This window comes from Pseudomonas sp. NyZ480, assembly GCF_029537255.1.
In the GTDB taxonomy this organism is placed as follows: Bacteria; Pseudomonadota; Gammaproteobacteria; order Pseudomonadales; family Pseudomonadaceae; genus Aquipseudomonas; species Aquipseudomonas taiwanensis.
In genome coordinates, this window is the sequence record NZ_CP120626.1 from 4675156 (window position 1) to 4903972 (window position 228817).

Here is a 228817-nt window from a genome sequence, read left to right on the forward strand (position 1 = left end):
GATGGCGCGTGCGCCGAGCAGCGGGAATACGTGAGTCTTCAAGCGACTCAACACAGTCCTAGAATGGCCCGGCGCCCACTTCACGGACATTTCCTTATGCCAGTCCAAGGCAACGCGTTCGAACGTGTGCCCTCTGACAACCGCCTCGGCCTTGGCCTGCTGCTTGGACGCGATCGGATCAATACCCTCAGCCAGCATCCGCTTAGTTTCCAGACGCTTCTGCCGAGCATCTGCGAGACCAATGACGGGATAGTTGCCAAACGAGGTCAGCCCCTCTCGCCCATCTGGTTTCACATACCGGAAACGCCAGCCTTTGCGGCCGTTGGGGTAAACGAGGAGGTAAAGACCGTCACCGTCGAAAAGCTTGTATGGGCGGTCAGTAGGTTTGGCCGAACGACATGCGGTGTCAGTCAGGGGAGCAGTAGTACGAGCCATAAGGGTAAACCCCTTTATCGAATCGACTTTATCCCAAACGTTACCCCTAAATCGGCTGGCAGCTGTCGGAATCCGACGGAACGCCATAACGAAAAAACCCGCCAGAAGGCGGGTTTTACGGGGGTTACAGAGAATTTGGTAGCCTTCGCTGGAACCTGAACTGGTGCCGGAGACAGGAATCGAACCTGCGACCTTCGCGTTACGAGTGCGCTGCTCTACCGACTGAGCTACACCGGCGTGTAGCGCAACGTACCACTGCTCGCACCCGTTACGCAAACTCCTGTTTCCCCTGACTTATTGCCCTGCCCTCAAGGCGCCTTGCACCCCTTCGGCGCGAGGTCTTCTTCGATGTTGGTCGCACAGCTCCAACCTGTGGCCGAGCGGGTCAGGGTGACGGTCTTGCCCAGCACGTTGGCCGGTGCATCCGCCAGGGTGCATTCGAGCGTGGCGCTGCCGTCGGCGGCCTTGCCGGTGGCGGTGATGGCGCAATGGGAGGTGGCGGGCTGACCGCCGAGGGCGGCGACGTCGGATACGTCCTTGCCTTCGTTCAAGCGCAGGTCCATCGCGGTCTTGAGCGCTGAAATCTCCAGCAAGCCTGCCGCCGCCTTGGTGCGGGACTGGTGGTTGGTGTACATCGGGATGGCGATGGTCGCCAGGATGCCAATGATCGCCACGACGATCATCAGTTCGATCAGGGTGATACCTCGTTGCCCTTTCATGAACATCTTCCTTTTCGATACGCGTACTCGTTGAGGTCACTCTCGACCCCGGCTGACAGCGGCGCAGTAGGCCTGATCAGACACCTTTTGTCACCCCTGCCCGTCTGGGCGTCATGTTCGCTGAACTACTCTAGTGAGCATCAGGCAAGCGCGCCCGACAATGGACTCGGCAAGCTGTTTCCAAGCTTGTCGCACAGGCACCCAAGGACTGTTCATGAGCTCATCGACACACCTCTACAGCTGGCATGGCACCGATACCGATGGCACGCCGGTCAGTGGCGAAACCCGCGGGCGCAGCCCTGCCTATGTGCGGGCGGGGCTGCTGCGCCAGGGTGTTCGGGACGTGCGGGTGCAGCGGGCGGGTTCGCGGGGTTGGCAATGGCCGAAGGCTCGGGAAAAAACCGATGCGCCGGGCTTCAGCCGGCAATTGGCGACGTTACTCAAGGCGGGCGTGCCGCTGCTGCAGGCGTTCGAGGTGATGGGGCGCAGCGGCTGTGGTGCGGGGCAAGCGGCATTGCTGGGGCGATTGAAACAGGATGTGGCGGCGGGCTTGGGGCTGGCCGATGCGCTACAGCGCCACCCGGGCTGGTTCGATGCGTTGTACTGCAACCTGGTAAGGGTGGGTGAGCAGTCCGGCACGCTCGACCGGCAACTGGAACAGTTGGCGTGCATGCTGGAACAGCGCCAGGCGCTGCGCAAGCGGGTGCGCAAGGCCATGCTGTACCCGGTGCTGTTGTTGCTGACGGGGCTGGGCGTTTCGGCACTGCTGTTGCTGGAGGTGATTCCGCGCTTTCAGAACTTGTTTGCGGGGTTCAACAGCGAGTTGCCAGCTTTCACTCAGTGGGTCATCGACTTATCCACAACGCTGGGGCGTTATGCGCCGGGGTTGCTGATTGGCGCGCTGGTTCTGATGGCCGGCGTGCTCCGGCTCTATCGGCAGCATGCGTCGGCGCGGTTGTGGATAACGCGCTACGCGCTGCGCTTGCCGGTGTTCGGCACATTGCTGGGGCAAGCGGCCTTGGCGCGTTTCGCCCGCAGCCTGGGCACCGCCTACGCGGCGGGCGTTGCGCTGCTGGATGCGCTGGTAACGGTGGCAAGGGTGAGCGGCGACCCTGTGCACGAGCAGGCCATCCTGCGCTTGCGTCAGGGCATGGCCAACGGGCAGGGGCTGAATCAGGCGATGGCCAGTGAGCCGCTGTTTGCGCCGTTGCTGGTGCAGCTTGTGGCCATCGGCGAATCCAGTGGCACGCTGGACGTGATGCTAGAGAAGGCCGCCAGCCATTACGAAGAACAGGTCAGCCAGACACTGGACCAGTTGACCAGCCTGCTGGAGCCGGCCATCGTGCTGGTCCTGGGCGTGCTGGTTGGCGGCCTGGTGGTAGCCATGTACCTGCCGATTTTCCAGTTGGGTAGTTTGATCTGAACATGACTTTATGGACTTTCCTGGCTGCGCAGCCGGCTTACCTGATGACCTTGGCCGCCCTCCTGGGGTTGCTGGTCGGCAGCTTTCTGAACGTGTTGGTGCACCGCCTGCCGATCATGCTCGAACGCCAATGGCAGCGCGAAGCACAGCAGGTGCTGGGGCTGCCGACCTCGGTGCATGAACGCTTCGACCTGTGCCTGCCGGCCTCCCGCTGCCCGGGCTGCGGGCACCCGATTCGTGCCTGGGAAAACATCCCGGTGCTGAGTTACCTGGCCCTGCGTGGGCGCTGCTCGGCGTGCAAGTGCCGCATCAGCCCGCGTTATCCACTGGTGGAGCTGGCGTGCGCGGCCGTGTCGCTGGTGGTGGCGTGGCATGGCGGCAGTGCCGCGCAACTGCTGTTGCTACTGTTGCTCACCTGGTGCCTGCTGGCCTTGAGCCTGATCGATATCGAACACCAGTTGCTGCCCGACGTGCTGGTGCTGCCAATGCTGTGGCTAGGCTTGATCGCCAATGCCTTCCACACCTTCGTACCCCTGAGCCATGCGCTGTGGGGCGCGATTGCGGGTTACCTCTGCCTGTGGAGCGTGTACTGGGTGTTCAAGCTGCTGACCGGCAAGGAGGGCATGGGCTATGGGGACTTCAAGCTGCTGGCGTTGATCGGCGCCTGGGGCGGGTGGCAGGTGCTGCCGCTGACCTTGCTGTTGTCATCGGTGCTGGGGGTGCTGGTTGGCCTGTGCCTGCTGCGTGTGCGTCGGCAATCGCTGAGTACGACGTTGCCGTTTGGGCCTTATCTGGCCATTGCAGGGTGGATTGCGTTGCTCTGGGGTGATGAAATATACGCCTCTTACATGCAACTACTGGGACTCTGATGACCACTGCGGCCTTCACCCCCTGGATTCTGGGCCTGACTGGCGGTATTGGCAGCGGCAAAAGCGCGGCTGCCGAACGTTTCGTCGAACTGGGCGTGCACCTGGTCGACGCCGACCAGGCTGCGCGCTGGGTGGTCGAGCCCGGTCGCCCTGCCCTGGCCAGCATCGTCGAGCGTTTCGGCCCTGGCGTGCTGCAGGAAGATGGCCAGCTCGATCGCGCCGCCCTGCGCCAGCTGATCTTCGCCGACCCGACGCAGCGCAAATGGCTGGAGCAACTGCTGCACCCGCTGATCGGGCAGGAGATCTTCAGCTACCTGGCCAAGGCCGAGTCGCCTTATGCGGTGTATGTTTCGCCGCTGTTGATCGAGTCTGGTCAGCACCAGAAAACCCAACGCGTGCTGGTGATCGATGCTCCGCAAGCGCTGCAGATGGAGCGCACGTTGAAGCGGGACAACACCAGCAGCGAGCAGGTGCAGGCGATTCTCAAGGCCCAGTTGGCCCGTGAGGAGCGCTTGCGCCATGCCGATGATGTGGTGGTCAATGATCGCGACCTGAGCGCGCTGCATGCGCAGATCGACCGCCTGCACCACTTTTACCTGACTTTACGAGGAGGCCAGCCATGAGCCAGCCATTGACCGTCGATTGCCCGACCTGTGGCGCACCTGTGGAATGGAACGAGCACAGCCCGTTCCGGCCGTTCTGTTCGGACCGCTGCAAATTGATCGACCTCGGCGCCTGGGCGGCGGAAGAACACAAGATTCCTGGGGCGGATGAGTCGGAGGATGAGCTGTATTCGGGGGATCTGGAGTCTCGGCATTGATCCGATAGCACGGTGCTCGTAAGGGCCCTTTCGCGGGTAAACCCGCTCCTACAGAGATCTCATGGTTTTCAAGATCGGTGCAGTACCTGTGGGAGCGGGTTTACCCGCGAAGAGGCCGGAACAGCCAACACACAATCACCGCTCATCCTCCTTCCACGGCGCCTGCAAATACCGCGTGCGGTTGAACGTCTCCAGCCACTCCGGGCAGAACACCACCAGCGCGCTGATCACCGTGCCGTTGATGAACGCCTCCGGGAACATCATCAACCACAGGTAGCCCACGAAGTCGCTGAGCCATTCCGGCATGGCGAATCGCCCATCCAGCCACAGCAACCCCAACCCCGCCACCAAACAGGCCAACACTGTCAGCGCTGCCGGGAAGAACCCGGAACAGAAGATGTAGACGAACAGGTTACGCGGCTGCGCCCGCTCGACCAGGATCGCGCACACTTCGGTAATCAGCACCGGCAAGCCAATCAGCAGCAGCCCGTTGACCCCCAAGGCCGCCATGTCTTGACGGCCAAGCGCCAGCAACCCGAGCTGGGCGAGAAAGCCGCCAAGCATCGCCAACGGCCAGTCCAGCAGCAAGGTCACGGCAGTCATGCCGATGAAGTGGTAAGACACGCCGGTGTCGAAGTCGCGCCTGACCAACCACAGCGCGAAGAGGCAAAAGACCGTGCCGAACAGCAGGTGCTGACGGCGGCTGTCGGTGAACAATTCCACCCAGCGCGTGCGCGTCGCCGCCCAGATCAACAGCGGTACGTATGCCAGCCAACCCACGGTCATGCTGGTGGAAGACAGGACCTGTGCGCTGATCAACTCAAGCTCGCTCCCGTTTCAGATACCCCGAGTCTACACCTTGATGACGTTTCCCACGGGCAAACAAGCTCTTACCGTTCACAATTGCCGACTAAGCTAGTTCACATGGATGACTCAGACTACCTGCGCCTGCTTACCATCCAGGCCGAACAAGCCAATGCATTCCTGTCCAATGCCCGCAAATGGGAGCGCGAGCGTTGGGTCTGCCAGCGTCTGCTGCAAGGCCTGAACATTCCCTACCGCAGCGAGGACTTTTCCCCCGCCGGCCAGGAACCGCCCGACGTGCTGTTCCGCGATGCGGCGTTCGAGGTGTTTTTCGTGCTCGATGAGGGGCGCCGGCTGAATGACGAATGGCGCGAAGAGCTGCAACGCCGGCGCAGCGCCTTTTCGCTGGCGCAGTTGGTGCGGCGTGAAGCGCGGCCAAGGCGGATCAGTGCCGCCGAACTGCTTGGGCGCCTGGCCCCGACCTTGCGCAAGAAGGCGCACAACTACCGCGAACGCGGGCTGGACCTGAGCGAGCTGGACATCATCGCCTTCTCCAGCCTCAAGCGTGAGGTGCTCGACCTCAACACGCACTTCCCGCCGCCCACCGAATACCTGCGCCAGGGCTGGCGCTCGCTGTCACTGGTCGGGCCGACCTTCGCCCGGGTGTTGTTCGCTCACCCCGATGCGCCGGACTTCCTGCGCGGCAACCTGGGGCGCAGTATCGTGTTCGATGTCGGAATCAGTCTTTGATCCAGTGCCGAGAGTCTTTGCAATGGCGTAAACTCGGCGCCAGGGATAGAAAGCATTATCATTTGTTTCAAGCGCTTGCGTGAACGCTGTGGCGTTCGCGCAGTCACAAACGTCTATCTGACGAGGCCCACCATGACCAGCCGACTGAATCCGGAAGATCAGCGTCGTGTCGATGAGTACCTGCGAGCCCCCCAGCACCAAGTCGAGCGCAAGCCTTTCAGGCCGTGGCTGCTCCTTGTCCTGGTGGTGGCCGTGACCATCGCCCTGGGCCTCATTAGCCGCCTGTTGAGTGGACTGGTGCTATGAGCTGCCTCGCGCTCGCCCTCCTCTCGCGCAGTTTGCGGCCGGCCCCCAGGGCCAGGAATTCCGTAAACCTTATGAGATATCCCCATGACTCATCGCATCGTGATTGTCGGCGGCGGCGCCGGCGGCCTGGAACTGGCGACCCGCCTGGGTAAAAGCCTGGGCAAGCGCAAGCGGGCCGAGATCACCCTGGTCGACGCTAACCTCACGCACATCTGGAAACCGCTGCTGCACGAAGTGGCCGCAGGCTCGCTGAACTCTTCGGAAGACGAACTGAACTACGTGGCCCAGGCCAAGTGGAACCACTTCAACTTCCAGCTGGGACGCATGAGCGGCCTGGACCGTGAGGGCAAGCAGATCCAGCTCGCCGCCACCCTCGATGAAGAGGGCCGCGAGTTGCTGCCGGCGCGCACGCTGGGCTACGACACGCTGGTGATTGCCGTCGGCAGTAACACCAACGACTTCGGCACCCTGGGCGCGGCGCAGCACTGCCTGTTCCTGGACACCCGCAAGCAGGCCGAGCGCTTCCACCAGCAGTTGCTCAACCACTACCTGCGTGCCCACGCCGGCGATGTGGCAAGCGAGAAAATCAGCGTGGCCATCGTCGGCGCCGGTGCCACCGGTGTGGAACTGGCCGCCGAGCTGCACCATGCCGCCCATGAACTGGCGGCCTATGGCCTGGACCGCATCCAGCCCAAGGACATGCACATCACCCTGATCGAGGCGGGCCCACGGGTGCTGCCGGCACTGCCGGAGCGCATCAGCGTGCCGGTGCACAAGACCCTGGAAAAACTCGGGGTGAAGGTGATGACCAACGCGGCGGTCAGCGAAGTGACGGCCGAGGGCCTGAAGACCAAGGATGGCGAAATGATCCAGGCCAGCCTGAAGGTGTGGGCGGCGGGCATTCGTGCGCCGGGCTTCCTCAAGGACATCGACGGCCTGGAAACCAACCGTATCAACCAGCTGGTGGTGCGCCCTACCCTGCAGACCACCCGTGACGACGACATCTTCGCCTTCGGTGACTGCGCCGCCTGCCCGCAACCTGGCAGCGACCGCAACGTGCCGCCACGGGCCCAGGCGGCACACCAACAAGCCTCGACACTGGCCAAGAGCCTGAAGGCGCGCCTGGAGAACAAGCCGCTGCACACCTATGCCTACAAGGATTACGGCTCGCTGGTATCGCTGTCGCGCTTCTCGGCGGTGGGCAACCTGATGGGTAACCTGATGGGCAGCGTGAAGCTGGAAGGCTGGCTGGCGCGGATGTTCTATGTGTCGCTGTACCGGATGCACCAGATGGCGTTGTATGGGGTCTTCCGCACGGCGATGCTGATGCTGGGCAGCAAGATTGGTCGCGGTACCGAGCCGCGCCTGAAGCTGCACTGACAGCGCGCTGAAACACCCTGTGGGAGCGGGCTTGCCCTCTCCCACTTTTTTTGCCCGCCAATCACCCGCCCCCGCAGGAGCCGGCTTGCCGGCGATAAAGCCAGCAAAACCCCAAAACCTAAATTCGAGACAAAAGAAAAAGGGCATCTCATTCGAGATGCCCTTTTTACATGGTGGGTCGTGTAGGATTCGAACCTACGACCAATTGGTTAAAAGCCAACTGCTCTACCAACTGAGCTAACGACCCTGAAAATGGTCGGGGTGAGGGGATTCGAACTCCTGACATCCTGCTCCCAAAGCAGGCGCGCTACCGGACTGCGCTACACCCCGAGATTGGCTCCGCGACCTGGACTCGAACCAGGGACCCAATGATTAACAGTCATTTGCTCTACCGACTGAGCTATCGCGGAACTGAACTTCGGTACAACTTCGAAGGCTGTGTTAGCTTCGAACCCTTTAGCTTCTTCGCTTTCGCGTTGTCGCTGCTGAGGCCGGCTATTCTACATTCTTCGTTTTGCTTGTCAACCACTTTTTTTCATTCAACTTACTGATTTGTAAGTTGTTTTGCGATTCCCGGTGTTGCTGGTGATTCGCTTAGTGCCTGACAACGCGGCGTATATTAGGGGCACTCGATTTTAGATGCAAGCAAAAATTTCAAAATTTTCAGCAAGTTATCTGGGAGTGCCGAAAAGCCTGGGTTTTCGGGGGGCCGGCTAAAAAAAAGCCCCGCGAATGCGGGGCTCGTGGCACAGCGGTGAATCAGGCGAAGACGATCTCGTCGCCCTCGACCGTGGCGGTAATCGCCGTGCCTGGCATGAACGTGCCTGCCAGGATCAGCTGCGCCAGCGGGTTTTCGATCCAGCGCTGGATCGCCCGCTTCAGCGGCCGTGCGCCATACACCGGGTCGTAACCCACGGCGATCAGCTTGTCCAACGCTTCCGGGCTCAGGCTCAGCGTCAGCTCGCGTTCGAGCAGGCGGCTGCGCAGGCGGCCCAGCTGGATCTCGGTGATGCCAGCGATCTGGTCGCGGCCCAGGGGCTCGAACACCACCACTTCGTCGATCCGGTTGATGAACTCCGGACGGAAGTGCGACCCCACCGCATCCATAACCGCCGCACGCTGGGCTTCGCGATCGCCCACCAGTTCCTGGATCTGCGCCGAGCCCAGGTTGGAGGTCATCACGATCACCGTGTTGCGGAAGTCCACGGTACGGCCATGGCTGTCGGTCAGGCGGCCGTCCTCCAGCACTTGCAGCAGCACGTTGAACACATCCGGGTGTGCCTTCTCCACTTCGTCGAGCAACACCACCGAATAGGGCTTGCGGCGTACGGCTTCGGTCAGGTAACCGCCCTCTTCATAACCGACGTAGCCTGGCGGGGCACCGATCAGGCGAGCCACGGAGTGTTTCTCCATGAATTCGGACATGTCGATGCGCACCATGGCCTCTTCGGTGTCGAACAGGAACTCGGCCAGCGCCTTGCACAGCTCGGTCTTACCCACACCGGTCGGGCCGAGGAACAGGAACGAACCACTTGGCCGGTTGGGGTCGGACAGCCCTGCACGGGAACGGCGCACGGCGTTGGCAACGGCGGTGACCGCTTCGTGCTGGCCAATCACACGCTGGTGCAGCAGCGCTTCCATCTTCAAGAGCTTCTCGCGTTCACCTTCGAGCATCTTGGAAACGGGGATGCCGGTCCACTTGGACACCACTTCGGCAATTTCTTCCTCGGTGACTTTGTTACGCAGCAGCTGGTTATCCGACTTGCCGTGCTGGTCGACCATCTGCAGGCTGCGCTCCAGGTCTGGAATCACTCCGTACTGCAGCTCGGCCATGCGGCTCAGGTCGCCTTTGCGACGGGCGGACTCCAGCTCCTGGCGGGCTTGCTCGATCTTTTGCTGGATCTGCGCCGAGCCCTGTACTTCAGCCTTTTCGGAAGCCCAGATTTCTTCAAGGTCGGAGTACTCACGCTCCAGACGCTCGATTTCTTCGGTCAGCTTCTCAAGGCGCTTCTTCGCGGCCTCGTCTTCTTCTTTCTTCAGCGCCTGGGATTCGACTTTGAGCTGGATCAGGCGGCGGTCGAGGCGGTCGAGCACTTCGGGCTTGGAGTCGATCTCCATACGGATGCGGCTGGCCGCTTCGTCGATCAGGTCGATGGCCTTGTCGGGCAACTGACGGTCGGTGATGTAGCGGTGGCTGAGCTTGGCCGCGGCGATGATGGCGCCGTCGGTGATCGCCACCTTGTGGTGCACTTCATAGCGCTCTTTCAGGCCACGCAGGATCGCGATGGTGTCCTCTTCGCTCGGCTCTTCGACCAGCACTTTCTGGAAGCGCCGCTCAAGGGCTGCGTCCTTCTCGATGAACTGGCGGTATTCATTGAGCGTGGTAGCGCCAACGCAGTGCAGCTCGCCACGGGCCAGGGCCGGCTTGAGCATGTTGCCTGCGTCCATGGCGCCCTCGCCTTTACCGGCGCCGACCATGGTGTGCAGTTCGTCGATGAACAGGATGATCTGGCCTTCCTGCTTGGACAGCTCGTTGAGCAGCGCCTTGAGGCGCTCTTCGAACTCGCCCCGGTATTTGGCGCCGGCAATCAGGGCACCCATGTCCAGGGCCAGCAGGCGCTTGCCTTTGAGGCCATCGGGCACTTCGCCGTTGATGATGCGCTGGGCCAGGCCCTCGGCGATGGCGGTTTTACCCACGCCAGGCTCACCGATCAGCACAGGGTTGTTCTTGGTACGACGCTGCAGCACCTGCACGGTGCGGCGGATTTCGTCGTCACGGCCGATCACAGGGTCCAGCTTGCCTTCCTCGGCGCGCTTGGTGAGGTCGACGGTGTACTTGTCCAACGCCTGGCGCGATTCTTCGGCATTGGCGTCATTGACCGCCGCGCCGCCGCGCAGGTTGTTGATGGCATTTTCCAGGGCTTTCTTGGTCACGCCCTGGCCGAGCAGCAACTTGCCGAGCTTGCTGTTCTCGTCCATGGCGGCCAGCAGTACCAACTCGCTGGAGATGAACTGGTCACCTTTCTGCTGGGCCAGGCGGTCGGCCTGGTTGAGCAGGCGCGCCAGGTCCTGGGACATGTTCACGTCGCCCGTAGGGTTCTGGATCTTCGGCAGCTGGTCGAGCTCTTTGACCAAGGCCTGGCGCAGGCTGTTGACGTCGAAGCCGACCTGCATCAACAGCGGCTTGATCGAACCACCTTGCTGCTCGAGCAGCGCTTGCATCAGGTGCACGGGCTCGATAGCCGGATGGTCCATGCCAACGGCCAGGGATTGGGAATCGGATAAAGCCAGCTGCAGCTTGCTGGTCAAACGGTCTATTCGCATGGGGTACCTTCCTTTAAAGGGCAGGTCGGAGCGATGGACAGCGCCTGTTGATGAAGAAACCTGCCTGAGATGACCTTATAGATAAGGTTGATTCTGGAAGATTCAAGCGTAGCGGGCTTGACGTGGATCAGCTTTGAGAGTGCAAGAGGGGTCGCTTCGCACCGCGCAAAATCAGAGGCAGCCGCTGGCGCTAGCCTGCGATGAGCCGCGAAGCGGCCCCGCCAATCTCAAACCTGCAACCAGACCAACGAAGCGAACCGCCCACCCTGCGGGGTCCGGCGATAAGAGAAGAACCGCGGGTCGCTCACCGTGCAGAGGCCACCGCCATAAACGGCCGTGACCCCACGTGCCGCCAGGCGAATACGCGCCAGCGCATAAATGTCCGCCATCAGCTTACCGGGGCGCTGACCGTCGACGAAGGCCGTGGCCGCTTGCGGGTGCACAGCGGTGAATGCATCGCGCACTTCCGGGCCCACTTCGAATGCCGTTGGTCCGATGGCCGGCCCCAACCACACCAATACCTCTTCAGCGGGCAGCCCCAGGCGGTCCAGGGTAGCCTCCAGCACGCCCCCGGCCAGCCCGCGCCAGCCGGCATGGGCTGCCGCCACACGGGTACCGGCGCGGTCGCAGAACAGCACCGGCAGGCAATCGGCAGTCATCACGGTGCAGGCGATGCCGGGCTGGTCGGTCCAGCTGGCGTCGGCTTCGGCAACGATAGAGGGGTCTGCATCGGCCACCACCAGCCCGTGCACCTGTTTCAACCAGGCAGGCTCGATGGCGAATTCATCGCTCAGGCGGCGGCGGTTCTCGGCGACCGCTGCAGGGTCGTCGCCCACATGGTCGCCAAGGTTGAAGGATTCGTAGGGCGGCAGACTCACGCCGCCCTGGCGGGTGGTGACGCAGGCGCGAACCGAGGCTGGGGCTGGCCAGTCGGGAATCAACAGCGACTGCATCAATTCACTCATCCGATGAAACTCTCGCGGTCCTGGTTGAGCAGCGATAGCAGCCAGACGAAATCATCCGGCAGCGGCGATGCCCATTCCATGCGTTCACCGGTGGTGGGGTGATCCAGTGCCAGGAAACGCGCATGCAGGGCCTGGCGCGGGAAGTTCTTGACCGCGTCGACCATGGTCGGGCTCGCCGCAGGCGGAATGCGGAAGCGACCGCCGTAGGTCTGGTCGCCGACCAGCGGGAAGCCCACGTGGGCCATGTGCACGCGGATCTGGTGGGTACGGCCGGTCTCCAGCTTCACCCGTACGTGGGTGTGCGAGCGGAAGCGCTTGAGCACGCGGTAGTGGCTGACCGCCGGCTTGCCGCCGTCGGTGACGGCCATGCGCTGACGCATGCCGCCGTGGCGGCCGATCGGGGCGTCGATCTTGCCGCCCGCGGTCACCACGCCCACCACGATGCACTCGTAGATACGGCTGACGCTGCGTTTTTGCAGTTGGTCGACCAGGTTGGTCTGCGCCTGCAGGGTCTTGGCCACCACCATCAGACCGGTGGTGTCCTTGTCCAGGCGGTGGACGATGCCTGCGCGCGGCACATTGATGATGTCCGGCACGTGGTGCAGCAGGGCATTGAGCAGGGTGCCATCGGCATGGCCTGCCGCAGGGTGGACCACCAGCCCGGCAGGCTTGTTGATCACCAGGATCTGGTCGTCTTCATAGACGATGTCCAGCTCGATGTCCTGAGCCACCCACTCGCCCTGGGCCTCTTGCTCGGCATCCAGGGCCAGCAGCGAGCCGCCGTGCACGGTGTCGCGGGGGCGCAGGACCGCGCCGTCGACCGTCAGGCGGCCCTCTTTGATCCACGAAGTCAGCCGCGAGCGCGAGTACTCGGCGAACAATTGGGCTGCGACCTGGTCGAGGCGTTGGCCGCCCAGTTCGGACGGTACCTCTGCGCTAAGTTGAATGATCTCGGACATGCTCGATTCGGCGGGCGCACAGCCTTTGGTTTCGGCTGCGAGCTTGTGGTTAAATACGGCTTCTTTTGTCCCGGGGTTGGCCGGGGCGCTCATCATAACAGGACGGCACCGCCCAAGACAGCGGCCGTCAAAGGGACGCAAGCCGCCATGCAAGTGAAACACCTGCTGCTGATCGCCATCCTCGGGCTCACCGCGGCCTGTTCCTCTAACAAAGAAGTGATCGACGAGAACCTCAGCGAGGCCGAGCTGTACCAGCAGGCCCAGACTGACCTGGACAACCACAGCTACAACAGCGCCGTGAGCAAGCTCAAGGCCCTGGAGTCGCGGTACCCGTTCGGCCGCTACGCCGACCAGGCGCAGCTCGAACTGATCTACGCCAACTACAAGAACTCCGAGCCTGAAGCTGCCAAATCGGCTGCCGAGCGCTTCATCCGTCTGCACCCGCAGCACCCGAACGTCGACTATGCCTACTACCTCAAGGGCCTGACTTCGTTCGACCAGGACCGTGGCCTGCTGGCGCGATTCCTGCCGCTGGACATGACCAAGCGCGACCCGGGTGCCGCGCGCGACTCGTACAACGAGTTCGCCCAGCTGACCAGCCGCTTCCCGAACAGCCGTTACTCGCCGGACGCCAAGCAGCGCATGATCTACCTGCGCAACCTGCTGGCCTCCTATGAAATCCACGTGGCCGACTACTACCTGAGCCGCCAGGCTTATGTCGCCGCGGCCAACCGTGGCCGTTACGTGGTGGAAAACTTCCAGGAAACCCCGTCGGTCGGTGACGGCCTGGCGATCATGGTCGAGTCCTACCAGAAGATGCACCTGGACGACCTGGCCGCCACCAGCCTGGAAACCCTCAAGCTCAACTACCCCGACCACCCAAGCCTGGTCGATGGTCAGTTCCAGCCCAAGCAGGACGAGGCTGATGGCCGTTCGTGGCTGTCCAAGGCCACCCTGGGCCTGATCGAGACCGAAACGCCGCTGCCACCGGGTGAAACCCGCGCCAACCAGGACGTGGTCAAGCAGTTCCAGGACGCTCGCTCGGAAATGCCGGAAGAGCTGCTGCCCAAGGACGAAGACGGCAATCCGATCCTGCCGGAAGGTCCGAAGGAAGCCGAGAAAGACCGTTCGTGGTTCAGCTACATGACCTTCGGTCTGTTCGACTGATACACGGCACTACAAGAAAGGGAGGCTCAGGGCCTCCCTTTTTCGTGGGGGCCGCCCTAGACTGGTGGCTTCCTCTCTGAACAAGCTGGACACCATGGTTCGCCTACTCTTCTGGATCGCCCTGATCGCCGCCGCGTTCTGGCTGTGGCGCAAGTTCAAGATCAGCCAACAGTCGCATCCCGAGCCCAAGCTCGACGACCCGCTGAAGATGGTGCGCTGCGCCCATTGCGGGGTGCACCTGCCCAACGACCGGGCACTGCGCCAGGGTAACGAGTGGTATTGCAGCCAGGCGCACTTGCAGCAAGGCCCTGGCCGCCAAAACTGAACACACAGCCCTGTAGGAGCGGGTCACCCGCTCTTACAAGTTGCGCGGTAATTTTCTTGCGCTCTTATCCCTCCCCGACGCTTTCGCACCGTTTACGACCCCTCCCCAGCCTTCGGCATTGACCCCTATGGGCAAAACTCGCTAAATCCTATTTATCCGCATAAATATGAAAAATAGCGAAATGCTCAAACCCAAACGCAAGCGCCAGAAGCTGTCGGATGTGATCGTCGAATCGGTCAAGCGCTCTATCGTCACCGAAGCGCTGCACCCTGGCGATCGGCTGCCCACCGAGCGTGAGCTGATGGAGCATTTCGAATGCTCCAAAGGCACCGCCCGCGAAGCGCTCAAGGCCCTTGAAGTGGAAGGCCTGGTCAGCACCCGCACCGGCCCGAGCGGTGGCGCCTACCTCAATGAGGTCGGCACCGAGCCGGCCAGCCGCGCACTGCGCAACTACTTGCACTTCCAGCACCTGGACGGCGAGCAGGTGTACCAATTGCGCAAAGTCATCGAGGTCGAGCTGGCGGTGTCGGTCATGGGCAAGCTGAGTGACGCTGACTATGCGGCCCTGCAAGCCAACATAGACTTCTGCAGCGCGCCGGAAGACAGCGAAGAAGGGCAGCGCGAACAACGGCTGGCGGAGCTGGAGTTCCACACGCTGCTGGCCGACCGTTGCCCCAACCCGCTGCTGCGTTTCATGGCAGTGTTCCTCAACGACCTGCTACGCGACCTGGTGGTGCTGAAAAAGGCCTACCTGCCCAAGCGCCAGCAGTTCGCTGCCGCCAACATCGCGTACCACAAGCAGCTGCTGACAGCCTTGCGCGCCAGCGACGAACCCGCTGTACGCCGGTTGATGCACGAACACATGTGCGACGCCGAGCACCACATGACCGCGCTCGAAGGCGAGGTTGCCCGCAACTTCCTGCTGGAGTTCGAACACCACCACTGATGCGCCTGGAAAGAGGCCTGCACACAGGCCCGGCCGTACCCGCTTTGTCATTGCCACTCCTGCCTAATAACCAGAACCAAGGAGTTACCCATGCAAAGACGTACCCTGCTCAAGGCAGGCCTTGCCCTGGGTGCCCTAGGAGGCCTCCCCTTGGGGGCGCACCGGGCATTCGCCGACCAACCGCTGACCTTCTATGGGCTCAAGTCCATGTCTGGGGCCTTCGCCAGCTACGGCAAGTACGCCGACATGGGCTCGCGTCTGGCCATCGCCGAGTACCCACAGTTGCTCGGCCACCCGCTCAAGTACAAGGTCATAGACACCGAAGGCAACGCCGGTAAAGCGGTGCGCAAGGTGCAGGAAGCCATCGGCCAGGACGGCGCGCGCTTCTTCCAGGGCTGTACGCTGTCGTCCTCGGCATTGGCGGTGTCGAAGGAAATCCACAAGGCCGGCGGCGTGTTCATGACGCCAGTAGGCGCCGACGAAATCACCGGCAAGGACTGCAATGCCTCGACCTTCCGATGGTCAGTGCCCACCTACGGCGCTATCCGCGAAACATTGGTGCCGATGATCCGCCAGCTGCCGCAGGCCAAGCGCTGGTACACCATCACCCCGCAATACGTGTTCGGCGATGCCCTGCTGGACAACGCCCGCAAGGTATTCTCCGAGTTCGGCGTCGAACACATCGGTAATAGCTACCACTCGCTGCAGGAGCAGGAGTTCTCCGGGTACCTGACCAACGCCATCGCCGCCAAACCCGATGTGCTGGTGCTGCTCAACTTCGGTAGCCAGGCATCCAATGCACTGCGCCAAGCGGTGAACTTCGGCATCAAGGACCGCATGAGCGTGCTGATGGTGTGGTCAGCGGGCCTGGACCAGTTCCAGGAGTTGGGCAGCGACGTGCTCGAAGGCGTCTATCTTGGCGCTCAGTACTGGCATCAGGTCGACACGCCGCTGAACAAGCAACTGGTCGCAGCCACCCGTAAAGCCTACGGCATCAACCCCAATTACCCGTTGGCGGCCGACTACATCGGTACCAAGGTCATGCTCGAAGCGATCATCAAGGCCGGCAGCCTCGAAGGCGCCGCGGTGTCCGCCGCACTCCAGGGCATGCGCTTCCAAGGCCCGACAGGCGATGAACTGATCCGCCCGGGTGACCACCAGGTGCTCAAGGATTACTACCTGCTGCGCGGCAAGCCCCAAGGGCAGATGCGCGACGAGGACGACCTGGCCGAAGTCATCAGCTCGGGGCGCTCGTTCATCGAGGTCGACCACACCGGTTGCGCCCTGGCCTGAAGCCAAGGCGTTAGTCAAACACACTCGTACAGGCAGCCGCACCGCGCGCTGTCGAGGGCACGCTCATGCTCGATTTGTACCTGTTCCAACTGCTCAACGGCCTGGGCCTGGGGATGATCTACTTCCTCATCGCCGTCGGCCTGACGATCATTTTCGGCTTGCTGAACTTCGTCAACTTCGCCCATGGCGCCTTCTTTCTGCTGGGCGCCTACCTGTGCTACACCGCCGTGGCTGTTACCGGCAACTTCTGGCTGGCGCTGCTGATCGCGCCGCTGGTGGTGGCCGCGCTGGCCTGGGCGGTGGAGCGCCTGCTGATCAAGCGCATCTACCACTTGCCGCACACCTTCCAGATCCTCGTCACCCTCGGCATTGCGCTGATCATCCAGGAAGCCTCGGTGCTGATCTGGGGCCCAGTGGGCAAGAACATCGCCGTGCCGCCGGAGCTGCGCGGGGTGCTGATCCTCGGTGACTTCATCTACCCCTACTACCGCCTGTTCCTGATCGGTTTCGCTGCCCTGATCGGCCTTGGCTTGTGGCTTCTGCTGGAGCGCACCCGCTTCGGCGCCTTGGTTCGGGCCGGCAGCGAGAGCACCGAAACCGTATCGCTGCTGGGCACCAACATCTTCCGCCTGTTCTCTTTGACCTTCGCCCTGGGCGTGGGCCTGGCCGGCGTGGCGGGCGTCCTTTTCGCTCCGCTGCGGGGTGCCCAGCCTTTCGTCGGCCCGGAAATCCTCGGCATCGCCTTCGTGGTGGTGGTGATCGGCGGCATGGGCTCGTTCGGCGGTGCGCTGGTCGGCGGCCTGCTGGTGGGTGTGGTGCAAAGCATGATGACCAGCCTCTGGCCGCAAGGCGCCAGCCTGATGATCTATGGCGCCATGGCCGCGGTCATCCTGGTCCGTCCTTATGGCCTGTTCGGGAGAGCGTGAGATGAGCGAGAAAAACCCATTACCCGTTGCCAAGGGCCGCGCGCCAGCTCTGCTGTCGCTGGTCGTCGCCAGCCTGGTTGCGCTGCCGCTGCTGCTGCCGTCGGCCACCCTGGCAACCGAGATCCTGATCTTTGCCCTGGCAGCGCTGGCCTGCAACCTGCTGCTCGGTTACACCGGCCTGCTCTCTTTCGGCCAGGGCATCTTCTTCGGCGCCGGTGCCTACGGTGCGGCGCTATTGATGATTCACCTGCAGTGGGGGCTGTTCGCCGCCCTGCTCGGCGCAGCCTTGTTCGGCGCCTTCCTGGCGCTGCTGGTGGGGGCCCTGGCGATTCGCCGCAAAGGCATCTACTTCGTCATGCTGACCCTGGCCTTCAGCCAGATGGCCTACTTCCTGGCCTACACCCTCAGCGGTTGGACCGGCGGTGACAATGGCCTGCTCGACGTGCCACGCCCGAACATCGAAATGGCCGGCCACGTGCTGGTGGACCTGGGCGACCCTCGGCACTTCTACGTGTTCGTCGCGGTGCTGTTCCTGCTGATCTTCGCCGGTGCCCTGCGGGTAATCCGCTCGCCATTCGGCAGCACCCTGCTGGCCATCCGTGAGAACGAAACCCGCGCCGCGGCCATTGGCTACGACATCCGACACTTCAAGATCCTCGTTTTCATGCTGTCGGGTGCCATAACCGGCATCGCCGGTGCGCTGTACGCCATGCTGCTGCATTTTGCGCCGCTGTCGAACATCGACCTGATGATGAGCGAGAACATCCTGATCATGACCATCGTCGGCGGCACCGGCTCGCTGTTCGGCTCACTGCTCGGCGCTGGCGCCATCGTGTTGCTGGGCGATGTGCTGTCGGAGCTGTGGCCACGCTGGCTGATGTTGCTGGGGGTGATCCTGATCCTGGTGGTGGTCTTCATGCGCGGCGGCCTGTGGGGCGGTCTGGCCGAGTTGGGCAAGCGCCTGCTGGCGCCACGCAGTGCCAGCGACAAACCCCAGGCCAACACCAAGGAGACCCTGTGATGAGCGACTACCTTCTGCAAACCCGCCAGCTGGAGCTGGCCTATGGGCCGTTCAAGGCGGTCGCAGGCGTTGACCTCAAAGTGAGCGCCGGCACCATTCATACCGTCATCGGCCCCAACGGCGCTGGCAAGACCAGCCTGTTCCACTGCCTGACCGGTGAGCGTCAGGCCACCGGCGGCCAGATCCTGTTCAACGGCCAGGACATCGTCCGCAAACCCTCCCACGGCCGCGTTGCGCTGGGCATGGCGCGCTCGTTCCAGCTCACCAGCCTGTTCCAGAACCTGTCGGTTCGCGAGAACCTGCGCCTGGCCGCCCAAGGCCGCGACGGCCTGGGTGCGCTGAACTTCTGGCGCAGCGTCGAGCACAAGCGTAGCCATTGGGACACCGCCGACCAGGTGCTCGAGCGCCTGAAACTCACGGCCCGCGCCGAGACGCTGGCCGGCGAGCTGTCGCACGGCCAGCAGCGGGTACTGGAAGTCGGCATGTCGATCTGCGCCAGGCCCACCCTGCTGATGCTCGACGAGCCCACGTCGGGCATGGGCATCGACGATATCCCGGTCATGACAGCATTGATCAGCGACCTTGGGCGCGACCACACCGTGCTGCTGATCGAACACAACATGAGCATCGTCATGTCGATCAGCCAGCGCATCACCGTGATGAGCCACGGCCAGATACTGGTCGAAGGTACCCCTGAACAGGTGCGCAACGACGAACGCGTACGCACCGCTTACCTTGGAGAGGCCGCCTGATGCTCAACGTCGACTCGATCCACTCCTATTACGACAAGAGCCATGTGCTCGAAGGCGTCTCGCTCAAGGTCGAGGCCGGCGAGCTCGTGACCTTGCTTGGGCGCAACGGTGCCGGCAAGACCACTACCCTGCGCAGCATCCTCGGCATCGTCCGCCCGCGTCAGGGGCAGATCACCTTCAACGGCCAGCAACTGGTTGGCCGCGAGATCTTCGATATCGCCCGGCTCGGCATCGCCTTGGTGCCCGAGCACCGTGGCATCTTCCGCCAGCTCAGCGTGGAGGAAAACCTCAAGATCGCCCTGCGCAAGGACAGCCGTTGGCAGCTTGAGGATGTGTACAGCATGTTCCCGCGCCTCAAGGAGCGGCGCCGCAACGGCGGTTTTGCCCTTTCCGGTGGTGAGCAGCAGATGCTGGCCATCGCCCGTGCGCTGCTCAACGACCCCAAGCTTCTGATCCTCGACGAACCCACCGAAGGTCTGGCCCCGGTGATCGTCGACGAACTGGTGAAAATCCTGCGACGGATCAAGGACGAAGGCCTGTCGATCCTGCTGGTGGAACAGAACCTGATGGTCTGCGACGCCCTCGCCGACCGTCACTACGTGCTCGAACAGGGCCGCGTGGCCTATCAGGGTAGCGCTGCGCAGTTTCGCGAAGACCCGAGCATCAAGAACCGTTACCTGGCCTTGAGCGCCTGACTGTGGGTTGTGTGTACCGGCTCTTTCGACGGGACCCGGCGCAGGCCACACAGCACACCGCCATTGAATTGACCATGTTTTGCTTCAGGAGAGATGAACCATGAACACCCGCATCGATCCCTCGCAGCACCTGCTCGGCCAGGGTTCGCTGGTCAGCCGCGACCGCCTCTGGCAATCGCTGATGGACCTGGCACGACTGGGTGCCACCGCCAAGGGCGGTGTCTGCCGCCTGGCCTTGACCGACCTTGACCGTCAAGCCCGCGACCTGTTCGTGCGCTGGTGCGAGGAAGCCGGCTGTACCGTCAGCATCGACGCCATCGGCAACATCTTCGCCCGCCGCCCCGGGCGCAACCCGGCGCTGCCACCGGTGATGACCGGTAGCCATATCGATACACAGCCCACCGGGGGCAAGTTCGATGGGTGCTACGGGGTCATGGCTGGCCTTGAAGTGATCCGTACCCTGAACGACCTCGACCTGAGCACCGAAGCACCCTTGGAAGTGGTGGTATGGACCAACGAAGAAGGCTCACGCTTCCCACCGTGCATGATGGGCTCTGGCGTGTTTGCCGGTAAGTTCGGCCTGCAGGAAACCCTGGAAAAGATCGACGACCAGGGCCTGTCGGTTGGCGCCGAGCTTCAGCGCATCGGCTATGCCGGCCCGCGCGCGCCCACCGGGCATGCCGTTGGCGCCTATTTCGAAGCGCATATCGAGCAGGGCCCGATCCTGGAAGACCAACGCACCACCATCGGTGTGGTCCAGGGCTGTCTGGGGCAGAAATGGTTCGATCTGGTGCTGACCGGCGTCGAAGCCCATGCCGGCCCCACCCCGATGCACCTGCGCAAGGACGCACTGGTCGGTGCCGCCGAAGTGGTGGCGGCGGTCAACCGCTCGGCCCATGCACACCAGCCTCACGCTTGCGGCACGGTCGGTTGCCTGACCCTGCACCCCGGCTCGCGCAATGTCATTCCCGGCCAGGTACAGATGACCATCGACCTGCGTCATCTCGACCCCGACCACCTCGCCAGCATGGTGGGCGAAGTACGTGCCGCCATCGAAGCCAGTGCAGCGAAACACGGCCTGAGCTATGAACTGACACCGACCGCGGACTTCCCACCGCTGTACTTCGCCGAGCAATGCGTCGATGCCGTGCGCCAGGGAGCCCGCGCCCTGGGGCTAAGCCACATGGACATCGTCAGCGGCGCCGGCCACGACGCGATCTTCCTGGCCGAACTGGGGCCGGCCGGTATGATTTTCGTACCGTGCGAAGGTGGCATCAGCCACAACGAGATCGAAAATGCCGCACCACAGGACCTGGCCGATGGCTGCGATGTCCTGCTGCGCGCCATGTTCCAGGCTGCCAATCCAGGAGCCCGCTGAGATGACCGAGAAAACCGCGATTGGCGAGTTCACCGCCGTCGAACTGCTGGAGCTGTACCAACGCCGGCAGTTGTCACCGGTGGAGGTGGTCGACGATGTGCTGACGCGCATCGACCTGCACAACCCGGTAGTCAATGCCTACTGCCATGTCGACGGCGAGGGGGCCCGCGCCGCGGCCCGCGCCAGCGAACGACGGTGGCTGCGGGGTGAGCCCTGTGGCCGGCTGGATGGCGTGCCTGCCTCGATCAAGGACCTGACCCTGACCTCTGGCATGCCCACGCGCAAGGGTTCGCGCACCACGTCGGCTGCAGGCCCATGGGAAGTTGATGCGCCCTTCACCGCCTTCATGCGCGAAGCCGGCGCGGTGCTGGTGGGCAAGACCACTACGCCGGAGTTCGGCTGGAAGGGGGTCACCGACAATCCGCTGTATGGCATCACTCGTAACCCCTGGGATACCCGGCTGACCGCTGGCGGATCATCCGGCGGCGCCGCGGCGGCTGCCGCGCTGAACCTGGGCGTGCTGCACCAAGGAAGCGATGCCGGTGGCTCGATCCGTATCCCCTGTGCCTTTACCGGTACATTCGGCATCAAGCCAACGTTCGGCTATGTACCGCAATGGCCGGCCAGCGCCATGACCGTCCTCTCGCACTTGGGGCCGATGACGCGCACGGTCGACGACTCGGTGCTGATGCTCGACTGCGTCGCCCGACCCGATGCGCGCGACGGGCTGGCAGGCGCACCACGCCAGACGCCGTGGCTGGGTCAGGATCAGGACCTTGGCCACCTGCGCATCGCCTACAGCGCCGATTTCGGGTATGTGAACGTCGACCCGCAGATCCAGGCGTTGGTGGCACAGGCGGTGAAGCGCCTGGCTCGGTTGGGGGCGCAGGTCGAAGCAGTCGACCCAGGATTCGGCGACCCGCTGGAAACCTTCAATACGCTGTGGTTTGCCGGAGCTGCACGGTTGGCCAGCGCGTTCAGCGATGAGCAGCGAGCCCTGCTTGACCCTGGGCTGCGGTGGATCGCCGAACAGGGTGCGCGAATCAACCTGAGCGAATACACCCAGGCACTGGAGGCCCGGGCGGATCTGATCGCGAAGATGAATGCCTTCCATCAGCGCTATGACGTGCTGGTAACGCCCATGTTGCCGCTGGTGGCATTCGAGGCGGGGCACAATGTGCCGCCTGGGTCAGGGATGGCACAATGGATGGAATGGACGCCGTTCAGCTACCCCTTCAACCTGACTCAGCAGCCCGCGGCCTCCATACCGTGCGGGTTTACCCGCGAGGGGTTGCCCGTCGGGCTGCAAGTGGTTGCCGGGCGGTTTGCCGATGAGCACGTGCTGCGGGTGTGCAAGGTGTATGAGCAGCATTATCCAAGCCGGCACCTTCAGGTGCCGCTGACAGGCTGCAATGGCTGATGGCTTGGCCGGCGCATCGCCGGCCAGCCAACGCCCACAAGGAGCGCGCGGAGCCCGAGAAGATCACGGGCCGCACTGCGGCCCAGCGCACGATCAGCCAAGGCGCCCCGCCGGCGCATAGGGCGCCGGGTCGATAATCGGCTCGGCCCCTGTCAGCAGATCGGTGAACAGTTGGCACGATGCCGGCGCCAGCACCAGCCCGTTGCGATAATGCCCGCAATTGAGCCACAGCCCATCATGCCCCGGCACCCGCCCGATGTATGGGATGCCTTCCGGTGAGCCTGGCCGCAAACCGGCCCAGTGCCCCACGACCTCGGCATCTGCCAGCGCCGGTAGCAACTCCACCGCCGAAGCCTTCAGGCTTTCCAGTGCCTCTGGCGTTGGCGTCTTGTCGTAACCGGCATGCTCCAGCGTACTGCCCACCAGAATGTGCCCATCACGTCGTGGAATTGCATAACGCCCCTTGGCCAGTACCATGCTGGGCAGGAAATCGGCGGCGCACTTGAAGAGGATCATCTGCCCCTTCACCGGTTCCACCGGCAAGGTCAGGCCCAGGGTGCCGAGCAGGTCGCCACTCCAGGCGCCAGCGCTGAGTACCACGTCATCGGCCTCGATCACCCCGTCAGCGGTCCGTACGCCTGTCACGCACCCGCTTTCTTGACGGAACCCTGTGATCTGGCAATGCTCGCGCATTGTCACGTTGGGCAGCGCCAGCAATGCCGCCTTGAGCGACTTCACCAGGCGAGGATTACGCACGTTGGCTACGCCGGCCATGTAGATGGCCCGCTTGAAACCAGGCCCCATGACCGGGACCGCGTCGTAGGCAGCCGAGATGTCGACGGCACTGAGCGGGCGGCCCGCGCGCTGAGCCCAAGCCAAAGCTTCAGCTTCGTCGTCCAGGTCGAGCCAGTACAGGCCGGTGGTGTGAACTTCCGGGTCCAACCCGGTGCTGGCGAACAGACGCTCGCCAAGCTGTGGATAAAAGTCCTGCGACCAGTGCGCCAAGGCGGTGACCGCCGGGCTGTAGCGCCACGGGTACAGCGGCGAGACGATACCGCCACCGGCCCAGGACGACTCGCGGCCAACCTCGCCCTGGTCACAGACCACTACCTGGCCGACTTTCTCCGCCAGGTTGAACGCCGTCAGCAGGCCGATCACTCCGCCGCCAACAACCACTACTCGTTTGCTCATCTGTCGATCCAAACACCTGAAGTAAATCCGCGATGCACCCGGCATCATTCAACCTTCAGCTTCCCCAACAGCGTTCAGCGTCGCCGGACGCGCCGGGGTTGGCGCGCACACCGGCCTGGTCGAGCTGGAAATCGCCACAGCGATCAACGGCCATCAGGCCGCTCGGCAGCCGGCGTGCCAACAGCGTGAAGGTGTCGCTGCCACGTTGGGCGTGCAGCCTGTAGTGACGATTCCCGTCAGGTAACCGGGGGTCGCCCTCGGCATACTGGCCAGTGAGCGCACGATGACGCTCCAGGCGCAGGGCGGCTTCGTGCAGCAGGCCAACCACTTCGCTGCGTGCGGCTCGCCTGAGCTGGTCGCTGTAACTGGGGTAGGCAATGGCTGCCAGAATGCCGGTCACGGCCAGGACAATCAACAACTCGATCAGGCTCAAACCTTGCTGCATGTCAGTCCCGCCTCAGTCTCTGCCGCCAAAGGATGCGCTGCGCTACCTGCCCGTGAGCGGCTGGCACAGCGTAGACCGCCTCCACCACTTGCCTTGACTCGCTCTGGCGACTGACGGCGGTCACCCTGTACAACGTGACTTCCTCGCCCTCTGCGCGGTGGGCGGCACGGGTACTCGCGCCCAGATTCTGAAGCTGAAAGTAGCCGCTCTCGGTGCCTTGCCATGCCCCCTGCAGCTCGTGCGGGCGCGAAGGGGGCTGGCAGTCCTTGCACAATGCAGGTGGCGCGCGCTCCAGCTCGGCTTCGGCGAACTGCAGGGTGGTCTCCACCTGTTCCAGCGCCTGCAGGCCATCGCGCAGGTAACCGGTCATGCGCGTCTCCAACAGCGCATCGCGCAAGGCCGACGCTGCAATCAGGGCAAGTAGCAGGCTCAGCACCAACGCCAGCAACAGCACCATGCCGCGTTGGCGTTTCATGATTCGTCCACCGGGTTGCGTACCGCAACGGTCAGTGCGTAACGCTGCTCGATACCCAAGGTTGGCTCGTACAGCGCCAGCTGGATATCCACCCGCCCTCCGCCAAGCGCTGGCACATGGACCAAGCGCAGTTCGCGCACGTGGTTGACCAGAGGCTGGAAGTTTCGGCTGTTGGCGCGCTTGAAGACCAACGTCGTGCCTTCAAGCCGGTAGCTGTGGCGGCTGATCGGAAACGCCAAAGGAAGCTGGTCGTTGCCCTCGCGCGCGCGATGCACCTGTACCTGTTCGATGCAATCGGTGCGAAGGGTCCAGTTCGGTATTCCGGTGTATCCAGGCAACTCGGCCACGACCAGGTCGAGGCTGGATGTACCGACTTGCAACGGCTGGGCGAAGGCCTGGATCGCCTCTGGTGCCTTGAAGTCGCCAGGTTGCGCTCGCAGACACCCGAACATGCCGGCCATGCGTATGCTTTGCGCCATGTGCAGCAGTGCAAACCGGGCATCGTCCTGCATATGGACCGCCGCGCCTTGCAGGCGCCAGGCCTGATGCGCGGCGACGAACACCTGGCTGACCGCCGCCAGGCACATCAGCCCGATGGCAAGCGCCAGCATCACTTCGAGCAGGCCGAAGCCTCCTTGCTCGCGGCTCATGGCTGCCTGCCCTGGACCCTGCCCCGCTCGTGCTCGCTGTGCGCGCTCAACGCGGCCTGCCCCTCGTGGCGGGCGCTTTCGGTGGCTTGCATCGCTCGCAACTGCGATGCGGCCGCAGCGAACATGCTCAACGACACCACCACCACGGCCAACAGCACTTCCAACAGCGTCATCCCCTGATCCCTCGTGCGCATCCGTGCACCTCCTGCGACTTTTCCCCCTGAAGAGCGCGAACTTGGCCGACTGGACCTTGCCGCCATCGACCTTGAAGCTAAAGCGAAGCACTTCCGGGGGAGGAATGCACGGTGCGGCAACAAGGGGCAACACTGATACAAATGATGTTCGCGTTGGCGCTCGCGGCGGTGCTTACGCAACTGGGCATGCCTGCCTACATCAACATGACCGATGACCTGCATCGCTCGGCAGCCGCACGGGACCTCTTGCAAGGCTTGCGTAGCGCTCGCAGCCATGCGCTTCTGCAAAGCCGTGCGGTGGCGATTCAACCGTTGGACAGTGACTGGGGGACAGGTTGGCGAATCGTGCTCGCTGACAACGAACAAGTGCTGCGGGAACATCGCCTGGCGCGACCGCTGCGGGTCGTGGCGAGTACGAGCAGAGAGGTGGTATTCAGCGAGATCGGCATCGCGCAGGGGCGCAATGCCAGTCTGCAAGGGATAACGCTGGAGGTGTGCAGACGGGTTGCCGAAAGCACACCCTATCGGGTCATCGTGGCACCGAGCGGTCGGGTCAGGCTGACGACAGACGAACCCGACCGACCCGCTTGCCAGGCCAGCTGATCAGATCAGCGAGCGAACCCGCAGCTCCTTGGGCATCGAGAAGGTGATGTTCTCTTCGCGTCCATCGAGCTCTTCGGCACCGGTCGCGCCCCAGGACCTGAGCTGCTCGATCACGCCACGCACCAGCACCTCCGGCGCCGAAGCACCCGCGGTAATGCCGATGCGGGCCATGCCGTCGAACCAGGCACGTTGCAGGTCTTCGGCACCATCGATCAGGTAGGCCGGTGTGCCCATGCGCTCTGCCAACTCGCGCAGGCGGTTGGAGTTGGAGCTGTTGGGGCTCCCCACCACCAGCACCACATCACACTCGTCGGCCAATTGCTTGACCGCGTCCTGGCGGTTCTGGGTCGCGTAGCAGATGTCATCCTTGCGCGGGCCGCCAATGTTCGGGAAGCGCGCGCGCAGGGCGTCGATCACACGGCTGGTATCGTCCATCGACAGGGTCGTCTGGGTCACGAAGGCCAGGTGATCGGGGTTGCGCACTTGCAGCCTGGCCACATCGTTCTCGTCTTCGACAAGGTAGATGGAGCCGCCATTGCTGGGATCGTACTGCCCCATGGTGCCTTCGACTTCCGGGTGACCGGCGTGGCCGATGAGGATGCACTCACGGCCATCGCGGCTGTACTTGGCCACCTCGATGTGGACCTTGGTCACCAGCGGGCAGGTGGCGTCGAACACCTTCAGGCCACGGCCGGCAGCTTCCTGGCGCACCGCCTGGGAGACGCCATGGGCGCTGAAAATGACGATCACGTCATCCGGCACCTGGTCCAGCTCTTCGACGAAGACGGCGCCACGGTTGCGCAGGTCTTCGACGACGAACTTGTTGTGCACCACTTCGTGACGCACGTAGATCGGTGGGCCGAAGACTTCCAGGGCGCGGTTGACGATCTCGATCGCCCGGTCGACCCCCGCGCAGAAGCCGCGCGGGTTGGCGAGTTTGATTTGCATGCTCGGCTCCAGGCTCAAAGCGCCTTGACCTCGAGGATTTCCACCTCGAAGTTAAGGGTCTTGCCAGCCAGTGGGTGATTGAAGTCGATGGTCACCTGGTCGTCATCGAACGCTTTGACCACACCCGGCAGCTCGGTGTTGGCGGCGTCGTTGAAGATGACCAACAGCCCTTCGGACAACTCCATGCCCTCGAACTGAGACCGCGGCATGACCTGCACGTTCTGCGGGTTGGGCTGGCCGAAGGCATTCTCCGGGGCCACGACGACCGTGCGCTTGTCGCCGGCCTTGAAGCCGAACAGCGCATTTTCAAAACCAGGCAGCAGGTTGCCATCACCGACCTTGAAGGTCGCCGGGGCCTTGTCGAAGGTGCTGTCGACGGTGTCGCCGTTTTCCAGGTGCAGCGCGAAGTGCAGGGTCACTTCGGTGTTCTGGCCGATACGGGTTTCAGTCATGGACAGCTTCCTCGGACTTCTTGCTCTTGAACATATCCAGCGCCAGCATCACCGCACCGACGGTAATGGCGCTGTCGGCCAGGTTGAAGGCCGGGAAATAGTAACGGTTCTGCCAGTGCACCAGGATGAAGTCGACCACATGGCCGAGCACGATCCGGTCGTACAGGTTGCCCAGCGCACCGCCAAGCACCAGCGACAGGGCCACCGCCAGCCAGGTCTCGCTGCGCCCCAGGCGCTTGAGCCAGACTACCAGCACGGCACTGACCACCACGGCGATGAGGGCGAACAGCCAGCGCTGCCAGCCCGAACTTTCCGCCAGGAAGCTGAATGCTGCGCCGGTGTTGTAGGCCAGGGTCCAGCTGAAGTAGTCGGGAATGACGACGATCTGTTGGTACAGGCTCAACTTGCCTTCGAAGTACACCTTGGTGACCTGGTCAAGGACCAGGACCACCAGGCTGAGCCAGAGCCAGGCAAGGCGCCCGAAGCGCCCCGCTGCAGGGTTAGGCATAGTGGCGCACCTCACCCGAACCGCTCAGGTTGTCGACGCAACGGCCGCAGATTTCCGGATGCTCCGGGTGGCTGCCGACGTCAGCGCGGAAATGCCAGCAACGGCCGCACTTGGCGTGACCGGACTTGACCACTTTCAGCTTGAGGCCTTCGACTTCGGTTGCAACGGCATCCGCCGGTGCCTGGACGAACGGCACGACGCTGGCCGCCGAGGTGATCAGCACGAAGCGCAGCTCGTCGCCCAGCTTGGCCAGGTCGGCGCTGAGGGCGTCCTCGGCGTACAGGGTAACTTCCGCCTGCAGGTTGCCGCCGATGACCTTGGCCGAACGCTGGTTCTCCAGCTCCTTGTTGACCGCGGCCTTGACCGCCATGACGCGATCCCAATAAGCGCGGTCCAGCTCGGTGCCTTCCGGCAGCTCGCTCAGGCCTTCGTACCAGCCATTGAGCATCACCGACTCGTTACGCTCGCCTGGCAGGTACTGCCAGATCTCGTCGGCAGTGAAGGCCAGGATCGGGGCGATCCAGCGCACCAGCGCCTCGCTGATATGGTAGAGCGCGGTCTGGCAGGAACGACGGGCGACACTGTTGGCGCCGGTGGTGTACTGGCGATCCTTGATGATGTCGAGGTAGAAACCACCCAGCTCCTGGACGCAGAAGTTGTGAACCTTGGAGTAGACGTTCCAGAAGCGGTACTCGCTGTAGTTCTCTTCCAGCTCGCGCTGCAGCAGCAGGGTGCGGTCAACCGCCCAACGGTCCAGTGCGATCATGTCTTCCGGGGCCAGCAGGTCGCGGGCCGGGTCGAAACCGGACAGGTTGGAAAGCAGGAAGCGCGCGGTGTTGCGGATGCGGCGGTAGGCATCAGCGCTGCGCTGCAGGATCTGCTCGGAAACAGCCATTTCACCGGAGTAGTCGGTGGCGGCTACCCACAGGCGCAGGATGTCGGCGCCCAGGGTGTTGTTGACCTTTTCCGGCTCGATGGTGTTGCCCAGCGACTTGGACATCTTGCGGCCGTTCTCGTCCACGGTGAAGCCGTGGGTCAGCAGCTCGCGGTACGGCGCGTGGTTGTCGATGGCGCAACCGGTCAGCAAGGACGAGTGGAACCAGCCGCGGTGCTGGTCGGAACCTTCCAGGTACAGGTCGGCGCGCGGGCCAGTGGAATGACCGATGTCGTGGGAGCCACGCAGCACGTGCCAGTGGGTGGTGCCCGAGTCGAACCACACGTCCAGGGTATCGGCGATCTTGTCGTACTGGCCGGCTTCTTCACCCAGCAGCTCGGCGGCGTCCAGCTTGAACCACGCCTCGATGCCTTCTTTCTCGACGCGCTTGGCCACTTCTTCCATCAGCTCGACGGTACGTGGGTGCAGCTCGCCGGTCTGCTTGTGCAGGAAGAACGGAATCGGCACGCCCCAGTTGCGCTGACGCGAGATGCACCAGTCCGGGCGGTTGGCGATCATCGCGTGCAGGCGCGCCTGGCCCCAGGCCGGGACGAACTTGGTGTCCTCGATGGCCTTGAGCGCGCGCTCGCGCAGCGGCTGGCCTGTGGTTGGCTGCTTGTCCATGCCGACGAACCATTGCGCGGTGGCGCGGTAGATCAGCGGAGTCTTGTGGCGCCAGCAGTGCATGTAGCTGTGGCTGATGGTTTCGGTGTGCATCAGCGCACCGACTTCGCTCAGCTTCTCGACGATGGCCGGGTTGGCCTTCCAGATGAACTGACCGCCGAAGAATTCCAGCGAGTCGACATACACACCGTTGCTTTGCACCGGTGTGAGGATGTCGTCGTTGACCATGCCGTAGCGCTTGCAGGTGACGAAGTCGTCTTCACCGTAGGCTGGCGAGGAGTGAACCACACCGGTACCGGCGCCCAGTTCGACGTAGTCGGCCAGGTAGATCGGCGACAGGCGGTCGTAGAACGGGTGACGGAAGTTGATCAGTTCCAGGGCCGAACCCTGGGCGGTAGCCAGCACCGTGCCTTCCAGGTTGTAGCGCTTGAGGCACGACTCGACCAATTCTTCGGCCAGCACCAGCAGGCGCTCGCCGGTATCGACCAGGGCGTACTTGAACTCCGGGTGGATGTTCAGCGCCTGGTTGGCAGGGATGGTCCACGGGGTGGTGGTCCAGATCACGATGGCAGCGGGCTTGGCCAGCGCCGACAGGCCGAAGGCGGCGGCCAGCTTGTCGGCGTCGGCAACCGGGAAGGCCACATCGATGGTCTGGGACTTCTTGTCGGCGTACTCGACCTCGGCTTCTGCAAGTGCAGAACCGCAATCGAAACACCAGTTCACCGGCTTGAGGCCCTTGAACACGAAACCTTGCTTGACCATTTCGGCCAGGGCGCGGATTTCACCGGCCTCGTTGGCGAAGTTCATGGTCTTGTAGGGGTTGTCCCAGTCACCCAGCACGCCAAGGCGGATGAACTCGGTCTTCTGCCCTTCGATCTGCTCGGCGGCGTACTCTCGGCACAGCTCGCGGGTGCGGTCGGCCGACAGGTGCTTGCCGTGGGTGACCTCGACCTTGTGCTCGATCGGCAGACCGTGGCAGTCCCAACCCGGCACGTATGGCGCATCGAAGCCTGCCAGGGTCTTGGAACGGACGATCATGTCCTTGAGGATCTTGTTCAGCGCATGACCGATGTGAATCTTGCCGTTGGCATAGGGCGGGCCGTCGTGCAGGACGAACTTCGGACGGTCCTTGCCAATTTCGCGCAGCTTCTGGTACAGGCCAATGCTGTCCCAGCGCTGCAGAATCTGCGGTTCGCGCTGAGGCAGGCCGGCCTTCATCGGGAAGGCGGTGTCCGGAAGGTTTAGCGTGGCTTTGTAGTCGGTCATTTCAGGCTCTTCGTTAGCGGTTGAGCGTGCCAATGTGCACGTGCGGCGGCGATGTCCGCGTCGATCGCCGACTTCAGCGCCTCCAGGGAGGCGAAACGCTGCTCTTCACGCAGCTTGTGGTGGAATTCCACCGTCAGGCGCCGGCCATACAGATCGCCGGCATAATCCAGCAGATGAATCTCGAGGTGCGGGCGCCCGTCACCGGATACGGTGGGGCGCACGCCAATGTTGCCAACGCCCGGCCAGGCCTTGCCGTCGATCTCGATACTGGCCAGGTAGACCCCGGACAGCGGCACGCGGCGGCGCTTGAGCTGGATGTTGGCGGTTGGGGTGCCAAGCTGGCGCGCCAGCTTCTGGCCATGCAATACCCGCCCGGTGATGCTGTACGGGCGGCCCAGCAGGTGTTCGGCCAGTTCGAAGTTGGCCTCGGACAACGCCTTGCGCACCTCGGTGCTGCTGACGCGCAGGCCGTCCTGAATCACGGTGTTGGCCGCCTCGACGGTGAAGCCGTAGCGGTGACCTGCCTCAACCAGGAAGGCGAAATCGCCGGCGCGGTCGCAGCCGAAGCGGAAGTCATCGCCCACTTCCAGATGCTTCACGCCAAGACCATCGACCAGGATCGCCTTGACGAAGGCCTCGGCGCTGAGCTGGCTCAGACGTTGGTTGAAAGACAGGCATAGAACGCGGTCGATACCTTCGCCAGCCAGCAGCTCGACCTTGTCGCGCAGGCGTGCCAGGCGCGCGGGCGCGGTGTCCGGGGCGAAGTATTCGCGAGGCTGAGGCTCGAAGACCACCACGCAAGTGGGCAGGCCCATGGCCTGGCCGCGCTCGCGCAGGCGCGCCAGGATTGCCTGGTGGCCACGGTGAACCCCGTCGAAGTTGCCAATGGTGGCGACACAGCCCCGGTGCTCGGGGCGCAGGTTGTGAAGACCTCGAACCAGCTGCATAACGCGCTTCTTGCTCATAAAGTGGCCGATTATAACCACACCCGGGCGCTGGTGACAGGCAACAGCGCCGAGGGGTGGCGTGGAATGCGAAAAACCGACGCCTGACCCGCCTTCAGCTTCAATGCAGGGCCTTGCGGGCGAAATGCCGGGGCCGGAAACCACACAGGTACAGGCAACCGAAATAGGTCACCACCCCCGCCAGGATCAATGCCCCCAGGCGTACGAAACGTTCGAGCATGCCGCCCAGCTCCCAGGCTGGCAGGTAATGCATGCCCACCAGCAACACCGCCGACATCAGCGTCACCGCCAACACCAGCTTGAACAGGAACATGGCCCAGCCTGGCTGCGGCTGGAACAATTGCTGGCTGCGCAGCTTCCAGAACAGCAGTCCGGCATTGAGGCAGGCGCCAAGGCTGATGGCCAGGGCCAGGCCGGCATGCTTGAGGGGGCCGATCAGCGCCAGGTTGAACAGCTGGGTGCAGACCAGGGTGAAAATGGCGATCTTCACCGGGGTCCGGATATTCTGCTGCGCATAGAAGCCAGGTGCTAGCACCTTGACCAGAATGATCGCCAGCAAGCCCACGGAATAGGCGATGAGCGCACGCTGGGTCATGGCCGCATCGAAGGCGCTGAACTTGCCGTACTGGAACAGTGCCACGGTCAGCGGCTCGGCCAGGATCGCCAGGGCCAGGGTGCAGGGCAGCACCAGCAGGAAGCACAGTCGCAGGCCCCAGTCGAGAATGCGCGAATACTCTTCGCGGTCCTTGTTGGCGTAGGTCTTGGCCAGGGTCGGCAGCAGGATGGTGCCCAACGCGACACCCAGCACGCCTGACGGCAGTTCCATGAGGCGGTCGGCGTAGTACATCCACGACACCGAGCCGGCCACCAGGAAGGACGCGAAGATGGTGTTGATGATCAGCGAGATCTGGCTGACCGACACCCCCAGGATGGCCGGCAGCATCTGCTTGAGCACGCGCCAGACGCCCGTGTCGCGCAGGTTGAGGCGCGGCAGCACGAGCATGCCGATCTTCTTCAGCGCCGGCAGCTGGTAGACGAGTTGCGCCAGGCCGCCGGCCAGTACCCCCCAGGCCAGCGCCATGATGGGCGGGTCGAAATACGGCGTCAGCAGCAACGCGAAGGCGATCATCGCCACGTTCAGCAAGGTCGGGGTGAACGCCGGGACGGAGAAACGGTTCCAGGTATTGAGGATCGCGCCGGCCAGGGACGACAACGAGATCAACAGTATATAAGGAAAGGTCACGCGCAGCAGGTCGGTGGTCAGCTGGTACTTCTCGGGGCTGTCAACGAACCCGGGCGCGGTTGCCCACACCACCCAGGGCGCGGCGAGGATGCCGACGGCGGTGACCAGCGCCAAGGCCAGGGTCAGCAGGCCACTGACATAGGCGATGAAGGTGCGGGTCGCCTCCTCGCCCTGTTGAGTCTTGTACTCGGCCAGGATCGGCACGAAGGCTTGCGAGAATGCGCCCTCGGCGAAAATGCGTCGCAGCAGGTTGGGCAGCTTGAAGGCGATGAAGAAGGCGTCGGTGGCGATACCAGCGCCAAACACACGCGCCAGGATGGTGTCACGAACGAAGCCCAGTACCCTGGAAATCATGGTGATGGAGCTGACAGCGGCGAGGGATTTGAGCAGGTTCATCGAAAAGTTTCACGCCAAGGGCAGAGGACGCTGCCAGACAGCGTCCGAATGTGCGATACTCCCGCGCCTTCGCATGGGAGCCAAAAATTCCCGAGTTTACAGGTCGCGCAGCAGAAAGGAATATTTCCCTCTTGTTGGCGCACCGCTCGGCGGAACCCTGCAGGTGGCCTTGACATCCGCTCGACTGATCGGCATGATTCGCGGCCTATTTTGTTTGCTATTTACCTAAAGTCTTTCGAGGAGCTCGACGGTGGCCAACACACCTTCCGCCAAGAAACGTGCAAAACAGGCTGAGAAGCGTCGCAGCCACAACGCCAGCCTGCGTTCCATGGTCCGCACCTACATCAAGAATGTAGTCAAAGCCATCGACGCAAAAGACGCCGAAAAAGCGCAAGCCGCCTACATCCTGGCTGTGCCTGTAATCGACCGTATGGCCGACAAGGGCATCATCCACAAGAACAAGGCTGCTCGCCACAAAGGCCGTCTGAATGGCCACATCAAGGCGCTGAAAGAAGCTGCAGCTGCCTAAGCGACGCGCTTGTCGAAAAACCGACCCTAGGGTCGGTTTTTTATTGCCTGCGATTTGCTTCTGCAATCGCCGGTTCGCTGGCAATCAGTGGGGGCCGCACGCGGCCCCGCCTGAGAAATGCCCCTTACTTGGCAATCTGGATCTTGGGCGCCCATTGCAGCCATTCATCCTCGGCCTTGTCGAACAAGGCAAAGGTCTGCTGAGGCCGGGCTGGGGTGCCCATCTGTTCGCCATCCGGTGTCGCAAAGGCGATACCGCCATCGATCAGCGTCTCCACCGACTCGGTCCGCACCGTGGCGCCTTTGAACAGACCCCAATCGAAGCCAAAGCCGCTGCTGTTCCAGAATCGGCTGCCACTGCGTACCAAGGCGGCGTAGCGAGGCTCGATCAGGATATGGATCAGCACCCGGTCGGCATTCTGCCCAAGCTCGAAGCCGGTGACCTTGCCTACCGCCACTTCACGGTAGGTGACAGGTACGCCCGGCTTGATAGACCCACGGCGGGGCGCGCTCAGGGTCAGGGGCAAGCCGACTTCCGGCTCCGTGAACGCCGGGGCATCGGCCAGTGCAATGAAATCACGCTGCGGCCCCTTGTCCTTGGCTGCCGGCAGCACTTCCAGGTATTGCCCACCTACCAGGGTATCCAGGTTCTCGGTGCGTACGAGACCAAGTGAAGGCTTGACCACCCAGAACTGAGTACCGACACGGGCAATGCGGTCGGCTGCTTCGGTAATGCGCGCTCGCAGCAGCACTGCTTGCAGGTCAGCAGTCAGGTCGACACTCTCGACACTGCCCACATCCAGGCCACGGAAGCGAATCGCGGTACCAGGCTTCAAGCCATCGGCCCGGGTGACACGGATGGTCACCAAGGTGCCGGCACGATTCACTGCCTCCTGGCTCTCATGCAGGCGGAAACGTGGAATCCGGCGTTTGAGCGCCACGTTCGCAACCGGTGTGTCGAATGCGATACCGCCGGCCATAAGCGTCTGCAGTGACTCGCTCTTGATCTTGATGCCCGACAGCCCTCCGGTCAGCGTGATACCGCTGACGTTCCAGAATCGGGACGAGCCGTTTACCAGGTTCTGGTACTCCTGCTCGATATGCACGCCAATCAGGATGCGATTGCTGTTACGGGCAAACTGGTAGCTCTGCACGCTACCGACCTTGACCTGGCGGTACATCACCGGGCTGCCGATTTCGAGCGATCCCAAGGTATCGGCGAACAGCACCATGTGCAGGCCTGGGGATTTCAGGTCGAGCGGTGGCGCCTTGGGCCTGGCCTCGAACTCGCGCAGAGGCTTGGCCCCCTTCTCGCCCGGACGAATCGCGATGTAGTTACCTTTGACCAATGCTTCCAGGCCGGTGATGCCGGCCAGGGAGATCGACGGCTTGACCACCCAGAACTGCGTGCCTTCTACCAGGTAGTCCTCGGCCAGCGGGTCGAGTGTCAGCTCGGCCGTGGCACTGCCCAGGTTGTCTTCCATCTTCAGGGCCTTGAGCGAACCGACCTGGATCCCCTTGTACATCACGGGCGTGCGCCCGGCCTGCAAGCCTTCATAGTCGGTGAGCTTGACCTTGATCCGTATTCCCGCCTGGGCTGCATCGAAGTCCTCGTACAGACGGAATGGCAGGCTCGGATCGGTGGGCGGGCTGTCCTTGCGGTATTCCGGTGTGGCGAAGGCAATCCCCCCGGCCACGATACTGGACAGCGACTCGCTGCGCACCTTCACGCCAGACAGGTCAGCGTCGATGCTGATGCCACTGGCATTCCAGAACCGCGTGTGCTTTCGCACCAGGCTGGCATAAGCCGGTTCGATGAACACTTTGATCTCGACGGTTTCCTGATCCTCGGACAAGCGGTAGCTCTTTACCCGACCCACCTGGATCTGCTTATAGAACACGGGGCTGTCACGGTTGAGCGAACCCAGCCGTTCGGCTTTGAGGGTAAGGTGCAGGCCTGGCTCGGAGTCCGACAGCGGCGGCGCCACTTTCAGCGCAGTGAAGCGCTTGGTGCGCTCACCCTCGCCTGGGCTCACCGCGATGTAGTTACCGGACACCAGTGTCTCAAGGCCGGAAATACCTGCCAGGCTGACACTGGGCTTGACCAGCCAGAAGCGCGTGCCTTTATTCAGATGAGGCTGGGCGGCCTTGTTCATCTCAATGGTGGCGATGACACCTTGGTTCTCGCCCTTGGCATCGAGCACCAGGCTCTTCACCTTGCCGACGGGCATGCCCTTGTAGATGACTTCGGTCTTGTTGGCGACGATTCCTTCCCCGCTCTCGAATCGAACTTCGATTTCAACACCCGCATCGCGATAGGCCTGCCAAGCCAACCAGCCACCGATCAGCAAGGCGATCAGCGGCAAAATCCAGATAGCCGACCAGTTCGAAGCTGGTCGGGTTCTAGCCGTAGGCACGTCACTCATGGTCGTCATCCGACTCCGTGTTATCCCAGATCAGTCGGGGATCAAAAGTTAAAGCTGCGAGCATCGTCAGGATCACCACACTGGCAAATGCAACGGCACCCAAGTTGGCTTCGACACTGGCGATACGCCCGAAATTCACCACGGCCACTAATATGGCAATGACGAAGATATCGAGCATGGACCAGCGCCCAATGAATTCGATGAAGCGGTACATCAGGATCCTTTGTCGCGCTGACAAGGGCTGGTGACGCTGCACCGAGTACAGCAGCAGGCCGATACCCACCAACTTGAAGGTGGGTACCAAAATGCTGGCAATGAACACCACGGCGGCGATTGGCAGCATGCCGTGCTGCAGCAGGGTGATGACACCGGACATGATGGTGTCGGGGCTACCCTGCCCAAGCGTGCTGACGGTCATGATCGGCAGCATGTTCGCCGGAATGTAGAGGATCGACGCAGTGATCAGCAGCGCCCAAGTGCGCACGATACTGTTTGGCCGACGCGCATGCACGACCGCACCACACCGCGTGCAGGTCTGCGAAGTACTGTCGGCCTCCTGGCGGTTCAACTCATGGCATTCATTACAGACCAGGATGCCTGCATCAATCGCCCGCATGGAGATCCTCCCCGGAAAGTGCGCTCCAGATCTGGTGTGGAGACATCACCACTTCCAGCCAGACCTGTATCAGCAAAAGACTGATAAAGCAGAACAGGCCAAGCCCTACGGTAAGCTCGGCCAGGTCGACGAGCTTGACGATCGCCACCAGCACGCCCATGAAATAGACCTCGAGCATGCCCCAATCTCGCAAATGATGATAAATGCGATAGAACAGCAAACCGTAGCTGCGCCCTACGTCGAGGCGAATGCTCAACAGCACCAGCAACTGACACAGTAATTTCACCGCAGGGATGGCCATGCTGCAGAGGAAGACCACCACTGCCACACCCCGCATTTGCGAATTGTACAGACCCACCACACCTGTCCAGACGGTGTCATCGGAGGTCTGCCCAAGCAGGTGCAACTGCATGATCGGCAGGAAGTTGGCGGGCACGTAGAGCAACAAAGCTGTCAGCACCAGGGCCAGGCTGCGGTTGACCACGTTGTGACGGTGAGCGTACAGCTCATATCCACAGCGCGGGCACTGAGCCTTTTCGTCTCGCTGCAGTACCGGCTTGCGCATCAACAGGTCGCATTCATGACAGGCGACGAGCTCTTTAAGGGGGAGTCGATCTAGCGCTTCAGGTTCTAAAGGGTTGGGCATACAGAGCTCTGAATGGGTACGTCGGCTCTATTCTAGTGATCTGGCTGCAAATGTGGGAGGCGACTAATGCGGGGGACACGCGGGCGCGGCTGCGCCAGAAAGACAAAACCCCTACCTGCTCGCGCAGATAGGGGTTTTGCGAAATGAATCTTGACGATGACCTACTCTCACATGGGGAAACCCCACACTACCATCGGCGATGCATCGTTTCACTGCTGAGTTCGGGATGGGATCAGGTGGTTCCAATGCTCTATGGTCGTCAAGAAATTCTGTTGCCAGAATGTCGTGTAAACACTCTTGGCCAATTCGGATATGTGAATTTGTGGTTTTGCGAACTTTCGGTCGTTTCGTCTTCACCACCGCAATCTGCGTCAGCAAATTGCTTGGGTGTTATATGGTCAAGCCTCACGGGCAATTAGTATTGGTTAGCTCAACGCCTCACAGCGCTTACACACCCAACCTATCAACGTCGTAGTCTTCGACGGCCCTTTAGGGAACTCAAGGTTCCAGTGAGATCTCATCTTGAGGCAAGTTTCCCGCTTAGATGCTTTCAGCGGTTATCTCTTCCGAACATAGCTACCCGGCAATGCCACTGGCGTGACAACCGGAACACCAGAGGTTCGTCCACTCCGGTCCTCTCGTACTAGGAGCAGCCCCTCTCAAATCTCAAACGTCCACGGCAGATAGGGACCGAACTGTCTCACGACGTTCTAAACCCAGCTCGCGTACCACTTTAAATGGCGAACAGCCATACCCTTGGGACCGGCTTCAGCCCCAGGATGTGATGAGCCGACATCGAGGTGCCAAACACCGCCGTCGATATGAACTCTTGGGCGGTATCAGCCTGTTATCCCCGGAGTACCTTTTATCCGTTGAGCGATGGCCCTTCCATACAGAACCACCGGATCACTAAGACCTACTTTCGTACCTGCTCGACGTGTTTGTCTCGCAGTCAAGCGCGCTTTTGCCTTTATACTCTGCGACCGATTTCCGACCGGTCTGAGCGCACCTTCGTACTCCTCCGTTACTCTTTGGGAGGAGACCGCCCCAGTCAAACTACCCACCATACACTGTCCTCGATCCGGATAACGGACCTGAGTTAGAACCTCAAAGTTGCCAGGGTGGTATTTCAAGAATGGCTCCATGAGAACTGGCGTCCCCACTTCAAAGCCTCCCACCTATCCTACACAAGCAAATTCAAAGTCCAGTGCAAAGCTATAGTAAAGGTTCACGGGGTCTTTCCGTCTAGCCGCGGATACACTGCATCTTCACAGCGATTTCAATTTCACTGAGTCTCGGGTGGAGACAGCGCCGCCATCGTTACGCCATTCGTGCAGGTCGGAACTTACCCGACAAGGAATTTCGCTACCTTAGGACCGTTATAGTTACGGCCGCCGTTTACCGGGGCTTCGATCAAGAGCTTCGCTTGCGCTAACCCCATCAATTAACCTTCCGGCACCGGGCAGGCGTCACACCCTATACGTCCACTTTCGTGTTTGCAGAGTGCTGTGTTTTTAATAAACAGTCGCAGCGGCCTGGTATCTTCGACCGACATGGGCTTACGGAGCAAGTCCTTCACCCTCGTCGGCGCACCTTCTCCCGAAGTTACGGTGCCATTTTGCCTAGTTCCTTCACCCGAGTTCTCTCAAGCGCCTTGGTATTCTCTACCCGACCACCTGTGTCGGTTTGGGGTACGGTTCCCAGTTATCTGAAGCTTAGGAGCTTTTCTTGGAAGCATGGCATCAACCACTTCGTCGCCTAAAGGCAACTCGTCATCAGCTCTCGGCCTTAAGATCCCGGATTTGCCTAAGATCTCAGCCTACCACCTTAAACTTGGACAACCAACGCCAAGCTGGCCTAGCCTTCTCCGTCCCTCCATCGCAATAACTGGAAGTACAGGAATATTAACCTGTTTTCCATCGACTACGCTTTTCAGCCTCGCCTTAGGGACCGACTAACCCTGCGTCGATTAACGTTGCGCAGGAAACCTTGGTCTTTCGGCGTGGGAGTTTTTCACTCCCATTGTCGTTACTCATGTCAGCATTCGCACTTCTGATACCTCCAGCAAGCTTCTCAACTCACCTTCACAGGCTTACAGAACGCTCCTCTACCGCGTCATCAAAGATGACACCCGTAGCTTCGGTGCATGGTTTGAGCCCCGTTACATCTTCCGCGCAGGCCGACTCGACTAGTGAGCTATTACGCTTTCTTTAAAGGATGGCTGCTTCTAAGCCAACCTCCTAGCTGTCTAAGCCTTCCCACATCGTTTCCCACTTAACCATGACTTTGGGACCTTAGCTGACGGTCTGGGTTGTTTCCCTTTTCACGACGGACGTTAGCACCCGCCGTGTGTCTCCCATGCTCGGCACTTCCAGGTATTCGGAGTTTGCATCGGTTTGGTAAGTCGGGATGACCCCCTAGCCGAAACAGTGCTCTACCCCCTGGAGTGATACATGAGGCGCTACCTAAATAGCTTTCGAGGAGAACCAGCTATCTCCGAGCTTGATTAGCCTTTCACTCCGATCCACAGGTCATCCGCTAACTTTTCAACGGTAGTCGGTTCGGTCCTCCAGTCAGTGTTACCTAACCTTCAACCTGCCCATGGATAGATCGCCCGGTTTCGGGTCTATACCCAGCGACTAAACGCCCTATTAAGACTCGCTTTCGCTACGCCTCCCCTATTCGGTTAAGCTTGCCACTGAATATAAGTCGCTGACCCATTATACAAAAGGTACGCAGTCACCTAACAAAGTAGGCTCCCACTGCTTGTACGCATACGGTTTCAGGTTCTATTTCACTCCCCTCTCCGGGGTTCTTTTCGCCTTTCCCTCACGGTACTGGTTCACTATCGGTCAGTCAGTAGTATTTAGCCTTGGAGGATGGTCCCCCCATGTTCAGACAAAGTTTCTCGTGCTCCGTCCTACTCGATTTCATTGATAAGAGATTTTCGTGTACGGGGCTATCACCCACTATGGCCGCACTTTCCAGAGCGTTCCACTAATCTCAAATCAACTTAAGGGCTGGTCCCCGTTCGCTCGCCACTACTAAGGGAATCTCGGTTGATTTCTTTTCCTCAGGGTACTTAGATGTTTCAGTTCCCCTGGTTCGCCTCTTGTACCTATGTATTCAGTACAAGATAACCAGCTTATGCTGGCTGGGTTCCCCCATTCAGAGATCTCTGGATCACAGTCTGTTTGCCGACTCCCCAAAGCTTATCGCAGGCTACCACGTCTTTCATCGCCTCTGACTGCCAAGGCATCCACCGTATGCGCTTCTTCACTTGACCATATAACCCCAAGCAATCTGGTTATACTGTGAAGACGACATTCGCCGAAAATTCGCATGTTGCTCAATTAAGAGCAGAACTCACAAATTTTACCTTAGCCTGACATCACACCAGTGAAAGTGCGTGTCAGTCTATCTATCACATATCCGAATTTTTAAAGAACGATCTGACAAAAGTCAGAAATCAACATTCGATCTGAATGTTCATTTCTAAGTTCTGATCAAGTAAGCGAGTGGTGGAGCCAAGCGGGATCGAACCGCTGACCTCCTGCGTGCAAGGCAGGCGCTCTCCCAGCTGAGCTATGGCCCCGCATATTGGTAGGTCTGGGCAGATTTGAACTGCCGACCTCACCCTTATCAGGGGTGCGCTCTAACCAACTGAGCTACAGACCTATATAGGGTCTTGATCGTCTTCGACAATGAATCAAGCAATTCGTGTGGGAGCTCATCAGTAGGCTGATGTCGTCGATTAAGGAGGTGATCCAGCCGCAGGTTCCCCTACGGCTACCTTGTTACGACTTCACCCCAGTCATGAATCACACCGTGGTAACCGTCCTCCCGAAGGTTAGACTAGCTACTTCTGGTGCAACCCACTCCCATGGTGTGACGGGCGGTGTGTACAAGGCCCGGGAACGTATTCACCGCGACATTCTGATTCGCGATTACTAGCGATTCCGACTTCACGCAGTCGAGTTGCAGACTGCGATCCGGACTACGATCGGTTTTGTGAGATTAGCTCCACCTCGCGGCTTGGCAACCCTCTGTACCGACCATTGTAGCACGTGTGTAGCCCAGGCCGTAAGGGCCATGATGACTTGACGTCATCCCCACCTTCCTCCGGTTTGTCACCGGCAGTCTCCTTAGAGTGCCCACCATAACGTGCTGGTAACTAAGGACAAGGGTTGCGCTCGTTACGGGACTTAACCCAACATCTCACGACACGAGCTGACGACAGCCATGCAGCACCTGTGTCAGAGTTCCCGAAGGCACCAATCCATCTCTGGAAAGTTCTCTGCATGTCAAGGCCTGGTAAGGTTCTTCGCGTTGCTTCGAATTAAACCACATGCTCCACCGCTTGTGCGGGCCCCCGTCAATTCATTTGAGTTTTAACCTTGCGGCCGTACTCCCCAGGCGGTCAACTTAATGCGTTAGCTGCGCCACTAAAATCTCAAGGATTCCAACGGCTAGTTGACATCGTTTACGGCGTGGACTACCAGGGTATCTAATCCTGTTTGCTCCCCACGCTTTCGCACCTCAGTGTCAGTATCAGTCCAGGTGGTCGCCTTCGCCACTGGTGTTCCTTCCTATATCTACGCATTTCACCGCTAAACAGGAAATTCCACCACCCTCTACCGTACTCTAGCTCGCCAGTTTTGGATGCAGTTCCCAGGTTGAGCCCGGGGCTTTCACATCCAACTTAACGAACCACCTACGCGCGCTTTACGCCCAGTAATTCCGATTAACGCTTGCACCCTCTGTATTACCGCGGCTGCTGGCACAGAGTTAGCCGGTGCTTATTCTGTCGGTAACGTCAAAACAGCAAGGTATTAGCTTACTGCCCTTCCTCCCAACTTAAAGTGCTTTACAATCCGAAGACCTTCTTCACACACGCGGCATGGCTGGATCAGGCTTTCGCCCATTGTCCAATATTCCCCACTGCTGCCTCCCGTAGGAGTCTGGACCGTGTCTCAGTTCCAGTGTGACTGATCATCCTCTCAGACCAGTTACGGATCGTCGCCTTGGTGAGCCATTACCTCACCAACTAGCTAATCCGACCTAGGCTCATCTGATAGCGCAAGGCCCGAGGGTCCCCTGCTTTCTCCCGTAGGACGTATGCGGTATTAGCGTTCCTTTCGAAACGTTGTCCCCCACTACCAGGCAGATTCCTAGGCATTACTCACCCGTCCGCCGCTGAATCAAGGAGCAAGCTCCCGTCATCCGCTCGACTTGCATGTGTTAGGCCTGCCGCCAGCGTTCAATCTGAGCCATGATCAAACTCTTCAGTTCAATACTGCTTGGGTTTTTAAGAAACCCTAAACTTGGCTCAGCAATCTCAAATGACTATGTGATTTCTCGCATGGTCACTTGTGATGCTGATAATCTTTGTGACTATCAGTCCGTACTCACAAGCACCCACACGAATTGCTTGATTCGATTTGTTAAAGAGCGTTTGGCTAAGAGCGTTTCGCCTCAACCGAGGCGCGCATTCTACGCTTTCCTCATTTGCTGTCAAGCGTTTATTTTGAAGTTTTTTGCGAGAAACTCGTTTAGCTTCAAACACTTGACTCGCTGCGATCTCTCGTAGCGGGAGGCGAATAATACAGCGTTTTAAAACGCTGTCAACCACCTCTTTCAGCGCTTCCGATTGCTTTCTAAACGCTCAACTTGTTGATTAACAAGGAGTTTTTCGTTTCGACTGCGTCGGAAGTGGGGCGCATTATAAGGGGATTCGAGAGGCCGTCAACCGTTAATGTTCATTTAAATTGAAATGATGGCAAACACGGACCGTATCGAGGCCGCCAGGTGCCCGCCGCGATGCATTCAGTGGTTTGTAGATCGAGCGCCGCCCGCGCGGCGCATCGCGAGCAAGGCTCTCGCCTACCCGGTTGGTCTGCAAGGACGCCACTGGAAACAAAGCGGGGGAGGCCTTTCGGCCTCCCCCGCTGCTATCGCAACCCTTACAGGCTTGGGAACGCGAACTGCGAAGCCTCGTGGCTCGCACGCTGCGGCCAACGCTGGGTGATCGCCTTGCGACGGGTATAGAAGCGCACGCCATCCGGACCATAGGCGTGCAGGTCGCCGAACAGCGAACGCTTCCAGCCGCCGAAGCTGTGGTAAGCCACCGGCACCGGCAGCGGGACGTTGACGCCGACCATGCCCACTTCGATCTCGTCGCAGAACAGGCGTGCAGCTTCGCCGTCACGGGTGAAGATGCAGGTGCCGTTGCCATACTCGTGATCATTGATCAGCTGCATGGCCTGCTCCAGGCTGTTCACGCGCACGACGCACAACACCGGGCCGAAGATCTCTTCTCTATAGATGCGCATCTCTGGCGTCACGTTGTCGAACAGCGTGCCACCTACGAAGTAACCATCCTCATTGCCCGATACGCGGTAGCCACGGCCATCGACCACCAGTTTGGCACCAGCGGCAACGCCGTCGTCGATATAACCGACCACCTTGTCGCGAGCCGCAGCGGTTACCAGCGGGCCCATGTCCAGACCGCAAGCAGTGCCGGCACCAATCTTCAGTGCCTTGATCTGCGGCTCCAGTTTGGCAATCAGCGCATCGGCCACCTGGTCACCCACGCAGACCGCGACCGAAATCGCCATGCAACGCTCGCCGCACGAACCATACGCCGCGCCCATAAGTGCACTGACCGCGTTGTCCAGGTCGGCATCCGGCATCAGTACCGCATGGTTCTTGGCTCCGCCCAGCGCCTGCACACGCTTGCCGCGCTTGGTGCCTTCAGCGTAGATGTACTCGGCGATCGGGGTCGAACCCACGAAGCTCAGCGCCTTGACCTCAGGCGCCTCGATCAGCGCATCCACGGCTTCCTTGTCACCGTGGACCACGTTGAGGATGCCTTTTGGCAAACCGGCCTCAAGCAGCAACTGGGCAATGAACAGCGTGGAACTCGGGTCGCGCTCGGAGGGCTTGAGGATGAATGCGTTACCGCAAGCGATGGCCAATGGATACATCCACAGCGGAACCATGGCCGGGAAGTTGAATGGGGTGATACCGGCAACCACACCCAGCGGCTGGAAGTCGGACCAGGCATCGATATTCGGGCCAACGTTGCGGCTGTACTCGCCTTTCAACACTTCAGGGGCAGCACAGGCGAACTCCACGTTCTCGATACCGCGCTTCAGTTCACCAGCGGCGTCTTCCAGGGTCTTGCCGTGCTCTTCGCTGATCATCTGCGAGATCTTGGCTTCGTTCTGCTCCAGCAACTGCTTGAAGCGGAACATGACCTGAGCACGCTTGGCAGGCGGGGTGTTGCGCCAGGCCGGGAAGGCAGCCTTGGCCGAATCGATGGCTTGCTGAACGGTTGCACGACTGGCCAGCTCGACCTTTCGAACTGCCTGGCCAGTGGACGGGTTGAACACATCGGCAGTGCGCTCGCCTTTAGTAACCAGCTCGCCGTGGATCAGGTGCTGAACAATGCTCATGCATAACTCCAGATAAAGAGGGTTGAGCCAGGCGCGTGCTGAGCACGCGCCCTACGTCAAAGTCGGAAAGGTCAGTCGATCTGGTTCAGGGCTTCGCCTACCGCATCGAACAGGCTGTCCAGCTCCTGCGGCTTGGTGTTGAAGGTTGGCCCGAACTGCAGGGTGTCGCCCCCGAAGCGCACATAGAAGCCGGCTTTCCACAGTTTCATCGCCGCCTCGTACGGACGGACGATGGCATCGCCATCACGGGCAGCGATCTGGATCGCGCCAGCCAGGCCGTAGTTGCGGATATCGACGATATTCTTGGTGCCCTTGACGCCATGCAGCAGCTTCTCGAAGTGCGGCGCCAGCTCGGCAGCCGATTGCACCAGGTTTTCCTTCTGCAGCAAGTCGAGCGCGGCGATACCGGCGGCACAGGCCACTGGATGAGCCGAGTAGGTGTAGCCGTGTGGGAATTCCACGGCGTATTCCGGGGTCGGCTGGTTCATGAAGGTCTGGTAGATCTCGCTGCTGGCGATCACCGCGCCCATCGGGATGGCACCATTGGTGACCTGCTTGGCGATGCACATCAGGTCAGGGGTCACGCCGAAGGCCTCGGAGCCGGTCATGGCGCCCATGCGGCCGAAGCCGGTGATCACTTCGTCGAAGATCAGCAGGATGTTGTGCTGGGTGCAGATTTCGCGCAGACGCTTGAGATACCCCTTCGGTGGCGGCAACACGCCAGCCGAACCGGCCAGGGGCTCGACGATGACTGCGGCGATGTTCGAGGCATCGTGCAGTTCGATCAGCTTGAGCATCTCGTCGGCCAGGGCGATTCCGCCCTCCTCCGGCAAGCCCTTGGAGAAGGCGTTGGCCGGCAGCACGGTGTGAGGCAGGTGGTCGACGTCCAGCAGCTGGCCGAACATCTTGCGGTTGCCGTTGACGCCACCGAGGCTGGTGCCAGCGATGTTCACACCATGGTAGCCACGGGCGCGGCCGATGATCTTGGTCTTGGTGGCCTGGCCCTTCAGGCGCCAGTAGGCACGTACCATCTTCAGCGCGGTGTCGCAGCACTCGGAACCGGAGTTGGTATAGAAGACATGGTTCAGGTCGCCCGGGGTCAGCTCGGCGATTTTCTCAGCCAACTGGAACGACAGCGGGTGCCCGAACTGAAACGCGGGGGAGTAATCCAGGGTGCCGAGCTGACGTGCGACCGCCTCGGTGATTTCCTGACGCGTGTGACCGGCGCCGCAGGTCCACAGGCCCGACAGGGCGTCGAAAATCTTGCGGCCCTTGTCATCGGTCAGGTAGTTGCCCGATGCAGCCACGATCAGACGCGGGTCGCGCTGGAAGTTGCGGTTGGCGGTGTAAGGCATCCAGTGCGCATCCAGCTTGAGCTGGCTGGCCATTCCTGCAGGGGCGGTTTCCGGCATGTTCATCGGCGGTTCCTCGAGAGACGATTAGGCAACGATGGATGTTGTTGCAGCTAAGTTGGCACGGCGATAAAGTCTGAAAAAGCCAACATTTCTAATCTTCAGATTGAACAAAACTAAACTTATGAGCCGACGTCCCGACCCTCTCGCACAAGTCAGCGATTTCGACATTCGTCTGCTGAAGATCTACCGCAGCGTAGTCGAGTGCGGTGGTTTCTCTGCCGCCGAGAACGTCTTGGGCATCGGGCGCTCGGCCATCAGCCAGCAGATGAACGATCTGGAGCAACGCCTGGGCTTGCGCCTGTGCCAGCGCGGACGCGCCGGCTTCTCGCTTACCGAGGAGGGACGCGAGGTGTATCACTCGGCGCTGCAGTTGCTCAGCGCCCTGGAGACCTTTCGTACCGAGGTCAACGGGTTGCACCAGCACCTGCGTGGCGAGCTGAACATCGGCCTGACCGACAACCTGGTGACCCTGCCGCACATGCGCATCACCCACGCCCTGGCAGAACTGAAGGACCGGGGCCCCGACGTGCGCATCAACATCCGTATGATCGCCCCCAGCCAGGTCGAGCAGGGTGTGCTCGACGGCAGCCTGCATGTCGGCGTGGTACCGCAGACCAGCCCTCTTTCAGGATTGGAATACGAACCCCTGTACAGCGAGCGTTCGCTGCTTTATTGCGCGGTGGGGCACCCACTGTTCTACGCCGATGACCAGCAAATCGACGACGCACGCCTCAACAGCCAGGAAGCTATCGCCCCTACGTTCCGCCTGCCAAGCGACATCCAGGCTCACTATCAGGCCCTGCACTGCACCGCTAGTGCATCGGATCGCGAAGGCATGGCCTTTCTGATCCTGACCGGACGCTACATCGGCTACCTGCCCGACCACTACGCCAGCTTCTGGGTCCAGCAGGGCCGACTGCGCGCGCTGAAATCCGGCCAACGCTTCTATGACCTGAGCCTGAGCTGGGTGACCCGCAAGGGACGCCGGCCGAATCTGGTACTGGAAAGCTTCCTCGAAAGCCTGGCAGCGACGCGCTGATGCCTGTCTCTGACGCTAACGCTTGTCAGTTCGGCGCAGGAAGGTAATCTTGTCCGACAGCCGCAGCCACTGACCCGTACGGAATCGTCCATGACCCTTGAAGTCCCTGCGCATCGCCTCTCTGCCTCAGGCAAGCCCGCTGGCCGCATCCGCCAGAAAAACGAACAGGCCATCATCCAGGCAGCCGAAGACGAATTCGCGCGCCATGGTTTCAAAGGCACCAGCATGAATACCATCGCGCTGAAAGCCGGGCTGCCCAAGGCTAACCTGCATTATTACTTCACCAACAAGCTTGGCCTTTATATCGCGGTGCTCAGCAACATCATCGAGTTGTGGGACAGCACCTTCAACGCCCTCAGCGTCGATGACGACCCGGCTGTGGCGCTGAGCCAGTACATCCGCACCAAGATGGAGTTCTCCCGGCGCAACCCACAAGCGTCGAGAATCTTCGCCATGGAAGTGATCAGCGGCGGTACTTGCCTCACCGAGTATTTCAGCGCCGACTACCGTGAGTGGTTCCGAGGCCGGGCCGCGGTGTTCCAGGCCTGGATCGACGCCGGCAAGATGGACCCGGTCGATCCGGTACACCTGATCTTCCTGCTGTGGGGCAGCACCCAGCACTATGCCGACTTCGCCACACAGATCTGCCAGGTCACCGGCCGCAGCCGCCTGACCAAGCAAGACATGGAAGACGCCAGCAACAACCTTATCCACATCATTCTCAAGGGCTGCGGCATCACGCCGAGCGCCTCATAGCCACTTATGCCTTCTACCCTGCTTGACCTCTGCGAGTTTCGCGAGGAAATCCGCAAGAGCCGCTTCATCACCCTCGCCGGCCCCATCTCTAGCCCCGCCGAGGCGATCAGTTTCATCGAACGCCACAGCGACCTGGCCGCCACCCACAACTGCTGGGCCTGGAAACTGGGCGCGCAATACCGCAGCAGCGACGACGGCGAACCTGGCGGCACGGCCGGGCGGCCGATCCTGGCGGCCATCGAGGCGCAGGACTGCGACCAAGTGGTGGTGCTGGTCATTCGGTGGTACGGCGGTATCCAGCTCGGCACAGGCGGCCTGGCCCGGGCCTACGGCGGAGGTGCCAACAAATGCTTGCAACAAGCGCCGAAAAGGTTGTTGGTCCAACGCAGTGAATACACCTGCAGTTGCACCTTCAGCGAGCTGGCCTTGGTGAAACTGCGCCTGGCCGAAGTGGATGGGCTGGTGCTGGACGAACAGTTCACCGCCAATGGAGTCGACCTGCGCATCGCCGCAGGCCAGGCACACATACCCACCTTGCAGCAGCAACTGGCAGACCTCAGCCGCGGCCGGATCATTCTGGAAATCGGCTGAAGCTTGCTCACAACAACTGTGGGCCTGCCTGTGGATAAGCTATGAGCACTCCCCGGCAGCGCCCGTTATCAAAGGGCTCCAGCGCTTTGATCATATTTTGATCACCGTTTGATGACAGCTGCAAACGTCTGAAAGGTCAAGACTTATCCCCAGCACTTTGCCACCGGTCTCGAATCATACCCCGATCGGTTGCACACATTAACTGTGGAGCAGCCTGTGGATAACCCGTTAGCCAATGAGTGCAGTGCCCGGCGGCACACGGCCTGGCAAAGGTGGTCATTTTTTAACCAAATTCAGATCGGGCAGCTTCTGCCCGGCTGAATTATGCTCAATATCCCTCTCCTCCAACGCTCAAGGAGTCCCCAATGTCCCTTCAAAAAACCGCCCTTGTCATTGGCGCTTCGCGTGGACTGGGCCTAGGCCTGGTACAGCGTCTGCACGAAAAGGGCTGGAAGGTCATCGCAACGGTGCGTGATCCGCAGAAGGCCGACACACTGCGCCAGGTGCCCGGCGTACGCATCGAACAACTGGAGATGAACGACACCACCCAGCTCGATGCGCTCAAGCAAAGCCTTCAGGGTGAGGTGTTCGATCTTGTATTCGTCAATGCGGGCGTCATGGGGCCTCTGCCCCAGGATGTGGACGGCGTGCAGGCAGCCGATGTTGGCGACCTGTTCATGACCAATGCCGTTGCGCCCATCCGTGTCGCCCGCCGTTTGGTTGGCCAAGTGCGCGAAGGGAGCGGTGTACTGGCCTTCATGAGTTCGATCCTGGGCAGCGTGACCATTCCCGATGGCAGCGAACTGTGCTTGTACAAGGCCAGCAAGGCTGCGCTGAATTCGATGATCAACAGCTTCCTGGTGGTCGAGGCGCAGCGTCCCGATCTTTGCGTGCTGGCCATGCATCCGGGCTGGGTAAAAACCGACATGGGTGGCGAAAACGCCGAAATCGACGTGCTGACCAGCACCCGTGGCATGGTCGAGCAAATCGAAGCTCAACGTGGCAATGCCGGTCTGCGCTTCATCAACTACAAAGGCGAGAGCCTGACCTGGTGAATTGAAAGCCGCGAGGCGAGGCAGTAGACTCGGAGCCTCGCCCACGCGGCGGACCTGGATCAGCAGACAGGGCAACACTGAGCTGGCTAACCTGAACCCACTTTCAGAGGAGCCGGCACCATGCCTGCGACCCGTATCTGGTTGAAATCCCCCCTTGCCATCTTCACCGCCAACACCCTCGACGCCCGCGGCGGACTGGTGATCGAAGACGGCCGTATCCGCGAACTCCTGGCCCTTGGTGAAAGCCCCAGCCAACCTTGCGAGCAGGTTTTCGACGCCCGCGAGCACGTCGTGCTGCCCGGCCTGATCAATACCCACCACCACTTCTACCAAACCCTCACCCGGGCCTGGGCGCCAGTGGTGAACCAACCATTGTTCCCCTGGCTGAAGACCCTTTACCCGGTCTGGGCACGCTTGACACCGGCCAAGCTGGAACTGGCAAGCCAGGTAGCATTGGCAGAGTTGCTGCTGTCCGGTTGCACCACCGCGGCCGACCATCACTACCTGTTCCCCCAAGGCCTGGACAACGCCATCGACGTGCAGGTCGAGGCCGTGCGTAAGCTGGGCATGCGCGCCATGCTGACCCGAGGCTCAATGAGCCTGGGCGAAGCCGACGGGGGCCTGCCGCCTCAGCAGACGGTGCAACAAGGTGAAGTGATCCTGGCCGATAGCCAACGGCTTATCCACAGCTACCACGAGCGCGGTGACGGCGCGCAGATCCAGATCGCCCTGGCGCCTTGCTCGCCGTTCTCGGTCACCCCGGAAATCATGCGTGCCAGCGCAACCCTTGCCGAAGAGCTGGACGTGCGCCTGCACACGCACCTGGCCGAGACCCTCGACGAAGAAGACTTCTGCCTGCAGCGCTTTGGCCTGCGTACCGTCGACTACCTGGACAGCGTCGGCTGGCTCGGTCCGCGCACCTGGCTGGCCCATGGTATTCATTTCAACGGCGATGAAATGGCCCGCCTGGGCGCTGCAGGCACCGGTATCTGCCACTGCCCCAGCTCGAACATGCGCCTGGCATCGGGCATCTGTCCGACCGTGGAGCTCGAGACCTCCGGTGCTCCGGTGGGCCTGGGCGTGGACGGATCGGCGTCCAACGATGCCTCGAACATGATCCTGGAAGCTCGCCAGGCGCTTTACCTGCAGCGCCTGCGCTACGGTGCCGAACAGATCACCCCCGAACGCGCCCTCGGCTGGGCCACCCAAGGCTCCGCACGCCTGCTGGGCCGCCAGGATATCGGTGAGCTGGCCCCCGGCAGACAGGCCGACCTGGCCCTGTTCAAACTCGATGAGCTGCGCTTCTCAGGCAGCCACGACCCGCTCTCGGCGCTGCTGCTCTGCGGCGCCGACCGTGCCGACCGGGTCATGGTCGGCGGCCAGTGGCGCGTCATCGACGGCCAGATCGAGGGCCTGGACATCCAGGGCCTCATCGCCGACCACCGCCAGGCAGCCGCCCAACTGATCGCTGGTTGAGGCAACACAGGCCTGGCTGGGCGCATTGCCCGGCCAGGCCCTGTAGAATGGCGGCAACCGTACCTGATTGAGATAACCCCCTATGTATGAATGGTTGAACGCCCTGCCCAAGGCCGAACTGCACCTGCACCTTGAAGGATCGCTGGAGCCCGAACTGCTGTTCGCCCTGGCCGAGCGCAACAAGATCGCCCTGCCCTGGGGGGATGTGGAGGCGCTGCGCAGTGCCTATGCCTTCAACAACCTGCAAGAATTCCTCGACCTCTATTACCAAGGCGCGGACGTGCTACGCACCGAGCAGGACTTCTACGACCTGACCTGGGCTTACCTGCAACGCTGCAAAGCCCAGAACGTAATCCACACCGAGCCTTTCTTCGACCCACAGACCCACACCGACCGAGGTATCCCCTTCGAAGTGGTGCTCAATGGCATCAACCAGGCGCTCAAGGATGGCCGTGAGCAACTGGGTATTTCCAGCGGGCTGATCCTCAGCTTCCTGCGCCACCTCAGCGAGGAAGAAGCGCAAAAGACCCTCGACCAGGCCCTGCCATTCCGCGATGCGTTCATCGCTGTTGGCCTGGATAGCTCGGAGAAAGGCCACCCACCCAGCAAGTTCCAGCGCGTCTTCGACCGCGCCCGCGCCGAGGGCTTCTTGACCGTGGCACACGCAGGCGAGGAAGGCCCACCCGAGTACATCTGGGAAGCCATCGACCTGTTGAAGATCCAGCGTATCGACCATGGCGTACGCGCCATCGAGGACGAACGCCTGATGCAACGCATCATCGACGAACAGATTCCGCTCACCGTCTGCCCACTGTCGAACATCAAGCTTTGCGTGTTCGAACACATGGGCCAACACAACATCCTCGACATGCTGGAGCGCGGCGTGAAGGTCACGGTCAATTCGGATGACCCGGCCTACTTCGGCGGTTATGTCACCGAAAACTTCCATGCCCTGCACACACACTTGGGCATGACCGAAGACCAGGCCCGTCGCCTGGCGCAGAACAGCCTCGACGCCCGCCTCGTTCGCTGATCGACCACACCTGGCATTGCAGGTGGTTGATTACCCCACCTGCAACGTCTTCACCCGGGCGATCTGATTGATGTGCTGAATGCCCATGGCGGATATGTGCAACGCTCGTGTGCCTTTCGGCTCGCGAATCCACCCCGACTGCAGGAACAGCTTGAACATCGCCTGACCCAGGCTTCCGCCGATATGCGGCCCCTGGTCGCTCCATTCGTTGCAGTGACAGAGTGCGCTTGCGCGCTGCTGGCACGGCGCCAAGGCCTCGATATAGACGCCAATGGCGGCCAGTTCCGCCCGGCCCTGCTCGCTGACGAGCAACTGCTGCCCTGCCCCCTCCAGCCAGCCCGCGACCACCAGCCGATGGTACAGCTCGCTTGCCAGTTCTCCGCCAAGGTGATCGCCACAACGGCGTGCCCTGCGCATTGACAACGGTACCTGCAATGGCGCTGCCTTCGCCCCGGCGCCCCTGGCGCTTTCCAGTTGCACGCTGGCCAAGGCCTCGACCGCCGCCCCCACCTGAGGCGTCGCCAGCCGGAAATAGCGCTTGCGCCCCCTGGCTTCCAACCTGAGCAACCCTGCCGAGGACAACAGGGAAAGGTGCGCGCACGCCGAGGATGAGGTCAGCCCAGTCATCACTGCCAGCTCATCGGCTGGCCGCGGTATGCCGTCTATCAACGCCCATAGCATGGCGCTGCGCTTAGGGTCTGCCATCAGGCCGGCGATCTGGCTTATGCTGCTGGCTGCTTTCATGTCCTGGTAACTCCCTGCAAGCTCACTTTGGTTTCCAATGGCCAACCGTGGCAACACGCATCACCAGCACTTCGTCTGCCCCCCTGGCAGGGAAACATGACTCACTGCCGCTGGCCCCGCCGCCAGTATATGCCCGGCAAACACCCATTCAGGATTGCCAGGTACGGGGGCCGTGCCGTGGGTGCACCGACCCTGGAAAGCCCTGGGTTATCCACAGCAGACCCGGCCAGCGCCTGATGGGGCGTGACAAAACCGCAAGCTAGAAGGATTACAGACGAAGCTGGAGGAAAGATCGCCCGCTGCCTTCGCAGATACTGCCGACAACAGGCTTCCCAAAGTAGCGCAAACAAAAGCGAAGGTTCGACATGATTCCAGGCATTGCACCTGGCATTGCAAGGGGCACGGAGGTGGCACCTCAGGACCGTCAGTCAGGACACCATAGCCGGTCATGGCATGCGCTCGGCACAGCGCTACACTGATCCGGCCCCCTCAGAGGTATGCCGCGATGAAGATTGTCGTCACTGCATCAAGCCGAAACCCCAACTGCCCTTGGCAGGTTCAACTCGATCAGCACAAGGTGAGTTTCCGCAGTGAAGCCGAGGCGCGTGCCTTCGTCGCCACGTTGGAAACCCGCCTGAAGGCACCTCACACGCTCATGCCGGACGCCTGGCCTGCAAGTACCGGGTCAGCAGCGCGACACTGACCACCAGTGCGCCACACAAGCTGATCACCATGGCCATCGGTACCGCGCTGCCATCATGCAACAGCCCGACCAGTGCCGCCGCGCCTGCGGCGACACTGAACTGCAAGCACCCCATCAGGGCCGAGGCGCTGCCTGCCCGCGCGCCCTGACCGTTCATGGCGCAAGCCGACGCATTGGGAATGATGCATCCCAGGCTGGCAATGCACACGAACAAAGGCACCAGCAGCGGCCACAACTGCGTCGGCCGCGTGGCCGCCACGCCCAGCAACACCAAACCTGCCGCCAGATACATCCAGACGGCGCGCAGCAGCAGGAAGGCAGGACCACGCTTGGCCAGCAAGCGGGCATTGACCTGTGCAACCAGGATGAAGCCCGCGGCGTTGGCACCGAAGAACCAGCCGTAATGCTCGGCAGGCACGCCGTAAAGCTTGATGAATACGAACGGAGAACCTGCAATGTAGGCGAACATCCCAGCGATGGCGATGCCTCCCGTCAGGGCATGCCCCAGGAACACCCGGTCGCTGAGCAACCGGAAATACTGACGCAAGGCGCCAGACAGCGGCTGCCGGGGTATGTGCGCAGGCAGGCTTTCCGGCAGGCCCATGCCAACTGCCAGCAGGCAGGCCGCGCTGAACAGGCTCAAGGTCAGGAAGATTGACTGCCAGCCGGCAAGGTTCACCAGCACCCCACCGAGCATCGGCGCAAGGATCGGTGCCAGGCCCATGACCAACATCAACTGCGAGAACACCTTGGCCGACGCCACCGCATCGCACTTGTCGCTGACGATGGCGCGCGACAGGACCATACCGGCACAGCCCCCCAACGCTTGGACGAAACGCGCCAGGATCAGCGTGTCGAGGTTGGGCGCGAACGCGCAGGCCAAGGACGCAACGGTGAACAACGCCACACCGAACAGCAGCGGTTTGCGCCGGCCAAAGCGGTCGGCGATCGGGCCGTAGGCCAACTGGCCAATGGACAGCCCGAGGAAATAGGCCGCCAGGGTAGTCTGGACATGTTGTTCATCGGTGGCGAAAGCCTGCGCCATGGCCGGGAAGGCGGGCAGGTAGAAGTCGATCGCCAAGGGCCCGAACGCACTCAATGCGCCCAGGATCAGCACCATTCTCAGGTTCATCAGGAATCCATAGCAGGCTAAGCAAGCGCGTAAGTCTACCTGCTGCGGATGGCCTGAGTATGAAAACATTTGCAACAAAAACCCGGCGATTTGGCGTCGATTACTCTGTGTTGTCGCTGGCAGGCCGCCTCCAGGGTGGGGCGCGGTGCGCCCCCATCCTCACGCCATCTCGGCCTGATAACCCTCTTCGCGGATCGCTTGCAGAATCCGTTCGCTCCCCAGCTCGCTCTGCACACGCACCTGCTTGCCAGCCAGGTCGACTTCAACACGCGCCTGTGGGTCCTGTTCCTGCACCGCTCGGGTCACCGCTTTCACGCAGTGGCCGCAGGTCATGCCTTGTACGTTGAACACTTGCATCGAGGTTACCTCCTTTCAGGATTTGCCTCAGTTTCAACCTTGCCATCGGGTCAAGGTCAAGTTCTGCGGTAAACGGCCGGGCTGGAAATCTGCCTTGACCTCGGCCAAGCTGCGCCTTTGATGATTTGGCAAGTAGGAGATTTCTCATGTTCAGGGCAGCAGTGGGCGTTGTCGGGTTGCTAGGCGCATTGGCCGCCACGCCCCCCGCTTACGCCGAGGGCAACTCGGACTACAGCGTGTTGATCATTTCCCGCGAGCGCCTGGAGGTGGCCACCAGCTGCGAAATCGGCATCTACCTCAACGATCAGCTCTCTGGACGTGTATTCCAGGAACAATCGACCTCCTTCAACCTGCCACCCGGCCCGGTGGACGTGCGCTTGCGTCTGTTGCCAGGGCAAGCGCCTGGCTGCGCCCCGGGTATCGAGGACCAACGCAGCACCCGCTTGAACCTGCAGGCTGGGCAGATCAACAAATACCGCATCGCCATGGGGCACAATGGGCTTGAGTTGAAGCGAGCCGGCCTGGGCTATTGACCTTCCCCACGTGGCAAGGTTGATGCTGGAGGCCAGTCCAAGGAGTGAGCCATGCCCGCATCCACCACGTTCGACCTGCCGATCTCCGGCATGACCTGTGCCAGCTGTGCTGGCCGTGTCGAGCGCGCCCTGCGCAAAGTCGCTGGCGCTGAACAGGTCAGTGTCAACCTCGCCACCGAACAGGCCCGCGTCCTCGCGCCGGCCGACAGCCTGCACGCCCTGGTCGACGCCGTGCGCGAAGCAGGCTATGCCGTCCCTACCCGTACCGTAGAGCTGGAAATCAGTGGCATGACCTGCGCCAGTTGCGTAGGCCGTGTCGAGCGCGCCTTGGGCAAACTGCCAGGCGTCGAGGAGGTCAGCGTCAACCTGGCCAGTGAGCGAGCCCATCTGCGTGTGCTGCAGGCGCTGGATGATCGCCAACTGATCGAGGCGGTGGAGAAAGCCGGCTACAGTGCCCGCCTGCCCCAGGCCGGCGCGGATGAGCAGAGCGATGCGCTCCACCCTCTGCGCAAGGAGCGTTTGGCGGTCGGCCTGGCACTGTTGCTCGCCCTGCCCCTGGTAGTACCGATGCTGGTGCAGCCATTCGGCATTCACTGGATGCTGCCTGCCTGGGTGCAGTTCCTGCTCGCCACACCGGTGCAGTTCGTCCTCGGCGCACGTTTCTACGTAGCCGCCTGGAAAGCCGTTCGCGCCGGCACTGGCAACATGGACCTGCTGGTGGCGCTGGGCACCAGCGCCGGTTATGGGCTGAGCCTGTACCAGTGGGCGAATGCCTCGGGGGAAATGGCGCCGCATCTGTACTTCGAGGCCTCGGCGGTGGTGATTGCCCTAGTGCTGTTGGGCAAGTACCTGGAAAGCCGCGCCAAACGCCAGACCGCCAGCGCCATCCGCGCCCTCGAAGCCTTGCGCCCCGACCGCGCCGTACGATGGGTCGATGGCCTGGAGCAAGACGTGGCTATCGACCAGTTGCGCATCGACGACCTGGTCGTGGTCAAACCTGGCGAACGCTTCCCGGTCGATGGCCTGGTGGAGGACGGCAGCAGCCATGCCGACGAGGCCCTGATCAGTGGCGAAAGCCTGCCGGTGCCCAAACAGCCAGGCGATACAGTCACCGGAGGTGCCATCAACGGTGAAGGCCGCTTGCTGGTACGCACCCAGGCACTGGGCACGGAAACCGTACTGGCCCGGATCATCCGTCTGGTCGAAGACGCCCAGGCGGCCAAGGCCCCTATACAGAAGCTGGTGGACCGCGTCAGCCAGGTGTTCGTCCCAGCGGTGCTGGTGCTGGCACTGATCACGCTGGTGGGCTGGTGGTTGGCCGGTGCGCCGCTGGAAACCGCGCTGATCAATGCCGTCGCGGTGCTGGTCATCGCCTGCCCTTGCGCCTTGGGCCTGGCCACGCCAGCGGCGATCATGGCCGGCACCGGTGTCGCTGCCCGAAATGGCATCCTGATCAAAGACGCCGAAGCCCTGGAGCGTGCCCATGCGGTCAACCGCGTGGTGTTCGACAAGACCGGCACCCTGACATCCGGCAGCCCCCGTGTCGTCCACAGCCAGGCGCTGGTCGGGGACAGCGCAGAACTGCACCGCCTGGCCGGCGCCCTGCAACGCGGCAGCGAACACCCCTTGGCCAAGGCTGTGCTGCAGGCCTGCGCCGAGCAGAATCTGGATGTTCCGACAGTGACCAACAGCCAGTCCCTGACCGGGCGCGGTATCGCCGGGCAGGTACAAGGCCGCGAACTGGCCCTGGGTAACCGACGCCTGCTCGATGAAAGCGGCCTGCAGCCCGGCGCACTGGCCACCCAGGCCCAGGCTTGGGAAACCGAAGGCCGTACCTTGTCGTGGCTCATCGAGCGCGGCGAACAGCCCCGTGTCATTGGCCTGTTCGCCTTCGGTGACAGCCTCAAGCCCGGCGCCGAACAGGCCGTCGCGGCCCTACGGGCACGCCACATCAGCAGCCATTTGCTGACCGGTGATAACCGTGGCAGCGCCAAAGTGGTCGCCGCTGCCCTTGGCATCGATGACGTTCACGCCGAAGTGCTGCCAGCCGACAAAGCCGCCACTGTCGCCGCACTCAAGCAGGATGGCGTGGTGGCGATGGTAGGCGATGGCATCAACGACGCGCCGGCCCTGGCCGCCGCCGATATCGGCATCGCCATGGGCGGTGGCACCGATGTCGCCATGCAGGCGGCCGGCATCACCTTGATGCGTGGCGACCCGCGCCTGGTGCCCGCTGCCCTGGAAATCAGCCGCAAGACCTACGCCAAGATTCGCCAGAACCTGTTCTGGGCCTTTATCTACAACCTCATCGGCATTCCGCTGGCAGCGCTGGGCTACCTCAATCCGGTACTGGCCGGCGCCGCCATGGCGCTGTCGAGCGTCAGCGTGGTCAGCAATGCCCTTTGGCTGAAAACCTGGAAACCCACCACCACCTCGCAGGAGGCCCCATGAACATCGGCCAGGCCGCCCGCCGCAGCGGGCTCAGCACCAAGATGATTCGCTACTACGAGTCCATCGGCCTGCTCAAGCCCGCTACCCGCAGCGACAGTGGCTATCGCCTGTACCACCAGGACGACCTGCACCGCCTGGCCTTCATCAAACGCTCACGCGACCTGGGCTTCTCGCTAGACGAAGTCGCCAAGCTGCTGACCCTGTGGCAGGACCGCCAACGCGCCAGTGCCGATGTGAAGGCCCTGGCCATGCAACACATCGACGAACTGAACCGCCGGATCGAAGAGTTGGTCAGCCTGCGCGATACCCTCGATGAGCTGGTCGCGCACTGCCAGGGCGACGACCGGCCAGACTGCCCAATACTCAAGGATCTGGCCAACGGTGGCGCTTGCTGCCCCTGAAAGCACACCGCTGCTGGCATTTTGGTATGCCATATTAGCCTAAACCCGACCGAATAGTCGCCAAATACGACTTTATCCAATAAATACGGGGGTTTCCCCTCAAAAAGCCGACGCTCCTGCCGATACAACGCTTACTGCCTCGTGTGTCGATAAAGAAAAAAATTCCGGGAGCGTCGATGAACATCAAACAGAAACTGACCTGGGCATTCGCGGTCATCGCCGCCTTGCCCATTGTGCTGGTAGCCACGTTAGTGGTCCTGAACCTGCGAGGCGAAGCCCGCGAAGGTTTCCTCGACGGCAGTAGCCGGGAAATCCGCCAGGTCAGCAATGCGATGAATATCTTCTTCCAGGGCATCGACCAAAACGTGGAGTTTCTGGCCGCGCAGCCCATGGTAGCCGCGACCGGTAACGAGCTGAACAAGTTCATGAGTGCCAATCCGTCCTATGAACTGGGTGCACAGGCGCAGCAGCTGCTCGACTTTTTCACCCGTCTGGCTGACGCTCACCCTGGCTACGCCTACATCTCCTACGGCGTCAGCGACGGCGGCTATGTCGGTTGGCCTGCCGGCCAGAAGTTCGTCAACTACGACCCACGCCCACGCCCGTGGTACCAGCAGGCCATGGCCAACCCCGGCAAGACCGTACGCACCGGGGCCTATTACTGGGCTCCCGACGATGCCGTGCTGGTCAGCACCGTACGCGCTGTCGCCAACAAACTGGGCAACCCAGGCGGTGTGGTCAACATCGACGTCTCGCTCAAAGGCCTGACCGAGATCGTCAAGCAGATCAAAGTGGGCGAAAGCGGTTACCTGATGCTGGTGGAAAGCAACGGTAACGTGATGGTCGACCCGCGCGATGCCAGCCACAACTTCAAACAACTGGCCAGCTTTGGTGACGGCTACGCCGAACTGGCCAAGGCCGGCAAAGGCCTGGTGGAGATCGAGCTCAACGGCACCCGCTACATGGCCAACGTCTACCCGGACGAAAAGCTGGGCTGGACTTTCATCGGCCTGATCGAACAAAGCGAAGTGATGCAGACCACTACCCGCCTGACTTGGCTGATCGGCACCATCGCCCTGGTGCTGGCGGCGCTGTTCGCGGTCGTCGGCGCGGCGTTCGCCAAGCTCATCGTGCGCCCGATCAACAGCGTGACCAGCGGTCTGGAAGACATCGCCCAGGGCGAAGGCGACCTGACCCGGAACCTGGAAATCCGCGGCCGCGACGAAACCGCACAACTGGCCAGCTGGTTCAACCAGTTCCTCGGCGCGATCCGCAGCCTGATTCAGCACATCGGTGCCGCCGCCGCCAAGATTCTCAGCACCTCCAGCAGTTCCACCCGGGTTTCCAGCGACATGGCCGAAGCCGCCGGGCGCCAGCGTGAAGCCGTGGACATGGTGTCCACCGCCTTCCACGAAATGGTCGCGACCGCCAACGAAGTGGCCCGCTCGTGCAGCCAGGCCGCGCAATCGGCCGACAGCGGCCAGCAGCAAGCGCGTGAAGGCCAGCAGCAGATCGATGCGGCGGTGCACAGCGTCGATCGCCTGAGCCAGGAGATCGAGCAGTCGGCGCAGTCGATCCAGCAACTGGAGCGTGACAGCAACGCCATTCAGTCGATCCTCGGCACCATCCGCTCGATTGCCGAGCAGACCAACCTGCTGGCCCTCAACGCCGCCATCGAGGCCGCGCGTGCCGGCGAGCAGGGCCGTGGTTTCGCCGTGGTCGCCGACGAAGTACGGGCCCTGGCCAAGCGCACCGCCGATTCCACCGCTGAGATCGACGGCCTGCTGGGCAACCTGGCCAGCCGTACCGCCGAGGTGGCCGAGCAGATGCACGCCAGCCTGGAGGTGTCGCAGCAGTCGGTCAGCCGGATCGGGCTGGCCCGCGACAGCTTTGGCCAGATTCGCGAGTCGGTGGACATCATCCGCGACATGAATACCCAGATCGCGACGGCAGCGGAAGAGCAGCACCAAGTGGCAGAGGACATCAACCGCCACATCAGCCAGATCCATGGCGATGCGCAACTGGTGGCCGAGCTGGCCCAAGCCGCCCGTCAGGACTCCGAGAGCCTGGCCGGCCTTTCCAACGAGCTGGATGCGCTGGTACGCCGCTTCCGCACCTGACCGCTAGAGCCGCAACTCGCCGGGGGTCGACCCGAACAGCTGCTTGAAGGCGGCGATGTAGGCTGAGGTGGAGTCATAACCACAGCCCAGCGCCGCCTCGGTCACACTCTCTCCCGCTTCCAGCAGGGCCAGGGACGACAACAGGCGCATGCGCTGGCGCCAGTTGCGAAAGCTCAGGCCCGTCTCCCGCTGGAACAGGCGCATCAGGGTTTTCTCCGAACACGCCAGCTGTCTGGCCCATTCCTGCAGGGTCTGCGGCTGCTCGGGTGTGGCGATCAGGCCGTTGCACAAGGCCAGCAGCCCGGGATGACGCGGCAACGGCAGTGAGAACCCAACCTCAGGCAATGTACGCAACTGATCGAGTAGCACAGACACCAGCCGTGCTTCGGGACTGTCGCCTTCGGGGTAATCCACGGGGAACAGGCAGAACTGCTTGATGAGTTCACGCGCCAGCGGCGTCACTTCCAGGACCCGGCACTGCGTCGGCGCCCACGGGCAGGCATCGCGGCGCACATAAAGGCTGCGCATTTCAGCCTGCATCGAGGTAACGACTTCGTGTTCGGCATCAGCGGGAATCCACACGCCCCATTGCGGCGGCGCGAAATAGCTGCCATCCGCGGTGTAGACGCCGAGCACTCCGCTGATGGCATAGGAGAACTGCACCCAGTCATGGCGGTGCCGCGTGGTCCAGGAGCCGGCGCCAAGGCTTTCGGCACGGGCGTAGAGCGGCCTGGGCAGGTGATCCAGCACTGGGATGGGGCGTGGGTGTCCGATGGTCGGCATGTGGGTTTCTTGTAGTTCTGACCAGACAAGCCTAACACGGGACTATCGGGCTCATCGCCGGCCAGCCGGCGATGGGATGCCTGAACCGTGGGCTTGTCGTGCAAATGCTCAACGCTCGACGATAGCCGTGACCCCCTGCCCACCCGCCGCGCAGATCGAGATCAAGCCCCGGCCCTTGCCTGCCGTCGCCAGCAACTTGGCCATGTTGGCCAGAATCCGCCCGCCCGTCGCGGCGAAGGGGTGGCCGGCCGCCAACGAACTGCCCTTGACGTTGAGCTTGCTGCGGTCGATCGCCCCCAGCGGGCCATCGAGACCCAGTCGTTCACGGCAGTAGTCGGCGTCCTCCCAGGCCTTGAGCGTGCACAGCACCTGGGCGGCGAATGCCTCGTGAATTTCGTAGTAGTCGAAGTCCTGCAGGGTCAGGCCATTGCGCGCCAGCAGACGCGGCACGGCGTACGCTGGCGCCATCAGCAGCCCCTCCTTGCCAGTGACGAAGTCCACCGCGGCCGCCTCGCCATCGACCAGATACGCCAACACCGGGAGGCCTTGCGCCTGTGCCCACTCCTCGCTGCCCAGCAACACCAGCGAGGCGCCATCGGTCAGCGGGGTGGCATTACCCGGCGTCAGCGTGCCTTGGCCGCTTCGGTCGAACACCGGTTTCAGCGCACCGAGTTGTTCGAGCGTCAGGTCCCCACGCAGGTTGTTGTCGCGGGCCAGCCCCATGAACGGCGTCAGCAGATCATCCTGCCAACCTTCGGTATAGGACGCAGCCAGGCGCTGGTGACTGAGCAGCGCCAGTTCGTCCTGTTCGGCGCGGCCAATCTGCCAGGTCTGAGCCATGCGTTCGCAATGCTCGCCCATCGACAGGCCGGTGCGTGGCTCTTCGTTACGCGGCAGTTCTGGCTTCAGGTGGCCGGGGCGCAGCTTGAGGAACGGTTTGAGCCGCTCCCCCAGCGTCCTGCCCCGGTGAGCCTGCAGCAGAATCCGGCGCAAGCCTTCGCCGACGGCGATGGGCGCATCGGACGTGGTGTCCACCCCGCCGGCGATCGCGCTGTCGATCTGCCCCAAGGCAATCTTGTTGGCCACCAGCAACGCCGCCTCAAGGCCGGTGGCACAGGCTTGCTGGATGTCATAGGCAGGCGTCTGCGGCGACAGCCGTGAGCCCAGCACACACTCGCGGGTAAGGGCCATCTCGCGGGAGTGCTTCAGTACCGCCCCGGCAACGACCTCCCCCAGCTTCAATCCATGCAGCCGGTAGCGTTCGATCAGGCCTTCCAGAGTGATGGTGAGCATCGCCTGGTTGCTGGCATTGGCATAGGCACCGTTGGAGCGGGCGAAGGGAATTCGGTTGCCGCCCAGGATCGCGACCCGGCGAGTTGAACGCATGCGCATGTTCCTCCTGAAACAATTTGATCCGTACAGCCTAGGTGTTTTTACCGCATTCGAACGACCTTGCCACAAACTTGGTCCACACTTGCAAGCTTGCATTCAGGGAGACCCGCACATGAGTGATCGCTATCTAGGCTTCGCCAACTCCAACCTCGGTCGACGCCTCGTGGATGCCTTGGGCCTGCCCCACCCCGCGCCCCTGGAGCGCTGGCAACCCGGCCGCCTGCGCCCGGTCGAAGGCGCATTGGTGCTCGGCGGTGGTCCGCTGGCGAACCAGGTCGAGTCTATCGCCCCGCGCCTGACCGACGATTTCTATAGCTTCAATGGCGAAGACCTGCAGGCACCCGCCTGGGTCGCCGGCCTTGGGCCAAAGTTGAAGGCTGTGGTGTTCGATGCCAGTCATCTGTCCGACAGCGACGGGCTGAAGCAGTTGCGTGAGTTCTTCCAGCCGCTGCTGCGCAGCCTGGCCTCCTGTGCCCATGTAGTGATCCTCGGGCGTGCGCCGGAAAGCCTCGACGACCCGATGGCCAGCGTCGCACAACGCGCCTTGGAGGGCTTCAGCCGCTCGTTGGCCAAAGAGCTGCGCAACGGCGCCACTGCACAATTGCTGTACGTGGCCCCCGGAGCACAAGATCAACTTGAAGGGGCCCTGCGCTTCTTCCTTTCGCCCAAGAGTGCATTCATCTCCGGTCAGGTACTGCGTCTTGAGCCCTGCGCCAGCCAGGTCCAGGACTGGACGCGGCCTCTAGGTGGGCGCCGGGCCCTGGTCACCGGGGCCGCACGCGGGATTGGCGCAGCCATCGCCGAAACCCTCGCGCGCGACGGCGCAGAAGTCGTGCTGCTGGATGTACCCCAGGCCCAGAAGGACCTCGCCGCCCTGGCCGCACGGCTCGGCGGCAAGGCGCTGGGCCTGGACATCTGCGCCAGCGATGCCGCTGCGCGATTGCTTGAAGCCTTGCCCGGCGGAATCGATATCGTCGTGCACAACGCCGGTATCACCCGCGACAAGACCCTGGCCAACATGACGCCGGAATACTGGGACGCAGTACTGGCGGTCAACCTCAAGGCCCCGCAGGTATTGACTCAGGCGCTGTATGACGCCGGCGCCCTGGGCGAAGAGGCTCGCATCACGCTGCTGGCGTCGGTCAGCGGTATCGCCGGCAACCGTGGCCAGTCCAACTATGCAGCAAGCAAGGCCGGGCTGATCGGGCTTGCCCAGGCCTGGGCGCCGAAGCTCGCCGAGCGAGGCGCCAGCATCAATGCCGTGGCCCCCGGTTTCATCGAAACCCATATGACCGCCGCCATGCCCATGGGGCTTCGCGAAGCCGGCCGACGCCTGAGCTCCCTGGGCCAGGGCGGGCGTCCACAAGATGTCGCCGAGGCGATTGCCTGGCTCAGCCAGCCTGGCTCCGGTGCGATCAATGGCCAGGTGCTTCGGGTTTGCGGCCAGGCGCTGATGGGAGCGTGAACATGGATCGACAGTGGCACGACCTGCACAGTCCAGACGCGCGCGCCAGCCTCTATCTGCGCGCGGCGAGCAAGCGCAAGATCAGCGGCGACACGCTTCCGGCCTCGGGCTTGCGTTGTTTCCTTCATGTACAGCACGACAACCTGGCGGCCTACCGCCGGCTCTGCCACTTCCCCGATGACGGCCGCTTGCCGGGTACCTACCCGCACATCATGGCGTTCACCCTGCAACTGCAGTTGCTGACCGCCCATGACTTTCCCTTCCCGCTGCTGGGGCTGGTGCATGTGCACAACCGCATCGACGTGTTGCGGCCGCTTGGCGGCATCGACGGTCTGCGGTTTGCCGTTCACGCCGAGAACCTTCAGCCGCACGCCAAAGGCGGCACCTTCGACCTGATCACCGAGGCCGAAGACAGTCTCGGCCTGCTGTGGCGCGAAACCAGCCGCATGCTGGTACGCGGCTTGCGCCTCGATGGGCAGCCCGAAGAAGCACCTGCCCCCGACACCGCCCCATTGCCAGAAGCCACCCGCTGGTACGCCGACAGCGACATCGGCCGGCGATATGCCAGGGTCTGCGGCGATTACAATCCGATCCACCTCAGCGCTGCCAGTGCGCGCCTGTTCGGCTTCCCCAAGGCCATCGCCCATGGCATGTGGAGCAAGGCCATGGCCCTGGCGGCACTGCGTACGCACCTGCCCAGCAGCGGCTACCGCTTCGAGGTGGATTTCCTGAAACCGGTACGGTTGCCGTCCGAGGTGGTGCTCAGTGCCAGTGAAGCGGGGGCAAGCGGTGAACTGCGGCTAGACGGGCATGGCGATCTGCTGCACATGGTCGGGTGCTGGGCGCCACGGTAGGAGCAAACCCCATGGCAAGGTTGCGAGAGGGCCGCACAGCGGCTCCCGCGCCCGGCGTCACTGCATCAATGACAGGTCGAGGCTGGAAGCCTCCCGAATCCACTTGCTTTGCACCGGGCCTCCACCGAAGCTATGCAGCATTAGGAGACCCCGATGAACCTGCAAGAACTCACCGAACGCCTGCACCAGATTCGCGACAACAACGACTGGCGCGGCTTCCACAGCCCGAAGAACCTGGCCATGGCCGCCAGCGTGGAAATGGCCGAACTGGTGGAAATCTTCCAGTGGCTGAGCGAAGACGAATCACGCCAACTGCCCGCGGACAAACTCGCCCACGCCGGCCAGGAAGTGGGCGACGTGGTTCTCTATCTGTTGCTGCTGTGCAGCGAACTGGGCCTGGACATGGAACAGGTGGTGCGCGCCAAGCTGGCCGACAGCGAGAGGCGCTTCGCCAAATGAACGACCGTCACTTCGATGAGCTCGCCACGCGTTTTGCCGAAAAGATCTACGGCGGCGCCAAAGGTGCGATTCGCCTGGCCGTGCTCCAGGCCGACCTGGCCGACGCCCTGCCCGACCGCCCGCTGCGGGTGCTCGACATCGGCGCAGGCCTTGGCCACATGGCACTGTGGCTGGCCCAACGCGGCCACCACCTTACCCTGGCCGAACCCGCCGCCCCGATGCTCGAAGGCGCCCAGGCGCGTTTTGCCGAAGCCGGGCAACAAGCCACCTTCATCCAGGCCCCCTGGCAAGACCTGCTGGGCCAATTGACCGAGCCTTACGACCTGGTGCTGTGCCACGCGGTGCTCGAATGGCTGGCCGAACCCGAAAGCATCCTGCCGGTACTGCACCAGTTGACCGCCCCAGGCGGCTGGTTGTCGCTGGCGTTCTACAACCGTGATGCGCTGGTCTACCGCAACCTGCTCAAAGGCCATTTCCGCAAGTTGCGCAGCAACAGATTGCAAGGTGAAAAGCAGAGCCTGACGCCGCAGAAACCACTTGATCCCCGTGAGCTCAAGGTTCACCTTGATCCTGTGTGGCAGGTAGAAAGTGAAAGTGGTGTCAGGGTGTTCCACGACTACATGCCCAAGGAATTCCAGGACAAGGCCGAGCTGCTGGACCTTCTGGAAATGGAACTGGCCCACCGTCGTCACCCAGCCTTTGCCGGCTTGGGCCGTTACCTGCACTGGATCTGCCGCCCCCGCTGACCCCGCCCGCCGGGAGGACTACATGCCGTATCGCTTGCTGTGCCTGGCCTTGCTGCCGTTAGCCCTGGCCGCCTGCCAGGGTGCCAACCCGTATGTCGCCAGCAGCCGCCCGCTGCCCCCCGCACCACCCCAGGCCGCAACGACCTTCGATGCCAGTGCCTACCCGGCACCGACACGGGACTACGGGCATTACCGCAGCTGGAGCTGGCGCAACGGCCAATTGCCCAGCAGCAGTGCCAACGCCGACCCCAGCCAACTGGCCGACGCTGTCAGCGGTGCCCTCGACCAGCACGGGCTACGCCCGGCCAGAGGTGGTACCGGCGACTTGCTGGTGAGCGCCGACATCCGGCTGGAACGGCGCCTGCGCCAGGTTCGCGATTACGACTATGACCCCTACTACGGCCCCTACCCCTATGGCGGCGTCGGCTTCGGCGGTTACCGCAATGGCTATGGGGCCTATGGCAGCGTGCCCATCGTGCGCACCTACGAGGTCGAGGTGATGGTGGTACGCATCGACCTGTTCGACGCCCGCAACGGCCAGCCCGTCTGGAGCGCCAGCGCCGAAAGCGGCAGCGACCAGGACTCACCACGTGATCGCGAGCAAGCCCTGCGCGAATCGGTGCACAAGGCGCTCAGCGGCTATCCTCCTAGTTAACGTTCAACGGAGAACCATCATGTTGCGCCGTCTCGTTGTGCTGTCATTCGCGCTGTTGTTCGCCGCTTGTGCAAGCAACAACGTCCAACAGGATTTCGACGCGAGCCGCGATTTTGCTGCCTATCGCAGCTGGGCATGGCAGGAGCCAGGCTTGCAGTACCGACCCGATGACCCTCGCATCAAGAGCGACCTGACCGAGCAGCGCATCCGTCAGGCAGTTGCCAGCGAGCTGGATCAACGTGGTCTGCGTCCTGCGCAGGGCAGCGCCCGGCCTGATCTGAAGGTCCAGGCCTACCTGATCGTCGAGCAACGCCAGCAACAGATCACCACCAACTATGGCGGCGGCTGGGGTGGTTACTGGGGAGGCTATTGGGGTGGCCCGATGTACAACGAGACCCGCAGCGTCGACTACAAGGTGGCCACCCTCCAAGTCGACATGTTCGATGGCCACGATGGCAAGCTGGTGTGGCGCGGCAGTGCCGAACAAATCATGAACAACTACCCACCAAGCCCCGAGGAACGCAATTCCGCGATCCAGAAGACCATTTCCCAGGTGCTGAGCAAGTACCCACCGGGTAGCAAGCAATAAGACTGCGCTGGCCTCGACATCCGTGACCGCCTCACTGTGCGTGGACGGTCATGGATGAAACCTTTTTTCCCTCACGCCACGCCCGTTCGTCGGATTCCGTCTACCCTGACTATTGAAACCTGACTGCCTGGATAGATCAGTTCAACGAATAGGGATGGCGACCTGCCCATGCAAAGCATTGTTCTCCTGATGTGGCTTGCCTTGTGCGCCGAACAAGATGTCCGCGAACGGCAGATCTCCAACATGCTTACCCTGGGTGTGGCCGCTTGTGCCCTGGTGTGGCTGTTCGCAACCGGACACAGCTGGATCGGCGCCGACGCCAGCGATGCCGGCTGGGCGCTGGCCATCGTCATGCTGCTTACCCTGCCCGGCTACATGCTCGGCCGCTTCGGCGCTGATGACGTCAAGTTGATGGGCGCCCTGGCGCTGGCCACCAGCTACCAGTATGTACTCGGCACCTTCATTGGTGCCGGGATCAGCGTCCTGCTGTGGTTGCTCGCCCGGCGACGCTTGTGGACCCTGATGAATCCGAAGGTCAAGAAACGACTGCAAGCGCTGACTGAGCAAATGGGCGACAAGCAAGCGTTCGTGCCTTACGTGCTGGCCGGCTTCATGCTCACTGCCGTATGGATCCAATAGTCATTTCCATGGTCCGAAGTGTTGTACAAAACTTGTACAAAGTTGGGAAGTAGGACTACTTTTCTAACTGCCAGAGCGTCTGGCCCGGGAGCAGGGCCGATTACGAACAGGGAGTTGATCGTGAGCAAGCCAACGAGTGAGGTAAAGGTGCTGGTTGTCGATGACCAGCAGTTGATCGTCGAACAGTTGTGTGAATTCCTCGAAAGCCATGGCCATCGCTGCGTGCCGGCTTTTTCAACCGACCAGGCCATCGAATGCTACGTGGCGGACCAAGCCATTGGCCTTGTGCTGTGCGACCTGCACATGCCCAAACGCGATGGCATCGAGTTGGTTCACGCACTCAAGGAAGTCGCCGGACGTGAGCGTCTGTTCGAGGCGATCATGCTGACCGGGCGAGCCGAGAAACAGGATGTGGTCCGCGCGCTGCGCGAAGGTTTTGCCGACTACTACCAAAAACCCGTGGACCTCGATGAGTTGCTCGAAGGTGTACGCCGCCAGGAGCAATCGTTACTCGAACGCCAGAACAGCTTCCGCGACCTGGGCAGCCTGAACCGACGCCTGCAGGAGCTGGCCGAATCGATCGACGAACTTTACCAAGACCTGGAAAAAGCCCGCGGCCAGGGCGTGCACCGTCGAGCCAGCGATGCCGAGGAAAACGAAGCCGAGCTGCCAGCTGCCTTCGAGAAGCTTTCGCCACGCCAGCTGGAAGTGGCCCGCCTGGTGAGCAAGGGTAAGACCAACTACCAGATCGCCTGCGAGCTCGGTATCACCGAGAACACCGTGAAGCTCTATGTATCCCAGGTACTGCGCCTGACCCATATGCACAACCGCACCCAGCTGGCGTTGGCCCTGACGCCTAGTTCGTCTCCTGTGCACCAGCGATTCACCACGCACTGAGGGCATCGAAACCGGCCAGGCTCAGGGCTGGAAGCTGAAGGTCAGGGTCCAGCGCGGCCCGCGATCGAGACTGTCCAGCGCCACATCCGCCAACGGCTTGGCCACTTCCAGCGCGACACTGCCACGGCGACCGTCACCCAGGCGCACACCCAGTGCCACAGCGCTCAGCTTTGAATCCTCGAGGTGCCCGCTGTTGTACCAGGCACGCGCGCTATCGAGCACACCATAGGGTTGCACCTGGCGGAGCAGCGCACCATCGAGCTGAAAGCTGTAGTTCAGCTCGTAGGCCATGCCCCAGCCCCTGTCGCCCGCCGCCTGGTCCCGAGGGTAACCCCTGCCGAAATTCTGTCCGCCGAACACCGCCCTTTCACTGTCGGGCAGCCGGTCATCGCTCCAGTACAACGCCCCAGAAAGCACACCCTGCCAGTTGTCCATCAGCCGATCGCTTTGCAGCCCCGCGACGCGCATACGCAAGAAGTTGAGGTCGTAGTCGCCATCGCTATGGCCCCCCAGATAATCCAGGCCTTGGTAGACCCCCGCAGTGACGATCCGCAATCGACGCGGGTCGGCATGGCGCCAGTCGCCGCCGAACGACAAGGCCCGTAGCGAGGTCGCGTTGTTTCGAGAAGGCACGCCCTGCCCTGGCCGGTCTTCGATGTGCTCGCTGACGGCATAGAAATGCCCAGCCACCGTCATCCACTCATCCGCCGCGACGATCACCGGCTGACGCAGCCCTACTGCGTAGCGATCGCTCTCCCGGCGTTGCGTCATGGTCCGGCCATGGTCCAGGCGAACGCGTGTATTCGGCTCGCTACGGTAGCGCGTGGCAGACACCAGCAGTTGGCTGCCTTCGGCATCGAGGTACTGGCTGTACTCCAGATGCTGGTATCGGGTCTGCTCGTCGCCTTTGGGCTGGATGACGCTGGCCGCGACGCGTTCGGCAAAGCGGGTCTGCGAACGACTGGAAACCCTGAGCAATGCTTGCGGCTCGTCACGGTTGCCATCGCTAAGGGTCAACGCCGCGTCGAAGGGCCTGCGCCGGGCACGAACGGTCAATTGGGTCGCACCGTCCGCTTGAACGGTGGCAGGCAGTTCGGCCTCGATGGACACACCGGGCATCCGCTCGGCCAGGCCGAGGTAACGGTCGAGGGTCTTGCCGGTCAAGGGGCGCTCGGCCTTGAGCCGCGTCAGCAACTGCTCGAGGTAGGCGGCGGCAGGTCCGATATCGCCTACCAGCCGGTAGTCGCGGATATAGCCCTCGACCAGCACCACCTGCACCCGGCCTTCGCTGACGTCCTGGGGCGGTAGGTATGCGTAGGACAGCAGGTAGCCGTCACCCCGATAACGCTCAGTCAGGCGATCGGTGAACTGTTGCAGTTCGCCGAAGGTGGTTTGCCGCCCCATCAGCGGCTGGAAATGCTCGCGCAGTTCACTGAGCGGGTAGACGGTCCCCCCTTCGAAACGCACCTTGTGCAGCATCAGCGGAGTATTCGTCGGCAGCGATGCGCGTTGCTTGGCGAGCGGAGCCCACACCCGCAGCCCAGGTGCCAAGGGGCGATAAACATCCAGCGGCAGGTTGGCGGCGGGCAGGCGGCGCTCATTTTCGTGGCCGTCGAGAAAGCCAGGCAACGGCTCGGCATGAGCCAGGTTGGCCCAAGACAGCAGCAACAGGGGCACGACCAGAGGACGCATAGGACACTCCATGATCCCTTGGGTACCAGGGCGCCAGCCGGTCACCCCAGTCACTTGCAAGCGTAGGTGCTGGACCTGCAAACGTCGACCGTCACTCGTTGACCTCAAATGCCACCCGCGCGGTCTCGCCGCTTTCGTCCAGGGCGCTCAGCTCGATCTGTCCGGCCTTGTCGAAACGCACCAGCAAGCTGTTCTGCCCCTCGGTCTCGCCCAAGGGCTGGCCGTTGAGGAACCACCAGCGGCGCCCGCCTCCGCCCAATGCCCAGACATGCAGTTGCAGTGGCTCGCTGCTGGTCGAAGGCCTGCGCAGGTTGTCCCCAGGGCGCACCCCCACGATCGACAACGGCGGCACCCGCGCCGCAAGCTGCGGCGGGCAACCAGGGTCCACGGCTGGCAACCGGGCAGCGCGACGCTCCTGACGCCCCAACCAAGGCTCGAGCGGGGCGGGCCACAGGGCGACCTCTCGCGCCTTGGCACCGGGGCAGGTGCTGTCGACGCGCAGGCCCTGGTCGTTCACCCAGACCGTTTCCCGCAGCCCAAGCCCGATCGGCTGGTCGGCCGCCTGTAGGGTGGGTGGCGTGGTGCCTTCCAGGGTCCAGGCGAAGCGCTGGCGACGGCAGTTGGGGTCTTGCCGCTTCATTGGCTGGCCCAAAGGCCAACAGATCGCCGCCACGCCAACGCTTTGCGGCACCTGCTCCACCGGCGCGGCAATGCCACGTTGGCTGTCGCGATTGCTCAACAGGTCATGAACCTGCAGCATCAGCGGCGCTGCCGAGGCCAGGCCAAACTGCCCAGGCACCGGCGTACCGTCGGGGCGACCGATCCACACACCGATCAGGTAACGCGGCCCTACCCCGATCGACCAGGCATCGCGAAAGCCATAACTGGTCCCGGTCTTCCAGGCCAGCAGCGGCCGTTGGACCAGTTCGGCATGTGGGTCACGGTCAGGGCGGGCCTGGCCGCTGAGAATGCGGCGGATGATCCAGGCCGCCCCCGGCGACAGCAGGCGTCGTTCCACCAGCGGGTCCTGCGGCCGCAGGCGTACCTGGGCACTGTTGCCCGCCCTGGCCAACGCCGCGTAGCCTGCGACCAGGTCTTCCAGGCGACTGCCGGCGCCCCCCAGAATCAGCGACAGGTTGGGCTCTGCCAGGGGCGGCAGCACCAGCGGTATGCCCGCATTTCGCAGCTCCGCTGCAAAGCGTTTGGGGCCGTAGGCTTCAAGCAGTTGGACGGCTGGCAAGTTCAAGGACAGGGCCAGCGCCGAACTGGCTGCCACCGGCCCGCTGAACCCCATCGAGAAATTGCCGGGACGGTAGTCACCATAGCGGCGCGGCACGTCCTGCAGCAGCGACTCGGAATGAATCAGGCCGTCGTCCAGCGCCATGCCGTAGAGAAATGGCTTGAGGGTCGAGCCGGGCGAGCGGAGGGATCGCACCATGTCGACATGGCCGAATCGGCGCTCGTCGGCCAGGTCGATTGAGCCCAGGTAGGCCCTGACGGCCATGGTCTGCGATTCCACCACCAGCACCGCGGCCGAGGTGCGCTCCGGCAGGCGTGCACGCCAGCCTAGCAGCAGGTCTTCCAAACGCCGCTGCAGGTTCGCGTCCAGGGTGGTACGAATGAGCGGCGGACTGTTGGCCGTGTTCAGCCGGCGCGCCAGCAACGGCGCCAGCGCAGGCTCCTGGCGCGGGGCCAGCAACAGGGGCTCCTCGGTAGCCTCCTTGATCTGCAAGGCAGGCCACACGTGATATTCGCCCAGGCGCTGCAGCACTTTGTCCCGCGCCCGCTGGGCACGCGCCGGATGACGGTCCGGGCGCAAACGGCTGGGCGCCTGCGGCAACACCGCCAGCAGCGCAGCCTCGGCAGGGGTCAAATGCATCGGCGACTTGCCCAGGTAAGCCCAACTGGCCGCCGCTACGCCCTGCAAGGTGCCGCCAAATGGAGCACGGTTCAGGTAAAGCTGCAGGATCTCGCGCTTGGACAGGTGCCATTCAAGTTGCCCGGTGCGCCACAGTTGCCGCAGCTTGCCGGCCAGCGTTCGATCATGCGGGTCGAGCAGCCGGGCCACTTGCATCGACAGGGTGCTGCCACCCGAGACCACGCGCCCACCGCGCAGGTTGAGCCAGGCCGCACGGGCCAGGGCCAAGGGGTTGATACCCGGGTGGCTGTAGAACCAACGGTCTTCATAGGTCAGCAGCGCCTGCAGGTATAGCGGCGAAACTTCCTCGGGGCTGACCGGGTAACGCCACACGCCATCGGCATCGGCGAAACGCCACATCGGCGTGCCGTCTTCGGCCAGCACCACCCGTGCCAGATCATCCGCTGGCATGGGCAACGGCCAGAGGCGGTCGGCCAGCCACAACAGGCCCGCCGTCATCGCCAACGCCAAGGCACAACCGCACAGCAAGCGCCCCGCACGGGTATGCAGGCGGGTTAAGCTTGGCATTGGGAACCGACCTGGCCAGGTGATGGCCAAAGGCTTGGAATCGGTAACCTCGCCGATTCGATCATCAGGAAGCAACTATGCATGTAGAAGGTTTTTTCGAGTGGCTGGGGCAGGCGCTGGGGTCGTTGATCCGCTTCATCGTCGACGCGTTGAGCGGCCTGTTCAACCTGCTGGCCAATGCCGGGGGTAATTTCATAGATGGCCTGGCGCGCACATTGGGCATGGACACCTCGCTGATCAGCATCCTGGCCCTGATCGTTGGCCTGATGCTGCTGTACTCGGCAATCCGCGCCTTCATGCGCGCCTCGATCATCGCTGGGATCATCTGGTTGCTGCTGGGGTTGTGGGTGTTGAGCTGGATCATCCACTGACGTGGGGCCGCTTCGCGGCCCATCGCTAGCTCCCACGGATAACCGCTACCTGTGGGAGCCAGCCCGCATCTCAACGCGCCTTCACAACCATCTCACCCTGCCCATCCCCCACTGCTTGAAGGTTTGGCCGGTACATCGACTCGACCTGCGGCGGCGGCACGCGATAGGTGCCCGGCGTCACGGCCCGCGCCAGGTACAGCAAGTGCGTGGTCCCATAGCTGTCGAGCTTGAGCGCCGCCACGTAGCGATCGTCACGATACTCCTGGTGCACCACGCTGGCGTTCTGCATCGACTCACGCCACTGCTTGACCGCACTGCTGGCGTTGTCCAGGCTCGCCGCGCTCTGCGCCAGGTTCTGGTTTTCCAGCTCCAGGCCCGCAGGCAACAAGTCCACCACCAGCGCATCCGGCACGGCGGTCTCGGCCTTGAGTGCCAGGTGCACCAGCACCAGGTCACCACTGCGCAGGTTGTGCAGGTCAAGTGCCTGGCCGTTCATGCCCAGGTACTCGCGGCGGATCTGCAGGCCGTTGCCGCCGGCGGCCGGTGCCTGACGCGGATACCCCGACAGCGTCAGTTGCTGGTAGAGCGTTTCGCTGCCTTCGTTCTGCACGCTCAGCGGCGCGGCCAGCAACGGCCCTTCGAGCTTCATGCCCGATTCGGTGTTGCTGAACACGCGAATCTCGCCCGCGCTGTCCAGGCGCGCCTTCCACTGCCCTTCCGGCTTGTCGAGCAAGCCACGGCCTGCCAGATACAGCGCATTGCGCTCCTGGGTCGAAAGCCAACGGTTGGCGGCCAGTTCGTCCGACAAGGCGAACAGGCGCTGGTCGACCTGATTACTGGCCAGTTTGTTCTCCTGCAACAGCGCCAGAATCAGTGCCTGGTCGCGCAATGCGCTGCCGTAGTCAGCCATCCAGCCCTTGCCACGGCTGATGCCTAGGCCGGCCTGCAAGGCCTGATCGGCGCGTGGTTTGTCGCCCATTTTGTCCAGCGCTACCGCCAGTTGCACCAGCGGCAGCCCGGAACGCGCATCGGCCCGTCGTTCGAACAGACTGCGCAATGCGCCCAAGGGTGCCTGCTGGCTGCGCGACAGCACCAGGGCGGCATAGGCCTGCACGGCAAAACGGGTGTGCTCGGCATTGTCGCTGTAATCAACCTCGATCAGGTTGCGCTCCTGCACGTAACGCAACAACCGCTCACTGGCCTTTTTCAGGGACTCGGCCGGGACGCCGTAGCCTTGGTCGCGGGCACGCATCAGGAAGTCGGTGACATAGGCGGTCAGCCAGTACTCCTCCTCACTGTCCGAACTCCACAGGCCGAAGCTGCCGTTGTGGCGTTGCATGCCCAGCAAGTGCTCGATGCCCATCTCGATCTTGCGCTTGCGGACCTCGGCGGCTTCGCCCTTGATGCCCAGGCGCTTGAGACTCTCCGCATCGGCATACAGCGAGGGGTAGAGCCCGCTGGTGGTCTGTTCCAGGCAGCCATAAGGGTAGGCTTCCAGCGCACGAATCTGCTCGGCCAGGTTCAACGGCGGGCGACTCGACAAGGCCAGGCTGGCCTCCAGGCCGGCGGGCTCGAAGGCGGCCAGGTCGCCCTCCGGCAGCGTCCAGGGTTGCTCCTTCAGGGCCACACGGTAGTGCTTGAGCATGGCCGGGTAGGCGGGGCGAACACCCAAGGTCCATTCCCGCTCGAAAGTGTTGGTCGGCTCACCCGGCAGTTGCAGGCCGTTGACGCGCACGGTCACCTTGCCCTGACCGAGGCCTCCCTGGGCCTGGACCGGAATCATCAGCGTGGTGCGCTGACCTTCCGCCAGCGCGACGCTTTGCAGGGCATCCGCTTGCAGGCTTAATTGGCCCTCGGTACGCAGCTCGACACTCAACTGCTGCGCGCGCCCCGACAGGTTGGCCAAGTCCAGCGCCAGGCTGGTGCGATCACCACCGGCCAGGAAGCGCGGCGCCGCCAGTTCGGCAATCAATGGCGCGGCGACCACGGTCTTGCCCTCGGCCATGCCGAAGTGCTCATCGCTCCAGGCTTGAGCCATCAGGCGCAGCTCACCGTTGAAGTCGGGGATCTCGACCGTTGCCTGACCCTCGCCCTTCTCGTTAAGGGTCACCGGCACGCTCTGCTGAGCGACGATGGTCACCGTGGTATTGGGGCGCTTGCCGCCCTTGGCCATGGCCGCATCGCCACCGAATGCCAGGCTCGCCAGACGGCCCTGGCCGGCTTCGATCAACTGCCCGTAGATGTCCAGTTGGTCGGCACCGTAGGCCTTGCGACCGAACAGGCTGGCGAACGGGTCCGGGGTTTTGAAGTCGGTGATGTTGAGGATGCCCACGTCTACCGCGGACAGCAGCACATGCACTTGTTTCGGGTGGCTGCCATCAGCGTTGGCGGCCTTGAGTTTCACGGTCAGTGGCTGTTTCGGCCGCATCTTCTCAGGGGCCTGCAAGGTGACGGCAAGCTTGCGCTCGGCGCGGTCCAGCGGCAGGTGCAGCACGCCCACCGCGCGCTTGGGCGTGGCATTGGCCTTGCGTTCGCCGGGGCGGATCACCAAGGCGCTGACATACAGGTCATGGCGTGCCCACTGCTTGTCGAGTTTCACCTCGAAGGTCTTGCCCTCGGCGGGAACGTCGATCTCCTGCCACCACAGCGGGCCCTCGCTGGACTCGACCATCAAATAACCACTGCCTGGCGCCGGTGGCGTGACGGTGACATTGGCCGTGGCACCATCGGCGTACGAAGGCTTGTCCAGCGCCAGCTTGACCTGGTCCGGACGCACAGCGCCGCCTTCGGCGTTGTCCTGGGCGCGATAACCGGCCCAGAAGCGTTCGCTGGAAACCAGTCCGGTTTCCGGGTCTTCCACTTCCACGCGATACGGCCCCCACTCGACCTGGAAGGTCAGCTTGGCCGTGGAGCCTGCCTTGACGCTGAGCGTTTCCTCGCTTTGCGTGAGGAATTTCTCGTTGTAGTTGTAACTCCAGCCATCACTCTGCGAATAGTTCCAGTAGTAGTCGCGGCGCTCGCGAATCAGCCTGACCTTGAGGTCGTTCGCCGCCAGCTTGTTGCCGTCCCGGTCCGCCACCAGGAACTCGAATTCCACCGGGCCATCGCTGTCGGTCTCGTCACCGTCGAACAGGCCACGCAGGCCCGGCAAACGCTCGGCAGGCCAGATCGGCTGTTCCAGACGCCGGGTGATCGGTCGGCCGCCGGACTCCTGCAGGCTGGCCTGCACGGTCAGTTGCAGCGGCGAACGGGCCTCGGCCCAGCGGCTTTCGATGTCGACCACCGCTTTACCGGCCTGGTCGAGGGTCACTTCATCGAGCTCCAGGTCCTGGTTCAGCTCGGTCTCGGTCACCGAGCCGAACTGGTAGCCCGGCAAGGCGGGTACGGCTTCTCGCAGCGGGCGGACATAGGCCTGACCACTCAGGCGATTGCCGGCAGCCGGGGCGCCATAAAGGTAGCGGCCATTGACCTGGATACGCGCATCCTGCTCTGGTGCGAGCGGCTGACTGCTGCCCTTGAGCTCCAGTGCCAGGCGCTCGGGCAGGAAGTCTTCGACCAGGAACTCATACACCTGCTTGCGCCCGCCGCCGAGGTCGAGCAGCAACTGCCAACGGCCCGTCGGAGCTTCGGTGGCCAGTTGCAATTGGTACTGGTAAAGACCGTTGGCGTCAGCCTCCCAGACGAACTTGCGGCTCACCTGCTCATCGGGGCGACGGACCTCCACGCTGACCGGCTGGGCCTTGACCGGCTTGCCATCCTGATCGCGCAACAGGCCATTGAGCAGCACCGTTTCGCCAGGGCGATACAGGTCTCGCGGGCCGAAGATGAAGAACTGCAGCGGGTTGGCCTGGGGCCCGGTGATGTCGAACTCGGCCAGGTCCAGCGCCGCCGTGTTCAGGCGCAGCAGCGTGGTGTGCACGCCCTGGGTGGCAATCAGGGTGTCGGCCTTGGCGGTGATGGGCAGTTGGGCATGACCCTGGCTATCTGTCTTGGCCTGGGCCAGCAGCTTGCCCTTGTCATCGTGCAGTTCGAGGTTGACGTCTTTCAACGCCTTGCCGCCTTCCAGCGCCTGGGCGAATACATCCAGGCGGTCGTGGTAGCGATGGGCGGATACGCCGATGTCGCTGAGGGTGAACAACGTTGCCGGTTGCGAATAGTCGTAGGTGCCCGAGGCACGCATCACGGCCAGGTACACGCCCGGCTCCTGCAGCGGCTTGATACCGGCAATCGGCAGCAGCATGGTCTCGCGGGTGTTGCGCGCAGGGTTGAGGTCGAAACGGCCGCTGTAGACCAGCTCAGCCATCTCCAGGGTTTCCTTGGACTGGTAGTAGTACAGGCTGCTGTTGCGACCCCAGTTGACCAGGAAGCTGGAGAGCATGTCCGGCTTGATGCGGAAGAATTCGACATCGACCTTGTTGACGTTCAGGGCGATGACCGGCAGGCCTTCGGCCAGGCGCGTCGGCAGCAGCGAGCCGCGGCTGGCGAAGCCCACGGTGGGCTGCATGTCGCGGGTTTCCAGGCGGCTCACCGACTCGCTGTCCAGCGTCTTGCCGTTCACCGCCAGCAGGCCTTTGTCGATGGTCAGCACCAGCTTGCGCTGTGGCTCAAGATGGCGCAGGCGCAGTTCCATCTGATTGTCGGAGAGCTCCCAGGCGCCATCGACCTTGCCTTTGACCGTATCCACCAGGTGCAACGTGTTGGCGAAGTCCTGCTTGGCATCCAGTGGCACCGAGAAGCTCACCGACAAGGTAGCGGCTCCGTCGAGCTGGACTTCGGAGACGTCCAGCACGCTCAGCTCGCGGCCCTCGTAACGTTTGGCGAGCACAGCCGGGTCTTCGCGTTTGGGTGCCGCCGCCTCGACCGCCGCGCTCGCGGCAGGAGACTCGGTCGGCTTGGTTTTTTCCGGCGAGGCGCCGTCACAAGCACTGAGCAACGCCAGCGCGCAGGCCAGCAACAATCCTTTGTTGAACATGGAGTGGGAACTCTTTGGCAGCGTGTACGTAAGGGCAGCAACTATAGCGCAATGGCAGCAGGGACACCTGAGGTCGAGCGTATTGGCTGGCTGGCCGTTACACTGTTGCCCTCAGAAAAGCGCGGCGCACGGCCGTTCCCGGACCCGCAATCGTTGGGAGCGGCCCGGTGACGCGAAACGGCCGCAACGCAGCCGCAGATTCAACAGGAACCCGATGACTTCACTGACGACCGACTGGCGCGACCGCCCCACCCACCGCAAGGTCTGGGGCCTGGCCGCACCGATGATTCTCTCCAACGTTTCGGTGCCACTGGTGGCGCTGGTCGACAGCACGGTGATTGGTCACCTGCCCCATGCCCACCAGTTGGGTGCGGTCGCCGTGGGCGCCACCCTGTTCACCTTCATGGTCGGCCTGATGGGCTTTCTGCGCATGGGCTCCACCGGTTTCGCCGCCCAGGCTGCCGGGCGCGCCGACGGTGCTGCGCTGCGCCAGGTGCTGGTACAGGGGCTGTTGCTGGCGGTCGGCTTCGCCCTGCTCATCGGCCTGCTCGCCGTACCCTTCAGCCAGCTGGCGCTGCAGGCCATGCAGCCGAGCGAAGCCTTGCAGCAAGCCACCGAAGACTTCTTCCACACGCGGCTGCTTGGCCTGCCGGCCGCGCTTGCCAGCTATGCCTTGGTGGGCTGGTTCCTCGGCACCCAGAACGCCAGGGCACCGCTGGCCATTCTGCTGACCACCAACCTGCTCAACATCGTGCTCAACCTGTGGTTCGTCCTTGGCCTCGACTGGGGGGTGCTGGGCTCGGCGCGAGCGTCGGTGATTGCTGAATGGAGCGCCGCGCTATTGGGCTTGGCCCTCACCCGCCCTGCCCTGCGCGCCTATCCGGGGCAGATCGCCTGGGCGGCGCTCAAGCGCTGGCAAGCCTGGCGGCCACTGTTGGCGGTGAACCGCGACATCTTCCTGCGCAGCCTTGCGCTGCAGCTGGTGTTCCTGCTGATTACCGTGCAGGGCGCGCGCCTGGGTGAGGCCACGGTGGCCGCTAACGCCCTCCTGCTCAATGGCCTGCTGTTGACCGCCTATGCCCTGGACGGCCTGGCTCACGCCGTGGAGGCCCTGTGCGGCCACGCCATCGGCGCCCGCGACCGCGACACGCTGCGCCGCTCGTTGGTGGTGGCCTGTGGCTGGTCGCTGATCACCAGCCTGGGGTTTGCCGTGTTGTTCCTGGTCGGCGGGCACCTGTTCATCGACCTGCAAACCGACATCGACAGTGTGCGGGCAGCGGCTTATCCGTATCTGCCGTACCTGGCGGTGCTGCCGCTGATCGCGGTGTGGAGTTATCTGCTCGACGGGCTGTTCATCGGTGCGACAAGGGCGCGAGAGATGCGCAATGCAATGCTGGTTTCGGTACTGGTCGCGCTGCCTCTGGCGCTGGTGTTGAGTGGCTCCGGCAACCATGGGTTATGGCTGGCGTTTCTGGGGTTCATGGCGTTGCGGGCAGTGACGTTGGGGTGGGTGGGATGGAAATTGCAGCAGAGAGGCAAGTGGGTCGGAGTGGAAAACAATATGAAAAATAGATTCGATTGACTGCGAGAATCAATTTGGTAAATGCAGCGCCCACGGAGGGGACTCTTCTTAATTACTTAAGAGCAAGGAGCCTTTATGTACCCTCCAACCGCATCTGTTGATAGCGACATGAATGCTGCCAGCAAGGCGCGTAACTACTTTAAAAACGGCGGCAGTGCTTTTCTAGTGCCGTGGTTTTACTCGATGGTCAGAAATCGAGGTGAGTGGGACTATAAACAGCAAGGAAGGCAGTACGAAGCCTTTGGCAACTTCAATTCCGGAGCTACGGGAACCGCCGCAGGTCTATCGCAAGAATTCTTGTTGAGAGGTGCTGGATGGGCACAGCGTCGGGCTGGCACCTGCAATTCGGCATTTGGATCGTGGTGCAATGATGCCCCTTATGGAGACGACCCCGAAGATCAGGCATGGATCAAAGCAGGTATTGAGTATGCGAAGTCAAGGGGCTACTCAGTGCCTGATAGCAGTCTTGCTTCTACTTGCCGTCGGACAAGGCATATGGATGCTCACCACAGACTCAAAGCCCGTACTGAGCAGGGTTGTTGTGTATAGGCAGTTGGGGCTGCTACGCAGCCCTTTCGCGCCACAAGGTCGCTCCCGCCCCACACAGGGCAGGAGCGGCCCCTGGCGATCAGGACGACAGGTATGAAGACCGGGTCAGGCCAAGACGCAGCGCATCGAGGAACTGGGTCCGCTCGCGGGCGCTGATCCTGGCGCTGGCCACCTTGTCGCGGTAGTGGGTCATCAACTCCTCCGGCGACAGGTGCACGTAGCGCAGCATGTCCTCGATAGTGTCGTGGGTCTCGATACCGGCGTGGTACACGCTGCCATCGGCATTCTGATAGATGTTCACCGAGTCGGTGTCACCGAACAGGTTGTGCATGTCGCCCAGGATCTCCTGGTAGGCGCCGACCAGGAACACACCCAGCAGGTAGTCTTCGCCTTCCTTGACCGCATGCACCGGCATGCTGGTCTCGATGCTCTGCTCGTCGACGTACTGGTTGATCTTGCCGTCGGAATCGCAGGTCAGGTCCTGCAGCACCGCGCGACGCATCGGCTCTTCATCCAGGCGATGCAGCGGAATGATCGGCAGCACCTGGCCGATGGCCCAGGTATCCGGCAGGCTCTGGAACACCGAGAAGTTGCAGATGTACTTGTCGGCCAGCTTGTCGTTGAGCTCGTCCAGCACTTGGCGGTGCGAGCGCTGGCGGGCTTTGAGCGAGTTGTGCAGGCGACGGCACACGGCGAAGTAGCACTGCTCGGCCAGGGCTTTCTCGGCCAGGCTGATCTTGCCATCGGCATACTGCGCTGCCACGTCACCCATGTAGTGGGTGGCGCGCCAGTAAGTCTCGGTCACCATCTCGATGTCGGTCGGGCCAAGCAGGTCGGCCAGCCACTGCACGGTCTCCGGCAACGACTCCTTGTTCTCGATGGTCGGCACGTCGTCGTTGTGTTTCTCGACGTCGGTCACCTGGATCACCAGCATGGCGTGGTGCGCGGTCAGCGAACGGCCGCTCTCGGAGAAGATGTGCGGGTGTGGCAGGCCCTGCGCGTCGCAGAACTCCTTGAGCATGCCCACCACCACGCCGGCATAGTCATCCATGTCGTAGTTGATGGAGCTGGCATTGCGCGAGTGAGTGCCGTCGTAGTCGACACCCAGGCCGCCGCCGACGTCGATATGGTCGACCGGCAGGCCCAGGGCCCGTAGTTCGCCATAGTAACGGATGGCTTCCTTGAAACCGTGCTGGTAGTCGGCCAGGTTGGCGATCTGCGACCCCATGTGAAAGTGCAGCAGGCGGATGCCCTGGTCCAGGCCCGCGTCGCGGAAACGCTGAACCACCGAGATCAGCTGGGCCGCGGACAAACCGAACTTGGACTTTTCGCCACCCGTGTCTGCCCACTTGCTCGATGCCAGCGACGACAGACGCACGCGCAGGCCTACCTGAGGCTTGACCTTGAGCTCGGCGGCCTCCTCGATCACCAGAGCCACTTCGGACTCTTTCTCGATGACGATGAACACGTTGTGGCCGAGTTTCTGCCCCATCAGCGCCAGGCGAATGAACTCACGGTCCTTGTAGCCGTTGCAGACGATGGTCCCGCCCTTGGGCGCCAGCGCCAGCACCGCCAGCAGCTCGGGCTTGGAGCCGGCCTCAAGGCCGATGGACACGTTCTGGGTGGCGATGATGTTTTCCACCACCGCTTCCTGCTGGTTGACCTTGATCGGGTACAGCGCGGTGTACTTGCTCTGGTACTCAAGGCGCGCGATGTTGGCGTCGAAGGCGCCGGTCAGCTGGCGCACGCGGTCCTGCAGAATGTCTGGGAAGCGCACCAGCAGTGGCAGCGACAGGCCGCTCTGGCGCAGCTCCTGGACTTGCTCGAACAGGTCGATCGGGGCACTGCTCGGCCCGTTGGGGCGCACTTCGACGCGCCCGGCTTCATTGATGGCGAAATAACCAGCGCCCCAATGGCGGATGCCATAAACACTGCGGCTGTCGGCCACGGTCCATTGGCTACCATCGTCTTTGCGTGTGCGTCGTACGGACATTCACGTCCCCTATAGATAAGTCGAAGACACTGCCCCACGAGGCGGCGGGCGCAGTGTAAAAGCTGAAAATGACGATTATTCCGTATTCAGGGATAGACCCCTGCTACGGAAACGAGTTTAGAAAGCGCTGGGGAAAAAATCGCGCGGCCGTATCAACCGCCGGATTTCTTCGCCTTGAAGCCTTGCTTGGTCAGCTCGCCGATGAGTAACTCGACGTGATCGCCCTGGATCTCGATCACGCCCTCTTTCAAGGCGCCACCGGTACCACATCGGCGCTTGAGGGTGGAGACCAGCTCCTTGAGCTGGTCGAGCGGCAGCGGGACGCCGGTGACGGTGGTCACGGTCTTGCCGCCACGGCCTTTGCTTTCACGACGAACGCGGGCGATACCGTCCCCCTCGGGGATGACGGATTGCTTACAGGTGCAGGCGTCCACCGGCTGGCCACAGTCGGGGCAATGCCGACCGGAATCGGTGGAGTACACGAGACCGCCAAGGGCGGAGAAGGAAGAAGCTTTCTTGGCCACTTTTGTTCCTCTTGCTGAGGACAAAAACTGGTCGACGGGAGCCGACCGCGAAGCCCCACTCTGGCAGGGGCGGCGCTACTGCCACAAGACCTGCGGCAGCCCGAAAAGGGCGCGCAGTGTAACGATAAAACCGGCGTTTGCTAAGTACTGGAATGCGCCATTTTTCGAATGTTTTGCGACCCCTCGCAGGCAAGCCCGCTGCAACGGCTATTTCACTGGACTCACTGGCAGTGAATCACCTGCTGGATCGGGTTAACCCGCGAAAAGGCCAGCACCGGGAAGCCTACATCAGAGACTGGCCTTGTAGCGCTGCAACGCCGCCAGCGAGTCCGGGCAATAAGGCTTGCTCAGGCTCTCGGCCTCCGCTTGCTCGATGCGAACGAACTTCGCCTCTATCACTTCTTCCGGCTGCAAGCGCAACGGCGCATCCGACACCGCCGAATACACCGCGCACCACAAGCGGTTGTCCGGCTGGTCGAAGTAGAACCGCTCATGGAAGCGCAAGTCGACGCCTTCGATCCCCAACTCTTCGGCCAGCTCTCGCGCGGCGGACTCGGCATACGCCTCTCCCGCCGTCACCATGCCGCCTGCCGCCACATCCCAGTAGCCTGGGTAGAGCGCCTTGCTCAGGGTACGGCGGTGCACGCACAGTTCACCGGCACTGTTGAACAGCAGGATGAAGGTGCAGCGACCGATCAGGCCGCGCTCACGCAACTGAGCCCTGGGCAAGGCGCCGAGGACCTGATCGGCTTCGTCCACCCAGGCGACCAGCTCACGGTCGGAAGCTGCCCGGTGGGCAGCCTCCTTGGGATCGATGGCCATGATCAGCCCTGGGACAGCAGCTGACGCAGGTCGATCACCGCTGCGTTGGCTCGGGAGATATAGTTGGCCATCACCAGCGAGTGGTTGGCCCACATGCCAAAGCCACTGCCGTTGAGCACCATCGGGCTCCACAGCGCCTCCTGGGACGCCTCCAGTTCACGGATGATCTGGCGGACGCTGACGGTAGCGTTCTTCTTCGCCAGTACATCGGCGAAGTCCACCTCGATGGCACGCAGCAGATGCGACAGCGCCCAGGCCTGGCCACGGGCTTCGTAGAACACGTTGTCGATCTGCAGCCAAGGCGTTTCCACCAGTTCCTCGTCAACCTGCGGCGCCTGGCCGGGCTGCACCGACTCGGTCTTCAGGGTGCTGTTGAGCTTGACCCGGCCGACACTGGCCGACAGGCGCTGGGACAGCGAACCCAGACGGGTCGCCACGTCACCCAGCCAGTTGTTGAGGTTGTCGGCACGGGTATAGAAGATCGCGCCCTGATCACCCTTGGCCAGGCGAGCCTGGTAGCGGCTCAGCGACTTGATGCCTTCCTCGAACTCCGACTCGCTCGATGGCAGGATCCAGCTCTTGTTGTCGAAGTTGAAGCGCGGCTCGGCCTTGGCCAAGTCGGCGTCTTCGGTGGATTGCGACTGCGAACGGGCGAAGTCCTTGCGCAGTGCGCGCGACAGGTCGCGCACCTGGACCAGCACGCCGTATTCCCAACTCGGCATGTTGTCCATCCACAGCCCCGGTGGGAAGCGGTCGTTGGAAATGTAGCCGCCCGGCTTGTCCAGCAAGGTCTGCGCGACCGTCTTGAGGGTTTCGATGGTGGTGTAGCCAACGACCATCTGCTGGCCATTCTTCTCGGCCGCCGCCTGGGCGTTCTGCTGCACCGGGAACAGTTCAGGCTCCTGGCTCCAGTACCAACCAAGGCCAATGCAGACCAGCAGGTAAAGGCCAATCAACGTGCCCAGCGCACGGCTCCAGAGGCCACCAAGGTAGCTGCGGGCCGCAGCACCGCGACCATCGACACGCTCGCGGGGCTCGGCTTTGGCCTCGCGGTTTTTCCAATCCAGCATGGCTTTGTCCTTAATCAGTCACGACGGTTCAGGGGCTTGGACCACAGGCCTGCGCCAGGGTGCCACGGCAAGCCCGCGTGGCTGCACTATAAAGCAGACACCGTCGTACGCATAAGCGACCAATGAGTCAGTAACTGAATATTCGTTCGGAACCCTTTGTTGATTCAGGGCACTCACTCGTCGGAAAAGAACTGCTAGCATAGAGCCATCATTGCACCTGCACATCCCCAACTAATAAGTAGTCAGGACATGAGCCAAACAGCCGAGCCGAGCCACGAGCGTCTCAAGCAGCACTTCGCCCAGCGTGTGATCCTCCAGGCCAGGCAGATCCTCGAGATCTGGCAGCGTCTGCAGCGTGGCGAATGGTCGGACGGCGACCTGGGCGAACTGTGCGAGGCCAACCTACGCCTGCAACGCTACGCCGAACGCTTCGAGCAGCCTGAGCACAGCGACCTGTCGACCGCCATTGGCCAGACCCTGCAGGCCATCGAAGCCAACAGCGCACGGCTCAACTCACAACTGATCGGCGAGCTCAACCGCCTGATGCAACGTCTGTCGCGCACCGGGCTGCGCAAGGGCGACCAACTCGACCAAGTGCCCCTGCCGCCCTTGCGCAAGCCGGTGTACATCCTGCTGCAGGACCATGACCGGGCCGAGCGCCTGGCCCAGCAGTTGGAGTTCTTCGGCCTGGGCGTCGAAGCCCTGTTCAGTGCAGACGCTTTCCAGGCCTCGATGAAAGAGCGCCTACCGTCAGCCATTGTCATGGATGTCGACTTCACCGGCCCAGGTCTGGGCCTGCAACTGGCTGCTCAGGCCCAGCAGGGCCTGGAGCAACACATCCCGCTGCTGTTCTTCAGCCATCAGGAAACCGACACGCCGACCCGGCTGGCCGCTGTGCGCGCCGGAGGCCAGGAGTTTCTCACCGGCACCCTTGAGGCCTCCAGCCTGCTGGAGAAAGTCGAGCTGCTGACCAGCGCCACCCAGTACGACCCGTTTCGCGTGCTGATCATCGACGACTCACGCGCCCAGGCCCTGCACACCGAACGCCTGCTCAACAGCGCCGGCATGATCACCCGCAGCCTGAACGATCCGATCCGGACCATGGCCGAGCTGGCCGACTTCCAGCCCGACCTGGTGATCCTCGACATGTACATGCCGGCCTGCACCGGCACCGAGCTGGCCAAGGTGATCCGACATAACGACCGCTATGTGAGCGTGCCGATCATCTACCTGTCGGCCGAGGACGACCTGGATAAGCAGCTCGATGCCATGAGCGAAGGCGGCGACGACTTCCTGACCAAGCCGATCCGCTCGCGCCACCTGATCACCACCGTGCGCAACCGCGCCGCCCGTGCCCGTCACCTGAAAGCGCGCATGGTCCGCGACAGCCTGACCGGGCTGTACAACCACACGCACATCCTGCAATTGCTCGAAGACTGCAGCTTCCGCGCGCGCCGCGAAGAGCAGCCGTTGAGCTTCGCCATGCTCGACATCGACCACTTCAAGAAGATCAACGACCGCCACGGCCATCCCATGGGCGACCGGGTAATCAAGAGCCTGGCGCTGTTTCTCAAGCAACGTCTGCGCAAGACCGATTTCATCGGCCGCTACGGCGGCGAGGAATTCGCCATCGTGATGCCTAACACTGGCCTGGAGGCGGCGCACAAGGTGCTCGATGAAATCCGCAGGCGCTTTGCCGAGATTCTCTACCCCGCGCAGCCCCACGACCTGCAATGCACGTTCAGTGCAGGTGTGGTTCAACTCGACGACGACCTGGATGCGCTGACCATGGCCAGCGCCGCCGATGAGGCGCTGTACCGCGCCAAGCATGCCGGACGCAATTGTGTGGTGCGCGTGGAGCCCTGAGGCAGGGCTTTGCCTGTGCTGTGCCCTTCGCACCGACCTTGAATTCGCAGCAGTCCCTGTGGGAGCGGCTTCACCCGTGAAGGCGTCGGCACGGCCAAAACCAATGCCGGCACTGTGCCACTTTTTTTGTGCCACGCCGCCCCGTCGTCATCACCACGTCACAAAACCGCAATAACTTCAGGCACCTACCTCTCCACTCCCCCGCAGGAAGTTCGCGGCTATGCGCCTGAAGTGGCTGACCAATTTCAACACCTTGTTGCTGGTGACCGTGTGTATCGCCCTGGGCGCGACCCTGTGGTGGTCGCAACGCGTCCTGGAACGTCCCTACCAGTTGATGGAGCGCTACCTTGGCCTGTCGCGGCAGTTCCAGAACGACGCCGTGGGCAATATCCAGGCCTACCTCGGCAGCGGTGACGCATTGCGCCACGCGGCGGCCGTGCAAGCCAATACCCAGTTGCAGGCCGCCCTCGCCGAGTGGCCGGAAGACCTGGCTGGCCGACTGCGCCCAAGCCTTGGCAGCCTTCAGGCCTTCACCCGCAACGAACTGCTTGCCGCCGGCAAGCTGGCCGGCGACCCACAGGCCTTGCTGCTGCAAGCCGAACGCGAACTGGGGGCGAACCTCGAACAATTGGCAGGCTATGCCCGCGACAGCGCGAGCGCCGAAGCCGAGCATTACCTGACGCCGATCCTCGACGCCACGCTGCACCTGGGCCGCCTGTCGTTGGCCCGGGACAAACTGGTCAGCAGTGGACGCGCCGAACTGGCCGACGAAGTCGATCGCGAGCTGCAGCTCATTCGCGCCCAGGCCCAGGTCATCGACAGCCTGCCACTGCTGGGCGTGACTCGCGCCGCCGCATCCGGCGCCGATGACTTCGCTGCCATGATGGGCCTGCAGACCCAAGCCAGCGAGCAACAGGAAGACATTGCCGTCGGCCTGAAACGCGAGTTGCTGAGTCTGCTAAACCGGTACCCCGCGGAACTGCAGCGCACCCGAGAGCTGATCGAACGCCGCACGGTCCTGGCCGCCAATACCAACGAACGCCTCGATGCCGTCCAACAGGCCATCGCCGCCGTGGAGCCGGCAGTGCGCAGCCAGCATGGCACGATCGCCAACGAAGTGCGCATCATCCAAGGCCTGATGATCGCTGTGATCCTGCTCATCGCCCTGCTCATCGATACCCTGCAGCGCCGCCTGGCCCGCACCCTCACCAGCCTGGCGCCGGCCTTGTCACGCTGGGCCGAGGGTGACTTCGCCAAGGCCATCGTCCTGGGCAAGAGCAACCGGGAGCTGCAGGACATACAGGAATCGCTCAACCGCCTGCGCCAGTATCTGGTGGAGCTGGTCGGCACCATCCGCCACAACGCCGAGCAGGTGGCGGGCAGCAGCCATGCCCTAGCCGGGATGAGTGCGGCCCTGCACGACGGTGCCGAGCGCCAGGCGGGCGATACCGGGCAGATTCGCGATGCGCTCGGTGAGCTTGAAGCGACCATCGTGCAGGTTGCCAGCGATGCCAGCTCGGCTGCCGATGCCAGCCGCGATGCCGGCCGTGCCGTCGAACAGGGCCAGGCCGTGATTGGCCAGAGCCTGACGGGCTTGCGCGAACTGGTGGACGAGGTGCACGGCAATGCCCGCATGATCGAGCAGTTGGCCGAAGAGTCAGCCACCATTGGTGGTGTACTGACGGTTATTCGCTCGATTGCCGAGCAGACCAATCTGCTGGCCCTCAACGCCGCCATCGAAGCGGCCCGAGCCGGCGAGATGGGTCGAGGCTTTGCTGTGGTCGCCGATGAAGTGCGCTCACTGGCCCAACGTACCACTGGCGCCACGGGCGAAATCCAGGCTTTGATCGACCGCCTGCAACAGGCGGCGCGTGAGTCGGTGGCGGGCATGCGGGCCCAGCTCGAACATGCCGAGGCTACCGCCGACCAGGCCCAGGCCGCCGACGGCGCGCTGGACGAGATCGTCAGTGCGATCCGCACGATTTCTGCCACGGCCATCCGGATTGCCGACGCCACCGCCCAGCAAAGCGGCGCCGTGGGCGAGATCCGCGACCACAGTGAGCGAATCCACGCCCTGGGCGAAGACAACCTGCAGCGCATCGGCGAAGGGCGCGAACAAGGGGAGCAGTTGCTGGCGCTGGGTGGCGAGTTGAACCGGGCGGTGGGGGCATTCAGGGTCTGAGATCGCACGCGAACTGGCCCGAAACAACCGGAGGAGCGAGCCTTGCTCGCGATGCGCCGCGCCGGCGGCGCTCGCTCCCCCAACGCTGAAGATATCCCGACAAACCCCCGCCCCCAACGCCCATCAACTCCGCTATCATGCCCAGCACGTTCCACCTCGCGAGTCCGCCATGCGCCGCCTGTTTTTCCTGCTGTTCCTGCTGCTGGCCAGCCCCGCCTTCGCCTCAGGCCTGCTCGACAACCGCCCCAGCGCCACCCTCGGTGCCGCCTCGCTGTCCAACAGCGCCGATTTCCTGCCTGTCCATGAAGCCTTCAAGCTCAGCCTGATCCAGGGCGACGCCCAGACCATCAAGTTGCGCTTCGTCGCCACCGACGGCTACTACCTCTACCGCCACCGCTTCCAGTTCCGCAGCGAGCCGGCCGACATTGCCTTGGGCGCACCACGAATCCCCAAGGGCGAGCCCAAGCACGACGAGTTTTTCGGCGATGTCGAGGTCTACCACGGCGTGCTCGACATCGAGATACCGCGCTCGACCAGCGACCAGCGCGCCTTCACCTTGCTGGTGAGCTACCAGGGCTGCGCCGACAAAGGCCTGTGCTACCCACCGGAAACCGAACGCCTGACCATCGACGGTACCGGCAGCGCCACCGCGCCAGTCCCTGACCAGGCTTGGAACTGGAAATCGCTGCTACTGTTCTTCCTCGCCGGCATCGGCCTGACCTTCACTCCTTGCGTGCTGCCGATGCTGCCGATCCTCTCGGGCGTCGTGCTGCGCGGCCAGGTAGGTGGCTGGCGTGGGCTCAGCCTGTCGTTGGCCTATGTGTTGCCAATGGCCGCCTCCTTCGCCGCGCTGGGTGCCTTGATGGGTGTGTTCGGTGCCAGCCTCAACTTGCAGGCGCGCCTGCAATCGGCATGGGTACTGGTGCCGTTCGCGCTGTTCTTCGTGCTGTTCGCCCTGGCCATGTTCGGTCTGTTCGAGCTGAAACTGCCGCAGGCGCTGAGCAGCCGCCTGAACAACTTCGCCAATGGTGTCAGGGGCGGCTCGCTACTGGGCGCGGCGGTGCTGGGCGTCCTGTCCAGCCTGCTGGTGTCACCGTGCGTATCGGCGCCGCTGGCCGGCGCGTTGCTGTACATCAGCGCCAGCGGCGATGCCCTGGGCGGCGCACTCAAACTGTTCACCCTGGGCCTGGGCATGGGGGCGCCGCTGTTGCTGGTCGCCACTGGCGGTGCAGCCTGGCTACCGAAGAGTGGCCCTTGGCTGAACACGGTGAAGAATGCCATCGGTGTATTGCTGCTGGGCCTGGCCATTGGCTTGCTCAGCCGCATTCTCCCGGGGCCGGTCACCTTGCTACTGGTCGGTTTCCTGGCCGCCGGCGTGGCGCTATTCCTCGGCGCCCTGGAGTTCGTGGTCAAGACACCACGCCAGCGTCTGGTACAACTGCTGGGCCTGGCGCTGCTGGTGTACGCCCTGGCCTGCTGGTACGGCGCCCTGAGCGGACGCGGCGACCCGCTACGCCCACTGCCACCGCCTGCGGTCGTCGGTGCAGGCCCGACCAGCCCCGCCACTCAATCGGATGCCTGGCAAACCCTGACCACCCCTGCCGCGCTCGATGCAGCGCTGGCCGAGGCCAAGGCCGCCGGCCAGCCGGTGCTGTTGGACTGGTATGCCGACTGGTGCATCAGCTGCAAGGTGATCGAACATGAAGTGCTCAATGCGCCCCACGTGCAACCACAGCTGAGCGCCTTCCGCCTGCTGCGCTTCGACATCACCGACAGCAATGCCGAACAGCGCAGCCTGCTCGACCGCTACCAGCTGTTCGGGCCGCCTGCGCTGATGTTCTTTGCCGCGAACGGCAGCGAAATTACCGCTGATCGGGTGATTGGCGAGATAAATGCCGGCGATTTTGCGCAGGTTCTGGCGCGCGTACGCAGCAAACTCGGTCTATAACTTCCCGCGGGCTGTAAAAAAACCTCAGTAGAGTGACCAGATTGAATTATTTGGTCACATACTTCGCGCGAACCTCGGACATCGTGCTGGCTATTGCCGGGAACTGGACACTTGCTCCCGCTTTGCGGCACACTCGCCGCGCTGTGTCGAATTGCCCTACAAATTCAAGGAATCCGCAGATGGCAACCCTACTGGTGCTCCACGGCCCCAACCTGAACCTGCTCGGGACCCGCGAACCGGGCCACTACGGCGCCGTGACCCTGGCCCAGATCAACCAGGACCTGGAGCAGCGCGCTCGCGCCGCTGGCCACCATCTGCAGTACCTGCAGAGCAATGCCGAGTACGAACTGATCGACCGTATTCACGCCGCACGCAACGAGGGTGTGGACTTCATCCTGATCAATCCGGCTGCTTTTACGCACACAAGCGTCGCATTACGTGACGCATTGCTTGCGGTGAGCATCCCATTCATCGAAGTGCACCTGTCCAACGTGCACAAACGCGAACCGTTCCGTCACCACTCCTACTTCTCCGATGTAGCCGTAGGGGTGATCTGCGGTCTGGGCGCCAGCGGTTATCGCCTGGCCCTGGAGTCCGCGCTGGAACAACTGGCTGCCAACGCACAGCCCTGATGATAGAGACCTCGGCCTAAGTGGGCCGGGGTTCGAGAGAAACGTTTTCAAACACGTTTTCAATTACGCCCCCTGACCGAACCTTGGGAGTTGATGATTAATGGATATCCGTAAAGTCAAGAAACTGATCGAACTGCTGGAAGAGTCTGGCATCGACGAACTGGAGATCAAGGAAGGCGAAGAGTCGGTCCGTATCAGCCGTCACAGCAAGGCCCCAGCCGGCCAGCAGTACTTCGCTCCGGCACCGGTTGCCGCCGCGCCTGTTGCCGCGCCGGTCGCTGCCGCCGCTGCCCCGGTTGCCGAAGCCGCTGCCGCCGCTCCAGCCCTCAAAGGCACCGTGATTCGCTCGCCGATGGTGGGTACCTTCTACCGCAAGCCTTCGCCGACCTCGCCGAACTTCGCTGAAGTTGGCCAGACCGTGAAGAAAGGCGACACCCTGTGCATCGTCGAAGCCATGAAGATGATGAACCACATCGAAGCCGATGTCGGCGGCGTTATCGACGCCATCCTGGTGGAAGACGGTCAGCCGGTTGAGTTCGACCAGCCGCTGTTCACCATCGTTTGATTCGCGGAGAGCCAACGATGTCTGGGAAGCTGGAAAAAGTCCTGATCGCCAACCGTGGGGAAATTGCCCTGCGGATCCTGCGTGCCTGCAAAGAGCTGGGCATCAAGACCGTCGCCGTACACTCCACGGCCGACCGTGAACTGATGCACCTGGGCCTGGCAGACGAGTCGGTCTGCATTGGTCCTGCTTCGTCCAAAGATTCGTACCTGCACATCCCGGCGATCATCGCTGCCGCTGAAGTGACAGGCGCTACCGCCATCCACCCTGGCTACGGCTTCCTGGCGGAAAACGCCGATTTCGCCGAGCAGGTCGAGAAGTCCGGTTTTGCTTTCATCGGCCCGAAAGCCGACACCATTCGCCTGATGGGCGACAAGGTCTCGGCCAAGGACGCGATGATCAAGTCGGGCGTTCCGACCGTTCCGGGTTCCGACGGTCCGCTGCCGGAAGACGAAGAGGTTGCCCTGGCAATCGCCCGTGACGTCGGCTACCCGGTGATCATCAAGGCCGCCGGTGGCGGTGGTGGTCGCGGCATGCGCGTGGTGCACAAGGAAGAAGACCTGATTGCCTCGGCCAAGCTGACCCGTACCGAAGCCGGTGCGGCCTTCGGCAACCCGATGGTCTACCTGGAGAAGTTCCTGACCAACCCACGTCACGTGGAAGTTCAGGTGCTGTCCGACGGCCAGGGCAACGCCATTCACCTGGGCGACCGTGACTGCTCGCTGCAACGCCGTCACCAGAAAGTCCTGGAAGAAGCACCTGCCCCGGGCATCGACGAGAAAGCCCGTCAGGAAGTCTTCAAGCGTTGCGTCGATGCGTGCATCGAGATCGGCTACCGCGGTGCCGGTACCTTCGAGTTCCTGTACGAAAACGGCCGTTTCTACTTCATCGAGATGAACACCCGTGTGCAGGTTGAGCACCCGGTGTCGGAGATGGTCACCGGTATCGACATCGTCAAGGAGATGCTCAGCATCGCCGCTGGCAACAAGCTGTCGATCCGCCAGGAAGACGTGGTCATCCGTGGTCATGCGCTGGAATGCCGTATCAACGCCGAAGACCCGAAGAAGTTCATCCCGAGCCCAGGCAAGGTGAAGCACTTCCACGCGCCAGGCGGCAACGGCGTTCGCGTCGATTCGCACCTGTACAGCGGTTATTCGGTTCCGCCGAACTACGACTCGCTGATCGGCAAGCTGATCACCTACGGCAAGGACCGTGACGAAGCCATGGCGCGCATGCGCAATGCCCTGGACGAGATCGTCGTCGACGGCATCAAGACCAACATCCCACTGCACCGCGACCTGGTGCGGGATGAAGGTTTCTGCAAAGGCGGCGTCAACATCCACTACCTTGAGCACAAACTGGCTAGCCAGGAGTGATCGCGTAGCGTGATGTACCGAAACCCCGGACATGTGCCGGGGTTTTTTTTGGGTTGTCTTTAGAGGGTTGGTGACTGAGCCTTGCTGGCGATGCGCCGCGCAGGCGACGCTCGATCCCAAACAGCTGGCTTGCCGACGATGGGGCCGCAAGGCAGCCCCAAAATCACCCCTTCATCCGCGGCATCTCGATCCGGTGCTCATGCACCCGCCGATACAGGGTGGCTCGCGAAATCCCCAACGCCCGCGCCGCCTCGGCCGGCTTCCAGCGATGGCGAATCAAGGCATCGAGCAACAGTTGCCGGGCCGGGCTCGACGTCCCGACATCCGCCGAAGGCGCTGCATCGCCACGCACCTCCTGTGGCAGGCTCTCCAGACACACCTGCCCCCCTTCACTGACCGCACAGGCATAGCGCAACACCTGCCGCAGCTGGCGCAGATTACCCGGCCAGCGATACACCAGCAGCGCCTGCAACGCATCGTCGGCCAACGTCACCTCGACACCACACGCCTTGGCCTCTTCGGCCAGCAACTGGTGAATCAAGCCCAAGCGATCATCGCGCTCACGCAGCGGCGGCAACTCGAAGCGGGCGTTGGCCAGGCGAAAATACAGGTCCTCACGAAAACGCCCTTCACTCACCATCACAGCCAAGTCCCGGTGGGTGGCACAGATCACCTGGATATCCACGCGCTCGCGCCGTGCAGCGCCCAAAGGTGCCACCTCGCCTTCAGCCAGCACCCGCAGCAATCGGGTCTGCAGATTGAGTGGCATGTCACCGATTTCATCGAGGAACAAGGTGCCGCCATCGGCCTGCTGCAACAGTCCTTGCATACCTTTGCTCGATGCACCGGTAAAGGCGCCGGCCACATAGCCGAACAGCTCGCTCTCGATCAGGCTCTCAGGGATCGCCGCGCAGTTGAGCGTAACGAAGGGTCCGGTACAGCGCTGGCTCTGCTGATGCAACTGGCGGGCGAAAACTTCCTTGCCCGCGCCAGTCTCACCCTGCACCAGCACTGCAAGGTTGCAGTCCTTGACCCGCGTGGCCAGGCGCAAATGCTGCTCGATTCGAGGGTCCTGGGCCTGCTGCACGGCGCGCACTGGCTCGCGTCGCCGGGGCGCACTCACCCGGCCATACAAACCGCCCCACCCCGGCAGCCGCTGGGCAGAGGCCTCGTTGGCGCGGCGCAGCTGATCCAGGTCGAACAACTCGCCGATGTGCTCGGGCAAGCGTCCATGGCGGGCCAGCAGGCGCTCGCGGGCCAGGCTGTTGATCGCCCGCAGGCGCCCGTCGGCATCCCAGGCCAGCAGGTAGTCCGGCTGGCTCTCGACATACCCCGGCGTGCCATGAGCGCGCATCACCCAATGGCCTTGGGCGCTGTGCATGAAAAAGGCGTTTTCGATCTCCCGCGCAGTCTGCTCCACCAGCTGGCGGATCAAGTGCTGGCTACGACGGTCGTCCGGCGATTGCAGGGCGGAAACATCCACTACCCCCAGCAACTCCCCTTGGGGGTCGAACACAGGGGCCGCCGTGCAGGTCAGGCCGATGAAGGCCGCGCGAAAGTGGTCACGCTTGTGCACCGTGACCGGCGCCTTGCTGGTCAGGACGGCCGCCACGCCGCAAGTCCCCTCCTCGCCTTCCGACCAGCAGGTACCCAGGTACAGCCCGGCCTTGCGGCAGTCGTTGCGAATAGCGGATTCAACCCGATAGTCGATGGTGCGCCCGAGGGCGTCGGTGAGCAGCACACAGTAGTCGGCACCGCGCACACGCTCATGCAGGCGCGCCACGGCATCGCTGGCGATACGCAGAAACAGCTCGGCACGTTCGCGGCATTCGTTGAGCACGCTTTGGGAAAGGATGCGCGGCCCCTGCTGGGAGCCTGGGTCGAGGCGGTACAGCTCCATGGAACGGCGCCATGAATCGAGAATCAGCGGCGGCACCGGTGCCTGCGGCAGGCGGTCGGCATTCTTCAGCACCCGGCTGACGCAGTCGACATGGGCTCGGGAGTTCGCGGCAAGCATTCAGGCCCTCCGGTTCTCGTTGCTGTTTTTATCGTTGTCCGGCCATTAAGCGCTTCCGGACATCCCCCGACAAGCACTGAGTGATTACCGGCAGGCTTGAGACGCAGCGTCTCAGCGTCTCGTCGAAACCGGCCGAGCCCTGGCACCGGGCGTCTCGCCAGTGCCACCGAGGGCACCCGCCGGAAGACGCCGGAACCGCTCTGGAGCAAGCTTCTCAGCCAACCCCGAAAAAGCTGGCACCCACCTTGCTCTTGCCTTGGCAAACAAGAATACGAGGTGCGCCATGTCGCAACCTGCCCCGACTGTCGGGATCATTGCCAACCCTGCCTCTGGCCGAGACCTGCGTCGCCTGACCGCCAACGCCGGGCTCTACTCGAGCACCGACAAGGCCTCGGCCATCCAGCGACTGCTCGCAGCCTTCGGTGCCACCGGTGTGAGCCAAGTGCTGATGCCCACGGACATGACGGGTATCGCTGCCGCTGTACTCAAGGCCAGCCATGGCCCGATAGCTCGCGACCAGCATTGGCCGGCACTGGAACTGCTCGACCTGCCCCTGACCCAGACGGTCGCCGATACCCGCCTGGCCACCCGTCTGATGGTCGAGCGTGGCGTGGCCATGATCGCCGTGCTCGGTGGCGACGGCACCCACAAGGCGGTTGCTGCCCATGCCGGGGACGTACCGCTGCTGACACTGTCCACCGGCACCAATAACGCTTTCCCCGAGCTGCGCGAAGCCACCAGTGCCGGCCTGGCCGGAGGCCTGTTCGCCAGCGGCCAAGTGCCGAACACGATCAGCCTGCGCCGCAACAAGCGCCTGCTGGTGAACGTAGCGCGGCAGAACCTCTGTGAATGGGCCCTGGTGGAAGTCGCGGTGTCGCCTCAGCGCTTCGTCGGTGCCCGCGCCTTGAGCCGCAGCGAAGACCTGAGCGAAGTCTTTGCCTGCTTCGCCGAACCCCATGCCATTGGCCTCTCGTCCCTGTGCGGCCTGTGGTGCCCAGTGTCGCGCCACGCGGCGCAGGGTGCCTGGGTACGCCTGAACCCCGGCGCCGAACATGCCTTGCTGGCCCCCCTGGCGCCAGGACTGCTGCAAGGTTGCGGCATCACCGCTTCGGGCTTTCTGGCCCCCGGCGTGCCCCATGGCCTGAGCCTCGCCAGCGGCACCCTGGCCCTGGACGGCGAGCGCGAAATCGAGTTTGCCGAAGGCGACAACCCCACCATTACCCTCGATCACCAAGGCCCCCTGACCGTGGATGTCGAGGCCGTGCTGGCCCATGCCGCACGGCACCACCTGCTGGCCGTCCCGCGCGGTCATCGGCTGCACCCTGCAAACCCGTGTTGAGACAACCCTGGAGAACAACAAGATGTCCACTCACCTGAGCTGCGAACAGTTGCTACATGCCTACGAAGTGATGCGTACCATCCGCGCCTTCGAAGAACGCCTGCACGTGGAGTTCGCCACCGGCGAGATCCCCGGTTTCGTCCACCTTTACGCTGGCGAAGAAGCCTCCGCCGCCGGGGTCATGGCCCACCTGCGCGACAGCGACTGCATCGCCTCCACCCATCGCGGCCACGGTCACTGCATTGCCAAGGGCGTGGATGTGTACGGCATGATGGCCGAGATCTACGGCAAGAAGACCGGCGTGTGCGGCGGCAAGGGCGGCTCGATGCACATTGCCGACCTGGAAAAAGGCATGCTCGGCGCCAACGGCATCGTCGGTGCCGGTGCCCCGCTGGTGGCCGGCGCCGCTCTGGCCGCCAAGCTCAAGGGACGCGACGACGTTTCGGTGGCCTTCTTCGGCGACGGCGCCTCCAACGAAGGCGCGGTGTTCGAAGCGATGAACCTGGCTTCGATCATGAACCTGCCGTGCATCTTCGTCGCCGAGAACAATGGCTACGCCGAAGCCACCGCCTCGACCTGGTCGGTGGCCTGCGACCACATCGCCGACCGCGCCGCCGGTTTCGGCATGCCCGGGGTCACCATCGATGGCTTCGACTTCTTCGCCGTGCACGAGGCTGCCGCTGCCGCCATCGAACGCGCCCGTTCCGGACAAGGCCCGTCGCTGATCGAGGTCAAGCTCAGCCGCTACTACGGCCACTTCGAGGGCGATGCGCAGACCTACCGCGCCCCGGACGAGGTGAAGCACCTGCGCGAACAGCGCGACTGCCTGTTGCAGTTCCGCAACAAGACCACCCGCGCTGGCTTGCTTACCAACGAGCAGCTCGACGCCATCGACGCCCGCGTCGAAGACCTGATCGAAGACGCCGTGCGCCGTGCCAAGTCCGATCCCAAGCCACAGCCTGCAGACCTGCTCACCGACGTCTACGTCACCTACCCCTGAGCCCGGACAACAAGAACAACAGGAGAACCACCATGGCAAGAAAGATCAGCTACCAGCAGGCCATCAACGAAGCCCTGGCCCAGGAAATGCGTCGCGACAGCAGCGTGTTCATCATCGGCGAAGACGTTGCCGGCGGTGCCGGCGCGCCCGGCGAAGACGATGCCTGGGGCGGCGTGCTGGGCGTGACCAAAGGTCTTTACCACCAATTCCCTGGCCGGGTACTCGACGCACCGCTGTCGGAAATCGGCTATGTCGGGGCCGCCGTCGGGGCCGCCACCCAAGGCCTGCGCCCGGTCTGCGAACTGATGTTCGTCGACTTCGCTGGTTGCTGCCTGGACCAAATCCTCAACCAGGCGGCCAAGTTCCGCTATATGTTCGGCGGCAAGGCCGTCACTCCGCTGGTGATGCGCACCATGTACGGCGCCGGACTGCGTGCGGCGGCACAGCACTCGCAGATGCTCACCTCGCTGTGGACCCACATCCCAGGACTCAAGGTGGTCTGCCCCGCCTCGCCCTATGACGCCAAGGGGCTGTTGATCCAGGCCATCCGTGACAACGACCCGGTGATCTTCTGCGAGCACAAGTTGCTCTACAGCATGCAGGGCGAGGTGCCGGAAGAGGTCTACACGGTGCCCTTCGGCGAGGCCAACTTCCTGCGCGACGGCGACGACGTGACGCTGGTGACCTACGGGCGCATGGTCCATGTGGCGCTTGAGGCAGCCAACAACTTGGCTCGTCAGGGCATCGACTGCGAAGTGCTGGACCTGCGCACCACCAGCCCACTGGACGAAGACAGCATTCTCGAAAGCGTGGAGAAGACCGGCCGCCTGGTGGTTATCGACGAAGCCAACCCGCGCTGCTCCATGGCCACCGACATTAGCGCACTGGTTGCGCAGAAAGCGTTCGGCTCGCTCAAAGGCCCGATCGAGATGGTCACCGCGCCCCATACACCCGTGCCGTTTTCCGACGCCCTCGAAGACTTGTACATCCCGGATGCCGCGAAGATCGAGGCCGCTGTGCGCAAGGTAATCGAAGCTGCAAGGAGCGCCGCATGAGCCAGATCCATACCCTGACCATGCCCAAGTGGGGCTTGTCGATGACCGAGGGCCGGGTCGATGCCTGGCTCAAGCAGGAAGGCGACGAGATCAACAAGGGCGATGAAGTGCTGGACGTTGAAACCGACAAGATCAGCAGCAGCGTCGAGGCGCCTTTCAGTGGCGTGTTACGCCGCCTGATCGCCCAACCCGACGAAACCCTGCCGGTGGGTGCGTTGCTTGCCGTGGTGGTGGAAGGTCAGGCCAGCGAGGCTGAAATCGACGCGGTGGTGCAGCAGTTCCAGGCCGAGTTCGTCGCCGAAGGGGCCGCCGACCAGGCTCAAGGGCCCGCACCTCAGAAGGCCGAAGTGGGTGGCCGCCTGCTGCGCTGGTTCGAACTGGGTGAAGGTGGCACCCCGCTGCTGCTGGTTCACGGTTTCGGCGGCGACCTCAACAACTGGCTGTTCAACCATCCGGCCCTGGCCGCCGAACGCCGGGTAATTGCGCTGGACCTGCCTGGCCATGGCGAGTCGGCCAAGGCACTGCAGCGGGGCGACCTGGATGAGCTGAGCGAGACAGTGCTCGCCCTGCTCGACCATTTGGACATCCCACGCGCCCATCTGGCCGGGCATTCAATGGGCGGCGCGGTCAGCCTGAACGTGGCGCGCCTGGCGCCGCAACGGGTGGCGAGCCTGAGCCTGGTCGCCAGCGCCGGGCTGGGCGATGCGATCAACGGGCAATACCTTCACGGCTTCGTCGAGGCGGCCAACCGCAACGCCCTCAAGCCACAGCTGACCCAGCTGTTCGCCGACCCCGCGCTGGTCACCCGGCAGATGCTCGAGGACATGCTCAAGTTCAAGCGCCTGGAAGGCGTGGACCAGGCACTGAGACAGCTGCGCTCGGCCATCGCCGAAGGTGACCGGCAACGGTACGACCTGCGTAGCGTGCTTGGCCAGCACCCGGCTATGGTGGTCTGGGGCGCCGAGGACGCGATCATCCCAGCCGCCCATGCCGAAGGATTGGAGGCCGAGGTCCTGGTCGTGCCTGGCGTTGGTCACATGGTGCAGATGGAGGCAGCCGAACAGGTCAACGAACGACTGTTGGCGTTCCTGCGCAAGCACTGATCCCGTTGCGTGAGTCTGGAGACAATCATCATGAATGACCTGAGCCACACCCATATGCGCGCCGCCGTCTGGCATGGCCGCCATGACATCCGTGTCGAACAGGTCCCCCTGCCTGCCGACCCGCCTCCTGGCTGGGTGCAAATCAAGGTGGACTGGTGCGGCATCTGTGGTTCCGATCTACACGAATACGTGGCGGGCCCAGTGTTCATCCCGGTCGAGGCGCCGCATCCTCTGACCGGCATCCAGGGCCAGTGCATCCTCGGCCACGAGTTCTGCGGTGAAATCGCCAAGCTCGGCGAGGGAGTCGAAGGCTATGCCGTGGGCGACCCGGTGGCGGCGGATGCCTGCCAGCATTGCGGGACCTGCTACTACTGCACCCATGGCCTGTACAACATCTGCGAGCGCCTGGCCTTCACCGGGCTTATGAACAACGGTGCCTTCGCCGAACGGGTCAATGTGCCCGCCAACTTGCTGTATCGGTTGCCACAGGGCTTCCCACGGGAGGCCGGGGCACTGATCGAGCCGTTGGCGGTGGGCATGCACGCGGTGAAGAAGGCCGGCAGCCTGCTGGGACAGAACGTGGTGGTGGTAGGCGCAGGCACCATCGGCCTTTGCACCATCATGTGCGCCAAGGCTGCCGGTGCGGCTCAGGTGATCGCGCTGGAAATGTCCTCGGCACGCAAAGCCAAGGCCAAGGAAGTGGGAGCCAGCGTGGTGCTCGACCCTAGCCAGTGCGATGCCCTGGCCGAGATTCGCGCGCTCACTGGCGGGCTTGGGGCCGATGTGAGCTTCGAGTGCATCGGCAACAAGCACACGGCCAAGCTGGCCATCGATGCCATTCGCAAGGCCGGTAAGTGCGTGTTGGTGGGTATTTTCGAGGAGCCCAGCGAGTTCAACTTCTTCGAACTGGTGTCCACCGAGAAACAGGTGATCGGGGCATTGGCCTACAATGGCGAGTTCGCTGATGTGATCGCATTCATTGCCGATGGGCGTCTGGATATTCGACCGCTGGTGACTGGGCGAATCGGGCTGGAGCAAATTGTCGAGCTCGGCTTCGAAGAATTGGTGAACAACAAGGAGCAGAACGTGAAGATCATTGTTTCACCGGGCGGGCATTAGGGTCTGTCTGAAAAGTCTTGAGACGAAGGTCAGGCAAGGCGAAAACAGCCGAGGAAGCGGAGTTTACGGGTTGTAAATGAGCATTCCGAGGCTGTTTTCGACGCAGCATCACCGAGTTTCAAGGCTTTTCGTACAAAGCCTAGGTGCACTGGGCGATCAGGATCTTGGGCCGCGTTGCGCCCCTTTTGCCCGTCGAGGCCGCTGCTGAAGGCCGCAGGGATGATCTGCTGACGATGGCGGTCAGGACCGGAACAGGTCCTGCTGCAGCACCAAGGTCTGCTTGCTGCTGTCCAGTTGCACCCACGCCCCCAGGGGCAGACACACATTCGGGTCACAGTGCCCGCTGCGCCACCCGGCCAGTACAGGCACACCCAGCGGCGCGAAGATGTCCTCCAGCAGCGGCGTCATGGCGGCGACCGTAACGCCGGCGAAGTCCCCCACCAATACGCCTTTGACGCCCTCGAGCTTGCCGGCCAGGCGCAGTTGGGTCAGCAGACGATCTACCCGGTACAGTGGCTCGTTCACATCTTCGATGAACAGGATACTGTCCTGGGTATCGACCTCGGCCATGGTACCCATCGTAGCCCCCAGCAACGACAGGTTGCCGCCCACCAAGCGCCCACTGGCTTCGCCAGGCACTACACTGCTCAACGGGTAGGCTGCCGGATGGACGATGGCATCGCCCGCCGCCAGACGCCCGTTCAACTGCGCCAGTAGCGAAGATTCGGTGGGCTCGAGCTTGGCGCCCAGCAGGTCGGCGTTGAGCATCGCCCCATGGAAGGTCACCAGCCCACTGTGACGGCCGATGGCGGTATGCAGCGCGGTGATGTCGCTGTAGCCAATCAACGGCTTGGGATTGCGCCGAATCAGCTCGAAGTCGAGCTTGTCGAGCAGGCGCATGCTGCCGTAACCGCCACGCATGCACAAAATGGCGTGGATGGAAGGGTCGGCGAATGCATCGTGCAGGTCCTGCAGGCGACGCTGGTCGGAGCCGGCCAGATAACCCTGGGCCTGATTGACGCTCGGATAGATACGGGACTGATAGCCCCGGCTGGCAAACCACAGGCCGGCTTTTTGCGCATCCAGCCGGGCCGGCCCGGCGGGGGCGACCACGGCGAAGCAAGCACCTACGGGCAACGCGGCAAGCAAGCGGGACTCGAAGGTTTCAACGCTGTTCACTGGGTAACTCCTTACCGTGTTTCACCGACAATGCTCATACAAAAATGCCGATGCCGCCTTTCGGCGCGCATCGGCATGTCTGACTCAACACAGGATCAGAGCTTGATCTTGGCCTCATGAGCCTGCTGGTCAGCGTGATAGGACGAGCGCACCAGCGGGCCGGACGCGACGTTCTTGAAGCCCATCTTGTAACCTTCCTCGGCGAACCAGGCGAAGGTATCCGGGTGGACGAAGCGCTGAACCGGCAGGTGACTGCGCGATGGCTGCAGGTACTGGCCAAGGGTCAGCATGTCGATGTCGTGCTCGCGCATGCGGTGCATGACTTCGATGACTTCTTCGTCGGTCTCGCCCAGGCCGAGCATCAGGCCCGACTTGGTCGGCACATGGGGCACCATCTGCTTGAACTTCTGCAGCAGGTCCAGCGACCAATCATAGTCCGAGCCCGGACGCGCGGCCTTGTAAAGGCGCGGGACGGTTTCCAGGTTGTGGTTGAAGACATCTGGCGGCTCTTGCGCAGTGATCTCCAGAGCGATGTCCATGCGGCCACGGTAGTCCGGGACCAAGGTCTCGAGCTGAACGCCCGGCGACAGCGCACGGATTTCGCGAATGCAGTCGGCGAAGTGCTGGGCGCCGCCGTCGCGCAGGTCGTCGCGGTCCACCGAAGTGATGACCACGTACTTCAGGCGCAGGTCGGCGATGGCGATGGCCAGGTTTTTCGGCTCGTCGACATCCAGTGGCTTTGGTCGGCCATGGCCAACGTCGCAGAACGGGCAACGACGGGTGCAGATGTCACCCATGATCATGAAGGTCGCAGTCCCCCCCGAGAAGCACTCGCCCAGGTTCGGGCAGGATGCCTCTTCGCACACGCTGTGTAACTTGTGCTTGCGCAGCAGTTGCTTGATGCGGTCGACCTCCGGGGAAACCGGGATACGCACGCGGATCCAGTCCGGCTTTTTCGGCAGTTCTTCGGTGGGGATGATCTTCACCGGAATACGGGCGACCTTTTCGGCGCCACGCAGTTTAACGCCAGCTTCCACCTTCTTCGGCGCGGGGCGCGGGGTGGAATCCTGGGTAGGAGTCAGGTTCGGCACGGCTTCTTGCACAGTTGTCATATTCAGTCGATTCCGCCCGTGAGGGTCGTCTGCTCAGCATAGTCGAGGTGCTTGACCAGCTGTCCGCGCAGCCTTGTCCTGACCTCGTCGAGTTCGATCGGACCTGCCAGGTCGCGCAGCTGGGTCATGGCCAGCCCCGCGTACCCGCAGGGGTTGATTCGGCGGAATGGCGCAAGGTCCATGTCCACATTCAGAGCAAGGCCATGAAACGAACGGCCATTGCGGATTCGCAGGCCGAGGGAGGCGATTTTCGCTCCATCGACATAGACACCGGGAGCATCGGGTTTTGCCGCAGCCTGGACATCGTAGCTGGCCAGCAGGTCGATCAGGGTGCGCTCGATACGGCTCACCAGGTCACGCACACCGAAGCCAAGGCGACGTACATCCAGCAGCAGGTAGGCCACCAACTGCCCGGGGCCGTGATAGGTCACCTGGCCACCGCGGTCGGTCTGCACCACCGGGATATCGCCCGGTACCAGCAGGTGCTCGGCCTTGCCGGCCTGGCCCTGGGTGAAGACCGCGGGGTGCTCGACCAGCCAGACTTCGTCCTGGCTGTCCGGGCCACGCTGCTCGGTAAAACGACGCATGGCCTCCAGCACCGGTTCATAGGGCTGCAGGCCAAGATCGCGAAAACCGAGACACCGCGGCATCAGAGCACCATTTTCACGATGCCGGTCGCGCGCAGGGCGCTATTGATATCGTGCAGCTGGTTCTCGCTTTCGGCAACGATGTGCAATTGCACGGTGGTGTACTTGCCTTCCTTGCTCTGGCGCTCGGCCAGTGTCTGGAGGTCGACTTTGGCGTGCTTGCTGAGGATCTCGATCACCGTGTCTCGGAAACCGACAACGGTATCGCCGATCACCTTGATCGGGTAATCCTCGCAGGGGAATTCGATTTTGTGCGACTTGACGTCAGCTTCGCTCATGGCGGAAACGGCCTCGTAAGCCGTGGCAACAACAACGCTCCCGCAACGATGCGCGGGAGCGTGGCAGGTCACGTATCAGTTGAACAACCCGTAGAAGAATAGACGAATGCTATCCCACATACGGCGGATGAAACCACCTTCCTCGACGCCGTCGAGGGCGATCAGGTCGGCGCTGTGAACCACATTTTCGTCCAGTTTGACTTCCACTTTGCCGATCACGTCACCTTTTGCGATCGGTGCGGTGAGCTGCGGGTTCATGGTCATCGAAGCCTGCAGACGCTTCAATTGGCCTTTAGGCATAGTCAGGGTCAGGTCGTTGGCCAGACCCGCTTTCACCTGGCTGGTGGCACCCTTCCAAACCGGCGCCTGGGCCAGTTCGGTACCCTTCTGGTAGAAGGTCTGGGTTTCGAAGAAGCGGAAACCGTAAGTCAGCAGCTTCTGGGTCTCGGCGGCACGGGCTTGCTCGCTGTTGGTGCCGAACACCACGGCGATCAGGCGCTGGCCGTCACGAACGGCCGAAGCCACCATGCAGTAGCCCGCTTCGTCGGTGTGGCCGGTCTTCAGGCCGTCGACGGTCTTGTCGCGCCACAGCAGCAGGTTGCGGTTAGGCTGCTTGATGTTGTTCCAGAAGAACTCTTTCTGCGAGTAGATGGCGTAGTGGGCCGGATCCTCGTCGATGATCGCACGCGCCAGCAGGGCCATGTCGTGGGCCGAAGAGTAGTGCTCCGGGTTCGGCAGGCCGGTCGGGTTCATGAAGTGGCTGTTGCTCATGCCGAGGTCGGCGGCGGTCTTGTTCATCATGTCGGCGAACGCGTCTTCGCTGCCGGCGATGTGCTCGGCCAGGGCGACGGAGGCGTCGTTACCCGACTGGATGATGATGCCGTGCAGCAGGTCGCTGACGGTGACCTGGCTGCCCACTTTGATGAACATGCGCGAACCACCGGTGCGCCAGGCGTTTTCGCTGACGGTGACCGGGTCGTTTTCGCCGATCTGGCCACGGCGGATGTCCAGGGTGGCGATGTAAGCGGTCATCAGCTTGGTCAGGCTGGCTGGCGGCAGACGCTCGTCACCGTTGTTCTCGACCAGCACGTTGCCGCTGGACGCGTCCATGAGTACGTAGGACTTGGCCGCCAGCTGCGGTGGCGATGGCATCATCTGCTCCGCCGCGAAAGCGGCAGGCGTGATCATCAGCAGTACGGGCAGGCAAAGTCGTTTGGCAAGCTTGGTGATGTTCATCCGTCTCTCGAAAATCGCTAATGGTCTGATGCCCGGAGGGCAAGGGTTCCCTGGCCGGCAGCAAAAGCGGCCATTGTACATGCCTGCGCCCGCCAATTCATGACAAAACCGACAGTTTGGCATGGTTCAGTACCGGCCCTGTTGCCGTCGACAGGGTCAGTCAGCTGTGACCAGCTTTGCCTGCCCCAAGTTCGCCAGGCGAATGCTGTCCTGAGCCTGCTGGATCTCGCCCTGGCTGCCGATCGGTCCCAGGCGAACACGGTGCAGGGTCTGCTGGTTACGCACGATGGAACTGATGAACACCGGGGCGCTGACCATGGTGCTCAGTTTCGAACGCAGCAGCTCGGCGGCGTCCGGGTTGGCGAACGCCCCCACTTGCAGGAAGCTGCCGCCGTTGCCGCTTGGCACATTGTTGCCGCCAACCTGCACCGGCACTACAGGTGCGGCGTGCTGCTGCGGCGGCGGCGTCCACTGCTCGACGCGCCCGGTGCTGGCCGGAATCGGCTGAGCCTGGGCCACCTGAGGCTCCTTGAGCATCAGGGGCGGCTGCTGGCCACGCTGGGCCCACCATTGCTGCGGGTCGATACCCTCGACCCGCACGTGGGCGGTACCGATCTCGGCGTAACCGAGCTTCTTCGCCGCCGCGTAGGACAAGTCGATGATCCGGTCCGAATAGAACGGTCCACGGTCATTGACCCGCAGGATCACACTGCGGCCGTTGGCCAGGTTGGTCACTCGCACATAGGCAGGCAGCGGCAGCGTCTTGTGCGCCGCGCTCATGCCATAGAGGTCATAGAGCTCGCCATTGGCGGTGTTCTGACCGTGGAACTTGGTGCCGTACCACGACGCCGTGCCTTCGGCGCGGTAATTGCGCGCGTCTTGCATCGGGTAGTAGGTCTTGCCCAACACCGTGTACGGGTTGGCCTTGTAGGGACCGGTGTGCACGGTGGGCGTGGCATCGGGGATCTTGTTCACGTCCACGTCCCACCAGGGCGCACCGTCCTTGTGGGCACGGTTGATATCCAGTCCAGGCTGGGAACTGACCACGTTACCGCTCTGCTGGGAGGTTGGGCGGCTGGACGAACAACTGGCCAGCGCCAGGCCGACCGCGACACAGGTCAGCAACTTGAAGGAGTTGGCAGAGATGATTGCGCGCATTACTTGACGCCCCGTGCTTGAACCAGCTGTTCCGAAAGCTGATGCACCGCCATGGCATACATCACGCTGCGGTTGTAGCGAGTGATCGCGTAGAAATTCTTCAGGCCCATCCAATATTCGGGGCCGTTTTCACCTTCCAGGCGGAAGGCGGTCACTGGCAGATCATCGCGCAGCGCATCATGACTCGACCAGCCTAGCGCTCGCAACTCCCCAACCGTCTTCACCGGCTCGATGCCGGTCGTCAGCCCCTGATCCGCCTGTGTACCGGCCACCTGGGCCCGACTGACCACAGGCTCGCCAGCTACCCAGCCATGGCGCTTGAAATAGCTGGCGACGCTGCCGATGGCATCATCGGGATTGTTCCAGATGTTGATGTGGCCATCGCCGTCGAAGTCGACCGCATAGTTACGGAAACTGCTGGGCATGAACTGCGGCAGCCCCATGGCACCGGCGTAGGAGCCCTTGAGGGTGAGCGGGTCGAGTTGCTCCTCGCGGGACAGCAACAGGAACTCGCGCAGCTCTTTGCGGAAGAACTCGGCACGCGGCGGATAATCGAAGCCCAGGGTCGACAGGGCGTCGATGACCCGGTAATTGCCCGTGTTGCGACCAAAGAAGGTTTCAACACCAATGATGGACACGATCACCTGGGCAGGCACGCCGTATTCCTGCTCGGCACGGGCCAGGGTCGCTTCGTGCTGGCGCCAGAAGTCCACGCCGCGGGCGATGCGTGCGTCGGTGATGAACATCGGCCGGTAGTCCTTCCACGGCTTGACCCGCTCGGCAGGGCGGGAAATCGCGTCGAGAATCGACTGCTTGCGCTGGACCTCGCCGAACACGGCCATGAGCTGCTCGCCGGCAAAACCGTAGTCACGGGTCATTTCGCTGACAAACTCGGCCACCTGGGGCGAGCCCTCGTAATCGCCGGCATTAGCTTGCTGGACAGCGCCAAACAGGCCCAACGCGCCAATCCAGGGCGCAAAACGGGCAGCCCAGCCACGCACTGCTTGCATGAAAATTTTCACCTTATTCAAACTTGCGCGATCCATTTGCGGTGCGTGTGGATCGACATCAGAACGCCAAACGCTGACAGCAGCGTCACCAACGAAGTTCCGCCATAGCTAATGAAGGGCAGCGGCACGCCCACCACGGGCAACAGGCCGCTGACCATACCGATATTGACGAATACGTATACAAAGAAGGTCATGGTTAGGCTACCTGCCAGCAGCTTGCCGAACAGGGTCTGGGCCTGGGCCGTGATCATCAGGCCACGGCCAATGAGCAACAGGTAGATCAGCAGCAGCAGGCAGATGCCCACCAGGCCGAACTCCTCGCCGAGCACCGCGATGATGAAGTCGGTATGACTTTCGGGAAGGAAGTCCAGGTGCGACTGGGTACCCAGCAGCCAGCCCTTGCCGAACACGCCACCGGAGCCGATTGCGGCTTTGGACTGGATGATGTTCCAGCCGGTGCCCAGCGGGTCGCTTTCCGGGTCGAGGAAGGTCAGCACGCGCTGCTTCTGGTAGTCATGCATGACGAAGAACCACATGGCCACCGCCACGGGCACCGCCGCCGCCAGCACGCTGATGATCCAGCGCCAGCGCAAGCCGCCCATGAATAGCACGAAGGCCCCCGAGGCCAGGATCAGCAGTGCTGTGCCGAGGTCAGGCTGGCGCACGATGAGTATGAACGGCACACCGATCAGCACCAGGCTGATGGCCACATGCTTGAGGTGTGGCGGCAAGGTGCGCTTGGACAGGTACCAGGCGATGGTCGCCGGCATGATGATCTTCATGAACTCTGACGGCTGGAAGCGGATCACCCCGGGGATGTTGATCCAGCGCGTGGCGCCCATGGCGTTATGGCCCATGACGTCCACCACGATCAACAGGAACACCCCGGCCAGGTAGGCCAGCGGAACCCAACGCGCCATGAAGCGTGGCTCGAGCTGGGCGATGATGAACATCGACACCAGACCGATGCCGAACGAGCTGGCCTGCTTGAGCAGCAGGTCCCAGTTCTTGCCACTGGCCGAATAGAGGACGAACAGGCTGCCGGCCGCGAGGGTCAGCAGGATGACCAGCAAGGGGCCGTCGACGTGGATGCGCTGCAGGAAGCTGGCGCGTCGACGCATCACGTCCTCGCTGGAGAGCATGCGATCGAAATTGTTCTTCACTGAGCCGTTTCCTGGGCAACGGTGGCAGGCGCGAACTCAGGCTTGAGCCGGCCGTTTTCGTCGAGCAGCCAGGCGTCCATGACCTGACGCACCACCGGGGCGGCGACACCAGAGCCGGATTCACCGTTCTCGACCATCACCGAGACCACGATCTTCGGATCGTCAGCCGGGGCGAAGGCAACGAACAGCGCGTGGTCGCGATGGCGCTCCTGCAGTTTGTTGCGGTCGTACTTCTCGCCTTGCTTGATCGCTACCACCTGCGCGGTACCGCTCTTGCCGGCAATCCGATACTGGGCACCCAGGGCAGCCTTGCGTGCTGTACCTCGGGCGTTGTGCATCACTTGTTCCATGCCATGGGTGACCTTGGCCCAATCGGACTTGTCACGCAGGACGATGTTCTCCATGGGGTTGTCGTCCACCGGGGGTTGACCTTCGATGGTCTTGGCCAGGTGCGGACGGTTCCACACGCCCTTGTTGGCGATCAGCGCGGTGGCCTGCGCCAGCTGCAGCGGCGTGGCCTGCATGTAGCCCTGGCCAATACCCAGGATCAGCGTCTCACCGGGGAACCAGGCCTGGCGACGGGTGGCGCGTTTCCACTCGCGGGACGGCATCAGGCCGGCCGATTCCTCGAACATGTCGAGGGAGACCTTCTGCCCGATACCGAACTTATTCATGTAGCTCGACAGCCGGTCGATGCCCATCTTGTGGGCAAGATCGTAGAAGTAGGTGTCGTTGGAACGCATGATGGCGGTATCCAGGTCGACCCAGCCATCGCCGGTGCGGTTCCAGTTGCGGTACTTGTGGTCGTAGTTGGGCAACTGGTAGTAACCCGGGTCGAACACCCGGCTGCTGGCGTTGACCACGCCACTGTCGAGGCCGGCGATGGCCACGGCAGGCTTGATGGTCGAGCCAGGCGGATACAAACCGCGCAGCACGCGGTTGAACAGTGGTCGGTCGATCGAGTCACGCAGCTCGGCATAGGCCTTGAAACTGATGCCGGTGACGAACAGATTCGGATCGAAGCTTGGCTGGCTGACCATCGCCAGCACCTCGCCGGTGCGCGGGTCAAGCGCGACCACCGCGCCACGCCGGCCACCCAGCGCTGCCTCGGCAGCCTCCTGCAGCTTGATATCCAGGCTCAGGACAATGTCCTTGCCCGGTTTCGGGTCGGTGCGCTTGAGCACCCGCAGCACACGGCCACGGGCGTTGGTCTCGACTTCCTCGTAACCTACCTGGCCATGCAGCTCGGCTTCGTAGAAGCGCTCGATGCCGGTCTTGCCGATGTGGTGGGTACCGCTGTAGTTCACCGGGTCGAGGGACTTGAGCTCTTTCTCGTTGATGCGCCCGACATAGCCGACCGAGTGGGCGAAGTGCGCACCTTGCGGGTAGTGGCGCACCAGCTGCGCAACCACTTCCACGCCAGGCAGGCGGAACTGGTTGACCGCCACGCGAGCGATCTGCTCTTCGTTCAGCTCGAACAGGATCGGCACCGGCTCGAACGGCCTGCGACCCTGGCGCATGCGCTTCTCGAACAGCGCGCGATCGTCGGGCGTCAATTCCAGCACTTCGACGATGGTATCCAGCACTTCCTGCCAGTTACCCGCACGTTCCCGGGTCATGGACAGGCTAAAGCTGGGCCGGTTGTCGGCGACGATCACGCCATTGCGGTCGAAGATCAGCCCCCGCGTTGGCGGGATGGGCTGGACATGCACCCGGTTGTTCTCGGACAACGTCGAGTGATAGTCGTACTGGATGATCTGCAGGTAGTACAGCCGCGCGATCAGCACGCAGATGAGCAACATGATCGCAACCGCGCCGACCACGACGCGGTTGCGCACCAGGCGGGCGTCTTTCTCGTGGTCCTTGAGACGGATCGGCTGCGACATCGGGCGGGCTTACAGGCTCATTTGTGATAAGGATGCCCGGACAGCACGGTCCAGGCGCGATAGATCTGCTCGCCGATGAGTATCCTTACCAATGGGTGCGGCAGGGTCAACGGCGACAGCGACCAGCGTTGCTCGGCGCGTGCACAGACTTCAGGCGCCAGCCCTTCCGGGCCACCCACCATCAAATTCACCGTGCGCGCGTCCAGGCGCCAGCGGTCCAACTCGGTCGCCAACTGCTCGGTGCTCCAGGGCTTGCCATGGACCTCGAGCGTGACGATGCGTTCCCCAGGCTGAACCTTGCTCAGCATGGCTTCGCCCTCCTGACGGATCAGGCGGGCGACGTCGGCATTCTTGCCACGAGTGTTCAGCGGGATTTCCACCAGCTCCAGCGACAGCTCAGGGGGCAGGCGCTTGGCATATTCATGCCAACCGTCCTCGACCCACTTGGGCATGCGCGAGCCGACCGCGATCAGGCGCAGACGCACGACGCTTCCTTATTCCCGATCCTTGAGCTTGTCGGAGTAGTCGTGGCTGTTCTCCGGGCTGTGGTGCTTGCCATCGGCCGAACGGCTCTGCTCGGCGCCCAGCCACAGACGCTCCAGGTCATAGAACTGACGGGCAGCGGCGGTCATCATGTGCACGATGACGTCGTTCAGGTCCAGCAGCACCCAGTCGCTGTCGCCCTTGCCTTCTTCACCCAGAGGCTGAGCGCCCTTGGCCTTGACCGCTTCACGGACCTTTTCCAGCATCGCGTTGATCTGACGATTGGAGGTACCGGTGGCAATGATCATGTAGTCGGTCAGGCTGTGCTTGTCGCGCACGTCGATGACCTGGATGTCCTGGGCCTTGACGTCTTCCAGCGCTGCCTTGGTCAGCTCGACCAGCTCTTCGCCATTGATTTTCTGCTTGCTCATAAAAAACTCTTTCAACTCGTTAGGTGAGGTGCCTGCGGCACCGTCAGTTAGGGGCACGGTACAGGTCGTGCGCCTCGATATAGGCCAGTACGGCGTCCGGCACCAGGTACCTCACCGACTTGCCGCTGGCCAGCAGCTGTCGGATCTGAGTAGCCGACACCGCAAGCGGCGTCTGCCAGACGAACGAAATATTCCCCGCCGGGCCGGACATGGCGGTGGGATCGCTCTCCGAGCGCGCCGCCAGAAGGTTGCGCAGCTCGTCAGGGGGTTCTACGTCGGCATCCGGGCGTTGCAGCACCAGGATGTGACAGTGTTGCAACAGCTCTTCCCAGCGATGCCAGCTAGGTAGGCCACAGAAGGCATCCCAACCCATCACCAGAAACAATTGGTCGGCAGCGCCCAGCTCGGCACGGATCGACTCCAGGGTATCGATGGTGTACGACGGCTTGTCGCGCTCCAGCTCCCGGGCATCCACGCTCAGGCATGCGACGCCTTGAACCGCCTCGCGAACCATCGCCAGCCGGTCCTGCGCCGCCACCTGCGGGGTGTCGCGGTGCGGTGGCCGGGCGTTGGGCAGCAGGCGCAACTCATCCAGCGCCATGAACTCGGCAACCTCCAGCGCGCTGCGCAGGTGGCCGATGTGCACGGGGTCGAATGTGCCGCCTAGAACGCCAATGCGCCGGACTGCCTGGGCCTTGCTCAACTCAGCAGGACTCCTGGCCGCGTAGCTGGCCATCACCGATCACCACGTACTTCTCGCAGGTCAGCCCTTCCAGGCCGACCGGGCCGCGAGCATGCAGCTTGTCGGTGGAAATGCCAATCTCAGCACCCAGGCCATATTCGAAACCATCGGCGAAGCAGGTCGGGGTATTGAGCATCACCGATGCGGAATCGACCTCGGCCATGAACTGGCGGGCCTGCCCCTGGTGTTCGGTGATGATCGAATCGGTATGGTGCGAGCCATAGTGGTTGATGTGCTCGATGGCCTGGTCCAGGCCGTCGACCACTCGAATCGACAGGATCGCGTCGAGGTACTCGGTGTGCCAGTCGTCCTCGGTGGCCGGCTTGGCATCGATCAGCGCCCGGGTGCGTTCGCAACCGCGCAGCTCGACCCCTTTCTCGGCGAAGCGGCGGGCCATTTCCGGCAGGAAGCCTTCGGCCACGCGCTGGTCGACCAACAGGGTTTCCATCGCCCCGCAGATGCCATAACGGTAGGTCTTGGCGTTGAAGGCCACACGCCAGGCCTTGTCGAGGTCGGCATGCTCGGCCACATAGACGTGGCAGATGCCGTCGAGGTGCTTGATCACCGGGACCCGGGCGTCACGGCTGATGCGCTCGATCAGCCCTCGACCACCACGCGGCACGATCACATCGACGAACTCCGGCATGCTGATCAAGGCGCCCACGGCTTCGCGGTCGGTGGTCTCGACCACCTGCACCACCGCCGCCGGCAGGCCGGCCTCAGCCAAGCCACGTTGAATGCAGGTGGCGATGGCGCGGTTGGAGTGGATGGCCTCGGAACCACCGCGCAGGATGGTGGCGTTACCCGACTTCAGGCACAGGCTGGCAGCATCGATGGTCACGTTGGGACGCGACTCGTAGATGATCCCGATCACACCAAGCGGCACGCGCATCTTGCCCACCTGGATGCCCGACGGGCGGTAGCTCATGTCACGGATCGCACCGACCGGGTCCGGCAGGCTGGCCACCTGGCGCAGGCCGGTGATCATGCCGTCGATACGCGCCGGGGTCAGCGCCAGGCGGTCCAGCAGGGCTGGCTCCAGGCCATTGGCACGTCCGGCGGCCAGGTCCAGTTCGTTGGCTGCGGCGAGCTCGTCACGGGCAGCATCCAGCGCATCGGCGGCAGCTTGCAGGGCGCGGTTTTTCTGCGCGGTGCTGGCACGGGCGATCACCCGGGAGGCCTGGCGAGCAGCGCGACCCAAACGGGTCATATAGTCAAGAACGGACTCAGTCATGGGTTCGGTGTCTTGGCGAAGGGGAAATCGGCTGATTATAACTGTCGCGCAGGTATACGCCCAGCGGCGGGTGGCGGATGGTAGAAAATGGTAGCGGGGAATGCCTGGGAAAGATGTAACCGCTCTTATCGAAATTGCTTCAAGCCACCTCGACCTGATCGCCGGCAAGCCGGCTCTACCGGGCCTTGGACTGACTTGCCGCGATGCGACGGCATTTCCTCAGCTTCAGCCTCGGTTAAGCCAATCATTGTTATCATCGCCGCCTCTGAAACGACGAACCGCCAGCATGCCAGCTACCGCACCCTGCCCTGCCCGCGCCCTGCCCGACAGCTTCTTCGACCGCGACGCCCAGACGCTCGCCAAGGACCTGCTGGGTAAAGTCATCCGCCATCGCCACGGCGACCTGTGGCTGGCGGCGCGCATCATCGAAACCGAGGCCTACTACCTGACCGACAAAGGCAGCCACGCCTCGCTCGGCTACACAGACAAGCGCAAGGCACTGTTTCTCGATGGCGGGCACATCTACATGTACTACGCCCGCGGCGGCGATTCGCTGAATTTCAGCGCCCAGGGTCCAGGCAATGCGGTGCTGATCAAGTCGGGCTATCCGTGGGTGGACGCCCTTTCGGATGCCAACAGCCTGGCACGGATGCAACTGAACAACCCCGATGCCAGCGGCAACCTGCGCCCGGCCGAGCGCCTGTGTGCGGGCCAGACGCTGCTGTGCCGGGCGCTGGGCCTGAAGGTACCGCGCTGGGACGCCCAACGCTTCGACCCCGAAAACCTCTATGTCGAAGACTGCGACATACAGGTCCCTCGGATTGTGCAATGCGCCCGACTGGGCATTCCCACAGGCCGCGACGAGCATCTGCCGTACCGCTTCGTCGACGCCGAGTACGCCCGCTTCTGTACCCGGAACCCGCTGCGCCGGGGACAAGTCGAAGGGCATGATTTCTTCACTCTCGAACAAGGAAGCTGATAGATGGGCCAATGGCTCGATAGCCTGACTGGCTGGCTCAGCGCCAACCCTCAGTGGCTTGGCCTGGCAATTTTCCTGGTGGCCTGCGTGGAGTGCCTGGCCATCGCCGGCATCATCGTGCCAGGGACCGTGCTGCTGTTCGCCGTCGCCGTGCTCGCGGGTAGCGGCACGTTCGGCCTTGGCGAAACGCTGCTGCTCGGTTTCCTGGGCGGCCTGCTCGGCGATGCGATTTCGTACACGATCGGCAAGCACTTCCACCAGAACATCCGCCGCCTCCCCGTGTTGCGCCACCACCCGGAATGGATTGGCAGCGCCGAAAACTACTTCCAACGCTATGGCATCGCCAGCCTGCTGGTAGGCCGCTTCATCGGCCCGCTGCGCCCGATGCTGCCCATGGTCGCGGGCATGTTCGACATGCCCCTGCCGCGCTTTATTGCCGTCAGCCTGGTGGCGGGCGCCGGGTGGTCAGTGGCGTACCTGCTGCCAGGCTGGGCCACCGGTGCGGCCATGCGCCTGCCTCTGCCGGAAGGCTTCTGGCTGGATGCAGGAATCATCGGCGGCAGCCTTGCGGTGCTGATCGGTCTGAGTCTGAGCAGCAGCATTCGCGATCAACGTCATGGCACACGGCTGATCGCCGGCCTGAGCTTCCTGGCGCTGCTGGGACTGTTCCTTGGCTGGCCTTATCTGCATGAGTTCGATCAAGGCGTGATGAGCCTGGTCCAGGAGCACCGCAGCCAGGTCATCGATGGCGCCGTGGTGCTGGTGACCCGCCTGGGCGATTTCCGTACCCAGCTGTTCCTCGGAGGGTTGCTCACTGGCTTGCTGCTGCTTGCCCGCCAATGGCGCCATGCGCTGTTTGCCGGCGGCGCACTGATGGGAACGGCCATTGCCAACGGCACACTGAAATGGTTGTTCGCCCGGGCTCGACCTGAGGTGCTGACCGACCCATTGACCAGCTACAGCATGCCCAGCGGGCACAGTTCGGCCTCGTTCGCATTCTTCGTGGTGCTGGCGTTGCTGGCCGGACGCGGGCAGCCACCGAGGATGCGCCTGACCTGGGTGCTGCTGGGCTGCATTCCTGCCCTGGCCATTGCGCTGTCGCGAGTGTATCTGGGGGCGCACTGGCCGACTGATATTCTGGCCGGCGCATTGCTGGCTTGCTGCGTCTGCGCGGTCAGCCTGACGCTGGCCCAGCACCGCCAGCCGCTGGGTGCCTTGCCGCTGCGAGTGTGGTGGCTGGTGTTGCCGGCCTGTATCGCGCTACTGGCGTTCTTTGCCCTGCATGCGCTGCCTCAGGCGTTGTTGCGGTATCAGTATTGAGCCTGGCGGGGGTTGTTGGCGCCTGTGAGAGCGCGCACCGCCGGTGCGGCGCATCGCGAGCAAGGCTCGCTCCTACGCTGGTGAGGGGCCTTGCTCGAATCGATGACCTTCAGGCAAACAGCTCGCCCTGGATGCGCTCCAGCAGTTTCTGGATTTCAGCCAACCGCTCCTGAGGCGAGTCGATCGCCAGCAAGTCCAGCTTGTCCTCCTCCATGAACGGCAACAGATACGCCAGCTGATTAGACAAGGCCTGCCGCCCATCGACCTCCCGAGGCATGTCCAGAGCTTCGACCATCGGGTGCTCACCCAAGGCCACCAGCAACGCCAGCAGGTCATCATCGTGCTCGGTCAAAGGGCTGTCGGCCTGCTCCGGCAACCAATTGACTTCCCCGACCAACAACTGGTCCTTCTGCACCTCGGTCTGGCTCAGCTCGAAGCGTCGAACACCTTCCACACGAATACCCAGCAGGCCGTTCTCCTGCTGCACGAAATCGCGAATCATCGCTTCGCAGCCAATCGACGCGACCACTGGCGGCGCCTTGCCGACCTGCTCGCCTTCCAGGATGCAGACCACTCCAAAACCTTCGCCCTTCTTCATGCAGCGCCCGATCATGTCCAGGTAGCGCGCTTCGAAGATCTGCAAGTCGAGCAGGCAGCCGGGAAACAGCACGGTATTGAGGGGAAACAGCGGTAGCGTCATCACAACTCCTCAGGCCACCAGGCTGACGGCCAAGGGCAGGAATACTGCCGTGGCCACGCCCATCAGGCTCATCGCCAGCGCTGCGAAGGCGCCGCATTCGTCACTTTCCTGCAAGGCCACCGAGGTCCCCACGGCGTGCGCCGTGACGCCCAGGGACATGCCGCGCGCCTCGGGGTTGTGGACCCCGAAACGGGTCAGCAAGGCCGGGCCGAAGATCGCCCCGATCACCCCGGTAATCAACACGAACACCGCCGCCAACGCCGCCACGCCGCCGATCTGCTCGGCCACCAGCATGGCGATTGGCGAGGTCACCGACTTCGGCGCCATGGTCATCAGAATCATGTGTTCGGCGCCAAACCACCTGCCCAGCAGTAGGCAGGCCACAGTCGCGAACAAGCCTCCGACTACCAGCGTAGTAAATGTCGGCCAGAACAACTGCCGGATCCGTCGAAGGTTCAGATACAGCGGTACCGCCAAGGCTACCGTGGCCGGGCCCAGGAGGATGTTCATGATTTCGGTGCTCTTGCGGTATTCGGCGTAATCGATGCCGCAGGTCAGCAACACGCCGATCACCAGCACCATCGACACCAGCACTGGCTGCAGGAAGATCCAGCGAGTCTTCTCATAGGCGGCCAGCACGATCTGGTAGGCCCCCAGCGTGATGCCTATGCCGAACAGCGGGTGATGGATAACAGCATCGAGCGCGCCTTGCCAATCGAGGTTCATGGCCGCTCCTCGCCGCGCTGGCCTTGGCGCTGCATGAGCTTCTGCATGAGCACGCCGACGAACACCAGGGTCACCAGGCAAGAAATGAACAGAGCACCCACGATGGCCCAGAAATCGGCGGCGATATCCTTGGCATACACCATCACCCCCACCGCTGGTGGCACCAGCAACAGCGGCAAGTAGCGCAGCAGGCTGCTGGCCGCTTCGTTCAACGGCTGGCCCACTTCACCGCGGGCCATCAGGAAGCATAACAACAGCAGCAGACCGATGATCGGCCCCGGCAGGATCGGCACGAACAAATGGTTGATCGCCGTACCCAGCAGCTGAAACAGCACTAGCCAGGTCAAACCACGCAACAGCATAAGCATCTCCTTCGGGCATGGCGGCCATTATAAGCACGCCCGACTGATAAGCCGATATTCGCCGAAAAGCTGGCAACTTGACTGGAACGGTTCATCGTGCTGATCTTGCACCTTCGTACCAAAAGACAACTTGGAGAGTCGCGATGCCTTATGTACCGGTTACAGAGCTTTCGCAGTACGTTGGTAAGGAACTGGGGCGCTCCGCGTGGTTGAAGATCGACCAGCAGCGCATCAACCTGTTCGCCGAGGCCACCGGCGACTTTCAATTCATCCATGTCGACCCGGAAAAAGCCGCGAAAACCCCATTCGGCACGACCATCGCCCATGGTTTCCTGACCCTTTCGCTGATCCCCAAGCTCATGGAAGACATTCTGGTCCTGCCAGAGGGCCTGAAGATGGTCGTCAACTATGGCCTGGACAGCGTGCGCTTCATCCAGCCAGTGAAAGTCGACAGCCGGGTGCGCCTGAAAGTCGAGTTGGTCGATGCCCTCGAGAAGAAGCCAGGCCAGTGGCTGCTAAAGGCCACCGTCACACTGGAAATCGAGAGCGAAGAAAAACCGGCCTACATCGCCGAGCCGCTGTCGCTCTGTTTCGTTTGACCTCTCATCAGGGCCGCAAAGCGGCCCATTCTGCGGCATACTCGGCAGATCTATTGCCCGGATCCCGCCATGCGTCCACTGCTCCCCCTAGCCCTGACCCTGTTACTCGCTGCCTGCGGTGATGGCGAATCGCTTCTTCCGCCGGATGCACGTCTGCCTGACGGAGGGCGCTACCGCGGTGAAGTGGTCAATGGCGTGCTGCAGGGCGAAGGGCGTATCGACTACCCCAACGGCAGCTGGTACGCCGGCACGTTCAAGGATGGCCAATGGCACGGCCAAGGTGAGTGGCATGGACGCAACGGCGAGGTCTATCGAGGGCAATTCGCCGAAGGCCTGTTCCAGGGGCTGGGCGACCTGACGACGCCTGGCAGCCATTATGCCGGCACCTTCAGCCATGGCCGCCGGGACGGCGAGGGCACGCTCAAGCAAGCCGACCAGACCTACCGCGGCCAGTTCAAGGACGACCTGTACGAAGGCGCCGGCGAACTGGAACTGGCCGATGGCAGCCGCTACCAGGGCCTGTTCGCCAGGGGCAAGCCCAACGGGGCGGGCGTGCGCAGCGATGCCAGTGGCAACCAGTTCAGCGGCCGTTTCGTCGACGGCCTGCTGCAAGGCAGCGGCACCTACGACAGCGTCGATGGCGAACAGTACATCGGCGAATTCAAGGACAACCGCCTGGAAGGCCGAGGGCGCTATGAAAACGCCGACGGCGATGTCTGGATCGGCGAGTTCAAGGATGGATCGCTCAGCGGCGAAGGTGAGTTGTTGGGCAGCGATGGCAGCCACTACAAGGGCAACTTCGTCGATTGGCGCCTGTCTGGCCAGGGCAACCTGCAGTTGGCCGATGGCAGCCGTTATATCGGCAGTTTCCAGAATGACGCCTATCACGGCCGCGGCAAGCTGATACAGGCCAATGGCAAGGTCGAGGCCGGGTACTGGGTCAACGGTGTGCGCGTGCGCGACCAGAAAGGCACTTTGCTGCCCGACCCGCTGGACCTGGCCCTGCTCAATCAGGGCCGCCTGCTGGAAGACGCCCTGGCCAAGGTACCTCGCTCCGCCCCGCCCGTTCAGCTGTACAGCCTGGTGGTTGGCGGCGATGGCCAGCAAAGCGTCTTCCTGCGCGAAGCAGACTATGTCAGCAACATGCTCAAGGTGCGCTTCGGCGCCCGGGGCCAAGTCACCCTGGTCAACCATCGCGACCACATGACCACGCGCCCCATGGCCACCCGCGAGAACATCACCCGTGCCGCCCGCATCCTCGCCGAGCGCAGTGGCCCGGAGGACCTGGTGTTCATCTACCTGACCAGCCATGGCAGCCAGGACCACCAACTGGTACTCGACCAGCCGCGCCTGCAACTGGCCGACCTGTCCGCCGATGAACTGGCCAGCGCACTGGCTCCGCTCAAGGAACGCGACAAGGTGATCGTCATCTCCGCCTGCTATTCCGGTGGCTACATCACCCCGCTCAAGGATGATCGGACGGTCATCATGACCGCGGCACGTGCTGATCGGGTGTCCTTCGGCTGCTCCGAGGAAGCGGATTTCACCTACTTTGGCGACGCCCTGTTCGCCGAGGCGCTGAACCAGACCGACGATTTGAAACTGGCGTTTGAACTGGCCCGGACCAGCGTTGCCGAACGTGAACGAAGGGAAGGTTTCGAAGCCTCGGAGCCTCAGATATGGGCACCACCCGCAGTACTGGCACACTGGCAGCAGTTGCGCCGACAGCAGGCCGAGGAAGCCTTACGTAACGCGGCACAAGCCCCTGTGGGGGAGCAGGCAAAAAAGCCCGGCAACCACTAAGCTTGTGTGTAACAAGGGAGAGACATCATGTACTTGACGCCTCAGCATGTCCTGCTTGCCGGAGCCACGGGCCTGACGGGTGAACACCTGCTCGACCGCCTGCTCAACGAACCCACCATCAGCCGCGTGCTGGCGCCTACCCGCCGCCCCCTGGCCGAGCACCCACACCTGGAAAACCCGGTCGGCGACCCTGCAGTGTTTCTCCCCCAGCTGGCCGGCCGGGTCGACATCGCCTTCTGTTGCCTGGGGACCACCCTCAAGCAAGCGGGCTCCGAATCCGCCTTTCGCGCGGTCGACCTGGACATGGTCGTGGCATTCAGCAAGCGTGCCCGGGAAATGGGCGCTCGGCACCTGCTGGTGGTCAGCGCCCTGGGTGCCGATCCCAAGTCGTCGATTTTCTACAACCGGGTCAAGGGTGAAATGGAAGAAGCCCTCAAAGCCCAGGATTGGCCGCAACTGACCATCGTACGGCCGTCGCTGCTGCTGGGCGAACGTGTCGAGCCGCGGCTTGGCGAACGATTGGCGTCGCCATTTGCCCGTCTGATCCCAGGCAAGTACCGGGGCATCGAAGCCTGCACCCTGGCGCGGGCGCTCTGGCGGCTGGCGTTGGAGGAAGAGGACGGCGTGCGGATTATCGAGTCCGACGAGTTGCGAAGGCTGGGCAAGAAGTAGGCGCCGCCGAGGGCTTCTGCGCGGGTGAAACCGCTCGCACACGCCTTCTCGGCACTTTAGGCAGCAGACCTGCTTTGGGCCATCAAAGGCCGCCGGTGGCCTGAAACCCAACCCCCGCCGCCGTCAGCAGGGACAACGGCAGCAACAGGGTATCGAGCAACAGGCTACCCGGCAGGTCCAGCCCAGGATACGCCGGCGCCTCGGCGCCGAAGCGGTCCTTCGGGCAGCACCCGCCGTTGATCACGTACACGTCCAGACGCGTGCCGGCATATACCAGCGGTGCGCCCGGTTTGTTGGCATCCAGCGTACGCACCGTCGCACAACCGCCGAGCAACAGCGTGGCGAGCAGCCCGACCAGCGCCGGCTTCAATCATCGACCCCGAAGTGGTGCTCGCCCCAGCGCGGTAGCATGTCCTGCGGAATATTGAGCAGGTTGAGGATGCGCGCCACCACGAAGTCGACCAGGTCGTCGAGGGTCTGCGGCTGATGATAGAACCCCGGCGCCGCCGGCAAGATCACCGCCCCCATCTGCGACAGCTTGAGCATGTTTTCCAGGTGGATGGTCGAGAGCGGCGCCTCCCTCGGCACAAGAATCAACTGGCGACGCTCCTTGAGGGTGACATCCGCAGCCCGCTCGATCAGGTTGTTGCAAGCACCTGTAGCGATCGCCGACAACGTGCCGGTGGAACACGGCACCACCACCATCGCCGCCGGGGCTCCCGAACCGGAGGCGACTGGCGACATCCAGTCCTCCTTGCCATACACACGGATCTGCCCATCGGCTGCGCCAGTGTACTCGGTCAGAAACGCCTGCATGGCCTGGGGCTTGGCCGGCAACACCACGTCGGTTTCGGTGGACATGACCAGTTGCGCTGCCTTGGAAATCAGGAAGTGCACCTCACGGTCCTCGCGCACCAGGCAGTCGAGCAGGCGCAGGCCATACTGCGCCCCCGAGGCACCGGTCATGGCCAGTGTGATGCGTTCCGGCCCGCTCACTTCAAGGCCTCGGCCAGTTTGCCGTGCAGGCCGCCAAAGCCGCCGTTGCTCATGATCACCACATGGGTGCCCGGACGCGCCTGGCCCTTGACCCGCTCGATGATCGCCTCGAGGCTGTCCGCCACGATCGCCGGCACCTTGCACTGCGCAGCAGTGGCCGCCAGGTCCCAGCCCAGGTTAGGCGGCGCATACCAGATCACTTGGTCGGCATCCGTCACACTGCCGGGCAAACCCTCGCGGTGGGCGCCGAGTTTCATGGAATTGGAGCGAGGCTCGATCACGGCGATGATCGGCGCCTCGCCTACCCGCTTGCGCAGGCCATCAAGGGTGGTGGCAATGGCCGTCGGGTGGTGGGCGAAGTCGTCGTAGAGGGTCACGCCCTGCACTTCGGCGACCTTTTCCATGCGCCGCTTGACGCTCTTGAAGGCACTCAGGCCCTCGATCCCCATGGCCGGTACCACGCCCACATGGCGAGCGGCGGCCAGGGTCGCCAGCGCGTTGGCGACGTTGTGCTGGCCGGTCAGCGCCCAGTCCACCACGCCCTGCGCCTGACCTTCGAACAGCACTTCGAAGCGCGAACCATCGGCGCTGAGCAGCTTGGCTTGCCATTGGCCACCTTCGCCGGTGGTTTGCACCGGGGTCCAGCACCCCATGCCGATCACCCGCTCGAGTGCCGGCTCGGTGGTGGGATGAATGACCAGGCCCTCGCTGGGGATAGTGCGCACAAGATGGTGGAATTGCCGCTCGATGGACGCCAGATCAGGGAAGATATCCGCGTGATCGAACTCAAGGTTGTTCAGAATCGCAGTGCGTGGGTGGTAGTGGACGAACTTGGAGCGCTTGTCGAAGAAGGCGCTGTCGTACTCGTCAGCCTCGACCACGAAGAACGGGGTGTCGCCCAGGCGTGCGGACACCGAGAAGTTCTGCGGCACCCCGCCGATCAAAAAGCCCGGGCTCATGCCCGCATGCTCCAGCACCCAGGCCAGCATGCTGCTGGTGGTGGTCTTGCCGTGGGTACCCGCCACGGCCAGGACCCAACGCCCCTGCAAGACATGGTCGGCCAGCCACTGCGGGCCGGACACATATGGCAGGCCTTTGTTCAGCACGTACTCCACGGCCGGGTTGCCGCGCGACATGGCGTTACCGATGACTACCAGATCCGGCGCCGGGTCGAGCTGAGCCGGGTCGTAGCCCTGGGTCAGTTCGATGCCCTGGGCCTGGAGCTGGGTGCTCATCGGCGGATAGACGTTGGCGTCCGAGCCGGTGACGCGGTGGCCGAGCTCTTTGGCCAGCACCGCCAGCGAGCCCATGAATGTGCCGCAAATACCGAGAATGTGAATATGCATGGTCGACCTCGCAAAACTTCGAGGCAGGGTAGCCCAGGGCGCAGGAAATCGCACCCGCTGTTTCGCTCAGACGACCCTGGCGATGCCGTGTTTACGCAGTTTTCGATACAAGGTATTGCGGCTGATCCCCAGATGCTCGGCGACATGGGTCATGTGCCAGTGTTTTGCCTCTAATGTGGCCAGCAGCGTGTCGCGTTCGGCACTTTGCAGCGGCGCGCCCATCGCCAGCACGCCTCCGCCCTCAGCGGCGGTGTCGTCAACGTCGCGATCGAGGGTGGCGCCTTCGCGTACGATGGCAGGGAGATCGAGGTATTCGATGCGGCCGTCGTCACACAGCGCCACCAGAGTGCGCAGCACATTGCGCAGCTGCCGCACGTTCCCCGGCCAGGCAAAGCCCAATAATGCCCTACGCGCCTCGGGGGCCAATTGCACGACCTGCCCCTGCGACTCCTGGCGTAACAGGAACTCCAGCAACTGCTCTTTGTCGCTTCGCGCGCGCACCGCCGGCAGCGCTACTTCAAGGCCGTTGAGGCGGTAGTAAAGGTCTTCGCGGAAACAGCCCTGCTCAACCCGCTCGAGCAGGTCTCGGTGGGTGGCGCTGATGATGCGTACATCCACTGCCTGGGGCTCACCGCCGATGGGCACCACCTGGCGCTCTTCCAACACGCGCAGCAAGCGGGTTTGCAGGGCGAACGGCATGTCTCCGATTTCGTCCAGCAACAAGGTGCCGCCATCGGCCTGAAGCAGCTTGCCGCGCATGCCTTCCTTGCGCGCCCCAGTGAAACTCCCACCGCGATAGCCGAACAACTCGCTCTCGATCAGGCTCTCTGGGATCGAGGCGCAGTTGACCGCCACGAACGGCTTGCCACGGCGTTGGCTCGCCTGGTGCACGGCCTGGGCGAAGGCCTCTTTGCCACAGCCGGTCTCACCGCGCAGCAGCAAGGGTACATCACGCTCGAACACCCGCACCGACCTGCGAAACTCATGCTGCAGCGCCGGGTCGAGCAAGCAAATGCCCGGCTCTGCCACAGTGGGAGCCTGAGGCAAGCTCACCGGCACCGACCACGCCGGCGCCCGCGCCCGACCGCGCAGGCTGGCAAACACCAGGCGGCCATCACGGGTATGCAGCGGCCAGGCGGTGCTGCCCTGGGGCTGGGCCCGGCTGAACAAGTCGTCATGACTGCAGGCGAAGAACTGCTCCATCGGCTTGCCCAGCAACCCGCCACGAACGGTGCCCAACAGGTTCAGTGCGCTCTGGTTGGCCGCGCAGATGCGCCCTTCGCCATCGAAGGCCAGCAACCCTTCGCTGAACAGCCCCACCGACTCGGCCTGCAAGTGAAAGCGCAGCAGCCACTGCTGCTCGAAATGGCGCAGGAAGTAACAGCTTTCGATCATCTTGGCCGACAGGTTGACCAGCGCCATGGTGTGGAACTGGCTCTGGCGCGAGACGTCAGGCCGCGCCGACGACACATCGAGCACCGCCAGCAACTCGCCATGGGGGTCGAAGACCGGGCTCGCCGAGCATGTCAGCCCGGTGTGGCGGCCACGGAAGTGCTCGTTCTGGTGGATGGTCAACGCCTGGCGCTCGACCAGACACGTGCCGATGCCATTGGTGCCCTCACGGGCTTCGCTCCAGTCGGCGCCCAGCCACAGGCCGGCGCGCTCGAAACTGCGGCGCTCGGTAGGAGCAGTGACACAATTGAGGATGACCCCGCGAGCGTCGGTCAACAGCACCGCGTGGCCGGCACCGGAGAGTTGCTGATGCAGGCTGTTCATTTCGCTATCGGCGATCTTGAGCACCTGGCGCAGGCGCTCACGGCTCTCCAGCAGACGCCCATGCTCAAGCACCACAGGGGCTTCGATCAGCGCCGGATCGAGGTGATAGTCCTCCAGGCAACGCAGCCAGGAACGGGCGATGGAGGGATCGCTGCCGGCGCCGCCCGCCTCGCCGCGGGCGACGGTATGCACTTGCTGGGCATGGCTGCTGAACGGGTTGCTCTGCATTTGTTGTTGTTCTCCGCAGATAGAGATTCCCGTCAGCATCCTCCACCTGACCTTCCATTGCAATGGCACCGGGACTGCCCAGTCACACAGCGTGTCGCAAACGGTACAAAGTGTCACCCACCCCGTGCCAACGCTGGCACAGCACACGCCTGGCGCGCCTGTAAAACTGTCCCAACTCATTGATTTACAAGGGGTGCAAAGCACTGGCCCAACCTTTGCTCTACGCTTTACCAGCTCCCTAACAAACACAATAGCCAGGAGACACACCATGCGTTACGCACATCCCGGTACCGAAGGCGCGAAGATTTCCTTCAAGAGCCGCTACGGAAACTACATCGGTGGTGAGTTCGTTCCTCCGGTCAAGGGTGAGTACTTCACCAACACCTCTCCGGTGAACGGTCAGCCGATCGCCGAATTCCCTCGCTCCACTGCCGAAGACATCGAGAAAGCCCTGGACGCAGCCCACGCCGCTGCCGATGCCTGGGGCCGCACCTCGGTGCAGGACCGCTCGAACGTCCTGCTGAAGATCGCCGACCGCATCGAGCAAAACCTCGAAGTGCTGGCCATCACTGAGACCTGGGACAACGGCAAGCCGATCCGTGAAACCCTCAACGCCGACATTCCGCTGGCCGTCGATCACTTCCGCTACTTCGCCGGTTGCATCCGCGCCCAGGAAGGCGGCGCCGCCGAGATCAACGAAAACACCGTGGCCTATCACATCCACGAGCCGCTGGGCGTGGTCGGGCAGATCATCCCGTGGAACTTCCCGCTGTTGATGGCGGCCTGGAAACTCGCGCCGGCCTTGGCCGCTGGCAACTGCGTGGTGCTCAAGCCCGCCGAGCAGACCCCGCTGGGCATCACCGTGCTGCTCGAGCTGATTGGCGACCTGCTGCCCAAAGGCGTGCTAAACGTGGTGCAAGGCTATGGTCGCGAGGCCGGTGAGGCCCTGGCCACCAGCAAACGCATCGCCAAGATCGCCTTCACCGGCTCCACCCCGGTGGGCTCGCACATCCTCAAGTGCGCTGCCGAGAACATCATCCCGTCCACCGTCGAGCTGGGCGGCAAGTCGCCGAACGTGTACTTCGAAGACATCATGCAGGCCGAGCCGAGCTTCATCGACAAGGCCGCCGAAGGCATGGTGCTGGCGTTCTTCAACCAGGGCGAGGTCTGCACCTGCCCGTCGCGGGCGCTGGTGCAAGAGTCGATCTACTCGCAGTTCATGGAAGTGGTGATGAAGAAGGTGCTGCAGATCAAGCGCGGCGACCCGCTGGACACCGACACCATGGTCGGCGCCCAGGCCTCGCAGCAGCAATTCGAGAAAATTCTCTCGTACCTGGACATCGCCCAGGAAGAAGGCGCCGAGCTGCTCACCGGCGGCAAGGTGGAGAAACTCGAAGGGACCCTGGCCACCGGGTACTACATCCAGCCGACCCTGCTTAAGGGCACCAACAAGATGCGCGTGTTCCAGGAGGAAATCTTCGGCCCGGTCGTCAGCGTCACCACCTTCAAGGACGAAGCCGAGGCCCTGGCCATCGCCAACGACACCGAGTTCGGCCTCGGTGCTGGCGTGTGGACCCGCGACATCAACCGCGCCTACCGCATGGGCCGTGGCATCAAGGCAGGCCGCGTGTGGACCAACTGCTACCACCTGTACCCGGCGCATGCCGCGTTCGGTGGCTACAAGAAGTCCGGCGTCGGTCGTGAAACCCACAAGATGATGCTCGACCACTACCAGCAGACCAAGAACCTGCTGGTGAGCTACGACATCAACCCGCTGGGCTTCTTCTAGACCGCGTTGCCTTCTTCGCGGGTAGACCCGCTCCCACAGGGACCGCACAGGTTTCCCTTCCAGTGCGGTCACCGTGGAAGCGGGCTCACCCGCGAGGGGGCCAGACCTGCGGCGTCAAAGCCAGGGCGGCATCCGTGCACCATCCGCTCTGGCTCGCTTCCTGCAACCTCTATCACCAAGGGCCGGAATCCTTCTGGCCACCAAGAAAAAAAACAGGTGAAACCATGCCAAGCGATCATTCCGCCGGCACGCCGGCAGGCTCTTCCGTCGACTTCGAAAAAGTCGGCTCGGATTATTTCCAGCAACGTGAACTGAAAAAAGGCGCCGCCGGCTGGGTCCTGCTGGTAGGCCTAGGCGTTGCCTATGTAATTTCCGGCGACTACGCCGGCTGGAACTTCGGCCTGGCCCAAGGTGGCTGGGGCGGCATGTTCCTGGCCACCCTGCTGATGGCCACCATGTACCTGTGCATGTGCTTTTCCCTGGCAGAGCTGTCCTCGATGATCCCCACCGCAGGCGGCGGCTATGGCTTTGCCCGCAGCGCCTTCGGGCCTTGGGGCGGTTTCCTGACCGGGACGGCCATCCTGATCGAATACGCCATCGCCCCGGCCGCCATCGCCGTGTTCATCGGCGCCTACTGCCAGTCGCTGTTCGGCATCGGCGGCTGGATGATCTACCTGGCGTTCTACATCGTGTTCATCGGGATCCACATCTTCGGGGTCGGCGAGGCACTGAAGCTGATGTTCATCATCACCGCGATCGCCGCCATCGCCCTGGCTGTCTTCTTGGTGGGCATGTTGCCCCATTTTGATGCAGCCAACCTGTTCGACATCGCCAAAACCGACGCGGTGGGCGCCAGCAGCTTCCTTCCATTCGGCTATGTCGGTGTGTGGGCGGCCATTCCCTACGCCATCTGGTTCTTCCTGGCTGTCGAGGGCGTGCCGCTGGCCGCTGAAGAAACCAAGAACCCGCGTCGCGACCTGCCGCGCGGCCTGATCGGTGCCATGCTGGTACTGCTGGCATTCGCCCTGCTGATTCTCGTGGTTGGCCCAGGTGGCGCGGGCTCCGAGGCCCTCAAGGCATCCGGCAACCCGCTGGTCGAGGCCTTGGCCAAAGCCTATGGCGGGTCCACCTGGATGGGCAGCTTCGTCAACCTCGTGGGCCTGGCTGGCCTGATCGCCAGTTTCTTCTCAATCATCTACGCGTACTCCCGGCAGATCTTCGCCCTGTCCCGCGCCGGCTATCTGCCGCGCAAACTCTCGGAAACCAACAAGAGCAAGGCACCGGTCCTGGCGCTGGTCATCCCCGGTATCATCGGTTTCGCACTGTCGCTGACCGGCCAAGGCGACCTGCTGATCCTGGTGGCAGTGTTTGGCGCCACCCTGTCCTACGTACTGATGATGGCCGCGCATATCACCTTGCGCATCCGCCGGCCGAAGATGGAGCGCCCCTACCGCACCCCCGGCGGCATCTTCACCTCCAGCGTGGCCCTGGTACTGGCCTGCATCGCAGTGGTCGCCGGTTTCCTGGTCGACCCGCGGGTGGTGATTGGCGCCGCGGTGATCTATGGAGTATTAATTGCCTACTTTGCTTTCTACAGCCGCCACCATCTGGTAGCGGGCACACCGGAAGAGGAATTCGCCGCGATTCAGAAGGCTGAAGAGGCCCTGCACTGATCGCCGACACCCGTCGCGGGCCACGCCCGCGGCGCTCTGGAGAATCTGTATGGCAAGTTTCGTACACACCGTGGGCCATCTGGTCTACCGCTTCGACAGCCTCAAAGAGGTCATGGCCAAGGCCAGCCCGGCGCGTTCGGGTGATTACCTGGCCGGCGTCGCCGCCAGCAACGACGGTGAACGGGTCGCCGCGCAAATGACCCTGGCCAATATCCCGCTCACTCACTTTCTCAACGAAGCGCTGATTCCCTACGAAGAAGACGAAGTCACCCGCCTGATCGTCGATACCCATGACGCCGAGGCGTTCGCAGCGGTCAGCCACCTGACCGTGGGCGGCCTGCGCGACTGGCTGCTCAGCGACCAGGCCAACGAAGACAGCCTGCGTGCCCTGGCCCCGGGCCTGACGCCGGAAATGGCCGCGGCGGTGTCGAAGATCATGCGGGTGCAGGACCTGGTGCTGGTGGCTCAGAAAATTCGCGTGGTCACTCGTTTTCGCGGCACCATGGGCCTGCGCGGTCGCCTGTCCACCCGCCTGCAGCCCAACCACCCCACCGACGAACCCGCGGGGATCGCCGCCAGCATCCTCGACGGTTTGCTGTACGGCAATGGCGACGCCATGATCGGCATCAACCCGGCCACCGACAGCATCGCGTCGATCTGCGCCCTGCTGGAAATGCTCGACGCCATCATCCAGCGCTACGACATCCCCACCCAGGCCTGCGTGCTGACCCACGTCACCACCTCGATCGAAGCGATCAACCGTGGCGTGCCGCTGGACCTGGTGTTCCAGTCGATTGCCGGCACCGAGGCAGCCAACGCAGGCTTTGGCATCAACCTAAACGTCCTGCAGGAAGGCTACGAAGCGGGTCTTTCGCTCAAGCGCGGCACCCTCGGGCAAAACCTCATGTACTTCGAAACCGGCCAGGGCAGCGCGCTGTCGGCCAATGCCCACCACGGTGTCGACCAGCAAACCTGCGAAACCCGCGCCTACGCCGTGGCTAGGCACTTCAAGCCATTTCTGGTGAACACGGTGGTCGGTTTCATCGGCCCGGAGTACCTGTACAACGGCAAGCAGATCATCCGCGCCGGCCTCGAGGACCATTTCTGCGGCAAGCTGCTCGGCGTGCCCATGGGCTGCGACATCTGCTACACCAACCACGCCGAAGCCGACCAGGACGACATGGACACCCTGCTGACCCTGCTGGGTGTAGCCGGGATCAACTTCATCATGGGTATCCCCGGCTCCGACGACATCATGCTCAATTACCAGACCACCTCGTTCCACGACGCGCTGTATGCGCGCCAGACCCTGGGCCTCAGACCCGGCCCCGAATTCGAGGCCTGGCTCGAGCGTACCGGCATCTTCACCCAGGCCGACGGCCGGGTGCGTTTCGGTGACAACCTGCCGCCGGCTTTCCGCCAGGCTTTGGCACAGCTTGCATAGGGATGACCATGGACCATCGCACGCCTACCCCTGACAACCCCTGGCTGGCCCTGCGCAACCTGACCCCGGCACGCATCGCCCTAGGCCGCGCCGGCACCAGTCTGCCGACCGGCGCCCAGTTGGATTTCCAGTTTGCCCATGCCCAGGCCCGCGACGCGGTACACCTGCCCTTCGACCATGAAGGCCTGAGCACTCAGCTCAGCGACCGTGGTCGCGAGAGCCTGGTGCTGCACAGCGCGGCCAGCGACCGTCACCAGTACCTGCAACGGCCCGACCTCGGTCGGCGCCTGAACGAAGACTCGGCAGCCTTGCTGCGCCAGCATGCTCAAGCCAACCCGGGTGGCGTCGACCTTGCCATCGTGGTGGCCGATGGGCTCTCGGCCCTGGCCGTGCACCGCCATACCCTGCCCTTCTTGACCCGATTCGAAGAGCAGGCGGCCGCCGACGGCTGGACCAGCGCCCCGGTAGTACTGGTCCAGCAAGGGCGGGTTGCGGTGGCCGACGAAGTGGGCGAGCTGCTGGGTGCCCGCATGACCGTCATGCTGATCGGCGAACGACCAGGGCTCAGTTCCCCTGACAGCCTTGGGCTGTACTTCACCTACGCGCCAAAGGTCGGTCTAACCGACGCCTACCGCAACTGCATCTCCAACGTGCGCCTGGAAGGGCTGAGCTACGGCATGGCCGCTCACCGTCTGCTATACCTGATGCGCGAAGCCTGTCGCCGGCAATTGTCCGGAGTGAATCTGAAGGACGAAGCCGAGGTCCATAGCCTCGACAGTGAACATGCCCCCAGCCCAAAAGGTAACTTCCTGCTGGGAAAAGGGTAAAAAACATGTCACGGAAGGCGGATTGCGCTCGAAGCCCGCATTGGGCAGGATGCCATCAGAGCCACTGGCAATCCGCTGTTTCCCCAAATGGACTCTGAGGGCTGCACATGCGCATCATCAAGGCAACGCTGGAACACCTCGACCTGCTGACCCCGCTGTTCGTCAAATACCGTGAGTTCTATGGGCAACTGCCCTACCCGGACAGTTCGCGCAGCTTCCTGGAAAAACGCCTGAAACGCGACGAGTCAGTGATCTACCTGGCGCTACCGGATGACGACGACCACAGGCTGCTGGGCTTCTGCCAGCTCTACCCAAGTTTTTCGTCGCTGTCGCTCAAGCGCGTCTGGATTCTCAACGACATCTACGTGGCCGAGGACTCCCGACGCATGCTGGTGGCCGACCACCTGATACGTGAAGCCAAGAAAATGGCCAAGGACACCAATGCCGTGCGCATGCGGGTATCCACCAGCGCCAACAACGAAGTGGCACGCAAGACGTACGAGTCGATCGGCTTTCGCAAGGACACCGAGTTCGAGAGCTACGTGCTGCCGATCCAGTTGGATTGAAGCCAGTCGCCAACCTCTGAAAAGCTGGCACGACGCCTGTGGGAGGGGCGGTACGGCGATTGGCCTAGATTGCCTGCACGGCGGATATAAACGCTCCCACAGGCTCAGCTGAATCGGCTGGTCCGCCGCCGCCCGTTGGTAACCCCCCGCTACAATCTCTCCGGGCACGATTCCTACTTCGCCGTATAATGCCTCCCTCTGTCATGTGTGAATTTTTACCCATTGCGCGGTAAACAAGCCCACGCCCTTGGCATTGTCCGTCATCGCGTGCCCGTCGTAGCGGGTCAAGAACACAGGTGCTGTACATGGATTTCAACCCGCTGGACCTCATCCTGCATCTCGATGCGTACCTCGATCTGCTGGTCACCAATTACGGTCCCTGGATCTACGCCATCCTGTTCACCGTGATTTTCTGCGAGACCGGCCTGGTGGTGATGCCGTTCCTGCCGGGCGACTCGCTGCTGTTCATCGCAGGGGCCGTTGCCGCGGGCGGTGGCATGGACCCGGTGCTCCTGGCAGGCCTGCTGATGGCGGCGGCAATCATGGGCGACAGCACCAACTACATCATCGGGCGAACCGCGGGCGAACGGCTGTTCAACAACCCCGAGTCGAAGATATTCCGTCGTGACTACCTGCAGCGCACCCACGAGTTCTACGAACGCCATGGCGGCAAGACCGTGACCCTGGCGCGCTTCCTGCCGATCCTGCGCACCTTCGCGCCCTTCGTGGCCGGCATAGCCCACATGCACTACCCGCGCTTTTTGGCCTTCAGCGTCGCGGGCTCGGTACTTTGGGTCGGAGGCCTGGTGACCTTGGGCTTCTTCTTCGGCAACGTGCCGTTCATCAAGCAGCACCTGTCGCTGATGGTGGTGGCCATCATCTTCCTGTCGCTAGTGCCGATGATCCTCGGCTTGCTGCGCAGCCGCCTGGGCCGCGCGGCCAAGGCCCACTGACCACAGCCCATGTGGTCGTTGAGCGCCTGGCGGCGCAAGCGCACCCTGGCGCGCTTCCCGGTCACCGCACAGCAGTGGCAGGTGGTCCGCGACCATCTGCCGATGCTCGATGGCATCAGTGATGAAGAGGACCGCTGGCTGCGCGAGGCCTGCATCCTCTTCCTGCACGACAAACACCTCACCACCCTGCCCGGCGTCGAACTCAGTGACGAACAGCGCCTGTTCCTCGCCGCCCAGGCACAACTGCCGCTGATGCACCTGGGTGACCTGAACTGGTACCAGGGTTTTCACGAAATCATCCTCTACCCCGACGATTTCAAAAGCCCCCAGCGCCACCGTGACAGCAGCGGTGTCGAGCACGTCTGGGATGCCGAGCACAGCGGTGAGGCCTGGCAGCAGGGCCCGGTGATCATGGCGTGGCCCGGCGTGCTGGCCAGCGGTGGCTGGGAGGCCTACAACCTGGTCATCCACGAGCTGGCACACAAGCTCGACATGCTCAACGGCGATGCCAACGGCCTGCCGCCGCTGCACAGCGGCATGCACGTAGAGCATTGGGCCAGCGCCATGCAAGCGGCCTACGACGACCTCAACCGGCAACTGGATGCCGACCCCGACGCAGAGACCGCCATCGACCCTTATGCCGCCGAGAACCCGGCGGAGTTCTTTGCCGTCAGCAGCGAATACTTCTTCAGCGCTCCCGACCTGCTGCAGGGCAGTTATCCACAGGTGTACCATCAACTGTCGCTGTTCTACCGGCAGGACCCGCTGGCCCGCCTGACCCGGCTGTTGGCGGAGCATCCGGACTACCGCGAAAGCCACGCCTGATGCGGCCGCACATCAGGCCAGGCGTGGCATGCCCGGGCAGAATGTGCCTATAATCGCCGCCACTTTTTTGATCAAACACGGGGGCATAGCCCAATGAGCTACAGCAAGATCCCGGCTGGCAAAGACCTGCCGAACGACATCTACGTCGCCATCGAGATCCCGGCCAACCACGCGCCGATCAAATACGAGATCGACAAGGACAGCGACACCCTGTTCGTTGACCGCTTCATGGCCACCCCGATGTTCTACCCAGCCAACTACGGCTACATCCCCAACACCCTGGCTGACGACGGTGATCCGCTGGACGTGCTGGTCGTTACCCCCTACCCGGTTGCCCCAGGCTCGGTCATCCGCGCCCGTCCGGTTGGCGTCCTGCACATGGACGACGAAAGCGGTGGCGATGCCAAAGTCCTGGCCGTACCACACGACAAGCTGAGCCAGCTGTACGTCGACGTGAAGGAATACACCGACCTGCCAGCCCTGCTGCTGGAGCAAATCAAGCACTTCTTCGAGAACTACAAAGACCTCGAGAAAGGCAAGTGGGTCAAGGTCAAGGGCTGGGCAGGCGCCGACGCCGCCCGCGCCGAGATCACCAAATCGGTTGCAGCCTACAAGGGCTGATACCGATTGGAAAAAAACCCCGCTTCGGCGGGGTTTTTTGTAAGCGAAATTCAAACCTCGAAGGTTGGCTGTAAGTAATCCTACTTAGTCCTAATCCATTTCCCACAACTCAGGCAGCTTGCCGTAGTTCGCATCAACATCAGGTTCATTTCCCCGCTGGCACTCGGTCGTTACACTCGCTGTCATGAATACATCCGGTGAACGCTTAAGGGCCCTGCTCAGGGAATGCGGTCTGACCCCTTCCGACCTTGCCGCCTTGCGTCATGTGTCGGCCCAGCACGTCAACAAATGGTTCAAGCGCGGCGTCCCACTGGCCCGACTAGACGAACTGGCCGAGCTGTTCTGCGTAAACCGACGCTGGCTACACACAGGCGATGGCCCCAAGCACCCGACGTCCATCTTGCGTCAGCCCAGACAACCAGAGGCTGGCGAAGGGTTGGTTGCCGTGTCGACGATGGATGGGCGGCTGCTGCCAGTACCCTTGCACGAACTGCACGAAGGCAAGCTGGTACCCATCAAAGGCAAATACCTGCGCCTCCCTGCGCAAGCGCTGCAGAAACTCGGCGTCGCCGCCAGCCAGACCGTCTGCATGATCATGCCGGCCACTAACATGGCGCCGCTGATCCCAGGAAACGCCCTGTTGGCCATCGACCTTAGCCTGACCGACGTGATCGAAGGCGAAACCTATGCCTTGCTGCATAACGGCACGCTCAGGGTGAACTGCCTGAGCCTGGGCCAATCGGGGACCCTGTGCCTGCACAGCCACGACCGTCGAAATCACGCGGTCGAACGCTACACCCCCGCGCAGCTAAGAAGCCAGGACCTGAAAATTCTAGGCTGGGTATTCCACTGGTCACATTTTCGCCAGAAGCGCGCCGAATGAAACAACCTGTGCCATTTTTCGCTGGGCATCCAGCGCCAGCCCTAGTATGCTACGCGCCACATCAGCCCCGACCGGTGCAAACCGCGATCCAGAGGGCTTGGCGACGTCTCACACAGCCGTCTGCCATCTCTATTCTGGCCGAGTGCCAACACGATTAAGGCGATTGCGGCTTACCAAAAATTAGCCAAGACCGTCCCCGAGAAGCCGGCCACAAGCCGGCTTTTTAATTGCCCAAAATAATCTCCTCCCATCCTAGTCACCGCCTAGATAAGGTTTACGCAGATCAAATTCGCCCTCTTCAAAAGTTAATTCATTAAACATCCCACACCTCTAAATCAAATCGTACAAGGACAGTTCGACAAGAACTGCTCCGCTTCCTGCCTTAACTGCCGGGCTCGAGAGGCCGGCAGGCCTGATGTTCGCAACGCTCACTGCCAAACATCCATCTGACGCCTACTAAGCTCTGTCTGAGATCCCAAGAAACTGAAATGTGGCCCCGGAACAGCCGGGGTTCTGTACAGTCGCCGGCCATCTGCGGAAAGGAATTCTGTGATGGCAAAGCGTTATTAACTCTCGGATGAGGCGTGGGCAGTGGTCGCCGATCTCTTTACGGCAGCCCACGTCAGGGGCAGGCCCCGCAGCAGTGATCGCTTGATGCTCGATGGTGTGCTCTGGGTGCTGTGCTCAGGAGCAGCCTGGCGAGATATGCCCGAGCGCTTCGGGTCTTGGGCGACGGTCTATCACCGCTTCCGGGTCTGGCGAAACCGCGGAACATTCGATCAGATGCTCAGACGATTGCACCTCAGACTCAATGACAAAGGCTTGATCGATCCCCACACCTGGATGATCGATTCGACCGCTGTTCGAGCAACCCGTGCTTCATCTGGAGCGCGGAAAAAAGGGGGCCTGACGAGCCTACCGATCACGCTCTAGGCCGCAGTCGCGGCGGACTGACAACCCAAATTCATATGCTCTGCGATGCCAACGGGATACCGCTGCGCTTCCTTCTCTCCGGCGGCCAAGCCAGCGACATCAGCTATGCCCAGCCGTTACTTGATGATGTCAGCATCCCGACAAACCAGCGTGGTCGTCCACGCAAACGATGCAAATGGTTGCTGGCTGACAAAGGCTACGACGCCGAGGCCTTGCGCCGTTACTGCGATCGATATCGGATGCAGCCGGTCATTCCGCTGCGCTCAATGAAACGCAAACCCAAACCCGGCTTGCCAAGACTGTTTGACCGCCCAAAATATCGACAGCGCAACATCATCGAACGCATGTTCGGCTGGCTAAAAGAGAACCGCCGAATCGTCACGCGCTTCGACAAGCTCGCAAAAAGTTATGCCGCAATGGTCTCGCTGGCTTGTGTCATGCGGTGTATGCGACGGCTTTTTTCAGACAGAGCCTAAGTCAAGATCCAATAAGCTATATGGGAGGGATAAATCTATATAGCTATGCGGATAATCCGACGGAGTGGCTTGATCCGTTGGATCTTGCTCGAATAAGTGGACCAGGTAGTAGGCCTGGTAAAGATTTTACAAAGGCTGGGAGGAGAGAGGTTAAGCAAGAAAATATTGACCGTTATGGTCACTTGACTTGCGAGAGCTGCAGCGTGCAGGCGTTCAATGCAGTCAGGCATGAGCGGGGTGTGAGACCGCCTGACAATGAGGCACATGTTGATCACGTGATTCCTAAGGCAAAGGGCGGTTCGGGAACTCCAGAGAATGGACAGGTTCTGTGTAGGGTCTGTAATCTAGAGAAAAGTGATTCTTGTGAAATATAGGCGGTGCTAATGGAAAAGGTTTTTATTAGCTTGAATGTTGTTGATGGCTACCCCCCGGTTGGGGTTGAAAGTGTATGGGCTGAAAAAAAAGACGGAAATCTTTATAGAATTAAGAATATACCGTTCTACTCAAAGGAGGTGTGTTTTGAGGACGAGGTGAGTACCTCAAAGGGAAGTGATGGTGAGGCCGTTTTCGTTGCTGTGGTGGCTGATGAGGGTAATAGTACAATTAGGATTATATTTTTTGATGGCGATGAAAGTGTGCCAGGTTTGATCATGGCCGAGATTTCCAATATGGGCTGTTCTTGGGAGGGAATGAGTAAAAAATTTTTCTCAGTAAACGTTCCTCGGGAGGTTGATTTTGATGAGGTTGTCAAGTATTTGGAGGTAAAGAGCGAAGAAGGCTGGTTGGATTATGAGTACGGCAAGGTACGTCAATAGTATGCGCGATTTTTATATGTTTGGCGGGCTGCGCCTACTTGTTTAGGTGCGGTTTTTTAAGTTTAATTAAAGTTTTGATTTTTGATTTTTGTAAAGCTTTGGTGTGAAGTCTGATGGGTGATGGATAGGTTTTAGTTCTTACGCTCCTTTCGGTCACCCATTGTAAAAATAGGTCTGTAATGAGTATCAAGGCTTTTCGTACAGAGCCTAAGCCAAAGAAAATGATGTCGATACCCAGACGGCTGACGGCCTGTAACAAGCGGCCAGCCGATTTCGCAGATGAACCTCTAAGCAAGAGAACTAAACCCCTAGCACTGGGACTTCATGCAGTAAATTTTTCTGCCTAATATCCTTAATTTTCTGGACATCACCCAGGTCCCTTTCGATTAATACATCCAACAACTGATCACACCAATCCACCTCTAGCGCAGTCTTCCTGTCTACATCTTCGTCTAAAATATCGATTGCTTCAGCCACCTTCGCAATGGCGTATCGAACTGACTCATGGCTGGAATTTTCTAAATACTCAACACAATAAGATGTACAAATCACAGCACACCGGGCCTGATCTACCAACTCATCACTGTAGTCCTCAGTATCCGGAATACCACTATAAACTTCTTGATACAACAGCTTAAGCTCGTGCTTATCCAGCAACACATGCCGCTGAAATAACTCAGCCAGAGCCGAAGAGTTGACATCTACACTCAGGGCATATTTTTTACAGTACTCAGCATAAATTCCTGCCACACGCTCTGCCCCTTAAAGGCAAAACAGAGATATTTTTTCTCTCGACATCCCAAACAATTTGTCAAAATTCATCTTCATCAAACCCGCCTACTTCTTCAGTAAGCTCACTTTTATTATAACGCGCTTCACTACATGCCCATTTTTATCTGTAACACGACACTTCAAAAGCTCATTACTCTCGAGGAGGAAAAACAGGCTTTCCATTGCAATGTGAATACTCTCCTGCCAACCTGGAGAACTTTCATTACGAAGCCACCAATACGTCAATACCCCAAACCGGATAATCATTAGTCATTACAACCTCCTTTCAACCTTGGACAATCCCCGCTGGTAGGGCGCCGCTATGATTAACTGCTCAATCTCGCCCGAGCCTTTTCAATAGCCCCCTTAAGCACTTGAGCATCGCCGCTAGTAACTTTCAAACTTTTTATTTCACCCATTAGATCAACAGAGTAAACTAACGAGTCGAGCATCATATTAATCCGCCCTAACCCGCTAGATCCCTTAAACTCGCCATAGGGCAACTGCACCCGCAACTCAATATCTTTACTTGCTTTATGATAGCGCCTAATCTCAGGATAATCTCCGACTCTGTCATCCGGCATGACGATGAAAATGACGCTCCATTTTTTTGCACCACACGAGAGTTCAACGTCTTTTATAAACTCAGAAATTATTGGTTCTATCGCCTTGCGCGCCTCTGACACCGCCTCATTAACTGATATATGTTTTTCACTGGACATCCAGAAATCCATTGCCCACCCCCTAGTAATCGCCTTTATTTAACGGCGGCCTATTACCACCATTAGCCGCCCTGTACTCAACAATCTTCTCATGTTGCCAAGCATGCATTTCCTTCTTAGTGCCTGACGCTTCCTCAACCATCTCGACGTTATTTTCATTTAGATATTTTTTCGAGTACCGTCGCGACCCCATGGTTGTTTCACCATACTTCATTACCTCATCACTGTCGCGATCTCTCAATGTATATCCAATTGCCGGTTTAGTTGAGTTATGACTATTCCCATGAGTACCATCCGTCTCACACGGACACGGTATCGAAGGATCTTTCCCTGCCCCAAACCGCCCATTCGACTGACGCGGCTGTCCTTTCCACAGCCCCAACGGATCAATCCACTCCACAGGGTTCGGCGCATAGGCAAACAGGTTTAAACCGCCGCCGTAGCTAATCGGATCCTGGCTCACAAACCGCCCAACCCTCGGATCATAGTACCGATACCGGTTGTAATGCAGCCCGGTCTCATGATCGTGGTACTGCCCCTGGAAGCGAATCGGGTTGCTCATCCCAACCTGCTTTGCCCACTCCGAACGCACCTCGCGCACGTCACCCCACCCAGTTCGCGCTGGCGCTTGGCGCGTTGCATCTGGTTCCAGCCGCTGCCCGCACGGGGATCGTCGTAGTGATGCGCGGTCGAGTGTTTGTGCAGGCGACGGCCCAGGGCGTCGTAGCTGTACGCCACGCTGAGCTTGCCATCGTCGAAGCGGACCAGACGGTCGAACAGGTCCCAGGTCAGGCGGGCCTTGTCGCCGTTGTGCAGGCGGTGGATGAGGTTGCCGCGTTCGTCGTACTGGTAAGGCGCAGCTGCGTGCCAAGGTCGAGCATCCCTTCCAGGTGATCAAGGTGCGCTTCAATCATCGTAAGGTTCGCTACCGTGGACTGGAAAAGAATACGGCGCAGTTGTTCAGTCTGTTTGGGTTGGCCAATCTGGTACTGGCCAGTAGCATCTCTCAAATAGCACTCACTGTGAATTGAGGCGTTTGGATGTTTCGCGCTAGAAACCCCGACTCCATCAGGACTTAATCCTTCGACCTGTACAAATAGCCGGCCAGACACCATATTGAGACATCTAAGCGATTCCGAGCTTATGCTTAGCCTGGTCGACGACACCCCTAAGAAGATCAGCGTCGGAATCGGACATTTTTAGACTTTTTATACCAACCATCAGATCAACTGAAGGACTTAATCCCTCAAGCATAAATCCAACCATCCCAACATCATCTGCATCTTTGAAATCTTAAAACGGGAGCTGCACACGCACTTCAATAACGCTTCGCTGCTTATGATATTTTCTGACTTCAGGATAGCTATCTACAATATCGTCCGGCATCATTATTGAGATATAGCTCCATGTACCCGCCCCACACTCAAGAGTAACGTCTTCGAGTAGATCAGACATGACAGCCGCCACCTTCCTCCGGGCGACCTGCGCACCCGGACCAACCAAAATATCCTGCTCACTTGAAGAATGAAAATTCATATAAGCCTTCTAATAATCACTATTATTGAGTGGCGATCTCTTCCCACCGTGCGCCGACTTATATGCAATAATCTTCTGATTTTGCCAGGCGTGCATTTCCCTTTTTGTTCCACCCGCCTATCGCTGCATGTAAACGTTGTTTTCAGATAGATATTTCTGAGTATACCGCCGCTCTCCGTGTATCGTTTCACCATACTTCATTACTTCATCAGTATCCGCATCTCTCAATGTGTAACCGATAGCAGGCTTAGGGTCTGTATGAAAAGTCTTGAGACGAAGGTCAGGCAAGGCGAAAACAGCCGAGGAAGCGGAGTTTACGGGTTGCAAATGAGCATTCGGAGGCGGTTTTCAACGCAGCATCACCGAGTATCAAGGCTTTTCGTACAGAGCCTAGTCAATGGTCATGCCGAGCACATAACAGCTACGTTAGGCGGAGAGATTTAAGCCACCCGGGCAACTAATCGGATCTTGATAAACCAACTACCATCCCTCGGTTCGTGGCAGCGATAACGTTTGTAATGCAGCCAAGGAGCTAAGCTCCTCGACCGCAAATTGAAATCAGCACCCTACAAATGATGAGCTATTTTTTGCCCATTTCTTAAACAACCCATCAACCTCTTTGGCCAAACCTAAAACTTTTTGCTCCGCAACCTCGTTCCCAATTCTCATATCCTCTGGAATCTCACTCATTCGACAACTGTCATTCGGACCAAAATACCCAGCCAGATGAGCGTTAACTCTGAACACAATATGATGCATTCGCCAGCATGTGGCGGCCTCGTAAGGGCTACAACTTGCGTACCCATGCTCACTTACTGGCTTAGGGTGTCGCACCCCACCAACCCTAAAGTCAGAATGATACTCCAGCGTTATATCTCTATAATTCGAAACCAATCTATCATAGGCTTCATCCCTAAACAAAATTCGCCATCTAGGTATCTCAGAAAATCGCATGGAGCATAAAATTGGCCTAAAAAGACGCTCTGTCATATCCACTTGCCCCAAAGTTTTCGGCGGCTCACGATAAAATTTTTTAAAAACCTCTATTAAAGCCCCTGCATTATGCTCAACATGTTCGATAAACCTAGCTAATACAAACCCAACCTCACCTGCTGGGGTGATCGCTGGAATGTAGAAAATATCGCCGGCTTGGACATCATTCCTTAAAAGCTTCATCATCTTACACCTTAAAGCTCACAAGTATTTTTTGATTTGATTCTTTCATATTCGGCGACATGCGATCTACCACGCTCGTCTTGCCTAGACTTATCAATCGGTTCAATGATATTCCCTGGGAACCCGGTTTTTGTATCATAAACCTCTCGATAGTACTGCTCCTGCCCCTTCGACTGTGTATAAGTAAGGCCTTCCGAGACTGGTTTCAACGCTCCATTACCTAACCGGCCTGACTGAGCATGCTGAGCCTCTCGCTTAAGCGGATCTTGTTTAGTATGTCCAATATAGTAAGGAATCTCGTCATCTGGTTTATAAAGCCCATAAACGATATAGCCAGGTTCATTAAGCGGCGTTGGAGTGAGGCCTCGTGTGTCGACCCAAAATATTGGGTTCGGCGTATACGCGAAGAGGTTTAGCCCTCCGGCATAACGAATAGGATCCTGACTCACAAACCGCCCAACCCTCGGATCATAGTACCGATACCGGTTGTAATGCAGACCCGTCTCATGATCGTGGTACTGCCCCTGGAAGCGAATCGGGTTGCTCATCCCAACCTGCTTGGCCCAGTCCGAACGCACCTCGCGCACGTCACCCCACGCCTTGTACTGCCCCGCCCACGCCACCTCTCCGTGGTGGTCGGTCAGCTCCATCGGCGTGCCCAGGTGATCGCACTGGTACCAGGCAATCGCATCGATCGGCTGCGGTTTCACTTCGTGTTGCCACAGCGGGTCCTGGTCGATGTCGTATTCGCGTCCACGCCAGTCCGGCTGCCGTAACAGGCGAATCGGTGCCTTGCGCAGCGCCTGCGCAACGGGCACGAAGCTGTCCGGTTCGTACAGGTAATGCACGGTCCGCCCGGTTTCGCCTTCGTCCTGCGGCGGCGAGCTTTCCCAGGCGAGGTTGTCGCCATCCCAGCCGTACAGCGTGTAACCGCAACCCAGTTCGCGCTGGCGCTTGGCGCGTTGCATCTGGTTCCAGCCGCTGCCCGCACGGGGATCGTCGTAATGATGCGCGGTCGAGTGTTTGTGCAGGCGACGGCCCAGCGCGTCGTAGCTGTATGCCACGCTGAGCTTGCCATCGTCGAAGCGGACCAGACGGTCGAACAGGTCCCAGGTCAGGCGGGCCTCGTCGCCGTTGTGCAGGCGGTGGATGAGGTTGCCGCATTCGTCGTACTGGTAATGCGTGCCGGCGTACTCGCGCAGCAGGTTGTCCATCAGCTTGTTGCGACGCGGGTCGCTTTCCAGCGGGCGGTTGAGTTCCTGGGTCTTCTGGTCCAGCAGGTTGCCAGCCGGGTCGAAGGCGAAGGTCTCGACACCCAGGCGACTGGTGGCTTGCAGCAGACGGCCCACTGGGTCGTACTGATAAGCCAGGTGACCACGGCGGGTGTCGTGGATGTTGGTCAGCTGGCCGATGGCATCGTATTGATACTGGCGCTTGAGCAACGTGGACTTGCCGTCGTGGCTACCCAGCCATTGCGCCTGCAAGCGACCTGCCGGGTCCCACGCCTGGGTCTGCATCAGCTGGTTGCCCTGGTGCCGGACCACCTCACGGTGCAGAGCATCGCGCTCATAGGCCAGCAGCTCATGCTGGTCAACGGTCATGCCCAGCACGTGACCGCTGCCGTAGGTGAGCGTGCTGACCTTATGGCCATCGGGGCGAATCGTCGCCGTGCGCAGGTTCAGCGCGTCATACTCGTGCTTCCACACCGCGACCATCGGCACAGCGGTCTTGAGGTAGTACTGATGCTCGCGAGTGAGGTTGCCCGCTTCGTCATGGAACCATTGCAGCTTGCTGTCGGCATTGATGGCCTGGATCAGCTTGCCGTTGCCGTCGTAGGCAAAGGTTTCTTCCTGGCGCTGGTCGCCCTGGCGGGCCGTGCGCGAGGCCAGACGCCCGACGGCATCGAAGGTGATGTCGATCCGGCGTTGACCGACCTGGGTGCTGGCCAGTCGACCGCTGTCCGGGTCGTACTGGTAGCGGGTGACCAAACCATCGAAGCCCTTTTCTTCCAGCAGGCGACCGACCGGGTCGTACAGGAACGTGGCCTTGCTGTCGTTCTCGTTCTCCAGCCCGATCAGGCGGCCCAGCTTGTCCCAGCGGTAGCGCAGGCTGTGCTCGTTGGCGTCGACCCGTTCGACCAGTTTGCCGGCCGCGTCGTAGGACCAGGTAGTGCAGCGGTCCAGCGCGTCGACGTGGGCCAACAGGCGGCCTTCGGCATCGCGTTCGAAACGCTCTTCGGTGTTGTCGGGGTGGGTGACTTTCGCCAGCTGACCGGCCTTGTACGCGTAGGTGGTCTTGTTGCCCGCCGCATCGGTGAACAGCACCAGACGACCGACGTCGTCGTACTCCCATTGACTGGTCTTGCCCGAGCAGTCGGTGTACTCGATCAGCTGGTCCGCCGCGTTGTACGCCAGCTTCTTCTCGTTGCCGTTGGCATCCTTGATCGCCTTCACCAGGCCCGAAGGCGTGTAGGCGAATTCGGTCTTGTTGCCCAGCGGGTCGGTGGTTTCGACCAGGTTGCCTTTCCGGTCGTAATCACGCAGCCACAGGCCGCCTTCTGCGTCGCGGATCTTGATCGGGTGACGACGGTCGTCGTAGGCAAAGTGCGTCTTGCTGTGGTCGGCACGGATATGGCGAATGACGCTGCCTTGATCGTCGTAGTCGTAGCGGTCTTCGCTGCCATCGGCGTGCACGTGGCGCAGGAGCTTCTTGCGCTCATCGCGGAACAGCCACTCGGAGCGTTCGTCCGGGTAGCGGATGCGATACAGGTGGCCCTGGATATCGTAGTAGTACCAGGTCTCCTGGCCGTGAGCGTCGGTGACGTAGGTCAGGCGGATGTTCTCGTCCCACGCCAGACGCGTGTCGTAGCTGCCGTCGTCGGCCCATTCATGGATCGCCTTGGCCTGGGCGCTGCTGCCCTCCCATTCCAGGTTCATGCCGCGCCCGGTGCGGTCGGTGTAGCGGGTAACCAGGTGGTGCTGATACTGGTAATGCCAGGCGGCGCCGTTCTCGTCCTGGGCGGCGATCAGGTCGCCCTGTTCGTCATAGTGATAGGCGCAGAGCTGGCGTAGCGGCTGACCGTCGCGCATTTCCCACAGGCCTTTGATATGGCCGTGATCATCGATCAGGGTGCCGAGGTGACGTAGGACGTTCTTCGCATCACCCTGGAAGGTGATGATGTCGGACAGCACCGGGCGGCCTTCGTGGCGATGCTCGTAATGCAGCATGCAGCCGGCGTCGTTCTCCAGCAGGATCTTGCGCAGGTAATAACGTTCGCCCACGCGCAGGTAGTATTCCTTGCGCACGAACCCACGGCAGATCACCAGTTCGCTGTCGGTGCTGCGCACCAGCAGCAAGTCTTCGATGGCGTTGAACAGCGCCTTGCCGACCTTGGGCAGCTCGAATGCGTGGCTGCGGCCGTCGAAGTCGTGGAACAGCACGCCTTTGCCGACGATGTCGATGCGGGTGGTGAACTCGGTTACCCAACGAGCGCCCAGGCTGCCCTGGTCGTACTCGGCCAGGCGCGAGTGGTAGATCCGCTCCCACTCGATGGGAAATGGGCCTGGCAAGCTGAAATCGGTGTGCTGAATGAATTCCGAGCCCAGCGAGAAGCTGATGCTGTGGCCGGTACGGGCCTTCGGTTCAGCGGGGCACGGTGGACGCTTGGGGCTTGGGGTCTGCTCGGCTGGGGCCTGTTTACCCACGACAGCAAGCTCACCCTTGCTCTGCTCCCGCTCCACCTTGGTCACGGTATCCGGCTTGGCCACCCCTGGCTGGCCGTTCTTGTGGCGGCTGCGGAAGCCTGCCACCGCCCCACCCAGCACCGTCAGCATCCAACCGATGCTCATCTGCGTCGCAGGATCGGACAGCTTGTTCAGCTGCGTGGCCATTTCCCCGCCCAGCGCTCGCAGCTGCCCGGTATTGGCCAGCACGCTGTTCTTGATGTCATCGGGCATCAGCTTGCTGGTAGCGCTGTTGGCCATGCCTTTACCAGCCGCCTTGCAGGCGCTGTGCACCGCCCCGAAGAAGTTGCTGATCGCCGCCTTGGGGTCGTTGAGCAACTGGTCGCTGGCGGCTGCCATCTGCTTGCTCGCCGCCGCCTTGTCGCCCTGGGCGTCGAGTTGGCCGAGCACGACTTTCTCCAGGCCCGTGGCAATTTCGCCAGTCACCTTGGTACCCAGATCGCCCGCGTCCTTGAGAATGCCGGCGATCTTTGGCTGTGCCTGGGTCACAAAGTCGTCGAGGGTCCCGGCGATGGTGGCGTTGAGGTGGCCCATCAGCACCGTGATCAGCGAGTCGCCCAGCAGCATCTTGGCGCTGTTGCGCAGCTCCTGGCGGACCAGGAACAAGGTCGGGCGCAAGCTCATGCGGGCGGCGGCCATGGTCGGCGGCGCCGGCAATACGCCGATCAGGTTGATGCCCAGGCTGACCCAGTCGAGCACCTGGCGGTGCTTGCTCTTGACCAGGGTGACCACATCGCCCAGGGCGTCGACCAGAGCCATGATGTTGCCCACCACCGGCAAGGCACCGGCCACGGTCTTGATCCGTTCGAGGGTGACGTAGCCGCTGCTGACCGACTGCAACCAGGCGTCGAAGGCGGCGGCGCCGCGGCCCACGTCCTTGGCGTCGATGGTGTTGAGCGGGGCGACCGCGACTTGCGCTTCGCGTTGCTTGGTTTCGCCGCTCATGCCAGCACCTCACTGCCCAGCGGGCGCTTGGCCGGGTTGGCGGGAGGGCTCAGCGTCGGCAGCGCGGGCAGTTGCTTGAGAGTGTCGGCGGCCTTGAGGGCCGAGGCGGCGCCGGGCACCACCGTGCTGGCGAGCTGGGTCATGGCGCTGGTGTCGCCGCCGACGACGGCCTTGACCTGTTGCACCTGTTGCAACGCGGCCTGGCCACTCTGGGCCAGTTTCATGCCGGTGCTGGCCAGGGACTTGCCCTGCTCCAGCAGGCCGCCGCCGCTCGAACCCAACATGCCCTGGGCCACGGTTTTTCCTTGTGCCATTGCGTCCTGTACCAATGCCTTGCCTTTGTCCATGCCTTGCTGGGCCAGCGCCAAGCCCTGGCCCAGCAGCCCGTCCGCGCCCTTGGTGCCACTCGCGACTTCGCCGACCACGGCCTGCTGGCCGGGGGCGATGTCGTCGAACTGGCCTTTCACCGGCCAGGCGTTCGCGCCGAAGAAGCTGGCATCGGACCAGGTGTCGGCCGGGTCTAGGCCGAAGTCGACCCACAGCGGGCCAGCGGCAGCGCCGGATGCCTGATTGAAGCCCTTGCCGTCGAGGCTGCCCTTGATCGAGGCGCCCAACGCGTCGATCACCCCGTAGTCGCCGGTCTTCACACCCGCGCTGTTGACGTACTGGTAGAGCAGTTCGAGGTTGCCCTTGCCCGGCTTCGGCGGTTCGGGGAACGTACCCGCCTTGCTCGCGGCGCCGATGTGGGCGAACTGCGCCGCGTGGGCGGTGTAGTTGCCACTGGTGACATGGGTGATACCCGCCGCGTTGTACGTGGTGGCGCTGCCGCCGCCTTGCACGACCAATTCGGTCTTGGCGGTTAGCACGATGCGGTCGGCATTGGCGGTGATGTCGAGCTTGGCCAGCAGGTTGATGTTGTCTTTCAGCGCGCGGATATCGATGTCGCCCGCAGCCGCCACCAGTCTCCAGCCCAGGCTCTGCACGAACAGGCGCATGCCCTGGCTGGCACTGGCCAGCAGGCGTTTGCCGATCGACAGGCTGGTGTGCCCGGTACTGCTCAGGGCCAGGTGCTCACCGGTCGACACGTGCGTCGGCCCTGGCGTGGTCAGGGCGATGCCGGCAGGGCTGGCGAGCACCAGGTGCGGCTGGGTGAGTTCGGGAAACTCATTGGCGCTCTGGTTGGCCGGGCCGCTGCCGAGAATGCCCTGATGCTGCTCGTGCAGTCGCTTGGCCACCTCGTCCTGATCGCCTGGCTCCTGTGCCTGCATCTGCTTGGCCAGTTCAGCCAGGCTGTCCTGCTGCTCGCTGGCGGTGGCCAGGCGCTCGGCCGTCTCGGGCAGGTCCTTGTGGTGCCTGGCTTCGTTCGGCCGGGGCTCGGTGGTGATCAGCAGGCCACCAGCGGCGCGCACGGCGCCGTGGCGGTCGGTGCGCAACTCGAAGCCTTCACCGCGCGGGGCGCCGCCGCTCGGCCGGGGGTGGGTCAGGTAGCCGAGGTTCAGCGCACTGGCGCCGTGGTCGCTGCGCAGGGCGATGCTGATTTCACCGGTGGTGTCGTCGATGCGCAGTTCGTTGCCGCGGCTGCCCTTGTATTCCTTGCTCTTGATCGTGGCCAGGGTCTTGAGGTCGGGCAGCTTGTAGTGCGGCATGTTCACGCCGTGGTACAGGCAGCCGGTCACCAGCGGCTGGTCGGGGTCGCCTTCAAGGAAGCTGACCAGCACTTCCATGCCCACGCGGGGCAACTGCAGGCCGGCGATGCCCTGGCCGGCCCAGCCGGAGGCGACGCGCAGCCACACGCTGGACTTGTCGTCGGCCTGGCCTTCGCGGTCCCAGAAGAACTGCACCTTGATGCGGCCGTATTCGTCGCAGTAGATCTCTTCGCCGGCCGGGCCGCTGACCACGGCGCGCTGGTCGCCCAGCACCCGGGGCTTGGGGTGGCGCAGCGGCGGGCGGTACGGGGCGTCCCACGGCGTGGCGGTGAAGGTGTTGCGGTAACCCTGCTGGAAACCGTCGTACTTCGCGTCGATGTCGCTGGTGATGACTTCTTCCAGCACCTGCGGCTGGCGGCCTTGGTGGTGCACGGCGAGCAGCAGCCAGAGGTCGTTCCAGGCCGCGTTGGGGTGGCTGGCCAGGGCCAGGAAGTGCCCGCTGGCCAGCAGCGGTTGGTCACTGCGGCCCTCGGCCTGGCGGAAGTCGCTGCGGTGGCGCTCCAGGGCGCGGGTGGCCAGGTGCTTGCCACGGGCGCGGTCGAGGAAGCGGCCGGGGTAGTCGTAGTCTTCAAGGTCCGGCTCGGCGTGGCTGACGGCCTCGCCTTCGAGCTGGATCAGCGGCTTCTTGAAGTCGTAGTCGCGGCGCGTGACGCTGCTGGTGCGGGTTTCCAGGCGCAGGGCGAAGCCCTTGATCATCGGCGTGTCGGCGACCAGCCCGGCGTCGTGCTGGAAGCTGACCGGGGCCAGTTTGGGAAACACCGTCTGGTCGTCGCCGAACACCAGCAGGTGGCCGTCGGCGCGGTGACGAAAGTGATAGTGGATGCCTTCTTCTTCGCACAAGCGCTGGATGAAGTGCAGGTTGGACTCGTCGTACTGCACGCAGTATTCGCGTTGCGGGTACTGCGCGCCCAACTGGAACTGGTAGGCATTGGCGAGGATGCCATGCTCCTCCAGGACCAGGGCGATGATCTGCGGCACGGTCTTGTGCTGGAACATGCGCTGGTTGATGCGGTGGTCCAGGTACGCCAGCTGCGGGCGCAGGGTGACCTGGTAGCGGGTCAGGCGCTTGCCCGACTCGCCCTGGGCGGCGCGATAGATCAGGCCGTGCAGGCCACGGCCGGCATCGTCGAGCTGGAGGAAGGCGGGTTTGTGCAGCAGGCGTTCCAGGTCCAGCGAAGGGCGTTCGCTGACCAGCTCGAGGTCAATGGCATAGGCGTGGCTGATGGCTTCCGTGCCGTTGAAGGCGAGGACCTGGAAATCGTGCTCCAGGCCGTCGATGTGCAAGCTGAAATGGGTCTGGTTCGCGGCGGCAAACATCCCTGTCCTCCTTTAGGAAAACGTAGTGAAAACGACCGCAGCCCGCCGCGCGAACGCGGCAGGCAGCGGTGTGATCCAGGTTTAGCCTGCGACCGGAACGCGCCAGTCGTCGGAACCGGAAGTCCCGGAGACCTCGTGGGTCCAGGTGATCTTGCGGTAGGTGAAGTACACGTCTTCCAGGTGGGTGAAGTGGGCGTTGGCCGGGTCCTGGCAGTTGTGCATGTAGTCCTTCATGTCGACGATGATCGCGTCTTCCAGGACGGTGGTGTAGTAGTGCTCCTGGGTGCCGGCGGCCGAGGTGCGGTACCACTTGATCTCGACCTTGGTCATGCGCTCGCCGGAGGTCAGGGCCGCCAGCAGCAGTGGCGAGGCCTTGTCGAAGACCTTGGTGATCTTCACCGGTTTGTGCACGCGCTGGCCGGTCGGTTGGCCGGACTGCGGATCACGGGGGATGATCACCTGGTGGTCGAAGCCCTGGACCATCACCTGGTCTTCGTGGCCTTCCTGGTAGGTGTTGCCCACCGAATCGGCGGTGAACGCGCCAGCGGTGATCAGGCCTTGTTTTTCGCCGGTGACGGACATGTACGCGGGTGTTGCCATGGTGCTGCTCTCCTTGCTGTGGATAAGTGCCTTTTTCGGCAGCTAATTGCCGGTCAATCGGATCTTGATGTGACAAAAGTCGTGCCAACTTGAGGAAAAGCCTTATAGATCAAGGCCTGCAGCGACCCACACTGAAAATCGGGGAGCTTTTTCGGAAAAAACCACGGGAAAAGTGCGCAACTTCTTGCGCAGTGGTGTGCAAAAAGTTGCGCAGTTGCCTGTACGCCATATTTCTCAAGGCCTACAGGAATGTATGCACAGGCTTATCCACATTTGAGTGCGCAACTTCTTGCGCAGTTGACTAAAAAGTCAGGAGAGTGCGCCGAAGCTGTAAAAAACATCGCAAAGTGCAGCACGCCGGCCACAAACTTAAGCTCGGGTTGCCATGGACTGGCTGTAGGCAAACACGAGGTAGGCGACCCAGCTACTGCTTGGTGGGGTACTGTCAGGAAGTGCCGGATGATGGCCTTTCCGAACCACCGCTGCGTGCGCTTCAAACTGGCAGCCAAGCCACCCTGCAAAGCTGACGCAAACGTCATGCGCCACTCAGTTTCCTGACAGGCTCAGGTCCCTAAATTGCCTCTGGACAGAGCGCCGATCGGCGCCAACGAAAAACCAGAGGGAACACCCATGAACAGCGTCAAGGCAGTTGTGATGGCAGCAACCTTCGGCATGGCAAACCTGGCCCATGCAGAAGGCGGTGGGGACCGCACCTTCATGAGGATGGAAGCCGCTCGGCAATCCTCCCAGCAGGCTTATCAGCTTACCCAGGAGAACAATGGCCAGACCCCCGTCGCCGCTCAGCAAGACCAGCACACAGGGCACAAGCACTGCTGAAGCAAGCTTACAGAAATGTAATCACCCTCGAACCCGAACTATGGCAGTTTCAAGTGACCTCCTCCGGCAAATCGGGTGCTTCGTCGAAAACCTGCGAAGCTTGCGAGGACCGAACTGAAACCGAGGGCTGCGACATTCGGCGGCCTGGATATCAGCTATTTCTCTGACTGGACGCAACGGCATGCAAAGCAAAACCACACGACGATCCTTCGTCAAAGGCCTGGCTGCTACCGGACTACTGGGCGGGTTGGGCATGTGGCGCGCGCCGGTGTGGGCGGTGACCAGCCCTGGCCAGCCCAATGTGCTGACAGGCACAGAATTTGACCTTTACATCGGTGAGCTGCCGGTCAATATCACCGGCGCCCCGCGCACCGCCATGGCAATCAACGGTTCTCTGCCAGGCCCCACGCTCCGTTGGCGCGAAGGCGATACCGTCACGCTTCGGGTGCGCAACCGTTTGAAGCAGGACACGTCCATCCACTGGCACGGCATCATCCTGCCGGCGAACATGGACGGTGTCCCAGGCCTGAGTTTCCATGGCATCGCCCCTGATGGCATGTACGAGTACAGGTTCAAGGTCCATCAGAACGGCACCTACTGGTACCACAGCCATTCTGGCTTCCAGGAGCAGGTCGGGGTGTATGGCGCACTGGTCATCGATGCGAAAGAGCCCGAGCCGTTCAGTTATGACCGGGACTATGTGGTGATGCTCAGCGACTGGACGGACGAAGACCCTGCCCGGGTGCTCTCCAAGCTCAAGAAGCAGTCTGACTACTACAACTTCCACAAGCGAACGGTGGGTGATTTCGTCAACGACGTCGGCGAAATGGGCTGGTCCGCCGCGGTCGCTGACCGCAAGATGTGGGCCGAGATGAAGATGAGCCCCACCGATCTTGCCGACGTCAGCGGGTACACCTACACCTACCTCATGAATGGCCAGGCGCCAGACGGAAACTGGACCGGCGTTTTCAAGCCCGGTGAGAAAATCCGGCTGCGCTTCATCAACGGCTCGGCCATGACGTACTTCGATGTGCGCATTCCTGGCCTGAAGATGACCGTGGTCGCGGCGGATGGGCAACATGTCAATCCCGTTTCGGTCGACGAGTTCCGTATCGCCGTTGCTGAAACCTACGATGTCATCGTTGAGCCACAGGATGAACAGGCATACACCATTTTCGCTCAATCCATGGATCGCTCGGGGTACTCCAGGGGCACCTTGGCTATCCGCGAAGGCTTGCAAGCACCGGTTCCAGCCGTCGACCCTCGCCCCGTCATCTCCATGGGTGACATGGGCATGGACCACGGCAGCATGGCGGGGATGAATCACGGCAGCATGGCCGGCATGGACCACGGCGACATGGCCGGTATGGATCACGGCAACATGGCAGATATCGGTGGGGCCATGCAAAGCCATCCCGCCTCAGAGACCAACAATCCGTTGGTCGACATGCAGACGATGACTCCAACCGCAAAGCTGAGCGACCCGGGGGTTGGGCTGCGCGACAACGGCCGTCGGGTTCTGACCTACTCGGATCTGCGAAGCACCTTCATCGATCCGGACGGTCGGGAACCTGGCCGAACCATCGAACTGCATCTGACCGGCCACATGGAGAAGTTCGCCTGGTCCTTCGACGGCATCAAGTTCTCCGATGCCGCCCCCCTGCGCCTGAAGTACGGCGAGCGCCTTCGCATCACCCTGGTCAACGACACCATGATGACCCACCCCATCCACCTTCATGGCATGTGGAGCGACCTGGAGGATGAGCACGGCAACTTTATGGTTCGAAAACACACGATTGACATGCCCCCCGGCTCGAAACGGAGTTATCGCGTGACCGCAGATGCCCTGGGACGCTGGGCCTATCACTGTCACCTGCTGTTCCACATGGAAATGGGCATGTTCCGAGAAGTCCGCGTGGACGAATGAACTGGAGATCCGAAATGAGCAAACCCCTGAAACGAAACACCTTTGTCCTTTGCGCTGCGATGGCGGGCCTGTTCACCGTTTATGCCCCATCGTCGTGGTCGAGCGACACCCATGAACAACATACCCAGACGTCTGCCGATTCCGCGAAGGCCAAGGGCGCTCAAGGCATGGATCACGGCGCCATGAAAGGTATGGATCATGGCTCGATGCAGGGCATGGATCACGATGCGATGAAAGGCATGGATCATGGCTCGATGCAGGGCATGGATCACAGCAAAATGATGCAATCGCATGGCAGCGACGACGCTAAGGCAGGGAAAGATGACCAGTAGCCTGGCGCGACCCTCGCTGCTGGCCCTGACCGTTTCGCTTGGCGTGCTGGGCGTTGCGCCCAGCTTCGCCGCTGAAGAGGTGGACCACTCGGCGATGGATCATTCGTCCATGGGGCACGACTCGATGCCAGGCATGGACCACAGCCAGATGGGCGCAAGCGAGCCTCGGAAAAAAACCGCGCCCGCCGATCACAGCAAGATGGATCATACGAGCATGCAGGGGATGGACCATGGCGCCATGGATCACTCAACGATGAACCACGGTTCCGCGGCGCCTGCCACTACCAGCCGTACCCCGATTCCCGTACTCACGGATGCAGACCGCCAGGCAGCGTTCCCGCCGTTGGGCGGACATCGGATGCACGACAGCGCAATCAACAGCTTCTTCTTGCTGGACCAACTCGAGTACCAGGATGCTGACGAAGGCAGCGCGCTGGCCTGGGATGCTACTGGATGGATAGGCGGTGATATCAACCGGCTCTGGATACGCTCCGAGGGTGAACGGACCAACAGTGTCACCGAAGATGCCGAACTACAGCTGCTCTACGGCCGCTCGGTCAGCCCTTGGTGGGATGTGGTTGCCGGGGTTCGCCAGGACTTCAAGCCGCAATCTCCTCAGACCTGGGCTGCGTTCGGCATCCAGGGCATGGCACTGTACGGTTTCGAAGCCGAAGCCACTGCATTCCTCGGCGAAAACGGCCAGACCGCCGCCCGCCTGGAAGGCGACTACGACATACTCCTGACCAATCGCCTGATCCTGCAGCCAACCGCTGAAGTCAATTTCTACGGCAAGAACGATCCTGAGCGTGGTGTGGGTTCCGGTCTTGCCAATACCGAAGTCGGCGTGCGGCTGCGGTATGAAATCGTTCGCCAGTTCGCACCTTACATAGGCGTCACCTGGAACCGCTCCTATGGCAAAACCGCCGACTTCATCCGTGATGAAGGTGGGGATGTGGATGAAGCACGTTTCGTCGCCGGCATCCGCATGTGGTTTTGAGAGCCAGACATGAAAAGAACGATAACAACGCTGGTTGCAGCAGGCGCCGTCACCAGCGCGAGCGTTCTGGCAGCCGCGTACTTTGGCGTGGTGAACGTCGCGGCCGATGATCCTCACTTCCCGGCAGTACATGCCTTTCTGGCCATGGTTCGGGATCGTTCCATCGAGGTGCGCGCCAGGGATATCGAGGTACCAGACCTCAAGGACGAAAACCTGATTCGCATGGGCGCTGGTAACTACAACGCCATGTGCATCGGTTGCCATCTTGCCCCCGGCGTTGAGAAGACAGAGCTCAGCCAGGCGCTGTACCCCTCTCCTCCCGACCTGACCAAACTTGGGGTCAGCGGTGATCCCGCTGTCGCGTTCTGGACCATCAAACACGGCATCAAGGCCACAGGCATGCCAGCTTGGGGCAAGAGCATGGGTGACCCGTACATCTGGGGAATTGTCGCCTTCCTCGATCAGCTACCCCGAATGAACGCTCAGCAGTACAACGCGATGGTCGCGATCAGCGGCGGTCACCAGCATGGGGGTGGCGAAAGCGAAATGCACAATCATGAAGGCCAACACGGCGACAACGTGCCAGGTCGCTACGAAGAGGCAGCCTCGGGAAGTGGCCACCATGACAAGGGGCAATCCAAGGCGCATCATCCGGCTTCGCCAAGCGCACCCACCGCGCCTGGCCATCACGGGCATGGCGAGGCCGACAGCGCCCAACACTCGAAGCCGGCTCCGAAGTCGCATTTTCACCGCGATGGAAAGGAGCACACCCATGAGCACTGAAAGTCATCGGCATCGCCATGGCATGCCCAGGGGCTGAGAAAGTTTACCGTGAATATCCCCCTCGACGCGCGCACCTCGAGGGGGAGCTCCATCAACCAGCGACCCCGCTTCCGGAGCTCGTCAGCGGGTTGGCGCCGCCCTGCTCCACACGCCGGCGACGTCGTGTCACCAGCAGGCCCGAGCACACCACCAGTATCGCCAGCGCCATGGTCGATACCACTTCGAGCCGGTGGTCGGGGCGCAGCAACATCAGCACCAGCACGGCGCTGATGAACAAGATCACACCCCATGTCAGCCAAGGGAACAGCCACATCCTGTAGCTCAGGGTCTTACCTTCGGCGATCAGGCGTTTACGCAGGCGCAGCTGGGAAATGGCAATCACCAGATAGACCAGCAGAGCAATCGCACCCGAGCTGGCCATGAGGAAACCGAACACCTTCGAGGGCACCAGGTAGTTGGCGATCACCGTCAGGAACGCGGCACCGGTAGACAGCATTACGGCATAGATCGGCGTACCGCTGCGGGCGGTCACCTGGGCACAAGCGGGCGCATCGCCCCGGCGGCTCAGCGAATAGAGCATGCGCGAAGCGGTGTACAGCGAGGAGTTCAGGCAACTGGTCACCGAGGTCAGCACCACGAAGTCGATGATGGCCTTGGCATGGGGCACGTTGAGAATATTCAGCACCGCCACATAGGACCCTTCGCTCGCCAGCCTTGGATCGTTCCACGGCACCAGCGCCACGACGATGAAGATCGACAGGATGTAGAACAACGTGATCCGCCAGATCACCGAGTTGGTGGCCTTGGAGATCTGCTTGCCAGCGGCATCGGACTCCGCCGCGGCAATGGTCACCACCTCGGCACCGAGGAACGAGAACATAGTGATCAGCATCGCGCTGAGCACTGCGCCAAAGCCGTTGGGCATGAAGCCGCCGTTATCCCACAAGCGTGAAACCCCGCTCACGCCGGTGCTGGGGAACAGGCCAAGGATGGCGCAGGCACCGAGGATGATGAAGCCGACGATAGCGGCCACCTTCACCAACGCCAACCAGAACTCGAACTCGCCGTAGTGCTTGACGCTGAACAGGTTGGTGGCGGTCAGCAGCAAGGTGATGACCAACGACAGCACCCAGATTTCCATCTGCGGCACATACGTGTTGATGATGGTTGCGGCGATATTGGCTTCGATGGGAATGATCAGCACCCAGAACCACCAGTAGAGCCAGCCGATGGTATAGCCCGCCCACTTGCCGATGGCCTGGTCGGCATAGGTGGAGAACGAACCGGTGTCTGGCGACGCGACGGCCATTTCCGCCAGCATGCGCATCACCAGCACGACCAGCACGCCGGCGAAGATGTAAGCAAGGATGGTGGCCGGGCCGGCCTCTGCAATGGCCCGTCCTGAACCTACGAACAAGCCGGCGCCAATGACACCGGCAATGGAAAGCATGGTCACATGACGGGACTTGAGCCCGTGACTGAGATTGTTCTTATCGTTCTGCATGGCATTACCTTTGTTCTTGTACTGCCTCTGAGGGCATTTTCGGTGTCCGCGCTCACCAGCATCGGACGAAAAAGCCCGCCCTGTCCGAGAGGGTGAGTCGGACAGATGCGGGTGAGCACAGACCAGGGTGACGCTGACTCAAGAAAGCGCCGACGGCCGTCGAGCGACCGTCAGGCATGAGTGTCAGGCGAGCTCGTCGAAGCACTCGCCGATCAAGGCCAGACCGCGCTGCAAGTCCGCGTCGCTGACGGTCAGCGGAACCAAAATGCGCAAGACGTTGTAATAGGTGCCGCACGACAGCAGGATCAGCCCTTTGTCACGGGCCTTGGCCACCACCTTGGCGGTCAGATCGGCCGCAGGCTTGCTCAGGTCACCGCCCTCGAACAACTCTACGGCGACCATGGCACCCAGGTTGCGCACATCCACCAGGCTGTTGTGACGCTCGCCGATGGCGCGCAGGCCGCTGGTGAGGATTTCACCGACCGCCTGGGCCCGCTCCAGCAGTTTCTCGTCGTCGAAGGCTTCCAGCACGGCCAGGGCAGCGGCGCAGGAGACTGGGCTACCGGCGTAGGTCCCGCCCAGGCCACCGGGAGCCACCGCATCCATGATCTCGGCACGGCCGCACACACCAGCCAGCGGGAAACCACCGGCGATGGACTTGGCGAAGGTGGTCAGGTCGGCGGCGACGCCCAGTTGCTCCATGGCGAAGAAGGTACCGGTACGACCAGCACCGGTCTGCACTTCGTCGGCGATCAGCACGATGCCGTGCTCGTCACACAGGGCGCGCAGACGGGCCAGGAAGTCTTTCGGCGCGACGTTGAAACCACCTTCGCCCTGGACCGGTTCGAGAATGATCGCGGCGATGTCAGTCGGCGCGGCGTCGTTCTTGAAGATGCGTTCGACGCTGGCGATGGCGTCATCGCTGCTCACGCCATGCACCGCGTTCGGGTACTGGGCACGGTAGATGCCACCTGGCATCAGGCCCATGCCCGCAGAGTACGGCACGACCTTGCCGGTCAGGCTCAGGGTGTAGTGCGTACGCCCATGGTAGGCGCCGGTGAAGGCGATCACACCCTGGCGGCCAGTGGCGGCACGGGCGATCTTGATGGCGTTCTCCACCGCTTCGGCGCCGGTGGTCACCAGCAAGGTCTTTTTCTCGAAGTCGCCCGGCACGCGCTGGTTGATCTTCTCGGCCAGGGCCACGTAGGGCTCGTAGCCAAAGACGTGGAAGCAGGTGTGGGTCAGCTTGGCCAGCTGCGCCTGGACGGCTGCCATGACTTTCGGGTGCAGGTGGCCGGTATTGAGCACCGCGATACCGCCGGCGAAGTCCAGGTACTGTCGGCCCTCGACGTCCCACACGGTGGCGTTCTCGGCACGCTCGGCGTAGATCTGGTGGATTTGCCCGACGCCACGTGGAATGGCGGCCAGGCGGCGTTGTTGCAGGCTCTGGTTGGTGTTCATGTTCGCTCCGTTCAAGACTCGATCAACGACGGTCGTGGTTACACGCCGATGCACAGGTATTTGATTTCCAGGTAGTCATCGATGCCGTACTTGGACCCTTCGCGGCCCAGGCCAGAGGCTTTAACACCGCCGAATGGCGCGACTTCGTTGGAGATGATCCCGGTGTTGATACCGACGATGCCGTACTCCAGCGCCTCGCCCACACGGAACACCCGGCTCAGGTCGCGGGCATAGAAATAGGCCGCCAGGCCGTATTCTGTGTCGTTGGACATGGCGATGACTTCGTCTTCGTCCTTGAAGCGGAACAGCGGCGCCAGCGGGCCGAAGGTCTCTTCCTTGGCCACGGCAGCATGCTGGGGCACGTCGACCAGAATGGTCGGCTCGAAGAAGGTGCCGCCCAGCGAATGCGGTTTGCCACCCGCCACCACACGGGCGCCCTTGGCAACGGCATCCTCGATGTGCTCCTGGACCTTGGCCACGGCCTTGGCGTCGATCAGCGGGCCGGTGGTGATGCCGGCTTCCAGGCCGTTGCCGATGTTCAGGCGCGCGACTGCCGCCTTGAGCTTGTCGACGAAGGCGTCGTAGACGCCGTCCTGCACATACAGGCGGTTGGCGCAAACGCAGGTCTGGCCGTTGTTGCGGTACTTGGAAACCAGGGCACCTTCGACGGCTGCATCCAGATCGGCATCGTCGAACACGATAAACGGGGCATTGCCGCCCAGTTCCAGGGACACTTTCTTGATGTCCTTGGCGCATTCGGCCATCAGTTGGCGACCGATTTCGGTAGAGCCGGTGAAGGTCAGCTTGCGTACGATCGGGTTGTGAGTGAGTTCGCCGCCCACTTCACCGGCACTGCCGGTGACCACGCTGAGTACCCCCTTGGGAATGCCGGCACGCTCGGCCAACTCAGCCAGGGCCAGGGCCGAGTACGGCGTCTGCGAAGCAGGCTTGAGCACCATGGTGCAGCCGGCGGCCAACGCCGGCCCGGCCTTGCGGGTGATCATCGCCGAGGGGAAGTTCCACGGGGTGATCGCCGCGGTGACGCCAATCGGCTGCTTGATCACCATCAGGCGCTTGTCTGGCTGGTGGCCGGGGATCATGTCGCCATAGACACGCTTGGCTTCTTCGCCGAACCACTCCAGGAAGGAAGCGGCATAGGCGATTTCGCCTCGGGACTCGACCAGCGGCTTGCCCTGCTCGAGGGTCATCAGGCGCGCCAGGTCTTCCTGGTTCTGCATCATCAGTTCGAACCAGCGGCGCAGGCGATTGGCGCGGTCCTTGGCAGTCAGGGCGCGCCAAGCCGGCAAGGCCCGTTCGGCGGCTTCGATGGCGCGGCGGGTCTCGGCAGCGCCCATCTTCGGCACATGGCCGATCAGTTCGCCGGTGGCCGGGTTGTTCACCCTGAGGGTCTGGCCGCTGTCGGCATCGACCCAGGCGCCATCGATGTAGGCCTGCTGGCGGAACAGGCTGGAGTCTTGCAATTGCACGCTAGTCTTCCTCTGCTGGGATGGCGGTGGCGGCACTTCAGCCGGCGGCCCGCTGCGGGTTATCGGGGATACGGGCCGTCAGCCGGGTGCCGGTGGCGGCGAGCTGTTCGCGTACCTTGTCGACGATGTGCGCGCCAATCGGGATCGCCGACGTGGCCGCTGGCGACGGGGCGTTGCACACGTTCACGCTGCGTCGGGTGTTGACGAACAGGAAGTCATCGATGAGCTTGCCGTCGCGGGATACCGCCTGGGCGCGGACACCCGCCGGATAGTCGGTCAGGTCGGCCTTGGTGATGCTTGGGCAGTACTTCTGCACCTGCTTGAGGTAGCCGCCCTTGAACAGCGAGTTCTTCAGCTCGATCAGCCCCGGACGCAGGTTCTTCGCCAGCACCTTGAGAATGCCTGGCGTGGTGAGCGTCTCGAACAGGTCGGGCAGCGAGATATCGGACTTGCGATAGCCCTCGCGCTTGGTGGCCAGCACCGCGTTGGGGCCGACGGTGACGGTACCGTCGATCATCCGGGTCAGATGGACGCCGAGAAATGGCATCGACGGGTCCGGGATCGGGTAGATCAGGTGGTTGACGATCTGGTTGTGCTGCTTGGGCAGCAGGTAGTACTCGCCACGGAACGGGCAGATGATGAAGCTGGGTTCGATGCCCAGCATGCGCACCACACGGTCGGCCATCAGCCCGGAACAGGTAATGAGGAAGCGCCCACGGAACTCGTCGGCCCCCGCACGCACCACGACCTGGTCGGCATGTTCCTGGAGGCCCTGTACCTGCGCGCTGTAGCGGATCTCGCCGCCTGCCGCCTGGAACTCGCGGGCCATCGCGGCAGTGACTTCGGCATAGCTGACGATGCCGCTGGAGGGCACGAAGATACCGCCGATGCCGACGATATTCGGTTCACGTTCACGCAGTTCGGCCGCCGACAGCCACGAGCGTTCCAGGCCATTGGCAGCGGTACGCTCCCACAATGCCTTCATGCGCTCCATTTCCAGGGCATTGGTGGCCACCAGCAACTTGCCGCACTCGTCGTAGCGGATGGCGTGCTTGTCGCAGAAGGCCTTGGTGGCTTTGTTGCCCTCCAGGCAGAAACGTGCCTTGAGGCTGCCGGGGGTGTAGTACACACCGGCATGGATCACGCCACTGTTATGGCCAGTCTGGTGACGGGCAGGCCCGGACTCTTTCTCCAGCAGGAGCATCTTGGCGTCCGGGTAGAGCTGAATCAGCTGCATGGCTGTGGACATGCCCACGATACCGCCGCCGATGATGATGAAATCGTACACAGCCATTACCTCTTTACCGGTGGCGCGCGGCGCCAGCCGGTGGTTTTGTTTCGGGCACGACGAAGGGCCGCCCCCTGGGCAGCCCTGCAGCGTTGGAAGGGTTACTGGCCGCGCTGGTACAGCGGCTTTTCGTAGCTGATGTAGCCTCGCTGGCGCATCAGCTCACGGCGCAGGCCGTCATGCGGCGTGAAGCGGTCGCGGCCGTGCAGCCAGAACAGGTTGTTGATCAGCAGGAAGCTGCCGACCGGCACTGGCACCGACAGCTTGCGCTCGCTGCCTTCCAGCGACTCGGAAAGCGCATTCAGCCAGATGCCTTCCTCGAAGTTTTCGGGCTGCACGAACTGGTCGATGTAGCGCATGGTCGGGCGGCCCACGGCGTCGGTGTCGAACACGGCGTGGAACACGTCCTCGCTGACCTTCTTGCTGGGCGGCGCGGTCCAGCGCATTTCGCGGCGAGCCATCGGGTGACGGAAGAACGACTCGCACTGCTCCCAATCATCCAGGTGCAGCAGCAGCGAGTTGCCGCCTTCCATGTTCTTTTCATCGATCTTGAGCATCAGCACGTAATCGGTGATCTGGTTCACGAAGGTGCCGTCGTTGTGCAATTCCATCACCCGGTGCGGCTGGCGCAGGTAGCTGTCGGAGTTGTCCGTGTTGACCACCACGAAGCGGGCATAGAACTGACCGCTCATGGCGTCGTAGTTGGAACGACCCACCAGGTGCGCGCAGGCGGTGGTGAACTTGACCATGTCCTCGGCCTGGCTCACATCGTCCAGCCCCTGCGGTGTGATCAGCATGCCACCGGTGGCACGGTCGAGCAGGCCGTTCAGCAAGACCGGGCGCAGGGTGCCTTCGCACAGCTCATCGAGAATCTGGCCAACGCGAAAACGCAGGAAGGACTTGTACTCCAGCGCCTGCACGGGCCATTCGGCCACGGCCTTGACGAACGCTTCCACCGTTTCGCGGGCAAACACCACTTCCAGCAGGCGTGGCGACTGTTCGGACGGTTTGACGGAGAAGCCCCGGGTTTCCAGAGGCATCGGCAGCACGGGTTCCTCGATCTTGGTGAAGGCGTTCATGGCGGTTTCCTGGCAGAGAGGTTCGAAGGCAGTGCCCGGATCAGGTGGGCACAGCAAAAATATCGCCACAAAAGCAAAATGTCTACATTTTTATAAAACGATAACAAAACGCTCGTTTGTCCATTGTTTCTATCTGAAAAGACGTTTCGGTATGATTTGCAAAACGTTTTGAGGACAGCACCTTGGAAGCACACGCCCCACGGCAGAACTCGGCCTTCAGTGGGTATGAGTGGCTCAAGCAAGACATCATCCGCGGCCTGTTCAAACCGGGCGAAAAGCTGCTGATGAGCACGCTCAAGGAGCGCTACGACCTGGGCGTCGGCCCACTGCGCGAGGCCCTGTCGCAATTGGTGGCGGAAAAGCTGGTGGTTGCCATCAGCCAGAAGGGCTACCGGGTGGCGCCGATGTCGCTGGACGAGATGGAAGATATCTACGATGCCCGCGCCAACCTCGAAGCCATGATCGTTGGGCTGGCCATCGAGCGTGGCGATGACGCCTGGGAGGCTTCGGTGCTGGCGCAGTCGCATACCCTGGCCAAGGTCATGGAAGTGAAGACCCGTGAACAGCGTCTGGACGTCTGGGACCAGCGCCACAAGGCGTTCCATACCGCCATCGCGTCAGGCTGTGGCTCGAAGCACCTGCTGCAGGCGCGCACCTACCTGTTCGACCAGGCCGAACGTTACCGTCATCTGTGGCTGACCCATACGGTGTTTTCCGAGCAGGCTCTGGAAACCAAGCGCCAGGAGCACGCGGCACTGGTCGAGGCGATTCTCGCCCGTGATGCCGCCCGTGCCAGCACGATGATGCATGCGCACTTGATGACCCCGGTGCCAATCATCGCCCAGATCATGCGCGAGCAAGGCTGAGGAAGAAGCGACGCCCGGGCATCGCCCCTAGACGCCGCGTCGGTCCGCAGCGTGGCCTGAAGCTGCGTTTGGGGCCGGTGTCGTCACCCTTTCACGCACACCACCTGACGCAAAGTGTGCACCACCTCCACCAGCTCCCGCTGGGCCAGCATCACCGCGTCGATGTCCTTGTAGGCCATGGGGATCTCATCGATCACCTCCTTGTCCTTGCGGCACTCCACATGCGCGGTCGCTCGCCGCTGGTCTTCGACGCTGAAACGACGCTTGGCCTGGGTGCGGCTCATGACCCGCCCAGCACCGTGGCTACAGGAACAGAACGACTCCTCATTGCCCAGGCCACGTACGATGAAACTCTTGGCGCCCATCGAGCCGGGGATGATGCCCAACTGCCCCTTCTGCGCCGAAACCGCCCCCTTGCGCGTCACCAGCACCTCGCGGCCGAAATGGTGTTCGCGCTGCACATAGTTGTGGTGACAGTTGACGGCTTCCAGGCGGGCCTCGAAGGGCCGCCCCAATACCTGCCGTGCGGCGGCGACCACTGCGTGCATCATCAATTCGCGATTGCGCCGGGCATAGTCCTGGGCCCACTCGACCGCCTCGACGTAATCGGTAAAATGCCGGCTCCCCTCCTCGAAGTAGGCCAGGTCCTTGTCCGGCAGATTGGCCAGGTGCTGACGCATGTCGGCCTGGGCCAGTTCGATGAACAGGTTGCCGATGGCATTACCGACGCCGCGTGAACCGCTGTGCAGCATGAACCAGACCTGGTCGGCCTCGTCCAGGCACACCTCGATGAAATGATTGCCGCCGCCCAGCGTCCCCAGGTGATGGCGGTTGTTGGTCTTCTCCAGGCGAGGGTACTTGTCGGTGATCGCCTTGAAGCGACCTGCCAACCCACGCCACTGCTGGTCCGCAGAAGTGGGAACATCATCCCAGGCGCCTTGGTCGCGACGACCGAAGGTCTTGCCGTGGGGCACCGCTTTCTCGATGGCGCTGCGCAGACCGTGCAGGTTGTCCGGCAGGTCCCGGGCGTGCAGCGAGGTACGAGCAGCGATCATGCCGCAGCCGATATCCACACCTACCGCAGCCGGGATGATCGCACCGACGGTTGGAATCACACTGCCAATGGTCGAGCCTTTGCCCAGGTGCACATCGGGCATCACCGCCAGATGCTTGAAAATGAACGGCATCTTCGCCGTGTTCAGCAATTGCTGGCGGGCTTCGTCTTCGACCGGCACGCCGTCGGTCCACACCTTGATCGGCTTGCCGCCAGCGACTTGGAGAATGTCCATGATGTCGTTTTCCAAAAGACCCTGGCCGCATGATACCGCCGAAGGTCGTAGCCTGCCGGGTTGCCAGCGGGGTGGCACGGTGCTGTATGCTTGGGCGGTCTTCAGGGCGGGGTGAAAGTCCCCACCGGCGGTAAATCGAAAGATGAGCCCGCGAGCGCCCCGGCCATGCCGGGGGTCAGCAGATCTGGTGCGACTCCAGAGCCGACGGTCATAGTCCGGATGAAAGAAGGCGTCAGGCAGGGGCCGTTCGGGCGCCCCCGTGCACGCGTTTTGTTCGCCCCGAGACGTTCATCGATCATTCACGAGGAGCGTTTCATGTCCCCTATGCTGCAACAGCAATTCCCCAACGTATCCGCCGCCATCGCTGCCTTCCAGGCCGGTCGCCCCGTTTTGCTGCTTGACGATGACGACCGCGAGGACGAAGCCGACATCGTCGCCGCTGCCGAGAACCTGTCGTTACAGACCATGGCCATGATGATTCGCGACTGCAGCGGCATCGTCTGCCTGTGCCTGGACGAAACTACCGTCGACGCCCTGCAGCTGGCACCGATGGTGCAGAACAACCAGGCACGCCACGGTACCGGTTTCACCGTCAGCATCGAAGCCGCCGAAGGCGTGAGCACCGGGGTTTCGGCCCAGGACCGCATCACCACCATCGAAGCGTGCTTGCGCTCGAGCGCCGAACAGCGCCACATCGTCAGCCCCGGCCATGTGTTCCCGCTGCGCGCACGCAATGGCGGGGTGCTGACCCGCCGTGGGCACACCGAAGGCTCGGTGGACCTTGCGCGTCTGGCCGGGTTGCGCCCGGCAGCAGTGCTGTGCGAGCTGATGAACCCTGATGGCAGCATGGCCAGGGGCGAACAGGTGGCGGTGTATGCGCGGCAATACAATCTACCCGTGCTGACTATTGAAGAGCTGGCGCGGTACCGCGAGGCGATGCTGGTGCGGGAAGCGGAAATGGTGTGATTGCCTGCAGGCGCTCGCCTTGAGCGCAGTGGCGCAGCGGATCGCGAGCTAGGCTCGCTCCTACCGGTTGGGTTACCCCCTCCCTGGGCTGAATCAACCGTAGGGGCGAGCCTTGCTCGCGATGCGCCGCGCACGCGGCGCTCGATTTCACAGACACCACAGAAATCATGCCTACCCCAAAGAACCTGGCCCGCCACACAAGTTTGCTCCCCCCGCCCTGCTCTGCTAGTGTCGCGCCGTTCTGAACACCACCGAGACAGTCGCCATGGCCCGCAAAAAAGCCTCCATCGATTTCGAACAATCCCTCGCAGACCTGCAAGCGCTGGTCGAGCGCCTGGAGAACGGCGAATTGTCGCTGGAAGAGTCGCTGGCCGCCTTTGAACAAGGCATTGCCCTGACCCGTGATTGCCAGGGGGCGCTGGCCCAGGCCGAGCAGAAAGTACAGATCCTCCTGGAGCGGGACGGCGAGCTGGCCGCCCAGCCCTTCGATGCGGAGCCAGAAGCATGATCAGCGCTTACCAGGCCAGCAGCCAGGCCCGTGTCGACGCCGCGCTCGAACCCCTGTTCGAGGCCCCGTCCAAAGAGCTCGAACGCCTCTACGCAGCCATGCGCTATAGCGTCATGAACGGCGGCAAGCGGGTACGCCCACTGCTCGCCTATGCTGCCTGCGAAGCCCTGGGTGCCCCGGCCGAACAAGCCAATGGCGCGGCCTGTGCGGTGGAACTGATCCATGCCTATTCGCTGGTGCACGATGACCTGCCGGCGATGGACGACGATGACCTGCGCCGTGGCCAGCCAACTACCCACAAGGCCTTCGACGAAGCCTGCGCCATCCTTGCGGGCGACGGCCTGCAGAGCCTGGCCTTCAGCGCTCTGCTCGACCCGCGTCTGAGCCCCCAGCCAGACAGCATCCGCCTGGCGATGGTGCAAACCCTGGCCAAGGCAGCCGGGCCGGCTGGCATGGTCGGCGGCCAGGCCATCGACCTGGGGTCGGTGGGCCTGAAGCTTGACCAACAGGCGCTCGAATTCATGCACCGGCACAAGACCGGCGCGTTGATCGAAGCCAGCGTACACCTAGGCGCCCTGGCCAGCGCCCGCGCCGAGCAAGCACAGCTCGATGCCTTGAAAACCTATGCACGAGCCATCGGCCTGGCATTCCAGGTGCAGGACGACATCCTCGACGTGGAAAGCGATACCGCCACCCTCGGCAAACGCCAGGGCGCCGACATAGCCCGTGACAAACCGACCTATCCGGCCTTGCTCGGCCTGGACGCGGCCAAGGCCTACGCGCTGGAGCTGCGTGACCAGGCGCTGGCCGCGCTCGATGGTTTTGGCGAGAACGCCGAGCCACTCCGGGCGCTGGCACGCTATATCGTCGAGCGCCGCCATTGATCGGGGCCGCTTCGCGGTCCATCACCGGCACGTTTCACCGCAGCATTCGTAGGCGCCGGCTTGCCGGCGATGGGCTGTAAAGCAGCCCGAAGCGACCCCGACCCAATGGGCAGCTTTTCCCACAATGGGGTAAACTGCCGCGTCTTCACACCTATAACGACTCGCCTGATGCCCACGACGTTTCAAGAGATCCCCCGCGAACGCCCGGTCACGCCGTTGCTCGACCGCGCTGACACGCCTGCTGGCCTGCGCCGGTTGGCCGAAGCCGACCTGGAGACCCTGGCCGACGAGTTGCGCCAGGAGCTTCTGTACACCGTTGGTCAGACCGGTGGGCATTTTGGCGCCGGTCTGGGCGTCATCGAACTGACGATTGCCCTGCACTACGTCTTCGATACCCCGGATGACCGCCTGGTGTGGGACGTCGGCCACCAGGCCTACCCGCACAAGATTCTCACCGGCCGTCGCAACCGCATGCTGACGCTGCGCCAGAAAGATGGCATCGCCGCCTTCCCGCGCCGCAGCGAGAGCGAATACGACACCTTCGGCGTCGGCCACTCCAGCACCTCGATCAGCGCCGCCCTAGGCATGGCCATTGCCGCACGCCTGCAGAACGACCCACGCAAGTCGATCGCGGTGATCGGCGACGGCGCACTGACTGCCGGCATGGCCTTCGAAGCGTTGAACCACGCCCAGGAAGTCGACGCCGACATGCTGGTGATCCTCAACGACAACGACATGTCGATCTCGCGCAATGTCGGCGGCCTGTCCAACTACCTGGCCAAGATCCTCTCCAGCCGCACCTATTCGAGCATGCGCGAAGGCAGCAAGAAGGTGCTGTCGCGCCTCCCAGGCGCCTGGGAAATCGCCCGCCGCACCGAGGAATACGCCAAGGGCATGCTGGCCCCCGGCACCCTCTTCGAGGAATTGGGTTGGAACTACATCGGCCCGATCGACGGCCATGACCTGCCGACCATGATCGCCACCCTGCGCAACATGCGTGACCTCAAGGGTCCACAGTTCCTGCACGTGGTGACCAAGAAAGGCAAAGGCTTCGCCCCTGCCGAAGCCGACCCGATCGGCTACCACGCCATCACCAAGCTGGAACCGGCCGACAAGCCGGCCGCACCGAAGAAAGCCAGCGGCCCGAAATACTCCGCGGTGTTCGGCCAGTGGCTGTGCGACATGGCCGCCGCCGACAATCGCCTGGTAGGCATCACCCCAGCGATGAAGGAAGGCTCGGACCTGGTCGCCTTCAGCGAACGCTACCCGGAGCGCTACTTCGACGTAGCCATCGCCGAGCAGCATGCCGTCACCCTGGCGGCGGGCATGGCCTGCGAAGGCGCCAAACCGGTCGTTGCCATCTACTCGACCTTCCTGCAGCGCGCCTACGACCAGTTGATTCACGATGTCGCCGTGCAGAACCTCGACGTACTGTTCGCCATCGACCGCGCCGGCCTGGTCGGCGAAGACGGCCCCACCCACGCAGGCAGCTACGACCTTTCGTACCTGCGCTGCATCCCCGGCATCGTGGTGATGACCCCAAGCGACGAGAACGAGCTGCGCAAGATGCTCAGCACAGGCCATCACTACAACGGCCCGGCTGCCGTGCGCTACCCGCGTGGCACAGGACCGAACGCACCGATCAGCGGCGATCTCGAGCCCCTGGAAATTGGTAAGGGCGTGGTTCGCCGCCAGGGCGAGAACGTCGCACTGCTGGTATTCGGCGTGCAGTTGGCCGAAGCCCTGCAAGTGGCCGAGCAGATCAACGCGACTGTGGTCGACATGCGCTTCGTCAAACCCCTGGACGAAGCCTTGGTCCGCACGCTGGCTGACAGCCATGAACTGCTGGTGACCATTGAGGAAAACGCCATCATGGGCGGGGCCGGTGCTGCCGTGGGCGAGTTCCTCGCTCGCGAGGGCGTGGTGAAGCCGCTGCTGCACCTTGGCCTGCCCGACCTCTATGTCGAGCACGCCAAGCCCGCCCAAATGCTGGCCGAGTGCGGCTTGGATGCTGCCGGCATCGCAGCGTCGGTCAAAGCGCGGATGAACAAGCTCGGCCTGTAAAGCGCGTCGCTCCGAGCGCCAGGTTTCAATCTGGCGCTCGGGCCTCCAGCAGTGCACACAGACGCTTGGTGGCGTCGATCATCTGCCCGCTGGGCCGCTCCAGGCCCTTGTCCGGCACTACCAGCAAGCGCTTCCCCGCCACGGCACGCAGTCGCGGCCAGGCTTTCCAACGGGCCAATTGTGCCCAATCGCCGGCCAGAATCACCTGAGGATCACGTTGAAGCACCGCTTCCACGCTTATCTGCGGAGCAGGCAGGTTAATATCGTCGAACACGTTCCGGGCCCCGCATACGGCCAATGCGTCACTGATGATCTGCGTTGCACCCACTGTATAGAGCGGCGTGTCCCACACCTGGTAGAACACGCTTACCGGTTGCTCGCGCCGGTAGCGCTGGCGCAACTGCTGTAAACGATCACGAAGCAGCGCCCCATATCGCAGCCCTTGCTCGCCACGGCCAATACGTTCGGCTATCGCCTCGATCTGCTCGATAACCTGGTCAAGGCTGTGGGGTTCGGCACTGAAGGTCTCGATGCCCAATCGCTTGAGCTGGGCTTGTTGGGCTGGCGACACGCCTGAGGGCCATACCAGCACCAGGTCGGGCCTGAGGCTGAGCAAACGCTCCATGTCCAGTTGCCCCTGGCGCCCCACCGAGGGCAAGGCACGTAGACCCGCTGGCCGCTCGCCGCCATCCAGTACGCCAACCAGCAGGTCATCGGCCTGCAGTTCGAGCATGATGTCGGTCATCGAGGGTGCCAGGCTGATCACCCGCAGCGGTTCCTGCGCCCGGGCACTGCACGCCAGCAGTACCAACAGGCAGAGGAAAATGCGCATCAGCCCAACTGACGCGGAATACGGTAGAGGTAAAGCAGCACCACGGTCGACAGCGCCAGGAGCACCTGCGGCACGGCTTCCAGGCCCACCAGTACCGACAGCGCCGCGACCCAGGCAGGAAAACAGGCGTACAGCATGGCCCACCGTCGCACACGGGCCAGCTCGATCCAGGCCGCAGGCTCTTCAGCCGTGCCCAGCGCCTTGGAAGTGGCGATCAGGGCGCGCTTGTAGGCGCCAAAGCGCGGTAGGCTCAGGAACATGGAAGCAGCACCGGCGATGAACAGCGGCATCGCCAGTACCGGGATCAACGCATCGCCGCCGCCGAAGGCCCAGGCCATGACCGGCAGCGGCACGAGGCCCACCGCCAGGTATTGCCACCAGGCCAACGCCAGACGCCGCTTCACCTCGCCACGTGTCACGCCTGAGGCACCTCACCCTGGTGCTTGTTGCCCATCATGTGGCCGAGTTTATCGGCCTTGGTCGCCAGATAAAGACGGTTGTGCGGGTTGTGGCCGGTGTGCAGCGGCACGCGCTCGGCGACCTTGATGTTCATGTCGGTCAACGCCTTGACCTTGCGCGGGTTGTTGGTCATCAGACGCAGCGATTTCACGCCCAAGTGCTCAAGCATCGGCAGACAGATACCGTAGTCGCGCTGGTCGGCGGCGAAGCCCAGACGCTCGTTGGCCTCAACGGTATCGGCGCCGCCATCTTGCAGCTCATAGGCGCGGATCTTGTTGAGCAGGCCAATGCCACGGCCTTCCTGGCGCAGGTACAGCAGCACCCCGCGCCCCTCACGGGCGATAGCTTGAAGTGCGGCCTCCAGTTGCGAGCCGCAATCACAGCGCTGGCTGAACAGGGCATCACCGGTCAGGCACTCGGAGTGCAAGCGCCCCAGCACCGGCTCGCCATCGGCAATGTCACCCAGGCTGAGCACGACGTGCTCTCGGCCAGTGGCTTCATCGAGGAAGCCATGCATGGTGAAGATTGCAAAAGGAGTCGGGAGTTTCGAGGCGGCAACAAAGACGACGGGCACGTTGTGCTCCTGGATAAGTTTGAAATTTCACGTGAGCCGATTGTATCAGCAGGTTGGCGGCTGTGCGCTGGCTGAATATCGTGGCTTAAGATCGAAAAGTTCGATGCTTGAAATGCTCACGGGCGGGTCGCTCTCCAGTGGCGACAGCCGCGCTATTGCGGCTTGCTGTCCGGGGTGAATGGATACGGCTGCTTCCAGTGCTCGAAGATGGGCTTGAGTTCGCCACTTCGCACCAGCTCCGCCATTCGCCTGTCGAATACCCTGATCAGCGCCTTGGCCTCATCGCTGCGGCCAAAGGCCAGGTACAGCGGCAGTTCGGCCACATGGGTACGGCGGAAGCGCTCAGGCTGCGGCGCCTGCTCCAGCACATAGTCCACTTCGGTCAGGGCATCGATGTAGAAATCCACACGGTCGTGCTCGAGCATGGGCAAAATGCCTTCGCGCCGCTGGATCTCGCGGAATCTGCGCACATTTGGCAGGTAGTTGCCGTAGTCGTAGCCACGGACCCAGGCCAGGCGATACTGGCCGACGGTGTCCAGCGTCGGCGTGGGCTTGCTGGTCAAGCCAAGGGCATAGATATGGTCCATATCAAAATGCCAGCTCGGGTACAGGTTGTCGTCGTTCTCCTGCTTGTAGGAGCCGACCCAGGCGTCGGCTGCGCCGCGCTTGACCAGCCCAACCGCCCGGCTGTAGGGCGCACTTTGCACCTGGACCTTGATGCCGGCGGGCTCGAACACCTTGCGCAGTACATCCCATGCCACCCCGGTGCCGTCGGCATTGGTGTAGTCGAGCCACTGCTCGCTCACCAGCCGGATCTGCCTGGGCAATTGTTCGGCCACCGCGTTGCCCGCCCACGTGGCGAGAGTCAGCATCATTGCCAGCAGCATCGTCCTAATGGCCATTCGCGTACTCCCTGTCAGGCCACCACCCACACCAGAACCTGCATGCCCAGCCAGGCGAATACGCCAGCCAGGATATCGTCGAGCATGATCCCCACACCGCCGTGCACATGACGGTCGATCCAGCGGATCGGCCACGGCTTGAGGATGTCGAAGAAGCGGAACATCAAGAACCCCGCCAGCAGCCACTGCCATCCTTCAGGCACCAGCCACAGGGTGATCCACATGCCGACCATCTCATCCCAAACAATGCCCTCATGGTCATGCACACGCAAGTCATTGGCGACTTTGCCGCACAGCCAGAAGCCAAACAGCATGGTAATGCCCAGCAGCAGCCAGTAGCCCCAGTCCGGTAGCATTTGCCACAACGGAATGAACGGCAAGGCCACCAGCGAACCCCAGGTACCCGGTGCCTTGGGCAGCGTGCCGGAACCGAAGCCGAAGGCGATGAAGTGCCACGGGTTGCGCCAGACCGATGGCGGAACGAACTCCGCTGGCACCTGGTTGGGGTGGTCGGTCACGGTGTCTCCCTAAAATGTTGATAACCCCGCTGCACGGGGGTGATGTCTCGGCCCTGCGGATCACGCAGCGTCACGCCTTCGCCCTCGAGCACCCGGCCGATGACGTGCACCGCTACACGGCCCTGCAGGGATGAAAGCGCCTCGGGCGGCAAGGTGAACGCCAGCACATAGTCGTCGCCACCGGTAAGCGCCGCTCGCCGCGCTGCGTCCTGGCCAAGGAAGGCCTGCAAAGCAGAAGACATGGGGACCTGCTCCAGGTTCACCTCGATCGCGACACCGGAGGCCTTGGCGATATGCCCGCAATCGGCGAGCAGGCCATCGGAAATGTCCAATGCCGCCGTCGCGTGCCCCCGCAGCAACTGCCCCAGTTCGAGCTGCGGCATCGGCGACCAGTAATGGCCCAGCAACGGCGCTGCCAGCTCGACCGGCGCCACACGCTCGCCCAGTACCAGTGGCAAGGCACCTGCAGCGTTACCCAACGCTGCGCCGACGCACAGCACATCACCCGGCCTTGCGCCACTGCGGCGCAGGGCCTGGCCAGCAGGCACACTACCAAACACGGTCACGGTGATGCTCAAGGGGCCTCGTGTGGTATCGCCGCCGATCAGGCTCATGCCGCAACGATGGGCCATGCGGCTGAGGCCTTCGGCAAACGCCGCGAGCCAATCAGGGCCTACATCGGGCAAGGTCAGGGCAAGGGTGAAGCCGATCGGCTTTGCCCCCATGGCCGCCAGGTCGCTGGCTGCCACCGCCAGCGAACGCTGGCCGAGCAGGCAAGGATCGCAGACAGCGGGAAAATGCACCCCGGCGACCAGCGTGTCGGTGGACACCGCCATTTGCTCGCCTGGGTAAAGGCTAAGCAGTGCGCAGTCGTCGCCAATGCCCAACACCACACCTTCGCCGCCTTGCGCACAGGACGCAGCAGCGAAGAAGCGGTTGATCAGCTCGAACTCACCCATGGCCCGACAGCGCCAGGATCAGCGCTTGTTCGCCTTGACTTCTGCTTCACGCAGGATCGGAGCGAGCTTGTCCAGCACGCCGTTGACGAACTTGTGGCCGTCAGTGGCGCCAAAGACCTTGGCCAGTTCCACGCCTTCGTTGATCACCACGCGGTACGGTACGTCGACGCGCTTGATGAACTCCCAGGTGGACAGGCGCAGCACGGCCAGCTCGACCGGGTCGAGCTCTTCCAGTGCCAGGTCCAGGCAAGGTGCCAGGGCGTTGTCGATCTCGCCCTTGATCGCCGGAACCCCGTGCAGGATTTCGCGGAAGTAGGCGCCGTCGACATCGGAGAAATCGTTATCGACCCGGAACTGTGCCTCGATCTCGTTCAGCGAATGCTGAGCCATGTGCCACTGGTACAGGGCCTGGGTCGCGAGCTTGCGGGCTTCGCGGCGCTTGGCGCTCTTCGATGGCTTGCCGGCATCCGCAGGTTTTGGATCGCGCGGGTTGAAACGATCGCTTTCGTCGCTAATCACTTGGCCTCCAACTGCGCCAGCAGGCTGACCATTTCCAGTGCGGACAGGGCAGCTTCAGCCCCTTTGTTACCGGCCTTGGTGCCGGAACGCTCGATGGCTTGCTCGATGGAATCGACGGTCAGGACGCCGAAGGCGACCGGTACACCGAACTCCATGGACACCTGGGCCAGGCCCTTGGTGCATTCGCCCGCCACGTATTCGAAGTGCGGGGTACCGCCACGGATCACTGCGCCCAGGGCGATGATCGCGTCGTATTCCCCTTGCTGGGCAACTTTCTGAGCCACCAGCGGGATTTCGAACGCGCCCGGGGCACGGATGATGGTGATGTCGCTTTCGCTGACGCCATGGCGAACCAGGGCATCGACTGCACCGCTTACCAGGCTTTCGACGACGAAGCTGTTGAAGCGGCCAACCACCAAAGCATAGCGACCTTTGGGGGCGATGAAGGTACCTTCGATGGTCTTCAGGGTCATTCCGATGTTCTCATCTTCAAGAGCGAGGCCGCGCGCAGGCGGCCTCGGGAGGGTTTGGACTCGAGCAGAAGGGCGTCAATGCCGCTTCAAGTCACTCGGAGGGCACGTATTCTACAACTTCCAGATCGAATCCGGATATCGCATTGAACTTCATCGGCGAACTCATCAGGCGCATCTTGCGCACGCCCAGATCGCGCAGGATCTGCGAACCGGCACCCACGGTGCTGTAGGTGGTCGGCGCCTTGGCCGGCACATCGCCTGCACTTTCGCGGATGTGGGCCAGCAGCACATCGCCGTCCAGCGGGTGGCCCAGCAGCAGCACCACGCCACTGCCCGCCTCGGCCACCGCGGCCATGGCCGCACGCAGGCTCCAGCGGCCCGGCTGCTTGACCATCAGCAGGTCGCGCAGCGGATCCATGTTGTGGACCCGCACCAGGGTCGGCTCTTCGGCGCAGATCTTGCCCAGGGTCAGGGCCATGTGCACGTCACCTTCCACCGCGTCGCGGTAGGTGACCAGGTTGAACTGGCCCAGCTCGCTCTCGATTGGCTGCTCGGACACACGCTGCACGGTGCGTTCATGGATCATGCGGTAGTGGATCAGGTCGGCGATGGTGCCGATCTTCAGGCCGTGCTCGGCGGCGAACACTTCCAGCTCGGCGCGACGCGACATGGTGCCGTCGTCGTTCATCACTTCGCAGATCACACCGCTAGGCTCGAAACCGGCCATGCGCGCCAGGTCGCAGGCCGCTTCAGTGTGGCCAGCACGGGCCAGGGTGCCGCCCGGCTGGGCCATCAGCGGGAAGATGTGGCCAGGGCTGACGATGTCTTCGGCCTTGGCGTCCTTGGCGGCGGCAGCCTGCACGGTACGCGCGCGGTCGGCGGCGGAGATGCCGGTGGTGACACCTTCGGCGGCCTCGATCGACACGGTGAACTTGGTGCCGAAGCCCGAGCCGTTGCGCGGCGCCATCAGCGGCAGCTTGAGCGTTTCGCAGCGCTCGCGGGTCATCGGCATGCAGATCAGTCCACGGGCGTGCTTGGCCATGAAGTTGATGTGCTCGGGTTGGCAGCACTCGGCGGCCATGATGATGTCGCCTTCGTTCTCACGGTCTTCGTCGTCCATGAGGATGACCATTTTGCCCTGGCGGATGTCTTCTACCAGTTCTTCGATGCTGTTGAGCGCCACTCGGCACCCCCTTCTCAATCAGGATTTCAAGAAGCCGTTGGCGGCCAGGAAGCTTTCGGTAATGCCACTGCCCTTGCTCGGCTCGGCAGCCTTGTCACCCAGCAGCAGACGCTCCAGGTAACGGGCCAGCAGGTCGACCTCAAGGTTGACCCGACGACCTGCACGGTAGTCGGCCATGATGGTTTCGGACAGGGTGTGCGGGACGATGGTCAGCTCGAATTCGGCGCCATTGACCTCGTTGACCGTCAGGCTGGTGCCGTCGACGGTGATCGAACCCTTGTGGGCGATGTACTTGGCCAGCTCCTTCGGTGCACGCACGCGGAACTGGATAGCGCGGGCGTTATCGCTGCGCGAAATGATCTCGCCGACGCCGTCGACGTGGCCACTGACCAGGTGCCCGCCTAGGCGGGTGGTCGGGGTCAGGGCTTTCTCCAGGTTGACCTTGCTGCCGCTCTTGAGGTCGATGAACGCGGTGCGCTTGAGCGTCTCGACGCTGACGTCGGCCCAGAAACCGTCGCCCGGAAGCTCGACGGCGGTCAGGCACACGCCGTTGACGGCAATGCTGTCACCGAGCTTGACGTCACCCAGGTCGAGCTTGCCGGTCTCGACGTAGACGCGCACGTCGCCGCCTTTCGGGGTCAAGCTGCGGATGGTGCCGATGGATTCGATGATACCGGTGAACATGGGGTCTTCCTCAGGAACGGGTTGCGCAGGGCAAGCCCGGCATTATACGCCGGGCGGCGGCAAGGGGATGGCCGTGACCCGCCAGTCATCGCCCACAGCACGCATTTCAGTGATCTTCAGTCGTGGCGCCTCGCTCATTTTCGCCAATGGCCAGTCCAGCAGAGGGCGGGCCTGGGAGCCGAGGAAGGTACCGGCGACAAACAATTGGTACTCGTCGATCAGTCGTTGCCGGGCGAAGGCGCCAACCAGGCCGGCGCCCGCCTCCAGCAGGATCTCATTGACGCCGCGGGCAGCCAAGGTGCGCAGCAGTTCGGGCAGGTCGACCTGGCCATTCTCGCCTGGCAGGCACAGCAGCTCATGGCCGGCAGCGGCATAACGCGGGTCTTCAGCGACAGCGGTCACCACCAGCGCGGGGCCGGCCTGGAAGAATGGAGCGCTCAGCGGCAGGCGCAGGCGGCCATCGATGAGTACACGCAGGGGTGGCCGGCTCAGGGCCAGGGCGGTGGTTTCGGCATCCAGTCCCAGCTCGTCGCCGCGCACGGTCATGCGGGCATTGTCGGCCAGCACACTGGCGGCGCTGGTCAACACCACGCTGGAGCGGGCGCGCAGGCGCTGTACCGCCGAGCGGGCGGCCGGGCCAGTGATCCATTGGCTCTCGCCACTGGCCATGGCGGTGCGACCATCCAGGCTCATAGCCAGCTTGACCCTGACGAACGGGAGCCCATGTTCCATGCGCTTGAGAAAACCGGGGTTGAGCGCCCGCGCTTCGCCTTCAAGCACACCGCTGGCGACCTCGATACCCGCCTCGGCCAGACGGCGCAGGCCTTGTCCAGCCACTTGCGGGTTCGGGTCCTGCATGGCCGCCACCACCCGGGCGACGCCTGCCTTGACCAAGGCCTCGGCGCACGGCGGGGTGCGGCCATGGTGGCTGCAGGGTTCGAGGGTCACATAGGCACAGGCACCACGGGCACGTTCGCCAGCCTGGCGCAGGGCATGCACCTCGGCATGCGGTTCGCCGGCGCGCACATGCCAGCCCTCACCCACCACCTCGCCGTCACGCACGATGACGCAGCCCACCCGTGGGTTGGGGTGCGCGGTGTAGGCGCCCTTGCGGGCCAGTTCCAGGGCACGGGCCATGTAATGGGCGTCGAGGATCGCGGTCTGGCTGGGCATGCTTACTCTTTAGCTGGCTCGCGGGCCAGTCGGTCGATTTCTTCGCGGAATTCGTCGAGATCCTGGAACCGCCGGTAGACCGAGGCGAAACGGATGTAGGCGACTTCGTCGAGCTTGCGCAGCTCGGCCATCACCAGCTCACCCACGACCAGTGACTTGACCTCACGCTCGCCGGTGGCGCGCAAACGGCTCTTGATGTGCGCCAGCGCAGCTTCCAGGCGCTCGACGCTGACCGGACGCTTTTCCAGCGCGCGCTGCATGCCGGCCCGCAGCTTCTCTTCATCGAAGGGCTGGCGCGTGCCATCCTGCTTGATCAGCCGAGGCAGCACGAGTTCGGCGGTTTCGAAGGTGGTGAAACGCTCGCCGCAAGCGACGCATTCGCGCCGGCGACGCACCTGTTCGCCCTCGGCGACCAGACGCGAGTCGATGACCTTGGTGTCGTTGGCACCGCAAAAGGGACAGTGCATGGTGGCAGGCAACAAAAAAAGGGAGGGCCATGGTAGCGCATTGCACTGGCAAGACAAGCCAAAGGGGTTAACATCCATTCAATTCTGCCCGTGAAGGACGACCCCATGCATCTTCGAGCGCTCGCCGTGCTGTGCTGCGCCGCCCTGCTCGCCGCCTGCAGCAGCGAACGGCCCAAGACCGAACAGCCCCCCGCGCCCACACCGGCCAAGGTGACGAAAAAGGCCGAACCACTGGGTCCGTTGCCGGCCTACCAGCGTGAATTGAGCGGCACCTTGCTGGACATTCCTGCCGGCGCCGACGTCGAACTGGCCTTACTGGTGATCGACGAACGTGACCGTCCACAACAGTTGTTGGCCAGCAGCACCCTGACAGGCACCGGCCAGGCCCTGCCTTATCAACTGCGCTTCAACCCCGAAGTCTTTCCCACCGGCGCGCGGGTCGAGCTGCGCGGTCGAGCCAGTCAGTCCGGGCAACTGATCCTGCACCTGCCGCCGGTGCGCATCACCCAGGCGCAAACCCAGGCCACCGGCCCACTGCGTTTCAAGAAGGCGCCGTAGATGGCGCCGCAACACCTGCAACAGGCCCTGAGCGGCCTGATCGGCGAAGCGCGCCTGATCGTCAGCGAACTGCCGGGTTGCGAGCTCAAGCTCTGGCTGATCGACGAGCAGAACATGGACCGCGCCTTCAGCAGCGAGGAAACCCGGCGGATCCTCGAAGACCCGCCCTATTGGAGCTTCTGCTGGGCCAGCGGCCTGGCCATGGCCCGCTACCTGGCCGAGCGGCCTGAGTGGGTGGCAGGCAAGCGCGTGCTGGACTTCGGCGCAGGTTCAGGCATTGCCGGGATCGCTGCCGCCCGTGCCGGCGCCCTGGAAGTGGTCGCCTGCGACCTCGACCCATTGGCACTGGACGCTTGCCGCGCCAATGCCGCTCTCAATGGCGTCGAGCTGGGCTACAGCAGCGATTTCTTCGGCGAAGACGACCGCTTCGACCTGATTCTGGTCGCCGACGTGCTCTACGACCGCGCCAACTTGCCTCTGCTCGACGCCTTTCTGGGGCGGGGCCGACAGGCGCTGGTGGCCGACTCGCGCGTGCGCGACTTCAGCCACCCGCTGTATCGCCAATTGGGCGTACTCGAAGCCCTGACACTGCCAGACCTGGCCGAGCCGCACGAATTCCGCAGGGTCAGCCTGTACCACGCCAGTCGCGAGCCTTTATAGTGAGCCCATTGACCGATTTGCGAGAGTTACGATGAGCCAGGAAACGCCGTATATCTTCGATGCCACCGATGCCACCTTCCAACAACTGGTCATCGAAAATTCCTTCCACAAGCCGGTGCTGGTCGATTTCTGGGCTGAATGGTGCGCGCCCTGCAAGGCACTGATGCCGTTGCTGGCGAAGATCGCCGAGGGTTACCAGGGCGAGCTGCTGCTGGCCAAGATCAACTGCGATGTCGAACAGCAGATCGTTGCCCAGTTCGGCATCCGCAGTTTGCCGACCGTGGTGCTGTTCAAGGACGGCCAGCCGGTCGACGGCTTTGCCGGTGCCCAGCCAGAATCGGCGATCCGCGCCATGCTCGAACCGCACGTGCAAATGCCCGCCGCACCGACGGCCTCCCCGCTGGAACTGGCCAAGGCGCTGTTTGCCGAGAGCCGCTTCGCCGAAGCCGAAGCGCAGCTCAAGCAACTGCTGGGTGAAGACAACAGCAATGCCCAAGCGCTGATCCTCTATGCCCGCTGCCTGGCCGAGCGCGGCGAGTTGGGCGAAGCCGAAGTGGTGCTTGACGCGGTCAAGACCGACGAGCACAAGGCCGCACTGGCCGGCGCCAAGGCCCAGCTGACCTTCCTGCGCCAAGCGACCAGCCTTCCAGAAGTCGCCGAGCTCAAGAGCCGACTGGCGCAGAACCCGCAGGATGACGAAGCCGCCTACCAGCTGAGCATTCAGCAACTGGCACGTCAGCAGTACGAAGCCGCCCTGGACGGGCTGTTGAAGCTGTTCCAGCGCAACCGTGGTTACGAGAACGGGTTGCCGCAGAAGGCGATGCTTCAGGTGTTCGAGTTGCTGGGGAGTGACCATCCATTGGTTGGCGTTTATCGTCGCAAGTTGTCGGCGGCGATGTTCTGACCTGCACCGCACCCGAACGGCAGGGGCAGATAGCGCAGCAGCTACCTGCCCTTCACTTTTTTGACATCAGCCACCATTGCGCATGGCCACGAATTCAGCGGCTGTCAGCATCGGCACGGGAATGATGATCACCGCGAACTGCATGTAGATCGGATCACGGTGAATTGCCTGTACCACGCTAAACCTGTTGATGACGCCAGGCGTGAAAATGCCGTCCGACACTTTCCCGTCCCCTGCCAGCACTTTCCAGTCGGTAAGTTCCGGCGCTACCACGGTTTCTCCGCCCCCCCCACGGCTCATAACAGAACGTCATCTGCAGTTTGCCGCCGACAATGGCGAGCTTGAAGTAATGAGTCGGTTTGGCATTGAGCACGACAATGGTCGAGTAATAGGGAAGTAGCGTGAAGCCCGTTATAATTCGGACAATATCAACGGGATTTCTTTTCAACGAAGTATGCAACGCTGCATCCTTCCGGGTGAGCGGACTTTCCCCGTAGATCACATCGCCATCGCCCTGCGGGACGTAAGTGCACGTGCGGCCGTCAGGAACAAGCTGCCCTATAGCTTCCGAAGCAAACTGCCAGACCGGTGTGCCAAGGTTGACTGTGTTTAGCACCAATCGCTGGCCGACACTCCCCGCAGGGACGATACGGACCAAAGGATTCACATGCGAAGAATAAGCGGCATTCTCTGTCGCGAATGCATCAGCACCCTTGACCTGCAAGTCAACCAATCTGGCTTCAGCAACCGTATTGCCCGGAGCCCCCCAAATCATCCCGGCAAACTTCACATATCCACGAGGGAATAGTATTTGGGCAAAGTGCTCGAAATCTAGCCCGTAGTAACCTGCCTCGGGAATGTTTCTGACATCCAGGTAGCACTGACCTAATAGACTCTCGTCCGTAACCGATACTTCGTCGCGCCCGGTGTTCCTACTGCCAGGAAATGACCCGTTGGCCTCATCAGAACTGGCGATATACATTACAAGCTGGCCTTCAACGCTTCGCAGATGGAAACGTAGATCCTGCATCAACCATCGCCCGTAGCTAACATCCGCGGTCTTGGGCAGCACAACATTTTTTTCTCCCGCAGGAAGGTTGGCGAAACGAATCTTGAATGGCAGGCCCGCCTCTGTGTCGCGCCCTTGCCCTCCCAATAATCCGACAGAAAAGTCGGAACCCTCCGTCAGCGTAAAGACGGCGTTATCGTTGTATTTATAGGTCCCGACGCACTGGTCCAGCTTGAAGGTCTGAAACAGCGCCATGCGCTCATTCCGGCTGCCGGCAACGACCTCAAACAGCTCAGCCTGATTCGCCCCCGACGCTCTCTGAAACTCGTAGCTGGTGTAGGACACAAAACGCCTTGTCACATTGATCGAATCACCATTGCCGGTTGGAAACTCCAGCAGTGGACTGCCCAACACACAGCATATCCTCAGCCAGCCACTGGGGCGCTGATGGACAAAATCCAGGGCGTCATTGTTGGCACTGTCAGGCCGACTCTCGTAGTAGCGCAGCAGGAGGGCGTTTAGTTTTTCAACATTGAAAACAAAGTGCATGCGCCAACCGCGCAAGTCGTAATGTTGTCCCGCTTCGTCGATTCCGGTGTCCATGGCAGGCTCTCCTGTTCGAAGACCTACCCATTCGACACCTTCGGACACTCAACATAAACTGGCAATAATGTCAGTTGATATCAGACCGGATAGTGCTCAAAGCTGCTCGCTTGCATCTTCCTGCCAACAGTACAGTGGCGCATCTTCTCCCGCCAACACGCGTACCTGAGCAGAGTGCCTCAACCGCACCAGCAGCTTCTTGCCTGCTGCGGCACTGCCGGCCAACCCCGTGAGGCTCTCCAACAAATCAGGCCCGGACATCTGCCCAGCCTGGCGCAATACATCAAGCGCCACAGCCCACTGGCCGTCATCCTGACGCGGTGTCGACATTGTCGGCGCAGGCGAGGCTGTGCCCTGTACCTGCGCCTCGACCTGCCCCCCCAACTGCGCCCATTCTGCCGGATCCAACTCGATAGTCAGGTCCACCGGCCAGTCGCCGATCTGTCCGCGAATTCTCATGATGCATTCCTTGAACCCAAGTCAATGCCCCATGCTACCGCAACATGAAACCTGCGCCACGCAGGCTGGCGACTCGCAGAGAACTTGTTATAACATAACTTAAATTTCAACCCGCTCCCGGAGTCGTCCATGCGTCGCCTGCTGCTTGCCCTGCCCTTCGCCCTGCTGCCCCTGGCCGTGGTCCATGCCCACGATGACCATGATCATGACCACGATCACGCCCACGGCACCCTCGGCGCCCACGAGCATGGGGTGGCCAAGCTCAACGCCGTGCTCGACGGCAACACCCTTGAGCTGGAACTGGACAGCCCGGCGATGAACCTGGTCGGCTTCGAGCACACCGCCAACACCGACGCCGACAAAGCCAAGGTCGCCGCCGCTCGCCAGCAGCTCGAACAGCCCCTGAAGCTGTTCGGCCTGGCGCAAGCCGCCGGCTGCAAGGAAGAAGCGCAGGAACTGGAGAGCCCGCTGTTCGGCGATGCCGCCCATGCCGATGACGAGGGCGATGCCCATGAACACGCGCACCAGCACGCCGACGTCAACGCCCACTATCAACTGAGCTGCGCGAACCCCGACAAGCTTTCCCAGATTGACCTGAGCCCTTTGTTCAAGGCCTTCCCGCAAACCCAGAAGATCAGCGTGCAACTGATCGGCCCTGATGGCCAGAAAGGCCTGGAAACCACTCCCGCCAAGGCCGTGGTTGCATTCTGAATGAGCCAGGCGCTGATCGAACTGCATGACCTGGTGTTCGCCTGGCCAGGGCAGCCGCCCTTGCTGGATATCCCGGCATTGCGCCTGGATACCGGCGAGGCGTTGTTCCTCAAAGGCCCCAGCGGCAGTGGCAAGACCACCCTGCTGGGGCTGCTGGGTGGCGTCAACCAACCCGGCCAAGGCAGCATCCGCCTACTCGGGCAAGACCTCTCCGGCCTGGGCCAAGGGGCCCGCGATCGGTTCCGGGTCGACCACACCGGTTACATCTTCCAGCAGTTCAACCTGCTGCCGTTTCTCTCGGTGCGCGAAAACGTCGAACTGCCTTGTCGCTTCTCGCAAAGCCGCGCCAAACGTGCGATGGAGCGCCACGGTAGCGTGAGCCAAGCCGCCGCCTCACTGCTGGCCCACCTGGGCCTGGACGACCCGGCCTTGCTCGCTCGCCGCGCGGGCAGCCTGTCGATTGGCCAGCAACAACGGGTCGCCGCAGCCCGGGCATTGATCGGCCAACCTGAACTGGTGATCGCCGACGAACCCACTTCGGCGCTTGACGCCGATACCCGTGAGGCGTTCATTCGCCTGCTGTTCGACGAATGTCGGGCAGCGGGTTCCAGCCTGCTGTTCGTCAGCCACGACCAAAGCCTGGCCCCCCTGTTCGACCGACACCTGTCGCTGACCGAACTCAACCGCGCCGCCAAGCCCCGGGAGGCCTGATGTACCTGCTTCGCCTTGCCCTGGCCAGCCTGGCCAACCGTCGTTTCACCGCCTTCCTGACGGCCTTTGCCATTGCCCTGTCAGTGTGCCTGTTACTGGCCGTCGAACGAGTACGCACCGAAGCCCGCGCCAGTTTCGCCAGCACCATAAGCGGCACCGACCTGATCGTCGGTGCCCGTTCGGGCTCGGTGAACCTGTTGCTGTATTCGGTGTTCCGCATTGGCAATGCCACCAACAACATTCGCTGGGACAGCTTCGAGCACTACGCCAAGGACCCTCGGGTGAAATGGGCCATCCCCATCTCACTGGGCGACTCGCACCGAGGCTACCGGGTGATGGGCACCACCGGCGACTACTTCAGCCACTACCAATATGGCCGCCGCCAACATCTGGAACTGAGCCAGGGTCGGGCGTTCGCCGACGACCCGTTCGAAGTGGTGCTCGGAGCCGAAGTCGCCGAGGCCCTGCAGTACAAGCTGGGTGACAAGCTGGTGCTGGCCCACGGGGTGGCCGCGATCAGCCTGGTCAAGCATGACGACAAGCCCTTCACTGTGGTGGGTGTGCTCAAACGCACCGGCACTCCCGTGGACCGAACGCTGCACATCAGCCTTGGCGGCATGGAAGCTATCCACATCGACTGGCACAACGGTGTCCCTGCCAGGGGCGCCGGACGCATCAGCGCCGAGCAGGCACGTGGTATGGACCTGCAGCCCACCGCAATCACCGCCTTCATGCTGGGCCTGAACAACAAGATCGCCACCTTCAGCCTGCAACGCGAAATCAACGAGTACCGCAATGAGCCGCTACTGGCGATTCTGCCTGGGGTGGCGCTGCAAGAGCTGTGGAGCCTCATGGGCACTGCCGAGCAGGCCTTGTTCGTGGTGTCGCTGTTCGTCGTGCTGACCGGGCTGATTGGCATGCTCACCGCCATTCTCACCAGCCTCAACGAACGGCGCCGGGAGATGGCGATTCTGCGCTCGGTTGGCGCGCGCCCTTGGCACATTGCCGGCTTGCTGGTGCTCGAAGCATTCGCCCTCGCCGTGGCGGGCATCGCTGCTGGGCTTGGTCTGCTCTATGCCGGTATAGCCCTGGCCCAGGGTTATGTGCAGGCCAACTACGGCCTCTACCTGCCGCTGGCCTGGCCAAGTGCGCATGAGTGGACGTTGCTGGCTATCATCCTCGTTGCCGCGCTGCTGATGGGCAGTGTGCCCGCCTGGCGCGCCTACCGGCAGTCGCTCGCCGACGGTCTGTCGATTCACCTCTGAGTGCCTACCATGACCAGGAACCTCACCGCCTTCTTCGCGGGTAAACCCGCGAACAGGCCGGCCAGAGCAGCACAACTTCTACTGGTTGTGCTGCTCTGGCTGGCATCGCCTGCCTGGGCCTCGGAACCTCGCGAGCTGGATTGGCCCGCGCTCATCCCCGAGGGCGCACCGGTCATCCCGCCACAACTCGCCCCGCTGCACGACATGTCGCAGCTCAGCGATGCACTGTCCGCCGAATCTGCCCCGGCAGCGCGCCAGCAAGCGCCCAATGCTCCCGTGGTCAAGAAACTGGACGGCCAGTTGATCAAACTGCCCGGCTATATCGTGCCGCTGGAAGTCAGCGAAGAAGGCCGCACCACCGAATTCCTGCTGGTGCCTTACTACGGCGCCTGCATACACGTGCCGCCTCCGCCCTCGAACCAGATCGTGCATATTTTCAGTGAGATGGGCGTACGCGTCGAAGACCTCTACCAGCCCTACTGGATCGAGGGAAAGATGCAAGTTAGAGCCTCCAGCAGCGAGCTGGCCGATGCCGGATACCAGATGGAAGCCGAGAAAATCTACGCTTATGAGCTGAAGTGAGAACTGTTTCGAAGTCGTACACACGCTTCGTTGAGCTGGGTCAAACTTTCTGTTTATGCGTCTTCGTACCATTGGACTTCACAAAATTTTCACGTCCTTTGGGAGCTTCCATGAACAAGTCCTTGCTCGGCGCCGCACTCGTTGCCTTGGCGCTCGCAGCCCCTGTTGCCAACGCCCACCAGGCGGGTGATTTCATCATCCGCGCCGGTGCCGCCACGGTAGATCCGAACGAAGACAGCGGCGCACTCAAGCTCGATGGCGCAAAGGTTTCGGGCACCAAGGCTACCCTGGACAGCGACACCCAGTTGGGCCTGACCTTCGCCTACATGCTCACCGACCACATCGGCGTCGAGCTGCTGGCCGCCACCCCGTTCAACCACACCGTGGCCGTCAAAGGCCTTGGCCCGGGCCTGGACGGCAAACTGGCCGACATCAAGCACCTGCCACCGACCCTGTCGTTGCAGTACTACCCGATGGCGCCTACTTCGAAGTTCCAGCCGTACGCCGGTATCGGTATCAACTACACCATGTTCTTCGACGAAGACCTCAGCGGTGCACGCAAACAGCAGGGCTTCAGCAACCTGAAGCTGCAGGATTCGGTGGGCCTGGCCGGCCAGTTGGGCATGGACTACATGCTGACCGATAACCTGCTGTTCAACGCCTCGGTCTGGTACATCGACCTCGACACCAAGGCGACCGTCGATGGCCCCAACGCCCTGGGCGTTGGCAAGACCAAGGTCGACGTGGACGTAGACCCTTGGGTGTACATGGTCGGTCTCGGCTACAAGTTCTGATTCAGGTCGCGATACTGGCGGGGGCCTTGCGCCCCCGCTGTGCTGTGGCTTATTGCCGGCAAACCGGCTTTCTGCAGGTGACGGGCGATAACCCTTGGATTATCTCAGCCTTTACCCAGAAGCTGGGCCAAGCCCTCGACCATCGAGGTCGGCTGTGGGAATTGGAACCGCGCCAGCAACCGCTGATTATCCGCCCGAGAATGGCGAATGTCACCCGACCGCGCCGGCCCGTAGCTGATAGCCGGCAAGCTGCCCACCACCGTCTCCAGCGCCTTCAACAGCTGGTTCAGCGAAGTCGCCTGGTTCAGGCCGATATTCACAGCCCCCTCTTCCGCTTGCGGCTTTTCCAGTGCCTGCACCATGACCTGTACCAGGTCCGCCACATAGAGAAAATCGCGAGTCTGCTCACCATCACCGAACACAGTGATCGGCAGGCCCTGGGTCGCTCGTTCGCAGAAAATGCTGATCACACCGGAGTAGGGCGAGGACGGATCCTGCCGTGGCCCGAAAATATTGAAGAAGCGGAACACCACTGGCTCCAGGCCATGCTGACGACGGTAGAAGTCCAGGTACTGCTCACTGGCCAGTTTATCCACGGCGTAGGGCGTCAGCGGCGCCTTGGGCGTGTCTTCGGCGATCGACTCGCCCTCGCCGTTGTTGCCATAAACCGCCGCACTGGAAGCGAACAGCACACGACGCACACCTTGCACACGCATCGCCTCGCATACATTGAGGGTGCCAATGAAGTTGCTCTGGTGGGTTTTCACCGGGTCTTCGACCGACGCCTGCACCGAAGCCACCGCCGCCAGGTGCACCACGCCAGCACAGTCGGCAACGGCGCGGTTGACCAGCTCGGCGTCTGCCACGTCGCCTTCGATCAGTTCGAGCTTTGGGTGGCCCAGCTGCAGGTTGTCCCGCTTGCCTGTGGACAGGTCGTCGAGGATACGTACGGCGTAGCCTTTGCCTAGCAAAGCATCACACAGATGGGAGCCAATGAAGCCGGCGCCGCCGGTGATGAGGATGGGGGCATCAGCCATGTCGGTAGAATCGGTCCAGAAGGGGCGGCAAACCGGCGCGCCAGGCACGCGGCTTGATGCCGAAGGTGTGAAGGATTTTCTTACAGGCCAGCACCGCATGCTGGGGTTCCTCGCTGGCATCCGGGCGCGCAGCGTGTGCCTGCGGGGTGGGTGCCTGCACGGCCAGCTTGCGGTACTGCCCGGCCTCGCCGAGGATGGCCTGGCCCAGCGCCAGCGGCGTAGTCGCCTCGTTACCAGCGTAGTGGTAGGTGCCCCACAGCGGCGCGTTGCAGTCGAGCTGCTTGAGCACCGAGAGAATGACCCGGGCCGCATCGTCGACAGGCGTTGGGTTACCACGGCGATCGTCCGCCAGCAGCAATTCCTGTGGCTGCTCGGCGCGGGTCAGGAAGCGCCCCAGGGTGCCGTCGATGCTCTCGTCCAGCAGCCAGCCGAACCGCAGCAGCACATGGTGAGGGCACGCTGCCCGCACGCTCTGCTCGATCCGCCACAGCGCCTGGCCACGCAGGCCGAGCGGCAGCGGCTCGTCCTTTTCGCTGTAGGCCGTGGCCCGCGAGCCGTCGAAAACCCGGTAGCTAGACGGTTGCACCAAGGTGATCTGGTGGTGCTGGCACAGTTCCGCCAGCCGCTCCACCGCCCGCTCCTGCAGGGCCAGACGCTGTTCGCTGACCGACTCGGCCTGGAACCAGTCGAAGTAATAGGCCAGGTTGACCAGGGCGTCGGGGCGATGATCGTCCAGCAACTGGGTGAGACTGGCAGGGGTCCAGCCGTCTTCAGGCGGACGCGGCGCCAGGAATGCGATGTCCTCCTCGGCCCCGAGACGAATCAGCGCTTGCCCGAGGGCATTGCCACCACCCAACAGCATCAGGCGCATACGCATAGAGTCAGCAGATCCGAACAGGTTGATTTGAGGAAAGGAGTCATTTTGCGGTTTCCGGGCGGGGAAGTCCAACTCTAGGCACGGCGTAACTTATTCAACCCAATCACACCCCTACACGAGAAATGCCCGGCACGCGGAACGAGCTCGGCCCTGCATCAGACGCGAAAAAGACCTGGCTCAATCTTCAGTGTTTTCCCAAAAACTCCCGCCAAGCCCTACATACAAAGAAAAGAACAATGACAGGACGTTATTGCGAAACACGGTCTACAGCACTTCGCGTTGCAGATAAGGCACGAAAGAGGCTGAGCATCACTCAATCTCGAACAAACTGTTCTTCAGCGGCCCCACGCTCAACCGCTCACGCACATCATCATCGATGCGCGGATCGTCCGGCCGGTACAGTTTGACCTGCCGGTAGGCATTGATGCGGTTGATTTCCTCCCCCAGGTATTCCCAGACCACACGGGTGCAGGCCGGGTTGCGCCGGTCGCCGCTAGAGACGCCGGTCTTGAGCCCATTGAGGCGGGTGATGCGGCTCTTGAAACTGGGGATGAGAATGGTCTGGCTCATTTCGTTGAGGGTCAGCGACTCGTAGTCGATCAGGAACACGCGGTCCTGCAGCTGGAATGCCGCCCCCAGATAACGGCAGCGTACTTCGGCATGCAGGTCGGTCGCAGTGGATCGCTCCTGACGCTCCTGACGCTCGAACAGAAACTGGCCGCGCTCCTCCCGCAAATGCACCAGCGAGACCAGGATCGTGCCGGGCACCGACATGCAGTTGGAATATTCAAAGTAGTACCCGCAATAGCGCGACAGGTTGCCAGCGTGTGCATGCAGCGGCCGGAACAATTCACTGATCGGGTCGCTGGCCTGGTCGGCCACGGTGGAAACCCGGGCGCCTATCAACCGCGCGAACTGTTCGGGTGGCAGGTTCAGCTCGTAATCCTCGACGCCGAAGAAATCGCCGATGCGCTTGAGGTTGTAGGCCGTCGGACGGCTCTGCCCACTCAGGTACTTGTTGAACTGAGCGCGGTTGATCGACAACTGCCGGCAAACTTCGGAAATAGAGCGGTAGTGGCTGCAAGCCAGTTTCAGATTGGTAGCGAAATGATCGCTCATGTGCGGAATCCAAGGTGACGCGAATGGCGCCATTGTAGCATCAAGTCGCATCAACTCAGAGCAACCCGCGAAATTGTAACGACTCTTGTCATAGCCAAACATGCGCCCCAACGCATAGCGGTGCGCCTGCCGCCCGCTGTTCTATTCACACGAACAATAAGAATCGAGGTCATTTTCCAATGCTCGAAGCACTCAACGATTTCCTTTCGGGGAAACTCCTCATCGTGCTGATCGTCGGACTCGGCAGCTACTTCACCATCCGCTCGCGGTTCGTGCAGTTCCGCCATTTCGGCCATATGTTCAGTGTCTTCAAGGAATCCCTTCGCGGCCAGGCAGGCCAACTGAGCTCGTTCCAGGCCTTGATGCTGAGCCTCGCCGGCCGTGTCGGTGCCGGTAACATCGCAGGCGTCGGCATCGCCGTGACCCTGGGCGGCCCAGGTGCCGTGTTCTGGATGTGGGTTACCGCACTGGTGGGCATGTCCAGCAGCTTCTTCGAATGTACCCTGGCCCAGGTCTACAAGCGCGCCGATGGCGATGGCCTGTACCGTGGCGGCCCAGCCTACTACATCCAGCATGGTCTGAAGCTCAAGAGCATGGCCGTGGTGTTCTCGGTCCTGCTGCTGGTCACCTATGGCTTCGCCTTCAACGGGCTGCAGTCGTACACCGTGACCCACTCGCTGCAAAACGCCTTCGGCTTCGACCCACAGCACACCGGTATTGCCCTGGCCGTGCTGCTGGCCATCGTGTTCCTCGGCGGCATCAAGCGCATCGCAGCTGTGTCCGACCTGCTGGTTCCGGTCAAGACCCTGGCCTACATCGGCGTAACCCTGTACGTGATCGGCAGCCAGATCGAGCACGTACCCGCCATGCTGGAAACCATCTTCAAGAGCGCCTTCGGCCTTGACCCAGCGTTCGGCGGCCTGCTCGGCAGTGCCATCGTCATGGGCGTGAAGCGTGGCGTGTTCGCCAACGAAGCCGGCCTGGGCAGCGCGCCTAACGTCGCTGCGGTCGCCGCTGTGAAGCACCCAGGCGCCCAAGGCGTGGTCCAGGCGTTCAGCGTGTTCCTCGACACCTTCGTCATCTGCACCTGCACCGCACTGCTGATTCTGTTGTCGGGCTTCTACACCCCTGGTTTCGAGGGTGACGGTATTGTCCTGACCCAGAACTCCCTGGCTGCCGTGGTCGGTGACTGGGGTCGTCTGTTCGTCAGCGTCGCGCTGTCGCTGTTCGTGTTCACCTGCATCCTCTACAACTACTACCTGGGCGAGAACAGCCTGCAGTTCCTGAGCCGCAATCGTGCTGTGCTGATGGGCTACCGCGCACTGGTCCTGGCGCTGATCGTATGGGGTTCGGTGCAGAACCTGTCGACCGTGTTCGCCTTCGCCGACATCACCATGACCTGCCTGGCGTTCGTCAACCTGATCGCCCTGGCCCTGCTGTTCAAGGTCGGACTGCGTGTGATGCGCGACTACGACGCCCAGCGCAAGGCCGGCGTGAAGCAACCGGTATTCGACTCGTCCAAGTTCACCGACCTGGACCTGGACCGCGATGCCTGGCCTGCCAATCCTCAGGTTGAAACAGCCGCTGACAAGATCACCGGTCACGCTCAACCTCAGCGCTGATATCCTGCCGTACCCAGCCGCCCCTTCCGTGGGCGGCTGTTCTTTCTCCGCTCACCGCTACGGATGCTTTCCATGCGTGCAGTCAAGAATCTCCTCGTCCTCTACACCGGAGGCACCATCGGCATGCTCGAAACCCCAGAAGGCCTGGCCCCGGCCGGTGGTTTCGAGGCGCGGATGCGCGAACACTTTGCCCAGCAGGCCGACGCGCCGCAGGTGCAGTGGTCGCTGATGGAAATGAACCCGCTGCTCGACAGCGCCAACATGCAGCAAGCCAACTGGCTGGCAATGCGTGATGCCATCGTCGAGGCTGTCGAGGTTGGCGGCCACGACGGCGTGTTGCTGCTGCATGGCACCGATACGTTGGCCTACAGCGCCGCCGTGTTGTCGTTCCTGCTGCTGGGCCTGCCAGTGCCGGTGCTGCTGACAGGCTCGATGTTGCCGGCGGGCGCACCGGGCAGCGATGCCTGGGACAACCTCAGCGGCGCGCTGCGTCAGTTCGAGGCAGGCCTTGAAGAGGGCGTGCAACTGTATTTCCACGGCCAGCTACTGCACGGCTGCCGCGCCTCGAAGCTGCGCAGCGAAGCATTCGACGCATTTGCCGTCCTGCCTCGCCATCGCGAGGGCGAACGTGTCGGTAGCGTGCCTGCCGCGCTGGATTACCGCCAGCCGCGCAAGCTGGTGAACCTTGCGGTGATGCCCGTGTTCCCCGGCCTGCAGGCCGATCACCTGCGCGCCCTGCTCGACAGCGGTGTGCAAGGCTTGCTGCTGGAGTGCTACGGCAGTGGCACCGGCCCTTCGGATGACCACGCATTGCTGGAGGTGCTGCAGGCGGCACGCCAGCGTGGCGTGATGATCGTTGCGATCAGCCAGTGCCCTGAGGGTTCGGTGGTGTTCGATACCTATGCGGCAGGTAACAAGCTGCGAGGTGCGGGGTTGGTCAGCGGTGGCGGCATGACCCGTGAGGCGGCGTTGGGCAAGCTGTTTGCACTGCTGGGAGCAGGGTTGGATGCGGATGCGGCCGAGCGGTGGTTTGCGTTGGATCTGTGTGGGGAGCGGGCCTGACTTGGGCGTTGCGCTCGACCCCATGGGCGCGGCCACCTTGCGCCAAGCTTCCAACAGCCCACACGCCATTCCCACGTACAAAAAAATTGGCGGAAGGCAGCGGGAGTCGAACCTGCCCGGGAACGGCTGCCGTCCCCAACCGGGTTTGAAGCCCGGCCGCGCCACCGGGCGCGATTGCCTTCCTTGAACTCAGGGCCTGCCCTGCTGCTGTGCCAGGGCGCTGTCGGCACGGATGTGACGCTGATCGGCGACCCTGCGGGTCAGACCGATGCGGTCGAAGTACTCGAGAATCTGCACACTGCGCTTGCGACCGATGCCCAACATATCGCGAAACGCCGCAACCTGCACTATCGGGGTTTCATTGGCCTGCGCAAGCAACAGCTCTGCCATGCACTGCAGGGTCGCTTCAGGGTAAAAAAGGTCGCGCACCACCTGGTGCACCAAGCCCAACCGCGCCAACTTGCGTAACAGCAGACGCACATCCGCTTCGGGACATTTTTCCTCGCTGGCCAAGGTCCTCACCCACGGCGGGTCGAACTGCCCCTCCAGCAAGCGAGGCTGCAGACGCGACCACAACGCGCTGTCGGCATCGCTCAGTTGAACCTTGTGACCAGGCAGGTGAAGCCAAGCACCGCTGCTGGCAATCGCGCCTTCATTCAGCAACTCATCCAGCAGGCTGACGAATGCCGGCCGCTCAAGCGGCAAGGCAGCAAAGCGACGCAAGCGATCGCGGTCGGGACCAAGCTGGTCGGGCTCTTGCTCGTGGAATGCCGCCAGTTGCTCCAGCACACGGATCCTGAGTCGTTGCCATTGGCCTTTATCGAACAACAACTGGCCTTGCCGGGTAGCGACCACCCACACATTGGCTGGAAGTTGCCAGGTTTCTCGCAGACGGTTGAACTGGCGCTCAAGGCGCTGCGGATCCACTCCGCCAGGTGCGTTTTCCAGCAATGTCGTCAGAGCATGCTCCAGCCCCTCGGCATCGCGCAGCACTTGCAACTGACGCAGGCGCTCATCACTGCGTCGCTGGCGACTGGGTGCGAACGGATCGAGGACCTTGCCGCCGCCCAAGGTGCGCTGGGCACGCTGGTCGCGCAGCACCAAACGGTCGCCGTGGACGGCTTGTAACGGGGCGTTGAGCAGCAACTGGGCAAACATGCGCTGGCCCGCCGACAATCGCTCGCCCTCCAGCAGCGCGACACGGGCAGTGACGTCCTGGGTGCCCAGGTGTACGTGCACGGCACTGAAATGTTCGAAAGTGCGGGTTTCTCCCGCCAACAGGGTCAGTTCAATATCGACCCGCATGCTCGGAGCATGCAGCCATTCAGGCACCAGCCAATCGCCCCGATGCACCTGCTCGACGGTCAGGCGTTCGGCGGTGACGTTCAACGCCACCCGTTGCCCCGCTTCGGCCACCAGTGCCGCCTGATTCTGCGCATGCAGGCCACGCACCCGCACCGGCTTGCCTGCCTTGCCCAGGCACAACGTGTCGCCTGCACTCACCTGCCCGGCCAACGCCGTCCCCGTGACCACCACACCTGCACCGGTGACGGCAAAGGCACGGTCTACGGCCAGGCGAAAGCCCCCGCGGGCACTACGTTGCTGCACACGCCTTTCGGCCGCCAGCAAGGCCTCACGCAGGGATCCGATGCCTTCACCGGTGATGCTCGACAGCGGAAACTGCGGTGCGCCGGCGTAAGGCCCTGGCGCGAGTAACTCGGTGACCTGCGCCTGCACCTCCAGCAAACGCACGGGTTCCACCCGGTCACATTTGCTGATCGCCACCAGCGCCTGGGGAATGCCCAGCAGTTCGATGATCGCCAAGTGCTCACGGGTCTGTGGCATGACTCCGTCATCGGCGGCCACCACCAGCAGCACCAGGTCGATGCCATGCGCCCCGGCCAGCATGTTGTGGATAAATCGCTCGTGGCCGGGCACATCGATAAAGCCGGTCAACGGCGCCCCTTCGGCGAGGGATGCGTAGCGATAACCGAGGTCGATGGTCATGCCACGGGCACGCTCTTCCTGGCGATGGTCACCCGCTTGGCCCGTCAGTGCCTGCAACAGCGCAGTCTTGCCATGGTCGATGTGGCCAGCGGTTCCTACGATCACTGCACAGGCCCCAACTGCAAGGCAGGGAGTTGCGCCAGCCATTGGGCTTCGTCATCGAGCTGGCGCAGGTCGAGCCACAGTGCATCGTCGTCGATGCGCCCCAGCACCGGCACGGGCAGGCTTCGCAGGGCACGCTCCAGCACATGCAGGCTGCGCCCGCGCAACTTCTTCGACACCTGCGGACGCAGGCACAACGCAGCACTGGGCAAACGCGCCACGGGTTGGCTGCCACTGCCGATCATGCCCAGCGCCGGCTCCACGCTGACCCGCCACTGCTCACCCAGGCGGGCCGTGAGTGCCGGTGCCAGACGCTCGGCCTGGGCCTGGATCTGGGCTTGGCTGCGGGTCAGCAGACGCAGGCTGGGCAGGCGCTCGGCCAGGCGGTCGGGGTTGCGATACAGCGCCAGCACCGCTTCGAGTGCAGCGAGGGTGATCTTGTCGACCCGCAAGGCTCGCTTGAGCGGGTTTTTCTTGATTCTGGCAATCAGCGCCTTGCGCCCGACAATGATGCCCGCCTGAGGGCCGCCGAGCAGTTTGTCGCCACTAAAGGTCACGATGTCGGCACCATCGGCGAGCGCTTGGCGAACCGTGGGTTCGGCCGGCAGGCCCCAGCGCGTCAGGTCGAGCAGACTGCCGCTGCCCAGGTCTTCAAGCAGTGGCAGCTGATGTTGGTGAGCAATGCGCGCCAGTTCTGCGGTGGCCACCTGGGTGGTGAAACCCTGGATGCTGTAGTTACTGCAGTGCACGCGCATCAACAGACCGGTGCGCGGGCCGATGGCCGCTTCGTAGTCGCGGGGATGGGTGCGATTGGTGGTGCCGACTTCATGGAGGCGTACACCGGCACGGGCCATGATGTCGGGAATGCGAAAGGCGCCGCCGATCTCGATCAGTTCCCCGCGCGAGATGACGCCTTCCTTGCGCGCGCCCAGGCTATTGAGCGCCAGCAGCACGGCGGCGGCATTGTTGTTGACCACGGTGACGGCTTCGGCACCAGTCAGCTCGCGGATCAGGCCTTCGATCAAGTCGTCACGGTCACCGCGCTTGCCGGTGGCCAGGTCGAATTCCAGGTTCAGCGGATAGCGGGCAGCGGTCTGCATGGCCTCAATGGCCTCTTCCGGCAACAGTGCCCTGCCGAGATTGGTGTGGAGCACCGTGCCAGTGAGGTTGAAGACGCGGCGCACGTGGCTGCGCTGTTGGATGGCCAGGCGCTCGCCCGCGCGGCCCACTAGCACTTCAGCGGCCAGCTCGGCGGCGCAGAGTTGGCCGGCGCGAGCCGGCTCGCGCAGATCGTCTAGCAGCTGGCGCAGGGTGGCGAGCACGGCATCGCGACCGTGGCGGTCGATCAGCGCAAGACTGGCCGGGTGGCGCAGGAGGGTGTCGATGGAAGGCAGGCGTGGGGTGTCGCTGGCTACGCTGGATGACATGCGGTACTACCTTGGACTGATCCGTTGTCTGTGCTGGCCTCTTCGCGGGTAAACCCGCTCGCGCAGATCCCGCTGCGAAAGCGGGCCTACCCGCGAATCAGGCGACTCGGTATTGCAGTGTAGACACTCCCCACTATCCGGGCGCGAGCATCAGGTTAGGTGCCAGGCGATGAAAGCCCTCCTCGTCCAGGCGGATATCCAGCGCCAGGCTGGCCAGGTCGTCGGCCAGCGGCTCGGCCGCTGCATCGTTTTCCAGGTAATTCTGCTTCAGGTAGCTTTCGCACCCCGGGCAGCATTCGGCACGCAGCGGCGCCTTGCCCGGCGCATGGCGGTCATCCTCCAGATAGGTGTACCGCAAGCCTTTGCTCGACTCGCAGTACACACACTTGACCCGCACCACATGCCATTCACAGGCGCACAATGAACATACCAGGTAACGCAACCCATTGTGCTTGCCGCGATTGCGCACTACGCCGGCCATGGCCGGCGAACCGCAAGCCGGGCACTGGGCCAGGCTAGCGGTGGGCTGGAGTTCGGGCGCGGGCAACGCCAGCAACCAGCTCGACCAGGCCGCTTGCAAAGCCGCGCCAATGAAGGGGACCAGCGCCGCCGGCACTGCGTCGTACTGGCCAGCGAGCAGGGCGATGCCCCAGCCTTTGCGCTGGCCATCGTCGCTGCCACGCAGGGCCTGCAAGGCATCGACCAGCGGGCCATCAGCTTCACTGTCGAAGTGATCGAGCAACGCCTGCAGCCATCCCAGCCACGGGCCTTCGCGAACCAGGCTATCTGCGGCCAGCGGCGGCAACCCATGACTCATACACAAGCGCTGACGGTCTTCTGCCACCGGCAAACCGCTGGGCGGGTTATCCACAAGCTGTTGCTGAATGCGGCACAGCCGGGCGACCAGCCGCAAATAGTCACCCAAGGCATGCCCTGTGGATAATTGTTCGAGGCGCGTGGCGCGCAGCTCGAACAGGTTGGCGGGGGGCAGATGCAGAAACGGCGGCATCACTGCCGAGGCTTCGATCTGCCCTGGCTCGAGTATCGTGCTCAAACGGTCATCCTTCTTTACGTCCGTGAGGGGTCGGCGTCTTGTCGCCAGTCACTTCGCGGTACCACAACGCGTGGTGTTTGCGCGCCCAGGCGCGGCTCACCCAACCATGCAACATGGCGCCTACCGAGCCCTTGATCCAGATCCCGGCATAGATGTGCACGATGATGCTGAGAATTAGCACGAAGGCTGCCAAGGCATGTAGCAAGGAGGCAAGACGAATGGCGCCGATGTCGAAGTAATGGCTGAAGTACGCTCGCCAGATCACCACGCCACTGACCAGCAACACCAGCATGCACACCAACAGGGTCCAGAACAGCAGCTTCTGGCCCGCGTTGTACTTGCCGATCGGCGGTACGCCCTCCTCCTTGTTGAGCATCACCCGGTCGATGCGGCGCAACCACAGGCGGTCATTGGCGGTGATGAAGTTGGCACGCCAGAAGCGCAGCACCAGGCCCAGGAAGAACACGAACATCGCTACCCCGATGAACGGATGCAGGATGCGCGTCCATGGGCCGCCACCGAACAGGTGACTCAGCCAGAACAGCGCTGGGTGGAACAGCGCCAGCCCCGACAGTCCAGCGAGCACGAACAGGATCGCCACGACCCAGTGATTGCTCCGCTCGTTGGCGTTGTAGCGCAGGATAGGCTTGTTGTCGTTCATGGCCGCTGCTCCCCCTGCCCGCCGGGCTGTTTAGGATCATAGACATGGACCGACGGGTCCACCTGATGCACGCCATCACCCGGCGGTGCGGGGTGTTCATCCTCCTCGACACGCTGCGGGCCGACCCGCACATAGTGGAAGAATCCAGCCAGCACCGCCGCGCCCATGGCCAGCAGCGCCAGCGGCTTGGCGAAGCCCTTCCACAACCCGACCAGCGGGCTGATCACCGGCTGGTCCGGCAGGCCGGCGTAAAGCTTGGGCGTGTCGGCATGGTGCAACACGTACATGACGTGAGTGCCACCGACACCATCGGGGTCGTACAACCCGGCGTTGTCGTAGCCTCGCGACTTGAGATCGACGATACGCTCGGCGGCATGAACCTTCATCTCGTCCTTGGTCCCGAACACAATCGCCCCGGTTGGGCACGTCTTCACGCAGGCCGGTTCCAGGCCCACGGTCACGCGGTCGGAACACAAGGTGCACTTGTATGCCTTGTGGTCTTTCTGCGAGATCCGCGGAATGTTGAACGGGCAGCCGGTGATGCAGTAGCCGCAACCGATGCAATGGTCCTGGTTGAAGTCGACGATGCCGTTGGCATGCTTGATGATCGCCCCCGGACTCGGACACGCCTTCAGGCAACCCGGGTCTGCGCAATGCATGCAGCCATCCTTGCGGATCAGCCACTCCAGGTTACCGTCATCGCGCTCGTGCTCGGTGAAGCGCATCAGGGTCCAGGTTTCAGCGGTCAGGTCCTGAGGATTGTCGTAGGTACCATGGTTGTGGCCGACCTCGTCACGCAACTCGTTCCACTCCGAACACGCCACCTGGCAGGCCTTGCAGCCGATGCACTTGGTGGTGTCGATCAGCTTGGCCACTTCCTGCTGCTGGCGTACCGAAGGCGGTACAGTGGTGGTGGCCGAGCGAGCGATGATGTCTTGGCTGGCCATCAGATTTTCTCCACTTTGACGAGGAACGACTTGGACTCCGGCGTCTGGGTATTGCCGTCACCGAGGAACGGCACCAGCGTGTTGGTCAGGTAGCCGTGCCGAGTAGCCCCGGTGAAGCCCCAGTGCAACGGGATGCCGATCTGGTGCACGGTCTGGTTGTTGACCTTGAGCGGGCGAATCCGCTTGGTCACCACCGCTACCGCTTCGATATGCCCGCGCTTGCTCGACACCCGCACCCGGTCGCCCGCCTTGATGCCCTTCTCATTGGCCAACACCTCGCCGATCTCGACGAACTGCTCGGGCTGGGCAATGGCGTTGAGTCGGCAATGCTTGCTCCAGAAGTGGAAGTGCTCGGTCAGCCGGTAGGTCGTTGCCGCGTAAGGGAACTCGTCGTGCTTGCCCAAGGTGTCCCACACCGAATCGAAGATCCGTCCGGCCGGGTTGCTCGTGGCCTTCTGGTTCTGCGGATGCAGCGGGTTGATGCCAATCGGCGTTTCGAACGGCTCGTAGTGCTCGGGGAACGGCCCCTCGGCCATCTTGTCGATGGCGAAGAACCGCGCCACGCCCTCAGGGTTCATGATGAACGGATTCATCCCCGCCTCCGGTGGCGAGTCGACCTTGAAGTCGGGCACGTCGGTGCCTGTCCAGGCCTTGCCGTTCCACCACACCAGGCGCTTCTTCTCCGGGTCCCACGGTTTGCCTTGTGGGTCGCTGGAGGCCCGGTTGTAGAGGATGCGACGGTTGGCGGGCCAGGCCCATGCCCAGTTCTGTACCTGGTGCATGCCATAGGGGTCGCTGTTGTCGCGGCGGGCCATCTGGTTGCCCTGCTCGGTCCAGCAGCCGGAGAAGATCCAGCAGCCGGAGGCGGTGCTGCCGTCATCCTTGAGCTGACCGAAGCCCGACAGCTGCTGGCCGGCCTTGAGCTGCGCTCCGGTCGGGTCGGTGAGGTCGGTCACTGCCCAGCCGTTCATCTCCTTGGCCAGTTCCTCCGGGGATGGCTCTTCGGGGACCTTGTACGGCCAGTTGATGCTCATCAGCGCGTCCGGGAAAGCACCGCCTTGGGCCTGATACCGCTTGCGCAGGCGCAGGAACAGTTCGCTCATGATGTGCACATCGGTGCGTGTTTCGCCCGGGCCATCGGCGCCTTTCCAGTGCCACTGCAACCAACGACTGCTGTTGACCAGCGAACCATCTTCCTCGGCGAAACAGGTGGTGGGCAGGCGGATGACTTCGGTCTGGATGTTGGCCGTGTCGACATCGTTGAACGGCCCGGCGTTGCGCCAGAACTCCGAGGTTTCGGTGGCCAGCGGGTCCATGATCACCAGCCACTTGAGCTTGGCCAAGGCCGCAGTGACGCGGTTCTTGTCCGGCAACGCGGCAATAGGGTTGAAGCCCTGGCACATGTAGCCGTTGACCTTGCCCTGCCCCATCATCTCGAACATGCGCAGCACGTCGTAGGCTGGTACGTCGAGCTTGGGTAGCCAGTCGTAGCCCCAATTGTTCTGCGCAGTTGCATTGGCGCCGAACCAGGCCTTCATCAAGCTGACATGGAACTTGCCGTAGTTCTGCCAGTATGACAGCTGGCCGGGGCGCAACGGTTTGGAGGCGCGCTTGTCGATGTAGGCGGCGTAGTCCTGCTCGGCGTCACCAGGCAAGGTCAGGTAACCCGGCAGCGAGTTCGACAGCAGGCCAAGGTCGGTCAGACCCTGGATGTTGGAGTGCCCGCGCAGGGCATTGACGCCGCCCCCCGGCATGCCAACGTTGCCCAGCAGCAACTGCACCATCGCGGCGCTGCGGATGATCTGCGCACCGATCGAGTGTTGCGTCCAGCCCAGCGCGTAGAGGATCGTCATGGTCTTGCCCGGTACCGAGCAGGTGGCGATCTCCTCCCAGATTTTCATCATGGCGTCCTGCGGCATGCCACAGGTCATGCTCGCCACTTCCGGTGTGTAGCGGCTGTAGTGCTGCTTCATCAGTTGATAGACGCATCGCGGGTGCTGGAGCGTCGGGTCGACCTTGGCGAAGCCATCTTCACCCAGCTCGTATCCCCAGCCGGATTTGTCGGCATACACACGCTTGGCCGCATCGTAGCCGCTGAACAGCCCGTCCTCGAAACCATAGTTTTCTTTGACGATGAACGACACGTCGGTGTAGTTGCGCACGTATTCGTGCTGGATCTTGTCGTTGCTCAGCAGGTAATTGATCAGCCCGCCCATGAAGGCGATATCACTGCCGGTGCGTATCGGCGCGTAGTAGTCCGCCACCGAGGCGGTACGGGTAAACCGCGGGTCGACCACGATCAGCCGCGCCTTGTTGTGCGCCTTGGCCTCGGTCACCCACTTGAAGCCGCAAGGATGCGCTTCTGCTGCGTTGCCACCCATCACCAGGACCAGATTCGCGTTGGCGATATCTGACCAATGGTTGGTCATGGCGCCACGGCCGTACGTCGGGGCAAGACTTGCCACCGTCGGGCCATGTCAGACACGCGCCTGGTTATCGAACCCCAGCATGCCTGTTGCGCGGATGACCTTGTGGGTCAGGTAGCCAGCCTCGCTGGAGGCGGCGGATGCAGCGAGAAAACCAGTGGTGAGCCAACGGTTGACCGTCTGACCCTGGGCGTTTTTCTCGATGAAGTTGGCGTCGCGGTCCTGCTTCATCAGGTCGGCGATGCGGTCGAGCGCATCATCCCAACTGACCCGTACCCACTCCTTGCTGCCCGGCTTGCGCACCTCAGGGTACTGCAGGCGACTGGCGCTGTGGATGAAGTCCAGCAGGCCAGCGCCTTTCGGGCATAGGGTGCCGCGGTTGACCGGGTGATCGGCGTCGCCTTCGATATGGATGATGTTCTGTTTGACGTTCTTGCCCGCATCACCCTGGCTGTACATGATCAGGCCGCAGCCGACCGAACAGTAGGGGCAGGTGTTACGCGTCTCGTGGGTGTGCGCCAGCTTGAAGTGGCGCACCTGCTCGGCGAAGGCTGGCGTCGGGGCCATGCCCAACGCCGCCAGGCTCGAGCCTCCAAGGCCGACGGCGGCGACCTTGAAGAACTGCCGACGGTTGAGGTCCATCGTGTACTCCTGATCAGGTGTGAGCGCGCGGGACTTGGCCGGCGCCTCTGGTAGTCACGGTGGTGGCAAATAGATGCCGCCAACCGTTAAGACTAGACAAGATTCATGGAAGTGCGATGACGTGGGTCATGGGGGGAGTTGTTGGGTATGTCTTGGGCTATTCAGTGCACATGAGATCGAGCGCCGACCGCCCGCGCCGCGCATCGCATCGCATCGCATCGCGAGCAAGGCTCGCTCCTACGTTCGTTTTGGGCCAGTTATGCCAGTGCGATCTGCACGTTACCGCCGTACGCCACAGACGAAATTGGCCGAGAAAAAGGGAGCGAAGCGCCGCGCGGGCGGCGCTCGTTCTGATGGGCGCTGACGATCCGGTGGCAAGCACCATGGAGGTGGGATGCAGGCTTTTCAGCACTCTGGCAGGTTGCGCACCACGTTCAGCGCCGCGCTGCTCTGCGCAACTGGCATCATTTCTACGGTATTGATGTTCACATGGGCCGGTTGCTCGGCGATCCAGGCAACGGTGGCAGCAATGTCTTCGGGCAGAATTGCCTGCACGTCGCGATACAGCGCCTCCACCGCGGCCAAGTCACCGTTCAGGCGCACCACCGAGAAGTCGGTACCCGAACACAGCCCAGGTTCGATGTTGCTGACGCGCACGCGGGTGCCTGCCAGATCGGCGCGCAGGTTCAAGCTGAACTGGCGGACGAAAGCCTTGCTGGCACCGTACACGTTGCCACCGGGGTAGGGATAAGTACCCGCAATCGAGCCGATGTTGATGATCATACCGCTGTCGGCCTTCACCATCTGCGGCAGCACGGCATGGGTAACCATGGCCAACCCGGTGACATTGGTGTCGATCATGCGCTGCCAGTTCTCGGCACTGCTGACCTGGGCACGCTCGATGCCCAGCGCCAGCCCGGCGTTATTGACCAGCACATCGATGCTGGGCGCCGCCTCGTTGATCTGTTCTACCGCAGAAGCAATCGACCGGGCATCGGTGACATCCAACGTCAGCGGGATGAAATTGTCGCCCAGTTCCGCTTCCAGCTCCTGCAGTTTGTCGGTGCGCCGGGCGCCACCGATGACGCGGTAGCCCTTCTTGACCAGGGTTTGGCAGATGGCACGGCCAAACCCAGAGGATGCGCCGGTTACGAATGCTGTTTTCATCAGGGATCTCCAGAAGTCAGGGGGTCAGGCCAGGTATTTCACGCCCAGGCTGGTGAACAGGCACAGCATCGAGAACACGAGGGCCTTGCGTACCACCTCGTTGCCTTTACGGATGGCCAGGGCGCTGCCCATGTGGTTGCCGAGGATGTTGCAGGCCACCAGGGGCACGGCCAGGAGATAGACCACCTTGCCCGCCATCACGAAAGCCACCAGTGCACCGATGTTGGAGGCAAAGTTGAAGGTCTTGGAGTTGGCCGAGCTGGATACCAGGTCCATGCGCAACAGGTAATGGAACGCGATGATGAACATGCTGCCGGTACCTGGTCCGAAGAAGCCGTCGTAGAAGCCGATCACCAGGCAGGTCAGTGGCACCACCGTGTAGAGCATGCGCGTCGACAGCTCGCGTTCTTCGACAGGTCGATCTTTAGGGGTAAGGAAGATCAGGATGCCGAAAGGGATCAGTGCGAGGATGATCTTGCCCACAGTCTCCTGGGAGATCGACACGATCAGGTGGGCCCCTAGATAAGCACCGAGCAGCGAGAACGGTACACCGACCAACGCCACCTGCCAGACCATCTTGCTGTTGGCCAGGAAGTTTCTGATGGCCGCCAGGGTTCCCAGCGTACTCACCAGCTTCTCCTGGCCCAGGGCGACTTGGGGCGGCATGCCGACCAGCAGAAACCCTGGGACCAGAAACAGCCCACCGCCCCCAGCGATGCTATCCACGAAGCCAGCGATGAAGGCGATTGCGCCCAGCAGCAAAATCGCCAACAGCCAATGTTCCGCCCAGAAGGCGCCTAACAGTTCCATAGCAGTGTGTCCGTCGAGTGGTGGAGAGGGTTACGAGAGAACTTCGTAGAGGTGGTCGGCCCGGGCCAGGCGAACCCGGTTCAGGTCATTGACCGCGAACAGTCGCAACAACCAGCGGTCGGCGCCGTCGTTCTGTGGCTCGAAGCCATCACGGGCATGCAGCACGCGCTGGTTCTTGAAGATCATGAAGTCGCCTGGCAGTAACAGGTGGGGCTCATCGAAGCGGCGGGTTTCCAATAGACTGCGCAAACTGGCCAACGCTTGTTCGGCACGCAGGTTCAGGCCATGGGTATTCTCGCTGTCGAAGCGGCACAACCACTCGCCGGATTGACCGCGTACCAGCACCGGCAGCTCGGCCGTGCGACGGCGGTTACCCGTGAAGGAGTCCGGACGGCGAATCTCGAACTGCGGCAGGCACAGTTCTCGCACCGTGGCCATTGGCAGGGCTGCGATCACGGCATCGAGGTTGACCAGGGTGGTGCTGATGCGCGGGTCACAGCGCATACCGAAGAACGACAGGTACTCCGGGCAGCAGGACGCCTCGCCGATGGGCTCGGAGGACAATGGCAGGTCAGGGTTGTCGACGTGATAGGAAAAACGCAGTCGGGAGCCATGCGAGCTCTTGTGACTGGAGGAACTACGCGCCGGGATGACATGGCGGAACAGCCGGCCGTCGTTCTCGCCTTCGTAAACGATCGGGTGGATGCCCATCAGGCTCTGCATGGTCAGGCTGACCAGGCAGGCAACCGGCGTGCTGCGCGGGCTGAGTACGCCGGAATACGGCGTTGGCGGCACATCGCGGTCACGGGGGCAGTTGCGCACGATCAGGGAGGTCAGGTCAGGGTTTTCGACGAAGTGATGAATCTGCTGACACAGCGCCTTGCCCAGCACTTCCTGCGCCTGGTCCTTGAGTTGTGGATAAAGGTCTTTGCTGGTCTCGAAGTCGAGCGGCGTGTTGTTCAGCAAGGTTTGCCAGGCACTGGAGACGACCCAGGGCAAGCGAATCTCCAGTGAGGCCTGAGTTTCGGCTGCTTGTTGCAGGTGTGCGCTTTCCATTTCGAGTGATATTCCATTGAACTAGCTTGGGGCCATTCGTTGTCGTGCTAAGCCGGGCAGAGGCGGCAGACGTCGTTATTTTTTGAAGCCGTTCACAACAATGCGATGACAGGGCGTACGTCCGAGCGGCGCAGGCACATTGCATCGACTCAATCATTGTAATAACGGAAAATGACTCGATTCAATTAAATTTTTACAATGATTACGCACAAAATTGCACCGACTCAATCAAGCCATTGATTTCAAAAGATTTCAACATGGGCTGGCGAAGAGCCGGCACCCTACCACCCGCCTTGGACCGGCGAGAACGCGCCTTCGTATCGACCGATCACAGAGCAGAACCGATGCAATAGAGGTAATTAACCCGTAGGAAATTGCAATTACCTCTATAAGACCATTCGTGCTAGGCTTCCGCGTTCTCGCAGATTCTGGTGCCATTTCTATGTGGGTTCCTCACTACAGCGACCTGTCGCAACCGGTCTACCTGATGATCGCCGACGCCCTCGAACAGGACATCGGCAGCGGTCGTCTTGCAGCTGGCGATCGCTTGCCAACACTCAAGGACCTGGCCGAGGCGTTGAGCGTGACCCCTGGCACCATCGGCCGGGCTTACGACGAAGCTGCCAAGCGCGGCCTGGTGGTTGGCGAGGTCGGCCGTGGCACCTTCGTGTTGCAGCGACAGTCCGCGACACCCACGCCTGCGCTACAGACGGTGCCTGCAGCGCAGAAAGGCGACAGCAGCCAGGTCGACCTCTCGATCATCAAACCCAACGACGCGCACATGGCCGACTGGCTGCGCGGCGCGATCAATGCACTGGCCGACGCCCCCGATCTTGCGCAAGTGCTGGACTACGTCACCGAAGGTGGCCATGCGACGCACAAGCAAGCGGGTGCCGCCTGGATCCAGCGCTGGTTGCCCGAGGCCCGCTGGCAGCAGGTGGTGCTGACCTCTGGCGCGCAGCATGGCCTGCTGGTAGCCATCAGCAGCCTGTCGAAAAGCGACGATGTGATTCTGTGCGAGTCGTTCTGCTACCCCGGCATCATTTCGCTTGCGCACAGCATGGGTCGCCGTCTGCGCGGTGTGGCGATGGACGAGCACGGTCTCATTCCGGAGGCGCTTCGTGCGGCCTGTCGCGAGCATCGCCCTGCCCTGCTGGTTTGCGTGGCGACCCACCAGAACCCGACCAACTCGATCATGCCCCGCGAGCGACGCGAAGCTATCGCTCAGATCGCGCGTGAATTCGACCTGTTCATCATCGATGACGACATCTACGGGTTTCTTGAACCGAACCCCGAGTACGAACCACTGGCCGCCTATGCGCCCGAGCGTTCGGTGTACCTGACCAGCCTGTCCAAGAGCGTGCTGCCGGCGCTGCGCATCGGCTACCTGTATGCCCCGCCGCAGACGCTGTCGCGGCTGTCGTCGATGGTGCGCAGCAGCGTCTGGATGCCTTCGCCACTGATGGCCCAGCTGGCCAGCAACCTGATCAACAGCGGCAAGGCCGATCAGTTGATCCAGGTCCAGCAGAGCGAAGCCGCGGCGCGACAGCAGATGGCACGGGAAATCCTCGGCCAGTACAACATTCGCAGCCAGCCCAACAGCTTCCACATCTGGCTGGAATTGCCCGAGCCCTGGACCAGCGACGAGTTCGCCAACCTGGCGCGCAACAATGGGGTGACGGTTGTCAGTGGCAGCCAGTTCCTGCCAGAGCGGACCTCCGCCACCTGCGGCGTGCGCATCGCCTTGATGACACCCAGCCGCCAGGAACTGAGCTTCGCCTTGACCAAGCTGGCCAGCCTGCTGGATTCGCCGGAGCCGCGGCTGTTCTACTGAACTTTCACGGTTCAGGGCGTTCATGCGCGGCCCGGGTTGCTTCAATACAAAACACCACACCTATAAAAAACCCCCGCATCGCGGGGGTTTTACGATCAGCTCAACGCTGCAGCAATTCCTTAGAACGGAATATCGTCGTCGAAGCTATCGAAGTCGGCGGCTGGCTGTGGGGCTGGCTGCTGCGGCGCGGGACGCTGTGGTGCCTGTTGCGGACGTGGGGCCTGCTGGCGCGGTGCCTGGTTGTACTGCTGCTGGCCACCGTAGTTGCCGCCACCCTGGTTGTAGGGGTCGCCGCCCTGTTGCTGGTTCTGCGGACGGCCGCCGAGCAGCTGCATGGTGCCCTGCATGTCGACGATGATTTCGGTGGTGTAGCGCTTGATGCCGTCTTTTTCCCACTCGCGAGTCTGCAGCTTGCCCTCGATGTAGACTTGGGAACCCTTGCGCAGGTATTCACCAGCAATTTCGGCAACCTTGCCGAACAGCGACACACGGTGCCACTCGGTACGCTCGACCTTCTGACCGGACTGCTTGTCGGTCCACTGCTCACTGGTAGCCAGGCTCAGGTTGGTCACGGCGTTACCGTTGGGCAGGTAGCGGACTTCGGGATCCTGACCGCAGGTGCCGACCAGAATGACTTTGTTAACCCCACGGGCCATAACGTTCTCCTAGGCTTCGCACGCCGAAGAGGCTGGATTCACCAGACGCTCCAGGGTCGCACGGTCCAAAATTTTCGTATCCAGTTTGATATAGATGGCGGCCTCGTCTGCCACCACCACGGCGTCGGTTACACCCGGCACGGCCATCAGGCGCTCGGTCAGTCCGGCTTCACGGACGGCCTCGGGCGACAGCGGCATGCGCAGGCTGGTCACATAGGGCGGCTCGTTCATACGCAAGGCAACGACCAACCAAATGGCGCAGAGCCCTGCACAACCGAGGAACACCATGCTCAGCCCACCGTGCTGGAACAACCAGCCACCGATGATTCCTCCCAGAGCAGCGCCGAGGAACTGGCTGGTGGAATATACCCCCATCGCCGTCCCTTTGCCGCCAGCGGGCGACACCTTGCTCACCAACGAAGGCAACGACGCCTCCAGCAAGTTGAATGCGGTAAAGAATACCACGGTGCCGATCACCAGTCCGCGCAAGTTGTCAGCCCATTCCCAGAAGAACACCTCGACTAGCAGCAGCACAGCGACTGCACCAACCAAAACGCGCTTCATCTTGCGCTTCTTTTCGCCGTAGATGATAAACGGGACCATTGCAAAAAATGAGATGAACAACGCGGTCAGGTACACCCACCAGTGCTCTTCCTTGGGCAGCCCACCACGCTCGACGAACGCCAACGGCAGCGCCACGAAGCTGGCCATGAGGATGGCATGAAGGATGAAAATGCCCGCGTCCAGGCGCAGAAGGTCCGGATGGCGCAGGGTCGGGCCGAGGGCCTGGCGCGCCACACCTGACTCTCGGTGCTGCAAGGTGCTGTGGGTATTAGGCACCAGGAAGGCGATCAGCGCGATACCGACCAGCGCCAACGCTGCGGTGGCGAGGAATAATCCTGACAAGCCGAAGGCACGTGTCAGCAAGGGGCCGACGACCATGGCTACAGCGAACGACAGGCCGATGCTCATGCCGATCATGGCCATGGCCTTGGTACGGTGCTGCTCGCGTGTCAGGTCTGACAGCAACGCCATGACCGCTGCGGAAATCGCCCCTGCGCCTTGCAGGATGCGACCGGCGATCACGCCCCAGATCGAGTCGGCCTGGGCCGCCAGCACACTGCCCAGGGCGAAGATGACCAAGCCCAGGTAGATCACCGGGCGACGGCCGATGCGGTCGGAAATCACCCCGAACGGGATCTGCAGCACCGCTTGGGTCAATCCATAGGCACCGATGGCCAGGCCAATCAGCGCGGGGGTAGCGCCGGCAAGGTCCATGCCGTAGGTGGCCAGCACGGGCAAGACCATGAACATGCCCAGCATACGAAAGGCAAAGACCAGAGCCAGGCCGCCTGCGGCGCGGGTTTCGCTGCCACTCATGCGTTCGTTGTGGGTGTCGTGCATGGTTTAACCTCGTATGAACCGGCGGCGATTCTACCAGTCCGACAGCTTGACGGCATCTACGCGACGCTTTGCCGCGTACTGGCAGCGCGCCGTATACTTCCTTGTTTATGCCCGCAGAGCGAGGCCGCAGTGGACAAGATCCTGATTCGTGGGGCACGTACCCACAACCTGAAGAACATCGACCTGACCCTGCCCCGGGACAAGCTGATCGTGATCACCGGCCTGTCCGGCTCCGGTAAGTCATCCCTGGCGTTCGACACCCTGTACGCCGAAGGCCAGCGCCGCTACGTCGAGTCGCTCTCGGCCTATGCCCGACAGTTCCTGTCGATGATGGAAAAACCCGACGTCGACACCATCGAGGGGCTGTCGCCGGCCATTTCCATCGAACAGAAATCGACGTCGCACAACCCACGCTCGACCGTCGGCACCATTACCGAGATCTACGACTACCTGCGCCTGCTCTATGCCCGTGTCGGTACGCCGCGTTGCCCTGACCACGACATTCCGCTGGAAGCGCAGACCATCAGCCAAATGGTCGACCTGGTGCTTGCCCAACCCGAGGGCAGCAAACTCATGCTGCTGGCCCCGGTGATCCGCGAGCGCAAGGGCGAGCACCTGGCTGTGTTCGACGAACTTCGCGCCCAGGGCTTCGTCCGTGCACGGGTCAATGGCAAGCTCTACGAGCTCGACGAACTGCCCAAGCTGGACAAGCAGAAGAAGCACAGCATCGATGTAGTGGTAGACCGTTTCAAAGTGCGTGCCGATTTGCAGCAGCGCCTGGCCGAGTCGTTCGAGACAGCCCTGAAACTGGCGGACGGCATTGCCCTGGTGGCGCCGATGGACGACGAGGCCGGCGAAGAGATGATCTTCTCCGCACGCTTCGCCTGCCCTATCTGCGGTCATGCGATCAGCGAGCTGGAACCGAAGCTGTTCTCCTTCAACAATCCCGCTGGCGCCTGCCCGACGTGCGACGGTCTGGGCGTAAAGCAGTTCTTCGACACCAAGCGCCTTGTCAATGCCGAGCTGACGCTGGCCGAAGGGGCGATCCGCGGCTGGGACCGGCGCAACGTCTATTACTTCCAGATGCTCGGCTCGCTGGCCGCGCACTATGGCTTCAGCCTCGAAGCGCCTTTCGAGCAGCTCTCTGCGGAACACCAGAAGGTCATTCTTCAGGGCAGTGGCAAGCAGAGCGTCGACTTCAAGTACCTCAACGACCGCGGGGACATCGTCAAGCGTTCGCACCCGTTCGAGGGCATCGTGCCGAACCTGGAGCGGCGCTACCGTGAGACCGAGTCGGCCACCGTGCGCGAAGAACTGGCCAAATTCCTCGGCACGCAGCCCTGCCCGGACTGCCGTGGTACGCGTTTGCGCCGTGAAGCCCGCCATGTTTGGGTCGGGGAGAAGACCCTACCAGCAGTGACCAACCTGCCGATCGGCGAAGCCAGCGATTACTTCGGCGCATTGACCCTGACCGGTCGGCGCGGTGAAATCGCCGCGAAAATCCTCAAGGAAATCTGTGAACGCCTGCAGTTTCTGGTCAACGTCGGCCTCGACTACCTGACACTGGACCGCAGCGCCGAGACCTTGTCCGGCGGCGAAGCCCAGCGTATCCGCCTGGCAAGCCAGATCGGCGCAGGCTTGGTGGGGGTGATGTACATCCTCGATGAACCGTCCATCGGACTTCATCAACGCGACAACGATCGCTTGCTGGCCACCCTCAACCACCTGCGGGACCTGGGCAATACGGTGATCGTCGTCGAACACGACGAGGATGCCATTCGCCTGGCCGACTATGTCGTCGACATCGGCCCCGGGGCGGGCGTGCATGGCGGCCGGATCGTCGCCGAGGGTACACCACAGGAAGTGATGGCTCACCCTGACTCGCTCACCGGTAAGTACCTGTCCGGTCGCAAGAAGATCGTGGTGCCGGCCAAACGCACGCCGCGCAACAAGAAGCTGCAACTCAAGCTCAAGGGTGCGCGAGGCAATAACCTGCAGAACGTCGATCTGGAGGTGCCGATCGGTCTGCTGACCTGCGTGACCGGTGTCTCCGGCTCGGGCAAGTCGACCCTGATCAACAACACCCTGTTCCCCCTGGCCGCCACCGCCCTCAATGGCGCAAGCAGCCTGGAGGCTGCCGCCCACACCAGCATCGATGGCCTGCAGCACCTGGATAAAGTGGTCGATATCGACCAGAGCCCGATTGGCCGTACACCACGCTCGAACCCAGCCACCTATACCGGCATCTTCACTCCGATCCGCGAGCTGTTCGCGGGCGTGCCGGAATCGCGATCCCGCGGTTACGGACCGGGGCGCTTCTCGTTCAACGTCAAAGGTGGCCGTTGCGAAGCGTGCCAGGGCGATGGCCTGATCAAGGTCGAAATGCACTTCCTGCCGGATATCTACGTTCCGTGCGATGTCTGCAAGAGCAAGCGCTATAACCGTGAGACGCTTGAGATCAAGTACAAGGGCAAGAACATCCACGAAGTACTGGAAATGACCATCGAGGATGCCCGCGAGTTCTTCGACGCCGTCCCCGCGCTGGCGCGCAAGCTTCAGACCCTGATGGATGTCGGGCTTTCGTACATCAAGCTGGGGCAGTCGGCGACCACGTTGTCCGGTGGTGAGGCGCAACGGGTGAAGCTGTCGCGCGAGCTGTCCAAGCGCGACACGGGCAAAACGCTGTATATCCTCGATGAGCCGACCACCGGCCTGCACTTCGCCGACATCCAGCAGCTGCTGGACGTACTGCATCGCCTGCGCGACCACGGCAACACCGTAGTGGTGATCGAGCACAACCTGGACGTGATCAAGACAGCCGACTGGCTGGTGGATCTGGGGCCAGAGGGTGGCTCCAAGGGTGGCCAGATCATCGCCTGTGGTACACCGGAAGAACTGAGCAACACCAAACAGTCCTATACCGGGCATTACCTCAAACCGTTGCTGGAGCGGGACCGGGCATAAACAAAAAGCCCCTGGCAGTTGATTGCCAGGGGCTTTGGGTATCAGGGTGGCCGGCGTTACATCTGCGACTGCAGGTAGTTCTCCAGGCCTATCGCCTTGATCAGGCCCTGCTGCTTCTCCAGCCAGTAGGTGTGATCTTCCTCGGTGTCGGCCAACTGCGCACGCAGGATATCGCGGCTGACGTAATCCTTGTGCAGCTCGCAAAGCTCGATGCCTTTGCACAGTGCAGCCCGTACCTTGTACTCGAGCTTCAGATCCGCTTCGATCATCTCCGGCACGGTTGTACCCACTTCGAGGTCATCCGCGCGCATGTCTGGCGTACCTTCGAGCATGAGAATTCGACGCATCAGGGCATCGGCGTGCTGCGTCTCTTCTTCCATCTCATGGTTGATTCGCTCGTAGAGCTTGGACAGGCCCCAGTCTTCGTACATACGCGAGTGGATGAAGTACTGGTCGCGCGCCGCCAGTTCGCCCTTCAGCAATGTAACGAGGTAGTTGATAACATCCGGGTGACCTTGCATCGCCCTGTTTCTCCATGTGAAAACGTCTATGCCACATAGTGTGAACCAGCTTTCGCGCGCGGTCACTGAAAAACGCGCAATTAGAAGTAAAAAATCGGCTAAACAGTAGTGATATTCATTGAAAAACCGCCCAATTGAGGGCGGTTCTCCTTATCACTTCGACTTAGGCGAGGTTTACGCCCAACGCGTTGGCTATCCCTTCTGCGTAGGCCGGGTCAGCCTTGAAGAAGTGCTGCAGCTGCCGCTGAACCACCTCTTCGCTGACACCGGCCATGGCGCCGGCGATGTTGCGGAAAAGAAGTGCCTTTTGCTGCTCACTCATCAAGCGGAACAACGCACCGGCATGACTGTAGTAGTCATTGTCCTCACGGTGATCGTAACGATCCGCGGCACCACTCAAGGGCAACGCGGGCTCGGCGTGACGTGCCGACTGCTTGGGCGCGTCCGCGTAGCTGTTCGGCTCATAGTTCGGCGCACTGCCATAGCTACCGTTAGCCATCGAGCCATCGCGCTGGTAGCTGTGCATCGGACAGCGCGGCGCGTTAACCGGCAACTGCTGATGGTTGGTCCCGACGCGGTAGCGGTGGGCGTCTGCATAGGCGAACACGCGGCCTTGCAGCATGCGGTCGGGCGAGAGGCCAACGCCAGGCACCATGTTGCTCGGGCCGAACGTGGCTTGCTCGACTTCGGCAAAGTAGTTCAACGGGTTACGGTTGAGCTCCAGAACGCCCACCTCGATCAGCGGAAAATCTTTCTGCGACCAGGTTTTCGTGACATCGAACGGATTCTCGCCACGTCCGGCTGCCTCGGCTTCGCTCATCACCTGGATGCAGACAGTCCAGCGCGGGTAATCGCCGCGTGCAATGGCCTCGAACAGGTCACGCTGCGCGTAATCCGGGTCAGTACCTGCCAAACGCGCGGCTTCGGAAGGTTCCAGATTCTTGATGCCCTGCTGGGTCTTGAAGTGCCATTTGACCCAGGTGCGCTCACCTTGGGCATTGACCAGGCTGTAGGTGTGGCTGCCGAACCCGTGCATGTGGCGATAGCCATCCGGAATTCCGCGGTCAGAGAACAGAATGGTGACCTGGTGCAGCGCTTCGGGCGAGTGCGACCAGAAATCCCACATCATCTGGGCATTTTTCAGGTTGGTCTGCGGATGGCGCTTCTGGGTGTGGATAAAGTCAGGGAACTTCAACGGATCGCGGATGAAGAATACCGGCGTGTTGTTGCCAACGATGTCCCAGTTGCCTTCTTCGGTATAGAACTTGACGGCAAAACCGCGCGGGTCGCGCTCGGTGTCGGCCGAGCCACGCTCACCCCCAACAGTAGAGAAGCGCAGGAAGGTCTCCGTTTGCTTGCCGAGCTCCGAGAACAGTTTTGCATGGGTGTAATGGGTGATGTCGCGGGTGACCGTGAAGGTACCGTAAGCACCCGAGCCCTTGGCGTGTACACGACGCTCGGGGATGTTCTCACGGTTGAAATGGGCGAGTTTCTCCACCAGGTGGAAATCATCGAGCAGCAGCGGGCCGCGCGGGCCTGCAGAACGGGAATTCTGGTTATCGGCTACGGGTGCACCGCTGGCGGTGGTGAGAATCTTGCTCATGGGCTCTCCTTATGGGGTCTTGATGTGCCGACCAAACGGCTTGAGGAGAGTATTGGCGAACGAGGTTACAAGAACAAATTCATTGAATGACTAACATCAATAGATAATTACAATACATGTAAAGACAAAAAACCGGGCACTAGGCCCGGTTCTTTGTAGCAGACAGAACGTCTTACTCAGCAGCTTCTACAGCACCGCCGACCGGACGATCAACCAGCTCGACGTACGCCATAGGGGCGTTGTCGCCAGCGCGGAAACCGCACTTCAGGATGCGCAGGTAGCCGCCCTGACGGGTGGCGTAACGCTTGCCCAGGTCGTTGAACAGTTTGCCAACAGCGGACTTCGAACGGGTACGGTCGAAGGCCAGACGACGGTTAGCAACGCTGTCTTCCTTGGCCAGGGTGATCAGCGGCTCGGCAACGCGGCGCAGTTCCTTGGCTTTCGGCAGGGTGGTTTTGATCAGCTCGTGCTCGATCAGCGACACAGCCATGTTCTGGAACATAGCTTTGCGGTGAGAGCTGGTACGGCTCAGGTGACGTCCACTTTTACGATGACGCATGATTCATTCCTTACCAAACACTACGTTCGGTGATTACGACGATCAGGCGGTCGCCTTGTCGTCTTTCTTAAGACTTGCAGGCGGCCAGTTGTCGAGGCGCATGCCGAGAGACAGACCACGAGAGGCCAGCACGTCCTTGATTTCAGTCAGGGACTTCTTGCCCAGGTTAGGAGTCTTCAACAGCTCTACTTCGGTACGCTGAATCAGGTCGCCGATGTAGTAGATGTTCTCCGCCTTGAGGCAGTTGGCCGAACGTACAGTCAGTTCCAGGTCGTCAACCGGACGCAGCAGGATCGGATCGATCTCGTCTTCCTGCTCGACTACGACAGGCTCGCTGTCACCTTTGAGGTCGACGAACGCGGCCAGCTGCTGTTGCAGGATGGTCGCAGCGCGGCGGATAGCCTCTTCAGGATCCAGGGTGCCGTTGGTTTCCAGATCAATGACCAGCTTGTCCAGGTTGGTACGCTGTTCAACACGGGCGTTCTCGACCACGTAGGCGATACGACGCACCGGGCTGAACGAAGCGTCCAGCTGGAGACGGCCAATGCTGCGGCTTTCGTCTTCGTCAGTTTGACGAGAGTCGGCCGGCTCGTAACCGCGACCACGAGCTACAGTGAGCTTCATGTTCAGGGCGCCGTTGGACGCCAGGTTCGCGATTACGTGATCGGGGTTGACGATCTCGACATCGTGATCCAGCTGAATATCGGCAGCGGTAACCACCCCCGAACCCTTTTTCGACAAGGTCAGCGTAACTTCGTCACGACCGTGCAGCTTGATAGCCAGACCTTTCAGGTTCAACAGGATTTCAATTACGTCTTCCTGTACACCTTCGATCGCGGAGTACTCGTGGAGTACGCCATCGATCTCGGCCTCGACTACTGCACAGCCAGGCATGGAGGACAACAGGATGCGGCGCAGCGCGTTGCCCAGGGTATGGCCGAAACCACGCTCGAGAGGCTCGAGCGTAATCTTGGCGCGGGTTGGACTGACTACCTGCACGTCAATGTGACGGGGAGTCAGGAACTCATTTACCGAAATCTGCATGGATGCACCTATTTTCTAGCCCTTACTTGGAGTAGAGCTCGACAATCAGGTTTTCGTTGATGTCGGCAGACAGGTCGCTGCGAGCAGGAACGTTCTTGAAAACGCCCGACTTTTTAGCAGCATCTACGTCTACCCACTCAACGCGGCCACGCTGGGCGCACAGTTCAAGGGCTTGAACAATGCGCAGCTGGTTCGACGACTTCTCGCGAACCGCGACCACGTCACCCGGACGAACTTGGTAGGATGGAATGTTTACAGTCTTACCGTTGACGCTGATCGCTTTGTGCGAAACCAGCTGACGGGACTCGGAACGAGTCGAGCCGAAGCCCATACGGTAGACGACGTTATCCAGACGGCACTCGAGCAGTTGCAGCAGGTTCTCACCAGTTGCGCCTTTTTTCGAGGCAGCAGCTTGGTAGTAACCGCGGAACTGACGCTCCAGAACACCGTAGATACGACGGACTTTTTGTTTCTCGCGCAGCTGGGTACCGTAGTCGGACTGACGGCCACGGCGCTGGCCGTGGATACCTGGGGCTGCTTCGATGTTGCACTTCGATTCCAGAGCGCGAACGCCGCTCTTCAGGAACAGGTCAGTGCCTTCACGGCGAGACAGTTTGCATTTTGGACCAATGTAACGTGCCATTTATCTGTCTCCTGATTACACGCGACGCTTCTTCGGCGGACGGCACCCGTTGTGCGGGATAGGCGTCACGTCGGTGATGCTGGCGATCTTGTAGCCGCAGCTGTTCAGCGCACGAACGGCGGACTCACGACCTGGACCTGGACCCTTGACGTTAACGTCGAGGTTCTTCAGACCATATTCCAGCGCAGCTTGACCAGCACGTTCAGCAGCGATCTGAGCTGCGAACGGGGTGGATTTGCGCGAACCACGGAAACCCGAACCACCGGAGGTAGCCCAGGACAACGCGTTGCCCTGACGGTCGGTGATGGTCACGATGGTGTTGTTGAAAGACGCATGGATGTGGGCGATGCCATCAACCACTGTCTTTTTGACTTTCTTACGAGGACGAGCAGCAGGTTTTGCCATGTCTATATTCCTGGGCGATTACTTGCGGATCGGCTTACGCGGGCCCTTACGGGTGCGTGCGTTGGTCTTGGTGCGCTGACCGCGAACCGGCAGACCTTTACGATGACGCAGGCCGCGGTAGCAACCCAGGTCCATCAAGCGTTTGATCTTCATGTTGATGTCACGACGCAGGTCACCTTCAGTGGTGAACTTCGCGACTTCGCCACGCAGGATTTCGATTTGCTCGTCGCTCAGATCCTTGATCTTAGCGGCTGGGTTGACACCAGCGTCTGCACAGATCTTCTGTGCAGTAGTGCGACCGACACCATAGATGTAGGTCAGCGAGATAACAGTATGCTTGTTATCTGGAATGTTGACGCCTGCAATACGGGCCATTCAGTGGGACTCCAATTGACAGCTACCTACGCCCCGGAAGCCAAGAAATAGGGCGCGAGATAATATCGCTGTAGAAACGAATAATCAACCCAGCAGCACACTAGCTGCTGGGTTTGAAGCGCAGATCACACTCAGCCTTGGCGCTGTTTGTGACGCGGTTCCGCGCTGCAGATCACTCGTACGACGCCTTCGCGACGAATGATTTTGCAGTTGCGGCACAGCTTTTTCACCGATGCACGAACTTTCATTACCGACTCCTCGAACCTTAGGGGCGTATCAGCGCAGCAGACCGCTGCCACCGTAGCCTTTCAGGTTGGCTTTCTTCATCAGGGATTCGTACTGGTGCGAAACGAGGTGCGATTGTACTTGGGACATGAAGTCCATCACAACCACTACCACAATCAGCAACGAGGTCCCGCCAAGGTAGAACGGCACATTTGCTGCCACCACCAGGAACTGGGGCAGAAGGCAGACGGCCATCATGTAAAGAGCACCGAACATGGTCAGACGAGTCAGAACGCCATCAATGTAGCGTGCCGACTGCTCACCAGGACGGATACCCGGAATAAAGGCACCGGACTTCTTCAGGTTTTCCGCTACGTCTTTCGGGTTGAACATCAGCGCTGTGTAGAAGAAGCAGAAGAAAATGATCCCTGCACTAAACAGCAGAATGTTCAACGGCTGACCAGGAGCGATCGACTGCGAGATGTCCTGCAGCCAGCCCATACCTTCGGACTGACCGAACCAGGCACCCAGCGAAGCCGGGAACAGCAGAATGCTGCTCGCGAAGATGGCCGGGATAACCCCTGCCATGTTCACTTTCAACGGCAAGTGGCTGGTCTGCGCAGCGAAGACCTTACGGCCCTGCTGACGCTTGGCGTAGTGAACGGCGATACGACGCTGACCACGCTCGATGAACACCACGAAACCGATAATCGCTACTGCCAGCAAACCGATAGCGACCAGGGCGAAGATGTTGATATCGCCTGTGCGTGCAGACTCGAAAGACTGCCCGATTGCTCTCGGAAGACCGGCAACGATACCTGCGAAGATCAACATCGAGATACCGTTGCCCACACCGCGCTCGGTGATCTGCTCGCCCAGCCACATCATGAACATCGCGCCAGCCACGAACGTGGAGACGGCAACGACATGGAAGCCCAGGCCTACAGAAAACGCCACGCCCTGGTTGGCCAGGCCAATGGACATGCCAATGGCTTGAACCAGTGCCAGGATAACGGTGCCGTAGCGGGTGTACTGGCTGATCTTGCGACGGCCAGCTTCACCTTCCTTCTTCAACTGCTCCAGTTGCGGGCTGACCGCAGTCATCAGCTGCATGATGATCGATGCCGAGATATACGGCATGATCCCCAGTGCAAAGATGCTCATGCGCTCGAGCGCGCCACCGGAAAACATGTTGAACAAGCTAAGAATGGTCCCCTCATTCTGCCGAAACAGATCCGCCAGACGGTCTGGATTGATGCCAGGAACCGGGATATGCGCACCTATCCGATAGACGATGATCGCCATGAACAGAAAGCGCAGACGAGCCCAGAGTTCCGACATCCCGCCCTTACCGAGCGAAGAGAGAGCACCTTGCTTAGCCATTTATTCCTCGAACTTGCCGCCAGCTGCTTCGATAGCCGCACGCGCACCCTTGGTGGCTGCGATACCCTTGATGGTGACTGCGCGAGTGACTTCGCCAGACAGCATGATTTTCACACGCTGGACGTTCTGGCCGATCACGTTGGCATCCTTCAGGGATTGCACGGAGACCACGTCGCCTTCCACCTTGGCCAGCTCGGACAGACGCACTTCTGCGCGGTCCATGGCTTTCAGGGAAACGAAGCCGAACTTCGGCAGGCGACGGTGCAGCGGCTGTTGACCGCCTTCGAAGCCCGGAGCGATCGAACCACCCGAACGGGAAGTCTGACCTTTGTGGCCACGGCCGCCAGTCTTACCCAGACCGCTACCGATACCACGACCCGGACGATGCTTTTCGCGACGGGAACCCGGCGCTGGACTCAGATCATTGAGTTTCATCGATTAACCCTCGACGCGCAGCATGTAGTAAGCCTTGTTGATCATCCCGCGGTTCTCGGGAGTATCCTGGACTTCTACAGTGTGACCGATGCGACGCAGACCCAGGCCTTTAACGCACAGTTTGTGGTTAGGCAGACGGCCGGCGGTGCTTTTGATCAGCGTTACTTTTACGGTTGCCATGATCAGATGATCTCCTCAACGCTCTTGCCGCGCTTGGCAGCAATGGACTCAGGAGATTGCATGGCTTTCAGACCCTTGAAGGTGGCGTAAACTACGTTCACTGGGTTGGTCGAACCGTAGCACTTGGCCAGGACGTTCTGAACGCCAGCAACTTCCAGGACGGCACGCATGGCGCCGCCGGCGATGATACCGGTACCTTCCGAGGCAGGCTGCATGTAAACCTTCGAGGCGCCGTGGGCGGCCTTGGTGGCGTACTGCAGGGTGGTGCCTTTCAGGTCAACCTGAATCATGTTGCGACGAGCAGCTTCCATGGCTTTCTGGATCGCGGCAGGTACTTCGCGCGATTTGCCACGGCCGAAACCAACACGACCCTTGCCATCACCAACCACGGTCAGCGCGGTGAAGGTGAAGATACGGCCGCCTTTAACGGTTTTAGCTACGCGGTTAACTTGAACCAGCTTCTCGATGTAGCCTTCGTCGCGCTTTTGATCGTTATTTGCCATAACTTAGAACTCCAGCCCGCCTTCACGAGCAGCATCAGCCAGCGCTTTGACGCGGCCGTGGTACTTGAAGCCGGAACGGTCAAAGGCAACTTGAGATACACCGGCGGCTTTCGCACGCTCAGCTACCAGCTTGCCAACCTTAGTGGCCGCGTCGATGTTGCCGGTGGCGCCATCACGCAGTTCTTTGTCCAAGGTCGAGGCGCTTGCCAGAACCTTGCTGCCGTCGGCCGAAATGACCTGGGCATAGATGTGCTGCGAGGAGCGGAACACGCAGAGACGCACGACTTCGAGTTCGTGCATTTTCAGGCGTGCTTTGCGAGCGCGACGCAGTCGAGTAACTTTTTTGTCGGTCATTTGCTAGGCCCTACTTCTTCTTGGCTTCTTTACGACGGACTACTTCGTCCGCGTAACGCACACCCTTGCCTTTGTAAGGCTCTGGCGGACGGAAGTCGCGGATTTCAGCGGCCACCTGACCCACCAGCTGCTTATCGATACCCTTGATCAGGATGTCGGTCTGGCTTGGGGTTTCAGCGGTGATACCGGCTGGCAGTTCGTAGTCCACTGGGTGCGAGAAGCCCAGAGCCAGGTTCAGAACGGTGCCTTTAGCCTGTGCCTTGTAACCAACACCGACCAGCTGGAGCTTACGCTCGAAGCCTTGGCTTACGCCTTGGACCATGTTGTTGACCAGAGCACGGGTAGTACCGGCCATGGCGCGAGCTTGCTGGTCACCATTGCGAGCGACGAAACGCAGCTCGCCAGACTCTTCGGTAACTTCAACAGACGAGTGAACATTCAGTTCGAGAGTGCCTTTGGCACCCTTAACCGAAAGCTGTTGGCCGGCGAATTTGACTTCGACACCAGCTGGCAGCTTAACGGGGTTCTTAGCGACGCGAGACATGCCTATCTCCCCTTAGAACACTGTGCACAGAACTTCGCCGCCGACACCGGCAGCGCGCGCAGCGCGATCAGTCATCACACCTTTGTTGGTGGAGACGATAGACACGCCCAGACCGCCACGTACTTTCGGCAGGTCAGAGACGGACTTGTACTGGCGCAGGCCTGGACGGCTGGAGCGCTTCAGCTCCTCGATGACCGGACGGCCTTCGAAGTACTTCAGTTCGATCGACAGGGAAGGCTTGGCTTCGCCACTGACCTGGTAGCCAGCGATGTAACCTTCGTCCTTCAGAACTTTGGCAACCGCGACCTTCAGGGTGGAGGAAGGCATGCTTACGACGGACTTTTCAGCCATCTGGGCATTACGGATGCGAGTTAGCATGTCCGCTAACGGGTCCTGCATACTCATGGGCTAGATGCTCCTGATACAAGAATTATTAGCCTTGCGGCTATCACAACCACCCGAGCAGGCAGGGCAAAAAACCCAGGCTCAGGTGAGCCGGTCATTCTAGACACAAGACAGAAACGAAACAAGCCCCGTATAGGGGCTTGTTTGTTGGCGAGGTCACCGACGGTCGGAAGATTGCTCCCCTTCCGCCGGGATCACACCTGCAGCGATTACCAGGAGGCTTTGACCAGGCCTGGTACGTCGCCGCGCATTGCAGCTTGACGCAGCATGTTACGGCCCAGGCCGAACTTACGGTATACACCGTGAGGACGACCGGTCAGGCGGCAACGGTTGCGCAGGCGCGAAGCGCTGGCGTCACGTGGCTGTTTCTGCAGAGCGACTACGGCAGCGAAACGCTCTTCTGGAGAGGCGTTCAGGTTGACGATGGTCGCTTTCAGCTCGGCACGCTTCTTAGCGTACTTGGCTACCGTGAGCTGACGCTTCAGCTCGCGGTTCTTCATGCTCTTCTTGGCCATTTTCCTACTCCAATCAGTTGCGGAACGGGAATTTGAAAGCACGCAGCAGTGCGCGGCCTTCATCATCCGTACGAGCAGTGGTGGTCAGGGTAATGTCCAGACCGCGCAGAGCATCGATCTTGTCGTAATCGATTTCCGGGAAGATGATCTGCTCTTTCACGCCCATGCTGTAGTTGCCACGACCGTCGAAGGACTTGGCGTTCAGGCCGCGGAAGTCGCGAACCCGAGGCAGGGAGATCGCCAGCAGGCGGTCCAGGAACTCGTACATCTTGTCGCGACGCAGGGTCACCTTGACACCGATCGGCCAACCTTCACGGACTTTGAAGCCCGCGATGGATTTACGAGCGAAAGTCACAACTGGCTTTTGACCAGTGATCTTTTCCAGGTCGGCAACAGCGTGCTCGATGACTTTCTTGTCACCGATCGCTTCGCCCAGGCCCATGTTCAGGGTGATCTTGGTTACGCGCGGAACTTCCATCACGTTCGAAAGCTTAAGTTCTTCCTTAAGCTTGGGAGCGATTTCGTTCCGGTAAATCTCTTTCAGTCGTGCCATTGTCTTCTACCTAGCAGTGTTCAAGCATCAACCGCTTTCTGGGTCGACTTGAAGACACGAATTTTCTTGCCGTCTTCAACTTTGAAGCCAACGCGGTCTGCCTTGTTGGTTTCGCTGTTGAAAATGGCAACGTTGGAAGCGTGCAGAGGCGCTTCTTTTTCGACGATACCGCCCTGTACGCCCGCCATCGGGTTAGGCTTGGTATGACGCTTGACCAGGTTGACACCGCCAACGACCAGACGGTCGTCAGCGAGAACCTTCAGCACCTTACCGCGCTTACCTTTGTCTTTGCCGGCGATCACGATGATCTCGTCATCACGACGAATCTTTTGCATGTCGGATCTCCTTACAGCACTTCAGGGGCGAGCGAGACGATCTTCATGAACTTCTCAGTACGAAGTTCACGGGTCACTGGCCCGAAGATGCGAGTGCCGATCGGCTCTTGCTTGTTGTTCAGCAGAACAGCAGCGTTGCCGTCGAAACGAATGATGGAACCGTCAGCGCGACGTACACCGTGACGGGTACGGACGACAACAGCAGTCATCACCTGGCCTTTTTTGACCTTACCGCGCGGAATTGCTTCCTTGACGGTTACCTTGATGATGTCACCGATACCGGCGTAACGACGGTGCGAACCGCCGAGCACCTTGATGCACATGACGCGACGAGCGCCGCTGTTATCGGCCACATCGAGCATGGATTGAGTCTGAATCATAAAATTTCTCCGACCCTTAGCCCTTAGACTTCAACAGCGCGTTCGAGGACTTCAACCAGTGCCCAGGACTTCGTCTTGGCCAGCGGACGGGTTTCACGGATGGAAACCTTGTCGCCGATCTTGCACTGGTTGGCTTCGTCGTGCGCGTGCAGCTTAGTCGAACGCTTAACGTATTTACCGTAGATCGGGTGCTTAACGCGACGCTCGATCAGAACGGTGATGGTCTTGTCCATTTTGTCGCTGACGACACGGCCAGTCAGCGTACGGACGGTTTTTTCAGCTTCAGCCATGATCACTTACCTGCCTGCTGGTTGAGCACAGTTTTCACGCGAGCGATGTCACGCTTAACTTGCGAGAGCAGGTGCGACTGCCCCAACTGGCCAGTTGCTTTCTGCATACGCAGATTGAACTGGTCGCGCAGCAAGCCGAGCAGTTGCTCATTCAGTTGCTGTGCCGATTTTTCACGAAGTTCATTCGCTTTCATCACATCACCGTCCGCTTAACAAAGGAGGTGGCGAGAGGCAGCTTTGCAGCGGCCAGAGCGAAAGCTTCGCGCGCCAGCTCTTCAGAAACACCCTCGATTTCGTACAGGACTTTGCCTGGCTGAATCTGGGCAACCCAGTATTCCACGGAACCCTTACCTTTACCCATACGAACCTCGAGAGGTTTCTTGGAGATCGGCTTGTCCGGGAACACACGGATCCAGATCTTACCGCCACGTTTTACGTGACGGGTCAGCGCACGACGTGCGGACTCGATCTGGCGAGCGGTGAGGCGACCGCGAGCAACAGCCTTCAGGGCGAATTCGCCGAAGCTGACTTTGCTACCGCGCAGTGCCAGACCACGGTTGTGGCCGGTCATCTGCTTGCGGAATTTTGTACGCTTTGGTTGCAACATTTGGCGTACCCCTTACTTAGCAGCTTTTTTACGAGGCGCTGGTGCTTGTGGTTTCAGTTCTTCTTGGCGACCACCAATAACTTCGCCTTTGAAGATCCAAACCTTCACACCGATCACACCGTAGGTGGTGTGAGCTTCGTAGGTGTTGTAGTCGATATCGGCACGCAGGGTGTGCAGAGGCACACGACCTTCGCGATACCACTCGGTACGAGCAATCTCAGCACCGCCGAGACGACCGCTCACCTGGATCTTGATGCCCTTGGCACCAATACGCATGGCGTTCTGAACGGCGCGCTTCATGGCGCGACGGAACATTACGCGGCGCTCCAGCTGCTGAGCTACGCTCTGCGCAACCAGCATAGCGTCGAGTTCCGGCTTGCGGATCTCTTCGATGTTGATGTGCACAGGCACACCCATCTGCTTGGTCAGGTCCTGACGCAGCTTCTCGACATCTTCACCTTTCTTACCGATAACGATACCGGGACGAGCGGTGTGGATGGTGATGCGTGCAGTTTGAGCCGGACGATGAATATCGATACGGCTTACGGACGCGCTTTTTAGTTTGTCCTGGAGGTACTCACGCGTTTTCAGATCCTTCAACAGGTAATCTGCGTAAGTAGCACCGTCTGCGTACCAGACGGAGGTGTGCTCCTTGACGATTCCCAGGCGAATGCCAGTGGGATGTACTTTCTGACCCATCTGATCGACTCCGTTACTTGTCCGCAACCTTGACAGTGATATGGCAAGACCGCTTGACGATGCGATCAGCACGGCCTTTGGCACGTGGCATGATGCGCTTCAGCGAACGCCCTTCGTTGACGAAGACGGTGGAGACCTTCAGGTCATCAACGTCTGCGCCTTCGTTGTGTTCGGCGTTGGCAACGGCCGACTCGAGGACTTTCTTCATGATTTCAGCGGCTTTTTTGCTGCTGAAGGCCAACAGGTTGAGCGCTTCGCCCACCTTCTTCCCGCGGATCTGGTCGGCGACCAAGCGGGCTTTCTGGGCGGAGATGCGAGCGCCCGACAACTTAGCGGCTACTTCCATTTCCTTACCCCTTAACGCTTGGCTTTCTTGTCAGCCACGTGCCCGCGATAGGTGCGGGTACCGGCGAACTCGCCCAGTTTGTGGCCGACCATGTCTTCGTTCACCAGAACTGGGACGTGTTGACGACCGTTGTGTACCGCGATGGTCAGACCGACCATTTGTGGCAGGATCATCGAACGGCGCGACCAGGTTTTAACTGGCTTGCGATCGTTCTTCTCCACCGCCACTTCGATCTTCTTCAGAAGGTGAAGATCGATAAAAGGACCTTTTTTCAGAGAACGTGGCACTGTCGTATCCCTCTAGTTACTTGCGACGACGGACGATCATGTTGTCGGTACGCTTATTACCACGAGTCTTAGCACCCTTGGTTGGGAAGCCCCATGGCGATACCGGATGACGACCACCGGAGGTACGACCTTCACCACCACCATGTGGGTGGTCAACCGGGTTCATGGCAACACCACGAACGGTTGGGCGAACGCCGCGCCAGCGTTTGGCACCAGCTTTACCCAGCGAGCGCAGGCTGTGCTCGGAGTTCGAGACTTCGCCCAGGGTCGCACGGCACTCAGCCAGTACTTTGCGCATCTCACCGGAGCGCAGACGCAGAGTCACGTAGACGCCTTCACGAGCGATCAGCTGAGCCGAAGCACCAGCGGAACGAGCGATCTGAGCACCTTTACCCGGCTTCAGTTCGACGCCGTGAACGGTGCTACCTACTGGGATGTTGCGCAGTTGCAGGGAGTTACCGGCCTTGATTGGGGCCAGGGCACCTGCGATCAGCTGGTCGCCAGCGCTCACGCCTTTAGGGGCGATGATGTAGCGACGCTCGCCGTCTGCGTAGCACAGCAGGGCGATGTGAGCAGTACGGTTCGGATCGTATTCGATACGCTCGACAGTGGCTGGAATGCCATCTTTGTCGTTGCGACGGAAGTCGACCAGACGGTAATGCTGCTTGTGACCACCACCAACGTGACGAGTGGTGATGCGGCCATTGTTGTTACGACCACCAGACTTCGATTTTTTCTCGATCAGCGGTGCGTGAGGAGCGCCTTTGTGCAGCTCCTGGTTGACCACCTTGACCACGAAACGGCGGCCAGGGGAAGTCGGTTTGCATTTAACGATTGCCATGATGCACCCCTTCCTTACTCAGCACTGCTGCTGAAATCGAGATCTTGGCCTGGCTGAAGGGAGACGATCGCCTTCTTCCAGTCATTACGCTTGCCCAGACCACGTGCGGTACGCTTGGTTTTACCCAGAACGTTAACGGTCGACACGTTTTCAACTTTTACGTTGAACAGGCCTTCGACAGCTTTCTTGATTTCCAGCTTGGTTGCATCGGTAGCAACCTTGAATACGAACTGGCCTTTTTTCTCAGCCAGAACGGTAGCCTTCTCGGAAACGTGCGGGCCAAGGAGGACTTTAAATACGCGTTCCTGGTTCATCCCAGCAGCTCCTCGAATTTCTTCACGGCCGAGACAGTGATCAACACTTTCTCGTATGCGATCAGACTGACCGGGTCGGAACCTTGAACGTCACGTACATCTACGTGCGGCAGGTTGCGAGCAGCCAGGTACAGGTTCTGATCAACAGCGTCCGAAACGATCAGTACGTCGTTCAGACCCATGCCGTTCAGCTTGTTCAGCAGGTCTTTGGTTTTCGGGGCTTCAACAGCGAAGTCCTGAACCACGACCAGACGGTCGCTACGCACCAGCTCAGCGAGGATGGAGCGCAGAGCTGCGCGATACATCTTCTTGTTGAGCTTCTGCGAGTGATCCTGAGGACGAGCTGCGAAGGTAACACCACCGCCACGCCAGATCGGACCACGAGTGGTACCAGCACGAGCACGGCCAGTACCCTTCTGACGCCATGGGCGCTTACCGCCACCAGCCACGTCGGAACGGGTCTTCTGCTGCTTGGTGCCCTGACGGCCGCCGGCCATGTAGGCCACGACTGCTTGGTGTACCAGCGTCTCGTTGAATTCGCCACCGAAGGTCAGTTCGGAAACTTCGATCGCCTGAGCGTCATTTACATTGAGTTGCATGTCAGTTTCCCCTTAACCGCGAGCCTTGACAGCTGGACGAACAATCACGTCGCCGCCAGTAGCGCCCGGAACGGCACCCTTGACCAGCAGCAGATTGCGCTCAGCGTCTACACGCACTACTTCCAGGGACTGAACAGTCACGCGCTCGGCGCCCATGTGACCGGACATTTTCTTGCCCTTGAACACACGACCAGGAGTCTGGCACTGGCCGATGGAGCCTGGGACACGGTGCGACACGGAGTTACCGTGGGTGTTGTCCTGACCACGGAAGTTCCAGCGCTTGATGGTACCGGCGAAGCCTTTACCTTTGGACTGACCAGTAACGTCTACCAGCTGGCCTGCAGCGAAGAGTTCAGCTTTGATCGAGTCGCCAGCCTGGAACTCGCCTTCTTCAAGACGGAACTCCCAGACACCGCGACCAGCGGCAACGTTCGCTTTAGCGAAGTGACCTGCCTGAGCGGCAGTCACGCGCGAAGCACGACGCTCGCCGACAGTGACTTGCACTGCACGGTAGCCATCGGTTTCTTCAGTTTTGAACTGGGTGACGCGATTCGGCTCGATCTCAATGACCGTGACCGGAATGGAGACACCTTCTTCGGTGAAAATGCGGGTCATACCGCACTTGCGACCGACTACACCAATAGTCATGTTGTAAACCTCATGAGTGTACGGGGCTTTCACCCGCTATGGCCGCCCATTTCAGAGCGTTACACGACCAGACCGAAGTCTTAGCCGAGGCTGATCTGCACTTCCACGCCTGCCGCGAGATCAAGCTTCATCAGCGCATCAACGGTTTTATCCGTTGGCTGGACGATGTCCAGAACACGCTTATGAGTGCGAATCTCGTACTGATCACGCGCGTCTTTGTTGACGTGCGGGGAGACCAGAACGGTGAAACGCTCTTTGCGGGTAGGCAGTGGAATTGGACCACGCACTTGTGCACCAGTACGTTTCGCGGTTTCCACGATTTCCTGGGTGGATTGGTCGATCAGGCGATGGTCGAAAGCCTTCAACCTGATACGGATTTGCTGATTTTGCATTGGATTTCAGACTCCAGGCTGTTCCCATCGGGCGCACTACGCCCGTTAAAAGGAGGCGTGATTCTATAGACGCCCCCATTTAGTGTCAACCCAATAAAAAAAGCCCCCGCTGAGCGGGGGCTTTTTCAATCGACCGAGTGATTACTCGATGATTTTGGCTACGACGCCGGCGCCGACGGTACGACCGCCTTCACGGATAGCGAAGCGCAGACCGTCTTCCATTGCGATGGTCTTGATCAGGGTGACAGTCATCTGAATGTTGTCACCTGGCATTACCATTTCAACGCCTTCCGGCAGTTCGCAGTTACCGGTCACGTCAGTGGTACGGAAGTAGAACTGAGGACGGTAGCCTTTGAAGAACGGAGTGTGACGACCGCCTTCTTCCTTCGACAGAACGTAGACTTCTGCGGTGAACTTGGTGTGCGGCTTGACCGAACCTGGCTTGACCAGAACCTGGCCACGCTCAACGTCGTCACGCTTGGTACCACGCAGCAGAACGCCGCAGTTCTCGCCAGCACGACCTTCGTCCAGCAGCTTGCGGAACATCTCGACACCGGTGCAGGTGGTGGTCGAAGTTTCACGCAGACCAACGATTTCCAGCGGGTCTTGAACGCGAACGATACCACGCTCGATACGACCGGTAACAACGGTACCACGACCCGAGATCGAGAATACGTCTTCGATCGGCATCAGGAACGGCTGGTCAACGGCACGAACTGGCTCAGGAATGTAGGCATCCAGAGTTTCTACCAGCTTCTTGACAGCGGTAGTGCCCATTTCGTTGTCGTCTTTGCCTTCCAGCGCCATACGAGCCGAACCGATGATGATCGGAGTGTCGTCGCCTGGGAAGTCGTAGGTGGACAGCAGGTCGCGAACTTCCATCTCGACCAGTTCCAGCAGCTCAGCGTCGTCTACCAGGTCAGCCTTGTTCAGGAAGACCACGATGTACGGAACGCCAACCTGACGGGACAGCAGGATGTGCTCACGGGTTTGTGGCATCGGACCATCGGCGGCCGAGCAAACCAGGATCGCGCCGTCCATCTGGGCAGCACCGGTGATCATGTTCTTCACGTAGTCAGCGTGACCTGGGCAGTCAACGTGAGCGTAGTGACGAATGTTCGAGTTGTACTCGACGTGAGCGGTGTTGATGGTGATACCGCGCGCTTTTTCTTCCGGAGCCGAGTCGATCTTGTCGAACTCAACGACTGCCGAACCGAAAACTTCGGAGCAGACGCGAGTCAGAGCTGCGGTCAGAGTGGTCTTACCGTGGTCAACGTGGCCGATGGTGCCGACGTTAACGTGGGGAAGGGAACGATCAAATTTTTCTTTAGCCACGACAGTGAACCTCTTGCCTAAAGGGCTGGATTAGCCTTGTTTTTTAACGAGTGCTTCGACGATGTTCGACGGAGCTTCGGAGTACTTGGAGAATTCCATGGAGTAGCTTGCGCGACCCTGAGACATGGAACGAACGTCGGTCGCATAACCGAACATCTCTCCCAGTGGGACTTCTGCACGGATAACCTTGCCGGAGACCGAGTCATCCATACCCTGGATCAGACCACGACGACGGTTCAGGTCACCCATCACGTCACCCATGTAATCCTCAGGGGTTACTACCTCAACCTTCATGATCGGCTCAAGCACAACACCGCCACCCTTCTGGGCCAGCTGCTTGGTCGCCATGGAGGCCGCGATCTTGAACGCCATCTCGTTGGAGTCGACGTCGTGGTACGAACCGTCGAACACGGTAGCCTTCAGGCCGATCAGAGGATAGCCGGCGACAACGCCGTTCTTCATCTGCTCTTCGATACCCTTCTGGATCGCCGGGATGTATTCCTTCGGAACCACACCGCCAACGACTTCGTTGGTGAAGACCAGGCCTTCGGTGATGTTGCCCTTTTCGTCCTGATCCGGCTCGGAGAAGCGGATCCAGCAGTGACCGAACTGACCACGACCGCCGGACTGACGAACGAACTTGCCTTCGATCTCGACGCCGGACTTGGTGATCTTCTCGCGGTACGAAACCTGAGGCTTACCAATGTTGGCTTCAACGTTGAATTCGCGCTTCATGCGGTCAACGATGATGTCCAGGTGCAGCTCACCCATACCGGAGATGATGGTCTGGCCAGTCTCTTCGTCGGTCTTGACACGGAACGACGGGTCTTCCTGAGCCAGCTTGCCCAGTGCGATACCCATTTTTTCCTGGTCTTGCTTGGTCTTCGGCTCAACAGACAGCGAAATCACTGGCTCTGGGAAGTCCATGCGCTCAAGGATGATTGGCTTGTCAGCGTCGCACAGGGTTTCACCAGTGGTAACGTCTTTCATGCCGATCAGGGCCGCGATGTCGCCAGCGCGAACTTCCTTGATCTCTTCACGCTGGTTGGCGTGCATCTGCACCATACGACCAACGCGCTCTTTCTTGCCTTTGACCGAGTTGATGACCGAGTCACCGGAGTTCAGAACGCCCGAGTAGACGCGAACGAAGGTCAGAGTACCTACGAACGGGTCGGTAGCGATCTTGAACGCCAGAGCCGAGAACGGCTCGTTGTCG

Annotated in this window: 217 protein-coding genes, 7 tRNA genes, 3 rRNA genes, 2 pseudogenes and 1 riboswitch (2 of these 230 running past the window's edge); of the genes and pseudogenes, 91 read left to right on the forward strand and 138 right to left on the reverse strand. The window is 61.9% G+C overall.

Annotated elements, in window-relative coordinates; translation table 11 throughout:
* The 3 genes from P3R38_RS21415 to P3R38_RS21425 form a co-directional block, all read right to left on the reverse strand.
* Positions 1 to 435 carry the beginning of an integrase arm-type DNA-binding domain-containing protein gene (locus P3R38_RS21415; RefSeq protein WP_038410338.1) on the reverse strand. The gene continues 888 nt to the left of window position 1, outside the view, so the window shows 435 of its 1323 coding nt (coding positions 1-435); its start codon is at positions 433 to 435; its stop codon lies beyond the left edge, outside the window.
* Between the two features lie 161 nt (positions 436 to 596).
* Positions 597 to 672: transfer RNA gene (locus P3R38_RS21420), tRNA-Thr, on the reverse strand.
* A 71-nt stretch (positions 673 to 743) separates the two neighbouring features.
* Positions 744 to 1154, reverse strand: coding sequence for a pilin (locus P3R38_RS21425; RefSeq protein ID WP_023382437.1), 411 nt, complete (start codon positions 1152 to 1154; stop codon positions 744 to 746).
* Positions 1155 to 1368: 214 nt separating this feature from the next.
* Between P3R38_RS21425 and P3R38_RS21430 the strand changes: the two genes are divergently transcribed.
* The 4 genes from P3R38_RS21430 to yacG are packed head-to-tail and all read left to right on the forward strand — an operon-like array spanning position 1369 to position 4266.
* Entirely contained in the window at positions 1369 to 2577 is a 1209-nt protein-coding gene (locus P3R38_RS21430; RefSeq protein WP_277686586.1) for a type II secretion system F family protein, read from the forward strand.
* A 2-nt stretch (positions 2578 to 2579) separates the two neighbouring features.
* On the forward strand, positions 2580 to 3446 hold the full coding sequence (locus P3R38_RS21435) for an A24 family peptidase (RefSeq protein WP_023382439.1): 867 nt from the start codon (positions 2580 to 2582) through the stop codon (positions 3444 to 3446).
* On the forward strand, positions 3446 to 4069 hold the full coding sequence (coaE, locus tag P3R38_RS21440; RefSeq protein WP_023382440.1) for a dephospho-CoA kinase: 624 nt from the start codon (positions 3446 to 3448) through the stop codon (positions 4067 to 4069). The genes P3R38_RS21435 and coaE overlap by 1 nt, the downstream gene beginning before the upstream one ends.
* The gene (yacG, locus tag P3R38_RS21445; protein WP_023382441.1) at positions 4066 to 4266 is read left to right on the forward strand and encodes a DNA gyrase inhibitor YacG; all 201 of its coding nucleotides are present in this window, start codon (positions 4066 to 4068) and stop codon (positions 4264 to 4266) included. The genes coaE and yacG overlap by 4 nt, the downstream gene beginning before the upstream one ends.
* A 135-nt stretch (positions 4267 to 4401) precedes the next feature.
* Here yacG and P3R38_RS21450 read toward each other — a convergent pair whose 3' ends face one another.
* Entirely contained in the window at positions 4402 to 5052 is a 651-nt protein-coding gene (locus P3R38_RS21450) for an energy-coupling factor ABC transporter permease (RefSeq protein WP_049818811.1), read from the reverse strand.
* 138 nt (positions 5053 to 5190) lie between these two features.
* On the opposite strand from P3R38_RS21450, the gene P3R38_RS21455 reads away from it, so the two are divergent.
* From P3R38_RS21455 to P3R38_RS21465, 3 genes are all read left to right on the forward strand, one after another.
* Positions 5191 to 5820, forward strand: coding sequence for a DUF1780 domain-containing protein (locus tag P3R38_RS21455; RefSeq protein WP_023382443.1), 630 nt, complete (start codon positions 5191 to 5193; stop codon positions 5818 to 5820).
* A gap of 132 nt (positions 5821 to 5952) precedes the next feature.
* Positions 5953 to 6126 carry a DUF3094 family protein gene (locus P3R38_RS21460; protein ID WP_023382444.1) on the forward strand — a complete coding sequence of 58 codons (174 nt, stop codon included), beginning with the start codon at positions 5953 to 5955 and terminating at the stop codon, positions 6124 to 6126.
* A gap of 84 nt (positions 6127 to 6210) precedes the next feature.
* On the forward strand, positions 6211 to 7506 hold the full coding sequence (locus tag P3R38_RS21465; protein ID WP_023382445.1) for an NAD(P)/FAD-dependent oxidoreductase: 1296 nt from the start codon (positions 6211 to 6213) through the stop codon (positions 7504 to 7506).
* A 171-nt stretch (positions 7507 to 7677) separates the two neighbouring features.
* Here P3R38_RS21465 and P3R38_RS21470 read toward each other — a convergent pair.
* The 6 genes from P3R38_RS21470 to rluD form a co-directional block, all read right to left on the reverse strand.
* A tRNA-Lys gene (locus P3R38_RS21470) sits at positions 7678 to 7753 on the reverse strand.
* 6 nt (positions 7754 to 7759) lie between these two features.
* Positions 7760 to 7836: transfer RNA gene (locus P3R38_RS21475), tRNA-Pro, on the reverse strand.
* Positions 7837 to 7840: 4 nt separating this feature from the next.
* Positions 7841 to 7916 (reverse strand) — tRNA-Asn (locus P3R38_RS21480).
* A gap of 349 nt (positions 7917 to 8265) precedes the next feature.
* Complete coding sequence (gene clpB / locus P3R38_RS21485) at positions 8266 to 10830, reverse strand: ATP-dependent chaperone ClpB (RefSeq protein ID WP_104881231.1); 2565 nt, start codon at positions 10828 to 10830, stop codon at positions 8266 to 8268.
* Between the two features lie 227 nt (positions 10831 to 11057).
* A complete protein-coding gene (pgeF, locus tag P3R38_RS21490) occupies positions 11058 to 11795 on the reverse strand; it encodes a peptidoglycan editing factor PgeF (protein WP_277686587.1) in 738 nt (245 codons plus the stop codon).
* Complete coding sequence (gene rluD / locus P3R38_RS21495) at positions 11792 to 12754, reverse strand: 23S rRNA pseudouridine(1911/1915/1917) synthase RluD (RefSeq protein ID WP_023382448.1); 963 nt, start codon at positions 12752 to 12754, stop codon at positions 11792 to 11794. Before rluD ends, pgeF begins: the two co-directional genes overlap by 4 nt.
* Before the next feature lie 147 nt (positions 12755 to 12901).
* Between rluD and P3R38_RS21500 the strand changes: the two genes are divergently transcribed.
* The 10 genes from P3R38_RS21500 (at position 12902) to P3R38_RS21545 (ending at position 22677) form a co-directional block, all read left to right on the forward strand.
* Positions 12902 to 13921 (forward strand): outer membrane protein assembly factor BamD, encoded by a 1020-nt coding sequence (locus P3R38_RS21500; RefSeq protein WP_023382449.1) that lies wholly within the window; start codon positions 12902 to 12904, stop codon positions 13919 to 13921.
* A 94-nt stretch (positions 13922 to 14015) separates the two neighbouring features.
* A complete protein-coding gene (locus tag P3R38_RS21505; RefSeq protein WP_023382450.1) occupies positions 14016 to 14246 on the forward strand; it encodes a PP0621 family protein in 231 nt (76 codons plus the stop codon).
* 181 nt (positions 14247 to 14427) lie between these two features.
* Positions 14428 to 15192 (forward strand): FCD domain-containing protein, encoded by a 765-nt coding sequence (locus tag P3R38_RS21510; protein WP_023382451.1) that lies wholly within the window; start codon positions 14428 to 14430, stop codon positions 15190 to 15192.
* Positions 15193 to 15282: 90 nt separating this feature from the next.
* A complete protein-coding gene (locus tag P3R38_RS21515) occupies positions 15283 to 16485 on the forward strand; it encodes an ABC transporter substrate-binding protein (protein ID WP_023382452.1) in 1203 nt (400 codons plus the stop codon).
* Between the two features lie 65 nt (positions 16486 to 16550).
* Positions 16551 to 17411 (forward strand): branched-chain amino acid ABC transporter permease, encoded by an 861-nt coding sequence (locus P3R38_RS21520; protein WP_023382453.1) that lies wholly within the window; start codon positions 16551 to 16553, stop codon positions 17409 to 17411.
* A 1-nt stretch (position 17412) separates the two neighbouring features.
* A complete protein-coding gene (locus P3R38_RS21525) occupies positions 17413 to 18432 on the forward strand; it encodes a branched-chain amino acid ABC transporter permease (RefSeq protein ID WP_023382454.1) in 1020 nt (339 codons plus the stop codon).
* Positions 18432 to 19184 (forward strand): ABC transporter ATP-binding protein, encoded by a 753-nt coding sequence (locus P3R38_RS21530; protein ID WP_023382455.1) that lies wholly within the window; start codon positions 18432 to 18434, stop codon positions 19182 to 19184. Before P3R38_RS21525 ends, P3R38_RS21530 begins: the two co-directional genes overlap by 1 nt.
* Positions 19184 to 19879, forward strand: a complete 696-nt coding sequence (locus P3R38_RS21535; protein WP_023382456.1) for an ABC transporter ATP-binding protein — start codon at positions 19184 to 19186, stop codon at positions 19877 to 19879. The genes P3R38_RS21530 and P3R38_RS21535 overlap by 1 nt, the downstream gene beginning before the upstream one ends.
* Positions 19880 to 19979: 100 nt before the next feature.
* Positions 19980 to 21257, forward strand: a complete 1278-nt coding sequence (locus P3R38_RS21540; protein WP_023382457.1) for a Zn-dependent hydrolase — start codon at positions 19980 to 19982, stop codon at positions 21255 to 21257.
* A gap of 1 nt (position 21258) precedes the next feature.
* Positions 21259 to 22677 carry an amidase gene (locus P3R38_RS21545; RefSeq protein WP_104881226.1) on the forward strand — a complete coding sequence of 473 codons (1419 nt, stop codon included), beginning with the start codon at positions 21259 to 21261 and terminating at the stop codon, positions 22675 to 22677.
* Between the two features lie 93 nt (positions 22678 to 22770).
* On the opposite strand, the gene thiO is transcribed toward P3R38_RS21545, so the two are convergent.
* The 5 genes from thiO to P3R38_RS21570 are packed head-to-tail and all read right to left on the reverse strand — an operon-like array spanning position 22771 to position 25632.
* Positions 22771 to 23868, reverse strand: coding sequence for a glycine oxidase ThiO (thiO, locus tag P3R38_RS21550; protein WP_023382459.1), 1098 nt, complete (start codon positions 23866 to 23868; stop codon positions 22771 to 22773).
* Positions 23869 to 23923: 55 nt separating this feature from the next.
* The gene (locus P3R38_RS21555) at positions 23924 to 24313 is read right to left on the reverse strand and encodes a type IV pilin protein (protein WP_023382460.1); all 390 of its coding nucleotides are present in this window, start codon (positions 24311 to 24313) and stop codon (positions 23924 to 23926) included.
* A 1-nt stretch (position 24314) separates the two neighbouring features.
* Complete coding sequence (locus P3R38_RS21560; RefSeq protein WP_023382461.1) at positions 24315 to 24788, reverse strand: hypothetical protein; 474 nt, start codon at positions 24786 to 24788, stop codon at positions 24315 to 24317.
* Positions 24785 to 25438, reverse strand: a complete 654-nt coding sequence (locus P3R38_RS21565; RefSeq protein ID WP_023382462.1) for a prepilin-type N-terminal cleavage/methylation domain-containing protein — start codon at positions 25436 to 25438, stop codon at positions 24785 to 24787. Before P3R38_RS21565 ends, P3R38_RS21560 begins: the two co-directional genes overlap by 4 nt.
* Positions 25435 to 25632 carry a prepilin-type N-terminal cleavage/methylation domain-containing protein gene (locus P3R38_RS21570; protein WP_027907756.1) on the reverse strand — a complete coding sequence of 66 codons (198 nt, stop codon included), beginning with the start codon at positions 25630 to 25632 and terminating at the stop codon, positions 25435 to 25437. The genes P3R38_RS21565 and P3R38_RS21570 overlap by 4 nt, the downstream gene beginning before the upstream one ends.
* A gap of 111 nt (positions 25633 to 25743) precedes the next feature.
* Between P3R38_RS21570 and P3R38_RS21575 the strand changes: the two genes are divergently transcribed.
* Positions 25744 to 26235, forward strand: a complete 492-nt coding sequence (locus P3R38_RS21575) for a GspH/FimT family pseudopilin (RefSeq protein WP_027907755.1) — start codon at positions 25744 to 25746, stop codon at positions 26233 to 26235.
* On the opposite strand, the gene ispH is transcribed toward P3R38_RS21575, so the two are convergent.
* The 6 genes from ispH to murJ all read right to left on the reverse strand — a co-directional run bounded on the left by ispH (position 26236) and on the right by murJ (position 33571).
* A complete protein-coding gene (gene ispH / locus P3R38_RS21580; RefSeq protein WP_023382465.1) occupies positions 26236 to 27183 on the reverse strand; it encodes a 4-hydroxy-3-methylbut-2-enyl diphosphate reductase in 948 nt (315 codons plus the stop codon).
* 14 nt (positions 27184 to 27197) lie between these two features.
* Positions 27198 to 27635, reverse strand: coding sequence for an FKBP-type peptidyl-prolyl cis-trans isomerase (fkpB, locus tag P3R38_RS21585; RefSeq protein ID WP_023382466.1), 438 nt, complete (start codon positions 27633 to 27635; stop codon positions 27198 to 27200).
* The gene (lspA, locus tag P3R38_RS21590) at positions 27628 to 28143 is read right to left on the reverse strand and encodes a signal peptidase II (RefSeq protein ID WP_023382467.1); all 516 of its coding nucleotides are present in this window, start codon (positions 28141 to 28143) and stop codon (positions 27628 to 27630) included. Before lspA ends, fkpB begins: the two co-directional genes overlap by 8 nt.
* Positions 28136 to 30967 (reverse strand): isoleucine--tRNA ligase, encoded by a 2832-nt coding sequence (ileS, locus tag P3R38_RS21595; RefSeq protein ID WP_023382468.1) that lies wholly within the window; start codon positions 30965 to 30967, stop codon positions 28136 to 28138. Before ileS ends, lspA begins: the two co-directional genes overlap by 8 nt.
* Entirely contained in the window at positions 30964 to 31914 is a 951-nt protein-coding gene (ribF, locus tag P3R38_RS21600; RefSeq protein ID WP_023382469.1) for a bifunctional riboflavin kinase/FAD synthetase, read from the reverse strand. Before ribF ends, ileS begins: the two co-directional genes overlap by 4 nt.
* Before the next feature lie 118 nt (positions 31915 to 32032).
* Positions 32033 to 33571, reverse strand: coding sequence for a murein biosynthesis integral membrane protein MurJ (gene murJ / locus P3R38_RS21605; RefSeq protein ID WP_023382470.1), 1539 nt, complete (start codon positions 33569 to 33571; stop codon positions 32033 to 32035).
* Between the two features lie 250 nt (positions 33572 to 33821).
* Between murJ and rpsT the strand changes: the two genes are divergently transcribed.
* Positions 33822 to 34100 (forward strand): 30S ribosomal protein S20, encoded by a 279-nt coding sequence (gene rpsT / locus P3R38_RS21610; RefSeq protein ID WP_023382471.1) that lies wholly within the window; start codon positions 33822 to 33824, stop codon positions 34098 to 34100.
* Positions 34101 to 34224: 124 nt separating this feature from the next.
* Here the strand turns inward: rpsT and P3R38_RS21615 are convergent, their stop codons facing one another.
* The 10 genes from P3R38_RS21615 to P3R38_RS21660 all read right to left on the reverse strand — a co-directional run bounded on the left by P3R38_RS21615 (position 34225) and on the right by P3R38_RS21660 (position 46662).
* A complete protein-coding gene (locus tag P3R38_RS21615) occupies positions 34225 to 36525 on the reverse strand; it encodes an MlaD family protein (RefSeq protein WP_023382472.1) in 2301 nt (766 codons plus the stop codon).
* Entirely contained in the window at positions 36518 to 37141 is a 624-nt protein-coding gene (locus P3R38_RS21620; RefSeq protein WP_023382473.1) for a paraquat-inducible protein A, read from the reverse strand. Before P3R38_RS21620 ends, P3R38_RS21615 begins: the two co-directional genes overlap by 8 nt.
* Positions 37128 to 37787: a paraquat-inducible protein A gene (locus P3R38_RS21625; RefSeq protein WP_027907754.1), complete on the reverse strand. Its 660-nt coding sequence runs from the start codon at positions 37785 to 37787 to the stop codon at positions 37128 to 37130. The genes P3R38_RS21620 and P3R38_RS21625 overlap by 14 nt, the downstream gene beginning before the upstream one ends.
* Positions 37788 to 37935: 148 nt before the next feature.
* Positions 37936 to 38051, reverse strand: a 5S ribosomal RNA gene (rrf, locus tag P3R38_RS21630).
* Between the two features lie 130 nt (positions 38052 to 38181).
* Positions 38182 to 41073 (reverse strand): 23S ribosomal RNA (locus P3R38_RS21635).
* A gap of 233 nt (positions 41074 to 41306) precedes the next feature.
* Positions 41307 to 41382: transfer RNA gene (locus P3R38_RS21640), tRNA-Ala, on the reverse strand.
* 6 nt (positions 41383 to 41388) lie between these two features.
* Positions 41389 to 41465 (reverse strand) — tRNA-Ile (locus P3R38_RS21645).
* 77 nt (positions 41466 to 41542) lie between these two features.
* Positions 41543 to 43079 (reverse strand): 16S ribosomal RNA (locus P3R38_RS21650).
* Together the 16S, 23S and 5S rRNA genes with 2 tRNA genes alongside form the textbook arrangement of a ribosomal RNA operon.
* Before the next feature lie 671 nt (positions 43080 to 43750).
* A complete protein-coding gene (locus P3R38_RS21655; RefSeq protein WP_277686588.1) occupies positions 43751 to 45244 on the reverse strand; it encodes a CoA-acylating methylmalonate-semialdehyde dehydrogenase in 1494 nt (497 codons plus the stop codon).
* A 71-nt stretch (positions 45245 to 45315) separates the two neighbouring features.
* Positions 45316 to 46662, reverse strand: a complete 1347-nt coding sequence (locus tag P3R38_RS21660) for an aspartate aminotransferase family protein (protein ID WP_023382476.1) — start codon at positions 46660 to 46662, stop codon at positions 45316 to 45318.
* Positions 46663 to 46780: 118 nt separating this feature from the next.
* Between P3R38_RS21660 and P3R38_RS21665 the strand changes: the two genes are divergently transcribed.
* The 6 genes from P3R38_RS21665 (at position 46781) to P3R38_RS21690 (ending at position 52609) form a co-directional block, all read left to right on the forward strand.
* Positions 46781 to 47698, forward strand: coding sequence for a LysR family transcriptional regulator (locus tag P3R38_RS21665; RefSeq protein ID WP_277686589.1), 918 nt, complete (start codon positions 46781 to 46783; stop codon positions 47696 to 47698).
* Positions 47699 to 47788: 90 nt separating this feature from the next.
* Positions 47789 to 48454: a TetR/AcrR family transcriptional regulator gene (locus tag P3R38_RS21670; RefSeq protein WP_023382478.1), complete on the forward strand. Its 666-nt coding sequence runs from the start codon at positions 47789 to 47791 to the stop codon at positions 48452 to 48454.
* Between the two features lie 6 nt (positions 48455 to 48460).
* Entirely contained in the window at positions 48461 to 49045 is a 585-nt protein-coding gene (locus P3R38_RS21675; protein WP_277686590.1) for a YigZ family protein, read from the forward strand.
* 365 nt (positions 49046 to 49410) lie between these two features.
* Positions 49411 to 50100 carry an SDR family oxidoreductase gene (locus P3R38_RS21680; RefSeq protein ID WP_023382480.1) on the forward strand — a complete coding sequence of 230 codons (690 nt, stop codon included), beginning with the start codon at positions 49411 to 49413 and terminating at the stop codon, positions 50098 to 50100.
* 120 nt (positions 50101 to 50220) lie between these two features.
* Entirely contained in the window at positions 50221 to 51576 is a 1356-nt protein-coding gene (locus P3R38_RS21685) for an 8-oxoguanine deaminase (protein ID WP_023382481.1), read from the forward strand.
* 82 nt (positions 51577 to 51658) lie between these two features.
* Positions 51659 to 52609, forward strand: a complete 951-nt coding sequence (locus P3R38_RS21690; RefSeq protein WP_023382482.1) for an adenosine deaminase — start codon at positions 51659 to 51661, stop codon at positions 52607 to 52609.
* 30 nt (positions 52610 to 52639) lie between these two features.
* Here P3R38_RS21690 and P3R38_RS21695 read toward each other — a convergent pair whose 3' ends face one another.
* Positions 52640 to 53353, reverse strand: a complete 714-nt coding sequence (locus P3R38_RS21695) for a helix-turn-helix transcriptional regulator (RefSeq protein ID WP_027907509.1) — start codon at positions 53351 to 53353, stop codon at positions 52640 to 52642.
* Between the two features lie 505 nt (positions 53354 to 53858).
* Here P3R38_RS21695 and P3R38_RS21700 point away from each other — a divergent pair.
* Positions 53859 to 54056: a hypothetical protein gene (locus P3R38_RS21700; RefSeq protein WP_081669694.1), complete on the forward strand. Its 198-nt coding sequence runs from the start codon at positions 53859 to 53861 to the stop codon at positions 54054 to 54056.
* On the opposite strand, the gene P3R38_RS21705 is transcribed toward P3R38_RS21700, so the two are convergent.
* Complete coding sequence (locus P3R38_RS21705; protein WP_104883266.1) at positions 54007 to 55188, reverse strand: multidrug effflux MFS transporter; 1182 nt, start codon at positions 55186 to 55188, stop codon at positions 54007 to 54009. The genes P3R38_RS21700 and P3R38_RS21705 overlap by 50 nt on opposite strands.
* A gap of 159 nt (positions 55189 to 55347) precedes the next feature.
* Positions 55348 to 55545, reverse strand: coding sequence for a cation transporter (locus tag P3R38_RS21710; RefSeq protein ID WP_023382486.1), 198 nt, complete (start codon positions 55543 to 55545; stop codon positions 55348 to 55350).
* A gap of 146 nt (positions 55546 to 55691) precedes the next feature.
* On the opposite strand from P3R38_RS21710, the gene P3R38_RS21715 reads away from it, so the two are divergent.
* The 4 genes from P3R38_RS21715 (at position 55692) to P3R38_RS21730 (ending at position 61050) form a co-directional block, all read left to right on the forward strand.
* Positions 55692 to 56078, forward strand: coding sequence for a hypothetical protein (locus tag P3R38_RS21715; RefSeq protein ID WP_023382487.1), 387 nt, complete (start codon positions 55692 to 55694; stop codon positions 56076 to 56078).
* 51 nt (positions 56079 to 56129) lie between these two features.
* Positions 56130 to 58529: a heavy metal translocating P-type ATPase gene (locus P3R38_RS21720; RefSeq protein ID WP_104881221.1), complete on the forward strand. Its 2400-nt coding sequence runs from the start codon at positions 56130 to 56132 to the stop codon at positions 58527 to 58529.
* Positions 58526 to 58930 carry a Cu(I)-responsive transcriptional regulator gene (gene cueR / locus P3R38_RS21725; RefSeq protein WP_023382489.1) on the forward strand — a complete coding sequence of 135 codons (405 nt, stop codon included), beginning with the start codon at positions 58526 to 58528 and terminating at the stop codon, positions 58928 to 58930. The genes P3R38_RS21720 and cueR overlap by 4 nt, the downstream gene beginning before the upstream one ends.
* A gap of 176 nt (positions 58931 to 59106) precedes the next feature.
* Complete coding sequence (locus P3R38_RS21730) at positions 59107 to 61050, forward strand: methyl-accepting chemotaxis protein (protein ID WP_023382490.1); 1944 nt, start codon at positions 59107 to 59109, stop codon at positions 61048 to 61050.
* A gap of 3 nt (positions 61051 to 61053) precedes the next feature.
* Here the strand turns inward: P3R38_RS21730 and P3R38_RS21735 are convergent, their stop codons facing one another.
* Both P3R38_RS21735 and P3R38_RS21740 read right to left on the reverse strand, forming a co-directional pair.
* Positions 61054 to 61833, reverse strand: a complete 780-nt coding sequence (locus P3R38_RS21735; protein WP_023382491.1) for a helix-turn-helix transcriptional regulator — start codon at positions 61831 to 61833, stop codon at positions 61054 to 61056.
* A 108-nt stretch (positions 61834 to 61941) separates the two neighbouring features.
* Positions 61942 to 63219, reverse strand: a complete 1278-nt coding sequence (locus tag P3R38_RS21740) for an acetyl-CoA C-acetyltransferase (RefSeq protein ID WP_186599073.1) — start codon at positions 63217 to 63219, stop codon at positions 61942 to 61944.
* A 118-nt stretch (positions 63220 to 63337) separates the two neighbouring features.
* Here P3R38_RS21740 and P3R38_RS21745 point away from each other — a divergent pair, with 118 nt between their 5' ends.
* The 8 genes from P3R38_RS21745 to P3R38_RS21780 all read left to right on the forward strand — a co-directional run bounded on the left by P3R38_RS21745 (position 63338) and on the right by P3R38_RS21780 (position 69529).
* Complete coding sequence (locus P3R38_RS21745; RefSeq protein ID WP_277686591.1) at positions 63338 to 64690, forward strand: 3-oxoacyl-ACP reductase; 1353 nt, start codon at positions 63338 to 63340, stop codon at positions 64688 to 64690.
* A 2-nt stretch (positions 64691 to 64692) separates the two neighbouring features.
* Complete coding sequence (locus P3R38_RS21750; RefSeq protein WP_277686592.1) at positions 64693 to 65544, forward strand: MaoC/PaaZ C-terminal domain-containing protein; 852 nt, start codon at positions 64693 to 64695, stop codon at positions 65542 to 65544.
* Positions 65545 to 65697: 153 nt separating this feature from the next.
* Positions 65698 to 66003, forward strand: coding sequence for a MazG-like family protein (locus P3R38_RS21755; RefSeq protein ID WP_027907505.1), 306 nt, complete (start codon positions 65698 to 65700; stop codon positions 66001 to 66003).
* A complete protein-coding gene (locus P3R38_RS21760) occupies positions 66000 to 66749 on the forward strand; it encodes a methyltransferase domain-containing protein (RefSeq protein ID WP_023382496.1) in 750 nt (249 codons plus the stop codon). Before P3R38_RS21755 ends, P3R38_RS21760 begins: the two co-directional genes overlap by 4 nt.
* 22 nt (positions 66750 to 66771) lie before the next feature.
* Positions 66772 to 67404, forward strand: coding sequence for a DUF4136 domain-containing protein (locus P3R38_RS21765; protein ID WP_023382497.1), 633 nt, complete (start codon positions 66772 to 66774; stop codon positions 67402 to 67404).
* Between the two features lie 19 nt (positions 67405 to 67423).
* Positions 67424 to 67993, forward strand: a complete 570-nt coding sequence (locus tag P3R38_RS21770; protein WP_277686593.1) for a DUF4136 domain-containing protein — start codon at positions 67424 to 67426, stop codon at positions 67991 to 67993.
* Between the two features lie 168 nt (positions 67994 to 68161).
* Positions 68162 to 68632: an A24 family peptidase gene (locus tag P3R38_RS21775; protein WP_023382499.1), complete on the forward strand. Its 471-nt coding sequence runs from the start codon at positions 68162 to 68164 to the stop codon at positions 68630 to 68632.
* Positions 68633 to 68752: 120 nt separating this feature from the next.
* On the forward strand, positions 68753 to 69529 hold the full coding sequence (locus tag P3R38_RS21780; RefSeq protein ID WP_104881218.1) for a response regulator transcription factor: 777 nt from the start codon (positions 68753 to 68755) through the stop codon (positions 69527 to 69529).
* 21 nt (positions 69530 to 69550) lie between these two features.
* Here the strand turns inward: P3R38_RS21780 and P3R38_RS21785 are convergent, their stop codons facing one another.
* Both P3R38_RS21785 and pbpC read right to left on the reverse strand, forming a co-directional pair.
* Positions 69551 to 71221 (reverse strand): POTRA domain-containing protein, encoded by a 1671-nt coding sequence (locus tag P3R38_RS21785; protein WP_277686594.1) that lies wholly within the window; start codon positions 71219 to 71221, stop codon positions 69551 to 69553.
* Positions 71222 to 71312: 91 nt separating this feature from the next.
* Positions 71313 to 73667: a peptidoglycan glycosyltransferase PbpC gene (gene pbpC / locus P3R38_RS21790; RefSeq protein ID WP_277686595.1), complete on the reverse strand. Its 2355-nt coding sequence runs from the start codon at positions 73665 to 73667 to the stop codon at positions 71313 to 71315.
* Between the two features lie 77 nt (positions 73668 to 73744).
* Here pbpC and P3R38_RS21795 point away from each other — a divergent pair, with 77 nt between their 5' ends.
* Positions 73745 to 74038 carry a hypothetical protein gene (locus tag P3R38_RS21795; RefSeq protein ID WP_023382503.1) on the forward strand — a complete coding sequence of 98 codons (294 nt, stop codon included), beginning with the start codon at positions 73745 to 73747 and terminating at the stop codon, positions 74036 to 74038.
* Positions 74039 to 74108: 70 nt separating this feature from the next.
* Here the strand turns inward: P3R38_RS21795 and P3R38_RS21800 are convergent, their stop codons facing one another.
* Positions 74109 to 79010: an alpha-2-macroglobulin gene (locus tag P3R38_RS21800; RefSeq protein ID WP_277686596.1), complete on the reverse strand. Its 4902-nt coding sequence runs from the start codon at positions 79008 to 79010 to the stop codon at positions 74109 to 74111.
* Positions 79011 to 79224: 214 nt separating this feature from the next.
* Between P3R38_RS21800 and P3R38_RS21805 the strand changes: the two genes are divergently transcribed.
* A complete protein-coding gene (locus P3R38_RS21805) occupies positions 79225 to 80592 on the forward strand; it encodes an MATE family efflux transporter (RefSeq protein WP_277686597.1) in 1368 nt (455 codons plus the stop codon).
* Between the two features lie 75 nt (positions 80593 to 80667).
* Complete coding sequence (locus P3R38_RS21810) at positions 80668 to 81141, forward strand: polymorphic toxin type 44 domain-containing protein (protein WP_277686598.1); 474 nt, start codon at positions 80668 to 80670, stop codon at positions 81139 to 81141.
* 79 nt (positions 81142 to 81220) lie between these two features.
* On the opposite strand, the gene speA is transcribed toward P3R38_RS21810, so the two are convergent.
* The 4 genes from speA to P3R38_RS21830 form a co-directional block, all read right to left on the reverse strand.
* Positions 81221 to 83134 carry an arginine decarboxylase gene (speA, locus tag P3R38_RS21815; RefSeq protein WP_023382506.1) on the reverse strand — a complete coding sequence of 638 codons (1914 nt, stop codon included), beginning with the start codon at positions 83132 to 83134 and terminating at the stop codon, positions 81221 to 81223.
* 152 nt (positions 83135 to 83286) lie between these two features.
* A complete protein-coding gene (locus P3R38_RS21820) occupies positions 83287 to 83658 on the reverse strand; it encodes a translation initiation factor Sui1 (protein ID WP_277686599.1) in 372 nt (123 codons plus the stop codon).
* A gap of 288 nt (positions 83659 to 83946) precedes the next feature.
* Positions 83947 to 84480: an NUDIX hydrolase gene (locus tag P3R38_RS21825; RefSeq protein ID WP_023382508.1), complete on the reverse strand. Its 534-nt coding sequence runs from the start codon at positions 84478 to 84480 to the stop codon at positions 83947 to 83949.
* A gap of 2 nt (positions 84481 to 84482) precedes the next feature.
* The gene (locus tag P3R38_RS21830) at positions 84483 to 85550 is read right to left on the reverse strand and encodes a DUF2333 family protein (RefSeq protein WP_023382509.1); all 1068 of its coding nucleotides are present in this window, start codon (positions 85548 to 85550) and stop codon (positions 84483 to 84485) included.
* Positions 85551 to 85799: 249 nt separating this feature from the next.
* Between P3R38_RS21830 and P3R38_RS21835 the strand changes: the two genes are divergently transcribed.
* From P3R38_RS21835 to accC, 6 genes are all read left to right on the forward strand, one after another.
* The gene (locus P3R38_RS21835) at positions 85800 to 87416 is read left to right on the forward strand and encodes a diguanylate cyclase (RefSeq protein WP_023382510.1); all 1617 of its coding nucleotides are present in this window, start codon (positions 85800 to 85802) and stop codon (positions 87414 to 87416) included.
* Positions 87417 to 87636: 220 nt separating this feature from the next.
* Positions 87637 to 89598, forward strand: a complete 1962-nt coding sequence (locus tag P3R38_RS21840; protein WP_277686600.1) for a methyl-accepting chemotaxis protein — start codon at positions 87637 to 87639, stop codon at positions 89596 to 89598.
* Between the two features lie 169 nt (positions 89599 to 89767).
* Positions 89768 to 91546: a protein-disulfide reductase DsbD gene (locus P3R38_RS21845; RefSeq protein ID WP_202675659.1), complete on the forward strand. Its 1779-nt coding sequence runs from the start codon at positions 89768 to 89770 to the stop codon at positions 91544 to 91546.
* A gap of 179 nt (positions 91547 to 91725) precedes the next feature.
* Positions 91726 to 92178: a type II 3-dehydroquinate dehydratase gene (gene aroQ / locus P3R38_RS21850; RefSeq protein ID WP_008093086.1), complete on the forward strand. Its 453-nt coding sequence runs from the start codon at positions 91726 to 91728 to the stop codon at positions 92176 to 92178.
* A gap of 100 nt (positions 92179 to 92278) precedes the next feature.
* The gene (accB, locus tag P3R38_RS21855) at positions 92279 to 92743 is read left to right on the forward strand and encodes an acetyl-CoA carboxylase biotin carboxyl carrier protein (protein WP_104881211.1); all 465 of its coding nucleotides are present in this window, start codon (positions 92279 to 92281) and stop codon (positions 92741 to 92743) included.
* A 17-nt stretch (positions 92744 to 92760) separates the two neighbouring features.
* Positions 92761 to 94116 (forward strand): acetyl-CoA carboxylase biotin carboxylase subunit, encoded by a 1356-nt coding sequence (gene accC, locus P3R38_RS21860; RefSeq protein ID WP_023382514.1) that lies wholly within the window; start codon positions 92761 to 92763, stop codon positions 94114 to 94116.
* A 163-nt stretch (positions 94117 to 94279) separates the two neighbouring features.
* Here accC and P3R38_RS21865 read toward each other — a convergent pair whose 3' ends face one another.
* A complete protein-coding gene (locus P3R38_RS21865) occupies positions 94280 to 96133 on the reverse strand; it encodes a sigma-54-dependent Fis family transcriptional regulator (RefSeq protein WP_186599076.1) in 1854 nt (617 codons plus the stop codon).
* A gap of 283 nt (positions 96134 to 96416) precedes the next feature.
* Between P3R38_RS21865 and P3R38_RS21870 the strand changes: the two genes are divergently transcribed.
* From P3R38_RS21870 to P3R38_RS21890, 5 genes are read left to right on the forward strand one after another with little or no spacing between them, the layout of a single operon-like run.
* Complete coding sequence (locus tag P3R38_RS21870) at positions 96417 to 97472, forward strand: NAD(+)/NADH kinase (RefSeq protein ID WP_277686601.1); 1056 nt, start codon at positions 96417 to 96419, stop codon at positions 97470 to 97472.
* A 22-nt stretch (positions 97473 to 97494) separates the two neighbouring features.
* Positions 97495 to 98472, forward strand: coding sequence for a thiamine pyrophosphate-dependent dehydrogenase E1 component subunit alpha (locus tag P3R38_RS21875; protein WP_027907498.1), 978 nt, complete (start codon positions 97495 to 97497; stop codon positions 98470 to 98472).
* A 32-nt stretch (positions 98473 to 98504) separates the two neighbouring features.
* Positions 98505 to 99527, forward strand: a complete 1023-nt coding sequence (locus P3R38_RS21880) for an alpha-ketoacid dehydrogenase subunit beta (RefSeq protein WP_023382518.1) — start codon at positions 98505 to 98507, stop codon at positions 99525 to 99527.
* Positions 99524 to 100630 carry an acetoin dehydrogenase dihydrolipoyllysine-residue acetyltransferase subunit gene (locus P3R38_RS21885; RefSeq protein ID WP_104883256.1) on the forward strand — a complete coding sequence of 369 codons (1107 nt, stop codon included), beginning with the start codon at positions 99524 to 99526 and terminating at the stop codon, positions 100628 to 100630. The genes P3R38_RS21880 and P3R38_RS21885 overlap by 4 nt, the downstream gene beginning before the upstream one ends.
* Positions 100631 to 100684: 54 nt before the next feature.
* Entirely contained in the window at positions 100685 to 101749 is a 1065-nt protein-coding gene (locus P3R38_RS21890) for a 2,3-butanediol dehydrogenase (RefSeq protein ID WP_238346505.1), read from the forward strand.
* Positions 101750 to 101989: 240 nt separating this feature from the next.
* On the opposite strand, the gene P3R38_RS21895 is transcribed toward P3R38_RS21890, so the two are convergent.
* The 13 genes from P3R38_RS21895 to P3R38_RS21955 form a co-directional block, all read right to left on the reverse strand.
* Positions 101990 to 102928, reverse strand: coding sequence for an LD-carboxypeptidase (locus P3R38_RS21895; protein ID WP_023382521.1), 939 nt, complete (start codon positions 102926 to 102928; stop codon positions 101990 to 101992).
* 95 nt (positions 102929 to 103023) lie between these two features.
* Entirely contained in the window at positions 103024 to 104040 is a 1017-nt protein-coding gene (lipA, locus tag P3R38_RS21900) for a lipoyl synthase (protein WP_238346504.1), read from the reverse strand.
* A gap of 2 nt (positions 104041 to 104042) precedes the next feature.
* A complete protein-coding gene (gene lipB, locus P3R38_RS21905) occupies positions 104043 to 104690 on the reverse strand; it encodes a lipoyl(octanoyl) transferase LipB (protein ID WP_023382523.1) in 648 nt (215 codons plus the stop codon).
* Positions 104690 to 104965, reverse strand: a complete 276-nt coding sequence (locus P3R38_RS21910; RefSeq protein ID WP_023382524.1) for a DUF493 domain-containing protein — start codon at positions 104963 to 104965, stop codon at positions 104690 to 104692. Before P3R38_RS21910 ends, lipB begins: the two co-directional genes overlap by 1 nt.
* Before the next feature lie 75 nt (positions 104966 to 105040).
* Positions 105041 to 106201: a D-alanyl-D-alanine carboxypeptidase family protein gene (locus P3R38_RS21915; protein ID WP_023382525.1), complete on the reverse strand. Its 1161-nt coding sequence runs from the start codon at positions 106199 to 106201 to the stop codon at positions 105041 to 105043.
* 156 nt (positions 106202 to 106357) lie between these two features.
* Positions 106358 to 107359 carry a septal ring lytic transglycosylase RlpA family protein gene (locus P3R38_RS21920; protein WP_277686602.1) on the reverse strand — a complete coding sequence of 334 codons (1002 nt, stop codon included), beginning with the start codon at positions 107357 to 107359 and terminating at the stop codon, positions 106358 to 106360.
* The gene (gene mltB, locus P3R38_RS21925) at positions 107359 to 108369 is read right to left on the reverse strand and encodes a lytic murein transglycosylase B (RefSeq protein ID WP_104883254.1); all 1011 of its coding nucleotides are present in this window, start codon (positions 108367 to 108369) and stop codon (positions 107359 to 107361) included. The genes P3R38_RS21920 and mltB overlap by 1 nt, the downstream gene beginning before the upstream one ends.
* A gap of 17 nt (positions 108370 to 108386) precedes the next feature.
* A complete protein-coding gene (gene rodA, locus P3R38_RS21930; RefSeq protein WP_049818786.1) occupies positions 108387 to 109490 on the reverse strand; it encodes a rod shape-determining protein RodA in 1104 nt (367 codons plus the stop codon).
* Between the two features lie 38 nt (positions 109491 to 109528).
* Positions 109529 to 111418, reverse strand: coding sequence for a penicillin-binding protein 2 (mrdA, locus tag P3R38_RS21935; protein ID WP_023382529.1), 1890 nt, complete (start codon positions 111416 to 111418; stop codon positions 109529 to 109531).
* Positions 111419 to 111435: 17 nt separating this feature from the next.
* Positions 111436 to 111903, reverse strand: a complete 468-nt coding sequence (gene rlmH / locus P3R38_RS21940; RefSeq protein ID WP_023382530.1) for a 23S rRNA (pseudouridine(1915)-N(3))-methyltransferase RlmH — start codon at positions 111901 to 111903, stop codon at positions 111436 to 111438.
* Between the two features lie 9 nt (positions 111904 to 111912).
* Positions 111913 to 112332 carry a ribosome silencing factor gene (gene rsfS, locus P3R38_RS21945; RefSeq protein WP_023382531.1) on the reverse strand — a complete coding sequence of 140 codons (420 nt, stop codon included), beginning with the start codon at positions 112330 to 112332 and terminating at the stop codon, positions 111913 to 111915.
* 43 nt (positions 112333 to 112375) lie between these two features.
* The gene (gene nadD, locus P3R38_RS21950; RefSeq protein WP_049818785.1) at positions 112376 to 113068 is read right to left on the reverse strand and encodes a nicotinate-nucleotide adenylyltransferase; all 693 of its coding nucleotides are present in this window, start codon (positions 113066 to 113068) and stop codon (positions 112376 to 112378) included.
* Positions 113037 to 114308, reverse strand: a complete 1272-nt coding sequence (locus tag P3R38_RS21955; RefSeq protein ID WP_023382533.1) for a glutamate-5-semialdehyde dehydrogenase — start codon at positions 114306 to 114308, stop codon at positions 113037 to 113039. Before P3R38_RS21955 ends, nadD begins: the two co-directional genes overlap by 32 nt.
* A 286-nt stretch (positions 114309 to 114594) precedes the next feature.
* Here P3R38_RS21955 and P3R38_RS21960 point away from each other — a divergent pair, with 286 nt between their 5' ends.
* Entirely contained in the window at positions 114595 to 115287 is a 693-nt protein-coding gene (locus tag P3R38_RS21960; protein WP_023382534.1) for a DNA-3-methyladenine glycosylase, read from the forward strand.
* Positions 115288 to 115290: 3 nt separating this feature from the next.
* On the forward strand, positions 115291 to 116607 hold the full coding sequence (locus P3R38_RS21965) for a bifunctional DedA family/phosphatase PAP2 family protein (protein WP_023382535.1): 1317 nt from the start codon (positions 115291 to 115293) through the stop codon (positions 116605 to 116607).
* Between the two features lie 109 nt (positions 116608 to 116716).
* Here the strand turns inward: P3R38_RS21965 and P3R38_RS21970 are convergent, their stop codons facing one another.
* The 3 genes from P3R38_RS21970 to P3R38_RS21980 are packed head-to-tail and all read right to left on the reverse strand — an operon-like array spanning position 116717 to position 118395.
* Positions 116717 to 117307 (reverse strand): LON peptidase substrate-binding domain-containing protein, encoded by a 591-nt coding sequence (locus P3R38_RS21970; RefSeq protein WP_023382536.1) that lies wholly within the window; start codon positions 117305 to 117307, stop codon positions 116717 to 116719.
* A 9-nt stretch (positions 117308 to 117316) separates the two neighbouring features.
* On the reverse strand, positions 117317 to 118033 hold the full coding sequence (locus P3R38_RS21975) for an LrgB family protein (RefSeq protein WP_023382537.1): 717 nt from the start codon (positions 118031 to 118033) through the stop codon (positions 117317 to 117319).
* The gene (locus P3R38_RS21980) at positions 118030 to 118395 is read right to left on the reverse strand and encodes a CidA/LrgA family protein (RefSeq protein ID WP_023382538.1); all 366 of its coding nucleotides are present in this window, start codon (positions 118393 to 118395) and stop codon (positions 118030 to 118032) included. Before P3R38_RS21980 ends, P3R38_RS21975 begins: the two co-directional genes overlap by 4 nt.
* Positions 118396 to 118538: 143 nt before the next feature.
* Between P3R38_RS21980 and P3R38_RS21985 the strand changes: the two genes are divergently transcribed.
* The 3 genes from P3R38_RS21985 to P3R38_RS21995 all read left to right on the forward strand — a co-directional run bounded on the left by P3R38_RS21985 (position 118539) and on the right by P3R38_RS21995 (position 121469).
* The gene (locus P3R38_RS21985; RefSeq protein WP_277686605.1) at positions 118539 to 118994 is read left to right on the forward strand and encodes a MaoC family dehydratase; all 456 of its coding nucleotides are present in this window, start codon (positions 118539 to 118541) and stop codon (positions 118992 to 118994) included.
* Positions 118995 to 119063: 69 nt separating this feature from the next.
* On the forward strand, positions 119064 to 120797 hold the full coding sequence (locus P3R38_RS21990) for a C13 family peptidase (protein WP_277686606.1): 1734 nt from the start codon (positions 119064 to 119066) through the stop codon (positions 120795 to 120797).
* A 27-nt stretch (positions 120798 to 120824) separates the two neighbouring features.
* Positions 120825 to 121469, forward strand: a complete 645-nt coding sequence (locus P3R38_RS21995) for an oxidoreductase (RefSeq protein WP_023382541.1) — start codon at positions 120825 to 120827, stop codon at positions 121467 to 121469.
* Between the two features lie 82 nt (positions 121470 to 121551).
* Here P3R38_RS21995 and P3R38_RS22000 read toward each other — a convergent pair whose 3' ends face one another.
* The 4 genes from P3R38_RS22000 to P3R38_RS22015 all read right to left on the reverse strand — a co-directional run bounded on the left by P3R38_RS22000 (position 121552) and on the right by P3R38_RS22015 (position 125815).
* Positions 121552 to 121839, reverse strand: a complete 288-nt coding sequence (locus tag P3R38_RS22000) for a YceK/YidQ family lipoprotein (protein ID WP_023382542.1) — start codon at positions 121837 to 121839, stop codon at positions 121552 to 121554.
* Positions 121836 to 122465, reverse strand: coding sequence for a flavin prenyltransferase UbiX (gene ubiX / locus P3R38_RS22005; protein WP_023382543.1), 630 nt, complete (start codon positions 122463 to 122465; stop codon positions 121836 to 121838). The genes P3R38_RS22000 and ubiX overlap by 4 nt, the downstream gene beginning before the upstream one ends.
* Positions 122462 to 123811 carry a UDP-N-acetylmuramate:L-alanyl-gamma-D-glutamyl-meso-diaminopimelate ligase gene (gene mpl, locus P3R38_RS22010; protein WP_023382544.1) on the reverse strand — a complete coding sequence of 450 codons (1350 nt, stop codon included), beginning with the start codon at positions 123809 to 123811 and terminating at the stop codon, positions 122462 to 122464. Before mpl ends, ubiX begins: the two co-directional genes overlap by 4 nt.
* A gap of 66 nt (positions 123812 to 123877) precedes the next feature.
* Positions 123878 to 125815: a sigma-54-dependent Fis family transcriptional regulator gene (locus tag P3R38_RS22015; RefSeq protein WP_277686607.1), complete on the reverse strand. Its 1938-nt coding sequence runs from the start codon at positions 125813 to 125815 to the stop codon at positions 123878 to 123880.
* A 268-nt stretch (positions 125816 to 126083) separates the two neighbouring features.
* Here P3R38_RS22015 and P3R38_RS22020 point away from each other — a divergent pair, with 268 nt between their 5' ends.
* From P3R38_RS22020 to P3R38_RS22070, 11 genes are all read left to right on the forward strand, one after another.
* Positions 126084 to 127604: an aldehyde dehydrogenase family protein gene (locus P3R38_RS22020; protein WP_023382546.1), complete on the forward strand. Its 1521-nt coding sequence runs from the start codon at positions 126084 to 126086 to the stop codon at positions 127602 to 127604.
* A gap of 224 nt (positions 127605 to 127828) precedes the next feature.
* Entirely contained in the window at positions 127829 to 129277 is a 1449-nt protein-coding gene (eat, locus tag P3R38_RS22025; RefSeq protein ID WP_023382547.1) for an ethanolamine permease, read from the forward strand.
* A 49-nt stretch (positions 129278 to 129326) separates the two neighbouring features.
* Positions 129327 to 130721, forward strand: a complete 1395-nt coding sequence (locus P3R38_RS22030) for an ethanolamine ammonia-lyase subunit EutB (protein ID WP_104881204.1) — start codon at positions 129327 to 129329, stop codon at positions 130719 to 130721.
* An 8-nt stretch (positions 130722 to 130729) separates the two neighbouring features.
* Positions 130730 to 131548: an ethanolamine ammonia-lyase subunit EutC gene (gene eutC, locus P3R38_RS22035; RefSeq protein WP_023382549.1), complete on the forward strand. Its 819-nt coding sequence runs from the start codon at positions 130730 to 130732 to the stop codon at positions 131546 to 131548.
* A gap of 107 nt (positions 131549 to 131655) precedes the next feature.
* Positions 131656 to 132114: a GNAT family N-acetyltransferase gene (locus tag P3R38_RS22040; protein ID WP_023382550.1), complete on the forward strand. Its 459-nt coding sequence runs from the start codon at positions 131656 to 131658 to the stop codon at positions 132112 to 132114.
* Positions 132115 to 132419: 305 nt separating this feature from the next.
* A complete protein-coding gene (locus tag P3R38_RS22045; protein WP_023382551.1) occupies positions 132420 to 133067 on the forward strand; it encodes a DedA family protein in 648 nt (215 codons plus the stop codon).
* Positions 133068 to 133076: 9 nt separating this feature from the next.
* Entirely contained in the window at positions 133077 to 133892 is an 816-nt protein-coding gene (locus P3R38_RS22050; protein ID WP_023382552.1) for a zinc-dependent peptidase, read from the forward strand.
* Positions 133893 to 133985: 93 nt separating this feature from the next.
* Positions 133986 to 134513, forward strand: coding sequence for an inorganic diphosphatase (gene ppa / locus P3R38_RS22055; protein ID WP_023382553.1), 528 nt, complete (start codon positions 133986 to 133988; stop codon positions 134511 to 134513).
* Positions 134514 to 134697: 184 nt separating this feature from the next.
* On the forward strand, positions 134698 to 135396 hold the full coding sequence (locus P3R38_RS22060) for a helix-turn-helix transcriptional regulator (protein WP_277686608.1): 699 nt from the start codon (positions 134698 to 134700) through the stop codon (positions 135394 to 135396).
* Positions 135397 to 135987: 591 nt separating this feature from the next.
* A protein-coding gene (locus tag P3R38_RS22065; RefSeq protein WP_256584474.1) for an IS5 family transposase occupies positions 135988 to 136805 on the forward strand; the annotation gives its coding sequence in 2 pieces (ribosomal slippage) (positions 135988 to 136297 and positions 136297 to 136805; 819 coding nt in all).
* A gap of 383 nt (positions 136806 to 137188) precedes the next feature.
* The gene (locus tag P3R38_RS22070; protein ID WP_023381478.1) at positions 137189 to 137620 is read left to right on the forward strand and encodes a DUF4265 domain-containing protein; all 432 of its coding nucleotides are present in this window, start codon (positions 137189 to 137191) and stop codon (positions 137618 to 137620) included.
* Positions 137621 to 137920: 300 nt separating this feature from the next.
* On the opposite strand, the gene P3R38_RS22075 is transcribed toward P3R38_RS22070, so the two are convergent.
* The 3 genes and pseudogenes from P3R38_RS22075 to P3R38_RS22085 all read right to left on the reverse strand — a co-directional run.
* Positions 137921 to 138370, reverse strand: a complete 450-nt coding sequence (locus P3R38_RS22075; protein ID WP_277686609.1) for a hypothetical protein — start codon at positions 138368 to 138370, stop codon at positions 137921 to 137923.
* Positions 138371 to 138717: 347 nt separating this feature from the next.
* Positions 138718 to 139113: a hypothetical protein gene (locus tag P3R38_RS22080; RefSeq protein WP_277686610.1), complete on the reverse strand. Its 396-nt coding sequence runs from the start codon at positions 139111 to 139113 to the stop codon at positions 138718 to 138720.
* Positions 139114 to 139486: 373 nt separating this feature from the next.
* A pseudogene (locus tag P3R38_RS22085) lies at positions 139487 to 139965 on the reverse strand (RHS repeat-associated core domain-containing protein); the annotation flags it as partial.
* Between P3R38_RS22085 and P3R38_RS22090 the strand changes: the two are divergent.
* Positions 139965 to 140144, forward strand: a pseudogene (locus tag P3R38_RS22090) (transposase); the annotation flags it as partial. The pseudogenes P3R38_RS22085 and P3R38_RS22090 overlap by 1 nt on opposite strands.
* A gap of 1063 nt (positions 140145 to 141207) precedes the next feature.
* On the opposite strand, the gene P3R38_RS22095 reads toward P3R38_RS22090, so the two are convergent.
* From P3R38_RS22095 to P3R38_RS22110, 4 genes are all read right to left on the reverse strand, one after another.
* Positions 141208 to 141828, reverse strand: coding sequence for a hypothetical protein (locus tag P3R38_RS22095; RefSeq protein ID WP_277686611.1), 621 nt, complete (start codon positions 141826 to 141828; stop codon positions 141208 to 141210).
* Positions 141829 to 141836: 8 nt separating this feature from the next.
* Positions 141837 to 146513, reverse strand: a complete 4677-nt coding sequence (locus tag P3R38_RS22100; protein WP_277686612.1) for an RHS repeat-associated core domain-containing protein — start codon at positions 146511 to 146513, stop codon at positions 141837 to 141839.
* Positions 146510 to 149536 (reverse strand): type VI secretion system tip protein TssI/VgrG, encoded by a 3027-nt coding sequence (gene tssI, locus P3R38_RS22105; protein ID WP_277686613.1) that lies wholly within the window; start codon positions 149534 to 149536, stop codon positions 146510 to 146512. Before tssI ends, P3R38_RS22100 begins: the two co-directional genes overlap by 4 nt.
* A gap of 81 nt (positions 149537 to 149617) precedes the next feature.
* Positions 149618 to 150136, reverse strand: coding sequence for an Hcp family type VI secretion system effector (locus P3R38_RS22110; protein ID WP_023381485.1), 519 nt, complete (start codon positions 150134 to 150136; stop codon positions 149618 to 149620).
* A 630-nt stretch (positions 150137 to 150766) separates the two neighbouring features.
* Here P3R38_RS22110 and P3R38_RS22115 point away from each other — a divergent pair.
* From P3R38_RS22115 to P3R38_RS22135, 5 genes are all read left to right on the forward strand, one after another.
* Positions 150767 to 150973, forward strand: a complete 207-nt coding sequence (locus P3R38_RS22115; protein ID WP_277686614.1) for a co-regulatory protein PtrA N-terminal domain-containing protein — start codon at positions 150767 to 150769, stop codon at positions 150971 to 150973.
* Positions 150974 to 151154: 181 nt separating this feature from the next.
* Entirely contained in the window at positions 151155 to 152900 is a 1746-nt protein-coding gene (locus tag P3R38_RS22120; protein WP_277686615.1) for a copper resistance system multicopper oxidase, read from the forward strand.
* Positions 152901 to 152914: 14 nt separating this feature from the next.
* Positions 152915 to 153232, forward strand: coding sequence for a hypothetical protein (locus tag P3R38_RS22125; RefSeq protein WP_023382570.1), 318 nt, complete (start codon positions 152915 to 152917; stop codon positions 153230 to 153232).
* Positions 153222 to 154229, forward strand: coding sequence for a copper resistance protein B (locus P3R38_RS22130; RefSeq protein ID WP_277686616.1), 1008 nt, complete (start codon positions 153222 to 153224; stop codon positions 154227 to 154229). Before P3R38_RS22125 ends, P3R38_RS22130 begins: the two co-directional genes overlap by 11 nt.
* Positions 154230 to 154238: 9 nt before the next feature.
* Positions 154239 to 155012 carry a cytochrome c gene (locus P3R38_RS22135; RefSeq protein ID WP_023382572.1) on the forward strand — a complete coding sequence of 258 codons (774 nt, stop codon included), beginning with the start codon at positions 154239 to 154241 and terminating at the stop codon, positions 155010 to 155012.
* 91 nt (positions 155013 to 155103) lie between these two features.
* Here P3R38_RS22135 and gabP read toward each other — a convergent pair whose 3' ends face one another.
* From gabP to glaH, 5 genes are all read right to left on the reverse strand, one after another.
* A complete protein-coding gene (gabP, locus tag P3R38_RS22140; RefSeq protein ID WP_023382573.1) occupies positions 155104 to 156516 on the reverse strand; it encodes a GABA permease in 1413 nt (470 codons plus the stop codon).
* Between the two features lie 183 nt (positions 156517 to 156699).
* On the reverse strand, positions 156700 to 157977 hold the full coding sequence (gene gabT / locus P3R38_RS22145) for a 4-aminobutyrate--2-oxoglutarate transaminase (RefSeq protein ID WP_277686617.1): 1278 nt from the start codon (positions 157975 to 157977) through the stop codon (positions 156700 to 156702).
* Positions 157978 to 158015: 38 nt separating this feature from the next.
* Positions 158016 to 159464: an NADP-dependent succinate-semialdehyde dehydrogenase gene (gene gabD / locus P3R38_RS22150; protein ID WP_104883245.1), complete on the reverse strand. Its 1449-nt coding sequence runs from the start codon at positions 159462 to 159464 to the stop codon at positions 158016 to 158018.
* A gap of 37 nt (positions 159465 to 159501) precedes the next feature.
* Positions 159502 to 160752, reverse strand: coding sequence for an L-2-hydroxyglutarate oxidase (gene lhgO / locus P3R38_RS22155; RefSeq protein WP_041925759.1), 1251 nt, complete (start codon positions 160750 to 160752; stop codon positions 159502 to 159504).
* Positions 160753 to 160853: 101 nt separating this feature from the next.
* The gene (gene glaH, locus P3R38_RS22160; protein ID WP_027907548.1) at positions 160854 to 161831 is read right to left on the reverse strand and encodes a glutarate dioxygenase GlaH; all 978 of its coding nucleotides are present in this window, start codon (positions 161829 to 161831) and stop codon (positions 160854 to 160856) included.
* A gap of 182 nt (positions 161832 to 162013) precedes the next feature.
* Between glaH and csiR the strand changes: the two genes are divergently transcribed.
* On the forward strand, positions 162014 to 162697 hold the full coding sequence (csiR, locus tag P3R38_RS22165) for a DNA-binding transcriptional regulator CsiR (protein WP_023382578.1): 684 nt from the start codon (positions 162014 to 162016) through the stop codon (positions 162695 to 162697).
* An 83-nt stretch (positions 162698 to 162780) separates the two neighbouring features.
* Here the strand turns inward: csiR and P3R38_RS22170 are convergent, their stop codons facing one another.
* Positions 162781 to 163986, reverse strand: a complete 1206-nt coding sequence (locus P3R38_RS22170; protein WP_277686618.1) for an RtcB family protein — start codon at positions 163984 to 163986, stop codon at positions 162781 to 162783.
* A 93-nt stretch (positions 163987 to 164079) separates the two neighbouring features.
* A riboswitch (FMN riboswitch) is annotated at positions 164080 to 164221 on the forward strand.
* Positions 164222 to 164301: 80 nt separating this feature from the next.
* Between P3R38_RS22170 and ribB the strand changes: the two genes are divergently transcribed.
* The 4 genes from ribB (at position 164302) to dxs (ending at position 168408) form a co-directional block, all read left to right on the forward strand.
* Positions 164302 to 164952 (forward strand): 3,4-dihydroxy-2-butanone-4-phosphate synthase, encoded by a 651-nt coding sequence (gene ribB, locus P3R38_RS22175; RefSeq protein ID WP_104883243.1) that lies wholly within the window; start codon positions 164302 to 164304, stop codon positions 164950 to 164952.
* A gap of 265 nt (positions 164953 to 165217) precedes the next feature.
* Positions 165218 to 165460 (forward strand): exodeoxyribonuclease VII small subunit, encoded by a 243-nt coding sequence (locus P3R38_RS22180; RefSeq protein WP_011531978.1) that lies wholly within the window; start codon positions 165218 to 165220, stop codon positions 165458 to 165460.
* On the forward strand, positions 165457 to 166344 hold the full coding sequence (gene ispA / locus P3R38_RS22185) for a (2E,6E)-farnesyl diphosphate synthase (RefSeq protein WP_023382581.1): 888 nt from the start codon (positions 165457 to 165459) through the stop codon (positions 166342 to 166344). The genes P3R38_RS22180 and ispA overlap by 4 nt, the downstream gene beginning before the upstream one ends.
* 168 nt (positions 166345 to 166512) lie before the next feature.
* On the forward strand, positions 166513 to 168408 hold the full coding sequence (gene dxs / locus P3R38_RS22190) for a 1-deoxy-D-xylulose-5-phosphate synthase (RefSeq protein ID WP_023382582.1): 1896 nt from the start codon (positions 166513 to 166515) through the stop codon (positions 168406 to 168408).
* Between the two features lie 25 nt (positions 168409 to 168433).
* Here the strand turns inward: dxs and P3R38_RS22195 are convergent, their stop codons facing one another.
* From P3R38_RS22195 to nrdR, 12 genes are all read right to left on the reverse strand, one after another.
* Complete coding sequence (locus P3R38_RS22195) at positions 168434 to 169240, reverse strand: cobalamin-binding protein (protein WP_277686619.1); 807 nt, start codon at positions 169238 to 169240, stop codon at positions 168434 to 168436.
* Positions 169240 to 169659, reverse strand: a complete 420-nt coding sequence (locus P3R38_RS22200; protein WP_027907544.1) for a hypothetical protein — start codon at positions 169657 to 169659, stop codon at positions 169240 to 169242. Before P3R38_RS22200 ends, P3R38_RS22195 begins: the two co-directional genes overlap by 1 nt.
* Positions 169656 to 170273 (reverse strand): GTP cyclohydrolase II, encoded by a 618-nt coding sequence (gene ribA, locus P3R38_RS22205; protein WP_023382585.1) that lies wholly within the window; start codon positions 170271 to 170273, stop codon positions 169656 to 169658. The genes P3R38_RS22200 and ribA overlap by 4 nt, the downstream gene beginning before the upstream one ends.
* A gap of 152 nt (positions 170274 to 170425) precedes the next feature.
* A complete protein-coding gene (locus P3R38_RS22210) occupies positions 170426 to 171175 on the reverse strand; it encodes a transporter substrate-binding domain-containing protein (RefSeq protein WP_023382586.1) in 750 nt (249 codons plus the stop codon).
* Positions 171176 to 171189: 14 nt separating this feature from the next.
* Entirely contained in the window at positions 171190 to 171693 is a 504-nt protein-coding gene (locus P3R38_RS22215) for a phosphatidylglycerophosphatase A (RefSeq protein ID WP_023382587.1), read from the reverse strand.
* Positions 171690 to 172652: a thiamine-phosphate kinase gene (gene thiL, locus P3R38_RS22220; protein WP_277686620.1), complete on the reverse strand. Its 963-nt coding sequence runs from the start codon at positions 172650 to 172652 to the stop codon at positions 171690 to 171692. The genes P3R38_RS22215 and thiL overlap by 4 nt, the downstream gene beginning before the upstream one ends.
* 18 nt (positions 172653 to 172670) lie before the next feature.
* Positions 172671 to 173171 (reverse strand): transcription antitermination factor NusB, encoded by a 501-nt coding sequence (gene nusB / locus P3R38_RS22225; RefSeq protein ID WP_023382589.1) that lies wholly within the window; start codon positions 173169 to 173171, stop codon positions 172671 to 172673.
* The gene (gene ribE / locus P3R38_RS22230; protein WP_008092356.1) at positions 173168 to 173644 is read right to left on the reverse strand and encodes a 6,7-dimethyl-8-ribityllumazine synthase; all 477 of its coding nucleotides are present in this window, start codon (positions 173642 to 173644) and stop codon (positions 173168 to 173170) included. The genes nusB and ribE overlap by 4 nt, the downstream gene beginning before the upstream one ends.
* Positions 173645 to 173735: 91 nt before the next feature.
* Positions 173736 to 174827: a bifunctional 3,4-dihydroxy-2-butanone-4-phosphate synthase/GTP cyclohydrolase II gene (ribBA, locus tag P3R38_RS22235; protein ID WP_023382590.1), complete on the reverse strand. Its 1092-nt coding sequence runs from the start codon at positions 174825 to 174827 to the stop codon at positions 173736 to 173738.
* 18 nt (positions 174828 to 174845) lie between these two features.
* Positions 174846 to 175511, reverse strand: coding sequence for a riboflavin synthase (locus tag P3R38_RS22240; RefSeq protein WP_003255399.1), 666 nt, complete (start codon positions 175509 to 175511; stop codon positions 174846 to 174848).
* A 42-nt stretch (positions 175512 to 175553) separates the two neighbouring features.
* The gene (gene ribD, locus P3R38_RS22245; protein WP_277686621.1) at positions 175554 to 176684 is read right to left on the reverse strand and encodes a bifunctional diaminohydroxyphosphoribosylaminopyrimidine deaminase/5-amino-6-(5-phosphoribosylamino)uracil reductase RibD; all 1131 of its coding nucleotides are present in this window, start codon (positions 176682 to 176684) and stop codon (positions 175554 to 175556) included.
* 2 nt (positions 176685 to 176686) lie between these two features.
* Complete coding sequence (nrdR, locus tag P3R38_RS22250) at positions 176687 to 177151, reverse strand: transcriptional regulator NrdR (RefSeq protein ID WP_008092351.1); 465 nt, start codon at positions 177149 to 177151, stop codon at positions 176687 to 176689.
* 105 nt (positions 177152 to 177256) lie between these two features.
* Between nrdR and P3R38_RS22255 the strand changes: the two genes are divergently transcribed.
* The 3 genes from P3R38_RS22255 to trxA are packed head-to-tail and all read left to right on the forward strand — an operon-like array spanning position 177257 to position 179273.
* Positions 177257 to 177709, forward strand: a complete 453-nt coding sequence (locus tag P3R38_RS22255; RefSeq protein WP_023382592.1) for a YbaY family lipoprotein — start codon at positions 177257 to 177259, stop codon at positions 177707 to 177709.
* A complete protein-coding gene (locus tag P3R38_RS22260) occupies positions 177710 to 178369 on the forward strand; it encodes a 50S ribosomal protein L11 methyltransferase (RefSeq protein WP_027907541.1) in 660 nt (219 codons plus the stop codon). It abuts the gene before it with no gap.
* Positions 178370 to 178400: 31 nt separating this feature from the next.
* Positions 178401 to 179273 (forward strand): thioredoxin, encoded by an 873-nt coding sequence (trxA, locus tag P3R38_RS22265; RefSeq protein ID WP_023382594.1) that lies wholly within the window; start codon positions 178401 to 178403, stop codon positions 179271 to 179273.
* A gap of 178 nt (positions 179274 to 179451) precedes the next feature.
* Here the strand turns inward: trxA and P3R38_RS22270 are convergent, their stop codons facing one another.
* The gene (locus tag P3R38_RS22270; protein ID WP_277686622.1) at positions 179452 to 180885 is read right to left on the reverse strand and encodes a hypothetical protein; all 1434 of its coding nucleotides are present in this window, start codon (positions 180883 to 180885) and stop codon (positions 179452 to 179454) included.
* A 96-nt stretch (positions 180886 to 180981) separates the two neighbouring features.
* Positions 180982 to 181344, reverse strand: coding sequence for a hypothetical protein (locus P3R38_RS22275; protein WP_023382596.1), 363 nt, complete (start codon positions 181342 to 181344; stop codon positions 180982 to 180984).
* A 129-nt stretch (positions 181345 to 181473) separates the two neighbouring features.
* Between P3R38_RS22275 and P3R38_RS22280 the strand changes: the two genes are divergently transcribed.
* The 5 genes from P3R38_RS22280 (at position 181474) to P3R38_RS22300 (ending at position 185407) form a co-directional block, all read left to right on the forward strand.
* Positions 181474 to 182055 carry a DUF2796 domain-containing protein gene (locus P3R38_RS22280; RefSeq protein WP_023382597.1) on the forward strand — a complete coding sequence of 194 codons (582 nt, stop codon included), beginning with the start codon at positions 181474 to 181476 and terminating at the stop codon, positions 182053 to 182055.
* A complete protein-coding gene (locus P3R38_RS22285; RefSeq protein WP_023382598.1) occupies positions 182056 to 182766 on the forward strand; it encodes an ABC transporter ATP-binding protein in 711 nt (236 codons plus the stop codon).
* Positions 182766 to 184031 carry an ABC transporter permease gene (locus P3R38_RS22290; protein ID WP_023382599.1) on the forward strand — a complete coding sequence of 422 codons (1266 nt, stop codon included), beginning with the start codon at positions 182766 to 182768 and terminating at the stop codon, positions 184029 to 184031. The genes P3R38_RS22285 and P3R38_RS22290 overlap by 1 nt, the downstream gene beginning before the upstream one ends.
* A gap of 9 nt (positions 184032 to 184040) precedes the next feature.
* On the forward strand, positions 184041 to 184613 hold the full coding sequence (locus P3R38_RS22295; RefSeq protein ID WP_049818789.1) for a DUF3299 domain-containing protein: 573 nt from the start codon (positions 184041 to 184043) through the stop codon (positions 184611 to 184613).
* A gap of 110 nt (positions 184614 to 184723) precedes the next feature.
* Positions 184724 to 185407: an OmpW family outer membrane protein gene (locus P3R38_RS22300; RefSeq protein WP_023382601.1), complete on the forward strand. Its 684-nt coding sequence runs from the start codon at positions 184724 to 184726 to the stop codon at positions 185405 to 185407.
* A 104-nt stretch (positions 185408 to 185511) separates the two neighbouring features.
* Here P3R38_RS22300 and P3R38_RS22305 read toward each other — a convergent pair whose 3' ends face one another.
* The 3 genes from P3R38_RS22305 to P3R38_RS22315 form a co-directional block, all read right to left on the reverse strand.
* Positions 185512 to 186444, reverse strand: a complete 933-nt coding sequence (locus P3R38_RS22305; RefSeq protein WP_027907538.1) for an NAD-dependent epimerase/dehydratase family protein — start codon at positions 186442 to 186444, stop codon at positions 185512 to 185514.
* Positions 186437 to 187321 (reverse strand): sugar nucleotide-binding protein, encoded by an 885-nt coding sequence (locus P3R38_RS22310; protein ID WP_023382603.1) that lies wholly within the window; start codon positions 187319 to 187321, stop codon positions 186437 to 186439. The genes P3R38_RS22305 and P3R38_RS22310 overlap by 8 nt, the downstream gene beginning before the upstream one ends.
* A gap of 309 nt (positions 187322 to 187630) precedes the next feature.
* A complete protein-coding gene (locus P3R38_RS22315) occupies positions 187631 to 188440 on the reverse strand; it encodes a helix-turn-helix transcriptional regulator (protein WP_023382604.1) in 810 nt (269 codons plus the stop codon).
* Between the two features lie 179 nt (positions 188441 to 188619).
* Here P3R38_RS22315 and P3R38_RS22320 point away from each other — a divergent pair, with 179 nt between their 5' ends.
* Both P3R38_RS22320 and P3R38_RS22325 read left to right on the forward strand, forming a co-directional pair.
* Positions 188620 to 190062 carry a sodium:alanine symporter family protein gene (locus P3R38_RS22320; RefSeq protein ID WP_023382605.1) on the forward strand — a complete coding sequence of 481 codons (1443 nt, stop codon included), beginning with the start codon at positions 188620 to 188622 and terminating at the stop codon, positions 190060 to 190062.
* 72 nt (positions 190063 to 190134) lie between these two features.
* Positions 190135 to 191124 carry an asparaginase gene (locus P3R38_RS22325; protein WP_023382606.1) on the forward strand — a complete coding sequence of 330 codons (990 nt, stop codon included), beginning with the start codon at positions 190135 to 190137 and terminating at the stop codon, positions 191122 to 191124.
* A gap of 87 nt (positions 191125 to 191211) precedes the next feature.
* On the opposite strand, the gene P3R38_RS22330 is transcribed toward P3R38_RS22325, so the two are convergent.
* From P3R38_RS22330 to P3R38_RS22375, 10 genes are all read right to left on the reverse strand, one after another.
* A tRNA-Sec gene (locus tag P3R38_RS22330) sits at positions 191212 to 191307 on the reverse strand.
* Between the two features lie 6 nt (positions 191308 to 191313).
* Positions 191314 to 193236, reverse strand: a complete 1923-nt coding sequence (selB, locus tag P3R38_RS22335) for a selenocysteine-specific translation elongation factor (protein ID WP_104881186.1) — start codon at positions 193234 to 193236, stop codon at positions 191314 to 191316.
* Positions 193233 to 194660, reverse strand: a complete 1428-nt coding sequence (gene selA / locus P3R38_RS22340) for an L-seryl-tRNA(Sec) selenium transferase (RefSeq protein ID WP_023382608.1) — start codon at positions 194658 to 194660, stop codon at positions 193233 to 193235. Before selA ends, selB begins: the two co-directional genes overlap by 4 nt.
* Positions 194661 to 194793: 133 nt before the next feature.
* Positions 194794 to 195714, reverse strand: a complete 921-nt coding sequence (gene fdhE, locus P3R38_RS22345) for a formate dehydrogenase accessory protein FdhE (RefSeq protein ID WP_104883238.1) — start codon at positions 195712 to 195714, stop codon at positions 194794 to 194796.
* A gap of 4 nt (positions 195715 to 195718) precedes the next feature.
* Entirely contained in the window at positions 195719 to 196375 is a 657-nt protein-coding gene (locus tag P3R38_RS22350; RefSeq protein ID WP_023382610.1) for a formate dehydrogenase subunit gamma, read from the reverse strand.
* Entirely contained in the window at positions 196372 to 197322 is a 951-nt protein-coding gene (gene fdxH / locus P3R38_RS22355; RefSeq protein ID WP_023382611.1) for a formate dehydrogenase subunit beta, read from the reverse strand. Before fdxH ends, P3R38_RS22350 begins: the two co-directional genes overlap by 4 nt.
* Positions 197322 to 200390: a formate dehydrogenase-N subunit alpha gene (gene fdnG, locus P3R38_RS22360; protein WP_148299938.1), complete on the reverse strand. Its 3069-nt coding sequence runs from the start codon at positions 200388 to 200390 to the stop codon at positions 197322 to 197324. Before fdnG ends, fdxH begins: the two co-directional genes overlap by 1 nt.
* A gap of 405 nt (positions 200391 to 200795) precedes the next feature.
* Entirely contained in the window at positions 200796 to 201557 is a 762-nt protein-coding gene (locus P3R38_RS22365) for an SDR family NAD(P)-dependent oxidoreductase (protein WP_104881184.1), read from the reverse strand.
* 24 nt (positions 201558 to 201581) lie between these two features.
* The gene (locus P3R38_RS22370) at positions 201582 to 202367 is read right to left on the reverse strand and encodes a TSUP family transporter (RefSeq protein ID WP_023382615.1); all 786 of its coding nucleotides are present in this window, start codon (positions 202365 to 202367) and stop codon (positions 201582 to 201584) included.
* Between the two features lie 30 nt (positions 202368 to 202397).
* On the reverse strand, positions 202398 to 203423 hold the full coding sequence (locus P3R38_RS22375) for a TauD/TfdA family dioxygenase (protein WP_023382616.1): 1026 nt from the start codon (positions 203421 to 203423) through the stop codon (positions 202398 to 202400).
* 442 nt (positions 203424 to 203865) lie between these two features.
* On the opposite strand from P3R38_RS22375, the gene P3R38_RS22380 reads away from it, so the two are divergent.
* Entirely contained in the window at positions 203866 to 205257 is a 1392-nt protein-coding gene (locus tag P3R38_RS22380) for a PLP-dependent aminotransferase family protein (protein WP_027907534.1), read from the forward strand.
* 119 nt (positions 205258 to 205376) lie between these two features.
* Here the strand turns inward: P3R38_RS22380 and P3R38_RS22385 are convergent, their stop codons facing one another.
* Positions 205377 to 205913 (reverse strand): single-stranded DNA-binding protein, encoded by a 537-nt coding sequence (locus P3R38_RS22385; protein WP_023382618.1) that lies wholly within the window; start codon positions 205911 to 205913, stop codon positions 205377 to 205379.
* A 9-nt stretch (positions 205914 to 205922) separates the two neighbouring features.
* Positions 205923 to 207317 (reverse strand): MFS transporter, encoded by a 1395-nt coding sequence (locus tag P3R38_RS22390; protein ID WP_023382619.1) that lies wholly within the window; start codon positions 207315 to 207317, stop codon positions 205923 to 205925.
* A 129-nt stretch (positions 207318 to 207446) separates the two neighbouring features.
* Here P3R38_RS22390 and uvrA point away from each other — a divergent pair, with 129 nt between their 5' ends.
* Positions 207447 to 210281, forward strand: a complete 2835-nt coding sequence (gene uvrA, locus P3R38_RS22395; RefSeq protein ID WP_023382620.1) for an excinuclease ABC subunit UvrA — start codon at positions 207447 to 207449, stop codon at positions 210279 to 210281.
* A 56-nt stretch (positions 210282 to 210337) separates the two neighbouring features.
* Here the strand turns inward: uvrA and bfr are convergent, their stop codons facing one another.
* The 32 genes from bfr to fusA all read right to left on the reverse strand — a co-directional run.
* Positions 210338 to 210802 carry a bacterioferritin gene (bfr, locus tag P3R38_RS22400; protein ID WP_023382621.1) on the reverse strand — a complete coding sequence of 155 codons (465 nt, stop codon included), beginning with the start codon at positions 210800 to 210802 and terminating at the stop codon, positions 210338 to 210340.
* Between the two features lie 163 nt (positions 210803 to 210965).
* Positions 210966 to 212405, reverse strand: a complete 1440-nt coding sequence (locus P3R38_RS22405; protein ID WP_186599121.1) for a catalase — start codon at positions 212403 to 212405, stop codon at positions 210966 to 210968.
* A 172-nt stretch (positions 212406 to 212577) separates the two neighbouring features.
* Positions 212578 to 212964 carry a 50S ribosomal protein L17 gene (gene rplQ / locus P3R38_RS22410; RefSeq protein ID WP_003255451.1) on the reverse strand — a complete coding sequence of 129 codons (387 nt, stop codon included), beginning with the start codon at positions 212962 to 212964 and terminating at the stop codon, positions 212578 to 212580.
* Positions 212965 to 213006: 42 nt separating this feature from the next.
* Positions 213007 to 214008 carry a DNA-directed RNA polymerase subunit alpha gene (rpoA, locus tag P3R38_RS22415; protein WP_003255452.1) on the reverse strand — a complete coding sequence of 334 codons (1002 nt, stop codon included), beginning with the start codon at positions 214006 to 214008 and terminating at the stop codon, positions 213007 to 213009.
* Positions 214009 to 214030: 22 nt separating this feature from the next.
* A complete protein-coding gene (rpsD, locus tag P3R38_RS22420) occupies positions 214031 to 214651 on the reverse strand; it encodes a 30S ribosomal protein S4 (RefSeq protein WP_023382623.1) in 621 nt (206 codons plus the stop codon).
* A 15-nt stretch (positions 214652 to 214666) separates the two neighbouring features.
* Positions 214667 to 215056, reverse strand: a complete 390-nt coding sequence (gene rpsK, locus P3R38_RS22425) for a 30S ribosomal protein S11 (RefSeq protein ID WP_003255454.1) — start codon at positions 215054 to 215056, stop codon at positions 214667 to 214669.
* An 18-nt stretch (positions 215057 to 215074) separates the two neighbouring features.
* Positions 215075 to 215431 (reverse strand): 30S ribosomal protein S13, encoded by a 357-nt coding sequence (rpsM, locus tag P3R38_RS22430; RefSeq protein WP_023382624.1) that lies wholly within the window; start codon positions 215429 to 215431, stop codon positions 215075 to 215077.
* Between the two features lie 131 nt (positions 215432 to 215562).
* A complete protein-coding gene (gene rpmJ, locus P3R38_RS22435) occupies positions 215563 to 215679 on the reverse strand; it encodes a 50S ribosomal protein L36 (RefSeq protein WP_002555468.1) in 117 nt (38 codons plus the stop codon).
* Positions 215680 to 215707: 28 nt separating this feature from the next.
* Positions 215708 to 217039, reverse strand: coding sequence for a preprotein translocase subunit SecY (gene secY, locus P3R38_RS22440; RefSeq protein ID WP_003257108.1), 1332 nt, complete (start codon positions 217037 to 217039; stop codon positions 215708 to 215710).
* The gene (gene rplO, locus P3R38_RS22445) at positions 217040 to 217474 is read right to left on the reverse strand and encodes a 50S ribosomal protein L15 (protein ID WP_023382625.1); all 435 of its coding nucleotides are present in this window, start codon (positions 217472 to 217474) and stop codon (positions 217040 to 217042) included.
* 3 nt (positions 217475 to 217477) lie between these two features.
* The gene (gene rpmD, locus P3R38_RS22450; RefSeq protein WP_009397493.1) at positions 217478 to 217654 is read right to left on the reverse strand and encodes a 50S ribosomal protein L30; all 177 of its coding nucleotides are present in this window, start codon (positions 217652 to 217654) and stop codon (positions 217478 to 217480) included.
* 2 nt (positions 217655 to 217656) lie between these two features.
* A complete protein-coding gene (gene rpsE, locus P3R38_RS22455; protein WP_023382626.1) occupies positions 217657 to 218157 on the reverse strand; it encodes a 30S ribosomal protein S5 in 501 nt (166 codons plus the stop codon).
* 3 nt (positions 218158 to 218160) lie between these two features.
* The gene (rplR, locus tag P3R38_RS22460; RefSeq protein ID WP_009397496.1) at positions 218161 to 218511 is read right to left on the reverse strand and encodes a 50S ribosomal protein L18; all 351 of its coding nucleotides are present in this window, start codon (positions 218509 to 218511) and stop codon (positions 218161 to 218163) included.
* 10 nt (positions 218512 to 218521) lie between these two features.
* A complete protein-coding gene (gene rplF / locus P3R38_RS22465; RefSeq protein WP_009681972.1) occupies positions 218522 to 219055 on the reverse strand; it encodes a 50S ribosomal protein L6 in 534 nt (177 codons plus the stop codon).
* Positions 219056 to 219067: 12 nt separating this feature from the next.
* Complete coding sequence (gene rpsH / locus P3R38_RS22470) at positions 219068 to 219460, reverse strand: 30S ribosomal protein S8 (protein WP_023382627.1); 393 nt, start codon at positions 219458 to 219460, stop codon at positions 219068 to 219070.
* A gap of 209 nt (positions 219461 to 219669) precedes the next feature.
* Entirely contained in the window at positions 219670 to 219975 is a 306-nt protein-coding gene (gene rpsN, locus P3R38_RS22475; RefSeq protein ID WP_013970638.1) for a 30S ribosomal protein S14, read from the reverse strand.
* 13 nt (positions 219976 to 219988) lie between these two features.
* Positions 219989 to 220528, reverse strand: a complete 540-nt coding sequence (gene rplE, locus P3R38_RS22480; RefSeq protein ID WP_023382628.1) for a 50S ribosomal protein L5 — start codon at positions 220526 to 220528, stop codon at positions 219989 to 219991.
* 20 nt (positions 220529 to 220548) lie between these two features.
* Positions 220549 to 220863: a 50S ribosomal protein L24 gene (rplX, locus tag P3R38_RS22485; RefSeq protein ID WP_023382629.1), complete on the reverse strand. Its 315-nt coding sequence runs from the start codon at positions 220861 to 220863 to the stop codon at positions 220549 to 220551.
* Between the two features lie 11 nt (positions 220864 to 220874).
* Complete coding sequence (rplN, locus tag P3R38_RS22490) at positions 220875 to 221243, reverse strand: 50S ribosomal protein L14 (protein ID WP_002555479.1); 369 nt, start codon at positions 221241 to 221243, stop codon at positions 220875 to 220877.
* A 23-nt stretch (positions 221244 to 221266) separates the two neighbouring features.
* Entirely contained in the window at positions 221267 to 221533 is a 267-nt protein-coding gene (gene rpsQ, locus P3R38_RS22495; protein WP_003255478.1) for a 30S ribosomal protein S17, read from the reverse strand.
* 2 nt (positions 221534 to 221535) lie between these two features.
* Entirely contained in the window at positions 221536 to 221727 is a 192-nt protein-coding gene (rpmC, locus tag P3R38_RS22500) for a 50S ribosomal protein L29 (protein WP_002555481.1), read from the reverse strand.
* Positions 221727 to 222140, reverse strand: a complete 414-nt coding sequence (rplP, locus tag P3R38_RS22505) for a 50S ribosomal protein L16 (protein ID WP_003255479.1) — start codon at positions 222138 to 222140, stop codon at positions 221727 to 221729. The genes rpmC and rplP overlap by 1 nt, the downstream gene beginning before the upstream one ends.
* Positions 222141 to 222152: 12 nt before the next feature.
* A complete protein-coding gene (gene rpsC / locus P3R38_RS22510) occupies positions 222153 to 222839 on the reverse strand; it encodes a 30S ribosomal protein S3 (RefSeq protein ID WP_003255481.1) in 687 nt (228 codons plus the stop codon).
* A 13-nt stretch (positions 222840 to 222852) separates the two neighbouring features.
* A complete protein-coding gene (rplV, locus tag P3R38_RS22515) occupies positions 222853 to 223185 on the reverse strand; it encodes a 50S ribosomal protein L22 (protein WP_003103908.1) in 333 nt (110 codons plus the stop codon).
* An 11-nt stretch (positions 223186 to 223196) separates the two neighbouring features.
* Positions 223197 to 223472 (reverse strand): 30S ribosomal protein S19, encoded by a 276-nt coding sequence (rpsS, locus tag P3R38_RS22520; RefSeq protein ID WP_010486981.1) that lies wholly within the window; start codon positions 223470 to 223472, stop codon positions 223197 to 223199.
* Positions 223473 to 223488: 16 nt separating this feature from the next.
* Entirely contained in the window at positions 223489 to 224313 is an 825-nt protein-coding gene (gene rplB, locus P3R38_RS22525; RefSeq protein WP_023382630.1) for a 50S ribosomal protein L2, read from the reverse strand.
* Positions 224314 to 224327: 14 nt separating this feature from the next.
* Entirely contained in the window at positions 224328 to 224627 is a 300-nt protein-coding gene (gene rplW, locus P3R38_RS22530) for a 50S ribosomal protein L23 (RefSeq protein ID WP_003255484.1), read from the reverse strand.
* Positions 224624 to 225226, reverse strand: coding sequence for a 50S ribosomal protein L4 (gene rplD, locus P3R38_RS22535; protein WP_008089819.1), 603 nt, complete (start codon positions 225224 to 225226; stop codon positions 224624 to 224626). Before rplD ends, rplW begins: the two co-directional genes overlap by 4 nt.
* Before the next feature lie 12 nt (positions 225227 to 225238).
* Positions 225239 to 225874, reverse strand: a complete 636-nt coding sequence (gene rplC, locus P3R38_RS22540) for a 50S ribosomal protein L3 (protein WP_023382631.1) — start codon at positions 225872 to 225874, stop codon at positions 225239 to 225241.
* Positions 225875 to 225954: 80 nt separating this feature from the next.
* Positions 225955 to 226266, reverse strand: coding sequence for a 30S ribosomal protein S10 (rpsJ, locus tag P3R38_RS22545; protein ID WP_003186070.1), 312 nt, complete (start codon positions 226264 to 226266; stop codon positions 225955 to 225957).
* Between the two features lie 141 nt (positions 226267 to 226407).
* Positions 226408 to 227601 (reverse strand): elongation factor Tu, encoded by a 1194-nt coding sequence (gene tuf / locus P3R38_RS22550; RefSeq protein ID WP_023382632.1) that lies wholly within the window; start codon positions 227599 to 227601, stop codon positions 226408 to 226410.
* A gap of 30 nt (positions 227602 to 227631) precedes the next feature.
* Positions 227632 to 228817: the 3' portion of an elongation factor G gene (gene fusA / locus P3R38_RS22555; protein WP_023382633.1), read on the reverse strand. The gene runs 959 nt beyond the window's last position; only the last 1186 of its 2145 coding nucleotides appear in the window; its start codon lies beyond the right edge, outside the window; its stop codon occupies positions 227632 to 227634.

Bases quoted from the DNA above. Each gene is read 5' to 3' on its own strand.
- P3R38_RS21425 (WP_023382437.1), bottom strand. From the start codon at position 1,154: ATGAAAGGGCAACGAGGTATCACCCTGATCGAACTGATGATCGTCGTG.
- P3R38_RS21430 (WP_277686586.1), top strand. From the start codon at position 1,369: ATGAGCTCATCGACACACCTCTACAGCTGGCATGGCACCGATACCGAT.
- P3R38_RS21435 (WP_023382439.1), top strand. From the start codon at position 2,580: ATGACTTTATGGACTTTCCTGGCTGCGCAGCCGGCTTACCTGATGACC.
- coaE (WP_023382440.1), top strand. From the start codon at position 3,446: ATGACCACTGCGGCCTTCACCCCCTGGATTCTGGGCCTGACTGGCGGT.
- yacG (WP_023382441.1), top strand. From the start codon at position 4,066: ATGAGCCAGCCATTGACCGTCGATTGCCCGACCTGTGGCGCACCTGTG.
- P3R38_RS21450 (WP_049818811.1), bottom strand. From the start codon at position 5,052: ATGACCGTGGGTTGGCTGGCATACGTACCGCTGTTGATCTGGGCGGCG.
- P3R38_RS21455 (WP_023382443.1), top strand. From the start codon at position 5,191: ATGGATGACTCAGACTACCTGCGCCTGCTTACCATCCAGGCCGAACAA.
- P3R38_RS21460 (WP_023382444.1), top strand. From the start codon at position 5,953: ATGACCAGCCGACTGAATCCGGAAGATCAGCGTCGTGTCGATGAGTAC.
- P3R38_RS21465 (WP_023382445.1), top strand. From the start codon at position 6,211: ATGACTCATCGCATCGTGATTGTCGGCGGCGGCGCCGGCGGCCTGGAA.
- clpB (WP_104881231.1), bottom strand. From the start codon at position 10,830: ATGCGAATAGACCGTTTGACCAGCAAGCTGCAGCTGGCTTTATCCGAT.
- pgeF (WP_277686587.1), bottom strand. From the start codon at position 11,795: ATGAGTGAATTGATGCAGTCGCTGTTGATTCCCGACTGGCCAGCCCCA.
- rluD (WP_023382448.1), bottom strand. From the start codon at position 12,754: ATGTCCGAGATCATTCAACTTAGCGCAGAGGTACCGTCCGAACTGGGC.
- P3R38_RS21500 (WP_023382449.1), top strand. From the start codon at position 12,902: ATGCAAGTGAAACACCTGCTGCTGATCGCCATCCTCGGGCTCACCGCG.
- P3R38_RS21505 (WP_023382450.1), top strand. From the start codon at position 14,016: ATGGTTCGCCTACTCTTCTGGATCGCCCTGATCGCCGCCGCGTTCTGG.
- P3R38_RS21510 (WP_023382451.1), top strand. From the start codon at position 14,428: ATGCTCAAACCCAAACGCAAGCGCCAGAAGCTGTCGGATGTGATCGTC.
- P3R38_RS21515 (WP_023382452.1), top strand. From the start codon at position 15,283: ATGCAAAGACGTACCCTGCTCAAGGCAGGCCTTGCCCTGGGTGCCCTA.
- P3R38_RS21520 (WP_023382453.1), top strand. From the start codon at position 16,551: ATGCTCGATTTGTACCTGTTCCAACTGCTCAACGGCCTGGGCCTGGGG.
- P3R38_RS21525 (WP_023382454.1), top strand. From the start codon at position 17,413: ATGAGCGAGAAAAACCCATTACCCGTTGCCAAGGGCCGCGCGCCAGCT.
- P3R38_RS21530 (WP_023382455.1), top strand. From the start codon at position 18,432: ATGAGCGACTACCTTCTGCAAACCCGCCAGCTGGAGCTGGCCTATGGG.
- P3R38_RS21535 (WP_023382456.1), top strand. From the start codon at position 19,184: ATGCTCAACGTCGACTCGATCCACTCCTATTACGACAAGAGCCATGTG.
- P3R38_RS21540 (WP_023382457.1), top strand. From the start codon at position 19,980: ATGAACACCCGCATCGATCCCTCGCAGCACCTGCTCGGCCAGGGTTCG.
- P3R38_RS21545 (WP_104881226.1), top strand. From the start codon at position 21,259: ATGACCGAGAAAACCGCGATTGGCGAGTTCACCGCCGTCGAACTGCTG.
- thiO (WP_023382459.1), bottom strand. From the start codon at position 23,868: ATGAGCAAACGAGTAGTGGTTGTTGGCGGCGGAGTGATCGGCCTGCTG.
- P3R38_RS21555 (WP_023382460.1), bottom strand. From the start codon at position 24,313: ATGCAGCAAGGTTTGAGCCTGATCGAGTTGTTGATTGTCCTGGCCGTG.
- P3R38_RS21560 (WP_023382461.1), bottom strand. From the start codon at position 24,788: ATGAAACGCCAACGCGGCATGGTGCTGTTGCTGGCGTTGGTGCTGAGC.
- P3R38_RS21565 (WP_023382462.1), bottom strand. From the start codon at position 25,438: ATGAGCCGCGAGCAAGGAGGCTTCGGCCTGCTCGAAGTGATGCTGGCG.
- P3R38_RS21570 (WP_027907756.1), bottom strand. From the start codon at position 25,632: ATGCGCACGAGGGATCAGGGGATGACGCTGTTGGAAGTGCTGTTGGCC.
- ispH (WP_023382465.1), bottom strand. From the start codon at position 27,183: ATGCAAATCAAACTCGCCAACCCGCGCGGCTTCTGCGCGGGGGTCGAC.
- fkpB (WP_023382466.1), bottom strand. From the start codon at position 27,635: ATGACTGAAACCCGTATCGGCCAGAACACCGAAGTGACCCTGCACTTC.
- lspA (WP_023382467.1), bottom strand. From the start codon at position 28,143: ATGCCTAACCCTGCAGCGGGGCGCTTCGGGCGCCTTGCCTGGCTCTGG.
- ileS (WP_023382468.1), bottom strand. From the start codon at position 30,967: ATGACCGACTACAAAGCCACGCTAAACCTTCCGGACACCGCCTTCCCG.
- ribF (WP_023382469.1), bottom strand. From the start codon at position 31,914: ATGCAGCTGGTTCGAGGTCTTCACAACCTGCGCCCCGAGCACCGGGGC.
- murJ (WP_023382470.1), bottom strand. From the start codon at position 33,571: ATGAACCTGCTCAAATCCCTCGCCGCTGTCAGCTCCATCACCATGATT.
- P3R38_RS21615 (WP_023382472.1), bottom strand. From the start codon at position 36,525: ATGAGTGACGTGCCTACGGCTAGAACCCGACCAGCTTCGAACTGGTCG.
- P3R38_RS21620 (WP_023382473.1), bottom strand. From the start codon at position 37,141: ATGCGGGCGATTGATGCAGGCATCCTGGTCTGTAATGAATGCCATGAG.
- P3R38_RS21625 (WP_027907754.1), bottom strand. From the start codon at position 37,787: ATGCCCAACCCTTTAGAACCTGAAGCGCTAGATCGACTCCCCCTTAAA.
- P3R38_RS21655 (WP_277686588.1), bottom strand. From the start codon at position 45,244: ATGAGCATTGTTCAGCACCTGATCCACGGCGAGCTGGTTACTAAAGGC.
- P3R38_RS21660 (WP_023382476.1), bottom strand. From the start codon at position 46,662: ATGAACATGCCGGAAACCGCCCCTGCAGGAATGGCCAGCCAGCTCAAG.
- P3R38_RS21665 (WP_277686589.1), top strand. From the start codon at position 46,781: ATGAGCCGACGTCCCGACCCTCTCGCACAAGTCAGCGATTTCGACATT.
- P3R38_RS21670 (WP_023382478.1), top strand. From the start codon at position 47,789: ATGACCCTTGAAGTCCCTGCGCATCGCCTCTCTGCCTCAGGCAAGCCC.
- P3R38_RS21675 (WP_277686590.1), top strand. From the start codon at position 48,461: ATGCCTTCTACCCTGCTTGACCTCTGCGAGTTTCGCGAGGAAATCCGC.
- P3R38_RS21680 (WP_023382480.1), top strand. From the start codon at position 49,411: ATGTCCCTTCAAAAAACCGCCCTTGTCATTGGCGCTTCGCGTGGACTG.
- P3R38_RS21685 (WP_023382481.1), top strand. From the start codon at position 50,221: ATGCCTGCGACCCGTATCTGGTTGAAATCCCCCCTTGCCATCTTCACC.
- P3R38_RS21690 (WP_023382482.1), top strand. From the start codon at position 51,659: ATGTATGAATGGTTGAACGCCCTGCCCAAGGCCGAACTGCACCTGCAC.
- P3R38_RS21695 (WP_027907509.1), bottom strand. From the start codon at position 53,353: ATGAAAGCAGCCAGCAGCATAAGCCAGATCGCCGGCCTGATGGCAGAC.
- P3R38_RS21700 (WP_081669694.1), top strand. From the start codon at position 53,859: ATGAAGATTGTCGTCACTGCATCAAGCCGAAACCCCAACTGCCCTTGG.
- P3R38_RS21705 (WP_104883266.1), bottom strand. From the start codon at position 55,188: ATGAACCTGAGAATGGTGCTGATCCTGGGCGCATTGAGTGCGTTCGGG.
- P3R38_RS21710 (WP_023382486.1), bottom strand. From the start codon at position 55,545: ATGCAAGTGTTCAACGTACAAGGCATGACCTGCGGCCACTGCGTGAAA.
- P3R38_RS21715 (WP_023382487.1), top strand. From the start codon at position 55,692: ATGTTCAGGGCAGCAGTGGGCGTTGTCGGGTTGCTAGGCGCATTGGCC.
- P3R38_RS21720 (WP_104881221.1), top strand. From the start codon at position 56,130: ATGCCCGCATCCACCACGTTCGACCTGCCGATCTCCGGCATGACCTGT.
- cueR (WP_023382489.1), top strand. From the start codon at position 58,526: ATGAACATCGGCCAGGCCGCCCGCCGCAGCGGGCTCAGCACCAAGATG.
- P3R38_RS21730 (WP_023382490.1), top strand. From the start codon at position 59,107: ATGAACATCAAACAGAAACTGACCTGGGCATTCGCGGTCATCGCCGCC.
- P3R38_RS21735 (WP_023382491.1), bottom strand. From the start codon at position 61,833: ATGCCGACCATCGGACACCCACGCCCCATCCCAGTGCTGGATCACCTG.
- P3R38_RS21740 (WP_186599073.1), bottom strand. From the start codon at position 63,219: ATGCGTTCAACTCGCCGGGTCGCGATCCTGGGCGGCAACCGAATTCCC.
- P3R38_RS21745 (WP_277686591.1), top strand. From the start codon at position 63,338: ATGAGTGATCGCTATCTAGGCTTCGCCAACTCCAACCTCGGTCGACGC.
- P3R38_RS21750 (WP_277686592.1), top strand. From the start codon at position 64,693: ATGGATCGACAGTGGCACGACCTGCACAGTCCAGACGCGCGCGCCAGC.
- P3R38_RS21755 (WP_027907505.1), top strand. From the start codon at position 65,698: ATGAACCTGCAAGAACTCACCGAACGCCTGCACCAGATTCGCGACAAC.
- P3R38_RS21760 (WP_023382496.1), top strand. From the start codon at position 66,000: ATGAACGACCGTCACTTCGATGAGCTCGCCACGCGTTTTGCCGAAAAG.
- P3R38_RS21765 (WP_023382497.1), top strand. From the start codon at position 66,772: ATGCCGTATCGCTTGCTGTGCCTGGCCTTGCTGCCGTTAGCCCTGGCC.
- P3R38_RS21770 (WP_277686593.1), top strand. From the start codon at position 67,424: ATGTTGCGCCGTCTCGTTGTGCTGTCATTCGCGCTGTTGTTCGCCGCT.
- P3R38_RS21775 (WP_023382499.1), top strand. From the start codon at position 68,162: ATGCAAAGCATTGTTCTCCTGATGTGGCTTGCCTTGTGCGCCGAACAA.
- P3R38_RS21785 (WP_277686594.1), bottom strand. From the start codon at position 71,221: ATGCGTCCTCTGGTCGTGCCCCTGTTGCTGCTGTCTTGGGCCAACCTG.
- pbpC (WP_277686595.1), bottom strand. From the start codon at position 73,667: ATGCCAAGCTTAACCCGCCTGCATACCCGTGCGGGGCGCTTGCTGTGC.
- P3R38_RS21795 (WP_023382503.1), top strand. From the start codon at position 73,745: ATGCATGTAGAAGGTTTTTTCGAGTGGCTGGGGCAGGCGCTGGGGTCG.
- P3R38_RS21800 (WP_277686596.1), bottom strand. From the start codon at position 79,010: ATGTTCAACAAAGGATTGTTGCTGGCCTGCGCGCTGGCGTTGCTCAGT.
- P3R38_RS21805 (WP_277686597.1), top strand. From the start codon at position 79,225: ATGACTTCACTGACGACCGACTGGCGCGACCGCCCCACCCACCGCAAG.
- P3R38_RS21810 (WP_277686598.1), top strand. From the start codon at position 80,668: ATGTACCCTCCAACCGCATCTGTTGATAGCGACATGAATGCTGCCAGC.
- speA (WP_023382506.1), bottom strand. From the start codon at position 83,134: ATGTCCGTACGACGCACACGCAAAGACGATGGTAGCCAATGGACCGTG.
- P3R38_RS21825 (WP_023382508.1), bottom strand. From the start codon at position 84,480: ATGGCCATCGATCCCAAGGAGGCTGCCCACCGGGCAGCTTCCGACCGT.
- P3R38_RS21830 (WP_023382509.1), bottom strand. From the start codon at position 85,550: ATGCTGGATTGGAAAAACCGCGAGGCCAAAGCCGAGCCCCGCGAGCGT.
- P3R38_RS21835 (WP_023382510.1), top strand. From the start codon at position 85,800: ATGAGCCAAACAGCCGAGCCGAGCCACGAGCGTCTCAAGCAGCACTTC.
- P3R38_RS21840 (WP_277686600.1), top strand. From the start codon at position 87,637: ATGCGCCTGAAGTGGCTGACCAATTTCAACACCTTGTTGCTGGTGACC.
- P3R38_RS21845 (WP_202675659.1), top strand. From the start codon at position 89,768: ATGCGCCGCCTGTTTTTCCTGCTGTTCCTGCTGCTGGCCAGCCCCGCC.
- aroQ (WP_008093086.1), top strand. From the start codon at position 91,726: ATGGCAACCCTACTGGTGCTCCACGGCCCCAACCTGAACCTGCTCGGG.
- accB (WP_104881211.1), top strand. From the start codon at position 92,279: ATGGATATCCGTAAAGTCAAGAAACTGATCGAACTGCTGGAAGAGTCT.
- accC (WP_023382514.1), top strand. From the start codon at position 92,761: ATGTCTGGGAAGCTGGAAAAAGTCCTGATCGCCAACCGTGGGGAAATT.
- P3R38_RS21865 (WP_186599076.1), bottom strand. From the start codon at position 96,133: ATGCTTGCCGCGAACTCCCGAGCCCATGTCGACTGCGTCAGCCGGGTG.
- P3R38_RS21870 (WP_277686601.1), top strand. From the start codon at position 96,417: ATGTCGCAACCTGCCCCGACTGTCGGGATCATTGCCAACCCTGCCTCT.
- P3R38_RS21875 (WP_027907498.1), top strand. From the start codon at position 97,495: ATGTCCACTCACCTGAGCTGCGAACAGTTGCTACATGCCTACGAAGTG.
- P3R38_RS21880 (WP_023382518.1), top strand. From the start codon at position 98,505: ATGGCAAGAAAGATCAGCTACCAGCAGGCCATCAACGAAGCCCTGGCC.
- P3R38_RS21885 (WP_104883256.1), top strand. From the start codon at position 99,524: ATGAGCCAGATCCATACCCTGACCATGCCCAAGTGGGGCTTGTCGATG.
- P3R38_RS21890 (WP_238346505.1), top strand. From the start codon at position 100,685: ATGCGCGCCGCCGTCTGGCATGGCCGCCATGACATCCGTGTCGAACAG.
- lipA (WP_238346504.1), bottom strand. From the start codon at position 104,040: ATGACAACTGTGCAAGAAGCCGTGCCGAACCTGACTCCTACCCAGGAT.
- lipB (WP_023382523.1), bottom strand. From the start codon at position 104,690: ATGCCGCGGTGTCTCGGTTTTCGCGATCTTGGCCTGCAGCCCTATGAA.
- P3R38_RS21910 (WP_023382524.1), bottom strand. From the start codon at position 104,965: ATGAGCGAAGCTGACGTCAAGTCGCACAAAATCGAATTCCCCTGCGAG.
- P3R38_RS21915 (WP_023382525.1), bottom strand. From the start codon at position 106,201: ATGAACATCACCAAGCTTGCCAAACGACTTTGCCTGCCCGTACTGCTG.
- P3R38_RS21920 (WP_277686602.1), bottom strand. From the start codon at position 107,359: ATGCGCGCAATCATCTCTGCCAACTCCTTCAAGTTGCTGACCTGTGTC.
- mltB (WP_104883254.1), bottom strand. From the start codon at position 108,369: ATGCAAGCAGTGCGTGGCTGGGCTGCCCGTTTTGCGCCCTGGATTGGC.
- rodA (WP_049818786.1), bottom strand. From the start codon at position 109,490: ATGCGTCGACGCGCCAGCTTCCTGCAGCGCATCCACGTCGACGGCCCC.
- mrdA (WP_023382529.1), bottom strand. From the start codon at position 111,418: ATGTCGCAGCCGATCCGTCTCAAGGACCACGAGAAAGACGCCCGCCTG.
- rsfS (WP_023382531.1), bottom strand. From the start codon at position 112,332: ATGAGCAAGCAGAAAATCAATGGCGAAGAGCTGGTCGAGCTGACCAAG.
- nadD (WP_049818785.1), bottom strand. From the start codon at position 113,068: ATGGCCAGCTACGCGGCCAGGAGTCCTGCTGAGTTGAGCAAGGCCCAG.
- P3R38_RS21955 (WP_023382533.1), bottom strand. From the start codon at position 114,308: ATGACTGAGTCCGTTCTTGACTATATGACCCGTTTGGGTCGCGCTGCT.
- P3R38_RS21960 (WP_023382534.1), top strand. From the start codon at position 114,595: ATGCCAGCTACCGCACCCTGCCCTGCCCGCGCCCTGCCCGACAGCTTC.
- P3R38_RS21965 (WP_023382535.1), top strand. From the start codon at position 115,291: ATGGGCCAATGGCTCGATAGCCTGACTGGCTGGCTCAGCGCCAACCCT.
- P3R38_RS21970 (WP_023382536.1), bottom strand. From the start codon at position 117,307: ATGACGCTACCGCTGTTTCCCCTCAATACCGTGCTGTTTCCCGGCTGC.
- P3R38_RS21975 (WP_023382537.1), bottom strand. From the start codon at position 118,033: ATGAACCTCGATTGGCAAGGCGCGCTCGATGCTGTTATCCATCACCCG.
- P3R38_RS21980 (WP_023382538.1), bottom strand. From the start codon at position 118,395: ATGCTGTTGCGTGGTTTGACCTGGCTAGTGCTGTTTCAGCTGCTGGGT.
- P3R38_RS21985 (WP_277686605.1), top strand. From the start codon at position 118,539: ATGCCTTATGTACCGGTTACAGAGCTTTCGCAGTACGTTGGTAAGGAA.
- P3R38_RS21990 (WP_277686606.1), top strand. From the start codon at position 119,064: ATGCGTCCACTGCTCCCCCTAGCCCTGACCCTGTTACTCGCTGCCTGC.
- P3R38_RS21995 (WP_023382541.1), top strand. From the start codon at position 120,825: ATGTACTTGACGCCTCAGCATGTCCTGCTTGCCGGAGCCACGGGCCTG.
- mpl (WP_023382544.1), bottom strand. From the start codon at position 123,811: ATGCATATTCACATTCTCGGTATTTGCGGCACATTCATGGGCTCGCTG.
- P3R38_RS22015 (WP_277686607.1), bottom strand. From the start codon at position 125,815: ATGCAGAGCAACCCGTTCAGCAGCCATGCCCAGCAAGTGCATACCGTC.
- P3R38_RS22020 (WP_023382546.1), top strand. From the start codon at position 126,084: ATGCGTTACGCACATCCCGGTACCGAAGGCGCGAAGATTTCCTTCAAG.
- eat (WP_023382547.1), top strand. From the start codon at position 127,829: ATGCCAAGCGATCATTCCGCCGGCACGCCGGCAGGCTCTTCCGTCGAC.
- P3R38_RS22030 (WP_104881204.1), top strand. From the start codon at position 129,327: ATGGCAAGTTTCGTACACACCGTGGGCCATCTGGTCTACCGCTTCGAC.
- eutC (WP_023382549.1), top strand. From the start codon at position 130,730: ATGGACCATCGCACGCCTACCCCTGACAACCCCTGGCTGGCCCTGCGC.
- P3R38_RS22040 (WP_023382550.1), top strand. From the start codon at position 131,656: ATGCGCATCATCAAGGCAACGCTGGAACACCTCGACCTGCTGACCCCG.
- P3R38_RS22045 (WP_023382551.1), top strand. From the start codon at position 132,420: ATGGATTTCAACCCGCTGGACCTCATCCTGCATCTCGATGCGTACCTC.
- P3R38_RS22050 (WP_023382552.1), top strand. From the start codon at position 133,077: ATGTGGTCGTTGAGCGCCTGGCGGCGCAAGCGCACCCTGGCGCGCTTC.
- ppa (WP_023382553.1), top strand. From the start codon at position 133,986: ATGAGCTACAGCAAGATCCCGGCTGGCAAAGACCTGCCGAACGACATC.
- P3R38_RS22060 (WP_277686608.1), top strand. From the start codon at position 134,698: ATGAATACATCCGGTGAACGCTTAAGGGCCCTGCTCAGGGAATGCGGT.
- P3R38_RS22070 (WP_023381478.1), top strand. From the start codon at position 137,189: ATGGAAAAGGTTTTTATTAGCTTGAATGTTGTTGATGGCTACCCCCCG.
- P3R38_RS22080 (WP_277686610.1), bottom strand. From the start codon at position 139,113: ATGTCCAGTGAAAAACATATATCAGTTAATGAGGCGGTGTCAGAGGCG.
- P3R38_RS22095 (WP_277686611.1), bottom strand. From the start codon at position 141,828: ATGATGAAGCTTTTAAGGAATGATGTCCAAGCCGGCGATATTTTCTAC.
- P3R38_RS22100 (WP_277686612.1), bottom strand. From the start codon at position 146,513: ATGAGCGGCGAAACCAAGCAACGCGAAGCGCAAGTCGCGGTCGCCCCG.
- tssI (WP_277686613.1), bottom strand. From the start codon at position 149,536: ATGTTTGCCGCCGCGAACCAGACCCATTTCAGCTTGCACATCGACGGC.
- P3R38_RS22110 (WP_023381485.1), bottom strand. From the start codon at position 150,136: ATGGCAACACCCGCGTACATGTCCGTCACCGGCGAAAAACAAGGCCTG.
- P3R38_RS22115 (WP_277686614.1), top strand. From the start codon at position 150,767: ATGAACAGCGTCAAGGCAGTTGTGATGGCAGCAACCTTCGGCATGGCA.
- P3R38_RS22120 (WP_277686615.1), top strand. From the start codon at position 151,155: ATGCAAAGCAAAACCACACGACGATCCTTCGTCAAAGGCCTGGCTGCT.
- P3R38_RS22125 (WP_023382570.1), top strand. From the start codon at position 152,915: ATGAGCAAACCCCTGAAACGAAACACCTTTGTCCTTTGCGCTGCGATG.
- P3R38_RS22130 (WP_277686616.1), top strand. From the start codon at position 153,222: ATGACCAGTAGCCTGGCGCGACCCTCGCTGCTGGCCCTGACCGTTTCG.
- P3R38_RS22135 (WP_023382572.1), top strand. From the start codon at position 154,239: ATGAAAAGAACGATAACAACGCTGGTTGCAGCAGGCGCCGTCACCAGC.
- gabP (WP_023382573.1), bottom strand. From the start codon at position 156,516: ATGCAGAACGATAAGAACAATCTCAGTCACGGGCTCAAGTCCCGTCAT.
- gabT (WP_277686617.1), bottom strand. From the start codon at position 157,977: ATGAACACCAACCAGAGCCTGCAACAACGCCGCCTGGCCGCCATTCCA.
- glaH (WP_027907548.1), bottom strand. From the start codon at position 161,831: ATGAACGCCTTCACCAAGATCGAGGAACCCGTGCTGCCGATGCCTCTG.
- P3R38_RS22170 (WP_277686618.1), bottom strand. From the start codon at position 163,986: ATGGACATTCTCCAAGTCGCTGGCGGCAAGCCGATCAAGGTGTGGACC.
- ribB (WP_104883243.1), top strand. From the start codon at position 164,302: ATGTCCCCTATGCTGCAACAGCAATTCCCCAACGTATCCGCCGCCATC.
- P3R38_RS22180 (WP_011531978.1), top strand. From the start codon at position 165,218: ATGGCCCGCAAAAAAGCCTCCATCGATTTCGAACAATCCCTCGCAGAC.
- ispA (WP_023382581.1), top strand. From the start codon at position 165,457: ATGATCAGCGCTTACCAGGCCAGCAGCCAGGCCCGTGTCGACGCCGCG.
- dxs (WP_023382582.1), top strand. From the start codon at position 166,513: ATGCCCACGACGTTTCAAGAGATCCCCCGCGAACGCCCGGTCACGCCG.
- P3R38_RS22195 (WP_277686619.1), bottom strand. From the start codon at position 169,240: ATGCGCATTTTCCTCTGCCTGTTGGTACTGCTGGCGTGCAGTGCCCGG.
- P3R38_RS22210 (WP_023382586.1), bottom strand. From the start codon at position 171,175: ATGGCCATTAGGACGATGCTGCTGGCAATGATGCTGACTCTCGCCACG.
- thiL (WP_277686620.1), bottom strand. From the start codon at position 172,652: ATGGGTGAGTTCGAGCTGATCAACCGCTTCTTCGCTGCTGCGTCCTGT.
- ribE (WP_008092356.1), bottom strand. From the start codon at position 173,644: ATGACCCTGAAGACCATCGAAGGTACCTTCATCGCCCCCAAAGGTCGC.
- P3R38_RS22240 (WP_003255399.1), bottom strand. From the start codon at position 175,511: ATGTTCACCGGTATCATCGAATCCATCGGCACCATCCGCAGCTTGACC.
- ribD (WP_277686621.1), bottom strand. From the start codon at position 176,684: ATGCCCAGCCAGACCGCGATCCTCGACGCCCATTACATGGCCCGTGCC.
- nrdR (WP_008092351.1), bottom strand. From the start codon at position 177,151: ATGCACTGTCCCTTTTGCGGTGCCAACGACACCAAGGTCATCGACTCG.
- P3R38_RS22255 (WP_023382592.1), top strand. From the start codon at position 177,257: ATGCATCTTCGAGCGCTCGCCGTGCTGTGCTGCGCCGCCCTGCTCGCC.
- P3R38_RS22260 (WP_027907541.1), top strand. From the start codon at position 177,710: ATGGCGCCGCAACACCTGCAACAGGCCCTGAGCGGCCTGATCGGCGAA.
- trxA (WP_023382594.1), top strand. From the start codon at position 178,401: ATGAGCCAGGAAACGCCGTATATCTTCGATGCCACCGATGCCACCTTC.
- P3R38_RS22270 (WP_277686622.1), bottom strand. From the start codon at position 180,885: ATGGACACCGGAATCGACGAAGCGGGACAACATTACGACTTGCGCGGT.
- P3R38_RS22275 (WP_023382596.1), bottom strand. From the start codon at position 181,344: ATGAGAATTCGCGGACAGATCGGCGACTGGCCGGTGGACCTGACTATC.
- P3R38_RS22280 (WP_023382597.1), top strand. From the start codon at position 181,474: ATGCGTCGCCTGCTGCTTGCCCTGCCCTTCGCCCTGCTGCCCCTGGCC.
- P3R38_RS22285 (WP_023382598.1), top strand. From the start codon at position 182,056: ATGAGCCAGGCGCTGATCGAACTGCATGACCTGGTGTTCGCCTGGCCA.
- P3R38_RS22290 (WP_023382599.1), top strand. From the start codon at position 182,766: ATGTACCTGCTTCGCCTTGCCCTGGCCAGCCTGGCCAACCGTCGTTTC.
- P3R38_RS22295 (WP_049818789.1), top strand. From the start codon at position 184,041: ATGACCAGGAACCTCACCGCCTTCTTCGCGGGTAAACCCGCGAACAGG.
- P3R38_RS22300 (WP_023382601.1), top strand. From the start codon at position 184,724: ATGAACAAGTCCTTGCTCGGCGCCGCACTCGTTGCCTTGGCGCTCGCA.
- P3R38_RS22305 (WP_027907538.1), bottom strand. From the start codon at position 186,444: ATGGCTGATGCCCCCATCCTCATCACCGGCGGCGCCGGCTTCATTGGC.
- P3R38_RS22310 (WP_023382603.1), bottom strand. From the start codon at position 187,321: ATGCGTATGCGCCTGATGCTGTTGGGTGGTGGCAATGCCCTCGGGCAA.
- P3R38_RS22315 (WP_023382604.1), bottom strand. From the start codon at position 188,440: ATGAGCGATCATTTCGCTACCAATCTGAAACTGGCTTGCAGCCACTAC.
- P3R38_RS22320 (WP_023382605.1), top strand. From the start codon at position 188,620: ATGCTCGAAGCACTCAACGATTTCCTTTCGGGGAAACTCCTCATCGTG.
- P3R38_RS22325 (WP_023382606.1), top strand. From the start codon at position 190,135: ATGCGTGCAGTCAAGAATCTCCTCGTCCTCTACACCGGAGGCACCATC.
- selA (WP_023382608.1), bottom strand. From the start codon at position 194,660: ATGTCATCCAGCGTAGCCAGCGACACCCCACGCCTGCCTTCCATCGAC.
- P3R38_RS22350 (WP_023382610.1), bottom strand. From the start codon at position 196,375: ATGAACGACAACAAGCCTATCCTGCGCTACAACGCCAACGAGCGGAGC.
- fdxH (WP_023382611.1), bottom strand. From the start codon at position 197,322: ATGGCCAGCCAAGACATCATCGCTCGCTCGGCCACCACCACTGTACCG.
- P3R38_RS22365 (WP_104881184.1), bottom strand. From the start codon at position 201,557: ATGAAAACAGCATTCGTAACCGGCGCATCCTCTGGGTTTGGCCGTGCC.
- P3R38_RS22370 (WP_023382615.1), bottom strand. From the start codon at position 202,367: ATGGAACTGTTAGGCGCCTTCTGGGCGGAACATTGGCTGTTGGCGATT.
- P3R38_RS22375 (WP_023382616.1), bottom strand. From the start codon at position 203,423: ATGGAAAGCGCACACCTGCAACAAGCAGCCGAAACTCAGGCCTCACTG.
- P3R38_RS22380 (WP_027907534.1), top strand. From the start codon at position 203,866: ATGTGGGTTCCTCACTACAGCGACCTGTCGCAACCGGTCTACCTGATG.
- P3R38_RS22385 (WP_023382618.1), bottom strand. From the start codon at position 205,913: ATGGCCCGTGGGGTTAACAAAGTCATTCTGGTCGGCACCTGCGGTCAG.
- P3R38_RS22390 (WP_023382619.1), bottom strand. From the start codon at position 207,317: ATGCACGACACCCACAACGAACGCATGAGTGGCAGCGAAACCCGCGCC.
- bfr (WP_023382621.1), bottom strand. From the start codon at position 210,802: ATGCAAGGTCACCCGGATGTTATCAACTACCTCGTTACATTGCTGAAG.
- P3R38_RS22405 (WP_186599121.1), bottom strand. From the start codon at position 212,405: ATGAGCAAGATTCTCACCACCGCCAGCGGTGCACCCGTAGCCGATAAC.
- rplQ (WP_003255451.1), bottom strand. From the start codon at position 212,964: ATGCGTCATCGTAAAAGTGGACGTCACCTGAGCCGTACCAGCTCTCAC.
- rpoA (WP_003255452.1), bottom strand. From the start codon at position 214,008: ATGCAGATTTCGGTAAATGAGTTCCTGACTCCCCGTCACATTGACGTG.
- rpsD (WP_023382623.1), bottom strand. From the start codon at position 214,651: ATGGCACGTTACATTGGTCCAAAATGCAAACTGTCTCGCCGTGAAGGC.
- rpsK (WP_003255454.1), bottom strand. From the start codon at position 215,056: ATGGCAAAACCTGCTGCTCGTCCTCGTAAGAAAGTCAAAAAGACAGTG.
- rpsM (WP_023382624.1), bottom strand. From the start codon at position 215,431: ATGGCCCGTATTGCAGGCGTCAACATTCCAGATAACAAGCATACTGTT.
- rpmJ (WP_002555468.1), bottom strand. From the start codon at position 215,679: ATGAAAGTTCGTGCATCGGTGAAAAAGCTGTGCCGCAACTGCAAAATC.
- secY (WP_003257108.1), bottom strand. From the start codon at position 217,039: ATGGCTAAGCAAGGTGCTCTCTCTTCGCTCGGTAAGGGCGGGATGTCG.
- rplO (WP_023382625.1), bottom strand. From the start codon at position 217,474: ATGAAACTCAATGATCTGAGTCCAGCGCCGGGTTCCCGTCGCGAAAAG.
- rpmD (WP_009397493.1), bottom strand. From the start codon at position 217,654: ATGGCAACCGTAAAAGTAACGCTGATCAAAAGCACCGCCGGCCGTCTG.
- rpsE (WP_023382626.1), bottom strand. From the start codon at position 218,157: ATGGCAAATAACGATCAAAAGCGCGACGAAGGCTACATCGAGAAGCTG.
- rplR (WP_009397496.1), bottom strand. From the start codon at position 218,511: ATGACCGACAAAAAAGTTACTCGACTGCGTCGCGCTCGCAAAGCACGC.
- rplF (WP_009681972.1), bottom strand. From the start codon at position 219,055: ATGTCTCGCGTCGCTAAGAACCCCGTTAAGCTGCCAGCTGGTGTCGAA.
- rpsH (WP_023382627.1), bottom strand. From the start codon at position 219,460: ATGAGTATGCAGGACCCGTTAGCGGACATGCTAACTCGCATCCGTAAT.
- rpsN (WP_013970638.1), bottom strand. From the start codon at position 219,975: ATGGCCAAGAAGAGCATGAAGAACCGCGAGCTGAAGCGTCAGCTCACG.
- rplE (WP_023382628.1), bottom strand. From the start codon at position 220,528: ATGGCACGACTGAAAGAGATTTACCGGAACGAAATCGCTCCCAAGCTT.
- rplX (WP_023382629.1), bottom strand. From the start codon at position 220,863: ATGCAAAAGATTCGTCGTGATGACGAGATCATCGTGATCGCCGGCAAA.
- rplN (WP_002555479.1), bottom strand. From the start codon at position 221,243: ATGATTCAGACTCAATCCATGCTCGATGTGGCCGATAACAGCGGCGCT.
- rpsQ (WP_003255478.1), bottom strand. From the start codon at position 221,533: ATGGCTGAAGCTGAAAAAACCGTCCGTACGCTGACTGGCCGTGTCGTC.
- rpmC (WP_002555481.1), bottom strand. From the start codon at position 221,727: ATGAAAGCGAATGAACTTCGTGAAAAATCGGCACAGCAACTGAATGAG.
- rplP (WP_003255479.1), bottom strand. From the start codon at position 222,140: ATGTTGCAACCAAAGCGTACAAAATTCCGCAAGCAGATGACCGGCCAC.
- rpsC (WP_003255481.1), bottom strand. From the start codon at position 222,839: ATGGGTCAGAAAGTACATCCCACTGGCATTCGCCTGGGAATCGTCAAG.
- rplV (WP_003103908.1), bottom strand. From the start codon at position 223,185: ATGGAAGTAGCCGCTAAGTTGTCGGGCGCTCGCATCTCCGCCCAGAAA.
- rplB (WP_023382630.1), bottom strand. From the start codon at position 224,313: ATGGCAATCGTTAAATGCAAACCGACTTCCCCTGGCCGCCGTTTCGTG.
- rplW (WP_003255484.1), bottom strand. From the start codon at position 224,627: ATGAACCAGGAACGCGTATTTAAAGTCCTCCTTGGCCCGCACGTTTCC.
- rplD (WP_008089819.1), bottom strand. From the start codon at position 225,226: ATGCAACTCAATGTAAATGACGCTCAGGCGATCGAAGTTTCCGAACTG.
- rplC (WP_023382631.1), bottom strand. From the start codon at position 225,874: ATGACTATTGGTGTAGTCGGTCGCAAGTGCGGTATGACCCGCATTTTC.
- rpsJ (WP_003186070.1), bottom strand. From the start codon at position 226,266: ATGCAAAATCAGCAAATCCGTATCAGGTTGAAGGCTTTCGACCATCGC.